The 230,686-nt window shown below is 73.9% G+C and carries 180 protein-coding genes, 3 tRNA genes, 3 pseudogenes and 1 riboswitch; of the genes and pseudogenes, 98 read left to right on the plus strand and 88 right to left on the minus strand.

The features are described from left to right. The 5 genes and pseudogenes from ACF09K_RS24760 to tkt all read right to left on the minus strand — a co-directional run. Window positions 1-299, minus strand: a pseudogene (locus tag ACF09K_RS24760) (glucose-6-phosphate isomerase); the annotation flags it as partial. Then, the gene (gene opcA, locus ACF09K_RS24765; RefSeq protein WP_392246780.1) at window positions 292-1,227 is read right to left on the minus strand and encodes a glucose-6-phosphate dehydrogenase assembly protein OpcA; all 936 of its coding nucleotides are present in this window, start codon (window positions 1,225-1,227) and stop codon (window positions 292-294) included. The gene opcA and the pseudogene ACF09K_RS24760, both read right to left, overlap by 8 nt. Then, on the minus strand, window positions 1,224-2,768 hold the full coding sequence (gene zwf / locus ACF09K_RS24770) for a glucose-6-phosphate dehydrogenase (RefSeq protein ID WP_392246782.1): 1,545 nt from the start codon (window positions 2,766-2,768) through the stop codon (window positions 1,224-1,226). The genes opcA and zwf overlap by 4 nt, the downstream gene beginning before the upstream one ends. Then, a complete protein-coding gene (tal, locus tag ACF09K_RS24775; RefSeq protein WP_392246783.1) occupies window positions 2,765-3,967 on the minus strand; it encodes a transaldolase in 1,203 nt (400 codons plus the stop codon). The genes zwf and tal overlap by 4 nt, the downstream gene beginning before the upstream one ends. A gap of 19 nt (window positions 3,968-3,986) precedes the next feature. Further along, entirely contained in the window at window positions 3,987-6,080 is a 2,094-nt protein-coding gene (tkt, locus tag ACF09K_RS24780) for a transketolase (RefSeq protein ID WP_392246785.1), read from the minus strand. A gap of 155 nt (window positions 6,081-6,235) precedes the next feature. Here tkt and ACF09K_RS24785 point away from each other — a divergent pair, with 155 nt between their 5' ends. After that, entirely contained in the window at window positions 6,236-7,123 is an 888-nt protein-coding gene (locus tag ACF09K_RS24785; RefSeq protein ID WP_392246787.1) for a helix-turn-helix domain-containing protein, read from the plus strand. A gap of 137 nt (window positions 7,124-7,260) precedes the next feature. Here ACF09K_RS24785 and ACF09K_RS24790 read toward each other — a convergent pair whose 3' ends face one another. Continuing rightward, entirely contained in the window at window positions 7,261-8,664 is a 1,404-nt protein-coding gene (locus tag ACF09K_RS24790; protein WP_392246788.1) for a glycoside hydrolase family 16 protein, read from the minus strand. Window positions 8,665-9,270: 606 nt separating this feature from the next. Here ACF09K_RS24790 and ACF09K_RS24795 point away from each other — a divergent pair. The 3 genes and pseudogenes from ACF09K_RS24795 to ACF09K_RS24805 form a co-directional block, all read left to right on the plus strand. Continuing rightward, window positions 9,271-9,549, plus strand: coding sequence for a metal-sensitive transcriptional regulator (locus ACF09K_RS24795; protein ID WP_030789151.1), 279 nt, complete (start codon window positions 9,271-9,273; stop codon window positions 9,547-9,549). Window positions 9,550-9,712: 163 nt separating this feature from the next. Further along, entirely contained in the window at window positions 9,713-11,050 is a 1,338-nt protein-coding gene (locus ACF09K_RS24800) for a 6-phospho-beta-glucosidase (protein WP_392246790.1), read from the plus strand. 143 nt (window positions 11,051-11,193) lie between these two features. Continuing rightward, window positions 11,194-11,328, plus strand: a pseudogene (locus ACF09K_RS24805) (glycosyl hydrolase-related protein); the annotation flags it as partial. 511 nt (window positions 11,329-11,839) lie between these two features. Here the strand turns inward: ACF09K_RS24805 and ACF09K_RS24810 are convergent. Then, the gene (locus tag ACF09K_RS24810; protein ID WP_392246792.1) at window positions 11,840-12,970 is read right to left on the minus strand and encodes an ATP-grasp domain-containing protein; all 1,131 of its coding nucleotides are present in this window, start codon (window positions 12,968-12,970) and stop codon (window positions 11,840-11,842) included. A gap of 272 nt (window positions 12,971-13,242) precedes the next feature. Between ACF09K_RS24810 and ACF09K_RS24815 the strand changes: the two genes are divergently transcribed. Continuing rightward, window positions 13,243-14,103: a metallophosphoesterase family protein gene (locus ACF09K_RS24815; protein ID WP_392246793.1), complete on the plus strand. Its 861-nt coding sequence runs from the start codon at window positions 13,243-13,245 to the stop codon at window positions 14,101-14,103. Further along, window positions 14,100-14,789: a 4'-phosphopantetheinyl transferase gene (locus ACF09K_RS24820; protein ID WP_392246795.1), complete on the plus strand. Its 690-nt coding sequence runs from the start codon at window positions 14,100-14,102 to the stop codon at window positions 14,787-14,789. Before ACF09K_RS24815 ends, ACF09K_RS24820 begins: the two co-directional genes overlap by 4 nt. A gap of 89 nt (window positions 14,790-14,878) precedes the next feature. On the opposite strand, the gene ACF09K_RS24825 is transcribed toward ACF09K_RS24820, so the two are convergent. The 3 genes from ACF09K_RS24825 to ACF09K_RS24835 form a co-directional block, all read right to left on the minus strand. Continuing rightward, on the minus strand, window positions 14,879-15,118 hold the full coding sequence (locus ACF09K_RS24825; RefSeq protein WP_392246797.1) for a hypothetical protein: 240 nt from the start codon (window positions 15,116-15,118) through the stop codon (window positions 14,879-14,881). Window positions 15,119-15,468: 350 nt separating this feature from the next. Next, window positions 15,469-16,011: a toxin-antitoxin system, toxin component gene (locus ACF09K_RS24830; protein WP_392247143.1), complete on the minus strand. Its 543-nt coding sequence runs from the start codon at window positions 16,009-16,011 to the stop codon at window positions 15,469-15,471. Between the two features lie 41 nt (window positions 16,012-16,052). Next, window positions 16,053-16,703, minus strand: coding sequence for a helix-turn-helix domain-containing protein (locus ACF09K_RS24835; protein ID WP_392246799.1), 651 nt, complete (start codon window positions 16,701-16,703; stop codon window positions 16,053-16,055). A gap of 228 nt (window positions 16,704-16,931) precedes the next feature. Here ACF09K_RS24835 and ACF09K_RS24840 point away from each other — a divergent pair, with 228 nt between their 5' ends. Continuing rightward, the gene (locus tag ACF09K_RS24840) at window positions 16,932-17,597 is read left to right on the plus strand and encodes a hypothetical protein (protein ID WP_392246800.1); all 666 of its coding nucleotides are present in this window, start codon (window positions 16,932-16,934) and stop codon (window positions 17,595-17,597) included. 319 nt (window positions 17,598-17,916) lie between these two features. On the opposite strand, the gene ACF09K_RS24845 is transcribed toward ACF09K_RS24840, so the two are convergent. The 10 genes from ACF09K_RS24845 to ACF09K_RS24890 all read right to left on the minus strand — a co-directional run bounded on the left by ACF09K_RS24845 (window position 17,917) and on the right by ACF09K_RS24890 (window position 30,207). Beyond that, complete coding sequence (locus ACF09K_RS24845) at window positions 17,917-19,422, minus strand: MFS transporter (RefSeq protein ID WP_392246802.1); 1,506 nt, start codon at window positions 19,420-19,422, stop codon at window positions 17,917-17,919. A gap of 258 nt (window positions 19,423-19,680) precedes the next feature. Then, a complete protein-coding gene (locus ACF09K_RS24850; protein WP_392246803.1) occupies window positions 19,681-20,487 on the minus strand; it encodes an endo alpha-1,4 polygalactosaminidase in 807 nt (268 codons plus the stop codon). Further along, window positions 20,484-21,146, minus strand: coding sequence for a spherulation-specific family 4 protein (locus ACF09K_RS24855; RefSeq protein ID WP_392246805.1), 663 nt, complete (start codon window positions 21,144-21,146; stop codon window positions 20,484-20,486). Before ACF09K_RS24855 ends, ACF09K_RS24850 begins: the two co-directional genes overlap by 4 nt. Beyond that, complete coding sequence (locus ACF09K_RS24860; protein ID WP_392246806.1) at window positions 21,143-22,036, minus strand: NAD-dependent epimerase/dehydratase family protein; 894 nt, start codon at window positions 22,034-22,036, stop codon at window positions 21,143-21,145. The genes ACF09K_RS24855 and ACF09K_RS24860 overlap by 4 nt, the downstream gene beginning before the upstream one ends. A gap of 7 nt (window positions 22,037-22,043) precedes the next feature. Beyond that, window positions 22,044-22,757 (minus strand): NDP-sugar synthase, encoded by a 714-nt coding sequence (locus ACF09K_RS24865; RefSeq protein WP_392246808.1) that lies wholly within the window; start codon window positions 22,755-22,757, stop codon window positions 22,044-22,046. Window positions 22,758-22,799: 42 nt separating this feature from the next. Then, complete coding sequence (locus tag ACF09K_RS24870; protein WP_392246810.1) at window positions 22,800-23,801, minus strand: GDP-mannose 4,6-dehydratase; 1,002 nt, start codon at window positions 23,799-23,801, stop codon at window positions 22,800-22,802. 255 nt (window positions 23,802-24,056) lie between these two features. Further along, a complete protein-coding gene (locus tag ACF09K_RS24875) occupies window positions 24,057-25,472 on the minus strand; it encodes a hypothetical protein (RefSeq protein WP_392246812.1) in 1,416 nt (471 codons plus the stop codon). After that, window positions 25,469-26,980 (minus strand): GT4 family glycosyltransferase PelF, encoded by a 1,512-nt coding sequence (pelF, locus tag ACF09K_RS24880; RefSeq protein ID WP_392246814.1) that lies wholly within the window; start codon window positions 26,978-26,980, stop codon window positions 25,469-25,471. Before pelF ends, ACF09K_RS24875 begins: the two co-directional genes overlap by 4 nt. A 134-nt stretch (window positions 26,981-27,114) precedes the next feature. Next, complete coding sequence (locus ACF09K_RS24885; protein WP_392246816.1) at window positions 27,115-29,256, minus strand: hypothetical protein; 2,142 nt, start codon at window positions 29,254-29,256, stop codon at window positions 27,115-27,117. A 426-nt stretch (window positions 29,257-29,682) separates the two neighbouring features. Then, on the minus strand, window positions 29,683-30,207 hold the full coding sequence (locus ACF09K_RS24890) for a hypothetical protein (protein ID WP_392246818.1): 525 nt from the start codon (window positions 30,205-30,207) through the stop codon (window positions 29,683-29,685). Window positions 30,208-30,820: 613 nt separating this feature from the next. Here ACF09K_RS24890 and ACF09K_RS24895 point away from each other — a divergent pair. Further along, complete coding sequence (locus tag ACF09K_RS24895; protein WP_392246819.1) at window positions 30,821-32,872, plus strand: phosphocholine-specific phospholipase C; 2,052 nt, start codon at window positions 30,821-30,823, stop codon at window positions 32,870-32,872. A gap of 128 nt (window positions 32,873-33,000) precedes the next feature. Then, complete coding sequence (locus tag ACF09K_RS24900; protein WP_392246821.1) at window positions 33,001-33,831, plus strand: phospholipid scramblase-related protein; 831 nt, start codon at window positions 33,001-33,003, stop codon at window positions 33,829-33,831. 6 nt (window positions 33,832-33,837) lie between these two features. Here ACF09K_RS24900 and ACF09K_RS24905 read toward each other — a convergent pair whose 3' ends face one another. Continuing rightward, window positions 33,838-34,935, minus strand: coding sequence for a hypothetical protein (locus ACF09K_RS24905; RefSeq protein WP_392246822.1), 1,098 nt, complete (start codon window positions 34,933-34,935; stop codon window positions 33,838-33,840). Then, window positions 34,932-35,819 (minus strand): phosphatase PAP2 family protein, encoded by an 888-nt coding sequence (locus ACF09K_RS24910; protein WP_392246824.1) that lies wholly within the window; start codon window positions 35,817-35,819, stop codon window positions 34,932-34,934. The genes ACF09K_RS24905 and ACF09K_RS24910 overlap by 4 nt, the downstream gene beginning before the upstream one ends. A gap of 284 nt (window positions 35,820-36,103) precedes the next feature. On the opposite strand from ACF09K_RS24910, the gene ACF09K_RS24915 reads away from it, so the two are divergent. Further along, a complete protein-coding gene (locus tag ACF09K_RS24915; protein WP_392246825.1) occupies window positions 36,104-36,748 on the plus strand; it encodes a TetR/AcrR family transcriptional regulator C-terminal ligand-binding domain-containing protein in 645 nt (214 codons plus the stop codon). Between the two features lie 337 nt (window positions 36,749-37,085). Here the strand turns inward: ACF09K_RS24915 and ACF09K_RS24920 are convergent, their stop codons facing one another. After that, a complete protein-coding gene (locus tag ACF09K_RS24920) occupies window positions 37,086-38,051 on the minus strand; it encodes a DUF2510 domain-containing protein (protein WP_392246827.1) in 966 nt (321 codons plus the stop codon). Window positions 38,052-38,383: 332 nt separating this feature from the next. Here ACF09K_RS24920 and ACF09K_RS24925 point away from each other — a divergent pair, with 332 nt between their 5' ends. Beyond that, entirely contained in the window at window positions 38,384-41,098 is a 2,715-nt protein-coding gene (locus ACF09K_RS24925) for an ATP-binding protein (RefSeq protein ID WP_392246828.1), read from the plus strand. 11 nt (window positions 41,099-41,109) lie between these two features. Here ACF09K_RS24925 and ACF09K_RS24930 read toward each other — a convergent pair whose 3' ends face one another. Then, on the minus strand, window positions 41,110-42,189 hold the full coding sequence (locus tag ACF09K_RS24930) for a DUF3048 domain-containing protein (protein ID WP_392246829.1): 1,080 nt from the start codon (window positions 42,187-42,189) through the stop codon (window positions 41,110-41,112). Between the two features lie 262 nt (window positions 42,190-42,451). Here ACF09K_RS24930 and ACF09K_RS24935 point away from each other — a divergent pair, with 262 nt between their 5' ends. Then, on the plus strand, window positions 42,452-43,642 hold the full coding sequence (locus tag ACF09K_RS24935; protein ID WP_392246830.1) for a zinc-dependent alcohol dehydrogenase: 1,191 nt from the start codon (window positions 42,452-42,454) through the stop codon (window positions 43,640-43,642). Between the two features lie 73 nt (window positions 43,643-43,715). Here ACF09K_RS24935 and ACF09K_RS24940 read toward each other — a convergent pair whose 3' ends face one another. Both ACF09K_RS24940 and ACF09K_RS24945 read right to left on the minus strand, forming a co-directional pair. Further along, window positions 43,716-45,920 (minus strand): OmpL47-type beta-barrel domain-containing protein, encoded by a 2,205-nt coding sequence (locus tag ACF09K_RS24940; RefSeq protein WP_392247145.1) that lies wholly within the window; start codon window positions 45,918-45,920, stop codon window positions 43,716-43,718. A 14-nt stretch (window positions 45,921-45,934) separates the two neighbouring features. After that, window positions 45,935-48,448: a ThuA domain-containing protein gene (locus ACF09K_RS24945; protein ID WP_392246832.1), complete on the minus strand. Its 2,514-nt coding sequence runs from the start codon at window positions 48,446-48,448 to the stop codon at window positions 45,935-45,937. Between the two features lie 198 nt (window positions 48,449-48,646). Between ACF09K_RS24945 and ACF09K_RS24950 the strand changes: the two genes are divergently transcribed. After that, on the plus strand, window positions 48,647-49,702 hold the full coding sequence (locus ACF09K_RS24950) for a multicopper oxidase domain-containing protein (protein WP_392246834.1): 1,056 nt from the start codon (window positions 48,647-48,649) through the stop codon (window positions 49,700-49,702). Between the two features lie 107 nt (window positions 49,703-49,809). Beyond that, window positions 49,810-50,871 carry a LacI family DNA-binding transcriptional regulator gene (locus ACF09K_RS24955; protein WP_392246835.1) on the plus strand — a complete coding sequence of 354 codons (1,062 nt, stop codon included), beginning with the start codon at window positions 49,810-49,812 and terminating at the stop codon, window positions 50,869-50,871. 65 nt (window positions 50,872-50,936) lie between these two features. On the opposite strand, the gene ACF09K_RS24960 is transcribed toward ACF09K_RS24955, so the two are convergent. Then, window positions 50,937-51,728, minus strand: a complete 792-nt coding sequence (locus ACF09K_RS24960) for a VOC family protein (RefSeq protein WP_392246836.1) — start codon at window positions 51,726-51,728, stop codon at window positions 50,937-50,939. Between the two features lie 314 nt (window positions 51,729-52,042). Here ACF09K_RS24960 and ACF09K_RS24965 point away from each other — a divergent pair, with 314 nt between their 5' ends. After that, the gene (locus ACF09K_RS24965; RefSeq protein WP_392246838.1) at window positions 52,043-52,327 is read left to right on the plus strand and encodes a WhiB family transcriptional regulator; all 285 of its coding nucleotides are present in this window, start codon (window positions 52,043-52,045) and stop codon (window positions 52,325-52,327) included. 142 nt (window positions 52,328-52,469) lie between these two features. Here the strand turns inward: ACF09K_RS24965 and ACF09K_RS24970 are convergent, their stop codons facing one another. The 4 genes from ACF09K_RS24970 to ACF09K_RS24985 all read right to left on the minus strand — a co-directional run bounded on the left by ACF09K_RS24970 (window position 52,470) and on the right by ACF09K_RS24985 (window position 57,033). Beyond that, window positions 52,470-53,447: an acyl-ACP desaturase gene (locus ACF09K_RS24970; protein ID WP_392246839.1), complete on the minus strand. Its 978-nt coding sequence runs from the start codon at window positions 53,445-53,447 to the stop codon at window positions 52,470-52,472. 230 nt (window positions 53,448-53,677) lie between these two features. Then, the gene (gene ddaH / locus ACF09K_RS24975; protein WP_392246841.1) at window positions 53,678-54,454 is read right to left on the minus strand and encodes a dimethylargininase; all 777 of its coding nucleotides are present in this window, start codon (window positions 54,452-54,454) and stop codon (window positions 53,678-53,680) included. Window positions 54,455-54,683: 229 nt separating this feature from the next. Next, window positions 54,684-56,306, minus strand: coding sequence for an ABC-F family ATP-binding cassette domain-containing protein (locus ACF09K_RS24980; protein ID WP_392246843.1), 1,623 nt, complete (start codon window positions 56,304-56,306; stop codon window positions 54,684-54,686). Window positions 56,307-56,616: 310 nt separating this feature from the next. Next, entirely contained in the window at window positions 56,617-57,033 is a 417-nt protein-coding gene (locus ACF09K_RS24985) for an SsgA family sporulation/cell division regulator (protein WP_392246844.1), read from the minus strand. Window positions 57,034-57,373: 340 nt separating this feature from the next. On the opposite strand from ACF09K_RS24985, the gene ACF09K_RS24990 reads away from it, so the two are divergent. Continuing rightward, on the plus strand, window positions 57,374-58,507 hold the full coding sequence (locus ACF09K_RS24990) for a WD40/YVTN/BNR-like repeat-containing protein (RefSeq protein ID WP_392246846.1): 1,134 nt from the start codon (window positions 57,374-57,376) through the stop codon (window positions 58,505-58,507). Between the two features lie 49 nt (window positions 58,508-58,556). After that, the gene (locus tag ACF09K_RS24995; RefSeq protein ID WP_392246848.1) at window positions 58,557-58,883 is read left to right on the plus strand and encodes a plasmid stabilization protein; all 327 of its coding nucleotides are present in this window, start codon (window positions 58,557-58,559) and stop codon (window positions 58,881-58,883) included. Window positions 58,884-58,937: 54 nt separating this feature from the next. Here the strand turns inward: ACF09K_RS24995 and ACF09K_RS25000 are convergent, their stop codons facing one another. Next, the gene (locus tag ACF09K_RS25000) at window positions 58,938-59,234 is read right to left on the minus strand and encodes a YciI family protein (protein WP_392246849.1); all 297 of its coding nucleotides are present in this window, start codon (window positions 59,232-59,234) and stop codon (window positions 58,938-58,940) included. Between the two features lie 49 nt (window positions 59,235-59,283). Between ACF09K_RS25000 and ACF09K_RS25005 the strand changes: the two genes are divergently transcribed. Further along, window positions 59,284-59,982 (plus strand): endonuclease V, encoded by a 699-nt coding sequence (locus tag ACF09K_RS25005; protein WP_392246851.1) that lies wholly within the window; start codon window positions 59,284-59,286, stop codon window positions 59,980-59,982. On the opposite strand, the gene ACF09K_RS25010 is transcribed toward ACF09K_RS25005, so the two are convergent. Next, complete coding sequence (locus ACF09K_RS25010; protein WP_392247147.1) at window positions 59,958-60,146, minus strand: hypothetical protein; 189 nt, start codon at window positions 60,144-60,146, stop codon at window positions 59,958-59,960. The genes ACF09K_RS25005 and ACF09K_RS25010 overlap by 25 nt on opposite strands. 216 nt (window positions 60,147-60,362) lie before the next feature. On the opposite strand from ACF09K_RS25010, the gene mmpA reads away from it, so the two are divergent. Beyond that, a complete protein-coding gene (gene mmpA / locus ACF09K_RS25015) occupies window positions 60,363-60,509 on the plus strand; it encodes a morphogenic membrane protein MmpA (protein WP_392246853.1) in 147 nt (48 codons plus the stop codon). A gap of 122 nt (window positions 60,510-60,631) precedes the next feature. Here the strand turns inward: mmpA and ACF09K_RS25020 are convergent, their stop codons facing one another. Further along, the gene (locus ACF09K_RS25020) at window positions 60,632-61,810 is read right to left on the minus strand and encodes a saccharopine dehydrogenase family protein (protein WP_392246855.1); all 1,179 of its coding nucleotides are present in this window, start codon (window positions 61,808-61,810) and stop codon (window positions 60,632-60,634) included. A gap of 202 nt (window positions 61,811-62,012) precedes the next feature. On the opposite strand from ACF09K_RS25020, the gene ACF09K_RS25025 reads away from it, so the two are divergent. Genes ACF09K_RS25025 through ACF09K_RS25035 form a run of 3 tightly spaced genes read left to right on the plus strand, consistent with a single transcriptional unit; the run spans window position 62,013 to window position 66,684 of the window. Beyond that, window positions 62,013-63,251 (plus strand): CaiB/BaiF CoA transferase family protein, encoded by a 1,239-nt coding sequence (locus tag ACF09K_RS25025; RefSeq protein ID WP_392246857.1) that lies wholly within the window; start codon window positions 62,013-62,015, stop codon window positions 63,249-63,251. After that, entirely contained in the window at window positions 63,248-64,462 is a 1,215-nt protein-coding gene (locus ACF09K_RS25030) for an acetyl-CoA C-acetyltransferase (RefSeq protein ID WP_392246859.1), read from the plus strand. The genes ACF09K_RS25025 and ACF09K_RS25030 overlap by 4 nt, the downstream gene beginning before the upstream one ends. Window positions 64,463-64,503: 41 nt before the next feature. Beyond that, entirely contained in the window at window positions 64,504-66,684 is a 2,181-nt protein-coding gene (locus tag ACF09K_RS25035) for a 3-hydroxyacyl-CoA dehydrogenase NAD-binding domain-containing protein (RefSeq protein ID WP_392246861.1), read from the plus strand. Between the two features lie 62 nt (window positions 66,685-66,746). Here ACF09K_RS25035 and ACF09K_RS25040 read toward each other — a convergent pair whose 3' ends face one another. Then, entirely contained in the window at window positions 66,747-67,469 is a 723-nt protein-coding gene (locus tag ACF09K_RS25040) for a MerR family transcriptional regulator (RefSeq protein WP_392246863.1), read from the minus strand. Between the two features lie 106 nt (window positions 67,470-67,575). Between ACF09K_RS25040 and ACF09K_RS25045 the strand changes: the two genes are divergently transcribed. Together ACF09K_RS25045 and ACF09K_RS25050 are read left to right on the plus strand one after the other, a co-directional pair. After that, entirely contained in the window at window positions 67,576-68,064 is a 489-nt protein-coding gene (locus tag ACF09K_RS25045; protein WP_392246865.1) for a macro domain-containing protein, read from the plus strand. Further along, complete coding sequence (locus ACF09K_RS25050; RefSeq protein ID WP_392246867.1) at window positions 68,061-69,011, plus strand: PfkB family carbohydrate kinase; 951 nt, start codon at window positions 68,061-68,063, stop codon at window positions 69,009-69,011. Before ACF09K_RS25045 ends, ACF09K_RS25050 begins: the two co-directional genes overlap by 4 nt. Window positions 69,012-69,187: 176 nt before the next feature. Here ACF09K_RS25050 and ACF09K_RS25055 read toward each other — a convergent pair whose 3' ends face one another. Further along, window positions 69,188-70,144 (minus strand): FAD-dependent oxidoreductase, encoded by a 957-nt coding sequence (locus tag ACF09K_RS25055; RefSeq protein WP_392246869.1) that lies wholly within the window; start codon window positions 70,142-70,144, stop codon window positions 69,188-69,190. A gap of 214 nt (window positions 70,145-70,358) precedes the next feature. On the opposite strand from ACF09K_RS25055, the gene ACF09K_RS25060 reads away from it, so the two are divergent. Next, on the plus strand, window positions 70,359-71,999 hold the full coding sequence (locus ACF09K_RS25060) for an ABC-F family ATP-binding cassette domain-containing protein (protein ID WP_392246871.1): 1,641 nt from the start codon (window positions 70,359-70,361) through the stop codon (window positions 71,997-71,999). 87 nt (window positions 72,000-72,086) lie between these two features. Here ACF09K_RS25060 and ACF09K_RS25065 read toward each other — a convergent pair whose 3' ends face one another. Both ACF09K_RS25065 and ACF09K_RS25070 read right to left on the minus strand, forming a co-directional pair. Then, window positions 72,087-74,495, minus strand: coding sequence for a Tex family protein (locus tag ACF09K_RS25065; protein WP_392246872.1), 2,409 nt, complete (start codon window positions 74,493-74,495; stop codon window positions 72,087-72,089). An 88-nt stretch (window positions 74,496-74,583) separates the two neighbouring features. After that, complete coding sequence (locus tag ACF09K_RS25070; protein ID WP_392246874.1) at window positions 74,584-74,715, minus strand: LPFR motif small protein; 132 nt, start codon at window positions 74,713-74,715, stop codon at window positions 74,584-74,586. Window positions 74,716-74,970: 255 nt separating this feature from the next. On the opposite strand from ACF09K_RS25070, the gene ACF09K_RS25075 reads away from it, so the two are divergent. Both ACF09K_RS25075 and ACF09K_RS25080 read left to right on the plus strand, forming a co-directional pair. Further along, a complete protein-coding gene (locus ACF09K_RS25075) occupies window positions 74,971-75,975 on the plus strand; it encodes a GlxA family transcriptional regulator (protein ID WP_392246875.1) in 1,005 nt (334 codons plus the stop codon). A gap of 42 nt (window positions 75,976-76,017) precedes the next feature. Next, on the plus strand, window positions 76,018-76,653 hold the full coding sequence (locus ACF09K_RS25080; RefSeq protein ID WP_392246877.1) for a DJ-1/PfpI family protein: 636 nt from the start codon (window positions 76,018-76,020) through the stop codon (window positions 76,651-76,653). Here ACF09K_RS25080 and ACF09K_RS25085 read toward each other — a convergent pair. Continuing rightward, entirely contained in the window at window positions 76,640-77,389 is a 750-nt protein-coding gene (locus tag ACF09K_RS25085; protein WP_392246880.1) for an enoyl-CoA hydratase/isomerase family protein, read from the minus strand. The genes ACF09K_RS25080 and ACF09K_RS25085 overlap by 14 nt on opposite strands. Before the next feature lie 164 nt (window positions 77,390-77,553). Here ACF09K_RS25085 and ACF09K_RS25090 point away from each other — a divergent pair, with 164 nt between their 5' ends. Then, entirely contained in the window at window positions 77,554-78,195 is a 642-nt protein-coding gene (locus tag ACF09K_RS25090) for an HdeD family acid-resistance protein (RefSeq protein WP_392246882.1), read from the plus strand. 112 nt (window positions 78,196-78,307) lie between these two features. Here the strand turns inward: ACF09K_RS25090 and ACF09K_RS25095 are convergent, their stop codons facing one another. The 4 genes from ACF09K_RS25095 to ACF09K_RS25110 all read right to left on the minus strand — a co-directional run bounded on the left by ACF09K_RS25095 (window position 78,308) and on the right by ACF09K_RS25110 (window position 84,102). Next, on the minus strand, window positions 78,308-80,065 hold the full coding sequence (locus tag ACF09K_RS25095) for a SulP family inorganic anion transporter (protein WP_392246884.1): 1,758 nt from the start codon (window positions 80,063-80,065) through the stop codon (window positions 78,308-78,310). Further along, window positions 80,046-81,479: a DUF1254 domain-containing protein gene (locus ACF09K_RS25100; RefSeq protein ID WP_392246886.1), complete on the minus strand. Its 1,434-nt coding sequence runs from the start codon at window positions 81,477-81,479 to the stop codon at window positions 80,046-80,048. Before ACF09K_RS25100 ends, ACF09K_RS25095 begins: the two co-directional genes overlap by 20 nt. 57 nt (window positions 81,480-81,536) lie before the next feature. Further along, complete coding sequence (locus ACF09K_RS25105) at window positions 81,537-82,427, minus strand: HAD family hydrolase (RefSeq protein ID WP_392246888.1); 891 nt, start codon at window positions 82,425-82,427, stop codon at window positions 81,537-81,539. Window positions 82,428-82,509: 82 nt separating this feature from the next. Continuing rightward, window positions 82,510-84,102 carry a DUF1254 domain-containing protein gene (locus tag ACF09K_RS25110; protein ID WP_392246890.1) on the minus strand — a complete coding sequence of 531 codons (1,593 nt, stop codon included), beginning with the start codon at window positions 84,100-84,102 and terminating at the stop codon, window positions 82,510-82,512. Window positions 84,103-84,503: 401 nt separating this feature from the next. On the opposite strand from ACF09K_RS25110, the gene ACF09K_RS25115 reads away from it, so the two are divergent. After that, entirely contained in the window at window positions 84,504-85,046 is a 543-nt protein-coding gene (locus tag ACF09K_RS25115) for an ATP-binding protein (protein WP_392247149.1), read from the plus strand. Between the two features lies 1 nt (window position 85,047). Here the strand turns inward: ACF09K_RS25115 and idi are convergent, their stop codons facing one another. The 3 genes from idi to galE form a co-directional block, all read right to left on the minus strand. Continuing rightward, window positions 85,048-85,641 (minus strand): isopentenyl-diphosphate Delta-isomerase, encoded by a 594-nt coding sequence (idi, locus tag ACF09K_RS25120; RefSeq protein ID WP_392246892.1) that lies wholly within the window; start codon window positions 85,639-85,641, stop codon window positions 85,048-85,050. Between the two features lie 215 nt (window positions 85,642-85,856). Then, window positions 85,857-86,798 (minus strand): cation diffusion facilitator family transporter, encoded by a 942-nt coding sequence (locus tag ACF09K_RS25125; RefSeq protein WP_392246894.1) that lies wholly within the window; start codon window positions 86,796-86,798, stop codon window positions 85,857-85,859. Window positions 86,799-86,916: 118 nt separating this feature from the next. Then, complete coding sequence (galE, locus tag ACF09K_RS25130; protein ID WP_392246896.1) at window positions 86,917-87,906, minus strand: UDP-glucose 4-epimerase GalE; 990 nt, start codon at window positions 87,904-87,906, stop codon at window positions 86,917-86,919. A 301-nt stretch (window positions 87,907-88,207) separates the two neighbouring features. On the opposite strand from galE, the gene ACF09K_RS25135 reads away from it, so the two are divergent. From ACF09K_RS25135 to ACF09K_RS25220, 18 genes are all read left to right on the plus strand, one after another. After that, window positions 88,208-90,067, plus strand: a complete 1,860-nt coding sequence (locus ACF09K_RS25135; protein WP_392246898.1) for a DUF5941 domain-containing protein — start codon at window positions 88,208-88,210, stop codon at window positions 90,065-90,067. After that, on the plus strand, window positions 90,064-90,825 hold the full coding sequence (locus tag ACF09K_RS25140; protein ID WP_392246900.1) for a sugar phosphate nucleotidyltransferase: 762 nt from the start codon (window positions 90,064-90,066) through the stop codon (window positions 90,823-90,825). The genes ACF09K_RS25135 and ACF09K_RS25140 overlap by 4 nt, the downstream gene beginning before the upstream one ends. Beyond that, window positions 90,813-91,874: an iron-containing alcohol dehydrogenase family protein gene (locus ACF09K_RS25145; RefSeq protein ID WP_392246902.1), complete on the plus strand. Its 1,062-nt coding sequence runs from the start codon at window positions 90,813-90,815 to the stop codon at window positions 91,872-91,874. Before ACF09K_RS25140 ends, ACF09K_RS25145 begins: the two co-directional genes overlap by 13 nt. Beyond that, window positions 91,852-92,631 carry a CDP-alcohol phosphatidyltransferase family protein gene (locus tag ACF09K_RS25150; protein ID WP_392246904.1) on the plus strand — a complete coding sequence of 260 codons (780 nt, stop codon included), beginning with the start codon at window positions 91,852-91,854 and terminating at the stop codon, window positions 92,629-92,631. Before ACF09K_RS25145 ends, ACF09K_RS25150 begins: the two co-directional genes overlap by 23 nt. Before the next feature lie 8 nt (window positions 92,632-92,639). Continuing rightward, window positions 92,640-93,512 (plus strand): glycosyltransferase family 2 protein, encoded by an 873-nt coding sequence (locus tag ACF09K_RS25155; protein WP_392247151.1) that lies wholly within the window; start codon window positions 92,640-92,642, stop codon window positions 93,510-93,512. A gap of 96 nt (window positions 93,513-93,608) precedes the next feature. Continuing rightward, window positions 93,609-94,538 (plus strand): ABC transporter permease, encoded by a 930-nt coding sequence (locus ACF09K_RS25160; RefSeq protein WP_392246905.1) that lies wholly within the window; start codon window positions 93,609-93,611, stop codon window positions 94,536-94,538. After that, window positions 94,531-95,310: an ABC transporter ATP-binding protein gene (locus ACF09K_RS25165; protein ID WP_392246907.1), complete on the plus strand. Its 780-nt coding sequence runs from the start codon at window positions 94,531-94,533 to the stop codon at window positions 95,308-95,310. The genes ACF09K_RS25160 and ACF09K_RS25165 overlap by 8 nt, the downstream gene beginning before the upstream one ends. A gap of 382 nt (window positions 95,311-95,692) precedes the next feature. After that, window positions 95,693-96,586, plus strand: a complete 894-nt coding sequence (gene hpnC / locus ACF09K_RS25170) for a squalene synthase HpnC (protein WP_392246909.1) — start codon at window positions 95,693-95,695, stop codon at window positions 96,584-96,586. Next, window positions 96,583-97,533 carry a presqualene diphosphate synthase HpnD gene (gene hpnD / locus ACF09K_RS25175; protein ID WP_392246911.1) on the plus strand — a complete coding sequence of 317 codons (951 nt, stop codon included), beginning with the start codon at window positions 96,583-96,585 and terminating at the stop codon, window positions 97,531-97,533. The genes hpnC and hpnD overlap by 4 nt, the downstream gene beginning before the upstream one ends. Beyond that, a complete protein-coding gene (locus tag ACF09K_RS25180; RefSeq protein WP_392246913.1) occupies window positions 97,533-97,685 on the plus strand; it encodes a DUF6380 family protein in 153 nt (50 codons plus the stop codon). The genes hpnD and ACF09K_RS25180 overlap by 1 nt, the downstream gene beginning before the upstream one ends. Then, window positions 97,682-99,202: a hydroxysqualene dehydroxylase HpnE gene (hpnE, locus tag ACF09K_RS25185; RefSeq protein WP_392246915.1), complete on the plus strand. Its 1,521-nt coding sequence runs from the start codon at window positions 97,682-97,684 to the stop codon at window positions 99,200-99,202. The genes ACF09K_RS25180 and hpnE overlap by 4 nt, the downstream gene beginning before the upstream one ends. Before the next feature lie 74 nt (window positions 99,203-99,276). Next, a complete protein-coding gene (locus ACF09K_RS25190) occupies window positions 99,277-100,341 on the plus strand; it encodes a polyprenyl synthetase family protein (RefSeq protein WP_392247153.1) in 1,065 nt (354 codons plus the stop codon). Between the two features lie 119 nt (window positions 100,342-100,460). Continuing rightward, window positions 100,461-102,494, plus strand: a complete 2,034-nt coding sequence (shc, locus tag ACF09K_RS25195; protein WP_392246917.1) for a squalene--hopene cyclase — start codon at window positions 100,461-100,463, stop codon at window positions 102,492-102,494. Then, entirely contained in the window at window positions 102,494-103,135 is a 642-nt protein-coding gene (locus ACF09K_RS25200) for a 1-hydroxy-2-methyl-2-butenyl 4-diphosphate reductase (RefSeq protein WP_392246919.1), read from the plus strand. The genes shc and ACF09K_RS25200 overlap by 1 nt, the downstream gene beginning before the upstream one ends. 5 nt (window positions 103,136-103,140) lie before the next feature. Further along, window positions 103,141-104,163 (plus strand): adenosyl-hopene transferase HpnH, encoded by a 1,023-nt coding sequence (hpnH, locus tag ACF09K_RS25205; RefSeq protein WP_392246921.1) that lies wholly within the window; start codon window positions 103,141-103,143, stop codon window positions 104,161-104,163. A 123-nt stretch (window positions 104,164-104,286) separates the two neighbouring features. Next, complete coding sequence (locus tag ACF09K_RS25210) at window positions 104,287-105,672, plus strand: aspartate aminotransferase family protein (protein ID WP_392246923.1); 1,386 nt, start codon at window positions 104,287-104,289, stop codon at window positions 105,670-105,672. Window positions 105,673-105,754: 82 nt separating this feature from the next. Next, entirely contained in the window at window positions 105,755-106,384 is a 630-nt protein-coding gene (locus ACF09K_RS25215; RefSeq protein WP_392246925.1) for a helix-turn-helix domain-containing protein, read from the plus strand. After that, on the plus strand, window positions 106,381-106,503 hold the full coding sequence (locus ACF09K_RS25220; protein WP_363090670.1) for a DUF6126 family protein: 123 nt from the start codon (window positions 106,381-106,383) through the stop codon (window positions 106,501-106,503). Before ACF09K_RS25215 ends, ACF09K_RS25220 begins: the two co-directional genes overlap by 4 nt. Before the next feature lie 99 nt (window positions 106,504-106,602). Here the strand turns inward: ACF09K_RS25220 and ACF09K_RS25225 are convergent, their stop codons facing one another. Next, window positions 106,603-107,400, minus strand: a complete 798-nt coding sequence (locus ACF09K_RS25225) for a tyrosine-protein phosphatase (protein ID WP_392246928.1) — start codon at window positions 107,398-107,400, stop codon at window positions 106,603-106,605. Between the two features lie 502 nt (window positions 107,401-107,902). Further along, window positions 107,903-108,060: riboswitch (cyclic di-AMP (ydaO/yuaA leader) on the plus strand. Between the two features lie 4 nt (window positions 108,061-108,064). On the opposite strand from ACF09K_RS25225, the gene ACF09K_RS25230 reads away from it, so the two are divergent. Both ACF09K_RS25230 and ACF09K_RS25235 read left to right on the plus strand, forming a co-directional pair. Further along, complete coding sequence (locus ACF09K_RS25230; protein WP_392246930.1) at window positions 108,065-109,099, plus strand: peptidoglycan DD-metalloendopeptidase family protein; 1,035 nt, start codon at window positions 108,065-108,067, stop codon at window positions 109,097-109,099. A 244-nt stretch (window positions 109,100-109,343) separates the two neighbouring features. Further along, window positions 109,344-110,129, plus strand: a complete 786-nt coding sequence (locus ACF09K_RS25235; RefSeq protein WP_392247154.1) for an SGNH/GDSL hydrolase family protein — start codon at window positions 109,344-109,346, stop codon at window positions 110,127-110,129. A 231-nt stretch (window positions 110,130-110,360) separates the two neighbouring features. Here ACF09K_RS25235 and ACF09K_RS25240 read toward each other — a convergent pair whose 3' ends face one another. Both ACF09K_RS25240 and ACF09K_RS25245 read right to left on the minus strand, forming a co-directional pair. Continuing rightward, entirely contained in the window at window positions 110,361-110,981 is a 621-nt protein-coding gene (locus ACF09K_RS25240) for a TetR/AcrR family transcriptional regulator (RefSeq protein WP_392246932.1), read from the minus strand. Between the two features lie 41 nt (window positions 110,982-111,022). After that, window positions 111,023-112,201: a Glu/Leu/Phe/Val dehydrogenase dimerization domain-containing protein gene (locus tag ACF09K_RS25245; RefSeq protein ID WP_392246934.1), complete on the minus strand. Its 1,179-nt coding sequence runs from the start codon at window positions 112,199-112,201 to the stop codon at window positions 111,023-111,025. Window positions 112,202-112,363: 162 nt separating this feature from the next. Between ACF09K_RS25245 and ACF09K_RS25250 the strand changes: the two genes are divergently transcribed. The 6 genes from ACF09K_RS25250 to ACF09K_RS25275 all read left to right on the plus strand — a co-directional run bounded on the left by ACF09K_RS25250 (window position 112,364) and on the right by ACF09K_RS25275 (window position 118,361). Then, window positions 112,364-113,590, plus strand: coding sequence for an MBL fold metallo-hydrolase (locus tag ACF09K_RS25250; RefSeq protein ID WP_392246937.1), 1,227 nt, complete (start codon window positions 112,364-112,366; stop codon window positions 113,588-113,590). 478 nt (window positions 113,591-114,068) lie between these two features. After that, on the plus strand, window positions 114,069-116,228 hold the full coding sequence (locus ACF09K_RS25255) for an ATP-binding protein (RefSeq protein ID WP_392246939.1): 2,160 nt from the start codon (window positions 114,069-114,071) through the stop codon (window positions 116,226-116,228). Window positions 116,229-116,323: 95 nt separating this feature from the next. Next, window positions 116,324-116,758: a roadblock/LC7 domain-containing protein gene (locus tag ACF09K_RS25260; RefSeq protein WP_392246941.1), complete on the plus strand. Its 435-nt coding sequence runs from the start codon at window positions 116,324-116,326 to the stop codon at window positions 116,756-116,758. Then, window positions 116,755-117,132 (plus strand): DUF742 domain-containing protein, encoded by a 378-nt coding sequence (locus tag ACF09K_RS25265; RefSeq protein ID WP_392246942.1) that lies wholly within the window; start codon window positions 116,755-116,757, stop codon window positions 117,130-117,132. Before ACF09K_RS25260 ends, ACF09K_RS25265 begins: the two co-directional genes overlap by 4 nt. Then, the gene (locus ACF09K_RS25270; RefSeq protein ID WP_392246944.1) at window positions 117,110-117,730 is read left to right on the plus strand and encodes an ATP/GTP-binding protein; all 621 of its coding nucleotides are present in this window, start codon (window positions 117,110-117,112) and stop codon (window positions 117,728-117,730) included. Before ACF09K_RS25265 ends, ACF09K_RS25270 begins: the two co-directional genes overlap by 23 nt. Before the next feature lie 61 nt (window positions 117,731-117,791). After that, the gene (locus ACF09K_RS25275; RefSeq protein WP_392246946.1) at window positions 117,792-118,361 is read left to right on the plus strand and encodes a GAF domain-containing protein; all 570 of its coding nucleotides are present in this window, start codon (window positions 117,792-117,794) and stop codon (window positions 118,359-118,361) included. Window positions 118,362-118,407: 46 nt separating this feature from the next. On the opposite strand, the gene ACF09K_RS25280 is transcribed toward ACF09K_RS25275, so the two are convergent. Further along, on the minus strand, window positions 118,408-119,013 hold the full coding sequence (locus ACF09K_RS25280; protein WP_392246948.1) for a GPP34 family phosphoprotein: 606 nt from the start codon (window positions 119,011-119,013) through the stop codon (window positions 118,408-118,410). Between the two features lie 204 nt (window positions 119,014-119,217). Between ACF09K_RS25280 and tdh the strand changes: the two genes are divergently transcribed. The 5 genes from tdh to ACF09K_RS25305 all read left to right on the plus strand — a co-directional run bounded on the left by tdh (window position 119,218) and on the right by ACF09K_RS25305 (window position 123,191). Then, on the plus strand, window positions 119,218-120,246 hold the full coding sequence (gene tdh, locus ACF09K_RS25285) for an L-threonine 3-dehydrogenase (protein WP_392246950.1): 1,029 nt from the start codon (window positions 119,218-119,220) through the stop codon (window positions 120,244-120,246). A 28-nt stretch (window positions 120,247-120,274) separates the two neighbouring features. Continuing rightward, window positions 120,275-121,474: a glycine C-acetyltransferase gene (locus tag ACF09K_RS25290; protein ID WP_392246952.1), complete on the plus strand. Its 1,200-nt coding sequence runs from the start codon at window positions 120,275-120,277 to the stop codon at window positions 121,472-121,474. Between the two features lie 34 nt (window positions 121,475-121,508). Next, window positions 121,509-122,411, plus strand: coding sequence for a LysR family transcriptional regulator (locus ACF09K_RS25295; protein ID WP_392246954.1), 903 nt, complete (start codon window positions 121,509-121,511; stop codon window positions 122,409-122,411). 237 nt (window positions 122,412-122,648) lie between these two features. Continuing rightward, a complete protein-coding gene (locus tag ACF09K_RS25300; RefSeq protein ID WP_392246957.1) occupies window positions 122,649-123,008 on the plus strand; it encodes an MmcQ/YjbR family DNA-binding protein in 360 nt (119 codons plus the stop codon). Window positions 123,009-123,117: 109 nt separating this feature from the next. Continuing rightward, a tRNA-Pro gene (locus ACF09K_RS25305) sits at window positions 123,118-123,191 on the plus strand. 111 nt (window positions 123,192-123,302) lie between these two features. Here the strand turns inward: ACF09K_RS25305 and ACF09K_RS25310 are convergent. From ACF09K_RS25310 to ACF09K_RS25325, 4 genes are read right to left on the minus strand one after another with little or no spacing between them, the layout of a single operon-like run. After that, entirely contained in the window at window positions 123,303-123,743 is a 441-nt protein-coding gene (locus ACF09K_RS25310; RefSeq protein WP_392246959.1) for a (2Fe-2S) ferredoxin domain-containing protein, read from the minus strand. A gap of 5 nt (window positions 123,744-123,748) precedes the next feature. After that, on the minus strand, window positions 123,749-124,288 hold the full coding sequence (locus tag ACF09K_RS25315) for an NUDIX hydrolase family protein (protein ID WP_392246960.1): 540 nt from the start codon (window positions 124,286-124,288) through the stop codon (window positions 123,749-123,751). A 7-nt stretch (window positions 124,289-124,295) separates the two neighbouring features. After that, window positions 124,296-125,435 carry an amidohydrolase family protein gene (locus tag ACF09K_RS25320; protein WP_392246961.1) on the minus strand — a complete coding sequence of 380 codons (1,140 nt, stop codon included), beginning with the start codon at window positions 125,433-125,435 and terminating at the stop codon, window positions 124,296-124,298. Between the two features lies 1 nt (window position 125,436). Next, entirely contained in the window at window positions 125,437-126,840 is a 1,404-nt protein-coding gene (locus ACF09K_RS25325) for a glutamine synthetase (protein WP_392246963.1), read from the minus strand. A 212-nt stretch (window positions 126,841-127,052) separates the two neighbouring features. On the opposite strand from ACF09K_RS25325, the gene ACF09K_RS25330 reads away from it, so the two are divergent. Next, window positions 127,053-127,931 carry a Cof-type HAD-IIB family hydrolase gene (locus tag ACF09K_RS25330; protein WP_392246964.1) on the plus strand — a complete coding sequence of 293 codons (879 nt, stop codon included), beginning with the start codon at window positions 127,053-127,055 and terminating at the stop codon, window positions 127,929-127,931. A 127-nt stretch (window positions 127,932-128,058) separates the two neighbouring features. Here the strand turns inward: ACF09K_RS25330 and ACF09K_RS25335 are convergent, their stop codons facing one another. The 3 genes from ACF09K_RS25335 to ACF09K_RS25345 all read right to left on the minus strand — a co-directional run bounded on the left by ACF09K_RS25335 (window position 128,059) and on the right by ACF09K_RS25345 (window position 129,245). Continuing rightward, window positions 128,059-128,391, minus strand: a complete 333-nt coding sequence (locus tag ACF09K_RS25335) for a DUF3140 domain-containing protein (RefSeq protein ID WP_392246966.1) — start codon at window positions 128,389-128,391, stop codon at window positions 128,059-128,061. Between the two features lie 84 nt (window positions 128,392-128,475). Further along, entirely contained in the window at window positions 128,476-128,958 is a 483-nt protein-coding gene (locus tag ACF09K_RS25340) for a Dps family protein (RefSeq protein ID WP_392246968.1), read from the minus strand. After that, complete coding sequence (locus tag ACF09K_RS25345; RefSeq protein WP_392246970.1) at window positions 128,955-129,245, minus strand: WhiB family transcriptional regulator; 291 nt, start codon at window positions 129,243-129,245, stop codon at window positions 128,955-128,957. Before ACF09K_RS25345 ends, ACF09K_RS25340 begins: the two co-directional genes overlap by 4 nt. A gap of 325 nt (window positions 129,246-129,570) precedes the next feature. Here ACF09K_RS25345 and ACF09K_RS25350 point away from each other — a divergent pair, with 325 nt between their 5' ends. Both ACF09K_RS25350 and ACF09K_RS25355 read left to right on the plus strand, forming a co-directional pair. Then, entirely contained in the window at window positions 129,571-130,758 is a 1,188-nt protein-coding gene (locus ACF09K_RS25350) for a thiolase family protein (RefSeq protein ID WP_392246972.1), read from the plus strand. Window positions 130,759-131,022: 264 nt separating this feature from the next. Beyond that, window positions 131,023-131,796, plus strand: coding sequence for a sulfite exporter TauE/SafE family protein (locus ACF09K_RS25355; protein WP_392246973.1), 774 nt, complete (start codon window positions 131,023-131,025; stop codon window positions 131,794-131,796). A gap of 22 nt (window positions 131,797-131,818) precedes the next feature. On the opposite strand, the gene ACF09K_RS25360 is transcribed toward ACF09K_RS25355, so the two are convergent. Continuing rightward, window positions 131,819-132,862, minus strand: coding sequence for an HAD-IIA family hydrolase (locus ACF09K_RS25360; RefSeq protein ID WP_392246974.1), 1,044 nt, complete (start codon window positions 132,860-132,862; stop codon window positions 131,819-131,821). Between ACF09K_RS25360 and ACF09K_RS25365 the strand changes: the two genes are divergently transcribed. Next, complete coding sequence (locus tag ACF09K_RS25365) at window positions 132,766-133,512, plus strand: cobalt-precorrin-6A reductase (RefSeq protein WP_392246976.1); 747 nt, start codon at window positions 132,766-132,768, stop codon at window positions 133,510-133,512. The genes ACF09K_RS25360 and ACF09K_RS25365 overlap by 97 nt on opposite strands. Window positions 133,513-133,545: 33 nt before the next feature. Here the strand turns inward: ACF09K_RS25365 and cobF are convergent, their stop codons facing one another. Together cobF and ACF09K_RS25375 are read right to left on the minus strand one after the other, a co-directional pair. Beyond that, window positions 133,546-134,319 (minus strand): precorrin-6A synthase (deacetylating), encoded by a 774-nt coding sequence (gene cobF / locus ACF09K_RS25370; RefSeq protein WP_392246978.1) that lies wholly within the window; start codon window positions 134,317-134,319, stop codon window positions 133,546-133,548. A gap of 45 nt (window positions 134,320-134,364) precedes the next feature. Continuing rightward, complete coding sequence (locus ACF09K_RS25375; RefSeq protein ID WP_392246980.1) at window positions 134,365-134,871, minus strand: DUF309 domain-containing protein; 507 nt, start codon at window positions 134,869-134,871, stop codon at window positions 134,365-134,367. Window positions 134,872-134,969: 98 nt separating this feature from the next. On the opposite strand from ACF09K_RS25375, the gene ACF09K_RS25380 reads away from it, so the two are divergent. The 9 genes from ACF09K_RS25380 to ACF09K_RS25420 all read left to right on the plus strand — a co-directional run bounded on the left by ACF09K_RS25380 (window position 134,970) and on the right by ACF09K_RS25420 (window position 143,496). Further along, a tRNA-Pro gene (locus ACF09K_RS25380) sits at window positions 134,970-135,046 on the plus strand. 175 nt (window positions 135,047-135,221) lie between these two features. Continuing rightward, complete coding sequence (locus tag ACF09K_RS25385) at window positions 135,222-135,794, plus strand: TetR/AcrR family transcriptional regulator (protein ID WP_356566548.1); 573 nt, start codon at window positions 135,222-135,224, stop codon at window positions 135,792-135,794. A 268-nt stretch (window positions 135,795-136,062) separates the two neighbouring features. Then, on the plus strand, window positions 136,063-137,241 hold the full coding sequence (locus tag ACF09K_RS25390) for an acyl-CoA dehydrogenase family protein (RefSeq protein WP_392246982.1): 1,179 nt from the start codon (window positions 136,063-136,065) through the stop codon (window positions 137,239-137,241). Between the two features lie 2 nt (window positions 137,242-137,243). Further along, a complete protein-coding gene (locus ACF09K_RS25395; protein WP_392247156.1) occupies window positions 137,244-138,002 on the plus strand; it encodes an SDR family NAD(P)-dependent oxidoreductase in 759 nt (252 codons plus the stop codon). Window positions 138,003-138,331: 329 nt separating this feature from the next. Beyond that, window positions 138,332-139,351, plus strand: a complete 1,020-nt coding sequence (locus tag ACF09K_RS25400) for a sugar ABC transporter substrate-binding protein (RefSeq protein WP_392246984.1) — start codon at window positions 138,332-138,334, stop codon at window positions 139,349-139,351. Next, entirely contained in the window at window positions 139,351-140,427 is a 1,077-nt protein-coding gene (locus tag ACF09K_RS25405) for an ABC transporter permease (RefSeq protein WP_392246986.1), read from the plus strand. Before ACF09K_RS25400 ends, ACF09K_RS25405 begins: the two co-directional genes overlap by 1 nt. A 4-nt stretch (window positions 140,428-140,431) precedes the next feature. Then, complete coding sequence (locus ACF09K_RS25410; protein ID WP_392246988.1) at window positions 140,432-141,346, plus strand: ATP-binding cassette domain-containing protein; 915 nt, start codon at window positions 140,432-140,434, stop codon at window positions 141,344-141,346. Between the two features lie 25 nt (window positions 141,347-141,371). Next, window positions 141,372-141,959 (plus strand): GNAT family N-acetyltransferase, encoded by a 588-nt coding sequence (locus tag ACF09K_RS25415; RefSeq protein ID WP_392246990.1) that lies wholly within the window; start codon window positions 141,372-141,374, stop codon window positions 141,957-141,959. A gap of 292 nt (window positions 141,960-142,251) precedes the next feature. Beyond that, a complete protein-coding gene (locus ACF09K_RS25420; RefSeq protein ID WP_392246991.1) occupies window positions 142,252-143,496 on the plus strand; it encodes a serine hydrolase domain-containing protein in 1,245 nt (414 codons plus the stop codon). A 78-nt stretch (window positions 143,497-143,574) separates the two neighbouring features. On the opposite strand, the gene ACF09K_RS25425 is transcribed toward ACF09K_RS25420, so the two are convergent. From ACF09K_RS25425 to ACF09K_RS25460, 8 genes are all read right to left on the minus strand, one after another. Continuing rightward, a complete protein-coding gene (locus ACF09K_RS25425; protein ID WP_392246993.1) occupies window positions 143,575-144,579 on the minus strand; it encodes a Gfo/Idh/MocA family oxidoreductase in 1,005 nt (334 codons plus the stop codon). Window positions 144,580-144,749: 170 nt separating this feature from the next. Next, a complete protein-coding gene (locus tag ACF09K_RS25430; RefSeq protein WP_392246995.1) occupies window positions 144,750-145,910 on the minus strand; it encodes a Gfo/Idh/MocA family protein in 1,161 nt (386 codons plus the stop codon). A gap of 224 nt (window positions 145,911-146,134) precedes the next feature. Next, on the minus strand, window positions 146,135-147,202 hold the full coding sequence (locus ACF09K_RS25435; RefSeq protein WP_392246996.1) for a class I SAM-dependent methyltransferase: 1,068 nt from the start codon (window positions 147,200-147,202) through the stop codon (window positions 146,135-146,137). Beyond that, window positions 147,199-148,362: a glycosyltransferase gene (locus tag ACF09K_RS25440; RefSeq protein ID WP_392246998.1), complete on the minus strand. Its 1,164-nt coding sequence runs from the start codon at window positions 148,360-148,362 to the stop codon at window positions 147,199-147,201. The genes ACF09K_RS25435 and ACF09K_RS25440 overlap by 4 nt, the downstream gene beginning before the upstream one ends. Beyond that, complete coding sequence (locus ACF09K_RS25445; RefSeq protein ID WP_392246999.1) at window positions 148,359-149,213, minus strand: alpha/beta fold hydrolase; 855 nt, start codon at window positions 149,211-149,213, stop codon at window positions 148,359-148,361. The genes ACF09K_RS25440 and ACF09K_RS25445 overlap by 4 nt, the downstream gene beginning before the upstream one ends. A gap of 2 nt (window positions 149,214-149,215) precedes the next feature. After that, window positions 149,216-149,533: an acyl carrier protein gene (locus ACF09K_RS25450; RefSeq protein WP_392247001.1), complete on the minus strand. Its 318-nt coding sequence runs from the start codon at window positions 149,531-149,533 to the stop codon at window positions 149,216-149,218. Then, on the minus strand, window positions 149,530-154,209 hold the full coding sequence (locus ACF09K_RS25455; RefSeq protein WP_392247003.1) for a beta-ketoacyl synthase N-terminal-like domain-containing protein: 4,680 nt from the start codon (window positions 154,207-154,209) through the stop codon (window positions 149,530-149,532). Before ACF09K_RS25455 ends, ACF09K_RS25450 begins: the two co-directional genes overlap by 4 nt. 8 nt (window positions 154,210-154,217) lie before the next feature. Continuing rightward, window positions 154,218-161,240, minus strand: a complete 7,023-nt coding sequence (locus ACF09K_RS25460; protein ID WP_392247004.1) for an SDR family oxidoreductase — start codon at window positions 161,238-161,240, stop codon at window positions 154,218-154,220. 660 nt (window positions 161,241-161,900) lie between these two features. Between ACF09K_RS25460 and ACF09K_RS25465 the strand changes: the two genes are divergently transcribed. Next, window positions 161,901-161,977: transfer RNA gene (locus ACF09K_RS25465), tRNA-Pro, on the plus strand. A 146-nt stretch (window positions 161,978-162,123) separates the two neighbouring features. Beyond that, window positions 162,124-162,885, plus strand: coding sequence for a class I SAM-dependent methyltransferase (locus ACF09K_RS25470; RefSeq protein WP_392247006.1), 762 nt, complete (start codon window positions 162,124-162,126; stop codon window positions 162,883-162,885). Window positions 162,886-163,063: 178 nt separating this feature from the next. Here the strand turns inward: ACF09K_RS25470 and ACF09K_RS25475 are convergent, their stop codons facing one another. Then, window positions 163,064-164,149: a M12 family metallopeptidase gene (locus ACF09K_RS25475; protein ID WP_392247007.1), complete on the minus strand. Its 1,086-nt coding sequence runs from the start codon at window positions 164,147-164,149 to the stop codon at window positions 163,064-163,066. 95 nt (window positions 164,150-164,244) lie between these two features. On the opposite strand from ACF09K_RS25475, the gene ACF09K_RS25480 reads away from it, so the two are divergent. Further along, window positions 164,245-166,242: a LuxR C-terminal-related transcriptional regulator gene (locus tag ACF09K_RS25480; RefSeq protein ID WP_392247009.1), complete on the plus strand. Its 1,998-nt coding sequence runs from the start codon at window positions 164,245-164,247 to the stop codon at window positions 166,240-166,242. A gap of 315 nt (window positions 166,243-166,557) precedes the next feature. Here the strand turns inward: ACF09K_RS25480 and ACF09K_RS25485 are convergent, their stop codons facing one another. After that, a complete protein-coding gene (locus ACF09K_RS25485; RefSeq protein WP_392247010.1) occupies window positions 166,558-169,161 on the minus strand; it encodes a CHAT domain-containing protein in 2,604 nt (867 codons plus the stop codon). A 334-nt stretch (window positions 169,162-169,495) separates the two neighbouring features. Between ACF09K_RS25485 and ACF09K_RS25490 the strand changes: the two genes are divergently transcribed. The 3 genes from ACF09K_RS25490 to ACF09K_RS25500 are packed head-to-tail and all read left to right on the plus strand — an operon-like array spanning window position 169,496 to window position 172,084. Continuing rightward, entirely contained in the window at window positions 169,496-170,932 is a 1,437-nt protein-coding gene (locus ACF09K_RS25490) for a S8/S53 family peptidase (RefSeq protein ID WP_392247012.1), read from the plus strand. Between the two features lie 7 nt (window positions 170,933-170,939). Further along, the gene (locus tag ACF09K_RS25495; protein ID WP_392247014.1) at window positions 170,940-171,578 is read left to right on the plus strand and encodes an RNA polymerase sigma factor; all 639 of its coding nucleotides are present in this window, start codon (window positions 170,940-170,942) and stop codon (window positions 171,576-171,578) included. Window positions 171,579-171,583: 5 nt separating this feature from the next. Further along, window positions 171,584-172,084 (plus strand): hypothetical protein, encoded by a 501-nt coding sequence (locus ACF09K_RS25500; protein WP_392247158.1) that lies wholly within the window; start codon window positions 171,584-171,586, stop codon window positions 172,082-172,084. A gap of 365 nt (window positions 172,085-172,449) precedes the next feature. Here the strand turns inward: ACF09K_RS25500 and ACF09K_RS25505 are convergent, their stop codons facing one another. The 4 genes from ACF09K_RS25505 to ACF09K_RS25520 form a co-directional block, all read right to left on the minus strand. Beyond that, window positions 172,450-174,669 carry an NADP-dependent isocitrate dehydrogenase gene (locus tag ACF09K_RS25505; RefSeq protein ID WP_392247016.1) on the minus strand — a complete coding sequence of 740 codons (2,220 nt, stop codon included), beginning with the start codon at window positions 174,667-174,669 and terminating at the stop codon, window positions 172,450-172,452. A gap of 217 nt (window positions 174,670-174,886) precedes the next feature. Next, window positions 174,887-175,978: a mechanosensitive ion channel family protein gene (locus tag ACF09K_RS25510; RefSeq protein WP_392247018.1), complete on the minus strand. Its 1,092-nt coding sequence runs from the start codon at window positions 175,976-175,978 to the stop codon at window positions 174,887-174,889. Between the two features lie 183 nt (window positions 175,979-176,161). After that, window positions 176,162-177,718 (minus strand): amino acid permease, encoded by a 1,557-nt coding sequence (locus ACF09K_RS25515; protein WP_392247020.1) that lies wholly within the window; start codon window positions 177,716-177,718, stop codon window positions 176,162-176,164. Between the two features lie 101 nt (window positions 177,719-177,819). Beyond that, window positions 177,820-178,815: a hypothetical protein gene (locus ACF09K_RS25520; protein ID WP_392247021.1), complete on the minus strand. Its 996-nt coding sequence runs from the start codon at window positions 178,813-178,815 to the stop codon at window positions 177,820-177,822. 296 nt (window positions 178,816-179,111) lie between these two features. Here ACF09K_RS25520 and ACF09K_RS25525 point away from each other — a divergent pair, with 296 nt between their 5' ends. The 6 genes from ACF09K_RS25525 to ACF09K_RS25550 all read left to right on the plus strand — a co-directional run bounded on the left by ACF09K_RS25525 (window position 179,112) and on the right by ACF09K_RS25550 (window position 187,665). Next, window positions 179,112-180,635, plus strand: coding sequence for an FGGY family carbohydrate kinase (locus tag ACF09K_RS25525; protein WP_392247023.1), 1,524 nt, complete (start codon window positions 179,112-179,114; stop codon window positions 180,633-180,635). Beyond that, window positions 180,632-180,802 carry a hypothetical protein gene (locus tag ACF09K_RS25530; RefSeq protein ID WP_392247025.1) on the plus strand — a complete coding sequence of 57 codons (171 nt, stop codon included), beginning with the start codon at window positions 180,632-180,634 and terminating at the stop codon, window positions 180,800-180,802. Before ACF09K_RS25525 ends, ACF09K_RS25530 begins: the two co-directional genes overlap by 4 nt. Before the next feature lie 163 nt (window positions 180,803-180,965). Next, on the plus strand, window positions 180,966-182,384 hold the full coding sequence (locus tag ACF09K_RS25535; protein WP_392247026.1) for an FAD-dependent oxidoreductase: 1,419 nt from the start codon (window positions 180,966-180,968) through the stop codon (window positions 182,382-182,384). Window positions 182,385-182,607: 223 nt separating this feature from the next. Then, window positions 182,608-183,876 (plus strand): NAD(P)/FAD-dependent oxidoreductase, encoded by a 1,269-nt coding sequence (locus tag ACF09K_RS25540; RefSeq protein ID WP_392247160.1) that lies wholly within the window; start codon window positions 182,608-182,610, stop codon window positions 183,874-183,876. A 50-nt stretch (window positions 183,877-183,926) separates the two neighbouring features. Then, entirely contained in the window at window positions 183,927-185,870 is a 1,944-nt protein-coding gene (locus ACF09K_RS25545; RefSeq protein WP_392247028.1) for an ABC transporter ATP-binding protein, read from the plus strand. Between the two features lie 139 nt (window positions 185,871-186,009). Continuing rightward, entirely contained in the window at window positions 186,010-187,665 is a 1,656-nt protein-coding gene (locus ACF09K_RS25550) for an N-6 DNA methylase (protein WP_392247030.1), read from the plus strand. 114 nt (window positions 187,666-187,779) lie between these two features. Here the strand turns inward: ACF09K_RS25550 and ACF09K_RS25555 are convergent, their stop codons facing one another. Then, the gene (locus tag ACF09K_RS25555) at window positions 187,780-189,039 is read right to left on the minus strand and encodes an McrC family protein (protein ID WP_392247032.1); all 1,260 of its coding nucleotides are present in this window, start codon (window positions 189,037-189,039) and stop codon (window positions 187,780-187,782) included. A gap of 62 nt (window positions 189,040-189,101) precedes the next feature. Continuing rightward, window positions 189,102-190,931 (minus strand): DUF4357 domain-containing protein, encoded by a 1,830-nt coding sequence (locus ACF09K_RS25560; RefSeq protein WP_392247034.1) that lies wholly within the window; start codon window positions 190,929-190,931, stop codon window positions 189,102-189,104. Window positions 190,932-191,159: 228 nt separating this feature from the next. Here ACF09K_RS25560 and ACF09K_RS25565 point away from each other — a divergent pair, with 228 nt between their 5' ends. The 3 genes from ACF09K_RS25565 (at window position 191,160) to ACF09K_RS25575 (ending at window position 194,675) form a co-directional block, all read left to right on the plus strand. Next, window positions 191,160-192,350, plus strand: a complete 1,191-nt coding sequence (locus ACF09K_RS25565; protein ID WP_392247035.1) for an ImmA/IrrE family metallo-endopeptidase — start codon at window positions 191,160-191,162, stop codon at window positions 192,348-192,350. An 8-nt stretch (window positions 192,351-192,358) separates the two neighbouring features. Continuing rightward, on the plus strand, window positions 192,359-192,913 hold the full coding sequence (locus ACF09K_RS25570) for a hypothetical protein (protein WP_392247037.1): 555 nt from the start codon (window positions 192,359-192,361) through the stop codon (window positions 192,911-192,913). 442 nt (window positions 192,914-193,355) lie between these two features. Beyond that, window positions 193,356-194,675, plus strand: coding sequence for a hypothetical protein (locus tag ACF09K_RS25575; RefSeq protein ID WP_392247038.1), 1,320 nt, complete (start codon window positions 193,356-193,358; stop codon window positions 194,673-194,675). Window positions 194,676-194,729: 54 nt separating this feature from the next. Here ACF09K_RS25575 and ACF09K_RS25580 read toward each other — a convergent pair whose 3' ends face one another. Next, the gene (locus ACF09K_RS25580) at window positions 194,730-195,179 is read right to left on the minus strand and encodes an ATP-binding protein (protein WP_392247040.1); all 450 of its coding nucleotides are present in this window, start codon (window positions 195,177-195,179) and stop codon (window positions 194,730-194,732) included. A 282-nt stretch (window positions 195,180-195,461) separates the two neighbouring features. Between ACF09K_RS25580 and ACF09K_RS25585 the strand changes: the two genes are divergently transcribed. Beyond that, window positions 195,462-196,532, plus strand: a complete 1,071-nt coding sequence (locus tag ACF09K_RS25585) for a hypothetical protein (protein WP_392247041.1) — start codon at window positions 195,462-195,464, stop codon at window positions 196,530-196,532. A 193-nt stretch (window positions 196,533-196,725) separates the two neighbouring features. Continuing rightward, window positions 196,726-197,688, plus strand: coding sequence for a hypothetical protein (locus ACF09K_RS25590; RefSeq protein ID WP_392247043.1), 963 nt, complete (start codon window positions 196,726-196,728; stop codon window positions 197,686-197,688). Between the two features lie 97 nt (window positions 197,689-197,785). Here ACF09K_RS25590 and ACF09K_RS25595 read toward each other — a convergent pair whose 3' ends face one another. Together ACF09K_RS25595 and ACF09K_RS25600 are read right to left on the minus strand one after the other, a co-directional pair. Further along, window positions 197,786-198,253: a hypothetical protein gene (locus ACF09K_RS25595; RefSeq protein WP_392247045.1), complete on the minus strand. Its 468-nt coding sequence runs from the start codon at window positions 198,251-198,253 to the stop codon at window positions 197,786-197,788. Between the two features lie 91 nt (window positions 198,254-198,344). Next, window positions 198,345-198,569, minus strand: a complete 225-nt coding sequence (locus ACF09K_RS25600) for a DUF397 domain-containing protein (protein WP_392247047.1) — start codon at window positions 198,567-198,569, stop codon at window positions 198,345-198,347. Window positions 198,570-198,875: 306 nt separating this feature from the next. Here ACF09K_RS25600 and ACF09K_RS25605 point away from each other — a divergent pair, with 306 nt between their 5' ends. Beyond that, entirely contained in the window at window positions 198,876-199,763 is an 888-nt protein-coding gene (locus ACF09K_RS25605) for a helix-turn-helix domain-containing protein (protein ID WP_392247049.1), read from the plus strand. Further along, window positions 199,760-199,951: a DUF397 domain-containing protein gene (locus tag ACF09K_RS25610; protein ID WP_392247050.1), complete on the plus strand. Its 192-nt coding sequence runs from the start codon at window positions 199,760-199,762 to the stop codon at window positions 199,949-199,951. Before ACF09K_RS25605 ends, ACF09K_RS25610 begins: the two co-directional genes overlap by 4 nt. A 54-nt stretch (window positions 199,952-200,005) precedes the next feature. Here the strand turns inward: ACF09K_RS25610 and ACF09K_RS25615 are convergent, their stop codons facing one another. The 9 genes from ACF09K_RS25615 to ACF09K_RS25655 form a co-directional block, all read right to left on the minus strand. Then, entirely contained in the window at window positions 200,006-200,527 is a 522-nt protein-coding gene (locus ACF09K_RS25615; RefSeq protein WP_392247052.1) for a hypothetical protein, read from the minus strand. A 66-nt stretch (window positions 200,528-200,593) separates the two neighbouring features. After that, the gene (locus ACF09K_RS25620; protein ID WP_392247053.1) at window positions 200,594-204,685 is read right to left on the minus strand and encodes an Eco57I restriction-modification methylase domain-containing protein; all 4,092 of its coding nucleotides are present in this window, start codon (window positions 204,683-204,685) and stop codon (window positions 200,594-200,596) included. After that, complete coding sequence (locus ACF09K_RS25625; RefSeq protein WP_392247055.1) at window positions 204,685-207,636, minus strand: DEAD/DEAH box helicase; 2,952 nt, start codon at window positions 207,634-207,636, stop codon at window positions 204,685-204,687. Before ACF09K_RS25625 ends, ACF09K_RS25620 begins: the two co-directional genes overlap by 1 nt. 68 nt (window positions 207,637-207,704) lie before the next feature. Beyond that, entirely contained in the window at window positions 207,705-214,076 is a 6,372-nt protein-coding gene (locus tag ACF09K_RS25630) for a protein kinase (protein ID WP_392247057.1), read from the minus strand. 552 nt (window positions 214,077-214,628) lie between these two features. Beyond that, the gene (locus ACF09K_RS25635) at window positions 214,629-216,041 is read right to left on the minus strand and encodes a GH1 family beta-glucosidase (RefSeq protein WP_392247059.1); all 1,413 of its coding nucleotides are present in this window, start codon (window positions 216,039-216,041) and stop codon (window positions 214,629-214,631) included. Between the two features lie 126 nt (window positions 216,042-216,167). Further along, window positions 216,168-217,073 (minus strand): carbohydrate ABC transporter permease, encoded by a 906-nt coding sequence (locus ACF09K_RS25640; RefSeq protein WP_392247061.1) that lies wholly within the window; start codon window positions 217,071-217,073, stop codon window positions 216,168-216,170. Beyond that, complete coding sequence (locus tag ACF09K_RS25645; protein WP_392247161.1) at window positions 217,070-218,020, minus strand: carbohydrate ABC transporter permease; 951 nt, start codon at window positions 218,018-218,020, stop codon at window positions 217,070-217,072. Before ACF09K_RS25645 ends, ACF09K_RS25640 begins: the two co-directional genes overlap by 4 nt. Window positions 218,021-218,327: 307 nt before the next feature. Next, a complete protein-coding gene (locus tag ACF09K_RS25650) occupies window positions 218,328-219,632 on the minus strand; it encodes an extracellular solute-binding protein (RefSeq protein WP_392247062.1) in 1,305 nt (434 codons plus the stop codon). Window positions 219,633-220,423: 791 nt separating this feature from the next. After that, entirely contained in the window at window positions 220,424-221,449 is a 1,026-nt protein-coding gene (locus tag ACF09K_RS25655) for a LacI family DNA-binding transcriptional regulator (protein ID WP_392247064.1), read from the minus strand. Window positions 221,450-222,077: 628 nt separating this feature from the next. Between ACF09K_RS25655 and ACF09K_RS25660 the strand changes: the two genes are divergently transcribed. From ACF09K_RS25660 to ACF09K_RS25685, 6 genes and pseudogenes are all read left to right on the plus strand, one after another. Then, window positions 222,078-225,425, plus strand: coding sequence for a glycosyl hydrolase (locus tag ACF09K_RS25660; RefSeq protein WP_392247065.1), 3,348 nt, complete (start codon window positions 222,078-222,080; stop codon window positions 225,423-225,425). Between the two features lie 230 nt (window positions 225,426-225,655). Further along, window positions 225,656-226,870: pseudogene (locus tag ACF09K_RS25665) on the plus strand (glycoside hydrolase family 64 protein); the annotation flags it as partial. 871 nt (window positions 226,871-227,741) lie between these two features. Beyond that, on the plus strand, window positions 227,742-228,080 hold the full coding sequence (locus ACF09K_RS25670) for a hypothetical protein (protein WP_392247067.1): 339 nt from the start codon (window positions 227,742-227,744) through the stop codon (window positions 228,078-228,080). Between the two features lie 11 nt (window positions 228,081-228,091). After that, window positions 228,092-229,675 (plus strand): peptidoglycan-binding protein, encoded by a 1,584-nt coding sequence (locus ACF09K_RS25675; protein ID WP_392247069.1) that lies wholly within the window; start codon window positions 228,092-228,094, stop codon window positions 229,673-229,675. Window positions 229,676-229,817: 142 nt separating this feature from the next. Next, window positions 229,818-230,198 carry a protease inhibitor I42 family protein gene (locus ACF09K_RS25680; protein WP_392247071.1) on the plus strand — a complete coding sequence of 127 codons (381 nt, stop codon included), beginning with the start codon at window positions 229,818-229,820 and terminating at the stop codon, window positions 230,196-230,198. A gap of 46 nt (window positions 230,199-230,244) precedes the next feature. Next, on the plus strand, window positions 230,245-230,670 hold the full coding sequence (locus tag ACF09K_RS25685) for a hypothetical protein (protein ID WP_392247073.1): 426 nt from the start codon (window positions 230,245-230,247) through the stop codon (window positions 230,668-230,670). Window positions 230,671-230,686 lie beyond the last annotated feature (16 nt).

Consider the following 230,686-nt stretch of genomic DNA (forward strand, 5'->3'; position numbering starts at 1 on the left):
AACGCGGTGTGCAACACCGCCCGATCCTCCGTGGTGTTGATCCTCTCCCCACGCAACATCGCGTCCCGCAGACCGAACACGTCCGTCGCGGCGGCGAGTTCCTGCAACAGCGCGAGGGTCTCGTCGGTGATCAGGTGCTTGGAGTAGTCGATGCGCAGGTCGCCGACCCGCACGACGTACCGTTCGGCGCGCCCGGGGTCGGTGGCGAACAGCTCGCGCAGATCCGCGAGTTGCCGGGTGCGGTGGTCCTCCAGCGCGGCCCACTCGGGGCGCCGGGTGAGCACGGGGGTGTCAGACATGGGCGGGGCTCTCCTCGGTTGCCTCGCCCCGCAGGGCGATGGCGTACATCTCGTCCGCGTCGAGGCGACGCAGCTCCTCGGCGATCAGTTCGGAGGTGGGGCGGACCTTCAGGGCGAGGGTCCGCGAGGGCTGGCCGGGCAGGACCAGCGTGGCCAGCGGGCCCTCGGGCCGGTCGATGACGATCTCGCCGCCGGCGGTGCCGAGCCGGACGGCCGTGACGACCGGGCCCGCGGTCTCCACCCGGTCCACGGGCACCTTCAGCCGGGCCTCCAGCCAGCGCGCGAGCAGTTCGGCGCTCGGGTTGTCCGCCTCGCTCTCCACGGCCGCCGAGACGATCGGCACCCGTGCCTGGTCCAGCGCCGCCGCCAGCATCGAACGCCACGGCGTCAGCCGGGTCCACGCCAGGTCGGTGTCGCCGGGCGCGTACGACTGCACGCGCGCCTCCAGTGCCCGCAGGGGCCGCTCGACGGCGTACATGTCGGTGATCCGGCGCTGGGCCAGCGCGCCCAGCGGATCCTTGACCGGGTTCTGCGGCGCGTCCACCGGCCACCACACGACGACCGGGGCGTCCGGCAGCAGCAGCGGCAGCACCACGGAGTCGGCGTGCTCGGACACCTCGCCGTAGGTCCGCAGGATCACCGTCTCCCCGGTGCCGGCCTCGGAACCCACCCGGACCTCGGCGTCGAGCCGCGACTGCGTGCGCTCGCGGGGGGTGCGGGGGTGCCGCTTGATGACGACCAGGGTGCGCGAGGGGTGCTCGTGCGAGGCCTCCTCGGCCGCCTTGATCGAGTCGTAGGCGTTCTCCTCGTCCGTGACGATCACCATCGTCAGGACCATGCCCACGGCCGGTGTGCCGATGGCGCGGCGGCCCTTCACCAACGCCTTGTTGATCTTGCTTGCCGTGGTGTCGGTCAGGTCGATCTTCATGGCCTGCGCCAGCTCCGTCCGTCTCGTGCGAGCATCTCGTCGGCTTCCTCGGGTCCCCAGCTGCCCGAGGCGTACTGGGCGGGCCTGCCGTGCCGTGCCCAGTGCTCCTCGATCGGGTCGAGGATCCTCCAGGACTCTTCCACCTCCTGGTGGCGCGGGAACAGGTTGGCGTCGCCGAGCAGCACGTCCAGGATGAGCCGCTCGTACGCCTCCGGGCTGGACTCCGTGAAGGACTCGCCGTACGCGAAGTCCATCGTGACGTCCCGGATCTCCATCGACGTGCCCGGCACCTTGGAGCCGAAGCGGACGGTGACGCCCTCGTCGGGCTGGACCCGGACGACGATCGCGTTGGCGCCGAGTTCCTCGGTGGCGCTGGAGTCGAAGGGGGAGTGCGGCGCCCGCTGGAAGACCACCGCGATCTCGGTGACGCGGCGGCCCAGGCGCTTGCCGGTGCGCAGGTAGAACGGCACGCCCGCCCAGCGGCGGTTGTCGACGTTCAGCCGGACGGCGGCGTAGGTGTCCGTGGTCGACGCCGGGTCGATGCCGTCCTCCTCCAGGTAGCCGCGCACCTTCTCGCCGCCCTGCCAGGCGCCCGCGTACTGCGCCCGCACCGTGTGCCGGCCGAGGTCCTCCGGAAGCTTCACGGCGTTGAGGACCTTCAGCTTCTCGGTCAGCAGCGCGTCCGCGTCGAAGGAGGCGGGCTCCTCCATCGCGGTCAGCGCCATCAGCTGCAGGAGGTGGTTCTGGATGACGTCCCGGGCGGCGCCGATGCCGTCGTAGTAGCCGGCCCGGCCGCCGATGCCGATGTCCTCGGCCATGGTGATCTGCACGTGGTCCACGAAGGACCGGTTCCAGATCGGCTCGAACATCTGGTTGGCGAAGCGCAGCGCCAGGATGTTCTGGACGGTCTCCTTGCCCAGGTAGTGGTCGATGCGGAACACCTGGTCCGGGGCGAAGACCTCGTGCACGATCGCGTTCAGCTCCCGCGCGCTCGCCAGGTCGTGCCCGAACGGCTTCTCGATGACGCCCCGCCGCCACGACCCGTCCGGCGCGTCCGCCAGCCCGTGCTTCTTGAGCTGCTCGACGACCTTGGGGAAGAACTTCGGCGGGACCGACAGGTAGAAGGCGAAGTTGCCGCCGGTGCCGCGGGACCGGTCCAGCTCCTCGACGGCGTCGCGCAGCTGCTTGAACGCCGTGTCGTCGTCGAAGTCGCCCGGGACGAACCGCATGCCCTCGGCGAGCTGCTGCCAGACCTCCTCGCGGAACGGCGTCCGCGCGTGCTCGCGCACCGCGTCGTGGACGACCTGCGCGAAGTCCTGGTCCTCCCAGTCGCGGCGCGCGAACCCGACGAGCGAGAAGCCCGGCGGGAGCAGGCCCCGGTTGGCGAGGTCGTAGACGGCGGGCATCAGTTTCTTGCGGGACAGGTCGCCGGTCACGCCGAAGATGACGAGTCCGGACGGGCCGGCGATACGGGGCAGGCGCCGGTCGCGGGGATCCCGCAACGGGTTCTCCCAGGCGGCGTCGGTGCCGGCAGTGCTCATTCCGCGTCAGCTCCCTCGGTGTCCAGTGCCTCGGTCGTCCCGGCCGCCTCGACCGCCTCGGTGTCGAGCACCTCGGTGTTCAGCGACTTCGCGACCGCGTCCAGCAGGTCCTGCCACGCCACCGCGAACTTGGCGACGCCCTCTTCCTCCAACCGGGTGACGACCTCGTCGTAGGAGATGCCGAGCGCCGCCACGGCGGCGAGGTCCGCGCGGGCCTGCGCGTAGCCGCCGGTGACCGTGTCGCCGGTGACGGCGCCGTGGTCGGCGGTGGCCCTCAGCGTGGCCTCCGGCATCGTGTTGACGGTGCCGGGCGCCACGAGCTCGTCGACGTACAGCGTGTCCTTGTACGCAGGATCCTTCACACCGGTGGATGCCCACAGCGGACGCTGCTTGTTCGCCCTCGCCCCGGCGAGGGCGGTCCAGCGGTCCCCCGCGAAGACCTCCTCGTACGCCTGGTAGGCCAGCCGCGCGTTGGCGAGCGCCGCCCGGCCCCGGAGCGCGAGGGCCTCGTCGGTGCCGAGGACGGTGAGGCGCTTGTCGATCTCGGCGTCGACGCGGGAGACGAAGAAGGAGGCGACGGAGTGGATCGCGGCGAGGTCGAGGCCCCGCGCGGCGGCCTTCTCCAGGCCCGCCAGGTAGGCGTCCATGACCTCGCGGTAGCGCTCCAGGGAGAAGATCAGCGTGACGTTGACGCTGATGCCGAGGCCGACGACCTCGGTGATCGCGGGGAGGCCGGCCTTCGTCGCCGGAATCTTGATCATGACGTTGGGGCGGTCCACGAGCCAGGCCAGCTGCTTCGCCTCGGCGACCGTGGCCGCGGTCTCGTGGGCGAGGCGCGGGTCGACCTCGATGGAGACCCGGCCGTCGCGGCCGTCGGTGGCCGTGTACACGGGACGCAGGACGTCGGCGGCCGCACGCACGTCCGCGGTCGTCATCATCCGCACCGCCTCGTCGACCGTGACCCCCCGTACGGCGAGGTCGGCGAGCTGCTCCTGGTAGCCCTCGCCGGAACCGATGGCGGCCTGGAAGATCGACGGGTTGGTGGTGACGCCCACGACGTGCTGCCGGTCGATCAGCTCGGCGAGGTTGCCGGACGTGATCCGCTCGCGGGACAGGTCGTCCAGCCAGATGGAGACGCCCTCGTCGGAGAGGCGCCGCAGGGCACCCGCGGCGGCGGTTGCTTCGGTCACTGTGATCATCTTCTTTCTGGCGGTCTGATCAACCGCGGGCGGCGGTCGCGCCCGCGGTCGCGTGCAAGGAGGCCCGGGCCGCGGCGGCCACGTTCTCGGGGGTGAAGCCGAACGCGGCGAACAGGGTCGCGGCGTCGGCGGAGGCGCCGAAGTGCTCCAGGGAGACGATGCGGCCGGCGTCCCCGACGTACCGGTGCCAGGTCAGGCCGATGCCCGCCTCGACGGCGACCCGGGCCCGCACCGACGGCGGCAGGACGGCGTCGCGGTACTCGCGCGGCTGCTCCTCGAACCACTCCACGGACGGCATCGACACCACCCGGGTCCCGATCCCCCCGGCCTCCAGCGCCTCCCGCGCCTCGACGGCCAGGCGCACCTCGGAACCGGTGGCGATCAGGATCACGTCCGGGGCGTCCTTCGAGGACTCCCGCAGGACGTAACCGCCCTTCGCGGCATCCGGGTTCGGCGCGTACACGGGCACGCCCTGCCGGGTGAGGGCCAGTCCGTGCGGCGCCGGGCGGGTGCCGTGCCGGCGCAGGATCTCCGCCCAGGCGATCGCGGTCTCGTTGGCGTCGGCGGGGCGGACCACGTTCAGGCCGGGGATCGCGCGCAGCGACGCCAGGTGCTCGACCGGCTGGTGCGTGGGGCCGTCCTCGCCCAGGCCGACGGAGTCGTGCGTCCACACGTACGTCACCGGCAGCTGCATCAGCGCCGACATGCGCACGGCGTTGCGCATGTAGTCGGAGAACACCAGGAAGGTGCCGCCGTAGACGCGGGTGTTGCCGTGCAGGGCGATGCCGTTCATCTCCGCGGCCATCGAGAACTCGCGGATGCCGAAGTGCACCGTGCGGCCGTACGGGTCCGCCTCCGGCAGCGGGTTGCCCGCCGGCAGGAACGACGACGTCCTGTCGATCGTCGTGTTGTTCGAGCCCGCCAGGTCGGCCGAGCCGCCCCACAGCTCCGGGATCACCGCGCCGAGCGCCTGGAGCACCTTGCCGGAGGCCGCGCGGGTGGCGACCGCCTTGCCCGGCTCGAAGACGGGCAGGTGCTCCTCCCAGCCCTCGGGGAGGCGGCCGGCGAGGACCCGGTCGAGCAGCCTCGCCCGCTCCGGCCGCGTGCCGCGCCACGCGTCGAGCCGCTTGTCCCAGGCGGCGTGCGCCTCGGCGCCCCGGTCCAGGGCGGCGCGGGTGTGGGCGAGGACGTCGCCGGGGACCTCGAAGGTCCGCTCCGGGTCGAAGCCCAGGAGGCGCTTGGTGGCGGCCACCTCGTCGTCGCCGAGGGCGGAGCCGTGGGAGGCCTCGGTGTTCCGCGCGTTCGGGGCGGGCCAGGCGATGACCGTGCGCATCGCGATGATCGAGGGGCGGGCCGTCTCGGCCCGCGCCGCGGTCAGGGCCGCGTACAGGGCGTGCACGTCGACGTCGCCGTTCTCCAGCGGCTCGATCCGCTGCACGTGCCAGCCATAGGCCTCGTACCGCTTCAGGACGTCCTCGGAGAAGGCGGTCGCGGTGTCGCCCTCGATGGAGATGTGGTTGTCGTCGTAGAGGAAGACCAGGTTGCCGAGCCGCTGGTGGCCGGCCAGCGAGGAGGCCTCGGCGGAGACGCCCTCCTGGAGGTCGCCGTCGGAGACGATCGCCCAGACGGTGTGGTCGAAGGGGGACTCGCCCTCGGGGGCCTCCGGGTCGAACAGACCGCGCTCGTAGCGGGCCGCCATCGCCATGCCGACCGCGTTGGCGGCGCCCTGGCCCAGCGGACCGGTGGTGGTCTCCACACCGGCGGTGTGCCCGTACTCGGGGTGGCCCGGCGTCTTCGAACCGTGCGTGCGGAACGCCTTGAGGTCGTCCAGCCCCAGTTCGTAGCCGGCCAGGAACAGCTGGGTGTACAGGGTCAGCGAGGTGTGGCCGGGGGAGAGCACGAAGCGGTCACGCCCGGTCCACTCCGGGTCCGCCGGGTCGTGCCGCATCACCTTCTGAAAGATCGTGTACGCGGCGGGCGCGAGGCTCATCGCGGTGCCGGGGTGCCCGTTGCCCACCTTCTGCACGGCATCCGCCGCCAGCAGGCGCGCGGTGTCGACGGCACGCCGGTCGAGTTCGGTCCATTCGAAACTGTCCGGTGACTGCGTGCTCATCTTCAAGAAATCCTCGATCCGAGCGGGGTGGTCGGTCTGACGCGTTCAAAAGTAAAAGTCTGACTTTTTCGAAGGAAGGTCGGCGTGTGTCACGCTGTGGTGAAAGTGGGACACCCCGGCGGCGCCGGGCGGGCACGAGGCGGCACGAGAGCGACATGGCGGACACCGGCGCCGGGGACGGCGACGAGATCAGGACGTTCCCCTTCCCGGCGGGCCTCAGCGTCGGCGGCGTCGGCATGCAGGTCGGACCCATGGGCGCCGGCCGCGCCTGGCACGCCGACGCGCCGCTGGAACGCGTCCACCGCATCGACTTCCACACCGTCCTGCTGTTCACCGGGGGTCCCGTCCGTCACATGGTCGACTTCGCCGAGTACGAGGCCGCGGCCGGTGACGTCCTGTGGATCCGCCCGGGCCAGGTCCACCGCTTCTCGAAGACCAGCGAGTACCGCGGAACCGCCCTGACCATGCAGCCCGGCTTCCTGCCCCGGTCCACCGTCGAGGCCACCGGCCTGTACCGCTACGACCTGCCGCCGCTGCTCCACCCGGACGAGGCCGGGTCGGCCGGCCTGCGCGCGGCCCTGGCGCACCTGCAACGGGAGTACGAGGACACCGGGACCCTGCCCCCCGGTCTGCACGCCTCGGTGCTGCGGCACTGCCTGACGGCGTTTCTGCTGCGCCTCGCGCACCTCGCCGCCAGCTCGGCGGAGGCGGCCGGCCGGCAGGCCGACACCACCTTCACCCTCTTCCGGGAGGCCGTGGAACGGGACTTCGCCACCAACCACAGCGTCAGCGCGTACGCCGACGCGCTCGGTTACTCCCGCCGCACCCTCGTGCGCGCGGTGCGCGCCGCGACCGGCCGGACGCCCAAGGGCTTCATCGACCGGCGGGTCGTCCTGGAGGCGAAGCGGCTCCTCGCCCACACGGAACTGCCGATCGGCCGGGTCGGCGCGGCGGTGGGCTTCCCCGACCCGGCGAACTTCTCCAAGTTCTTCCAGCAGCACACGGACATGACACCGGCGGCGTTCCGCGCGGAACTGCGCTGAAACGCCGCCGGGTCGGCGGTTCCGCCCCGCGGGCCGTCGGTGGTCCCACCGGGGCTCTCGGTGGCCCGCGCGGCCGGGTGGCCCCAATGGCCTCGGTGGCCTCAACGGCCTCGGTGGCCTGGGCGGCCTGGGCGGCCTCAGTGGCCGAAGCTGAACCAGTTCACGTTCACGAAGTCGGCGGGCTGGCCGCTGGTGAAGGTCAGGTAGACGTCGTGGGTCCCGGTGACGGAGGAGATGTTCGCCGGGACCGTCCGCCACGACTGCCAGCCGCCCGTGTTCGCCAGCGCGAAACTCCCGATCGGCGTGGCGGTACGGCTGTCCAGGCGCACCTCGACCAGACCGCTGACGCCGGCGGCCGCGCCGCTCGCCACCCGGGCGTTGAACTGCCGGGCCGCCGTGGAGCCGAAGTTCACCCCGCGGAAGAGCGCCCAGTCGCCGTTGGCCAGGGCGCCGATGTTCCGGCCGCCGCCGCTGTCGGTGGTGGTCTCGGTGATCACGCCGGACTGGGCGTCGTACGACTCGGCCTGGACGGCCGCGTAGGCGTCGCGGTCGCCGGTCGGGGGAGGCGTGGTGCCGCCCCCGCCGCCCGCGGCCTGGAGCACCTGCACGTAGTCGACGACCATCGGCACGCCCGGGCGCGTGTCACCGTCCAGGCCGCCGCCGAACGCGTCCGGGAAGCCGCCGCCCATCGCCACGTTGAGGATGACGAAGAAGCCGTGGTTCGTCGCGTTGTTCCAGGTGGTGGCGTCCATCTGGGCGGCCGTCACGGTGTGGTAGTTGACGCCGTCGACGAAGAAGCGGATCGCCTCGGGGGTCACCGAGCGGTCCCACTCCATCGTGTAGGTGTGGAAGCCGGACTGGCACGTGGTGTCGGGGCACGCGGTGGAGTTGCCGATACCGGTGGTCTCGTTGCACGGACCGCCCGGACTGGTCCCGCAGTGCATCGTCGACCAGACCCGGTTCAGCCCCTGGACGTTCTCCATGATGTCCAGCTCGCCGACCGAGGGCCAGTTCTGGTAGTTGCCCCGGTAGGGGGCGCCCAGCGTCCAGAACGCCGGCCAGTAGCCCTCGGCGGCGGTCCCCGTCACGTTCGGCATCTGCAGCCGGGCCTCGACCCGCAGCTTGCCGCCGGACGGGGGCTGGAAGTCGGTGCGCCTGGTCTCGATGCGGCCCGAGGTCCAGCGGCCCGCCGCGTCCCGGAGCGGGGTGATGCGCAGGTTGCCGCTGCCGTCGAGCGAGACGTTGCCCGTGCTGTTCGTCATCGTCTCGACCTCGCCGGTGCCCCAGTTCGCGGGACCGCCCGGGTACGAGGTGCCGGTGGCGTACTGCCAGTTCGAGGTGTTCACGCCGGTGCCGGCGGCGCCGTTGAAGTCGTCGAGGAAGACCTGCGACCACCCCGAGGGGGGAGTGGGCGCGGAGGCGTTCGCGGTGGGGGAGGCCACCGCGGCCGCCGCCGCGAGGCCGAGGGTGCCGACGGCGGCGACGAGCGCCCGCCGCAGGGAGCGGCGTCCGCGGGGAGGCGTGCCGGAGGGTTCGCTCATGGTGGGGAGTGCCTCTCGGGTACGGAGTGGTCGTGCGCGGGTGCCGTCGACAGCGCCCGCAGTATGAGAGCGCTCTCACGGCGTCGCCAATGTGCCCCTCGGCATCCCGGCCGTCAAGAGTCAAAGCAGGGAAAGTCCTTTCCCTCGGGGCGAGTTCACCCTGTGAACGACACCCGCCCCTGGGCGGGCCGGCCCCGTGGACAGCGCTTGCCCCCTTCGGGCGGGTCTGCTCCGAGGAGGGCGACTGGCCCTGGACGGTCCGGCCGGGCGGGTGGCGACTGCCCCTGGATGGTTCGGCCGGGCGGGCGGTGATCGCCTTCGCGCGGTCCGGCCGTGCGGGCGGCGACCTTCTCCGGGTGGTTCGGAAGGCGGGCGGCAGTGGCCGGCGGCGGCCGGTGCGCCGGGATGTGGGGAGCGGTGGGCAGGGTCACGGGGGCCGGAGGGGCGAGGACCGGGGGGCCGAGGACCGGGGGACCGGAGTCCGGAGATCGGGGGACCGGGGCGCGGGGTCGGTGGCCGCCGGTGCGGGAAAGGAACAGAAACTCCTTCCGGGGTGTTTCTCTCCAGCGGGTACGATACCCGCGGGGGTATATACGAGGAGGAAGTGTGCAACTCGACATGTCGGCCGAGGAGCTGAAGTCGGCGCTCAACCGTCTGCGGCGGGCCCAGGGCCAGCTCGCGGGAGTGATCCGGATGATCGAGGAGGGCCGGGACTGCGAGGACGTGGTCACCCAGCTCGCGGCGGTCTCCAGGGCCCTGGACCGGGCCGGCTTCTCGATCATCGCGACCGGGCTGGAGCAGTGCATGACCAGTGAGGACCCCGAGGTGCGCGACTCCGCGCAGATGCGGGCCCGACTGGAGAAGCTCTTCCTGTCCCTGGCCTGACCGGGGCGAGCGGCCCGGCCCGGGCGCGCGCCCGCGGCGGGACGGGGCCGGGCGGAGTGGTGACCGACGCGCCGGCGGACCCGGTGGACCGGCCCTCCCCGGCGGCGGGCGGCGGGACGGGCCCGGCCGGAGAGGCGCGGGCGTGAGCAGGAGAGGTGTGGGCGTGAGACTGACGATTCTGGGCGGCGGCGGGTTCCGGGTGCCGCTGGTGTACGGGGCGCTGCTGACGGACCGTGCCGAGGGGCGGGTCACGGAGGTCGTCCTGCACGACCTCGACGGCAGCCGGCTGCACGCGGTCGCCCGTGTCCTGGCCGAACAGGCGTCGACGGTGGCCGACGCCCCCGCCGTGACCACGACCACCGACCTCGACGAGGCACTGCGCGGCGCCGACTTCGTCTTCTCCGCGATCCGCGTCGGCGGTCTGGAGGGCCGGGCGAACGACGAACGGGTGGCCCTCGCGGAGGGCGTCCTCGGCCAGGAGACGGTCGGCGCGGGCGGCATCGCCTACGGTCTGCGCACGGTGCCCGTCGCGTCCGACATCGCCCGGCGGGTGGCCCGCCTCGCCCCCGACGCCTGGGTCATCAACTTCACCAACCCGGCCGGCCTGGTCACCGAGGCCATGTCCCGCCACCTCGGCGACCGCGTCATCGGCATCTGTGACTCGCCCGTCGGCCTCGGCCGACGCATCGCGCGCGTCCTCGGCGCGGACCCGGGCGAGGCGTTCGTCGACTACGTCGGCCTCAACCACCTCGGCTGGGTGCGGGGGCTGCGGATCGCCGGCCGCGACGAACTCCCGCGCCTGCTCGCCGACCCCGGCCTGCTGGGTTCGTTCGAGGAGGGCAAGCTGTTCGGCGCCGACTGGCTCCGGTCGCTCGGCGCGATCCCCAACGAATACCTGCACTACTACTACTTCAACCGCGAGACCGTGCACGCCTACCAGCGGGCCGAGAAGACCCGCGGCGCCTTCCTGCGCGACCAGCAGTCCCGCTTCTACGAGGAGATGCGCCGGCCCGACGCGCCGGCACTGAGCGTCTGGGACCGCACCCGCGCCGAGCGCGAGGCGACCTACATGGCCGAGAACCGCGAGACGGCCGGCGCCGGGGAACGCGACGCCGACGACCTCTCCGGCGGCTACGAGAAGGTGGCCCTCGCCCTGATGCGGGCCATCGCCCGCGACGAACGCACCACCCTGATCCTCAACGTCCGCAACCGCGGGACGCTCTCGGTGCTCGACCGGGACGCGGTCGTCGAGGTCCCCTGCCTCGTCGACGCCAACGGCGCCCATCCGGTGGCGGCGGCCCCGCTGCCGGAGCACGCGACCGGCCTGGTCTGCGCGGTGAAGGGCGTCGAGCGCGAGGTGCTGGCCGCCGCCGGGTCCGGCTCGCGCGCCGACGCGGTGAGGGCCTTCGCCCTGCACCCGCTGGTCGACTCCGTGAACGTGGCCCGCCGGCTGGTCGAGGGCTACACCGCCGTCCACCCCGGCCTGGCCTACCTCAGGTAGGGCACCCCGGCCTGGCCTACCTCAGGTAGGGCACCGCGGGCGGGCCCGTCTCCCGTGGGGCGTCGCGGGTGGGCCTGCCTGGCGCAGCGCGCCCGCGGCACGTACACGCGGGCACGTACACCCCGGACGCGCACCCCTCGGGGACCGGCTTCCCGCTCGCCGGCGCACAGGTCGTGGACCTGCTGGAGCGACCGCTGGAGCCGGCCGTCACCGACGGCGGGGACGGTGTCCCCGTGCGGCTGCGGCCCTTCCAGATCCTGACACTCCGGCTGAGCCGCACCCCCACCGCCGCCGATTCCGATCGACTCCGACCGGCCCGGATCGACCCTGGCCGTCCGGCGATGGGCGGGCCTGTGTCCGACGGGCCCGCCCGCCGCCGCGAAGCCCCCTGCGCGGCACGGGTGTTCGACCGTGGTGCCGCCGACGTGCCCGGGCCGGCCGGCCGCTCCCCGTGACAGCGGCCGGCCGGCCCGTTCCCCCGTCCGCGGGGACCCCCCGTCGGTCCCCGCTTCCCCCGTGTTCCCCCGTGCGGTGGTGCCGGTGGTGCCTTCCTGCTCCGACGAAGGCCCCCCGTGACCCCCGTCGTCCCCCCTGATCCCCCGTCGTCCCTCCGTGGGCCGTCGGTGTCACACCGATAAGAGCGCGCAGCCCGGCCCCTGATACACCCTGAGGAGAAAAAATCCCCCGGACATCGCGTCCGAGGGACTTCGGGGTGCTCGGGGCGGGCGGTCCGGCCGGTGAGGCCGGCCGTGACGGAGGCGAACCGCGAGGCCGCCCGACCGGTGGGACCTACAGCGGCAGCGCCTGCGCCGCCTGGCCCACCTCGACGGAGCCGGCCGGTGCGGGCACGGCCGGCAGCAGCGCCTCCGTCTCCTCCGCCCGCTGCACGGTGAGCGGCACCGCACCCAGCGGGCGCGGCCCCGACACCACCGCGTAGTCCTGCCCGAGGAACGGCGGCACGATCTCGCCGGGGTCCTCGCCGAGCGCCAGCTGCACGGCCGCCCACGGCGCGTTGACCCCGCACAGGGACAGCTGGTGCAGCCCGCCGGCCGGACGGGTGTTGACGTCCATCAGGACCGGGACGTCCCCGAGCATCCGGAACTGGATGTTGGACAGGTAGTGCAGCCCGAACCCCTCGGCGATCCGCCGGGCCGGCTCCAGCCACTGCTCCTGGAGGGTGAAGCCGCGGCGGCGGCCGTTCTTGGTGCGGCCGACGGCCAGCCGGATCAGGTTGTCCGGGCCGGTCAGGCAGTCCACCGACACCTCCGGCTGCTCCAGCCGCGGCATCACCAGCCAGTCCACCTGCTCCTCGGCCTGCTCCAGCGCCTCGACGACCCTGTCCAGCTGGACGTAGGGCGACGGGAAACCGCTGAGCTGCGCCAGCGAGAAGGGCGCGCGGGTGATCATCCGGAAGCCCACCCCGCCCGCGCCGGACGCCGGCTTGAAGCACGCCTTGTGACCGCCGGCCTCCAACGCCTCGACCGCGGCGACGAGTTCGGACGCCGTACGGATCCGCCACCACGGCGGCACGGGCACCCCGATGGCCTGGACCGCCTCGTAGGCGATCACCTTGTCGTGGAAGACCGCGACGGCCTCCGGCGGCGGGGCGAGCAGCGCCGTCCCGGCCGCGGCGAAGTCCGCGCGGTGCGCCACGATGGCCGCCTGGTGCAGCCGGGGCACGAACACGTCGATGCCGCGGCGCCGGCACTGGTCGAGGGCGTACTCGACGTACGCGGCGGGGGACAGGCCCTCCGGCTCCAGGTCGGCGGTGTCGGCGGCGGCCAGTACGGGCGAGTCGACGTCACCGTGGGTGGCGTGGACGTCCACGGCGCGGTCGCTCGGATTTCGCCGCAGCTGATCCATGAAGAACACGTTCTCCGCGTACGTGCGGTTGAGCCAGACGCGTACGCGAGAGACCATGCAGGCCGCCTTTCACGGTTCACGGGCAGGGCGAAGCAGGCCCGGCCCGGGCAGGGGGGATTGGAGGGACACCAAACCGCCCTGCGCGAAGGCAGGTCGGGGCGGTGGTGTTGGGGCGATCATACGGCTTCCCGAAGGCGCCTCGTGCAACGCGCGTGTTACGGATTTTCCGATCATGGCCGTACCGGGCGCGAACACGGGTAAGGATGGGACGGCCGTGCCGCCGTTCGTGCGCGCGGTGACGGACGAGAGCCGGGGGAACGGAGCACAGTGTGACGTCGACGGCCGATGGAGCCGGGCAGCTGCTGGCCATCAGCGATCTGCACATCGGCTATCCGGAGAACCGGGCCCTGGTCGAGAGCATGGCTCCGGAGACCGACGAGGACTGGCTGCTGGTCGCCGGTGACGTCTCGGAGAGCGTGGCCGACGTCCAGTGGACGCTGAAGACCCTCGCGAGCCGTTTCCGCAAGGTCGTCTGGGCCCCCGGCAACCACGAACTGTGGACCCATCCCAAGGACACCGTCACCCTGCGGGGCGTCGCCCGCTACGAACACCTCGTCGAGGTGTGCCGCGAGCTGGGCGTGATCACTCCCGAGGACCCCTACCCCGTGTGGGAGGGCCCCGGCGGCCCCGTCGCCGTCGCCCCGCTGTTCCTGCTGTACGACTACTCGTTCCTCCCGGCCGGCTGCGCCACCAAGGAGGAGGGCCTGGAGTACGCGTACGGGACGGGCGTCGTGTGCAACGACGAGTACCTGCTGCACCCCGACCCCTACCCGACCCGCGAGGACTGGTGCCGGGCCCGCGTCGCCGAGACCGAGCGCCGGCTCGCGGCCCTCCCGGAGGACCTCCCCACGGTCCTCGTCAACCACTACCCGCTGGACCGCCACCCCACCGACGTCCTGTGGTACCCCGAGTTCGCCATGTGGTGCGGCACCCGGCTGACCGCCGACTGGCACCGCCGCTTCCGCGTCGCCGCGATGGTCTACGGCCATCTGCACATCCCGCGGACCACCTGGCACGAGGGCGTCCGCTTCGAGGAGGTGTCGGTGGGCTACCCCCGCGAATGGCGCAAGCGCCCGCAGCCGCCCGGCCGCCCGCGCCGCATCCTGCCCCGGAAGGACGAGAACGCGTGATCGAGGAGCTGCTGCCGGAGACGGTGGTCGCCGTGGAGGCGCACGGCGAGGACGGCGTCCGCGAGTTCGGCGGCGAACCCCTCCACCCGGAGGAGGAGGCGCTCGTGGTGCGGGCCGTCGCCAAACGGCGCCGGGAGTTCACCCTCGTACGCTCCTGCGCCCGCCGCGCCATGGACAAGCTCGGCGTGCCCCCGCAGGCCGTGCTGCCCGGCGAACGCGGCGCCCCCCGGTGGCCGGCCGGACTGGCCGGCAGCATGACCCACTGCGACGGCTACGCGGCGGCCGCCCTGGTGCGGGCCGCCGACCTGGCCTCCCTCGGCATCGACGCCGAACCGCACCAGCCGCTCCCCGACGGCGTCCTGTCCGTCGTCGCCCTGCCCGCGGAGCAGGAACGGCTGCGCCGGCTGGCCGCGGACCGGCCCGACGTGCACTGGGACCGGCTGCTGTTCAGCGCCAAGGAATCCGTCTACAAGGCGTGGTTCCCCCTCACCCGGAAGTGGCTGGACTTCGCCGAGGCCGACATCGAGATCGACCCCGGCCCCGCGGGCGGCTCGCGGGGCACCCTCAGGGCCCGGCTCCTCGTCCCCGGACCGGTGGTCGGCGGCCACCGCCTCGGACACTTCGAGGGCGGCTGGACCGTCGGCGGCGGACTGGTGGCGACGGCGATCACCGTCCCGCACGGCTGAACCCCGCGGACCCGCGGACCCGCGGACCCGCCGGTCCGCAGGACCGCGCCCCCGCGCCCCCGCGGTCCCAGCGCCCGGTCCTCCCGCCCTCACCTGTCCGGGAACCAGCTGTGCAGCAGCCGGAAGAACTCCTCCTCGCCGCCCGTGAGGCCGGCGGCCGCCAGGGCCTGCTCCGCCTCGGCGAGAACGGCGGGCGGGACCACCGGCGGCAGCCGGTCGTACGGCGGACCGCCCCCGTCGTCCCCGAACGCCGCCCGGACGGTGTGGAGCAGCCGCAGATAGGCCTGCACGGCGGTGCGCTCGCGGTCGCTCAGTACGGCAGTGGGCATCGGTCGGCTCTCCCCGTGTCGGCGTCGTCTCCCCCGCGCCCGCCCGGCGCGTACGCCCCCGCATGGCGGCGCACCTCCAAGCTTGCCGCCCACCACTGACAATCCGGCCTTCCCGGGCAGGGTTCCGCCCGCTCGGGCGAGGTGCGGGCGCCCGAAGCCCTCGGGGGAGAGGCGACGGCCGACGGCCGGTGACCGCCCCGCACCGGCCCCGTCCCCGCAACCGGGACCGGCCGACCTGCTCCGACCGGACCACCGCACCGGACCGCGCGGCCCCGTTCGGCCGCCGGACCGCACGGCCACGGCCCCGTTCGGCCGCCGGCGCGGTCCTGCGGTCCGAGGGGGTGGTCCGCTCAGCCGCCGGCCCGGTCCTGCGGTCCGAGGTACCCGAGCGACGCCTCGATCCGGCCCGCCAGGTGATCACGCCGCCCACGGCCGCGCGGCGACGAACCGGGCAGCCAGGTACGGCACTTGCTGGCGAGGAGCAGGCCGAAGCTCTCGGCGTCCCGCTCCTCCGCCTGGTCGAACCGGGTGCGCGCGGCGACGCTGCGGACCGTCGCCTGGAGGTCCGCCCCGTCGTGGAGCAGCCGGGCCGCGACCGCGGCGCCCTCCACGTGGTGACCGCAGTGCCCGGCCTTCATGTGCCACAGCTCATGACCCAGGATCACCAACTGGTGGTCGGGAGCGGTGCGTTCCTCGATCACGACGAGGTCCTGGTCGGCCATGTCGAGCCACAGGCCGCTGGCGGTGCCGGGCGGGAACGCGGCCGTACGGAAGACGACCGGGCGGCCGCGGCGGCGGCTCATGCCCTCGCACAGGGCCGCGTACAGGTCGGCGGGGGCGGCGGGGGCGGGAAGGGTCAGTTCCGCGACCAGCTCGCCGCACAGCCGGCGCATGTCCTTGGCGATGCCCACAGTCCTCCCCGCTCTCCTCCGGATCACGACTCCGGCCGCTTCACGCTCTCCAGGAGCATGTCCAGCCACTCGGCGACCTTGTCGCGGTGCTGATCGGTGGGCAGTTGGGCGGCCCGCCACGCGATCCCGCGCACTCCGTGGTCCTGGAGCAGCCGCTCCAGCGGGTCCTCGGCGGCCGCGGCCGCCTCCCGGGCCGCGAGCTTCTGGAGCAGCTCCTGCTCGATGTGCTGGAGGGCGCCCGCCAGGGCCTCGGGGTCCTCGGCCGTGAGGAAGCCGGCGTGCACGCGGAAGAAGCGCTGGAGGGCGTCGCAGTGCTCCATGGTGGGGCGGCGGTCGCCGTTGATGAGGGCGCCCGCCTGCTGCCGTGACATGCCGGCGCCGTCGGCGATCTCCTGCTGGGTGTACTTGCGGCCGTTGGGCTTGAGCCGGGTGCGGCGCAGCAGGTCCAGCCGCTGCAGGAACCTGGCCTGCACGTCCGGTTCCCCCGCCGGGCGGCCGCTCAGCAGGGCCTTGACCACGGACTCGGGAACACCGGAGGCGACGGACAGCCGTCCGGTGCCGAAGACCTCCGCGTGCGGTACGCCGAGCCGGTCGGCGAGAGCGGTGACGCGGGCGACGACGGCCGACAACAGCACCGTCGCCGTGGCGCCCGGAACCTCGAAGCCATCCGTCACCGACAGGTCTCCTACGTCTCTCACGAGCCTCTCACGGGCACACGCGATCGCCGTGAACTGCCCGGAGAGTAACCGGTCTTTCGAACTCACATCCAGGTCTCGCCACAACTGTGGCCAATTTCAGCCGTCAACGAGCGCCGAATGCCACGATAGTTGACACGCCGCGCGCCGGGCAGCAGGATCGGCACGCCGCGTGAAGGCCGCAGAGGCAAGAGGGGTGACCTCCCGATGGCGTATCAGGCAGGTGGGCAGCGGTCGGTACCGCGGCCCGTCCCCGAGAGTCCCGAGGCCCAGTCCTACCTACGGGACTACGCCGCATACCTGGAGGCCGTGCCCTTTCCTTCCGTCGTTCTCGACCACCGCTGGGACGTCGTCCTCGCCAACGCCGCTTTCGCGTCACTTTTCCGCGACGTGAGCCCGCATCCGACCGCGCTGCCGGACGACAACTTCCTGCGGTTCGTCCTCTTCCACCCGGACGCGGCGTCGGTCCTCGGCGACCACGAGGCCGGCTGGTGCCTGCCCGTGCTCGCCCGGTTCGCCGCGACCCTCGAACGGCACGGCCACGACCCCGTCCTGCAGGCGATCCGCCGCGAGATCGCCCAGGACCCCCTGATGGAGGCCGCCTACCGGCAGGGACTGCCGCACTGGGTGCGCGTCATGGGCGAGGACGCCGTCGAGCACGACGGGGCGGTCCGCACCCTGCTCCACCCCGACCCGCGCCGGCCCGCCACCGAGTGCCGCATCGTCGGCGAGACCCCGCGGACGCTGCGTGAGATGGGGTACACGCGGCTGACGATGGTGCCGCGCGAGGCACCCGCGCCCGCGCCCCGTGGCGGACGGCGTCCGCGCCGCACCGCGGGGCACCTCAGCGTCGTCCCCGCCCCCGAGGCCTGACCGGGCACCGTCGGCGTTCAGGTCGCCGACGGCGCCCGGGCCAGCGGGACGCGCGCCGCGCCTTCCCGCCCGAGGGCGGTCGGGTGCCGGGACACGGCCCTGCCGCCCGGCCGGTGAGTGCCGTCGCCCCGCGTGCCGTGGTCGGACCCGGAACCGTGGGGCCGGCGGCGGCCCGGTCGCGCGACTCGCGCCGGACGCGGGAGCCCGGCCGGCGTCGCGGGAGAAGCGGTGCGGCATGCCGACGGGCCCGGTGCGCACCGGGCCCGTCCACCGCGCCTTCCCCCGTCCCCACGGGCCGGCGCGGATCACCACATGCCGCTCACATGTGGACGGTGGGGGCGGCGTCCGCGTCCACCGCCGGGACGCCGCGCCGGTAGAGCAGCGCCGTGACCAGCGCGCCGACCACGAAGAAGCCGGCCGACCACCAGTAGGCGGTGGAGTAGGACTCCAGCGCGGCCCGGGCCTGGGTCAGCTTGTCCGAGGGGTCCTTGCCGACCAGGTACGACGTGGCGGCGCCGGCCGCGAGGGTGTTGAGCAGGGCCGTGCCGATGGAGCCGCCGATCTGCTGCATCGTGTTGACGGAGGCCGAGGCGACCCCGGCGTCCTCGGTGGCCACACCGCTGGTGGCGACGCTCATGGCGGGGGCCATGATCAGGCCGATGCCGAGGCCGGTGACCAGCAGCGGGGGCAGGACGTCGGCCGCGTAGGTGCTGTCCAGGCCGAGGGCGGTCAGCCAGACCATGCCGGCCGCTCCGAGCAGCATGCCGAGCGGGACCACCGTCTTCGGCCCGACGCGCGGCAGCAGGACGCTGGTCGACATGGTGGCGCTCACCATGAGGGCGCCGACCATCGGGAGGAAGGCCAGGCCCGTCCGGACGGCGGAGAAACCGAGGCTGAGCTGGAGGTAGTAGGTCAGGAAGAGGAACACGCCGAACATTCCGGCGCTGGAGACCAGCATGGCGGTGAAGGACGCGCCGCGGTCGCGGTCCAGGAGCACCCGCAGCGGCAGCAGCGGGTGCGGCGCCCTGGTCTGCCACCACGCGAAGAGCGTCAGCAGCACGGTGCCGGCGGCCAGGAAGCCCCAGGACAGCGGCGAGCCCCAGTCGTGGGACTCGGCGTTGGAGAAGCCGTAGACGATGCCGAACAAGCCGGTGGTGACGAGGACCGTGCCGGGGATGTCGAGCCGGGAGCCGGGGTCGCGCGCCGTGCGCCGGAGCAGCAGCGAGCCGCCGACGATCGCGAAGGCCGCGATGAAGAGGTTGACGTAGAGGGTCCAGCGCCAGTCCAGGTACTCGGTGAGGACACCGCCGAGCAGCAGCCCGACGGCCGCGCCGGAGCCGGCGATCGCGCCGAAGATGCCGAAGGCCTTGGCGCGTTCCTTCGGGTCGGTGAAGGTGGTGGTCAGCAAGGAGAGCGCGGCCGGCGCGAGCAGCGCGCCGAACAGGCCCTGGAGGGCGCGGCCCGCCACGAGCATCTCGAAGCCGGTGGCCGCTCCGGCCACGGCGGAGGCGGCCGCGAAGCCGCTCACCCCGACGAGGAAGGCGGGCTTGCGGCCGAAGAGGTCGGCGATCCGGCCGCCGAGCAGCAGCAGGCTGCCGAAGGCCAGCGAGTAGGCGGTGACGATCCAGGTCCGGTTGCCGTCGGAGAAGCCGAGGTCGGCCTGGGCGGACGGCAGGGCGATGTTCACGATGGTCGCGTCCAGGACGACCATCAGCTGGGCGAGCCCGATGACGGCGAGGACCCACCACCGGTGGCGGGGCCCGGCGGCCTCGGAGCCGCTCCTGCCGGGCGACACCGTGTCCGGTGCTGCGGCTGTCTGAGCCATGGGGACGTACTCCAGTCGTGATGAGGGAGGAAGCCGGTGACAAGCGGGTCACGAACGGGTAAAACGAAACCGTTTCGTACAGCTAGCCTAGGCGCGCGACGAGCGAAACGCAAACGTTTCGATCCGGTCCGCCCGTGAGGCGCCGGCTCCACGCCCCCGGCTCCACGCCCCCCGGCTCCGCCCCCTCCGGCACCGCGCCCCGGCACCGTTCGCGCCCCGACCGCGTTCGTGCCCCGGCACCGCTCGGCAGGGCCCCGTTCAGCAGGGCCTGCGCCACACCCCCAGTTCGGGCTTCTTCAGCATCGACGACAGGCGCAGCCTGCGGGACTCGGGGCAGAACTCCCCGGCCGGCTCGGTGTACTCCACGTGGAAGACCGCCTTGCCCGCCGCGACGAACGGGGTGAGGCGGCCGCACTCGTCGTACTGGGCGCACTCCTCGTTCACCGCGAAGTCGAAGTCGGCCACCAGCTCGGGGATCTGGGGGAGGTCGTTCTTCAACCCCACCGACAGGCCGCGCTCATGGGCGAGCCGGGCGATCATGCGGTTGTAGCGGAGCTGGTCGCGCGCGGTGAGCGGGAAGCCGGTCTCGTTGCCGTACCCCTCCACCAGGTCGGGTTCCACCGCGTCGAAACCCTTGTCGCGGCACATGTCGAAACGCTTCGCCATCAACGGCCGCAGGACGGAGATCCGCCGGATGTCCAGCCACCGTTCGCCCGCCCAGCCGTTGGGCCCGCCGAGCACCGCGCGCGGGAAGGCGTCCTTGTCGGGCCGGAAGCTTTCCCAGGCGCCGACGTTGACGTAACAGATGACCTTGCGGCCGTCCCGGTGCAGCCGGGCCACGTCGGCCGCGGAGTTCTCGAAGCCGTCGATGTCGTACACGGGCACGTCGGCCGACGGGTCGACCCTGCCGTCGAGCTGCCACTGCCAGGCCAGGCCGGGGCGCGGCTGCCACCGGGGCCCCGCCGTCGGGCCCGGGCCGTCGCCGTGGCCGTTCCCGGAGCAGCCGCTCAGCGCCACCACCAGCACGGCGGCCAGCGCCGCCAGGCCCGCCACCGCCCGCCTCACGACCGGACCCCGCTCAGTGCCGGACTCAACTCGGCCCACGGGTTCGGGAGTTCACCGGTGACGGGACCGCAGACCGCCGCGCCGCGCTCGTGCGCGGTGCGCACGGCGAGCGGCACCAGCGCCTCCGGCACCCCGTAGACCAGGTGGCACAGCCGCTCGGGCGCCTGCCGTGCGGTCCACGCCGGTCTGCTGAACGCCGAGACGTACGTCGACCAGTGGCCCTCGAAGGTGACGGTCAGGTCGGCCAGCCGGGCGTACCCGACCGCCGGGTGGACGCCGGGATTCAGCACGACCGTCCCCGCCCCCTGCCGCCGCAGCGCCCGCACCAGCCGGCGGCAGGCGGACAGGCCGTCCGCGGTCGCCGTCACCCGGTCGAGGAAACAGCCGTCGGCCGCGTACCACTCGCGGTGCCGGCGCACCTCGTCGGCGACCTCCGCGGCGTCCCGGATCCCGTAGTCGGTGTCCACGTACCCCAGCAGCCGCGCCCCCGCCGCGCGCAGCGCCGAGGCCGCCGCCGCGAACGCCGGGTCGGGCGCCGCGCCCGGCCCGTTCGCCGGGTTGAGGACGACCCCGTAGGTACCGGCGGCGGACCTGATCAGCCGGTGCCAGGCACCCGGGTCCTCGGCCGGGTGGACGTACAGCGGAATCAGCAGGTTCACGGCGTGCCCCCACCTGCCCACAGCGCGGCGAGGGCGTCGTCGAGGGTGTGGACCGGACGCCAGCCCAGGGCCCGCGCGGCGGCGCCGATGTCCGAGCACTGCCAGGACACCCGGGCGGAACGGGCCGAGCCCGCCGCGCCCTCCTCCACCCGGCCCGCGAACCCCGCCTGCCGCACCATCCGCCCCACCAGTTCGCGCACCGGTACCGCCCGCCCGCCGCCGATGTTGAGGACGGGCGGCAGCGGACCGGGGGCCGTGACCGCCAGTGCCACGGCCCGCGCCACGTCGCGCACGTCCACGAAGTCGCGGTACGCCGACAGGTCGCCCAGCCGCAGCACCGCCTCCGGGTCCGGGCCCGCCGCCCGCAGCAGCCCGGCGATCCGGCCCGGCAGCCCCGAGGCGGGCGCCCCCGGCCCCACCGGATTGCCCACCCGCAGCACCACCGCGTCCAGCCCGGACGAGGTCACCGCGACCGTCCCCGCGAGCTTGGTGGCCCCGTACGGACCGGCCGGGCTGGTGGGCGCCGACTCCGTCACCAGGCTGTCCACGGCGCCGGGCCCGTACTCGGCGGCCGAGCCGAGGTGGACCAGGCGGGCCGCCGGGGCCGCCGCGCGCAGCGCCGCGCACAGCACGGCGGGACCGCGGGCGTTGACCTCCGCGAGGGTCACGGCGTCGCCGCCGGTCGCGCCCGCGCAGTTGACGACGGTGTCGGGCGCGGCCGAGGCCAGGGTCTTCGCCAACTGCTCCGCCCGGACGGCGGCGAGGTCGACGGGGAACTCGGCGGCGGGCGAACGTCCGCCGCCGAGGACCCGCGTGCCCGGCAGGGAACGCAGCCGCTCGGCGACGTAGGCGCCCAGGTAGCCGGTGTGGCCGAGGACGAGAATGCGCATGTGGTGCTCAGGCTCCCTTGAGCAGCAGCGACCGGCGGCTGGTGAACTCGGCGTTGGCCCGGTCGTAGTCGTCCGGACGGCCGATGTCCAGCCAGTACCCGTCGAAGTCGTAGGCGTGCGGCGCGTCGCCGGCCTTCAGCAGGTCGAGGACCAACTCGTCGAAGCCCAGCGGCAGTCCGGCCGTGTACCCGTCCAGTGTCGAACGCGTCAGGCCGTAGACGCCCATCGACACCCGGTAGTCCATGCTCGGCTTCTCGGTGAACGCCACGACCTTGCTGTCGGTGGTGGTCAGCACCCCGAAGTCGATGTGCACCCGGCGGGCGTACGTCGCTATGGTCAGCGGCGCGCCCGACTCGCGGTGCCGGATCAGGACGTCGGCGTAGTCGAGGTCGGTCAGGACGTCGCCGTTCATCACCAGGAACGTCTCCGGCAGCCGGTCGCGCAGGGTCAGCAGCGGGCCCATGGTGCCCAGCGGGCTCTCCTCGGTGGCGTAGTCGACGGCCAGGCCCCACTGGGTGCCGTCGCCGACGTACGCGCGGATGATCTCGCCGAGGTGGCCGATGGCGATGGTGCAGCTGGTGAAGCCGGCCGTGGCGAGCTGGCGCAGCACGATCTCCAGGATGGCGTGCTGGTCACCGATGGGGACGAGCGGCTTGGGCAGCGCGGTGGTGTACGGCCGCAGCCGGACGCCCTTGCCTCCGGCCAGGATCACTGCGTGCATGGGGCTCCTCCTTCATGCCTGTTCGGGGACGTGCCGGACGGATCAGATGTTGTAGATGCCGGTCTTGTAGCGCGCCAGGTTGCCCGGGTCGCGGAAGAACTCCACGGTGTGCGCGAGGCCTTCCTCCAGGGTGTGGGCGGGCTGCCAGCCGGTGGCGGCGGCGAGCCGGCTCGCGTCGGCGACCAGCCGCAGCACCTCGGAGTTCGCCGGCCGGATGCGGGCGGCGTCCTCGCGCACGTCGAGCGCGGTGTCCATCACCTTGCCGATCAGCGCGACCAGGTCCCCGACCGAGATCTCCCCGCCGGTGCCGGCGTTGAAGGTGCGGCCCACGACCCGGTCGGCGGGGGCCGAGCCCACCGCGAGGAACGCCTGCGCGGTGTCCTCGACGAACGTGAAGTCCCGCGTGGGACGCAGGTCGCCGAGGGTGATCGTCCGCTCCCCGGCGGCCACCTGCCCGATGACGGTGGGGATGACCGCGCGCATCGACTGGCGGGGCCCGAAGGTGTTGAACGGCCGCAGCGTGACCACGGGGGTGCCGAAGCTCGCGTGGTAGCTGTCGGCGAGCCGGTCCCCGCCCGCCTTCGAGGCGGCGTACGGGGACTGGGTGTTGATGGGGTGGTCCTCGGTGATCGGCACGGTCCGCGCGGTGCCGTACGTCTCGCTGGTGGAGGTGTGCACGAGCCGGGGCGTGCCCAGCGCGCGGACCGCCTCCAGCACGTTGAGGGTGCCGGTGACGTTGGTGTCCACGTAACTGTGCGGCGCCCGGTAGGAGTACGGGATCGCGATCAGCGCGGCCAGGTGGTAGGCCACGTCGGCGCCGTCGAGGAGCCCGCGGACCGAGCCGGGGTCCCGGACGTCGCCGAGGACGATCTCCACCTGGTCCAGGACGTCCGGGTGCAGGGTCTCCAGCCAGCCGTAGGAGGAGAAGGAGTTGTACTGGGCCATGGCTCTGACCCGGTGGCCGGAGGCGACCAGCGCCTCGGTGAGGTGCGAGCCGATGAAACCCTCGGCTCCGGTGACGGCGGCGAGCGGTGCGGAGGTCAACTCGATCGTTCCTTCCGGTCGTTGACGGTCGTTGACGGTCGTGGGCGGTGGTGCGGGTCGCCGACGGTGGTGCGGATCGTCGGCGCGGGCGGCGGCTGTCGGTCGTCGGTCGTCGGTCGTCCGCGGACGGTCGGCGGTCGTCGGTCGTCGGTCGTCCGCGGACGGTCGGCGGTCCTCGGTCGGCGGTCGTCCGTGGGTGGCCTTCCGTGGGCGGTGGGCGGTGGGCGGGGTGTGCGGGGTGGAGCCGGTGTGCCGTCAGGCGTGCGGGGCCGGTCGGCCGAGCAGCCACAGCGCGCACCCGGCCAGGCAGAGCGCGGCGGCGCCGCAGCACAGGGACAGGGCGGCCGGGCCGGGGGGCAGTCGGAACAGGGCGGCCGCCGAGGCGGCGGCCGCGGCCGTGAGGCAGATCGCGGCGGACGGCCAGGCCGCCCCGAACGCCTGGAGCAGCAGCCCGGTCCACAGCGCGGCGGCGAGCGGCAGCAGGACGGCCGGATCGGCGCCGGTGAGCAGGGCCGCGGGCAGCAGCGGCAGGAGATAGGCGAACAGGCACAGGGCGAGGACGCCGGCCGAGCGCAGCAGGAAGCCGGCGGGCGTCGCGGCGGCGCGCAGCGCGGCGACGGACAGCCCGCGGTAGCGGTACAGCAGCCACTCCGCCGGTCCCATGCTGACGGTCAGCACGATCACGGCGTACGGTTCCTCGTGGCCCTCCAGCAGCACCAGCACCCCGGCCGCCAGCCCGAACAGCCCGTACGGCAGCGATCGCAGCGGTCCCGGCCGGACCGCGGCCGGCGCCGGCGGGACGGCGAGGGCGGCGCGCAGCGCGTGGCCGGTGGCGGCGAGCACGGCCAGCAGCGCCAGCAGCGGCAGCCCGACCCGCAGCGGCGGCGCGAGGTCCCACCACGGCAGCACGGCGCCACCGGCGATCAGCGGACCGAGCGCGGCCAGCAGCAGCCGCTCCCGGCCCAGCACCAGCAGCACGCCGGCCGCCGCCAGGTACACCGACTGCGCGGCCGCGACCAGCGTCACCGGCCCGCCCCCGGCGACCGGCGCGGCGGCGGCCGTGGCGGCCGCCGCCCCGAGGGGCGCGCCGAGGAGGAGGGTGCGGCCGGCCTCGCGCCGCCCGGCCGCCATCCGCAGGTGGGCCCGGTGCCCCAGCGCCTGTCCCCAGGCCCAGGAGAGCAGCGCGGCCACCACCAGCACGGCGGTGTGGCGGCCGGCGTCCCACAGGGGCGCGGTCAGCGGGTAGGCCAGGCCCGGCAGGGCGAACAGGGCGCCCCGCAGCAGACAGCGCACGGTGTCCGGACGCCAGGGGTCGGGCGCGGACGCGGGCTCGGGGAAGGTCCGCGGCACCCTCTCGTACAGCGCGGAGGCGAGCGAGAACAGGTCCGGGTGGCCGTACCGCTCCTTGATCACGGAGGCGGACAGGCCCTCCGCCTCCAGCAGCGCGGCCACCTCGTAGGGGTGGACGGCGGGGCCGACGCGGTCGGCCAGTTCGGCGGCCAGGGCGCTGACCGCCTCCTCGTCGGGGCCCCGCCGAGGCAGCCGGACGGCGAGGGTGTCCTCGTCCAGGGCCCAGCGCGGGCGGCGGCGGGGCGGGCGGGGCGTCGCCAGCCGCAGCGCCAGCGTGTCCTGTTCGGCGCCGCCGGGTTCGAGGAACATCGGCCCGCTCATCCGGCGAGGCTCCCCGTGCCGGCGACCGCCGGGGCGGGCAGGACGATCCGGGGGACCGGCTCCTTCTCCAGGGCGGGCAGCTCCCGGTAGATGCCGCGGAAGGTGTCGATGGTCTGCCGCAGGGTGAACTGCTCGATCACCCGCAGCCGCGCCGCCTCGCCCATCGCCCGGCGCCGCGCCGGGTCGCCCAGCAGCTCCAGCGCGGCGGCGGCCATCGCCGCCGGATCGCGCGGCGGCACCACCAGACCGGTCCCGCCGACCGCCTCCCGGACCCCGCCCACGTCGGTGGAGACGGTGGCCCGTCCGCACGACATGGCCTCGATCAGCGTGAACGGGAAACCCTCGCTGATGCTCGACAGCATCACGACGTTGCCGGCCGCGTAGGCGTCCTTGATGTCGTCGACGCGGCCCTCGAAGGTGACGGCGTCCGCGTGCCCCAGCTCGGCGGCCAGCGCCTCGCACCGCTCCCGGTACGCCTCCCCGCCCCGCGGCGTCCCGCCGAACAACCGCAGCCGCACGTCCGGCAGCCGGGCCCGCACCAGGGCGAAGGCCCGGATCAGGGTCTCCAGGTCCTTGATCGGGTCGACCCGGCCCGCCCAGCTGAGGGTGAGCGCCCGCGGCTCGGGCCCGGCCGGCGGGAACGCGGCGGGGTCCACCCCGTTGTAGACGGTGCGGATCGACTCCGGGGCGGCGCCGCCCTGCTCCTCCCACAACCGGTTGTACCGGTTTCCCGGGGTGATCAGCGCGGCCCGGCGGTAGGTCTCCTCCGCCAGCAGCCGGAAGAAGCCGAGGACGACCGCCTTCACCGGCCAGCGGTAGGGAGCGGTGCGGTAACCGAGGTAGCGCTCCCGCAGGTAGACGCCGTGCTCGGTCAACAGCAGCGGCACACCGTGCCGTTCGAGGGCGGCGAGGCCGGGCAGGGCCGCGACGCCGCCGCTCACCGCGTGCGCGACCCCGCTCTCCGGCGGCGCCGCGGCCAGCGGGCGCAGGGCGTGCTCCAGCAGGGACGTCGCGGTCAGCGCGTCATGGACGGTCGGCCGGGCCTCGCGGACGGCCAGACCGGGACGGTTCCACACCGAGGTCAGCAGGGCGATCGCCCGGTCGCCCCGCAGGAACGCGCTCAGACCGCCGTCCGCCGCCGCCCCCGCCATGGCGTACAGGGCGGGCGCGAACCCGTCCTGCGCGCCGGGGTCGAGGAGTGCGGTGAGGAACCGTTCGTAGGCGGCGGCGAGCCGGTCGCGGGACCGGCCGCGCGGCGGACGGCCCTCGGGCGGGGCGCCCCACATGGGGACGGACCGCACCCGCGTGACGTGCGCGGGCAGCTCCCACACCAGGGGTTCGCGTCCCGTGCCGGTCACGGCGAGGACGTCGAAGTCGATGTCGGGCATGCCCTGGACGAGTTGGTCGCACCAGACGCTCACGCCGCCGTGGCTGTGCGGGTAGGTGCCTTCGGTGAGCAGGGTGACGCGCGTCGCGCCGGGGCGTCGCGCGCCGTGGGGAACGTGCATCGAGGTGCTCCACGGCCGAGGTGTGGGGTGGTCGTGCCCGCCGGCGGGCCCCGCCGGGGAACCGTTGCGCCGGTGGCGGTCCCGGCCGCGGGCGGGCGGCCGGGACCTTCGGTGGGGTGCGGTCGGCGCGCCGTTCAGTTCCCGGCGGAGGACGCGACCGGCCCGGTGACGCCCGCCGGGACGCGGGTGTCCGGGGCCGGGGCGGTGACCGCGGCCGCGGGAGCGCCGCCGGCCGGGGCGGAGCCGCCCGGGGCGGGCGCGGAGGCCGGCAGGGCGAGGGTGAGCGGGGTGCCGGCGGAGGGCGTCCAGCCGGACACCAGGCCCGCGTACGGCGCGCCGTACGCGGCGCCGTCCAGCGTGGAGCCGGTGGGCAGGGTCACGGGGATCCGGAGCCCGGCCGGCGCCTCGACGGTGACCGTGCCGCCGACGCGGTAGGCCGTGGCCTCGCCGCTCCGCAGGGCGCCGCGCCAGGCGGCCCGGCGCGCCAGCTCGGTGCCGATCTCGCTCATCCGCGGGTTCACCACGGGGGCGTCGTCCGCGAACAGCGCCGCGTAGCCGTCGAGGACGCCGCTCAGCACCGGGTAGGCGATGCGGTCCTCGGCGAGGTTCGACTGGTGGATGAAGTGCGGCCTGGGGTCGTTGGACAGCACGTGCCCGAGGGCGATCCGCGTCTCCAGCGGCACGATGTGCCCGGTGTAGCCGGTGGCCGGGTCCAGCGGGGCCGCGAGGCAGGTGGTGGTGGCCGGGTTGTCCTCGCAGATGCCGCTGCCGCCCTGGGCGCGGCTCGTGTAGATCCAGTTGTACTCGTCGACCTGCTCGGCGGCGCGGCCCGCGTTGTAGAAGACGTTCATCGGGTAGCGGGGGACGGTGGTCGCCGGGCCGACCGGACGCTGGTCGGGCTCACGGGAGTTGTCCGAACCGAGCCAGGTGACGCCGTTGTCGCCGAGGGCGAGCGCCAGGTTCGGGTTGTCCACCGGCTGCTGCGGCAGCACCTTCATGCCCGAGTGCTCGCCGGTGACCAACTCGCCGTTCTCCAGGGGGAGTCCCGCCCTCTGGCCCCACGCCCGGTTGGCCGCGATCTCGTCCGCGATCTCGTTGCGGCTCACCCACCGCGTGGCGCCGCCGGCGTCGGTGGCGCACTTCCACGGCACCACCGAGGTGTCCTGCACACAGCCGAGGAAGGCGTGCGTGTAGGTGTGGTTGATCCAGCGGAACGCGTCGCGTCCGGCGATCAGCCGGTCGGCGAGCGGGTCGGCTCCGGCGTTGTCCTCGCGGTGGTCGACGCTGCCCGCGCCGTTGTAGGCGAAGTCGAGGGCGATGCCGTGCTCCCGCTGCCAGGAGACGGCGTGGTCGACGTCGGCGGGCGTCATCCGGATCGGGTCCGGGGCGGCGTTCGGGTCGGTGCAGTCGACGTCGCCCGGGGTGCAGTTCAGCGTGGTGTTCCAGCGGTCGTCGGCGGCGAACACGTCGTCCACGTGCACCGCGAAGTAGTTCCGGGAGGCGCCCAGGTGCACACCGCCGGTCATCCACTCCACGATGCCGCGGGCCAGCAGCCGGAACTGCTGCTGGTAGCGGTTGTAGACGAACGTGACGACCAGTTCGCGCCGCCCGTCGTGCCGGTACTCGCCCACCAGGGAGCCCCGGGTCGCCCGGCCCGGGATCGGCGCGTCGACGTAGGAGGTGAAGTCGGCGCCCGCGACCGGGGTCGACAGGTAGGCGTAACTCTCCCCGACGGCCGGGTCGTTGTCCTCGAACGGCACGGAGCCGTCCAGGTAGCCGAAGGGTCCGGCCAGTCCGGCGGCGGTCGCCGACGCCCGCACGCCGTCGAGGCTGCCGGAGTAGCCGCCGTACACCGGGTACTGCAGCCCGGCTTCCGGACGCGCGTAGGTGTAGGCGTCGACCTGCGGCACCGCGTACGTCCGCTCGTAGTCCGCGAGGGCCGCCATCTCGGTCGAACCGGCCGGGAACGGGTTGTCGTTCGGCAGCACCACGGCCTGGTACCTGGCGCGCGGCCGGCCGTCCACGGTGTCGGCCAGGAAGCCGCCGTCGATCACGGGCCGGTCCGCCCGCGTCAGGTCGATCTCGGTGTACGGCGTGCCGGCCGTGTCGAGTTCGGCCGCGATGGCGTCGGTGGCCGGGCCCCCGTCGCTGACCACCAGCACCCGCAGGTCGACGCGGGGTGCGGTGGTGTCGGCGTGTGCCGTGCCGGCCGGCAGGCCGAACGCGGCGATGAGCGCACCGACCGTGAGCACGGTGGTGCGTATGGTCCGCTTCATGCGGTGAAGTCCCCTCCCCGGGCAGGGGCGAGCACGGCTCCCGTGGAGCGGACGCACCCCCTCGCGCGACGCCGGCGTCCCCCTCAGAAGCCGGTCGTCGACACATCCGTCGCGTCACATGGTGATGCCCGTGTGTAGCTTTCGTGGTGGTGTTGCGAAACATGACGGAAAAGTGCAGGTGGCCAGAGAGGGGCCGGTGGAACCGGAAGGGCCGCGACACCGTCCGCCGGTACGCCGTGGTGCCGGGTGGCGCGAGGGAAGCGCTTGCTGGTCCGGGGCCCGGAAGGCGTACCGGCGGACCGGTCCGGCCCGCCGGGCCCGGGGCCCGCGATCCCCACCGCGAGGTGGCACCGCTCACAGGCCGGTTTCGGATCACGGGCCGATTTCAGGTCAACCCGGCTTTTCCCGAATATTCTTGACGGTACGTCAGGCGCAGAGGACGCGGGTCTCGGGCGTGTACACCGGCCCGCCGCTGAGGCTCGTGGTGTCGCTGAACTCGGCGTAGAAGTACGAGTAGAAGCCGATGTTGCCGTTGCAGCCCGAGTCGGCGGCGATCTGGAGCGTCAGCGTGACGGTGCGGCTCTGGCCGGGCGGGACGGTGGCCCCGTAGTTGGCGCCGAGGTTCGCCGGTCCGGTCCCGGAACAGGGGGTGGCGCCGGCGGCCGTCGCCAGGGAGCAGCCGGTGAAGGCGTACTTCAGGTCGGGGCGCTGGGTGGTCAGCCAGGTCGGGTCGATCGTCTGGTACACGAACCAGATGTCGTAGGTCTTGTTGTTGGTGATCGTCATCGACAGGTTCACCGTGCCGCCGGGCGTGGTGGTCGCGCTGTCGGTGGCGAACGTCAGCGCGGCCGGGGCCGGGTCCGCGCTCGCGGCGGGCGCCAGGCCGAACACGGCCAGGACGACGGCGAGGACGGTGCTGAGTCCGAGGCGTCTCATCAGTGGTGATCGCATGAGCCGGGAGGCTAGGCAGGCGCGGCCGTCCCCGTCTGCTCCGCCGGGCGGCCGCGGGCCCCGGACGGCCGGAAGTGCGCCCCGTGTGAAGACGGTGTGACGAAGGCGTGTCGGTGCCGGAAGGCGGGCGAACGCGCACGGTGTCCGCTCTGTGACACGGGGGAGCGGAGGTGCAGGCGGCGGCGCCCGGCCCCGGGGGCCGGTCCGGAGGTTTTGGCGCGTACGGCACGTGCCCGGCCCGCGCCCGACGCGTGGGCGGGCGGCGGCTTCTCGGCCGTCCACGGGTTTCCGGCCGCCCGGCCGCCGTCCTCCGCGGCACCCGACCGCCGTCCTCCGCGGCACCCGCGTGCCGTCCGCGTGCCGTCCCCTCCGTGCCGTCCGTCCGCGCGTCGCCTTCGGTGCCGCGCGCGTGCCGCCCTCCGCGCGCCCGCACGTCGTCGCCTTCGGTGCCGCTGCCGGTGTTCCGTCGCGCACCCCCCGTACCGTCGGCCTTCACGTGGGCGCCATCCGTGCCTTCCCCCGCGTTGCGTGCCCTTGGAACACTCCTTGCGCGCACACTTCCGCAGCGAACGACCGGCCGCCGAACCCGCCCCGCACGAGAGGTTCTTCATCCATGTCCGAAGTCAACCGGCGCAGATTCCTCCAGATCGCGGGTGCCACCACGGCGTTCAGCGCGCTGTCGGGCAGCATCGAGCGCGCCGCCGCACTGCCCGCCCACCACCGCACCGGGACGATCGAGGACGTCGAGCACATCGTCGTGCTGATGCAGGAGAACCGGTCCTTCGACCACTACTTCGGCAAGCTGCGGGGCGTGCGCGGCTTCGGCGACCCGCATCCCGTGACGCTCCCCGGCGGCAGGTCCGTGTGGCACCAGCCGGACGGCACCGGGCACCTCCTGCCCTTCCACCCGACCGCCGACGACCTCGGCATGCAGTTCCTCGAAGGCCTCCCGCACAGCTGGCCCGACGGGCAGGCGGCCTACAACGGCGGCCGCTACGACGGGTGGGTGCCCGCCAAGGGCACCACGACCATGGCGTACCTCACCCGCGAGGACATCCCCTTCCACTACGCGCTCGCCGACAGGTTCACCGTCTGCGACGCCTACCACTGCTCCTTCATCGGCTCCACCGACCCCAACCGCTACTACCTGTGGACGGGCCACACCGGCAACGACGGCCGCGGCGGCGGCCCCGTCCTGGGCAACGAGGAACTGGGCTACGACTGGACGACGTACCCCGAGCGACTGGAGGAGGCGGGGGTCTCCTGGAAGATCTACCAGGACGTCGGCGACGGCCTCGACGCCCAGGGCTCCTGGGGCTGGATCCAGGACGCCTACCGCGGCAACTACGGCGACAACTCGCTGCTCTACTTCGACAAGTACCGCAATGCCGCCCCCGGCGACCCGCTGTACGACAAGGCCCGCACCGGCACCGACGTCAAGAACGGCGACGGCTACTTCGACCGGCTCCGCGCCGACGTGAAGGCCGGCAAGCTGCCGCAGATCTCCTGGATCGCCGCCCCGGAGGCCTTCTCCGAGCACTCCAACTGGCCCTCCAACTACGGCGCCTGGTACATCTCCCAGGTCCTCGACGCGCTCACCTCCAACCCGGAGGTGTGGGCGAGGACGGCGCTGTTCATCACCTACGACGAGAACGACGGCTTCTTCGACCACCTGGTGCCGCCGCTCCCGCCGGCGTCGGACGAGCGGGGCAGGTCCACCGTCGACGTCTCCCTGGACCTGTACCCGGGCGGCGGCAACCGCGTCGCCGGTCCGTACGGCCTCGGCCCACGGGTGCCGATGCTCGTCGTCTCCCCCTGGAGCAAGGGCGGTTACGTCTGCTCCGAGACCCTCGACCACACCTCGGTCATCCGTTTCATGGAGCGCCGCTTCGGCGTGCGCGAGCCGAACATCTCGCCCTGGCGGCGGGCCGTGTGCGGTGACCTGACGGCGGCCTTCGACTTCTCCCGCCGGGACGCCGAGCCGGTCGCGCTGCCCGCCACCGACGGGTACGAGCCGCAGGACCGCGAGCGCCACCCCGACTACCGGCCCACCCCGCCCGCCGAGGGTGCCCTGCCCCGGCAGGAACGCGGCCTGCGGCCCGCCCGCCCCCTCAAGTACGCGCCCGCCGTGGACGGTTCGGCCGACCCGGCCACCGGGAAGCTCACGCTCACCTTCGCCTCCGGCGCCAAGGCCGGTGCCGCCTTCCTGGTCACCTCCGGCAACCGCGCCGACGGCCCGTGGACCTACACCACCGAGGCCGGCAAGAAGATCTCCGACACCTGGGACCCGGCGCACCCGGGCGGCTCCCACGACCTCACCGTGCACGGACCGAACGGCTTCCTGCGCGTCTTCAGGGGGACGGGGCGGACCGCGGGACCCGAGGTCGTCGCCCGGCACGTGGGCGACCACGTGGAGCTGACCTTCACCAACCGGGGTTCCCGCACCGTGGAGTTGAAGGTGGCCGACGGCTACCGCGACCGCACCACGACCGTACGCGTCCGGGTGGGCGCCGTCCTCAAGCGCACGGTCGACCTGAGCGCCAGCCGGCGCTGGTACGACCTCACCGTCACCTCCGCCGCCGACCCCTCGTTCCGGCGCCGGTTCGCCGGCCACGTCGAGAACGGGCGCCCCGGCGTGAGCGACCCGGCCATCCTCACGGAATGAGCCGCCCGCGCGGGTGGGAGCGCGCGTGGACGGGAGCGGGCGCGGGGGAGGCCCGCGGGTAAAAGCACGGTGAGTACCGCATCGTGGGGGCTGGTCAGGTCCGGGTGGGCTCGGGATAGTGTGCCCCGGTGACCACGCATTCGAACACACCTTCAGGTTGGTACCCGGACCCGCACGGGGCCGACCGGACCCTGCGGTACTGGGACGGCTCCCGGTGGACCGAGCACACCCACGCCGAGCAGCAGCCGGCGCAGCCCGCCCAGCAGCCGGTGCCGGCGCAGCCGGCCGCCGGACCCGACCCCCGCGTGCAGCGCCAGGTGCAGCAGCAGGCGGGGGTCGCGGCGGGCGGCCCCGGGGGCGGCACGCTGTTCAGCGAGCCGGTGCTGGTGGTCAACCAGAAGGCCAAGCTGATCGAGCTGACCAACGAGTACAAGGTCATGGACCAGCAGGGCAACCAGCTCGGTTCGGTCGTGCAGGTGGGGCAGAGCGCGCTGCGCAAGGTCCTGCGGTTCGTCGCCAGCATCGACCAGTTCATGACGCACCGGCTGGAGATCCGCGACGCCCACGGTCAGCCGGTCCTGCTGCTGACCCGCCCGCGCAAGTTCCTCAGGTCCCGGGTGGTCGTCACGCGTCCCGACGGTCAGCCGGTCGGCGAGATCGTCCAGCAGAACGTCTTCGGGAAGATCAACTTCGCCATCAACGCCGGTGGCGGACAGGTCGGCGCGATCAAGGCGGAGAACTGGCGGGCCTGGAACTTCGCGATCGTCGACCACGCGGGCAACGAGGTCGCCCGGATCACCAAGACCTGGGAGGGCCTCGCGAAGACCCTCTTCACCACCGCGGACAACTACGTCCTGCAGATCCACTACCAGCTGCCCGAGCCCCTGCTGAGCCTGGTCGTCGCCACCGCCCTGACGGTGGACACGGCCCTGAAGCAGGACTCCCGCGGTCTCGGCTGACGCCGGTCACCGCGCGGTGAGGCGCCCCGGCCCCGCGGCCGGCCGGGGCAGCAGCGCGGGTTCGGCCGAGGCCGTCCCCGGCTCGAGCGCGAGCACCGCGGCCACCGGATGCCCGTCGTGCGCGTCGCGGTGCCCGCCTCCGTGCCCGTGGCGCCCGTCGCCGCGGTCCGCGGCGCGCCTCCCGCGGTACCACGCACCGTGCCGGCGCGGGCGTCCCGGGGAGTACGCGCCGGGGTGTCCCGGTGCCGTTCCCGGTGCCCCTCCCGCCGTCTGCCCGGCCGCCGGTTCCGGCGTCGCGCGGGACAGCAGCACCACGCCCCACGCGGAGAGTCCCGTTCCGGCGAGCGCGAGGAACGCGCCCCCCGCGCCGCCCTGGAGCCGTTCGCCCAGCAGCGTGAGACCGATCACCGCGGCGGCCACCGGGTTCGCGAGGGTCACCACCGCCAGCGGGGCGCCCAGTCCGTCCCGGTAGGCGGTCTGCGACAGCAGCAGCCCGCCCGTGGCGAAGGCGGCCACCAGCAGCGCCACCCCGATCACCTGCACGCCGAGCAGCGGACCGGACCGGTCGGTCGCGGCCACCGTCACGGTCTGGGTGAGCGCGGAGGCCACCCCGGAGGCGAAACCGGACGCGCCCGCGTGCCGCAGGCCCGGCCGGGTGCCGGGCCGGGCCAGCAGCCCGATCAGCGCCGCCGTCAGTCCCGCCACCGCGACCGCCTCGGACCCGCTCAGCACGTCGTCGGGTGCCGGACCGGAGGCCGTGACCAGGATCGCGGTCAGCCCGAGCAGGGTCAGGGCGGTGCCCCGCCACTCGGCCGCGCCGACCCGCCGGCCGGCGATCCGCGCGCCCAGCGGCACCGCCGCGACCAGGGTCAGCGCCCCGAGCGGCTGCACCACGGTCAGCGGGCCGTACGTGAGGGCCACGACGTGCAGCAGGGCGGCCCCGCCGTTGAGTCCCACCGAGGCCCACCAGGCTCCGCTGCCCAGCAGCCGGAGGAATCCGGTGCCGGGGGAGCGGGCGGCGAGCCGTTCCTGGGCGACGGCCGCGGCGGCGTAGGCGACCGCGGAGAACAGCGACAGGACGACGGCGACGAGGGCGGCGCTCATCGGCCCGCCCCCGCGAGCGCCTTGTCCCCGGGCACGCCCGCGAGCGCCTTCTCCCCGGCCGTGTCCGCAGTGTCCGCAGAGCCCGTAGAGCCTGCCGTGTCCGCCGTGTTCGCCGGCTCGGCGGACCCGTCCGCGGGCGCACCGCGCCGGGCCGTCGTCACCGCGCGCCGCGGCGCGCGGATCACCGCGAGGGCGACCCCGAGCAGCGCCGAGGCGACGAGCGCGTCCAGCCAGTAGTGGTTCGCCGTGCCCACGATCACCAGCAGGGTGACCAGCGGGTGCAGCAGCCACAGCCACCGCCGGCGCGACCGGGTGGCAGCGATCAGCCCGACGGCGACCATCAGGGCCCAGCCGAAGTGCAGCGAGGGCATCGCCGCGAACTGGTTCGACAGGGTGTCCGTCCGCGGGGGCCCGTACACCGACGGCCCGTACACCCGCGCGGTGTCGATCAGTCCCGTCGCCGTGAGCATCCGGGGCGGCGCGAGGGGGAACGCCAGGTGGACCGCCAGGGCGGCGGCCGTCACGGCGGCCAGCACCCGGCGGGCCCAGACGTAGTGCCCGGGGCGCCGCAGGTGGAGCCAGACCAGGAAGGCCGCGGTGGCGGGGAAGTGGACGGCCGCGTAGTAGGTGTTCGCGGCCTGGACCAGGCCGTCGCCGTGCAGCAGCAGGGACTGCACCGCGTCCTCGTGCGGCAGGCGCAGCCGGCGTTCCGCGTCCCACACGCGGTGCGCGTTGCGGAAGGCCTCGGCGGTGTGGCCCGCGGCCAGCTGCCGGCCGACCTTGTAGACGAGGAAGAGTCCGGCGACGAGCAGGAGCTCGCGGACTATCGGCGGCCGTGCCGGTGTGTCCGGCTCCGCTTCTTCAGGCTCGGTGCGGGCATTCATCCCCCGGCCCCTTCGCTGACGTGGTGCGGGTGAGTGGTGTGAGTGGTGTGTGCGCCGCTGTGCGGGCCGGTGACCCCGTGCGCAGCATCGATACGGCATCGTACCGATACGTCAGTGTACCGATACGTCGGGGTACCGATACGAGTGAGTACCGGTACGTGTGAGTACCGGTACACTGGCGTACCGATGGACGGGCGACCCGCTGGAGGCGGCCCGTCCCGGGGCCGCCGGACGGTGGTGCCGCCCGGCAGCGGCGCCGCCGACAGCAGTGAGGAGAGGGGCCGATGACGTCGCAGGCCGCGGACGGACCGGAATCGGTCGCTGCCTCACGCCGCTCCAAGCTCACGCCCGAGCGTGAGCAGGAGTTCTTCGACGCCGTCCTGGAACAGATCCGCGAGTGCGGGTACGAGGCCGTCACCATGGAGGGCATCGCCACCAGCACCCGGTGCAGCAAGTCCACGCTGTACCGGCAGTGGAAGACCAAACCCCAGTTCGTGGTGGCGGCCCTGCGCTCCCGCCGCCGGTCGCGGCTCGCCGGGATCGACACCGGATCACTCGCGGGCGACCTGCGCGAGGCCGCGCGGGGAGCCGCCCGGTGGTCCATGCCCGACACCAAGCTCCTCCAGGCGCTCGGGCACGCCGTCACGCAGGACGCGGAGCTGGCGGGCGCGCTGCGCGAGGCCGTCGTCGAACCCGAGATCGCCGCCCTGCGGGAGATCCTGCGGCGAGGGGTCGAGCGTGGCGAGGTGGCGGCGGGCCACCCGGCGCTGGAGTACATCCCGGCCCAGATGTTCGGCGTCGTCCGCGCCCGTCCCGTGGTGGACGGGGAGTACGCCGACGAGGAGTACCTGCTGCGCTTCGTGGAGGCCGCCGTGCTGCCGGCCCTCGGCCTCGGAGCGGAAAGACCCAGGCCGCCGTCCGCGGGATGACCGGACGGTGACCTGCTCGCGCCGCACCGTGGGGACGGGGGCGGCGCGCACCCCCGGCCGGGTGGGGCGCCCCTTGAGCGGAGGGGCGCCCCACCCGGCCGCTCGTGTGCCGGGAGCGGTCCGGCCCGCGCCCCGTCGGTCCGCTCCTACGCGCCCCGCCGCGGTCCGGCGCACACGCTCCCGGTCCTACGCGTACCGCCGCGGTCCGGCATGCGCGGTCCCGCTCCTATGCGCACCGCCGCGGTCCGGCGCGCACGGTCCCGGCCGGGACCGTGCCCGGACGGTGCGCCCCGGCCGGGCCCGTGCCCGTGTCCGGGCGCACCGGCCCGGCCCGTGTTCAGACCCCCTGTCCGGTGCCGCTGCCCGTCGACACCTTGATGCCCTTGGTGATCTCGTCGATGACGGACACGTCCTGGTCGGCGTCGACCCCGAAGCGCAGGACCACGATCCGCTTCGGGTCCGCGGGCGCCGGGAAGGCCAGGGACTCGACGTAGCCGTCGGCGCCCTTGCTCGTGACGGCCTTCCAGCGCACCAGGTAGCCCTTCTGGCCGGCCACGGTCACCGCCCGCGAGGCGAGGACCTGGTGCGAGGTGATCTCGCCGTACGTGGTGCCGCCGTACGACTCCTCGGCGTTGACCGCGATGTCCGCCTTGGCGACCGCCTCCGCGGTGGAGCCGGGCACCTGCGCCGGAGCCGAGTACACGCCGCCCTTGGTGCAGGTCTTCGACGTGTCGCCGGGGCACTTGTAGGAGGACTCGGACGTCATCTGGGCGCCCACGTCCAGCTCCTGCCCGCTCCAGCCGTCGGGGAGGGGGAGGCTGATGCCGTTGAGCGCGTCGGTCACCGCGCCGCTCTCGATCTTCGGCGCCTCCGACCCCCTGGGGGTCGGCGAGGCGTCGCCCGGGCCGCCCGGACCCCCGGAGCCGCCCGGGTCGTCGAAGGGGTCCTGCCTGCCGGGGCCCTGCGCCGTACCGGACCCGGCGGAGCCGCCGTCGTCCTTGGTGAGCACGTACACGCCGGCCCCGATGCCGGCCAGGACCGCCACGGCCGCCACCACGGCCGCGCCGGTGCGCAGCCCGCGCCGCGCACCGGTGGGCGGCGCGGACGGATGTGCCGGGTAGGCCGGATACGCCGGGAAGGCTCCGACCGTCGGGGCCTGCGACGGCGCACCCCACGCGGCGGCCGAGCCCGCGGGACGGGTCTGGTCCGTCCATGCCCCGCCGTCCCACCAGCGCTCGGTGGGCGGGGCGTCATTCGTCTGCCCGGGATCGGGGTACCACCCGGGGGGAGTCACCTGCGTCATGGTCCCACCGTATGAGGCATCGGTGAAAGTCGTATGAGAGGGATCGCTTCTTCTCCGTCCGTTCTCCCGCCCCCTCCTCGGGGACGGCCCGGGGGAGGGGCGGGGGGACGGTCCGGCACGCGGTGCCCCGTTGGCGTAAAATCGACGTCAATTCGCCGCGCACCCGGCCGCGTTGACGTCCGGGGGCGCTCCCGCAGGCCCGCGGGGCCCCGGCCGGGCGCCGTCCGTCGTCCGCCGGGGCAACAGCTGGGCCGACCGTCCTCCGCACGGACCGCCGGACGGCTACGCTCGAGGTCCGGTACGTCGTTCGGGCGACTTGGGGAGGTAGCGCGATGACGGAGGCACGTCCGGCGGCGACCGCCTCGGCCTCCCTGTGGGAGCGCGACGAGGAAGTGGCCGCCATCGAGCGGGTGGTGGACCGGCTGTGCGCCGACCGCTCCTCGTCGGGCCGGGTGCACCTGCTGCGCGGCGACGCGGGGTTCGGCAAGACGACGCTGCTGGCCGAGACCCGACGCATCGCCGAGGCCCGCGGCTGCACGGTGTGGTCCGCCCGCGGCGGCGAGACCCTCAGGTCCGTCCCCTTCAACGTCGTACGGCAGCTGCTCCAGCCCGCCCTGCTGTCCCTGCACCCGGAGGAGGCCCGCGAATACCTCGGTGACTGGTACGACATCGCGGGCCCGGCCCTCGGCATCGCCGAACCCGGCGAAGGCCACGCCGATCCGCAGGGCGTGTGCGACGGCCTCGTCGCCGCCGTGACCCGGCTGGCCCGGCGGGACTGGCCGCTCGTCCTGCTGGTGGACGACGCGCACTGGGCCGACCAGGAGACCCTGCGCTGGCTCGCCGCCTTCGTGGAGCGCCTCGACGACCTCCCCGTCCTGGTCGTCGTCGCCCGCAGGACCGGCGAGGCCAAGGGCGAGGGCGCCCAGTACCTCGACGCGGTCGCCGCGGTCGCCGGGCAGTCCGTCACCAGCCTGAGCGCCCTGACCCCGGAGGCGGTCGCCGGCCTCACCCGCGCCACCCTCGGCGAGCACGCCGACGACCCGTTCTGCCGCGAGGTCTGGGCCGTCACCGGCGGCAACCCCTACGACACCGTCGAACTCCTCGCCAAGGTGCAGGACCGGGCTCTCGTGCCCGCCGAGTCCTCCGCCACCGAACTGCGCCCGCTGAACCGCTCCGCGCGCGGCGGCGGCCTCGTCGACCGGCTGGAACAACTGGGCGTCGACGCCACCCGGTTCGCCATGGCGGCCGCCATCCTCGGCGCCGGGATCACCGTCGACCAGGCGGCCCGGCTCGCCGGCATGCGCCACGAGGCCGCGGTCCGCTGCGCCGAACTGCTGCGCACCGCCCGCATCCTGACCACACCCGACGCGATGGCCGCCCCCGCCGGCGACGGCGACCTGGAGTTCGTCCACCCGCTGATCGCCACCGCCGTCTACGACTCCATCCCCGAGGGGCTGCGCAAGGCGATGCACGGCATCGCCGCCCAGGTCGTCATCGACGCCGGCAAGGGCCTCGCGGCGGCCTCCCGGCACCTGCTCCAGGTCCACGCGGACGACGACGAGGAACTCGTGGAGCAACTGCGCGAGGCCGCCCGCGAACACCTCGCCGTCGGCGCCCCGGACGCGGCCCGCCGCTGCCTGGAACGCGCCCTGGCGGAACCGCCCACGCCCGACGCGCACCCGCACGTCCTCTACGAACTCGGCTGCACCACCCTCCTCACCTCGCCCGCCAGGACCATCGAGCACCTGCGGACCGCGCTCGCCCTGCCCGGCCTCGACAACGCCGAACGGGTCGACGCCGTCTACTGCCTCTCCCAGGCCCTCACCCACAACGACGAGTTGGGGGAGGCCGTCCGCACCGTCGAGGCGGAGGCCGCCCGGCAGCCCGCCGGACCGGCCCGGATGCGGCTCCAGGCGGTGCAGTTCATGTGGGAGGGCATCCACGCCGGCGAGGCCACCTCACCCGACCGCTCCGCGAGACTCGGCAGGCTCGCCGCCACCTGCACCGGCCGCGACAACGCCGAACGGGCCCTGCTCATCCTGCGCGGCTTCGACGCCATGACCCACGGCGAGAACGCGGAAGTGGTCGTCGAACTGTGCGACCGCGCCCTGGTCAACGGCCGCCTCGCGCCCGGCCTCGGCTGGACCGACCCCGAGTGGGGCCTCGAACTGCTGATGATGCTGGCCAGTTCGTACGCCTACACCGACCGGCTCGACCGCGCCGAAGCCCTCTTCAACGAGGCCCTGCGCGCCTACGCCACCGCCGGCTGGAGCGGCGGCCACCTCGCCCTGGCCCACGCCTACCTCGGACTCGGCCTGCGCCGCCGGGGCCGGCTGCGGGAGGCGGAGGAGTCCCTGCGGGAGTCACTGCGCATCGCCGAACGCGTCGGGCGGGGCCTGCCCCTGTACTGGTCGGCCACCTGCAACCTCGTCGACACGCTGCTCGCCCGCGGACACGTCCGGGAGGCCTGGGACGTCGCCGAGCAGTACGGCTTCGCCCCGCCCTACCCCTCCACCATCGTGCTGCCCGATCCGCGGTCGGTGCGCGGCCGGCTGCTGCTGGCCGTCGGCCGCACCCAGGACGGCGTCAACGAGCTGGAGGAGGCCGGGAAGGCGGCCGCCGCCCGCGGTCACCTCAACCCGGTGCTGGTGCCCTGGGCCGCGGACCTGGCCAGGGCCCTCGCCACCGAGGACCCCGCCCGCGCGGCCCGGCTGGCCTCCGACGCCCGCCGCCAGGCCGAACGCTTCGGCACGGACACCGCCATCGGCGAGGCCCTGCGCTGCGCCGCCGCCCTGGAGACCGGCCAGCGCGCGGTCCGTCTCGCCGCCCAGGCGGTCGCCTACCTGGAGGCCTCTCCCTGCCAGTACGAACACGCCGCCGCCCGCGTCGAGTACGGCATCGCCTCCCGCTCGGCCTCCGAACTCCAGCGGGGCCTCACCCTCGCCCGCTCCTGCGACGCGGACGGCCTCGCCGCCCGGGCCCGGGCCGCCCTGGACGCCCTCGCCGCCCCGGCGGTCGGCCGGGTACCGGGCCAGACACGCAGGTAGACACCCGGCCGTCACGACGCCCGCGCGAACACCACCCACACCTGGCCCTCGGCGAAGGCGACCGGCCGGCCGTCCCGCGTCGTGAACCGGGTGCCGCCCGCCGCCAGCGGACGCTGCCACCGCACCTCGTGGGCCCGCCCGTCGCGCAGCACCAGGGCCGTGCCGGAGCCGGTCGTCCGCGTGTACGGCGTGCGGCTGCCGAGGGAGTCGTGGTAGCCGGACTCGCGTACGTCCACGTACTGCACGACGACCGTCGCCGGGGCGAGCCGCCGGCCGTCGGCGGTCACCGCCGGGACGCCGTCCATGGCGACCTCCCAGCGCCGCGGTTCCCCGGACCAGGTGAAGGTGAAGCGGGCGGCGGGATAGCGCACGGTGCGCGAGGCGGTGGGCGTGCCGCCCTCCGGGGCGGGGCCGTACCGGAACCCGGTGGTCAGCGCGGCCCCGCCCGGTGCGGACGGCAGCACGCGGCCGGGGCGCAGGTAGAGGTTGTGCGGGGCGGCCCGGTCGGTGCCCCGGTAGTAGGCGTCCGCCTCGTCCTCGGGCGTGACGGCCTCCAGCGGCTCCCTGTCGATCAGCGGCAGCAGCTTGCTCTGCGCGCCGGAGAAGGCCAGCAGCGGCCGGTCGAACTGGCGCAGCAGTTCCAGATCGGACTCGCGGGCACTGCGCACCGGCCCTGCCGTCTCCGGCAACCGGGTCGCGTAGACCGCCAGCAGCCGGCTCAGACCGCCCTCGACCTGTTCGACGTAGACGACGTCCGCGGCGTCGAGACCGGTCTGCGGGCGGGCCGCCGGGACGTTGTCGATCTTCACGGCCAGGACCTGGCCGTGCGCGGCCGTGCTCGTGCCGCCCGGCGGCCGGCCGGTGTCCCGTCCGTCGCCGCCCGAGCCGTCGCCGCCCGTGCAGCCCGCCGCGAGGGACAGCGCGAGCGCCGCGGCGAGCCCGGCCGCCGTCGCCGCACCGCGCCCGCGGCGCGCGCCCCGCCGGTCCCGCCTCCGTTCCCGCCCCGGCTCCCGGGAGAGCCGGGTCCGGAGCCGCCTGCCGGGTCTCGAGCCCGTCGTGCCGTCCACCGCCGCCATGTCCACCGTCGCCACCCCGTTCCGTGACCCGATTGTGCGCTTGCCGACTGGTTGATGGCCACCGCCGGACGTCCCCGATCGCGCACGTCCCCCGGGCCGGTCGGCCCACCCGGCGCCGCGCGGCCGCGTCCGCCGGTGCGGCGTGGTCCGGATCCGGCGGTCGGTGCGGGCGGCCGGGGCGGAGCGGTTCGGATCCGGGGTGCCGGGTACCCGGCCCGCACTCCGGGACCCGCCCGGCACGGCGGGCCCCCGAACTCGGTGGAGGGAGCGCGGCACGATGAAGGCAGTGACCTGGCAGGGAAAGCGCGACGTACGGGTGGACACCGTGCCCGACCCGGTGATCCAGGAGCCGACGGACGCCGTCATCCGCGTCACGTCCACCGGACTGTGCGGCTCCGACCTGCACCTCTACGAGGTGCTCACCCCGTTCATGACCCCCGGCGACATCCTCGGCCACGAACCCATGGGCATCGTCGAGGAGGTCGGCGCCGGCGTGATCGACCTCAGCGTCGGCGACCGCGTCGTCGTGCCCTTCCAGATCGCCTGCGGCGACTGCTGGATGTGCCTCAACTCCCTGCCCACCCAGTGCGAGACCACCCAGGTCACCGCCGAGGGCATGGGCGCGGCCCTGTTCGGCTACACCCGCCTGTACGGCGCGGTGCCCGGCGGCCAGGCCGAGTACCTGCGCGTCCCGCAGGCCCAGTACGGCCCGATCAAGGTGCCCGAGGGCCCGCCCGACGACCGCTTCGTCTACCTCTCCGACGTCCTGCCCACCGCCTGGCAGGCGGTGGAGTACGCCGACGTCCCCGAGGGCGGCAGCGTCGCCGTGCTGGGCCTCGGACCCATCGGCGACATGGCCTGCCGCGTCGCCCAGGTGCGCGGCGCCGGACGGGTGTTCGGCGTGGACCTCGTCGGCGACCGGCTGCGCCGGGCCCGCGCGCGGGGCGTGGAGACGTACGACCTGCGCAGCTTCGACAGCGAGAAGGAACTGGTCGCCGCGATCCGCGACGAGACCGACGGGCGCGGCCCGGACGCCGTGATCGACGCCGTCGGCACCGAGGCGCACGGCAGCACGGTCGCCCGCCTGATCCAGAACGCCTCCGCCCTGCTGCCGAACAAGGTGAGCGGCCCCCTCGCCGAACGGTTCAGCGTCGACCGGCTCGCCGCCCTCCACACCGCCATCGAGCTGGTGCGCCGCGGCGGCACGCTCTCCCTGACCGGCGTCTACGGCGGCATGGCCGACCCGCTGCCCATGCTCACCATGTTCGACAAGCAGATCCAGATCCGGATGGGCCAGGCCAACGTGCGCCGCTGGGTCGACGACATCCTCCCCTACCTCACCGAGGAGGACCCGCTCGGCGTCGACGACTTCGCCACCCACCGCATCCCGCTGGCGGACGCCCCGAAGGCGTACGAGATGTTCCAGCAGAAGCGGGACGGGGCCGTGAAGATCCTGATGACGCCGTGAGACGGGCGGTCCGGGCCCGGACACCCGAGGGCGCCGCCGTGGGAACGGCGGCGCCCTCGCGCCCGTGCGACGCCTACTGGTCCTTGATCCGGACGTCCCGGTACGACACCACGTCCGTCGTGCCGTGCACCTGCAGGCCCAGGTAGCCGGAGGCGAACCGGCGCCCGTCCGTGCCCGGATCGTCCGCCCGCGGCGGGGAGAACTCCTGGCCGCCGGTGTTGTCGAACTCGTTGATCAGCACACCGTTGCGGAACACCGACCAGTGCTGGCCGACCACCCGGATCTCGTAGTCGTTCCAGGTGCCCTTCTGGGTCACGCCGGCCCCGGCCAGGCCCACCCGGTCGAAGCCGTAGACCGAGCCGGTCTTGTACGGGTCGCCGTCGGGCCGGTCCAGCACCTGCACCTCGTGCCCGTACTTGACGGCCGCCCACTCCGGACGCGGTTCCTCGGCCTGGCCGTGGACCCACGGGAAGCGCACGAGCACACCGGAGTTGGCGTTCCCGGTGCCCGGCGCGTCGTCCCGCCACTGCAGCCGCAGCGAGAAGTCGCCGTACTTGCGCTGCGGGAACCACAGCATCCCGAGGCCGTCCCGCGTGGTGCCCGAGGTGATCGAGCCGTCGCCGTTCGGGGCGAAGGAGCCGCCGCCCACGTGCTCCCACCGGGCGAGGGACTCCGCGCTGCCGTCCATGATCGTGCGGTAGCCCTCTGTCTGCCCCGGCCTGCCGATCCCGGACGCGCGGGCCGCGTCGAGGACGGCGCCGTGCTCCCGCTCGTCGACGACCCCACCTCGCAGCAGGGCGTCCAGGACGGTCCGCACGTGCTTGAGGAACAGGGCGTGCGACGTCCACTCCCGCTCGTCCTCGATCAGCTCGTTGATCCGGCACCGGCTGTCGGTCACCCGGTTGGGCACCCCGGTGTCGACCGTGCCGACGATCACCGTCGACCGCTCGTCCCACTCGGGGCAAGGGGGCGCGGGCACCCCGCCGCCGGGCGCCACCGCGAAGCTCACGTCGCGCGCCGCCGCGGTGTTGCCGGCCCTGTCGCTCGCCCGGTACGCCACCGTGTGGGTGCCGGCCCGGTCGACGACCACCGGCGCGGTGTACGCCAGGTAGGGCCCGCCGTCGAGCGCGTACTCGACGGCCGCGACCCCGGAGCCGCCCTCGTCGCTCGCGGCGACGGTGACGCGGGCGCTGCCGACGTAGGCGCCCGCGGAGTTGCGCGTGCCCTCGACGGTCACGCCCGTCACCGGGGGAGTGGTGTCCCGCGGGGGTGCGGCGACCACCGTGAACGTGACGCTCCGCTCGGCCGACGCGTTGCCCGCCCGGTCGACCGCCCGGTAGCGGACGGTGTGGGTGCCGGCCCGGTGGAGCATGACGGGGGCGGTGTACGGGGTCCACTCGCCCGCCGCGCCGACCGCGTACTCGATGCGGTCGAGACCCGACCCCGTGTCGGACGCCGTGACCGTCACGGTCGCCATGTCGACGTAGGCGCCGTCGGCGTCGCGCTCCCCGCTCACCGTCGCCGAGGTCTCCGGCGGGGTGGTGTCGTCGGAGGGCGGGGACACCACGGTGAACGCCACGGACTTCTCGGCGGAGACGTTGCCCGCCTTGTCGAAGGCGCGGTGGCGGACCGTGTGGCCGCCGACCCGGTCGACGACCACGGGCGCGGTGTACGGCAGCCAGTCGCCCGTGGCGTCGACGGCGTACTGGATCCTGTCGATCCCCGACCCGCCGGCGTCGTCGGCCGCCGTGACCGTCACGCTCGCCGACCCGACGTACGCGCCCTGGGCGTTCTGCACCCCGCTCACCCGCGCCGTCGTCTCCGGCGCGGTGGTGTCCTCGCCGCCGCCCTCGGTCACCACCAGGATGCCCTGCATCTGGCCGTGTCCGGGGATCGTGCAGTGGTAGAGGTAGCGGCCCGGGGAGAGCGTGACCTCGGTGGTGTGCCGGCCGCCCGCGTCGTCGTTCGGGTTGGCCAGGATGTTGAGCTCGACGTCGCCGTTGAACTCGGGGTCGCTGGTCACGAACGTCAGCGTGTGCGGCATTCCCGTGGTGTTGCCGGTCGCCGCGCTGTTCTCGAAGACGACCGTCGCCGGCCCCGCCACCGCCGTCGTCGGCGCCGTCGTGTACCGGGTGATGTCGTCGCCCGCCGTCCAGGTCAGCACCTGCGCGGCCGCGGCGGGCGGCGCGGAGGGCAGGTCCTGCCCGGGCCGCGCGGCACTCGGCGCGGCCGGCGGACCGAGCACCGTCAGGACGGCGACCAGCAGCGCCGTCCACACCCTCCGTCGTCCCGTCACCGCGTCCCCCTCACCAGTCGCCCCGCGGCCGGGGTCGGCCCGCCGCCGGTATAAGTGACCCTCCACAGCGCCGACCTGGCGTCGGAGGTGAAGAAGCCGCGCCCGTAGTCGAGGACGTAGAGCGCGCCGTCCGGGCCGAACCTCCAGTCCATGAGGTTCCTGATGCCGTCGTTGCCGACCGGCACGATCTTCTTCAGCGACTCGGAGTGCACCGGCAGTCCCCCGTCGCCCTGGGTCGCCGGGTCCATCAGCACCGCGTCGCGCGGCTGGTCGCCGTCGTAGAAGTCCCCGACGAACCACTTTCCGTCCCAGTAGGCGGGCCACCTGGCCGGGCTCGCGCTCGCCGCGTCGTAGCGGTAGACGGGCCCGTTCATCGCGGCCTGACCGCCGCCCTTCAGCCACGGCAGCAGGTAGCGGGCCTCCTCCTGCCGGTACGAGGGGACGCCGTTCGCGTCCCGCGGGTAGTCCGGGGCGCCGCCCTGGGGCGAGTACCAGATGTTGTTGCCGGTGACCGGCGGCAGGGAGACCAGGCCGTCGTTGTTCGGCGACTCGTTCCTCGGGTGGTCGCAGTCGTACCAGCCGAGCGGCTGCGTCGGGTCCGGCAGGTTGCGGTCGCGGTAGGGCTGCTTGTCGCCCATGCAGTACGGCCAGCCCCGGTTGGACGCCTCGGTGATGACGGCGAACGTGTCGTACTTCGCGGGTCCCCACGTCGTCGACGGGACGCTCGCGTCCGGTCCCACCCAGCCCGCGTACAGGACGTCGGTGCGCGGGTCGACGGAGATCCGGGCCGGGTTGCGGACCCCCATCACGTAGATCTCGCCGCGTGTCTTCCCGCCGCCCTCGGCGGTCTCCCGGCCGGTGAAGAGGTTGCCCTCGGGGAGCGTGTACGTGCCGTCCGGCTCCGGATGGACGCGCAGGATCTTGCCGTTGAGGTTGTTGGTGTTCCCGGCGGTGCGGCGGGCGTCGGCGAAGGAGAGGCCCTTGTAGTTCGGCTCCGGGTTGTTGCCGGAGTAACCGCCGCTGAAACCGCTGGAGTTGTTGTCGCCGGTCGCGATGTACAGGTTGCCCCTGGAGTCCCAGGCCATCCCGCCGCCGGCGTGGCAGCAACTGTGCACCTGCACCGGCCACTTCAGCAGCACCTTCTCGCTGCCGAGGTCCAGCCGGTTCGTGGCGGGGTCGAGCGTGAAGCGGGAGACGCGCCGCTCGGCCGTCCGCTTGTCGCGGTCGAGGCCCGAGTGGGGCGTGTAGTGCAGGTACACCCAGCCGTTCCGCTCGAACCGCGGGTCCAGCTCGATGCCGAGCAGCCCCTCCTCGACCTTGACCAGCTCGTCGCCGCCGCCCTTGTTGCCGAACACGGTCAACGAGCCCGCCAGGGTCACCTCCTTCGTCGCCGGGTCGTAGACGTGGATCTCGCCCTCGCCCCTGCCGACGTCCGGATCGTTCCAGTCGGTGACCACGGGCCGCGAGGAGTCGGCGCCGCCGCGGCCGATGTACAGCACCCGCCCGTCGGGCGCCGTGACCAGGCCGTGCGGCTCACCGATCTGGTCGTTGCGACCCGGCTGGTTGGGCCGGGTCAGCCGCTCGGCCCGGTAGTTCGCCGCGATGGTCGCCTTGCAGTCGGCCTGCGCCAGCCGGGTCGTCCACAGCAGCGCGCCGCGCAGGTGCGCGCGGAAGTCCGTCTCGTCGTACGAGGACGCCGTACCGCCCATGCCCGTGTAGAAGGACCGGCCGCCGTCGTAGTCCCGGCACCAGCTGATCGGGTGGTCGGCGCCGTTGGCGCTCGCGCCCGGCCGGTACGTCGTCTCCCGCACCCGGGCGACGGTGTGCACGGTGCCGGAGGGGTTGCGCGTCCAGTTCGGCCACCGGTCGGGGCGCTTCCACTCGACGGGGAGGTCCTTCCCGGCCGGGTGCCGGCGGTCGCCCACCTCGACGGTGGCCCGCTGCACGGCCGTCGGGCCGTTCGCCGCCGGGCGGGCGCCGATCAGACCGGTGAACCAGTCCGAGTACGGTTCCGCGCGCGCCGCGTCGTGGAGGCCGACGAAACCGCCGCCCGCCTCCATGTAGGCCTCCAGGCCCGCCTCCTGCTCGGGATCGAGCACGTCGCCGCCCCCGGTCAGGAACACGACGGCGTTGTAGCCGCCCAGCCGCGCCCCGTCGGTGAAGACCGAGGCGTCGTCGGTGGCCTCGACCTCGAAGCGCTGGTCCGCCGTGCCGGTGAGGCCGATGTCCTCGATCGCCTCGATGCCGGCGTCGACGACCGGCGACTCCTCCCCGGCGGCCGCGGAACCGTGGAAGACGAGGACGTTCACCCCCGGACCGCCCGGCGGCGACTTCACGGACATCGTTGTCGGCGGTGGTTCCGGAGCCGGGCGCGCCTGTACGGCGGGACCCGACAGCAGCCCGGCCGCGACGGCCCCGGCGGCCACGGCGGCCGCCCTGGCCCGTCTCCTGCGGCGCCCCGCCCTTCGCGCACCGCCCACCCTCGTCGTGCTCAACCCTCGTAAGTGCATGGGCACCTCCCTGGTCACAGCGACAGCGCCAAGGAAGCTAGACCCCTTTGCCCGGCCCGCCAATACCAATGACCGCAATGGCACGAACTTTGTCCTGAGTGTGGATGAACGGCGGAACGGCCGGTACCGTCACACGGGCTCAGCGCGCTCGTCACAGGTACGTCTCCGTACATCCCTTGTCAGGAGCGGGAGTTCCGCATGGACAGACGCGGTTTCAACCGGCGGGTGCTGCTCGGCGGCGCCGCGGCGGCGACATCGTCATCACTGGCCCCCTCGCGGGCCGCCGGGGCAGCCGGGGCCGCCGGGGCCGCCGCCCCGGCCGCGACGGCCCCGGCCGGCGGCCAGGTGCGGCACCTCAGGCTGTACGCCGAGAAGCTCCCCGACGGGCGGTTCGGCTACGGCTTCGAGAAGGGCCGGGCCACGGTCCCGGGCCCGCTGATCGAGGTCGACGAGGGCGACACCGTCCACATCGAGTTCGAGAACACCCTGGACGTGCCGGCGAGCCTGCACGTGCACGGTCTCGACTACGAGATCTCCAGCGACGGCACCGCGATGAACCACAGCGACGTGGCGCCGGGCGGCTCACGCACCTACACCTGGCGCACCCACGTCCCCGGCCGCCGCGCGGACGGCACCTGGCGGTCCGGCAGCGCGGGCTACTGGCACTACCACGACCACGTCGTCGGCACGGAACACGGCACGGGCGGCATCCGCAAGGGCCTCTACGGGCCGGTGGTCGTCCGGCGCAAGGGCGACGTCCTGCCCGACGCCACCCACACGATCGTCTTCAACGACATGACGATCAACAACGAGCCCGCCCACGGCGGCCCGGACTTCGAGGCGACCGTCGGGGACCGCGTCGAGTTCGTGATGATCACGCACGGCGAGTACTACCACACCTTCCACCTGCACGGACACCGCTGGGCCGACAACCGCACCGGCACGCTCACCGGCCCCGACGACCCCAGCCGGGTCGTCGACAACAAGATCGTCGGCCCGGCCGACTCCTTCGGCTTCCAGGTGGTCGCGGGCGAGGGCGTGGGCGCCGGCGCGTGGATGTACCACTGCCACGTGCAGAGCCACTCCGACATGGGCATGGTGGGCCTGTTCCTGGTGCGCAGACCGGACGGCACGATCCCCGGGTACGAACCCCACGGCCCCCACGAAGCCGGCGCCTCCCACGAACCCCTCGCACCCCTCGCATCCCCCGCATCCCTCGCATCCCCCGCACCCCGCGACCCTCACGAGCACTGACGGACCCGGGCGGCGGCCCCGCCGTCACGGGCGGCGAGAGCGCTCCCGCCTCCTCCCTCCGGTGCGCGGCTATCCTGAGCCGCACCGCACCGAGGAGGAGCCCCGAAGTGAGCGACACAGCGCCCCGTCCCACACTGGAGGCGGTCGCCGCGCGGGCGGGGGTCTCGCGGGCGACCGCCTCACGGGTCGTCAACGGCGGCGACGGGGTCCGCGAGCCGCTCGTCGAGCGGGTCCGGCGCGCGGTGGACGAACTCGGGTACGTCCCCAACCAGGCAGCGCGCAGCCTGGTGACGAGGCGGCACGACGCCGTCGCCGTCGTCATCGCCGAACCCGAGACCCGGGTCTTCGCCGACCCCTTCTTCGCCCTGCAGCTGCGCGGCATCAGCAAGGAGCTCACCGCCCACGACAACCAGCTCGTGCTGCTGCTCACCGAGGGCCGCGACGACCACGTCCGGGTCGCCCGCTACCTCGCCGGCGGCCACGTCGACGGCGCCCTCGTCTTCTCCCTCCACGTCGACGACCCGCTCCCCGGACTGATCCGGGGCGCCGGGGTCCCGACGGTGTTCGGCGGCCGCCCCGGCTGGGGCGACGGCACGCACGGCGTCAGGTACGTCGACAGCGACAACCGGGGCGGCGCCCGCGAGGCCGTACGGCACCTCGTCGGACTCGGCCGCACCCGCGTCGCGCACATCACCGGGCCGCTGGACCAGACCTCCGCGGCGGACCGGCTCCAGGGCTTCCGGGACGTGCGGGGGGACGCCGACCCGCGGCTCGTGGTGGAGAGCGACTTCACCCCCGGCGGCGGGGAACGCGCCATGCGCGAACTCCTCGACCGCTGCCCGGACGTCGACGCCGTGTTCGCCGCCAACGACCTCACCGCCTCGGGAGTCCTGCGCGTGCTGCGGGAACGCGGACTGCGGGTGCCCGAGGACGTCGCCGTGGTCGGCTTCGACGACATGGTGCCGCTGGCCGAACAGACCGACCCGCCCCTGACCACGGTCCGTCAGGACATCGAGGAGATGGGCCGCGTCATGACCCGCCTCCTGCTGCGCGGCCTGCGCGGCCCCGACCGCCGCGACACCGGGGGGCCCGCCCCGGACCCCGGGGAACCCGCCGCCCCCGAGGGCCTGGTCCTGCCGACCACCCTGGTGCGCCGCGCCTCCGCCTGAGAACCGTCCGGTGACGGCCGGGAACGAGCCCGGGAGGCGGCCGTGTCCGGGCCCCGGTCCCCGCCTCACCCGCCCCGCGGTTCGCTCCTGATCACCGCGAAGCGTGCCCCGTCCGGATCGGCCAGTCTGGCGGTCCGGCCCACGCCCGCCACGTCCGCCGGGGCCGTCCGCACGACGCCGCCCAGCTCCCCGGCCCGCGCCGCGACCGCGTCGACGTCCGCCACCTCGACGTACGGCAGCCAGTACGCCGGGTACGGCGCCTCCACGGGGTCGTCGGCCAGCGGCACGAACCCGCCGAACGCGGACTCCTCGTCCGCCCCGGCCGGATTCACGCTGGTGTACGTGCCGGTGGGCAGGACGACGCCCGCGGTCTCCAGGCCCAGGGCGGCGCGGTAGAAGGCGGCCGCCGCGGCGACGTCGGGGGTGTACAGCTCGACCCGGCACAGCGAGCCCGGCTCGCCCGCCACGTCCACCCCCTCCAGCCGGCCCGGCTGCCAGACGCCGAAGGGGACCCCCGCCGGGTCGGCGACGAGCGCCATCGTGCCCCGGCCCATGACGTCCAGCGGCGGGAACAGCGTCCTGCCGTGCGCCCGCTCGGCGGCCTCGCAGGTGGCGTCCGCGTCGGCCGTCCGGAAATAGACCGTCCACGACGGCGGGCCCTGCTCGGGAGTGGTCTGCATACCGCCCGCCGCGGTCCTCCCGTCCAGCTGGAAGAAGCCGTAACCGCCGGCGTCGGGTCCCGCCGACCGGAACCGCCAGCCGAAGAGGGCGTGGTAGAAGGCGGCGGCGCGGTCGATGTCGGACGTGCCGATGTCGAGCCAGTTCGGAGCGCCGTCGACGAAACGGGTGGTGAGCATCTCCGCCCTCCTCCTCGGGAGCCCCGCGCTCCCCACTGCTCGCGTGCGCTGCTTCTTCTTCTCTCTCCGCTCTGCCGAGTCTCGCACCGCCTGCCGCCTGCCGCCTGCCGCCTGCCGCCACTGCCCATCGTCACGGCCCGCCGCCGGGATTCACGGCCGGGGCTCACCGCCCACCCGTCGTTCACCGCTGCCCGCTGCCCGCTGCCCGCTGCCCGGCCCCGGGCGGCGGGCCCGGCGCGCCGCCGTGCGCCGCGGTGTGCTCCGGGGGCACCATCAGTGCGGCCGGAGCCCTGTCGGAGCGCGTATATCCGCCGTTGATGGAACGTTTTTCGCCGCGCGTCACGCTGCTGCGCATGGACACCGACACGATTGCCTCCCCCGACCTCGACTGGCAGCGGCAGGCCCTGTGCGCGCAGACCGGGGCGGACTTCTTCTTCCCGGAACCGGGCAGTTCGGTACGCGACGCCAAGCGCATCTGCGGCATGTGCGAGATGCGGTCCGCGTGTCTCGACTACGCCCTCGCCCACGACGAACGCTTCGGCGTGTGGGGCGGCCTGTCCGAGAAGGAACGCCTGCACCTGCGCCGTACCGCGCGCTGAACGGGCGGACGGCGGGGAGCCGGCACCCCCTCCGTACGACCGCGTCGCGGGGTGCGGTCGAAAGGCACGGACCGCGAACGGCCCGCGGCGAGGATCCGATCCCCGGCGCGGGCCGTTCGCGAGGTGCCGCGGTGGCGGTGGGTCAGCCGGCGGCGCGGGCCGCCATGCGGGCCTTGCGGGCCGCCAGCTTCTCGTCGAACTTCAGGGCCTCGGCGTCCAGACCGCCCATGAACAGGCCGAGTTCCTCCTGCGCCTTCAGCCCCTCCGGGCCGAGGCCGTCCAGCTCCAGGACCCTCAGGTGGCGCAGGACGGGCTGGAGCACGTCGTCGTGGTGGATGCGCATGTTGTAGACCTCGCCGATCGCCATCTGCGCCGCCGCCCGCTCGAAGCCGGGCATGCCGTGGCCGGGCATGCGGAAGTTCACGACCACGTCGCGCACCGCCTGCATGGTCAGGTCGGGGGCCAGGTCGAAGGCGGCCTTCAGCAGGTTGCGGTAGAAGACCATGTGGAGGTTCTCGTCGGTCGCGATGCGCGCCAGCATGCGGTCGCAGACCGGGTCGCCGGACTGGTGGCCGGTGTTGCGGTGCGAGATGCGGGTCGCCAGCTCCTGGAAGGCGACGTAGGCCACCGAGTGCAGCATCGAGTGGCGGTTGTCCGACTCGAAGCCCTCGCTCATGTGGGACATCCGGAAGGCCTCCAGCTTGTCCGGGTCGACCGCGCGCGAGGCGAGCAGGTAGTCGCGCATCACGATGCCGTGCCGGCCCTCCTCCGCCGTCCAGCGGTGCACCCAGGTGCCCCAGGCGCCGTCACGGCCGAACAGCGAGGCGATCTCGTGGTGGTAGCTGGGGAGGTTGTCCTCGGTGAGCAGGTTCACGACCAGCGCGATCCGGCCGATCTCGGTGACCTTCGACTGCTCCTTGTCCCAGGCCTCGCCGTCCTCGAAGAGACCGGGGAAGTTGCGGCCGTCGCTCCAGGGCACGTACTCGTGCGGCATCCAGTCCTTGGCGACTTTCAGGTGCCGGTTCAGTTCGGTCTCGACCACTTCCTCGAGGGCGTACAGCAGCCGGGCGTCGGTCCAGACGGCGGAGGGGCTGCCGAGGTTCGGGGAAGTGATCGTCACGGGGGTACTCCAGGGGACGTGAGGTACAGCGGACTGCGTCCGGCGAGCGGTGCCGGAACTTACGGGATCGTAGGCTACGAACCCGTAGGTTACGTAGCCGTAGGTTAAGGTCACTGTAAAGACTGCTGATCAGCCACCGTCCCACCGGGTACCCCGGGAGGTTCCCGGTGATGCCGAAAGGCCCCGGGACACGCAGGTCGCGGGGCCGGACCGGTGGCGCGGTCACCCGGTCAGGCGTACAGGTCCCGCAGCCGCACCGAGAGGCACGTCACGCATCCCTCGAGCTTCTCGAACTCGCCGATGTCGACCACCACGGGCTCGTACCCGAGGTCCGACAGCAGGTCCGCGGTCTTCGGGGCGCTCGCGGCGATGAGCAGTCTCGGGCCGCCGAGCAGCACCACGTGGGCGCCCGCCTCCTCGGGCACCGACAGGAACCGCGGGAACAGCGCCGGCCGGTCCACCTTCGGGATGTGGCCGATCACCGTGCCGTCGGGCAGCGCGGTGACCGCCGACTTCAGGTGCAGCACCTTGCTCACGGGGACCGCCACGACCCGCGCCCCGAGCGGTTCGAAGGCCTCCCGCACCTGCTGGACGCCGGCCGCGTCGGTACGGCCGCTGCGGCCCACGTAGACCGTGTCGCCGCACTTGAGGACGTCGCCGCCGTCCAGCGTGCCCGGCTCCCAGATCCAGTTGACCGAGCAGCCCAGCCGGGCCACGGCCTCCTCGACCCCGGCGGTCTCCGCGCGCCGGGACTCGGCGCCGGACCGCGCGATCAGGGCGACGTTGCGGTACATCACCACCGTGTCCTCGACGAACACGGCGTCCGGGCAGTCGTCGGCGGGGTCGACCTCCACGGTCTCCCAGCCCGCCGACCGCAGGGCCTCGGCGTAGGCCTCCCACTGCTCCAGGGCGAGGTCCACGTCGACCGCCCCGCGCGCGACGTGCGTCACCAGACCCTCGGCGAGGCGCGGGCCGGGGCGGCGGATGAGGGCCTTCTTGCTGGGCACGTCCAGGTCTCCGAATCGGCGGTGGCTGACCGGCGCCGGATGAGGGGCGCCGGTCAGCCATCATGCAGGGCCGGTCCACCGCGGCGAAACCCTCCACGCCGTGCCGCGGCCCTCCCGGGACCCGCCGCGCCGGGTGCGCCTTCCGGACGGCGCGGCTAGGGCGTGTTTCGAAAGTGGCGTCGCCGGGCTGGGGGCACCCCCTCTGGGGGAGGGACTTTCGAAACACGCCCTACGCCGGGTCCGCCACCTCCTGCGCCGACGTCTCCCGCAGTTCCCCGTCCAGCAGCAGCCAGCGGGTGATCCCGATCGACTCCAGGAACGGCAGGTCGTGGCTCGCCACGACCAGGGCGCCCTCGTAGGACTCCAGGGCGGACGTGAGCTGCCGGACGCTCGCCATGTCGAGGCTGTTCGTCGGCTCGTCGAGCATCAGCAGCTGCGGCGCGGGCTCGGCCAGCATCAGCGCCGCGAGCGTCGCCCGGAAGCGTTCGCCGCCGGACAGCGTCGCCGCCGGGCGGTCGGCGCGGGCGCCCCGGAACAGGAAGCGGGCCAGCCGGGCCCGGATCCGGTTGCCGGTGGCGTGCGGCGCGAAACGGGCCACGTTCTCGACGACCGTCAGCCCGTCGTCCAGGACGTCCAGCCGCTGCGGCAGGAAACGGAGCGGCACGTGCGCGCGCACCTCGCCCGCCACCGGGTCCAGCTCCCCGGCGATCGTGCGCAGCAGCGTCGTCTTGCCCGCGCCGTTGCGCCCCACCAGCGCCACCCGTTCGGGCCCGCGCAGGTCGAGACCGCCCCGCACCCGCGCGCCGTACGCGAGCCGCAGGTCCAGCAGGGTGAGCACCTCGCGGCCCGGCGGCACGGCCGTGTGCGGCAGGTCGACGCGGATCTCGTCGTCGTCGCGGACCGCCTCGACGGCCTCGTCGAGCCGCTCCCTTGCCTCGGCGAGCTTCTCCTCGTGCAGGAGACGGTGCTTGCCGGCGGACTCCTGCGCCGCCCGCTTGCGCGCCCCCATCACGATCTTCGGCTCGCGTTTCTGGTCCCACATCTTCTGGCCGTACCGCTTGCGCCGGGCCAGTTTCATGTGGGCCTCGGACAGTTCGCGCTTCTGCCGGCGCAGGTCGGACTCCGCGACGCGCACCATGCGCTCGGCGGCCTCCTGCTCGGTGGCGAGGGCCTCCTCGTAGGCCGAGAAGTTGCCCCCGTACCAGGCGACCCCGCCGGCGCGCAGGTCGGCGATCTGGTCGACGAGTTCGAGCAGTTCCCGGTCGTGGCTGACGACGACCAGCACGCCCGGCCAGTCCGCGACGGCCGCGTACAGCCGCCGCCGGGCGTACAGGTCGAGGTTGTTGGTCGGCTCGTCGAGCAGCAGGACGTCCGGCCGGCGCAGCAGCAGCGCGGCCAGGCGCAGCAGGACGGACTCGCCGCCGGACACCTCGCCGACGGTGCGGTCCAGGCCGATGTGGCCGAGCCCGAGCTCGCCGAGGGTCGCCAGGGCGCGCTCCTCGACGTCCCAGTCGTCGCCGAGGGCCTCGAAGTGCTCCTCGGCCGCGTCGCCGCCCTCGATGGCGTGCAGCGCGGCCCGGCGGGCGGCGATGCCGAGGACCTCGTCGACGCGGAGGGAGGTGTCGAGCGTGACGTTCTGCGGGAGGTGACCGACCTCGCCGGCCGTGCGGACGGTGCCGTCGGAGGGGGTGAGTTCGCCGGCGATCAGCTTCAGCAGGGTCGACTTGCCGGCGCCGTTGACGCCGACGAGCCCGGTCCGGCCGGGGCCGAAGGCGACGTCGAGCCCGTCGAGGACGGGGGTGCCGTCGGGCCAGGCGAAGGACAGGGACGTACAGGTGATCGAATGTGACAAGGTGGCCTCGCGGTCGCGTGTGCGGTCAGGACGACGCGTGTCGAGACACCGGAGGGCGGCGACCACCGCGGGAGCGGGGGAGCGGGGGCCACGGGAAAACCCGAGGGAGTCCGCGGGAAAGCCCACGGGGTCCGTGGGAAGGCCCTGCTCCGCAAGGACGGCTCGAACGCCGAGGTCGCACGCTGCGCCCACACCCGTGGGGGTGTGCGGCGCGGTGTCTCGGGACCTCAGACGAGCAACGTCCTTCTCCTATCGGCGGCAACAGATGCACGACCGACCGTAGGAGGGGCCGGGAGGGGTTGTCAACGGATTAAAGGGCGTCCCCCATCAGCTCCGCCAGGTCGCGGTCCAGGTCGAGCTGGAGGTGCTCCAGGCCGGCCGGCACGAGTTCGCCGGTGGCCTCCAGGAAGCGCCGGATCTCCGCCGAGTGCACGTGCACGATCGCCGTGCCCTCCGGCGCGTGGAACTCCAGCACCGTCCGGTCGTACCCGTACGGCCGCACGCGTACGTCCCCGTGGCCCTCGGCGTCGTGCAGACCCGCGGTGAGCAGCTCGCGGGCGAAGGTCCAGCAGACCTCCACGCCCTCCAGCGTGGCCGGGGCCGGGAAGGTCATGCGGACGGCGAAGGGGTCACGCCGGTCGTAGTGCAGCGTGGCGGGGATGCTCTGCATCCGCGGCGCGGCGGCGACCAGGCGCGCCTCGACGGGCTGCTCGATGACGATGGACAACGCCTTGCTCCCTTGTGACGGCGGGGCGGACAACCGGTGGATGGGGCCGGACACTGGAAGAGACGCCGGAACCGGCCGGTTCGTGCACACGCAGTCCGAGTGACCTCGGTCACCGCCTTTCATGCGCACGAGTGACCCACCTCTCCTGCCGTGCCCGCGCGGACCGGTGAGGCGGTCGAGGACCTCTGGACGCCACCGGGACGGTGGACTAGCTTCGCCCGCCATGAGGTCCTCGGGGAAGACGCGACACACGATCCGCGCGGCACGCACGGCACCGGCGAGGCGCACGGGACGGACGGGGCGCACGGGACGGACGGGGCGGCCGGGGTGGACGGCGGCGGTGGGAGCGGCCTGCGCGGCGGTGCTGGCCGTGCTGACGGCCACGCCCGCGCCCGCGCAGCCACCCGCGCCCGCCCCCGCGCGGGCGCAGGCACCCGACCCCGCGCGGGCACAGGTGCCGGCAGGGGCGAAGGCGCGCGGGACCGGTTCGGCCGCCCACGCGCCCGCGTGGGCGCTCAAGGACACCGGGGCCCCGGCCGTCCGCTTCCGCGGGCTGGCCGCGGTCGACCGGGACACCGCCTGGGTGGCGGGCACGCGGGGCACCGTCCTGCGCACCACCGACGGCGGCGCGAGCTGGCGCGACGTCTCCCCGCCCGGCGCCGCCGACCTCCAGTTCCGCGACGTGGAGGCCTTCGACGCGCGGCACGCCGTGGTGCTGGCCATCGGCGAGGGCGAGGCCTCCCGGGTCTACCGCACCGCCGACGGCGGGGCGACCTGGACGGAGTCCTTCCGCAACACCGACGCGCGGGCCTTCTACGACTGCCTGACCTTCTTCGACCGCCGCCACGGCCTCGCGGTGAGCGACCCGGTGGACGGCAGGTTCCGCATCCTGTCGACCGGCGACGGCGGCCGCTCCTGGACGGTGCTGCCGGACGCGGGCATGCCGCCCGCCCTGCCGGGCGAGGCGGGCTTCGCGGCGAGCGGCCAGTGCCTGGTCCCGGCCGGTCCCCGCGACGTGTGGCTGGCCACCGGCGGCGCCGCACGCGCGCGCGTGCTGCACTCCGCGGACCGGGGGCGGACCTGGACGGCCACCGACGCCCCGATCCCGGCGGGCGACCCCGCGCGCGGGGTGTTCGCGCTCGCCTTCCGCGACCGCGCCCACGGCCTCGCGGTCGGCGGCGACTACCGCGCGGACCAGTCCTCCCCGTCGGCCGCCGCCACGACCGGCGACGCGGGCCGGACCTGGCGGCCCGCCGGCACGCCCCCGCCCGCCTACCGCTCCGGCGTCGCCTGGCTGCCGCACAGCCGCACCGCCGCCCTCGCGGTCGGCCCCACCGGCACCGACCTGACCACCGACGCCGGCCGCACCTGGCGCCCCCTCGACACCGGCTCGTACGACACCGTCGACTGCGCCCCGGACCGCGGCTGCTGGGCCGCCGGTGAACAGGGGCGGGTGGCACGGCTGGAGAAGTGAGCCGTTCCTGGGTACCCGGGTGGTGCGGACACGAGAGGAGTGAGCGCACATGCCACGCGGTTCCAGCCCCAAGCGGGAGCGGCAGTACGAGCACATCAAGGAGAGCGCGCGGGAACGGGGCGAGAGCGCCGGCCGGGCGGAGGAGATCGCCGCCCGCACGGTGAACAAGGAGCGGGCCCGGTCCGGCGAGTCGAAGACCGCGAGCCGCACCTCCACGCAGGACAAGTCGTCCGGCGAGCGGGGCGGACAGCGGTCCGGCAAGGGCTCCGGGGGACCCACCTACGACCAGCTCTACGAGGAGGCCAAGCGCCGTGATGTCCACGGCCGTTCGGACATGAACAAGAGCCAGTTGCAGCGTGCCCTGGGCAAGGACTGACGGCGGGCGGGAGCGGCCCGGTCCGGCTGATCCGGCCGGTCCGGCTCGGCCGGATCAGCCGGGCCCGCTCCGGTACCGCTCCAGCCCGGGCGCCGTCTTCGTGGCCTCGAACTCCGTGACGCGGTACGCGCACACACCGGCCACGACGAAGGGGTCGCCCGCGGTGACCGCCTCGATCGCGGCGCGGTCCTCCGCGACGGCCAGGATCACCCCGCCCTCGCGGGGGACCTGGGGACCGGACGCCAGGAACACCCCGCGCGCGTACTGCTCGTCGAGCCAGACCACGTGGTCCGGCAGGACGGCGTCCACGGCGTCCAGGGAGGCCGTGTAGGTCAGTTCCAGTACGAACATGACCGGGAGCCTACGCGGTCCGGGACGGCCCCGTAGGCTCGTCCCCACCATGACGACAGTGAACATTCCGGCGGCCTGGCCCGCGACCGAGGAGGAGGCCCGCGCCGTCCAGGACGGGCTGCGGGCCCGCGTGGTGCTCGGCGAGACGGGGCCGCCGCCCGGCACCGGGCGGGTGACCGGCGTCGACGTCGCCTACGACGACGAGCGGGACGTCGTCGCGGCGGCGGCCGTCGTCCTGGACGCGGCGAGCCTCGACGTGGTCGCCGAGGCCACCGCCGTGGGACGGATCTCGTTCCCCTACGTCCCCGGCCTGCTCGCCTTCCGCGAGATCCCCACCGTGCTCGCCGCCCTGGACGCCCTGCCCTGCGAGCCCGGCCTGGTCGTCTGCGACGGCTACGGCCTCGCCCACCCGCGCCGCTTCGGCCTCGCCAGTCATCTCGGCGTCCTCACCGGCCTGCCCACGATCGGCGTCGCCAAGAACCCCTTCGCCTTCACGTACGCCGACCCGGCCGCCGCGCGCGGATCCGCCGCGCCGCTGCTGGCCGACGGCGACGAGGAGGTGGGCCGCGCCCTGCGCACGCGCGCGGGCGTCAAGCCGGTCTTCGTCTCGGTCGGCCACCGGGTGGACCTGGACAACGCCTGCGCCCACACCCTGGCCCTGACACCGCGGTTCCGCCTGCCGGAGTCGACCCGGCGGGCGGACGCCCTGTGCCGCAGGGCGCTTCAGGAGGTGACCACCCGCCACTGACCGACCTCGCGGTACTCCGAGTCGTACACCGGCGACCCGTCGCCGGGATCCGGTGCGCAGTGACCGGGGTTCCCGCCCCAGTACCTCAGGACGCGGCCCGGTTCACGGGCCCGCTCCTCGGCCGACGCCCCCTCGTCCGCGGCGACTTCGAGCACGAACTTCACGTCGCTCACCCCCCTCTGCTCGAACCCCTCCGTCATTTCATTGAACCGCCCTGTGGAACCTGGCCGTCCGACGGCCCGGGAAGCGGCGGAGGAGCGGGCCGGAAGTCTCGAAGGGGCGTCGGCGTGAGGCTGATCGAGACCCGTGAGATCCGAGCGCGCCGAACTGGGTGACCGTACGGATGTGAGGTCCGGCGCGCACCGGGCACTCTGAGCGGTATGACGACGCACCGAGCCCCGAAGCCCCTCGCCGGCCCCGACCGGCCCCTCGAGCGCACCGTGAACGCCGCGCTGGTCCTCGCCGTGCTGGCCGGACTCGGCTGGATCGTCGGCATGATCTACACGCTGGTGGAGTGGCCGGTCTAGGGCATGCTCCGCCGGACCGGCCGGCCACGGCACCGGCCTCGGTACCGGCACCGGCCTCGGCTTCGGACCGTCCGACCCCGGAGCCGGATCGGACCGGATGCCCCGGAAACCCCGGCCCGCGGTCAGCGGCTCGCCGCCACCCGGAAGCGGATGCCCGCCGCGCGCAGCCGTTCGGTCAGTGCGTCGCCCATCGCCACCGCCGTCGTGACCTGCCCGGCCGTCTCCGGCAGGTCGTCCAGGGCCAGGGCCAGCGCGGACTCGGCGAACATCTTCGCCGTCTCGTCGTAGCCGGGATCCCCGCCGGAGACCTCCGTGCACACCCGCCGGCCGCCGCCCTCGCCCACGAACCGGACGGAGAACCAGCTGCGCGCCCGCTTCTCGGCGCTCGGGCCCTTCCCGGGCTCCAGCCGGTCCGACAGCCACCGCCGGGCGGGCGGCACCTGGGCCGCGGCGAACAGCGCGCCGACGGCCGCGGTCCCGCCCACCGCGACGGGCAGCCGTCGTACGGCCGCGTAGTGGCGGTAGCGGAAGTCGGGGCCGTAGCGCTCCAGGGCCCTCGCCGACCGGCGCACGACCTGCGGGTCGATCGTCGGCAGGGGCAGCGCCCAGGCGCCGACCTCCGGCGCGAACCGGGGCGCCCCCAGCGGCGCCGTGGCCCGGCGGCCCAGCAGCCGCGGCTCGTGCCGGTGCCGTTCGCGGGCCGCGGCCGCCAGCTGCCGGCCGCGGGCGAACTGGCCGAGCGCGGAGGCGAGCGTCCCGCCCGAGAAGGCGGCGTCCACGGTGACGTAGCCGTCCACCGTCAGCGGCACGCCCTCCGGCAGCTGCCGCACGGTGAAGTACGCGCCCAGGTCGTGCGGCACCGAGTCGAACCCGCACGCGTGCACCAGCCGGGCGCCCGTCTCCCGCGCGCGGGCGTCGTGCCGCACGTACGTCAGGTCCACGAACTCCGGCTCACCGGTGAGGTCGAGGTAGTCGGTGCCGGCGTCCGCGCAGGCGGCCACCAGTTCCCCGCCGTACGTCACGTAGGGGCCGACGGTCGTGGCGACCACGCGCGCGTGGCCGGCGAGGGCGCGCAGCGAGGCCGGATCGGACACGTCCGCCCGCAGCACCCCGGGCTCCGAACCCCCCGGCAGCCGGTCGCGCAGCCGCCGCAACCGCTCCTCGTCGCGGCCGGCGACGGCCCAGCGCAGGTCCTCGGGCGCGTGGGCGGCCAGGTACTCCGCGGTGAGCGTCCCGACGAAGCCGGTGGCCCCGAAGAGCACGATGTCGTAGGGACGGTCCGTCGTTTTCAGCCTGCTCATGACACTCCTTGGTCCCGCAGCCCGTGCCGCTCTCGCCGGCTGAGGCTAGCGTGAGGACGGCGGAATCCGCCGACCCGGTACCGAGGACCGGCCCCGGTTCCCGCAAACTGGCCAAGCGCTTGCTCGTCACGTCTTGTGCCCACGGGGACACGTTCTTAGCATCACTGGTGTTACATCGGTTGTGTCACAGCGAGGGAGCCGGATGACGACGACGCCAGACGCGGCGGACGCGGCGGACGCGCCAGACGCGGCGAACGCGGTGAACGCGGTGAACGCGCCGGACGCTGCGGGTCACGGCCCGCTCGCCGGGGTGCGCGTGGTCGAGCTGGCCGGCATCGGGCCCGGCCCCTTCGCGGCCATGCTGCTGGCCGACCTCGGCGCCGACGTCGTCCGGGTGGACCGCCCCGGCGGCCCCTCCCTCGGCATCGACCCGGCCCACGACGTCACCAACCGCAACAAGCGCTCGGTGCTCGTGGACCTCAAGGCACCGGACGGCCCCGCGCGCGTGCTCGACCTCGCCGCCCGCGCCGACGTCCTCCTCGAGGGCAACCGCCCCGGCGTCGCCGAGCGCCTCGGCGTCGGCCCCGAGGCCTGCCACGCCCGCAACCCCCGGCTGGTCTACGGCCGGATGACCGGCTGGGGCCAGGACGGCCCCCTCGCCCGGCGCGCCGGGCACGACATCGACTACATCGCCCTCACCGGCACCCTCGGCATGATCGGCGCCCCCGGCATGCCCCCGCCCGTCCCCGCCAACCTCCTCGGCGACTACGCCGGCGGGTCCCTCTACCTCGTCGTCGGCGTCCTCGCCGCGCTGCACCACGCGCGCGCCACCGGCACCGGCCAGGTCGTGGACGCCGCCGTCGTCGACGGCACCGCCCACCTCTCCGCCATGATCCACGGCATGCTCTCCGCCGGGAACTGGCAGGACCGCCGCGCCGCCAACCTCCTCGACGGCGGCTGCCCCTACTACGGCACCTACGAGACCGCCGACGGCGGCCACATGGCCGTCGGCGCGCTGGAACCGCGTTTCTACGACGAGTTCGTCCGGCTCCTCGGCCTCGACGGCTTCGCCGACGCCCGCACGGACCCGACCCGCTGGGGCGACCTGCGCGAGGCCGTCGCGGCCCGCTTCGCCTCCCGCACCCGCGCGCAGTGGACGGCCGTCTTCGAGGACACCGACGCCTGCGTGGCGCCCGTACTGTCGCTGCGCGAGGCCCCGCACCACCCGCACCTGGCCGCCCGCGGCACCTTCACCGACCACGACGGCCTCACCCAGCCCGCGCCCGCCCCGCGCTTCTCCGCCACCCCGACGGCCGTGCGCGGCGGGCCCGCCCGGCCCGGGGCCGACACCGCCGCCGTGGCCCGCGACTGGGGCGTGCCCCGGCTCGCCGGACCCCGGGAAACCCCGCACCCCGACCCTCACCGAAAGGCCTCCCCGTGAGCACCGAAGCGTACGTGTACGACGCGATCCGCACCCCGCGCGGTCGCGGCAAGGCCGACGGGGCCCTGCACGGCACGAAGCCCATCGACCTCGTCGTCGGGCTGATCCACGAGCTGCGCGGGCGCTTCCCGGACCTGGACCCGGCCGCGATCGACGACATCGTGCTCGGCGTCGTCGGACCGGTCGGCGACCAGGGCTCCGACATCGCGCGGATCGCCGCCATCGCCGCCGGACTGCCCGACACCGTGGCGGGCGTGCAGGAGAACCGCTTCTGCGCGTCCGGTCTCGAGGCCGTCAACCTGGCCGCCATGAAGGTCCGTTCGGGCTGGGAGGACCTCGTCCTCGCGGGCGGCGTGGAGTCCATGTCGCGGGTGCCGATGGCCTCCGACGGCGGCGCCTGGTTCAACGACCCGATGACCAACCTCGCGGTGAACTTCGTGCCGCAGGGCATCGGCGCCGACCTGATCGCCACCATCGAGGGCTTCTCCCGCCGGGACGTCGACGAGTACGCGGCCCTCTCCCAGGAGCGGGCGGCCACCGCGGTCAAGGAGGGCCGCTTCGACCGCTCGCTCGTGCCGGTGCGGGACCGCAGCGGCCTGGTCGTCCTCGACCACGACGAGCACCCGCGCCCCGGCACCACCGCCGACTCCCTCGCCCGGCTGAAGCCCTCCTTCGCCGACATCGGCGAACTGGGCGGCTTCGACGCCGTGGCGCTGCAGAAGTACCACTGGGTGGAGAGGATCGACCACGTCCACCACGCGGGCAACTCCTCCGGCATCGTCGACGGCGCCTCCCTGGTCGCGGTCGGCAGCAAGGAGGTCGGCGAGCGCTACGGCCTCACCCCGCGCGCCCGGATCGTCTCCGCCGCGGTCTCCGGCTCCGAACCCACGATCATGCTCACCGGCCCCGCGCCCGCCACCCGCAAGGCCCTCGCCAAGGCCGGCCTGACCGTCGACGACATCGACCTCGTCGAGATCAACGAGGCCTTCGCCGCCGTCGTCCTGCGCTTCGTCAAGGACATGGGCCTGTCCCTGGACAAGGTCAACGTCAACGGCGGCGCGATCGCCCTGGGCCACCCCCTCGGCGCCACCGGCGCCATGATCCTCGGCACCCTCGTCGACGAACTGGAACGCCAGGACAAGCGCTACGGCCTCGCCACCCTCTGCGTGGGCGGCGGCATGGGCATCGCCACGATCGTCGAACGCGTCTGACCACCCCGGCGGAACCAAGAGACTGCTACGGAGACCCTGTCATGACACAGAGCACCACCATCCGCTGGGAACAGGACCGCACCGGCCTCGTCACCCTCGTCCTCGACGACCCCGACCAGTCCGCCAACACCATGAACCAGGCGTTCCGCGCCTCGCTCGCGCGGGTCGCCGACCGCCTGGAGGCCGAGAAGGACACCGTCCGGGGCGTCATCGTCACCTCCGCGAAGAAGACCTTCTTCGCGGGCGGCGACCTGCGCGACCTGATCCGCGTCACCCCCGACACCGCCCAGGAGCTGTTCGACGGCGGCCTGGAGATCAAGCGCAACCTGCGCCGCATCGAGACCCTCGGCAAGCCCGTCGTCGCCGCCCTCAACGGCGCGGCCCTGGGCGGCGGTTACGAACTCGCCCTGGCCTGCCACCACCGCGTCGCCCTCGACGCGCCCGGCTCGAAGATCGGCTGCCCCGAGGTCACCCTCGGACTGCTCCCCGGCGGTGGCGGCGTCGTCCGCACGGTCCGCCTGCTCGGCATCGCGGACGCCCTCCTCAAGGTCCTGCTCCAGGGCACCCAGTACAGCCCGCGGCGCGCCCTGGAGAACGGCCTGGTCGACGAGGTCGCCGACACCCACGAGGAGATGCTCGCCAAGGCCCGCGCCTTCATCGACGCCCACCCCGAGTCGCAGCAGCCCTGGGACCGGCCCGGCTACCGCATCCCCGGCGGCACCCCCGCCCACCCCAAGTTCGCGGCGAACCTGCCCGCCTTCCCCGCCACCCTGCGCAAGCAGACCGCCGGCGCCCCCTACCCGGCGCCGCGCAACATCCTCGCCGCCGCGGTCGAGGGCGCCCAGGTCGACTTCGAGACCGCCCAGGTCATCGAGGCCCGCTACTTCGTCGAACTGGCCGCGGGACAGACGTCGAAGAACATGATCCAGGCGTTCTTCTTCGACCTCCAGGCCGTCAACTCCGGGGTCAGCCGGCCCCGGGGCGTCGAGCCCCGCCAGGTCCGCAGGGCGGCCGTCCTCGGCGCCGGGATGATGGGCGCCGGCATCGCCTACGCGTGCGCCCGCGCGGGTATCGACGTCGTCCTCAAGGACGTCTCCCTCGAAGCGGCCCTCAAGGGCAAGGCGTACTCCGAGAAGCTCTGCGCCAAGGCCGTCTCCCGCGGCCGCACCAGCCAGGAGAAGGCCGACGCCCTCCTCGCCCGCATCACGCCCACCGCGGACCCGCAGGACCTGGCCGGCTGCGACGCCGTCATCGAGGCCGTCTTCGAGGACACCTCGCTCAAGCACAAGGTGTTCCAGGAGATCCAGCACGTCGTCGAGCCCGACGCCCTGCTCTGCTCCAACACCTCCACCCTGCCCATCACCGTCCTCGCCGAGGGCGTCGAGCGGCAGGGCGACTTCGTGGGGCTGCACTTCTTCTCGCCCGTCGACAAGATGCCGCTCGTCGAGATCGTCAAGGGCGAGCGCACCGGCGACGAGGCCCTCGCCCGCGCCTTCGACCTGGTCCGGCAGATCAAGAAGACGCCGATCGTCGTCAACGACTCCCGCGGCTTCTTCACCTCCCGGGTCATCGGCCACTTCATCAACGAGGGCGTCGCCATGGTCGGCGAGGGCATCGAGCCCGCGTCCGTGGAGCAGGCCGCCGCCCAGGCCGGCTACCCGGCCAAGGTCCTGTCCCTCATGGACGAGCTGACCCTCACCCTGCCGCGGAAGATCCGCAACGAGTCGAAGCGGGCCGTCGAGGAGGCCGGCGGCACCTGGCCCGGCCACCCCGCCGAGGCCGTCATCGACCGCATGGTCGACGAGTTCGGCCGCACCGGCCGCAGCGGGGGAGCGGGCTTCTACGACTACGACGAGGACGGGAAGCGGACCGGACTGTGGCCGGGCCTGCGCGAGCACTTCACCCGCGACGGCGTACCGCCCGTGCCCTTCGAGGACATGCAGGAACGCATGCTGTTCTCCGAGGCCCTCGACACCGTGCGCCTCCTGGAGGAGGGCGTCCTGACGTCCGTCGCCGACGCCAACATCGGTTCCCTGTTCGGCATCGGCTTCCCCGGCTGGACCGGCGGCGTCCTGCAGTACGTCAACGGCTACGACGGCGGCCTGCCCGGCTTCGTGGCCCGCGCGCGTGAACTCGCCGAACGCTACGGCGACCGCTTCACCCCGCCCGCGCTGCTGGTGGCCAAGGCGGAGAAGGGCGAGACCTTCACGGACGCCCGCTGAGCGGTCCGCCCGTCACCGGGAGCCGCCCGTCACGGGGCTCGCCGGTCGTGGGGAGCCGCCCGTCACGGGGAGCCGTCGGCCTCCGGCGGCTCCCCGAGCCACTCCCGCACCTCCTCGGTCAGCGACCGCTGGAAGGCCGTCAGCAGCGCCTGCACGACCAGCGGCTGCATGTGCGCCGAGAGCGACCGCACCGCCCGCGCGTCCCGCTCCGCCACGTCCTCGCGCAGCAGCCGCGACAGCTCGTGGGCCGCCGCCCGCGCATGGTCCACCAGGACGGTGCGGGCGGCGAGGATCGCCTCCTGGGACAGCGGTACGTCGAGGAGGCGCACACCGAGCCTGAGCAGCCCGGCGTCGAGGCGGTACGCGCCGTCGCCGCCCCGCTCGCCCAGCACCCCCATGGCGGTCAGCCGCGCCACGTCCTCGTCGTCCAGCGCCCGTCCCGCCCGCCGCTCCAGCTCCTCCCGCGACACCGTCTCCACGGCGTCCGGCGCCCAGGACGCCACCACCGCCCGGTGCACGGCCAGGTCGCGGGCGTCGAGGCCGGGCGGCAGCCGGTCCAGGTAGCGCTCGATCGCCGCCAGCGTCAGCCCCTGCCGCTGGAGTTCCTCGATCAGCGCGAGGCGCGCGAGGTGCTCCTGCCCGTACCGCCCCACCCGGCGCGGACCGATCACCGGCGGCGGCAGCAGCCCCTTGGTGCTGTAGAACCGCACCGTCCGCACGGTGATCCCCGCGCGCGCGGCCAGCTCGTCGACCGTGAGGGCCGGCTCCTCGGTCTCGATCGTCATGCGCAGCAGTATCGCTGTCACACCGGTGCTGTGAAACCCGTGGCACCGACGGCCCGCCGAACCGCGGACCTGAGCCGCTGTCAGTGGCGTCCCCTACGGTGGCGTCATGTCGGAGATCACGTACGTCCGGGGGGACGCCACCGCGCCGTCGGTCAAGGGCGTCAAGGTGATCGCCCATGTCTGCAACGACATCGGGGGATGGGGGAAGGGCTTCGTCCTGGCGCTGTCGCGCCGCTGGCCCGAGCCCGAGAAGGCCTACCGCGCCTGGCACCGCGAGCGCGCGTCCAACGACTTCGGGCTGGGCGCCGTCCAGCTCGTGCGGGTCGAGCCGTACGTGTGGGTGGCCAACATGGTCGGCCAGCGCGGCGTCCGGACCGGCAGCAAGGGTGTGCCCGTGCGCTACGAGGCCATCGACACGGCGCTGGCGGACCTGGCGGACAGAGCCGCCGAACTCCGTGCCTCCGTCCACATGCCCCGCATAGGGTGTGGTCTGGCCGGCGGCACGTGGTCCCGCGTCGAGCCGCTCGTCGCCGGGCGGCTCGTGGCGCGGGGGATCGCCGTCACGGTCTACGACCACGGGGAGGGGCGCAAGTGAGCCGGGACGGCCGGGACCGCCGGGACAGTCAGGACAGTCGGGACATCGACGTGCTCGTACTGGGCGGCGCGGGGGTGGACACCATCGTGTACGTGCCGGAACTGCCGCTCCCGTACGCCGACAGCTACATGATCGACAGCGGGGTCCGCACCCGCGCGGGACAGACGGGCGACTTCGTCGCGCTGGGGCTGAGCACCCTCGGCCTGCGCACCCACCACCTGGACTTCCTCGGCGACGACCCCGAGGGCGACCTGGTGCGCGCCCTGCACGAGGACCGGGGCATCGCCCTCACCGCGGTCCCGCAGCCCGCCGGCACCAAGCGCGCGGTCAACCTGGTCGGCCCGGACGGCCGGCGCCTCTCCCTGTACGACACGAGCCGCGGCCACCCCGACGACCGGTTCCCCGACGACACCTTGCGCACCCTCGCCGCCGCCGGCCGGCACGCGCACGTGTCCATCACCCAGCCCTGCGCCCACGTCCTGCCCGTCCTGCGCGAGAGCGGCCTGACGCTCTCCACCGACCTGCACGACTGGGACGGCGAGAACCCCTACCAGGCGGAGTTCGCGTACACCGCCGACGTCGTCTTCCTCTCCACGACCGCCCTGGCCGACCCCGAGCGCACCATGCGCCGCATCGCCGACCGGGGCCGCGCCGAGGTGGTCGTCGCCACCGCGGGCGCCGAGGGCGCGTACCTGCTGGCCGACGGCGAGCTGACCCACGTCCCGCCGGTGACGCCCCCGGCCCCGGTGGTGGACAGCAACGGCGCCGGTGACGCCTTCGCCGCCGCCTTCCTCTACGGCCGCCTCACCGGCGAACCCCCGCACCGGTGCGCCCGGTACGGCGCGGTCGCGGGGGCGTACGCCTGCACGGTCCCCGCCACGGAGGCGGCCGCCATCGGCCGGGACGAACTCCTCGCCGGGGCGGACCGGGAGAGCCCCGCCCGCTGAGCCGCCCGCACCGGCCGCCGCGCCCTCCGGGCCGCTGGACGGCGTCGCGGCCCCGCGCCACGCGCACCGCGTCCCGTGGTCCCGTAGGGCCTGTCCGGCGGATCGTGCCGGACGGACCACGGGGGAGCGGCTTCAGGAAGGGAGGCCGTTGCCCGGACGGATCCCGGGGAGCGGCTTCAGGAGGGGGCGGCCAGCCCGGCCGCCTCCTCCGCGCAGCCCCACGCCACCGTCACCCCGGCGCCGCCGTGCCCGTAGTGGTGCACCACCACCCGGCCGTCCGGCAGCACCTCCCGCTCCAGCCGCACCGCCGGCCGGACCGGCCGCAGCCCCACCCGGTGCTCCAGGACCCGCGCCCCGGCCACCTCCGGCCGCAGTGCCGCACACCGCCGGACGATCGCCGCCGCCACCGCCGGGTCCGGCTCCAGGGACCACCCGCCGTCCTCGGCCGTGCCGCCCAGCAGCAGCCGCCCCGGCTGCGGGAAGAGGTAGGCCATCTCGCCGTCCGGCGCGGTGGAGACGAGCCAGGTGCGCACGCCCGGGTTCGCCACGACGACCAGCTGCCCCCGCACCGGCCGTACCGAGGGGTCCGGAACCAGGTCGCGGGCGCCCAGGCCCGTGCAGTTCACCACCACCGGCGCGTCGGCCTCCGCCAGATCCCGCACCGTGCGCTCCTCGACCGTGCCGCCCGCCCGCCGCAGCCGCTCCCGCAGCCAGAGCAGGTGCACCGCCATGTCGATCAGCGGCAGCCGGGCCCGGACGGCGGTGCCGCCGGGATACTCCGCCGCCGTCGCCCGGCGCAGCCCGGCCAGCCGGCCGACGGCCCAGCCCTCGACGTCGTCCAGGTCCGTCTCGCCCATCACCCCGTCGACCAGGCGCACCCCGGTCGACTCCGGCCGTCGCGCCAGCTCCTCGTACACCTCCAGCGAGCGCAGCGCCCACGTCCGCGCCGACGCCACCGGCTCGATGTGGTACGGCCACCACAGTGCGCCCGCGACCGCCGAGGTGGTCCGCTCCACCGGGTCCCGCGTCCACACCCGGACCCGCCGGCCACCCTCGGCGAGGACGAGGGCCGTCGCCAGCCCGACGACCCCGCCGCCGACCACGATCACATCGCCACCGCGCTCAGTCTCCACGCCCGGACGGTAGCCGATCACCGGCCCGGCGGCGACGGTCTCGGCGGCGACGGTCCGACGGTGATGACCTGGAGGCCATGGCCCGACAGCAGCGGTCCCGACGGTGACGGACCGACGACGACGGTCCCGACGGTGACGGACCGACGACGACGGTCCCGACGGTGACGGTGCGGTGCGCACCCGGCGCCGGCCGCCGACTAGGATCTGGCGTCTGATGACTGCCACCCTCGTCGCCAAGAACCTCGCCGCCGGCCACGCCGACCGCTCCCTCTTCTCCGGGCTCGACCTCGTCGTCGCCCCCGGTGACGTGATCGGGCTGGTCGGAGCCAACGGCGCGGGCAAGTCCACCCTGCTGACGCTCCTCGCCGGGCTCACCGCACCCGAGCAGGGCGAGCTGCGCCTGTCCCCGCCGACCGCGACCGTCGGCCACCTGCCCCAGGAGCCCGAGCGCCGCCCCGGCGAGAGCGTGCGGGAGTTCCTGGCCCGCCGCACCGGCGTCGCCGAGGCCCAGCGGACCATGGACGAGGCCACCCAGGCCCTCGTCGAGGGGGCGCCCGGCTCCGACGACGCGTACGCGACCAGCCTGGAGCGCTGGCTCGACCTCGGCGGCGCCGACCTCGACGAGCGCGCCGGGGAGGTCGCCGACTCCCTGGGCCTCGGCGTCGACCTGGACCAGCCGATGACCTCCCTGTCCGGCGGCCAGGCGGCCCGCGCGGGCCTGGCCTCCCTGCTCCTGTCCCGCTACGACGTCTTCCTCCTCGACGAGCCCACCAACGACCTCGACCTGGACGGCCTGGAGCGCCTCGAACGCTTCGTGACCGGCCTGCGCGCCGGCACCGTCGTCGTCAGCCACGACCGCGAGTTCCTCACCCGCACCGTCACCAAGGTCCTCGAACTCGACCTCGCCCAGCAGCGGATCAGGCTCTACGGCGGCGGCTACGAGGCCTACCTGGAGGAGCGGGAGGTGGACCGCCGGCACGCCCGCGAGGACTACGAGGAGTTCGCCGACAAGAAGGCCGCCCTCCAGGACCGCGCGCAGACCCAGCGCTCCTGGATGGACAAGGGCGTCAAGAACGCGCGCCGCAAGGCGTCCAACGACAACGACAAGATCGGCCGCAAGTTCCGCAGCGAGGCCAGCGAGAAGCAGGCCGCGAAGGCCCGCCAGACCCAGCGCATGATCGAACGCCTGGAGGTGGTCGAGGAGCCCCGCAAGGAGTGGGAGCTGCGCATGGAGATCGCGTCCGCCCCGCGCTCCGGCGCCGTCGTGGCGACCCTGCGCGACGCCGAGGTGCGGCGCGGCGACTTCGCCTTCGGCCCGGTGACCCTCCAGGTCGACTGGGCCGACCGGGTCGCGGTGACCGGAGCCAACGGCGCGGGCAAGTCGACCCTGCTGGGCGCGCTCCTCGGCCGGGTCCCGCTGGACGCCGGACACGCCGCCCTCGGCTCGGGCGTCCTGGTGGGCGAGGTCGACCAGGCCCGCAAGCTGTTCCACGGACCCGAGGCGCTGCTGGACGCGTTCGGCGCGGCCGTCCCCGACACCGAACCGGCCGAAGTACGCACCCTGCTGGCCAAGTTCGGGCTGAAGGCGGAGCACGTGCTGCGCCCGGCGGCCACCCTGTCACCGGGGGAACGCACCCGCGCGGCTCTCGCGCTCCTCCAGGGCCGGGGGGTGAACCTCCTCGTCCTCGACGAGCCCACCAACCACCTCGACCTGCCGGCCATCGAGCAACTGGAGTCGGCCCTCGACGCCTACCAGGGCACTCTCCTGCTGGTGACCCACGACCGCCGCATGCTGGACGCGGTCCACGTCACCCGGCGCCTGGAGGTCGCCGACGGCAAGGTGACGGAACGCTAGACCCGCCACGACGGGTACGCCGGGACAGCTCGCCCGCCGGGCCCGGTTCCCCGCACTCCGCGGGGAACCGGGCCCGACGCACGCGTCCTACCGCCTGCCCTTCGGGCCGTCGGTCAGGCCCGCCCGCCGCAGGGCGTCCGCCATCGCGCTGTTGGCCGGCGGCGGCGCCTGACGCGAGCCGTCGGCCCGGCCGCCCCCGCCGCGCTGCCCGCCCTGCCGCTGCTGCTGCCCGCCCTGCCGGCGCTGCTGCGGCGGACGACCGCCGCGCTGCGGCCGGCCCTCGCCCGACGGATCGCCCTTCGGGGCCGCCTCGTCGTCCAGCCGGAGCGTCAGCGAGATCCGCTTGCGCGGGATGTCGACGTCCAGGACCTTCACCCTGACGATGTCGCCGGGCTTGACCACGTCCCGCGGGTCCTTGACGAACGTCCGGGACAACGCGGAGACGTGCGCCAGCCCGTCCTGGTGGACGCCGATGTCGATGAACGCCCCGAAGGCCGCCACGTTCGTGACCACGCCCTCCAGGACCATCCCGGACTCCAGGTCGGAGATCTTCTCCACGCCCTCCTTGAACGAGGCCGTCCTGAACGCGGGCCGCGGGTCGCGCCCCGGCTTCTCCAGCTCCCTGAGGATGTCGGTCACGGTCGGCAGACCGAACGTCTCGTCCACGAAGTCGGCCGGCCGCAGCGAACGCAGCACCGCGGTGTTGCCCACCAGCGAGGCCACCTCCTCACCGGAGGCCTTCACCATCCGCCGCACCACCGGATAGGCCTCGGGGTGCACGCTGGAGGCGTCCAGCGGGTCGTCGCCGCCGCGGATCCGCAGGAAGCCCGCACACTGCTCGTACGCCTTCGGACCGAGCCGGGACACCTTCTTCAGCGCCTGCCGGGACGTGAACGGCCCGTTGGCGTCCCGGTGCGCCACGATGTTCTCGGCGAGGCCGGAGGTGATGCCGGAGACGCGGGCGAGCAGCGGGGCCGAGGCGGTGTTCACGTCGACGCCGACGCCGTTCACACAGTCCTCCACCACCGCGTCCAGCGAACGCGACAGCTTCACCTCGGACAGGTCGTGCTGGTACTGCCCGACGCCGATCGACTTGGGGTCGATCTTCACCAGCTCGGCCAGCGGGTCCTGGAGGCGGCGCGCGATCGAGACCGCGCCGCGCAGCGAGACGTCCATGTCGGGCAGTTCCTGCGAGGCGAACGCGGACGCCGAGTACACGGAGGCCCCGGCCTCGGACACCATCACCTTGGTGAGCTTCAGCTCCGGGTGCCTGACGATGAGTTCACCGGCGAGCCTGTCGGTCTCGCGGGACGCGGTGCCGTTGCCGATCGCGACCAGCTCGACCGCGTGCTCCTTCGCCAGCCGCGCGAGCCTGGCGATCGCCTCGTCCCACCGGTTGGCCGGGACGTGCGGGTGGACGATGTCGGTGGCCACCACCTTGCCGGTCGCGTCGACGACGGCCACCTTCACGCCGGTGCGGAAGCCGGGGTCCAGGCCGAGCGTCGCGCGCGTGCCCGCCGGGGCGGCGAGCAGCAGGTCGCGCAGGTTCGCCGCGAAGACGTTCACCGCCTCGTCCTCGGCGGCCGTGCGCAGCCTGAGCCGCAGGTCGATGCCGAGGTGCACCAGCAGGCGGGTGCGCCAGGCCCAGCGGACCGTGTCCTTCAGCCACTTGTCGCCCGGCCGCCCCCGGTCGGCGATGCCGAACCGGTGCGCCACGATCCCCTCGTACGACGACGGGCCGTCCGTGGGCTCCTCGGGCTCCAGGACGAGGTCCAGGACCTCCTCCTTCTCCCCGCGCAGCATCGCCAGGACGCGGTGCGAGGGCAGCTCGGTGAACGGCTCGGCGAAGTCGAAGTAGTCGGCGAACTTCGACCCCGTCTCCTCCTTGCCCTCCCGCACCTTCGCGGCGAGCCGACCCCGCACCCACATGCGCTCGCGCAGCTCGCCGATCAGGTCGGCGTCCTCCGAGAACCGCTCGGTGAGGATCGCCCGCGCCCCGTCCAGGGCGGCCTGCGGGTCGGCGACGCCCTTGCCGGCGTCGACGAAGGCGGCCGCCGCGGCGAGCGGCTCCACGGACGGGTCGCCGAGCAGCCCGTCGGCGAGCGGCGCCAGGCCGGCCTCCCGGGCGATCTGCGCCTTCGTCCGCCGCTTCGGCTTGAACGGCAGGTAGATGTCCTCGAGCCGCGCCTTGGTCTCGGCGCTCCGGATCCGCGCCTCCAGCTCGTCGTCGAGTCTGCCCTGCTCGCGCACGGACTCCAGGATCGCCGTCCGGCGGTCCTCCAGCTCCCGCAGGTAGCGCAGCCGCTCCTCGATGGCGCGCAGCTGCGCGTCGTCGAGCATCTCGGTCGCTTCCTTGCGGTAGCGGGCGATGAAGGGCACCGTGGAGCCGCCGTCGAGCAGCTCCACGGCGGACCTCACCTGCCGCTCCCGTACGCCGAGTTCCCCGGCGATCCTGCCTTCGATGGACCCTACTTCGATGGACCCGGGTGTCGTCACGATCCCGTACCGCCTTCTCCACTGAGGTTGCGCGGCAATTGTGGCAGGCGGTGCCGACACCCGGGGATCAGGGCGCTCCGGGCGGGCCTCAGGCCCTGCCGTGCCGGGTGCTCGAGGAGGCCCCGCCGAACAGCCGGGCCACGGCCCGGAAGGGCAGCGTCACCACCGTGGCGACGGCTCCACCTATCTGCCGCAGCACGTCTGCGATCGCACGGAACACGGAGGTCTCCTTTCGTCTCCGGCCGCGACGGCCGGACCCTGTCGTCTCCCGGCCGTCGCGGCCGGAACCTCCGTCTACCTCGGCCGCGGCCGATCATGCCTGCCCGATGCCGCCGTTCCCGCGGCCAGGGCATTCGTCCCTTTTCGCCGGTGCCCGCCCGCCCGGCGGTCCGCGGGGACGGCCGGCCGCCGCATGGCAGGAAAGGTGGGGAACCCGTCGTTGCGGCCGTCGCGCGGCCCGCGAAGAATCGATCCCATGGCCCAGCGAACCGTCCTCGTCGTCCTCTTCGACGACGTCCAGAGCCTTGACGTCACCGGCCCCGTGGAGGTCTTCGCGGGGGCCGACCGGCACGCCCCGGGCACCTACCGCGTCCGGACCGCGTCCCTCGACGGCGGTGCCGTGCGCACCTCCAGCGGCCTGACCCTGGTGCCCGACACGGCCCTCGCCGACGCGCCCGAACCGCACACGCTCCTCGTGCCGGGCGGCCAGGGCACCCGTGGGCCCGACCCGCGCCTCGTCGACTGGCTGCGCGCGCACGGCCCGCGCGCCGCGCGGCTGGTCTCCGTCTGCACCGGCGCGATCCTGCTCGCCCGCGCGGGCCTGCTGGACGGCCGCCGCGCCACCACCCACTGGGCGTACTGCGACACCCTGGCCCGGAACCACCCGGCGATCGAGGTCGACCCGGACCCGGTCTACGTGCGCGACGGCCGGGTCTCCACCTCGGCCGGCGTCACCGCGGGCATCGACCTCGCCCTCGCCCTGGTCGAGGAGGACCTCGGCCGGGACGTGGCGCTCGACGTCGCCCGCCACCTGGTCGTCTTCCTGCGCAGGCCCGGCAACCAGGCCCAGTTCAGCGCCCAGCTCGCCGCGCAGACCGCCCGCCGCGAGCCGTTGCGCGAGGTGCAGCAGTGGATCACCGAGCATCCGGACGCCGACCTGGCCGTCGAGTCCCTCGCCGCCCGCGCCTCGCTGTCGCCCCGCCACTTCGCCCGCGCCTTCCGCGCGGAGACCGGCACGACCCCGGGCCGCTACGTCGACCGGGTCCGCCTCGAACACGCCCGCCGCCTGCTGGAGGACACCGGAGAGGGCGTCGAGGAGGTCTCCCGGGCCAGCGGCTACGGCACCCCCGAGGCCATGCGCCGGGCCTTCGTCAAGGCCCTCGCCGTCTCCCCGGCCGAGTACCGCCGCCGGTTCCGCCCCGCCGCCCCCGCCCCTGTTCCCGCCCCCGCCCCGGTCCCCGCGCCCGTCCCCGCCCCCTGAACGTCCACCGACTCGTCACCGGCTCCTTCCGGAAGGCAGCGCATGCAGATCGCCATCGTCCTCTTCGACCGCTTCACCGCCCTGGACGCCGTCGGCCCCTACGAGACCCTCGGCCGCCTTCCCGACGCGCGGACCGTCTTCGTCGCCGAGCGGACCGGTCCCGTGCGCAACGAGACCGGCAACCTCGCCCTCGTCGCCGACCGGACCCTCGCCGAGGTGCCGCGCCCCGACATCGTGGTCGTGCCCGGCGGCCCCGGCCAGACCCCGCAGATGGACAACCCCCTGCTGCTGGACTGGCTGCGCGCCGCCGACGCCACCAGCACCTGGACGACCTCGGTGTGCACCGGTTCCCTGCTCCTGGCCGCCGCCGGACTCCTCGACGGCCGTCGGGCCACCTCGCACTGGCTCGCCCTGGAACAGCTGTCGCGCTATGGCGCCGAGCCCACCGGGGAGCGGGTCGTCACCGACGGCAAGTACGTCACCGCGGCCGGTGTCTCCTCGGGCATCGACATGGGCCTCACCCTGCTCGGCCGGATCGCGGGCGACGAACACGCCCAGGCCGTCCAGCTGCTCACCGAGTACGACCCGCGGCCGCCCTACGACGCCGGATCACCGCACACGGCGCCGGCGCACCTCGTCGAGGAGTTCCGCGCCAGGAGCCGGTTCATCCTGACGTAGTCCAGGTGAAGCGGGGCTCCCTGCGCTCCAGGAAGGCGGCGACCCCCTCCGCGGTGTCGCCGCTGCCGCGCGCCTGCGCCGCCCAGTGGGCGTCGCGGTCGGTGCGGCCGTCGGCGAACTCCTTCGCCGCGGCCTGCGTCAGCCGCGAGCGGGACACCAGCGTGCGGGCGAACTCCCCGACCCTGTCGTCGAGTTCGCCGAACGGCAGCACCTCGTCCACCAGGCCCGTGCGCAGCGCCCGCTCCGTGTCGATCAACTCGCCGGAGAACAGCAGGTACTTGGCGGCGGCCGGCCCCACCAGAGCCACCAGCCGCCGGGTGGCGGAGGAGGGGTAGACGATCCCGAGCCTGGCCGGCGTCACCCCGAACAGCGCGCCCTCCTCGGCGAACCGCAGGTCGCAGGCGGCCGCCAGCTGCGCGCCCCCGCCCACGCAGTGCCCCTTCACCGCGGCCAGCGTCGGCTTGGGGAAGGCGGCGAGGGCCTCCTCGGCCCGCACGGCCAGCGCCTGGGCCTCGTCCGGCGAGCCCTGGAGTGTGGAGATGTCGGCCCCCGCGCAGAACGTGCCGCCCGCGCCGGTCAGCACCAGCACCCCCACCGCGGGATCGGCGGCCAGCTTCGCCAGCAGCGGGGGCAGCGCCTGCCACATCGCGGTCGTCATGGCGTTGCGCTTGGCCGGGTGGTGCAGGACGACGGTGGCGACGGCGTCCGTGACACCGTGCAGCAGTTCGGGCTCCATGGCCCGGATGCTAACCGTGCGGCCGCGCACCCGATGCGGCCCGGTGGGGTGAGCACGGCGGCATCGAGGGAGAAGTCGAGGGGAAAGCGAGGGGAAAGCGAGGGGAAAGCGAGGGAAAGAGGATGAGGGGGGATCAAAGGGGGAAACGACGCGAGGAGGCGCTCATGGACACGTCCATCCGGCCCGGGGGCGAGACGGCCAGGCTCCGCAGGGGGTTCAGCCGGCTCGCCGTGCTCGGGGTGGTCCTGGTGGTGGCCGGGCTCGTCGGGCTCGTCTACACCGGTGTCGCCACCCTGACCTCGATGCTGCTGTTCGGCTGGCTGCTCCTGATCGGCGGTGTCGTCGGCCTGCTGCACGCGATCCAGGCCCGGGGCACCAGTTTCTTCTGGCTCGGCGTGATCGTGGCCGCCCTGAACATCGCCGCCGGCGTCGTGATCATCCGCAGGCCCGAGGAGGCCGCCGCCGCGCTCACCATGTTCGCCGCCCTGCTGTTCCTCACCGGCGGCCTCTTCCGGCTGGTCGGCAGCATGGTCGTACGGGGCCCGCAGTTCGGCTGGACGCTCCTGCTGGGCGCCTTCGACCTGCTGCTGGGCATCCTGGTGCTGATCGACTGGCCGAGCAGCAGCCAGTACGTCATCGGCTGCTTCATCTCCCTCGCCCTGCTCTTCGACGGCCTCGGCCTGCTCGCCACCGGCTTCGGCGGCCGGCGCATCGTGGGCATGGTCTCCGAGCGCATGGCCGGGGAGTCCGTCGCCGGGGGCGGGCCGGGCGGGCACACCGGCAAACCCGTACCGCCCGGGGAGTGAGCGGGGTCCGCACCGTCGGGGGCCTCCCTGGGCCCGCACCGCGGGAGTGCTCCCGCCGGTTGGGAGGCCGTGCAGGGAGGCCGTGCCGGCACGCGCCCCCGTACGCCGTCGCTCACCGGGGCTCCCGCCCCGGGCCGGCCTCCGCCGACTCCACCGCGGCGCGGACGGTCGGATACACGCGCCGCAGCCCGGGCGCGGCCTCGGCCGCGCGCAGGACGTCCCGCACCTGGCCCACGTCGCGGGCGAGCAGCAGGCGGACACCGAGGTCCCCGAGGTCGTCCGTGAGTTCGTCGAGCATGCGCACGCCGCTGACGTCGATGAACGGAACCGTCTCGGCGTCGATGACCACCGCCCGGGTCCCTTCCCGCGCGGCGGCTTCCCGCGCCCTGGACCGGATCCGGTCGGTGTTGGCGAAGTAGATCCCGGACTCCACGCGGAGCACGACCACGCCCGGGATCCTGCGGCTCTCGGGGTGTCTGTCGAGCGAGGCGAAGTAGCGGTCGCCGGGGAGCAGGCCGAGTTCGCTGATGTGCGGGCGCGAGGAGCGGTAGAGGAGCAGCAGCAGGGACACGCCGATGCCGATGAACAGACCGGGCAGCGTGTCGAAGACCATCACCCCGGCCATCGCCGCGACCGCGGCGGTGAAGTCGGGGCGCGACGCCACGCCGTACACCTGCCCCGGCGTGCCGGCGTGCACCCGGTAGAGGGACATCAGGTAGTCGATGTCGACCAGCTCGACGAGCGCCGCGATCACCACCGCGGCCAGCACCGGCTCGGGAAGCTCCTCGAAGAGTCCGGTGAGGAAGAGCAGCGTGATCACCGCCAGGGCGGCCACGAACAGCCCGGAGAGCTGGGTGCACGCACCGGCGGACCGGTTGACGGCGGTCTTCGAGAGACTGCCGTTGACGACCATGCCGCTGGACAGGCCCGCGCCCAGTCCGGCGGCACCGAGCCCGATCAGCTCGCGGTCGGCGTCGATCTCGTAGTGGTCGCGCGAGGCGTAGGTCTTCGCGGCCCCGAGGCCCTCGGCGAAGGCCACGAGCATCACGCCGACGCTCCCGGACGCGAGGTCCCCGAGATCGCGGAGGGAGACGTCGGGGAAGCCGAACGACGGCAGACCGGTCTCCACGTCGCCGACGACGGCGACCCCGTGGTCGTCCAGGCCGAAGACCGCGACCGCGGCGATTCCCAGCGCCACCGCGATCAGCGAGCCGGGCACCACCGGAGCGACCTTCTTCAGGACGACGACCAGGGCGAGGGCGGCGAAGCCGACCACCGCGGTGAGGACGCTGGTCGAGCCGAGCCCTCCGATCAGGGTCCAGAGCCGCTCGAAGAAGTCTCCCGAGCCGCCTTCGATCCCGAGCAGCTTCGGCAGCTGACCCACGATGATCGTCAGTGCCAGGCCGACGATGAACCCCTTCAGCACCGGCTCGGAGACGAAGCCGGCGACGAACCCGAGGCGCAGGAGGCCGGCGAGGAGCGCCAGGCCGCCCACCGACAGCGCGAGCGCCGCCGTCATGGCCGTGAAGCGCGCGCCTCCGCCGGGGGCCAGCTCCCCGACGACCGCCGCCGACAGCGCCGCGGTCGCCGCCATCGGACCGACGACCAGGTGCCGGGAGCTGCCGAAGGCCGCGTAGAGGACGAGCGCCGCCGGCGCGGCGTACAGACCGGTCACGGGCGGGACGCCGGCGATGGCGGCGTAGGCGAGCGCCTCGGGCACGAGGATCGCCCACACCGTCAGCCCGGCCAGGGCGTCACGCCGCAGCCACTGCGACCGGTAGCCCCGCAGGGACGAGAACAGCCAGGTCGGATGCGTGCCCGGGCGGGCGGACCGCCCGTGGCCGCCCGCCTCACGCCGGTTCGATCTCACCCGGCCGCCAGCTCTTGTCGAACCAGCTCTCGAGCGGGCCGTAGAGCCGCAGCGTCACGAAGAATCCCTTGCCGGGCACGGTCCGGACCCAGTTCGCCTCCTCGCCGTCCGGCGGGGTGGGGCCGAAGTGGACGACCGTGTCGCCGTTGCTCTCGGGCCGGACGCCTTCCGACTGGCTGTTGACGCTCGGGTAGGGGTGGTCCGTGCGCAGCAGCGACCGGGTCTGGGGGTCGTAGGCGGCGACGGACCAGAAGTTCTTCGCCGGGATGCCGCTCGGCAGGGTGAGTGTGTAGTGCCGTCCGCCGTCGAGCCACTCGCCCGTGGAGTCCTCCGCCGTGTAGGCGTACTGCGATCCGGTGCCGACGGGCGCCGTCACCATCGCCGGCGAGGAGACGGTCGCGAAGTAGTAGAACACCGCCCGGGAGTCCAGCAGGCGGGCGCCCTCCGCCGACAGGAACTCGTAACTGCGGGTGGGGAACGGGGTCTTCCACGAGCTGCCGGGGTAGTAGGAGAAGCCCGGGTCACGTGGCTTGAAGGCCAGTGTCCGTACGATGCCCGAGGCGATCCTGGCGGCGCTGTCGAGGATCGAGCGCATGCGCTCGTCCGGCCGGAAGGGCTTGCCGCGCACGATGCCGATCGCGGCGAGCTGACCGGCGCGCTCGGGATCGAGCGACTCGGGCGGCTCCGCCTGGACGAGGGTGTCGATCTCCTCGAAGAAGGAGAAGTCATTGGCGTGGATCGTGTTGAAGTCCGATTCCGCCCAGTTGACGAAGCGCTGCTCGGGCCGGTCCGCAGCGGCCGAGAGCGGGTAGATCCGTGCCGTGAGCAGGCTCTCCGTGCCGCCCAGCGCGCGGAGCACCACCCAGGAGCCGAACGTCGCCGGCCGGACGACGAAGTAGCCGTCGGGAACGTCACCTTCGTGGCCCGGAGGAAGGAAGAGGTACTTGCCGCCTTCTCCCTTGTCGGGCCCGGCGATGCCCATGTCGGTGACGTAGCGCTGCCACATGTCGTCGACGACGCACAGCGAGTTCCCCGGCGCTTCGACCACGGTGGGACCGTCCTCGTCGAGCGCCAGGAAGGTCATCCCGTAGGTGGTCTCCGTGTTGCCCGTGAGCAGCACCGGGGCCGAGGTGCATCGCGGAGCCGTGTAGCCGATCGTGCGGGAGTCGACGCCGACGCTGCGCAGGCCGCGCCGCATCGCCACCATCGAGCCGCCGGGCACGCAGTTGAGGAAGGCCTCGATCCCGCGCACCAGGTCCAGGGCGTCGTAGCTGCGGGTGACCGTGTCGGGCAGGGGCAGGCCGTCGAAGAAGCCGAGCGTGCCGAAGACCGTGTCGACCCGGTCCGGACAGCTGATCGAGGCGAGGGTCTTCGCGTCCGTGCCCGGGCTGGGGCCGTCGCTGATCCGAGGCACCGTGTTCCTCCTGAACGGGGTGTTTGTGAACGGTTCGTCTCTGTGAACAGGTCGTCCCTAGAAGACGGTCTTCCAGTCGTCCTTCACGCTCACCGTCGTCCAGCCGGCCTCCCCGGCGGCGGCGAGCGCCTTCGTCGCGTTGTCCGCGTAGGCGTATTCGCGCACGTCGTCGTCGTGCACGACGAGCAGGGCGAACCGCGCGGAACCGAGCATCTCGACGTCCACGTCGTCGTTGCCGGCCGCGAAGCCCGGCAGCCGGCCGGTGCGGGCGAGGACGTACTCGGGCTTTCCGGGGCCGAGCGCGACGGGACCGTGCAGGACCGCCCGGCGGACCAGCACGCCGTCGCGGTAGGCGAACTCCGGCGCCGAGCCGATCACGTTCTCCCGCGGCAGGCCCCAGGTCTCCTCGCAGAACACCCGCATGAAGTCGCGCCCGCCACCGGAGCAGACGAACAGCCGCCAGCCGTGCGCCCGCAGGTAGTCGAACAGCTCCAGCATCGGCCGGTAGACGAGACCCGAGTACGGCAGGCCGAAGCGCTCGTGGCGCCAGGACGCCAGGTACCGGGCGGCATCCGCCTCGTACTCCCCGAAGGGGGTGCCCTCCCACGCCGAGCCGACGGCCTCCAGCATCGCCGTGACGGCGCCGGGCTCCTGCGCGTCCAGCGCGCGGAAGAACGCCTCGTCCCGGTCGGCGATCGCCCGGTAGGGCTGCTCGCGGGCCAGCGACGGATCCGCCGCGAGCCGCGCGGCCAGCTTGTCCAGGACGAAGGCCGACTGCACCGGCTCGGGCTTCTCGACCCACAGGGTCCCGTCGTTGTCGAACACGGCGACCCGGTCCGCCGGCGGAACGAAGTCCGGCGTCCCCTCGGCCGCCGCCGACGTCACGAACCCGACGACCGCCCGCCGCGCGGGTCCGTCGTTCCAGCTCTCCAGCGGTCCGCCGCTCATGGCCGCCCCGCGTGCCCACGGCGGCGGCCGTGTCCCCGGACCGGAGCCGCCGGCCGCCGGAGCACCGCGTTCCCGGGCGCGCTCACGTCACCGGCTCGATCTCGCCCGGCTGCCAGCTCTTGTCGAAGAAGGGCGGCAGGGGGTTGTAGAACCGCAGGACGGCGAACCATCCCCGGCCCGGCGTGGTCCGGATCCAGTTGCCCTCCGGCACCCCGTCGGGCCGGTCGGGCCCGAAGTGCACGGTGGTCGTGCCGTCGGCGTCGGCGACCGCCGCCGGGGTCGGGTAGTCCTGGCTGCCGGCCCGGGGGAAGCGCTGCGGGGTGTCGAGCATCGAGCGGGTCTGGTTGTCGTACACGGTGCACGACCAGAACCGGGCGGCGGGAATGTCCGGCGGGAGGACCAGGCGGTAGCGCCTGCCGCCGTCGAGCGCCTGGTCCTGCCGGTCGGCGAACGCGAAGACGTACTGCGAGCCGATGCCGGCCAGCGGCGCGGTGAACGCCGGACTGATCCCCACACCCAGGTACCACCACCAGGACCGCAGGTTGAGTTTCCGGGCGCCGTCGTTCGGGCAGGGCTCGACGCCCCGGTCGGTGACTTTCGGGGGCGGGGCCAGGAACTCGTGGCCGGACACGACCAGGCCGTTGAGCCACCGGGAGGAGGTGCCGTAGTAGTGCGCCCCCTCGGACGGGCGCGGGCGGGTGGTGAGCGTACGGGCCGTGGCGTTCCCCACCGCGGCCGCCTCGGTGAGGATCTCCCGCATCCGCCGGTCCGGCTCGAAGGGCTTGCCCTTGACGATCCCCACCGCGGCCAGGGCACCGGCGATCTCGGGATCGAGCGCCTCGGCCGGCTGGTCGTGCACCAGCTCGCTCGCGAGGTCGAAATACGTCGCGTCCGCGGGCGGGACCGTGTTCACGGGGAGCCCGCTGCCCTCGACGAAGCGCGGCGGATCGGCTTTCCGGAGCGCGGCGGTCCAGGTCTCGGCGGTCCACGGCAGCGGCGGCGCCGTGCCACCGGTGACGATCTCCCCGATGCTGGTCCCGTAGAACCCGGGGACGTAGCGCTGGATGCGCAGTCCCTGCTTGATGCGTTCGACCGCCGGCTTCGGGTCGTCCCCCTCCAGGAAGGCGCGACCACCCAGGATGAGCCGCGTGGTGCGGGTCCGGAGCGTGAAGAACCCGCCCTCGGGAAGAGGGCCCTCGTGACCGGGCGGCACGAAGAGGTACCTGCCGCCGGCCCCGCGGTCCGGACCGGCCATGCCGGGGTCCGCGACCCAGCGGAACCACATGTCGTTGAGGAAACAGAGGGAGAGGGCCGGCATTTCCACGACCACCGGGCCCTCGGTCAGGTCGAGGAAGCTCATGAAGTAGACGGTGTCCGCGTTCCCCGTCAGTACGACCGTCTTGGAATCCATGAATTCCGAGAAGAGCAGGACGTCGTGGTCCTGGATTCCCGCCTCCAGGAATCCCTTGCGGGCCGCCCACAGACTGACGCCGGAATAGGCGTCGAGGAAGCCGGTGACCGCCCGCACGTGGTCCAGGTGGTCGTACAGACGGTCCGCCGTCTCCTCGGTGGGAATGCCGAGCGGGAAATCGAGGGACCCCAGCCGGGTCCCGATCCGCTCGGGAGTCGAAATCGATTCCAGGATCTCCGGCGAGATCTGTGCTGCTTCCTGCAAGGCCTGGCTCCCGTCTCTCGTGGAACCGCACCTTAACGACCGCGATTCCGCGCGGCCGCAGGACTTCGCGGCGCTACGCCGTTCGATACCGGCGAATGACTCGGTCGGCGGGAACGAGGCGAGGAGGAAGGCCTCCGGGACCGCCGGCGGGCGCACGTGCGGCCGGGAGCCCGGCTCCGGGGCGAATCGGGCGAGCGCGTACTGCCGAACCCGTACAACCCGAAGAGTGAGCGAAGGCTCCGTGAGCACAACAAAAGTGGTCACTTTTCCGACAGGAGGGGGCCGGGGCGGTCGAGAGCGCTCTATACCGGCTGACTTCTGTTCAGACGTCCGGGGGGAAGCGCCCGGTTACCAACACTCGACGTGTGGTGACAATCGAGCGCGAGGACGGCGACCGGACGATGGAGAACCAGGGGCGCGGGCCCGGCCCGCGCCCGGAGGACGCGGCGGGGGCGCCCCCCGGAACGACGGAGGACCCCCCGGCCGGCAGAGTGCCGCAACCGCAACCGCAACCGCTGCCCTACGAAGGCGTCTGGCGGTTCACCGCGTCCGCCGTGGACGCCTCGGTCCCGCAGGCGAGACACGCCGTGCGGGACCTGCTGCACCGGCAGGGGGTGCCGGCCTCGGACGACCTGGTCCAGGGCCTGCTGCTGATCGTCTCCGAGCTGGTGACCAACGCCGTACGGCACGCGGCACTGCTGTCGCCGGTCCTCGCGGTGGAGGTGGCCGTCGGGGCCGAGTGGGTGCGGGTGTCCGTGGAGGACAGCCACCCCTACCGCCCGACCGCGCTGGAGACCGACCACGGCCGGACGGGCGGCCGGGGACTGCTGCTGGTGCGGGAGATCGCCCGGGAGGCGGGCGGGGTGTGTGACGTCGAGCACACCGCGAGCGGCGGCAAGGTGATCTGGGCCGCCCTGCCGCTCAAGCCCGCGGGGAACTCCTAGCTCACCAGCCGGCCGAGGGTCCCGTCAGCTCCCGCACCGCCGGCCGGGCCGCGTCCAGCACGGTCATGAACCAGGAGGAGAACACGTCCTTCGCGTGCCGCTCCGCCAGCTCGGCGGGCGTCACGAAGACCGTGTCGCCGACCTCCTCGGGGTCCGGCCGCGGCGTGGACTGCACCATCCCGACGAACAGGTGGTTGTACTCCTGCTCCACCAGGCCCGACGCCGGGTCCGGGTGGTTGTAGCGGACCGTGCCCGCCTCCGCCATCAGCGAGGGGGACACCCCCAGCTCCTCGAACGTGCGCCGCGCGGCCGCCGCGAACGGCGCCTCGCCCGGGTAGGGGTGACCGCAGCAGGTGTTGGACCAGACACCGGGGGAGTGGTACTTGCCCAGCGCCCGCTGCTGGAGCAGCAGCCGGCCCCGCTCGTCGAAGAGGAACACCGAGAACGCCCGGTGCAACCGCCCCGGCGCCTGATGGGCCGCGAGCTTCTCCGCGGTGCCGATGGTCACGCCGTCCTCATCGACCAGTTCCAGCAAAATCGCGTCCGCGGTGCCGTTCGACGAGCCGGTCGTCGCGGTGGCAGGTGTGATCGGCATACCCATCCTTAACATCGGTCCTCGCGCCCCCAGTCTGCCGTACGCGCACGGCGCTCCCGGCACTCACCCGCGGACGCCCGCATGTCCTGCCGCACGGCGTGACCACGGCCGCCGCCGCTTCGTCGCCGGAAACGGGGCCCGGTGGGTGATCTTGCCCGGCGCCGCGCGCGGGGAACCGTCCGGACCGGACGTGCGCGCGCCGGGCCGCCCGGTCCTCAGTGGCAGAGCCGCGCCTCGTGCCGCGCGTGGCCGTGCGGCTCCAGCTGGAAGGTGCAGTGCGCCACGTCGAAGTGGTCGCCCAGGCAGCCCTGGAGCTCGTGCAGCATCTTCTCGTGGCCGATCGCGTCCAGCACGTCCGAGCGCACCACCACGTGCGCCGACAGCACCGGCATCCCCGAGGTGATCGTCCAGGCGTGCAGGTCGTGCACGTCCTCGACCCCGTCCAGGGCGAGCAGATGGGCGCGCACCTCGGCCATGTCGACGCCCTTCGGGGCCGCCTCCAGCAGCACGTCCAGCGTCTCGCGCAGCAGCCTCACGGTCCGCGGCACGATCATCAGGCCGATGACGAGCGAGGCGACCGGGTCGGCGGCCCGCCAGCCCGTCGTCAGGATCACCACCGCCGACAGCAGCACCGCGACCGAGCCCAGCGCGTCCGCCGCCACCTCCAGGAACGCCCCCCGCACGTTGAGGCTGTCGGCCTGCCCGCGCATCAGCAGCGTCAGCGAGACCATGTTGGCGACCAGGCCGATCCCGCCGAACACGATCATCGCGGCGCCCTCGGTGGGGGCCGGCGTGAAGAACCGCTGCACGGCCTCGTACACGACGTACCCGCCCACGCCGAGCAGCAGCAGACAGTTGGCGAGGGCGGCCAGGATCTCGGCGCGGGCGTACCCGAAGGTGCGGTTCCCGGTCGGCGGGCGGGCCGCGAAGTGGATCGCGAGCAGCGCCATGCCCAGCCCGAGCGCGTCGGTCGCCATGTGCGCCGCGTCGGCGATCAGGGCGAGGGAGTCGGCGAGCACCCCGCCGACGATCTCCACCACCATGACGGTGAGGGTGATCGCCAGCGCGGCGCGCAGCCGGCCGCGGTAGGCCGCCGCGGCCGTGCCCGTGGCGGGCACGTGCGTGTGACCGTGCCCGTGGTCGTGCCCAGCCCCCATGGGAAACAGCCTCCTGCGATCGGCCCGGGCCCCCAGTGAACTACGGGCGGGGGGTATCCGGCAACGCGGCACTGAACACCGTTGTCATCTACCCTGACCTGCGGAAACGAAGTCCAGGTCAGGCGTCCTGCGACGGCTCGGCCGACCGGTGCGACCGCCAGCCCCGCCAGGCCGACGCGACCATCTCGCGCACCCCGCGCGAGGCGGTCCAGCCCAGTTCCCGGGCGGCCAGCTCGGCCGACGCCACCGCGCGCGGCGCGTCCCCGGGGCGGCGCCCCTCGACCACGGCCGGCCGGGTGTCGCCGGTGACCTCGCCGATCAGGGTGACCAGCTCGCGCACCGAGACGCCCTCGCCGCGGCCGATGTTCACCGTCAGGTCGCCGGCCGCGTCCGGCGCGCCGAGCCGGCGGGCCGCCGCGAGGTGCGCCTCGGCCAGGTCGGCGACGTGGATGTAGTCCCGCACGCAGGTGCCGTCCGGGGTCGGGTAGTCGTCGCCGAAGATCCGCGGGGCCTCGCCGCGGGTGAGCCGGTCGAAGACCATCGGGACGATGTTGAAGACGCCCGTGTCGGCCAGCGCGGGCTCGGCCGCACCGGCCACGTTGAAGTAGCGCAGGCAGGTCGTCGCGATGCCGTGCGCCTCGCCCGCCGCCCGCACCAGCCACTCCCCGGCGAGCTTGGTCTCGCCGTACGGGTTGACCGGGGCGCAGGGGGTGTCCTCCGTGATGAGGTCCACGTCCGGGTTGCCGTAGACGGCCGCGGACGAGGAGAACAGGAACCGCCGGACACCGGCCCCGGCGGCCGCCTCCAGCAGGGTGGCCAGACCCCCGACGTTCTCCCGGTAGTAGCGCGTGGGCTCCGCCACCGACTCGGCGACCTGCTTGCGCGCCGCCAGGTGCACCACCCCGGTCACCGCGTGCCCGGCCAGGACCCGCTCCAGCAGGCCGGCGTCGAGCGCCGAACCCCTCACGAGGGGTACGTCCGCCGGGAGCCGCGCGGGGACGCCTGCCGACAGGTCGTCCAGGACGACGACGCGTTCGCCGGCGCCGGTCATGGCCCGCGCCACATGTGCCCCTATGTATCCGGCCCCGCCGGTGATCAGCCACGTCATGGCCGCCCACCCTATGCCGAGGCCCCGGGTCCGTGTGCAATGTCCCGGATGTCTGCCGTGGGGGAGCGCGGTTTGTGGGCGGGGCCGCCGATCGCCCATGATGATCTCGGCCGAGGCCGGCCGGGACCGTGTGGATCGGACCTGAACGGCCGGTGAACACGGCCTTCCGGGCATCCGATAGCCTCTGCCGAATGCCGCGCGCCCGGTGCCGTCACCGGTGCCGTACAGGGGCGCCCGCCATGCAGAGCCCACCATGCAGAAGACCGGCGCGCACGCGCCGGGCCCCAGGGAGTGAGTTCGGTTGCCGACCGCCATCCTCACCGGTCAGCCGGTCCCCGGTTCGTCGATCGAGGCCGATCTGCGGTCCCTCGGCTTCGACGTCCGGACCGCCGCCGACGCCGCCGACACGGAGACCCTGCTCGCCGCCGTCCCGGCGGACCAGCGGGTCGCCGTCGTCGACACCCGCTTCGTGGGCCACCGGCACGCGCTGCGCCTCGGCCTGACCGACCCCCGCTTCCCGCTCGCCGCGGTCCCCGGCGCCGTCACCGCCCAGCCGGCCGGACGCCAGGCCCTGACCCGCGCGATGGCCCGCGAGAACTCCGCGAGCGGCGGCACCGCGCACGGGGGCGCCCCCGTGCGGGCGAAGCCGGACACGGTCAAGGCAGGGGATGCGGACAGCCTCGCCGACCGCGTCGTCACCGCCCTCGACGCCTACGGCGGCGAGGTCCACCGGCCCGAGCTGGGCAGCCTGGTCGCCGCCGTCCCCGCCGACCCCCAGGCCCGCAACGAGGCGCGGCAGGCCGTCGACGCCGTCGACGACGAGGCCGTACGCCTGAAGTCGGCCGTGAAGGCCCGCGACGGCTTCTTCACGACCTTCTGCGTCAGCCCCTACTCGCGCTACCTCGCCCGCTGGTGCGCCCGCCGGGGCCTCACCCCGAACCAGGTCACCACCGCCTCGCTGGTCACCGCGCTGATCGCGGCGGGCTGCGCGGCCACCGGCACCCGCCCCGGCTACGTCGCCGCCGGACTGCTGCTGATCTTCTCGTTCGTCCTGGACTGCACCGACGGCCAGCTCGCCCGCTACTCGCTCCAGTACTCCACCCTCGGGGCCTGGCTGGACGCCACCTTCGACCGGGCCAAGGAGTACGCCTACTACGCGGGCCTCGCCCTCGGGGCGGCCCGCGGCGGCCATGACGATGTATGGGCGCTCGCCCTCGGCGCGATGGTCCTGCAGACCTGCCGGCACGTCGTGGACTTCTCCTTCAACGAGGCGAACGTCGGCAGCACGGGCGCCACCGCCGGCACCAGCCCCACCGCGGCCCTCTCCGGCAAGCTGGACAGCGTCGGCTGGACGGTCTGGGCGCGCCGGATGATAGTGCTGCCCATCGGCGAACGATGGGCCCTGATCGCCGTCCTGACCGCGGCCACCACCCCGCGCGTCACCCTCTCCGTCCTGCTCGTCGGCTGCGCCCTGGCCGCGACGTACACGACCACGGGCCGCGTCCTGCGCTCGCTGACCCGTGGGGCCGGCCGCACCGACCGGGCCGCGCGGGCCCTGGCCGACCTCGCGGACAGCGGGCCGCTGGCCGGACTGCTCGTCCGCCTCCTGCCCGGCAGGCCCCGTCCCACGGCGCTCCTGAGCGCCGCCGTCGGCGCCGTCCTCGTCACCCTCGGCGCCTGGCTGTGGGGACCGGGCTGGTGGGTCGTGCCGATGGCCGGCGCCTACGTCCTGCTCTCCGCCGAGGCTGTCTCCCGCCCCCTCAAGGGCGCCCTCGACTGGCTCGTCCCCCCACTCTTCCGCGCCGCCGAGTACGGCACGGTGCTGATCCTCGCGGCCAGGGCCGAGGTGAACGGGGCGCTACCGGCCGCTTTCGGGCTGGTTGCCGCCGTCGCCTACCATCACTACGACACGGTGTACCGCATCCGCGGCGACGCCGGGGCGCCGCCGGCCTGGCTGGTGCGCGCCGTCGGGGGGCAGGAGGGACGGACGCTGCTCGTGGCCGTGCTCGCCGCGGTGCTCACCGCCGGGCAGTTCACGGTCGCGCTCACGGTCCTCGCCGTGGCCGTCGCCCTCGTGGTGGTCGCCGAGAGCATCCACTTCTGGGTCGCCGCCCACCGGGCAGGCGCCCCGTCCGTACACGACGAAGGAGAACCCGCATGATCGGCCTCGTGCTGGCGGCCGGCGCCGGACGGCGTCTGCGCCCCTACACCGACAGCCTTCCCAAGGCGCTGGTGCCGGTGGGGCCCGCGGGCATAGAGGACGGACCCGATGCGGTCACCGTGCTGGACCTGACCCTCGGCAACTTCGCCGAGATCGGTCTGACCGAGGTCGCGGTCATCGTCGGCTACCGCAAGGAGGCCGTGTACGAGCGCAAGGCGGCCCTGGAGGCGAAGTACGGCCTCACGCTCACCCTGATCGACAACGACAAGGCCGAGGAGTGGAACAACGCCTACTCCCTGTGGTGCGGCCGTGACGCCCTCAAGGACGGCGTGATCCTCGCCAACGGCGACACCGTGCACCCGGTCTCCGTCGAGAGGACCCTGCTCGCCGCCCGCGGCGACGGCAGGCGGATCATCCTCGCGCTCGACACCGTGAAGTCCCTCGCCGACGAGGAGATGAAGGTCGTCGTCGGCCCCGACGGGGGAATGACGAAGATCACCAAGCTGATGGACCCCGCCGAGGCCACCGGCGAGTACATCGGCGTCACCCTCATCGAGGGCGACGCCGCCCCCGAGCTCGCCGACGCGCTGAAGGCGGTCTGGGAGAGCGACCCGCAGCAGTTCTACGAGCACGGCTACCAGGAGCTCGTGAACCGCGGCTTCCGCATCGACGTGGCGCCGATCGGCGACGTCGCGTGGGTCGAGATCGACAACCACGACGATCTCGCCCGGGGACGGGAGATCGCATGCCGGTACTGACCCGGCTGATCCCCTCGCCGGTCGTCGTCGACATCCGTCCGGGTGCCCTCGACGACCTCGTCGGGGTCCTCGCCGACGAGCGCATCTCGCACTCGGGCAAGCTCGCCGTCGCCGTCAGCGGCGGCTCGGGAGCCCGGCTGCGCGAGCGCCTCACCCCCGCCCTGTCCGGCGCCACCTGGTACGAGGTGGACGGCGGCACCCTCGACGACGCCGTGCGGCTCGCCGGTGACATAAAGGCCGGCCACTACGACGCCGTCGTGGGCCTGGGCGGCGGCAAGATCATCGACTGTGCCAAGTTCGCCGCGGCACGGGTGGGCCTGCCGCTGGTCGCCGTACCGACGAACCTCGCGCACGACGGACTGTGCTCCCCGGTCGCCACCCTCGACAACGACGCGGGCCGCGGCTCCTACGGGGTGCCGAACCCGATCGCCGTCGTGATCGACCTGGACGTCATCCGCGACGCGCCGGTGCGCTACGTGCGGGCCGGCATCGGCGACGCCGTCTCCAACATCTCCGCGATCGCGGACTGGGAGCTCGCCCACCGCGTCAAGGGCGAGAAGATCGACGGACTGGCCGCCGCCATCGCGCGGCAGGCCGGCGAGGCGGTCCTGCGGCACCCGGGGGGCATCGGCGACACCGGCTTCCTCCAGGTGCTCGCCGAGGCGCTCGTCCTCAGCGGCATCGCGATGTCGGTGTCCGGCGACTCCCGCCCGTCGTCCGGCGCCTGCCACGAGATCAACCACGCCTTCGACCTGCTGTACCCCAGGCGCGCCGCCGCCCACGGTGAGCAGTGCGGACTGGGCGCGGCCTTCGCGATGTACCTGCGCGGAGCCCACGAGGAGGCGGCGTACATGGCCGAGGTGCTGCGCCGGCACGGACTGCCGGTGCTGCCCGACGAGATCGGCTTCACGACGGAGGAGTTCGTCAAGGTCGTGGAGTACGCCCCGCAGACCCGCCCCGGCCGCTACACCATCCTCGAACACCTCGACCTCAAGACCGACCAGATCAAGGACACCTACGCCGACTATGTCAAGGCCATCAGTAGCTGAACTCAGACCGGTCGTCCACCCCGCGGGGGTGAAGGACCGGCGCAGCGGTGAGCACTGGATGGGACGCCTCTACATGCGTGAGGTGTCCCTGCGGGTCGACCGCTATCTGGTGAACACCAGGGTCACGCCCAACCAGCTCACGTACCTGATGACCGTCTTCGGCGTGCTCGCGGCCCCGGCCCTGCTGGTGCCGGGGATCACGGGGGCGGTGCTCGGTGTGGTCTGCGTCCAGATGTACTTGCTGCTGGACTGCGTCGACGGCGAGATCGCCCGCTGGAAGAAGCAGTACTCCCTCAACGGCGTCTACCTGGACCGGGTCGGCGCCTACCTCACCGACGCCGCCGTGCTGGCCGGCTTCGGCCTGCGCGCCGCCGACCTGTGGGGCACCGGGCGCGTCGACTGGCTGTGGGCCTTCCTCGGCACGCTCGCCGCGCTCGGCGCGATCCTGATCAAGGCGGAGACCGACCTCGTCGGCGTCGCCCGCCACCAGGCCGGGAAGCCGCCGGTGCAGGAGGCGGCCGCGGAGATGCGCTCCTCCGGCATGGCACTGGCCCGCAGGGCCGCCGCCATGCTGAAGTTCCACCGCCTGATCCTCGGCATCGAGGCCTCCCTGCTCATCCTGGTCCTGGCGGTCGTGGACCAGACGCGCGGCGACCTCTTCTTCACCCGGCTCGGGGTCGCCGTCCTCGCGGGCATCGCGCTGCTCCAGACCGTGCTGCACCTGGTGTCCATCCTCGCGTCGAGCAGGCTGAAGTGAGCACGCCCATGAAGGTCGGCGCGGTGATCATCACCATGGGCAACCGCCCCGACGAACTGCGCGCCCTGATCGACTCGATCGCCAAGCAGGACGGCGACCGGGTCGAGGTGGTCGTCGTCGGCAACGGCGCGCCCGTCCCGGACGTCCCCGACGGCGTCCGCACGGTCGAGCTGCCCGAGAACCTCGGCATCCCCGGCGGCCGCAACGTGGGCATCGAGGCGTTCGGCCCGAGCGGCCGCGACGTCGACGTGCTGCTCTTCCTCGACGACGACGGGCTCCTCGCCCACCACGACACCGCCGAGCTGTGCCGCCGGGCCTTCGCGGAGGACCCGCGGCTCGGCATCATCAGCTTCCGCATCGCCGACCCGGAGACCGGTGTCACCCAGCGCCGCCACGTGCCCCGGCTGCGCGCCTCCGACCCGATGCGCTCCTCCCGCGTCACCACCTTCCTCGGCGGCGCCAACGCGGTGCGCACCCAGGTCCTCGCCGAGGTCGGCGCCCTCCCGGACGCGTTCTTCTACGCCCACGAGGAGACCGACCTGGCCTGGCGGGCCCTCGACGCGGGCTGGATGATCGACTACCGGTCCGACATGGTGCTGCACCACCCGACGACCGCGCCCTCGCGGCACGCCGTCTACCACCGCATGGTCGCCCGCAACCGGGTCTGGCTGGCCCGGCGCAATCTCCCCGCGCCCCTCGTCCCGGTCTACCTCGGCGTGTGGCTGCTGCTCACCCTGCTGCGCCGCCCCTCGCGCCCGGCCCTGAAAGCGTGGTTCGGTGGTTTCCGCGAAGGGTGGACCACCTCGTGCGGACCGCGCCGACCCATGAAGTGGCGTACGGTGTGGCGGCTGACCCGGCTGGGCCGGCCTCCGGTCATCTGACAAGCTCGTCCCCGAGGGCCCGGGCCGTTCCGCGGCCCCCCGGCACGTGCCGGCCCGGTTCAGGCCGCGCATCCCGAAGACGAAAGTTTCCTACTGGTGAGTGAGACAACGCATGACGGCGGAGTCGCGGTGAGCGCGCCCCCGTCGCCCGACGAGGGCCTCACGGCGGCACAGCTGGCCGCCAGGTACGGGCTGACCGTGAGCGGCGCCCGGCCTCCGCTGCGGGAGTACGTCCGCCAGCTCTGGGGGCGCCGTCACTTCATCCTGGCCTTCTCCCAGGCGAAGGTGACCGCTCAGTACAGCCAGGCCAAGCTGGGGCAGCTGTGGCAGGTGGCCACCCCGCTGCTGAACGCCGCCGTGTACTTCATGATCTTCGGCGTGATCCTCAACGCCAGCCGCGGCATGGAGAAGGAGGTGTACATCCCGTTCCTCGTCACGGGCGTGTTCGTCTTCACCTTCACCCAGTCCTCGGTGATGAGCGGCGTCCGGGCGATCTCCGGCAACCTCGGCCTGGTCCGCGCCCTGCACTTCCCGCGCGCCTCGCTGCCGGTCTCCTTCGCGCTCCAGCAGCTCCAGCAGCTGCTGTACTCGATGATCGTGCTGTTCCTGGTGGTGATCGGCTTCGGCAGCTACCCGGACGCCTCCTGGCTCCTGATCGTCCCGGTGCTGGTGCTCCAGTTCTGCTTCAACACCGGTCTGGCCCTGATCTTCGCGCGGGCCGGCGCGAAGACCCCGGACCTGGCGCAGCTGATGCCGTTCGTCATGCGGACCTGGATGTACGCCTCCGGCGTCATGTTCTCCATCCCCGTCTTCCTCGCCGACAAGCCGCAGTGGGTCGCCACCCTCCTCCAGTGGAACCCGGCGGCCGTCTACATGGACCTGATGCGCTTCGCCCTCATCGACGAGTACGGCGCCGGGAACCTGCCCGAGCACGTGTGGGCGGTCGCCGGCGGCTGGGCCGCGCTGTTCGCGATCGGCGGCTTCGTCTACTTCTGGCAGGCCGAGGAGAGGTACGGCCGTGGCTGAGCGGCCGGCGACCGCCCAGGTCCCCACCGTCATCGCCGACGACGTGCACATCGTCTACCGCGTCAACGGCGCCCGGGCGGGCAAGGGCAGCGCCACCGCCGCCCTCAGCCGGATCGTCAAGCGCGGCGAGGACCGGGGCGTGCGCAAGGTGCACGCGGTGCGCGGCGTCTCGTTCGTCGCCCACCGCGGCGAGGCCATCGGCCTGATCGGCTCCAACGGCTCCGGCAAGTCCACGCTGCTGCGCGCCATCGCCGGCCTGCTGCCGCCGGAGAGCGGCAGGGTCTACACCGACGGCCAGCCCTCCCTGCTCGGGGTGAACGCCGCCCTCATGAACGACCTCACCGGCGAACGCAACATCGTCCTCGGCGGACTCGCCATGGGCATGTCCCGGGAGCAGATCAGGGAGCGCTACCAGGAGATCGTCGACTTCTCCGGCATCAACGAGAAGGGCGACTTCGTCACCCTGCCCATGCGCACCTACTCCTCCGGCATGCAGGCCCGCCTGCGGTTCTCCATCGCCGCCGCCAAGGACCACGACGTCCTCATGATCGACGAGGCGCTGGCCACCGGCGACGCGAGGTTCCGCAAGCGCTCCGAGGAGCGCATCCGCGAGCTGCGCCGGCAGGCCGGGACGGTGTTCCTGGTCAGCCACAGCAACAAGTCGATCCGCGACACCTGCGACCGCGTGCTGTGGCTGGAACGCGGCGAACTGCGGATGGACGGACCGACCGAAGAGGTCCTCGGGGAGTACGAGAAGTTCACCGGGAAGTGACCCGGTGCCGTCGGGCCCCGCCGGAACCTTCCGGCGGGGCCCCGCGTCTGCAAAGGAAACGCCAACTTCCCGCCGCCGTAGGAATCTTGACGTCGATCGGTGTGTTGTTGTGATCTGCGGGACACCCGCGCGGACCCCGGTGCGTTGTACAACGTAAGCTGTACCGGTCCCGAAACGCGGCAAGTGGGGCGATAACGCGCGACACCCTCGAGCGCCGACGCCGCGCGGGCGGCCGGGCGGCGTGTCCGAAATAGTGGGTGTCGGGTTGTCGGTGTAGAACGGGAGATGTGACGGCGATGGCTACGGAAACTCCCCTGCTCAACGCAGCGCGTGCCGTCCCTGCCCCGAGCACACGTGCCGTCCCCGCCCCGGGCGGTCGACGATGACGGCGCCGGGCGCCGCGGACACGGAGCGCTCCACCCTCGCCAAGGCCGCGGACGAGAACTTCCCCGTGGCCCCCTTCTTCCTGCCCCGGGACTGGCGCGAGGACCTGGTCGCCGTGTACGGCTTCGCCCGCCTCGTCGACGACATCGGTGACGGCGACCTCGCGCCCGGCGGCGCCGACGCCCGCCTGCTCGGCGTGCCGGCCGCCGAGGCCGGGGACCGGCTGGTCCTCCTCGACGCCTTCGAGGCCGACCTGCGGCGCGTCTTCGACGGCACGCCCCGCCACCCCCTGCTGCGCCGCCTCCAGCCGGCCGTGCGCCGCCGCTCGCTCACCCCCGAGCCCTTCCTCGCGCTGATCGCCGCCAACCGCCAGGACCAGCTCGTCACCCGGTACGAGACCTACGACGACCTGCTGGCCTACTGCGAGCTGTCCGCCAACCCCGTGGGCCGGCTGGTCCTCGCCGTCACCGGCACCACGACCCCCGAGCGCGTGCGCCGCTCCGACGCGGTCTGCACCGCGCTCCAGATCGTCGAGCACCTCCAGGACGTGGCCGAGGACCTCGGCCGCGACCGGATCTACCTTCCCGCCACGGACATGAAGCGCTTCCACGTCCAGGAGGCGGACCTCGCCGCGCCGACCGCGGGGGCCTCGGTGCGCGCCCTGGTCGCCTTCGAGGCCGGGCGCGCCGCCGACCTCCTGGACGAGGGCGCCCCCCTCGTGGGCAGCGTCCACGGAAGGCTGAGACTGCTGCTCGCGGGCTTCGTGGCGGGCGGCAGGGCGGCGCTCCACGCGATCGCCGCCGCCCATCACGACGTCCTTCCCGGCCCGCCCAGGCCCGGCAAGCTCCGGCTGCTGCGCGAGGTGGGCACGACCCTGCGAGGAGAGGGGTGATCCCGACCGTGGACTCGCCGCCACCCGTGTCCGCACCGGTGCTCGCCGCCTACGGCTACTGCGAGACCGTCACCGGACAGCAGGCGCGCAACTTCGCCTACGGCATCCGGCTGCTGCCCACCGCGAAGCGCCGCGCCATGTCGGCGCTGTACGCGTTCTCGCGCCGCGTCGACGACATCGGCGACGGCGCCCTGGACGGCGAGGTCAAGAGTGCCCGGCTGGAGGACACGCGGGCGCTGCTCACCCGGGTCCGCGCGGGCGAGGTCGAGGAGGACGACACCGACCCCGTCGCGGTCGCCCTCGCGCACGCCGCCAGGACCTTCCCGATCCCGCTCGGCGGCCTGGACGAGCTGATCGACGGCGTCCTGATGGACGTCCGCGGCGAGACCTACGAGACCTGGGACGACCTGAAGACGTACTGCCGCTGCGTGGCGGGCGCCATCGGGCGGCTCTCCCTCGGCGTCTTCGGCACCGGACCGGGAGCGCGCGGCGCCGAACGGGCCCCGGAGTACGCCGACACCCTCGGCCTCGCCCTCCAGCTCACCAACATCCTCCGGGACGTCCGCGAGGACGCCGCCGGCGGGCGCACCTACCTGCCCGCCGACGACCTCGCCAAGTTCGGCTGCTCGGCCGGCTTCGACGGGCCGACGCCGCCGGCGGGCTCCGACTTCGCGGGCCTCGTGCACTTCGAGGTGCGGCGCGCCCGCACCCTGTTCGCCGAGGGCTACCGGCTGCTCCCCCTGCTCGACCGGCGCAGCGGCGCCTGCGTCGCCGCCATGGCCGGCATCTACCGCCGCCTGCTGGACCGCATCGAGCGCGACCCCGGGGCCGTCCTGCGCGGCCGGGTCTCCCTGCCCGGCCGGGAGAAGGCGTACGTCGCCGTCCGCGGCCTCTCCGGCCTGGACACCCGCCACGTGTCCCGGCTGGCCGGCAGGAGGCAGATCTGATGGACCCACGGGGCGACCACGCGGGCCCCGGTGACGTCACCGGGGAGGAACGGCACGCAACCCTCCGCCGCGCCGCCGCGTCCCTGACGGCGACGGCCCGCCGCGCGGAGTCCGGCCGTCGGGGCGGGCACGCGGGGGAGGACGCACGATGAGCGACGAACCGCGCTCCGGCACCCCGGAGACCTCCGGGCGGGACGCCGTCGTGATCGGCGGCGGGCTCGCCGGCGTCACCGCCGCGCTCGCGCTCGCCGACGCCGGCGTCCGCGTCACCCTGCTCGAGGGCCGGCCCCGGCTCGGCGGCCTGGCCTTCTCCTTCCGGCGCGGCGGGCTCACCGTCGACAACGGCCAGCACGTCTACCTGCGCTGCTGCACCGCCTACCGCTGGTTCCTCGACCGCATCGGCGGCACCGCGCTGGCGCCGCTCCAGGACCGGCTCGACGTGCCCGTCGTCGACCTCGACAGGCCCGCGGGGCGACGGCTCGGCAGGCTGCGGCGCGACGCGCTGCCGGTCCCCCTCCACCTGGGCCGCAGCCTCGCCACGTACCCGCACCTCTCGCTCGCCGAACGCGCCTCGGTCGGCCGGGCCGCGCTCGCGCTCAAGGGCCTCGACCCCGCCGATCCGGCCCTGGACACGCAGGACTTCGGCAGCTGGCTGGCCGCCCACGGGCAGTCGCCGCGAGCCGTCGAGGCCCTGTGGGACCTGGTCGGGGTCGCCACCCTCAACGCGGTCGCCGGCGACACCTCCCTGGCCCTGGCCGCGATGGTGTTCAAGACCGGCCTGCTGTCCGACCCGGGCGCCGCCGACATCGGCTGGGCCCACGTCCCGCTGGGCGAACTCCACGACCGGCTGGCCCGCGAGGCGCTCGACGCCGCGGGCGTGCGCACCGAGGTCCGCGCCCGCGTCACCGCCGTCTCCGCCGCCGCCGACGGCACGTGGACCGTCCGCTTCCCCGGCGGGACGCTCCGCGCGGACGCCGTCGTGCTCGCCGTCCCGCAGCGCGAGGCCCACGACCTGCTGCCGGACGGGGCGCTCGACGCCCCCGAGCGGCTCCTGGAGATCGGCACGGCCCCGATCCTGAACGTCCACGTCGTCTACGACCGCAAGGTGCTCGGCGTCCCCTTCCTCGCCGCGCTCGGCACCCCCGTGCAGTGGGTGTTCGACCGCACCCACGCCTCCGGGCTGCGCGAGGGCCAGTACCTCGCCCTGTCGCAGTCCGCCGCGCAGGACGACATCGACGCCCCCGTCGCCGCCCTGCGCGAGCGCTACCTGCCCGAACTGGAGCGGCTGCTGCCGGCCACCCGCGGCGCCGCGGTGCGGGACTTCTTCGTGACCCGCGAGCGCACGGCCACCTTCGCTCCCACCCCCGGCGTCGGACGGCTCAGGCCCGGCGCCCGCACCAAGTCACCCGGCCTGTACCTGGCCGGGGCGTGGACCGCCACCGGGTGGCCCGCGACCATGGAGGGTGCGGTCCGCAGCGGCGTCAGTGCGGCGGACGCCGCCCTCGGCGCCCTCGGCCGGCCCCGCCCCCACCGCCTCTTCGCGTTCGAGGAGGCGGTCCACCGCATCGTCCCCGAGGACGCTGCGTCCGACGGCGGCCGCGCCGCCGGCCGGACCCCCGGCCGAGAACCGGAGGGCCCCGGTGTTCCCCTGCGAGGTGGGACCCGGTGACGTTCGATCAGCACGGCTCGGCACACCACCGCACCCCCTCCGGTACCGCGACAAGAGGAGAAACTGTGCCCACTGTGCCCCCGGCCGAGAAGGCCGCCAGGAGGACCGGGGTGGACGTGACCGCACTGCTGGAGCGCGGCCGGACCCTGGCCACGCCGGTCCTGCGCGCGGCCGTCGACCGACTGGCGTCCCCCATGGACACGGTCGCCGCCTACCACTTCGGCTGGATCGACGCCCAGGGCAACCCGACCGACGGGGACGGCGGCAAGGCCGTGCGTCCCGCGCTCGCCGTGCTCTCCGCCGAGGTCACCGGTGCCGCGCCCGAGGTGGGCGTGCCCGGCGCGGTCGCCGTCGAACTGGTCCACAACTTCTCGCTCCTGCACGACGACCTGATGGACGGCGACGAGCAGCGCCGCCACCGCGACACCGTCTGGAAGGTCCACGGCCCCGCCCAGGCCATCCTGGTCGGCGACGCCCTGTTCGCCCTCGCCAACGAGATCCTCCTCGAACTCGACACGGTCGAGGCGGGCCGGGCCGCCCGGCGGCTGACCACCGCCACCCGCGCCCTGATCGACGGCCAGGCCCAGGACATCTCCTACGAGCACCGCGACCGCGTCAGCGTCGCGGAGTGCCTGGAGATGGAGGGCAACAAGACCGGCGCCCTGCTGGCCTGCGCCAGCTCCGTCGGCGCCGTCCTCGGCGGCGCCGACGCGCACACCGCCGACACCCTGGAGCGGTACGGCCACCACCTCGGCCTCGCCTTCCAGGCCGTCGACGACCTCCTCGGCATCTGGGGCGACCCGGAGGCCACCGGCAAGCAGACCTGGAGCGACCTGCGCCAGCGCAAGAAGTCCCTGCCGGTCGTGGCCGCGCTCGACGCCGGCGGCCCCGCCTCCGAACGGCTCGGCGAGATGCTCGCCGCCGACGCCAAGCGCAGCGACTTCGCGAACTTCTCCGAGGAGGAGTTCGCGGCCCGTGCCGCGCTCATCGAGGAGGCCGGCGGCCGTGAGTGGACCGCCCAGGAGGCACGCCGTCAGCACACCATCGCCATCGGGGCCCTGAACGCCGTCGACATGCCCGAGCGGGTGCGGGAACGGTTCACGGCGCTCGCCGACTTCGTCGTCGTACGAAAGAGATGATCACTATCGGTCGAATAACCCTCGCGTAGTCGCCGGCCGGTGTCGCGGGAAGAGACGCACCGGCCGACGGCGGACCCACAGCAGACGCAACGCCATGCACACTGCACGAAGGGGAAGCCATGACAGCGACGACCGACGGAAGCACCGGGGCCCTCCCGCCCCGCGCTGCCGCGGCCAGCGAAACCCGTATCGGCATCGACAGCCCCGCGACGGCCGGGGGACCGGAAGCCGCCGCGCGCGAAGCCGCCGTGCGCGCGATGCGGCGCGCGACCGACTTCCTGCTCGCCCGGCAGGACGTCGAGGGCTGGTGGAAGGGCGACCTCGAGACGAACGTCACGATGGACGCCGAGGACCTGCTGCTCCGCCAGTTCCTGGGCATCCGGGACGAGGCGACCACCCGCGCCGCGGCCCTGTTCATCCGCGGCGAGCAGCGCGAGGACGGCACCTGGGCCACCTTCTACGGCGGCCCCGGCGACCTGTCCGCCACCATCGAGGCGTACGTCGCCCTGCGGCTGGCCGGGGACGAGCCCGACGCGCCGCACATGGCGAAGGCCTCCGCCTGGGTGCGCGAGCGGGGCGGGATCGCCGCCGCCCGGGTCTTCACCCGGATCTGGCTGGCGCTGTTCGGCTGGTGGAAGTGGGCGGACCTGCCCGAACTCCCGCCGGAACTGCTCTACTTCCCGAAGTGGTTCCCGCTCAGCATCTACAACTTCGGCTGCTGGGCCCGGCAGACCATCGTGCCGCTCACCGTCGTCTCGGCGAAGCGCCCGGTGCGTCCGGCGCCCTTCGGGCTCGACGAACTGCACACCGACCCGGCCGTTCCCGGTCCGCCCAGGCCGCCGGCGTCGCCGACCGGCTGGGACGGGCTGTTCCAGCGGCTGGACAAGGTCGTGCGCGGCTACCGCGCGGTCGCGGTGCGCAGACTGCGCGAGGCCGCCCTGAACTCGGCCGCGCGCTGGATCATCGAGCGGCAGGAGAACGACGGCTGCTGGGGCGGCATCCAGCCGCCCGCCGTGTACTCGGTCATCGCCCTCTACCTGCTCGGCTACGACCTCGAACACCCGGTGATGCGGGAGGGCCTGAAGTCGCTGGACCGGTACGCGGTGTGGCGCGAGGACGGGGCCCGGATGGTCGAGGCCTGCCAGTCCCCGGTGTGGGACACCTGCCTGGCCACCATCGCGCTGGCCGACGCGGGGGTGCCGGCCGACCACCCCCAACTGGTCAAGGCGGCCGACTGGATGCTGGGCGAGCAGGTCGTGCGGCCCGGCGACTGGTCCGTGCGACGGCCCGGACTCCCGCCCGGGGGATGGGCGTTCGAGTTCCACAACGACAACTACCCCGACATCGACGACACCGCCGAGGTGGTCCTCGCACTGCGCCGGGTCCGCCACCACGACCCGGAACGGGTGGAGAAGGCGATCGGACGCGGGGTGCGCTGGAACCTCGGCATGCAGTCGAGGAACGGCGCCTGGGGCGCGTTCGACGTCGACAACACCAGCCCCTTCCCCAACCGGCTGCCGTTCTGCGACTTCGGCGAGGTGATCGACCCGCCGTCGGCGGACGTCACCGCGCACGTCGTCGAGATGCTCGCCTTCGAGGGCCTCTCCCACGACCCGCGCACCCGGCGCGGCATCGCCTGGCTGCTCGCCGAACAGGAACCGGACGGCTCCTGGTTCGGGCGCTGGGGCGTCAACTACCTGTACGGCACCGGCTCGGTGGTGCCCGCGCTCACCGCCGCCGGACTGCCCGCCCGGCACCCGGCGATCCGGCGGGCGGTCGCCTGGCTGGAGCGCGTGCAGAACGACGACGGCGGCTGGGGCGAGGACCTGCGCTCCTACGACGACCGGGCGAACTGGAGCGGCCGGGGCACCTCCACCGCCTCGCAGACCGCCTGGGCGCTGATGGCGCTGCTGGCGGCCGGGGAGAAGGACTCCGAGGCCGTCGAGCGGGGCGTCGCCTGGCTCGCCGGGACCCAGCGCGAGGACGGCTCCTGGGACGAACCCCAGTTCACCGGCACCGGCTTCCCCTGGGACTTCTCCATCAACTACCACCTGTACCGGCAGGTCTTCCCGCTGACCGCGCTCGGCCGGTACGTCCACGGCGAGCCCGTCGCCCCGAAGGCCCCGGTCCCCGTCGAGGCCGAGGGGAACTGATGGACCCGCGGCCCGCCCCCGCCCCGCTGCTGATCGCCTGCGCGCTCGGCATCGAGCACCTCGCCCTGCGCATGGGGGACCGCGGCGGGGCGGGCGGGCCGGTGACCGTCCTGCGCACCGGGATGGGGCCGAAGGCGGCCGAGCGTTCCGTCAGCCGGGTCCTCACCGACCCGGTGCTCGGCGGGGCCGCCGTGCTCGCCACCGGCTTCTGCGCGGGGCTGGCGCCCGGCATGCACCCCGGCGACCTGGTGGTCGCCGAGGAGACCCGCGACCCGCACGGCACCGTGCCGTGCGCGAACACCGAACTGCTCGTCAAGGAACTCGCGCGCACCCTGCCCGGGCGCACCGTCCACACGGGCCCCCTGACCGGCTCCGACCACGTGGTGCGCGGACCGGAGCGGTTCGACCTGCTCGCCACGGGCGCGATCGCGGTCGACATGGAGTCGGCGGCCACGCTCCTGAGCGCCGTCCGCACGGGCGCGCGCCCGGTTGCGGCCGTCCGGGTGGTCGTGGACGCTCCTGAACACGAACTCGTCCGGATCGGCACGGTGCGCGGTGGAATATCGGCTTTCCGCGTCCTTCGTTCCGTCCTGCCTGCATTCTTCGAATGGCACCGCAATGTGCTGCTCCCCCGGAGGTGAGCCAGATGGCCATGCCGCTGCGCCAGTCCGTCAAGGTCGCTACCTACTTGGCTGAACAAAAGCTCCGCAAGCGGGAGAAGTTCCCGCTCATCGTCGAGCTGGAACCCCTCTTCGCCTGCAACCTCAAGTGCGAGGGCTGCGGCAAGATCCAACATCCGGCGGGAGTGCTCAAGCAGCGCATGCCGGTCGCCCAGGCCGTGGGCGCGGTACTCGAGTCCGGTGCGCCCATGGTGTCGATCGCCGGCGGCGAACCGCTGATGCACCCTCAGATCGACGAGATCGTGCGCCAGTTGGTGGCGAGGAGAAAGTTCGTCTTCCTGTGCACCAACGCCCTGCTGATGCGCAAGAAGATGGACAGGTTCACGCCCTCGCCCTACTTCGCGTTCGCCGTGCACATCGACGGGCTGCGCGAGCGGCACGACGAGTCGGTGGCCAAGGAGGGCGTGTTCGACGAGGCCGTGGAGGCGATCAAGGAGGCCAAGCGGCGCGGCTTCCGGGTCACCACCAACTCGACCTTCTTCAACACCGACACCCCGCAGACCGTCGTCGAGGTGCTCGACTTCCTCAACGACGACCTCAAGGTCGACGAGATGATGATCTCGCCCGCCTACGCCTACGAGAAGGCCCCCGACCAGGAGCACTTCCTCGGCGTGGAACAGACCCGCGAGCTGTTCAGGAAGGCCTTCTCCGGCGGCAACCGGCGCCGCTGGCGTCTCAACCACTCGCCGCTCTTCCTGGACTTCCTGGAGGGCAAGGTCGACTTCCCGTGCACGGCCTGGGCGATCCCGAACTACTCCCTCTTCGGCTGGCAGCGCCCCTGCTACCTGATGAGCGACGGCTACGTGCCGACGTACCGCGAACTGATCGAGGACACCGACTGGGACAAGTACGGCCGCGGCAAGGACCCGCGCTGCGCCAACTGCATGGCGCACTGCGGCTACGAGCCCACCGCCGTCCTCGCCACCATGGGCTCGCTCAAGGAGTCGCTGCGCGCCCTGCGCGAGACGGTCTCCGGGAACAGGGAGTGACGTCGTGACCGCCGTCTCCCCGGGCGTCCCCGAGGTCCCGTTCCGACCAAGCTCGCCGAGCGCCGCAAGAGCCGGCGGCGGCTTCGACAGGACGGCCGACGGCCCGGGCAAGGAGACGGCGCGATGACCACGGAGTTCGACCTCGGCGCGCTGCTGGCCGAACGCGGAGCCGAACGCTACGAGCTGCACGGCAGGTACCTCAACCACCAACTGCCCCGCATGCTGCACACCATCGGCTTCGACAAGGTCTACGAGCGGGGCGAGGGCGCGTACTTCTGGGACGCGGACGGCAACGACTACCTGGACATGCTCGCCGGGTTCGGGGTGATGGGCCTCGGCCGCCACCACCCCGTCGTCCGCAAGGCGCTGCACGACGTCCTCGACGCCTCGCTCGCCGACCTCACCCGCTTCGACTGCCAGCCGCTGCCCGGACTGCTGGCCGAGAAGCTCCTCTCCCACAGCCCGCACCTGGACCGGGTCTTCTTCGGCAACAGCGGCACCGAGGCCGTGGAGACCGCGCTGAAGTTCGCCCGGTACGCCACCGGCAGGCCCAGGGTCCTGTACTGCGACCACGCCTTCCACGGGCTGACCACGGGCTCCCTGTCGGTCAACGGCGAGGACGGGTTCCGGGACGGCTTCGCGCCGCTGCTGCCCGACACCGCCGTACCCCTCGGCGATCTCGACGCCCTGGCGCGGGAGCTGCGCGAGGGCGACGTGGCCGCGCTGATCGTCGAGCCGATCCAGGGCAAGGGGGTGCACGAGAGCCCGCCCGGCTACCTGCGCTCCGCCCAGGAGCTGCTGCGCCGCCACAAGGCGCTGCTCATCGCCGACGAGGTGCAGACCGGCCTCGGCCGGACCGGCGACTTCTACGCCCACCAGCACGAGGAGGGGGTCGAGCCCGACCTGGTCTGCGTCGCCAAGGCGCTCTCCGGCGGCTACGTGCCGGTCGGCGCCACGCTCGGCAAGGACTGGATCTTCAAGAAGGTCTACTCCTCCATGGACCGGGTGCTGGTGCACTCGGCGAGCTTCGGAGCCAACGCGCAGGCCATGGCGGCCGGACTGGCCGTGCTGTCCGTCATGGAGGACGAGCAGATCGTCGCGAACGCCCGCGCGACCGGGGAGCTGCTGAAGTCCCGGCTCACCGCCTTGATCGACAAGTACGAGCTGCTCGCCGACGTCCGCGGGCGGGGCCTGATGATCGGCATCGAGTTCGGAAAGCCCCGCTCGCTGAAGCTGCGCGGCCGCTGGACCATGCTCCAGGCGGCCCGCAAGGGCCTGTTCGCGCAGATGGTGGTCGTCCCGCTGCTCCAGCGGCACCGCATCCTCACCCAGGTATCCGGCGACCACCTGGAGGTGATCAAGCTGATCCCGCCGCTGGTCGTGGGGGAGCGGGAGGTGGACCGGTTCGTGGCCGCCTTCACCGAGGTGATGGACGACGCGCACCAGGGAGGCGGACTCGTCTGGGACTTCGGCCGGACGCTGATCAAGCAGGCGGTGGCCAACCGGTAGGGCGGCGGGACCCTCTCCGAGAGTTCTTTGCCTCTCAGGCAAGAAATTTGCCGCAGAGGCAAAGGTGCGGCTGAATGAGGGTATGAGCCACCCCGCTGCGGAGGACGGGCCCGAGCCCGGACCGGTGCACGACCTCGGCGTCGTCGCGCCCCAGCTGCGCGCCCTGCGCCGGCGCGCCTTCCTCACCCTGGAGGGCGCGGCCCGCACGGCCGGGCTGTCGCCCGCCCACCTCTCCCGGCTGGAGACCGGGCAGCGCCAGCCCTCGCTGCCGATGCTGCTCGCGCTCGCCCGTGTCTACGGTACGACCGTCTCGGAACTGCTCGGCGAGAGGGTCGCCGACCGGGACGCCGTCGTGCGCGCCGCCGACATGGAACCCACCCACGCGGGCGGCTGGACCTACCGGCAGTCCGGCGCCCCCGGACGGGGCATGCAGGCGCTGCACGTGCAGGTGCCGTACGGCTCGCAGAGCGACATCGTGCGGGTGCACCCCGGCGAGGAGTGGCTGCACGTCCTGCGCGGGCGGCTGCGGCTGCGCCTCGGGGACACCACCCATCTGCTCGGGCCCGGCGACAGCGCGCACTTCGACTCGCTGACCCCGCACCGCATCGCCGCCCAGGACCCCGACGGGGTCGACCTGCTGTTCGTCCACACCCTGTTGCAGAGCCCGACGGCCGCACTGTGCCTCGGCCCCACCCCTGGAGAGACGCCATGACCGACATGGAGGAGAAGTTCCCCCGGAGCCTGTGGATCCGGCTGATCATCTACATCGCGGTGGGGCACCTCTTCGCCGGGTTCCTCTGGCTGCTGTTCGAGGTCGGCGCCAAGCAGTAGACCGCCGGGCGGCGGAGCGCGGAGCCGCAGACCGTCGAGTGGCGGTCCGCCGGGCCGCAGACCGCCGGGCGGTGGAGGCCGGACGCCGGGAGCGCCCGCTCAGTCGAGCAGGTGCTCCCGGAGCCGTTCACGGGTCTCCGGAGCCAGCCCGAGGCCCTGCTCCAGGTAGGCCTCGACGCCGCCCCAGGTGTCCTCGATGGTGTGGAACGCGGCCGCGAGGTACTCGGCGCGGGCGTCGAAGAGGGGGCTCAGCAGCTCCATGACCTCGGGGGAGTACGCCTCGGCGGAGGTGCCGCTGCGGCGCACCTTGTAGCGGCGGTGCTTGGCGTTGGACTCCAGGTAGTCGGCCAGGATCGCCTCGTGCTCCACGCCCACCGCGAGCAGCGTCACGGCGATGGACAGGCCGGCCCGGTCCTTGCCCGCCGCGCAGTGCATGAGCGCCGGGACGCTGTTCTCGGCGAGCGAGTGCAGCACGCGCGAGTGCTCGCCCGTGCGCTCCGTCATGATCGAGCGGTAGGAGGCGATCATCCGGCCGGCCGCCTTGCCTTCGCCGAGGATCTCCCGCAGCTGGTCGATGTCGCCGTCGCGGACCATCTTCCAGAACTCGGCCCCGTCCGCCGGGTCGGAGAGCGGCAGGTTCACGTTGCGTACGCCCGGCAGCTCGACGTCCGGGCCCTCCAGCCGCTGGTCCGCCGCGTTGCGGAAGTCGAAGACCGTGTGCAGGCCCAGCGAGGCCAGGAACGCGGCGTCCTCGTCGGTGGCGTGCGCGAGGTGGCCGCTGCGGAACAGCACGCCGTGGCGGACCCGGCGGCCGTCGACGGTCGGCAGGCCGCCCACGTCCCGGAAGTTGCGCACTCCGGCCAGCTCGGGCTCGGTCGACGGGATCTGCTGCGTCACGGGGGCTCCTCCCGGTCATGGGTCCCGGTCGGCGCGACTCGGCATGGCCACCGGAACACCTCTTGACCATACGACACGGATGCCTGGGGCAAACGGATCCCCGACCGGGCCTCCGGGACCCCCGCCGGTCCTGTGCGCGCCAGGGTTCCGGCCCCGGGCTACCTCAAGGGGCCGATTGTCCGTTCACGCCACATCTGGGGTTTCTGCCCGAATTGAAGCCTTCGTTCCAACTCGCTCTGGAATAAGGCGTTCTGTGGTTCCCGTGCGTGAGCAGCGTCATATCCGTGACCCTGCGTCGCCCGTCATGCTCACGTAATACGACTGTTTCTCAAGGTTGTTCACCGGAAAACCGGCCTTTCGATTGACGCAGGGTGACCGGGAATTCCCCCGGGGGATCAAGAGGAAGCCCCGGTGAGTACAACCTTCGCTTGTCCCTGTGCGTCGTGGTCGCTTACGTTCCAGACCAATCCGGACGGACGCCCAATCCTGCCGCCGCCCGGAGCCCGCACACTCACCCGTGAACGGCAGGAGCGGGGGACCCACAGGCAGTACCGCCTGTTCCGGTCTCCGGAACGGCTAGGGGTAAAGCCGCGCCCCGGCGCGGCCGGACATCTCCAGTCCGCACCCGACAGCTCACCTCGCAGGCGCCGGAGAGGAATTCGCCATGCCCGCCAAGGGTAAGCACCGCCGTCCGAAGCCCCAGCGCTTCACCCGCTCCATCGCCGCCGCCGGCACCGGTGGCGCCGCGCTCGCCCTCCCGCTCATCGGGGCGACCGGTGCGCACGCCGCGCCGTCGCAGTCGGCGACGCAGGCGGTCTCCGCGGTCTCCGGGCTCTCCGCCGCCCCGGAGAAGGCCGTCCAGGCCGTCCCCGCGGCGCAGACGTCCGCGCGGTCCGCCACGGGCACCACCACCTACACGGTGCGGTCCGGCGACTACCTCTCCAAGATCGCGGACGAGCAGGACGTCAGCGGCGGCTGGACCCGGCTCTACGCGGACAACCGCGAGGCCGTCGGGGAGGACCCGTCGCTGATCCACCCGGGTCTGAAGCTGTCGATCGGCAAGAAGGCCCCGACGGGCACGACCAAGTCGCCGTCTCCTTCCTCCGGTTCTTCCGGTTCCTCCTCCTCGTCGAAGCAGTCCTCGGGCTCCTCCGCGAAGTCGTCCGGGGCGTCGGAGTCGTCGCGGTCGTCGTCCTCGAAGTCCTCCTCCTCGGACTCGTCGGACTCGTCGAAGGCGTCCTCCTCGAAGGCGTCCACCACGCGGGCCGCCGGGAACGCCACCGCCGCCACCGGCTTCGCCCTCCCGGTGTCCGGCGCGACCGTCGGCACCCCGTACAAGATGTCCGGCAGCATGTGGTCCAGCGGGTACCACACCGGCGTCGACTTCGTCGTCCCTACCGGCACCTCGCTCAAGGCCGTCGGCGCGGGCACGGTCGTCTCCGCGGGCTGGGGCGGCGCGTACGGCAACCAGGTCGTCGTCAGGCTCGCCGACGGCTTCTACGCCCAGTACGCCCACCTGTCCTCGCTCTCCGTCTCGGCCGGCCAGTCCGTCTCCGCCGGCCAGCAGGTCGGCCTCTCCGGCGCCACCGGCAACGTGACCGGCCCGCACCTGCACTTCGAGATCCGCACCGGCCCCGGCTACGGCTCGGACGTCGACCCGGTCGCCTACCTCCGCTCGCACGGCGTCTCCGTCGGCTGACGCACCTCCCGGCCTCCCGCCGACACGCCGCCGAAGGCCGGTCCCGATTCCCGGGACCGGCCTTCGGCGTTCCGGCCTCCGGTGTTCCGGCGTTCGGCGTTCCGGCCTTATTCCCGCATTGGCCAAGTCTTTAGGAGTGGCTTATCTCACCGCCCGTCAACCCCTGCCTACGGTCGCGTAGGTCACATTCGAAGGTGAATCATGAACGGCTGTGGCAGACGATTCGAAGAATGACAACAGCTCAGTGATCGGGTCGTACGTGGCGGTGGGGGACAGCTTCACCGAGGGCGTAGGCGACCGCGGTCCCGACGGGGGGTTCGTCGGCTGGGCCGACCGGTTCGCGGTGCTCCTCGCGGACCGGCGGCCCGAAGGCGACTTCCGGTACGTCAACCTCGCGGTGCGCGGCAAACTGCTCGACCAGATCGTGGCGGACCAGCTTCCGCGAGCGGTCGAGCTCGCGCCCGACCTGGTCTCCTTCTGCGCGGGCGGCAACGACATCCTCCGGCCCGGCACCGACCCCGACGAGGTCGCCGAACGCTTCGAGCGGGCGATCGCGGCCCTCACCCGGGCGGCCGGCACCGTCATGGTGACGACCGGGTTCGACACCCGCGGCGTCCCCGTGCTCAAGCATCTGCGCGGCAAGATCGCCACCTACAACGGGCACGTGCGCGCCGTCGCCGACCGGTACGGCTGCCCGGTCCTCGACCTGTGGTCGCTGAAGTCCATCCAGGACCGGCGGGCCTGGGACGGCGACCGGCTCCATCTCGGGGCGGAGGGGCACACGCGGGTGGCGCTGCGCGCCGGCCAGGTCCTCGGCCTGGAGGTGCCCGCCGACCCGGAGCAGCCCTGGCCGCCGCTCCCGCCGCGCGGCACCCTGGAGATCCGGCGCGACGACGTGCAGTGGGCGCGCGAGTACCTGGTGCCGTGGATCGGGCGCCGGCTGCGCGGGGAGTCCTCGGGCGACCACGTGACCGCCAAGGGCCCGCTCTCGCCCGACGACATCAAGATGCGGATCACCGCGGTGGCGTGAGCCGACCGGCGCGGCCGGCCGGTCCCGGCGGCGGCCGGCCGGCCGCGCCCCGAGCGGACCGAGCGTGGGTGCGGGTGCGGGTGGGAGGCCGAGGGTGGCCCTGCCGGGCAGGGCGGCCGGTGCCGCCCGATCCCCGCTCCCCGCTCCCCGCTCCCCGCTCCCCGCTCCCCGCCGCCCGGCGCCCGGTGGCGGTGCGCGGACCCGCCCGGCCCGGTCTCAGTGCTCCCGGTCTCAGTGGTCCCGGCCGCCCGACGGCTCCGCCGCCAGGCCCAGTTCGCGGCTCAGCGCCTCCTCCGCCCACTCCCGCACGCGGATCCGGGGCACCGCACCGTCGTAGGACGTGAGCTGTACGGCGAGGCCGTCGAGGAGGGCCGTCAGGCGCAGGGCCGTCCCGGCCGGGTCGGGGCAGCGGAACTCGCCCGCGGCCACCCCCTCCGCGATCACCTCGGCGAGCGCGGCCTTCCACCGCCGGTCGAGGCCGCGGGCGACCTCCCGCAGCGCGGGCTCGCGCAGCGACACCGCCCAGCCCTCGATCCACAGCCGCCAGCCCTTGGCCGACCCCGTGGGGGCGTACCAGCGCACCGCCGACCGCAGCCGGCGCAGCGCGGTCGTCCGGCGGCCCAGCAGCCTGCGCAGGTGGGCCAGGTCGCCCTCGGCGGCGTAGGCGAACGCTTCGGCGACGAGCCGCTCCTTGGTGGAGAAGTGGTAGAGCACCAGCGCGTTGCTCACGCCGAGCGCCGAGGCCACGTCGGCGATCCTGACCGCCGCCACGCCCCGCGCCTCGATCTGTTCGACGGCCGCCCGCAGCAACTCCTCGCGCCGCTCGGCCACACTCAACCGGACCCTTGCCACGCCGTCACCCTACACAGGGCCCGCGACCTGCGCGGACGCCGTCAGCGGTGGTGGCCGAAGCGCTCCGCGACGGCCGCCAGCCGCTGCTCGGCGAGGGCGTGCGCGGCCTGGCGCGGGGTCGTCCCGCCGGACTCCGCGCGCTCCAGGACGCGTTCCACCAGCGCGCGCATCGAGCGCCGCGTGTGGGCGAACGCCTCCGCGGCGTCCGCGCCGATGTCGCCGAACAGCGTCCACCACCACCAGGCGTTCGTACCGGAGTTGACGACGACGTCCGGCAGCACGCTCACCCCGCGCGCGTGCAGCAGTTCCTCCGCCTCGGGCAGGACCGGCATGTTGGCCGCCTCGGCGATCCAGCGCGCGGTGATCCGTTCCTGCTCCAACGGCCCGATCGCGTACGACACGGCGGCCGGCACCAGCACCTCCGCCTCGGCCGACAGCCAGGCGTCGCCCGGGAGTTCGGCGAAGCCCGGGCGCAACGCCCCGCGGTCGACGGTTCCGTGGGCGTCCCGCGCGGCCAGCAGTTCCTCCACGTCGAGGCCGGCCGGGTCGGCGATCGTGCCCTTGACGTCGGCGACGGCCACCACCGTCAGCCCCGCGCGCGCGAGGAAGCGCGCCGTCGCCCCGCCCATGGTGCCGAACCCCTGGAGGGCCACCCGGGTGCCGGCGTACGGCACCCCGGCCCGGTCCAGGGCCGTGAGCACGGACTCGGCGACCCCGCAGCCGCCCACCAGTTCGTCCAGGCCGATGCCGTCCACCTCCACCGCGAAGGCGTCCGCGAGCCGCTCGCGGGCCGCGCGCTCGTCGTCGAGCAGCGGATAGACGGCCTGGACCGACGACACCAGCCCGGCCTCGGCGGCGGCCCGGTCGACGACGTCCTGGCTGAGTCCCAGGTCCTCGCCGGTGGTCCAGCAGCTCTCGACGTACGGCCGCACCGCCCGCAGGTAGCGCACCAGCAGCCCGTACGCCTCCGGGTCCCGGGGATCGCAGTCGATGCCGCCCTTCGCCCCGCCCAGCGGGACGTAGCGCGCCGCCGGGTCGTAGTGCAGGGCCTCCTTGAGGCTCATCCCGCGGGCCAGGCCGGTCACCTCGTCGAGGGTGCAGCCCTCCCGCATCCGCAGGCCGCCGCTGCAGACGCCGCGCACCAGCCGGTCGACGACCAGGTGGCCCCGGCGGCCGGTGAGGTGGTCGGTCCAGGTGAGGGACAACAGGGGGGCGGTCATGCGGGCTCCTCGCCAAGGACCTTTACTGAACAGTGGGTCAGTATCAGGAGCCTCGGGGCGTCGTGTCAACGCGCTGCCGCCGTCCCCTCCGACCGGGCGTGCGGGGTTTGTCGGACCGGCCGACCATAATGGGAATTCTCAGCGACTCCACCTGGAGGTACCGTGGCCGGATTCCGTTCCCTGAGCCCCGGGCTCCGCGCACTGCAGCCCGAGGCCTTCGGTGCGGACCCGAGCGGTGAGCGCATGGCGCGCATCCGCAGATCACCCCACTTCGCGAACGGGGTCTTCCAGAACCCCGGCGGTCCGGCGCGGACCCGCCCCTCGGGCTCCGCGCTCGACTTCGCCAAGGCCTTCTTCGACAAGGAGACCCGCCCCCGCCGCGCCCCCTCCGGCACGATTCCGGTGCACCCCACCACCCTCGCCGACCTGGCCCGGCCGCCCGCCACGGGCCTGCGCCTGACCTGGATGGGGCACTCCGGTGTGCTCGCGGAGATCGACGGGCACCGGGTGCTGTTCGATCCCGTCTGGGGCGAGCGCTGCTCCCCCTTCCCCTTCGCGGGCCCCAAGCGGCTGCACCCGGCCCCCCTGCCGCTGGCCGCGCTCGGCCCGGTCGACGTCGTCGTCATCTCGCACGACCACTACGACCACCTCGACCTGCCCACCGTCAAGGCGCTGGCGGACACGGACACCCTGTTCGCGGTGCCGCTCGGCGTCGGAGCCCACCTCGAACACTGGGGCGTGTCCGCCGACCGGCTGCGCGAGCTGGACTGGCACGAGTCGACCCGGGTCGGCGGCCTCACCCTCACCGCCACCCCGGCCCGTCACTTCTGCGGCCGGGGCCTGCGCAACAGCCAGCACACCCTGTGGGCCTCCTGGTCCGTCGCCGGCGACGAGCACCGGATCTTCCACAGCGGGGACACCGGCTACTTCGAGGGCTTCAAGGACATCGGCGCCCAGCACGGCCCGTTCGACGCCACGATGATCCAGATAGGGGCGTACTCGGACCTGTGGCCGGACATCCACATGACCCCCGAGGAGGGGCTGCGCGCCCATCTCGACCTCCAGGGCGGTCCGGGCGGGGTGATCCTGCCGATCCACTGGGCCACCTTCAACCTCGCCACCCACGCGTGGTCCGACCCGGGGGAGGGGACCCTGGCCGCCGCCGGGGCCGCCGGTGCCCGGATCGCGCTGCCCCGTCCCGGTGAGCCCTTCGAGCCGGCCGCGGAGACGGTGCCCGCCGAGCCGTGGTGGCGCGGCGTGGCGGTCGCCCCGGTGGGCGGATGGCCCGAAGTACGACCGGAAGCGAAGGCCACGGCCGATACGGTGAGTGACGTTTCGGAGGGCGCGGCCGAGGACGGGGGCGCCCCGGAGGTCGTCCCGGCAGGCTGACCGGAGCCTCCGGGCCGGACCGGACCACCTGCCGACGGGGGCCGGGGAGCGAACCGCTCCCCGGCCCCCGTCGGCTGTTCACGAACACCTCTGACCAGGTCTGATCGATTGTCCGACGTCAACTGTCCGGATGTCTCGCGAGTTTATCGGTCTGTCGTACGAAGCCTCATACCAGAGCGGGACGCTCGCCGGGGGACTTTGTCAACTGCCCCTCGCGGATGTCGGCTTGGCGACTACCGTGAGTGGTCGTCGGGCGGGAAGTCGCGGGAAGTCCTCGGTTCTCCCGACCGGCACCGCGATGGCACAGGCCCGAGGAGCGCACCCCGTGCGAGTCCCGGGCCCGACGGACAGTCCGACGGACAGTACGAGGAAACCGATGTCTCACCTCCGCGCACCGGCCGCACGCGCAGACCGCCGTGAGGGCGGACGGCACGGAAGGCCGGTCGCCGGCACCGCACCCGCACCGGCCGAGAGGCACATGCTGCCCCAGCTGCTGCGACTCGCCGTGCTGCCCCCGACCGCCGTCGCCCTCAGCGCCTGCGCGGCCGTCCTGTTCACCGTGCGCTCCACCGGCGTCAGACCGGGACCGACCCTGTGGGCCGTCCTCGCCGGGGCCGTCGCGGTGACCGGCGTCGGCATCGTCGTCGCCGCCGTGGCCGCCGGCCGGACCGCCCGCTCCGTCGGCGACCGCATCACCGCCCTGCGCCGCAGCAGCGCGCGCGGCGAGGCCGACCTGCGTGCCCTGGTCGACGCGCTGCACCGCGGCGAGACCCCGCCGCAGCGCAAGCCGCGCGGCGGCCCGCCCGCCGACGCCGACGAGTTCGAGCTGCTCGCCGCCGACCTGTCCCGCGCCCACGACGGGGCCGTCACCGCCGTCGTCCGGGCCGCCCGGCTCTCCGGCCGGAGCGACAGCGAACAGAAGCTGGAGGTGTTCGTCAACCTCGCGCGGCGCCTTCAGTCCCTCGTGCACCGCGAGATCTCCATCCTGGACGAGCTGGAGAACGAGATCGAGGACCCCGACCTCCTCAAGGGCCTCTTCCACGTCGACCACCTCGCCACCCGCATCCGCCGGCACGCCGAGAACCTCGCCGTCCTCGGCGGCGCCGTCTCCCGGCGGCAGTGGAGCAACCCCGTCCCCATGACCGAGGTGCTGCGCTCCGCCATCGCCGAGGTCGAGCAGTACTCGCGGGTCAGGCTCGTCCCACCGGTCGACGGCGAACTGCGCGGGCACGCCGTCGCCGACGTCATCCACCTGCTCGCCGAACTCGTCGAGAACGCCACGGTGTTCTCCGCCCCGCACACCCAGGTCCTGCTCCGCGCCAACCTGGTCACCTCCGGGCTGGCCGTCGAGGTCGAGGACCGCGGCCTCGGCATGCCCGTCGACGAACAGGGCCGGATGAACGCCCTGCTCGCCGATCCCGACCAGGTCAACGTCGGCCGCCTGCTCGCCGACGGCCGCATCGGCCTCTACGTCGTCTCGCAGCTGGCCCGCCGCCACGGCATCCGGGTCCGGCTCCAGAACAACATCTACGGCGGCGTCCAGGCCGTACTCGTCGTCCCGCAGGACCTCCTGGGGCCGGCCGGGCTGCCGTCGCCGCGGGCGGAGGAGAGCGGCGCGGGCATGCTGCCGGCGGGCGCCGCGGGCGGGCAGGCCTCGCGGGGCGGGGCGCGGCCGCCCCTGGCCCTCCAGGCCGGCGCGCCTCCCCAGGGCCAGGACCAGGGCCGGCCGGGCACGCGGCTCCAGCCGGGCGCGCAGCCCCGGTCTCAGTCTCAGCCTCAACTTCTGCCTCAGGCAAAGTCACTCATGCCCCATCAAGTCGCTTCTTCGGAAAGTCGCTTGACGCCGCATCAGCCGCAGCCGCAGCCGGAGTCGGCGCAGGCGCCGTCGCAGCTCCGCACCCCGAACCCTCCCCAGAGCGACTTCCCGGCCCATCCGCGGACCGTGTCCCCCCGAACCGGCCACCAGAGCCTCCACCCCGCCCCGGAGGGGCATCCGCACGGCGACGCCGGGCCCGCCCCCGCCTCCGCCCCCACTTCCACCTCAGGGCCCGCCCCTGCCCCCGGGCTCACCTCCACCTCCGGGCTCGCCCCCGCCCCCACCCCGTCCTCGGTCCAGCACGACACCGCCGCCCCGAACGGCTGCCGCCCGGCCCCGCTGCCCGTCCGCGGCGCGCACGAGGAGCGGCCCAATCCGGCCGACGCGGTCCCCGGGATCCGGCCCGGTGACCGGGCCGCCGTGGAGGAGGTCGCGGGCCTCGTGCCCACCCCGCGGGCGAGCGTGGTGCGCGGCACCATGGGCAAGCCGCAACTGCCCCGCCGCCGCGCCCGGGAGCACATCGCCCCCCAGCTGCGCGGCGGCCCCGCCCCCCGCCCGGACGACGAGCGGCCCGCCGGACACGACCCCGGTCTGATGGCCGCCTTCCAGCGCGGCATGGGCCTCGCCGAGGCCCAGCAGAGCCTGGAGGCGGACGCTCCGCGAGGCCGGACCGGACCGGCCCGCCCGGCCGCCGCGGACGTACCGCACGCAACGGCTCCCGCCCCGCGGTCCGACGCCGGGGCGCACACCGCGCACGGCTCGTCCGGCGGCTCCGACCACCAGCCCACCACCCGGCACGACGGGAGCGCACCAGCCGGATGAGCACCCCCCTCACCACCCCTGCCCCCACTCCCACCGCTCCCACCGACACTCCCACCGCTCCCCCTGACCTTCGTACCCCAAGGAGTCGATCCACCATGGCGAGCGATGCGCCGACCGGCCAGGCATCCGATCTCGACTGGCTGATGAGCGGCCTCGTGCAGCGCGTACCGCACACGAGGAGTGCGGTCCTCCTCTCCTGCGACGGCCTCGTGAGGTCCGTCCACGGCCTCGACCACGACAGCGCCGACCACATGGCGGCCCTGGCCTCCGGGCTGTACTCGCTCGGCCGCAGCGCCGGGCTCCGCTTCGGCGACGGCGGGGAGGTGCGGCAGGTCGTCGTCGAACTCGACTCCACGCTGCTGTTCGTCACCACCGCGGGGTCGGGCACCTGCCTCGCGGTGCTGGCCGGACGCGAGGCCGACGCCGCCGTGCTCGGCTACGAGATGGCGATGCTCGTCAAGAGCGTGCGGCCCTACCTGGCGACCGCGCCCCGGCAGTACGCCGTCGAACCCTCGGTGACGGGACCTTGAGGGCGGCCGCGGCCGGCGACGGCCCCTGGCTCGACGACGCGGCCGGGCGGCTGGTGCGTCCGTTCACGGTCAGCAACGGCCGCACCAGACCGACCGTCGCCCTGGACCTCCTGTCCCAGGTGAGGGCCACCGGGACGACCCCCTTCGACTACCTCGGCCCCGAGCACGCACAGGCACTGCACCTGTGCCGGACCCCCGTCCCGGTCGCCGAGGTCGCCGCCCACCTGAGGCTCCCGGCGGCCGTCGCCAAGGTGCTGCTGGCGGACCTCCTCGACTGCGGGGCGCTGACCACCAAGCCCCCCGAGTACCACCACCACCCCACCGACCGGGCCCTACTGGAGGCAGTGCTCGATGGACTACGACGACAGCTCTGACCACGACGACGGCTCCGCCGTCTTCCCGACCGCGCTGAAGATCCTGGTCGCGGGCGGGTTCGGGGTCGGCAAGACCACGTTCGTCGCCGCGGTGAGCGAGATCGCGCCCCTGAGCACCGAGGAGCTGCTCACCACCGCCGGCGCCGCGACCGACGACCTCGACGGCATCGAGAACAAGGTCGAGACGACCGTGGCCATGGACTTCGGCCGCATCAGCCTCGACCCGCAGCACGTCCTGTACCTGTTCGGCACCCCCGGCCAGGAACGGTTCTGGTTCATGTGGGACGAACTGTCCGAGGGCGCCCTCGGCGCCGTCGTCATCGCCGACACCCGCCGCCTGGAGCAGTGCTTCGCGGCCGTCGACTTCTTCGAGGAGCGCGGCCTCGGCTTCATCGTGGCCGTCAACGAGTTCGACGGCGCCCACCGCTACGACCCCGAGGAGGTGCGCGCCGCCATGGACCTGGACCCGGCCGTCCCCGTCGTGCGCTGCGACGCCCGCATCTCCGCCTCGGGCGTGCAGACCCTGCTCGCCCTCGTCCGCCACCTCATCGCCCACGCGCCGACGGCACCCCTGCCGAGCCGCGGCGCCCCCAGGTGATCCCGCCCCACCCCCTACCGGAGCCGCACATGCCGCACGTCCACAGCGACGGAGTCCGCCCATGAGCTACGACCCGCCCCGCCCGGCCGGTCGACTGCTGCTCACCCCCGACGACGAGGAGGCGCCCGCCCGCACCCTGCGGCTGCGCCGCCTCGGCCTGGGGGAGCGGGCCGAGCCCGGTCTGGACGCCTTCGCCGACCGCCTCGCCGAGGTGACCGGCGCGCCGTACGCGATGGTCAACTTCCTCTACGGGGAACGGCAGTTCTTCGCCGGCCTGCACACACCGCCCGGCGGCCCGGCCGCCCTCGGCGGCAAGCCGGAACTGGGCCGCCGGCTCGCCCGCGAGTACGGCTACTGCCCGCACGTCGTCGCGCGGCGCAAGGCACTGGTCCTGGAGGACGTCCGCGACTACCCGCGGTTCGCGGGCAATCCGGTCGTCGAGGAGTACGGCATCCGCTCCTACCTCGGCGCCCCGCTGATCGACACGGCCGGCATGGTGCTCGGCACGGTGTCCGTGGCCGATCTGACGCCCCGGCCCTGGGGCAGGGCGGGACTGGAGACCATCAAGGCGACCGCGGCGGACCTCGCCGGACGGCTGGAGCACCGGGAGGCCGGCGGGCCGCCCCGGTGACCCCGGCCGGGATCCGGCAGAGGCCCCGCCGCCGGAGGTCCCGCCGTCAGAAGCCCCGCCAGACGTTGTCGAAGGCGGCGTCCTCCACGGACCGCCGCTGCCGTACGGCGGTCAGCTCCGTGACCGCGTCGCCGACCGCGACCAGCACCGTCGCCACCCGGTCGGTCAGCGGGCCGGGGAAGCCGTCGCCCTCCTCCTCGCGGAGGCCGGTGGCGGTGGCCAGGCCCGCCAGGACGGGCTCGCCCGCGGCCCAGCGTTCGGCGGCGCGCCGCCGGGCCGGCGAGTCCACGGGCGCGCTCCGGCCGGACCGCCCGGCGAGCAGACGGCCGCGCGGGCGGGCCAGCACGCCGTCGGCCTCCGACCGGGCGGTGTAGGCCTCGGCCAGCCCCCGGCCGCGCCGCCACAGCCACTCCTCGACCGACTCGTACGGCTCCCGCCGCACCACCGAGGCCGCGGCCTCCGCGAGGAGCCGGTCGGCCGGGGCCGGCGCCGGGCCCGGCGCCACCCGGTCGCCGGCGAGGACGAGCACGTCCGCCTCCACCAGGTCGATCAGCTCGGCCCCCGCGAGGGCGAGGGAGAGTTCACCCCGCTCCACGGGGCGTGCGGGCGGCACGTCCAGCGAGACGATCAGCAGGTCCTGCGCCGTGGTCATGGGCTGTTCCCCCTCGGTCGGTTCCCCCTCAAGGGTGACACGGGGGCCGGGGTGTGAAGCGGAGCTGTGGCTCCGGTTAAGAAAGTCTCGATGGACCGCGCCGCCGCCGTGCGGCAGATTGCTACCGGATTCCACCCCTTCCCCCGCCGCGGGCGCCCTTCGGCATGCCCGGCGCGGGGGGCCCGATCGTCAGGAGCCGTACCGTTGAAGGCGCTGGTCAAGGAGAAGGCGGAGCCGGGTCTGTGGCTCGTGGACGTGCCGGAGCCCGCCGTCGGACCCGGTGACGTACTGATCAAGGTGCTGCGCACCGGCATCTGCGGCACCGATCTGCACATCCGGTCCTGGGACGGCTGGGCCCGGCAGACGATCCGCACCCCGCTCGTCCTCGGGCACGAGTTCGTCGGCGAGGTCGTCGAGACCGGGCGGGACGTTGCTGACATCAAGGCCGGCGACCGGGTGAGCGGCGAGGGGCACCTCGTCTGCGGCCGGTGCCGCAACTGCCTCGCCGGGCGCCGCCACCTGTGCCGGGCCACCGTCGGACTCGGCGTCGGCCGCGACGGCGCGTTCGCCGAGTACGTGGCGCTGCCCGCCGCCAACGTCTGGGTGCACCGCGTCCCCGTCGACCTCGACGTGGCGGCGATCTTCGACCCGTTCGGCAACGCCGTCCACACCGCTCTGTCCTTCCCGCTGGTCGGCGAGGACGTGCTGATCACCGGGGCCGGCCCGATCGGCCTGATGGCCGCCGCCGTCGCCCGGCACGCCGGTGCCCGCAACGTCGTCGTCACCGACGTCAGCGAGGAGCGCCTGGAACTCGCCCGCAAGATCGGCGCGAGCCTCGCCCTGAACGTCTCGGACGCGACCATCGCCGACGGACAGCGCGAACTGGGCCTGCGCGAGGGCTTCGACGTCGGGCTGGAGATGTCCGGCCGCCCCGAGGCGATGCGCGACATGATCGCCAACATGACGCACGGCGGCCGGATCGCCGTGCTGGGCCTGCCCACCGAGGAGTTCCCGGTCGACTGGGCCCGGATCGTCACCTCGATGATCACCATCAAGGGCATCTACGGCCGCGAGATGTTCGAGACCTGGTACGCGATGTCCGTGCTGCTGGAGGGCGGCCTCGACCTCGCCCCGGTGATCACCGGCCGCTACTCCCACCGCGACTTCGAGGCGGCGTTCGCCGACGCCGCGAGCGGCAGGGGCGGCAAGGTCATCCTCGACTGGACCGCGTAAGCCATCCGCTTTCCTAGGAGCTTCTGAGATGTTCGACTCCGTGCGCGACGACCTGCGCGCCACCCTCGACGAGATCCGCGCCGCCGGCCTGCACAAGCCCGAGCGGGTCATCGGCACCCCGCAGTCCGCCACCGTCGCCGTCACCGCCGGCGGCCGGCCCGGCGAGGTCCTCAACTTCTGCGCCAACAACTACCTCGGCCTCGCCGACCACCCCGAGGTGGTCGCCGCCGCCCACGAGGCCCTGGACCGCTGGGGCTACGGCATGGCGTCCGTGCGGTTCATCTGCGGCACCCAGGAGGTCCACAAGGAGCTGGAGGCACGGCTGTCCGCGTTCCTCGGCCAGGAGGACACGATCCTGTACTCCTCCTGCTTCGACGCCAACGGCGGCGTCTTCGAGACGCTGCTCGGCCCCGAGGACGCGGTGATCTCCGACGCCCTGAACCACGCCTCCATCATCGACGGCATCCGGCTCTCCAAGGCCCGCCGCTTCCGCTACGCCAACCGCGACATGGCCGACCTGGAACGGCAGTTGAAGGAGGCCGCCGAAGGGGGCGCCCGCCGCCGGCTGATCGTCACCGACGGCGTCTTCTCCATGGACGGCTACGTCGCCCCCCTCGCCGAGATCTGCGACCTCGCCGACCGCCACGACGCGATGGTCATGGTCGACGACTCCCACGCCGTCGGCTTCGTCGGCCCCGGCGGCCGCGGCACCCCCGAACTGCACGGCGTCATGGACCGCGTCGACATCGTCACCGGCACCCTCGGCAAGGCCCTCGGCGGCGCCTCCGGCGGCTACGTCGCGGCCCGCGCCGAGATCGTCGCCCTGCTGCGCCAGCGCTCCCGCCCCTACCTGTTCTCCAACACCCTCGCCCCGGTCATCGCCGCCGCCTCCCTCAAGGTCCTCGACCTGCTGGAGTCGGCCGACGACCTGCGCGTCCGGCTCGCCGAGAACACGGCCCTGTTCCGCCGCCGCATGACCGACGAGGGCTTCGACGTCCTCCCCGGCGACCACGCCATCGCGCCCGTGATGATCGGCGACGCGGCGCGGGCGGGCCGGATGGCCGAACTGCTGCTGGAGCGCGGGGTGTACGTGATCGGCTTCTCCTACCCGGTCGTCCCGCAGGGGCAGGCCCGCATCCGGGTCCAGCTCTCCGCCGCGCACTCCACGGCCGACGTCGACCGCGCCGTGGACGCCTTCGTGGCGGCGCGGGCGGAACTGGAGGCCTGACCCGCCGCCCCCGGCACCTTGCGATAATCGCTCCATGATCGAGGCGCGGCGGCTCCACATCCTGCGTGCGGTGGCCGACCACCGCACCGTGACGGCGGCTGCCGCCGCGCTCTACCTCACCCCGTCCGCCGTCTCCCAGCAGCTCACCGCCCTGGAACAGGAGACCGGCCACCGCCTGGTGGAACGCGGCGCCCGCGGCGTACGGCTCACCCCGGCCGGTGAGATCCTCCTCGCCCACGCCCACGCGGTCCTCGCCCAGCTGGAGCGGGCGGAGGCGGAACTGGCCGCCTACCGCTCGGGCGCGGCCGGCACGGTCACCGTGGCCGCCTTCGCCACCGGCATCGCCCTGGTCGTCGCGCCCGCCGTGGCCCGGCTCGCCGGCACCCACCCGGGGATCAGGATCCGCGTCCAGGACGCCGAGGGCGACGCCAGCCTGCCGATGGTCCTCGACCGGCAGGTCGACATCGCCGTGGCCGTCGAGTACCGGGGCGCGCCCGCCGCCGACGACCCGCGCCTCGCGCACGTCCCGCTCTACGCCGAGCCCTTCGACGCGGTCGTACCGGTCACCCACCGCCTCGCCGAGGACGCCGAGGTGCCGCTCGCCGAGCTGGCCAAGGACCCCTGGATCGGCCCCTACCCGGGCAACCCGTGCCACGACGTGGTCGTGCTGGCCTGCGAGCACGCCGGTTTCCAGCCCCGCCTGGAGCACTCCTCGGACGACTTCCGCGCGGTCGTGGCGCTGGCCTCCGCGGACGCGGGCGTGGCGCTGGTCCCGCGCTCGGCCCTGCGCGGCATGGACCTGACCGGCGTGGTCGTCCGCCCGGTCGACGGGGCGGCCCCGACCCGCCGCGTCTTCGCGGCCGTACGCCGGGGCGCCGAGGAGCATCCGCTGTTCCGCCCCGTGCTGGAGGCACTGACGGAGGTCACCCCCGGCTGAGCCTCCCCTGTCCGGGACAGCGTCCCGGACAGGGGACAGGCCGCCCCGGAAGAGGCGGAGCGGGACACCGGGACCGGCAGCCCCGCCGCACACCCCTACCGCACCGGGGGACGGAGCAGGGCGGGGGTCGTCCCCGACCACGCGGCCGACCCGTCCGGGGCCCTGCGGCAGGCCACCCTGCACTGCCAACACCCCACCCCGGCGCGACTGTCGGTGCCTGCCGCTAGCCTGCGCAACATGCCGGACGCCGAAGACGTACGCCGTGTCGCCCTGTCCCTGCCGGACACGGCCGAGAAGACCGCCTGGAACATGCCCACGTTCCGGGTCGCGGGAAAGATGTTCGCCACCCTCCCCGAGGACGAGACCTCCCTCGCCGTGCGCTGCCCCAAGGAGGAGCGCGACGAACTGGCCCTCGCCGAGCCGGGGAAGTTCTGGATCGCCGACCACGAGGCCCAGTTCGCCTGGATCCGGGTCCGGCTGGCCGCCCTGGAGGACGAGGCCGAACTGCGGGACATCCTCGCCGACTCCTGGCGCCAGGCCGCCCCGACGCGCCTGCTGGAGGCACACCCGGGACTGGGGGTGCCGGGAGAGGCCTGAGAAGCGTCGACGAGCGCGACCCCGGTAAACGCGTGCGCGATCACCGACCCGAGTGCGGTATTGTTTCCCTGCACGTCCGGCCGGGCGAAACCCCAGGTCAGACGGGCAACGGGACGTGGCGCAGCTTGGTAGCGCACTTGACTGGGGGTCAAGGGGTCGCAGGTTCAAATCCTGTCGTCCCGACTTTGCGAAGTCGTGGGGCCGAGGCCGTCTTCTCCGTACGGGGAAGGCGGCCTTCGCCGTGTCCGCGGCCGCCGGCGGCCGCGGACCGTCGGCGAACCGCCGGCCGCCCCGTCACCCGCGGGCGCGGCCGCGGGTGGGGGCCGGGCGGGGCGGGCTGATGAACTGGAGCTCCAGGGCCGCCGGGGGCCCGGCGACACCCGGGCCGCCCGCCGCCGCCCAGGCCAGGATCTCCTCGGTGCAGTCGTCGTCCGTCGCGAAACCGATCCAGGTGGCCCGGCCGCCCGCCCGGCGGCCCGCGCCGGACGGCTGGACGACGATCACGTTGGCCCGGTCGCAGGGACCCAGACAGTCCGTCGTGCGGACCGCGAAGGCGCCCGCCGACGCGGCCGCCGCCGCGCGCAGGCGCTCCAGCTGCCAGGCGTGGTCGTAGCCGGGGTTCTTGCGGGCGTCACCGCAGCAGCAGCCCCGGCAGACCACCAGGGTGCACGGCCGGCGCGCGGCCGCGCCGACCGACACCACGCGCGGGGCGGGCAGGGCGGGACGCGGTCCCACGCCGGTCAGGACGCCGACTGGCCGACGTGGGCCAGCGCCTGCCGCAGCAGGAAGCCGTGCCCGCCCGGCATCTCGCTCTGCACCGCGGGCGAGACCGCCTCCTGCGGGTCGAACCACACCAGGTCCAGGGCGTCCTGCCGGGGCCGGCAGTCACCGGTCACCGGCACGATGTACGCCAGCGACACCGCGTGCTGACGCGGGTCGTGGTACGGCGTGACGCCCTGCGTGGGGAAGTACTCCGCGACCGTGAAGGGCTGCAGGGACGCCGGGACGCGGGGCAGCGCCATGGGGCCGAGGTCCTTCTCCAGGTGTCGCAGCAGGGCGTCGCGGACCCGTTCGTGGTGCAGGACCCGGCCCGAGACCAGGGTCCGGCTGACGTTGCCGTCCGGTCCTATCCGCAGCAGCAGGCCGATCCTGGTGACTTCGCCGCTGTCGTCGACGCGCACGGGCACGGCCTCGACGTACAGGATCGGCATGCGGGAGCGGGCGAGTTCGAGTTCGTCCTGGCTCAGCCAGCCGGGCGTGGTATCGGTCAAGTCTGACATTGCTTGATCATACTTTCAGTCCGTCGGGAAGCCGGTAGACCCGGTGGGCGTTGTCCGCCCCGGCCCACCGTGCCAGGCGCAGCGCGTCGGGCAGGTCCAGTTCGTCGGCGTCCACCCGGTCCTGGAGCAGATCCCCCAGTCCCCGGCGGAACGCCAGCGCGCCGAGCCCGTAGAACTCGGCCACGCCGTAGGCGTCGGAGCTGTACAGCAGCTTGTGGAACGGGGTGATCTCCAACGCCTCCTCCAGGACCGCCCGCGCGCGCACCGGGCCGACGTGGTGCAGGGTGAGCCCCACGTCCAGGTACACCTGCTCGAACACCGCGGCCAGGTAGGCGGCCTGCCGCTGGTAGGGCCAGCAGTGCAGGAGCAGCACGGGGATCGTGCCCGCGATCAGGCGCAGCCAGTCCGTCAACCGGGCCGGATCCGCCCGGTGCAGGCGGATGTCGCCGTCGCCGAAGCCGGTGTGCAGCTGGAGCGGCAGTCCCAGGTCGACGGCGGTCCACAGCAGGTGCCGCACCAGCACGGGCTCCGCCAGGCGTCCGCCGCGCGCCAGCCAGCGCCGCGCCGCGCGGGTCACCTCCGCGTCCGCGGGCCGGGCCGGGTCGAGGTCGAAGCCGGTGCGGTACGCGGCCACCGACTTCACCGCCACCACGCCGGGCGCGCGCACCGCCTCCCGCGCGGCCGCCCGGAACGCGTCGCCGTACCCGTCCGCCTCGACGCCCCGCGCGGCCACGGCCTCGGCGACCGTCTCCAGCCGGACGACCTCGCGGGCCGTCCCGCCCGCCGCGTCGGCGAGTTCGGCCGGTGCGGTGAGGCCGTCCGGCGGGAGACCGGTGTCCACGCAGAACACGCCGGTGCGGGCGGCCGTCAGGAACCGCCGGTTCACCTCCCGCGGCCCCAGCTCGGCCCGCCGCTCCAGGTAGGCGTCGGCCGGGGCGTGCCGCTCCAGGTCCAGCAGGGGCGCGCAGTGGCGCCGTACGGCCACGCCCGCCGGGGTGTCGAACGGGGAACTGCCCGGCCAGCGTCCGCCCTCCGTGAGCAGCGCCTCGAAGCCCGGCCGGTCCAGCGGGGCGGTGGCCACGCCGTGGCAGTGGTGGTCGACCAGCTCCAGCCGGGCGAGGGCCTCGTGGACCGGTCCGCCGCCCACGTCAGTACACCCAGCGGTAGGCAGCCGCCACCCGCTCGTCGTCCAGCCCGGCCACGCCCTCGATCTCGCCCTGCCGTACGGCGGTCACCGCGTCGGCGAGGACCGGGCCCAGCGCGGCCCGCAGCACCCCGTCCGCGCGGAACTCCGCGACCGCCTCGTCCAGCGTGGCCGGCAGCCGGCGCACGCCCCGCGCCGAGGCCTCCTCCGGGGGCAGCCGGGCCGGATCGCCGGTGGTCTCCTCGGGCAGGACCGCGCCCGAGGCGACGCCGTCCAGGCCCGCGGCGATGAGGCAGCCGAGGGCGAGATAGGGGTTGGCGGCCAGGTCGACCGGCTTCACCTCCAGGTTCGCCAGCTCGGCACGCCGGCCCGCGGTGCCCCGCACCAGCCGGATCGCCGCCTCGCGGGTCTCCAGGCCCCAGGCGGTGAACACGCCCGCCCACTGGGAGGGCCGCAGCCGCAGCCGGCTGGCGGGGCTCGGCGCGGTCACCGCCGTGAGCGCCGGGAGGTGGGCGAGGACACCGGCCGCGAAGGCCTCCGCGTCGGCCGTCATGCCGTACCGGCGGCTGCCGCCGCCGTGCAGGTTGGTGCCGTCGCGCCAGGCGGAGAGGTGGACGTGGCCGCCGTTGCCGACGCCCCGCGCCAGCACGGCGGGGGAGAAGGAGACCCGCAGACCGTGCCGGCGGGCCACCGCGCGGATCGTCTGGCGCACCAGCACGCTGCGGTCGGCCGCCGCCACCGGGTCCAGGGCGGCCACCGAGATCTCGAACTGGCCCGGCCCGTACTCGGGATGGACCTGGTCGACGTCCACGCCCTGGGCCGCGCACGCCGCCAGCAGCTCGGCGGCGCAGTCGCTCAGCTCCACCTGCCGGATCGCGCCGTACGCCGGCCCGGGGGCGGCGGGGACGAACTCGCCGGGCGGCGCCGAGTCCAGGCCCACCGACCACTCGATCTCGATGCCGGCCTTGAAGGCGAGACCGTGCGCGCGGGCCGCCCCGGCGACGGTGCGGCGCAGGAAGGTGCGGGAGCAGCCCGGGTGCGGCTCGCCGTCCTGGGTGATGCGGTCGACCGGCGCCCACGCCCAGCCGGGCTGTGCGGCCAGCACCACCAGCCGGTCCAGGTCCGGGTAGAGGCGCAGGTCGCCGTCGGGGGAGCCGAGGACGTCGGTGGTGACGCTGCGGTCGTCGGCGAGGAAGGTGTCGAACACCGGCGACATCCCCACGCCCCAGGCCGCCGCGGAGGCCAGTCCCGCGGTCGGGACCGTCTTCACCCGGCCGACGCCCGCGGTGTCGACGTAGGCCAGGACGATGCCGTGCACACCCCGGCCCGCCAGTTCACCGCTGAGCGCCCTGGCCCGTTCGACGTCGCCGGGGCGGCCGCCGGGGAGGGGATCGGTGAGGGTGGTCATGTCGGCCTCCAGGATCGCGTCGGCGCGCACGGGCGGTGCCGGTCAGGGTTTCACGGCCGCCGCGCCGTACCGCGGCACCACGCCCCCGTCGTCCGCCGTGGTGCCGCCGGGTGATCACCTGCGTCCCGGGACCGGGCGCGCCCGGGGGCCGCGGGCGGCCCGGGGCCCCCGGTAGGGTGACAATCCGGTCACCCCCGTACAGGAAGCAGGACATGCCCTACTCCCACGCCCCCCGGTCGACCGCACCCGCGCCGGCGGCCGGCGGCGCCGACATCCGTCTCGTCGTCACCGACATGGACGGCACGCTGCTCGACGACGACAAGCGGACGCCCGACGGGCTCCGGGAGGTCCTCGCGCTGCTGCGGGAGCGCGGCGTGCTGTTCAGCCCCGCCAGCGGTCGGCAGTACGCGACGCTGGCGCGGGAGTTCGCCGAGGTGGCCGACGGGATGGTCTTCATAGCGGAGAACGGCACCTACGTCGTCCGCGACGGCGAGGAGCTCAGCTCCGACCCGCTGGACCCCGCCGTGGTCGTCCGCGTCGTCGAGACCGTGCGGCGGCTCGCGGCGGGCGGCGCGGACGTCGGGGCCGTCGTCTGCGGGAAGCGGTCCGCGTACGTCGAGCGGGCCGACGGGGCCTTCCTCACGGAGGTCGGCCGGTACTACCTGCGCCACCGGGTCGTCGAGGACGTCGCCGCCGTCGAGGACGACATCATCAAGGTCGCCCTGTTCGACTTCGGTCCGGTGACGGAGACCACCGCACCGGCCCTGGCGCCGTTCACGGACACCCACCAGGTCGTCGTCTCCGGCGAGCACTGGGTCGACGTCATGAACCGCACCGCCAACAAGGGCGTCGCCCTGCGCCGGCTCCAGGACGAGCTGGGCATCACGCCCGCGCAGACCGTGGTGTTCGGCGACTACCTCAACGACCTGGAGATGCTGGACGCCGCCGACTGGTCCTTCGCCATGGCCAACGCCCATCCGGAGGTCGTCCGGCGGGCCCGCCACCTGGCCCCCTCCAACAACGACAACGGGGTGCTGCGCACCCTGGTCCGGCTTCTCGACCTGCCGGTGACCGGGCTGCGGCCGCTCTGACCGCTCTCACCGCCCCGACCGCTCTCGCTGCTCCGACCGCCACGGCCGCTCCGACCCGGCGCGTCGCGGCCGGGTGGGAGTGAGAGCCGGACGCCGCGCGGTTCTCCCGGGCGCGGCGCCCGGCCGTTCAGGGTTTGAGCGGGTCGTGGCCGATCGTCATGAGGCGGTGGCGCAGGGCGGTGTCCTCGGCCGCGGGCTCGTCCGCCACGTCGGTCTCGTCGTCGACCGTCTCCACCACCTCCCGCATCACGCGGAGGTCGTCCTTCGTGAGGTCGGTGCGCCGCTTCTGGAGGATCGCCAGCACGTGCCGGCCGGTCGGGGTGCCCGCCGCCCCGGGCAGCGCCTCCGTGGTCTCGCCGGAGTCCCGCACCCGCAGCCAGGCGGCCAGCTCCTGCGAGGTCATGTTGACCACGCGGTGGAAGTCCTCCCACAGCGCGTCGAGTTCGAGGGCGTCGGTCATGGCGTGCCTTCCGTCGTGCCGCCGCGTCGCGCGTGCCGCGGTGTCGTGTCCCTGAGTTCCGGGGTCCGGGGTCCGGGTCGGCGGTCAGTCCTCGCGCGGCCAGTTCTCCGCCTCGAACATCCACCGCTGCTTCTCCAGCTCGGCGGTGATGCCGATCAGCAGGTCCTGGGTGACGGGGTCGGCCTTCTCGGTCGCCCCGATCCGTTCCCGCAGCCGGCCGATGGCCGCGCCCAGCGCCTCCGCGATCACCCGCACCACGTCCTCGTCGCGCAGCCAGCCGCCCTTCGGGGACGGCAGCGTGAACGCCGACGCGATCGTCTCCGGGCGGCCGTCCGGCGGCAGGCCGATCGCGGCGGCCCGCTCGGCGGCCGTGTCGGCGAAGGAACGGGCGGCCGTGACCACCTCGTCGAGCTGGAGGTGGATCGAACGGAACCGGGGGCCGACGATGTTCCAGTGCGCCTGCTTGCCGATCAGGGAGAGGCCCAGCAGGTCGACGAGCGTGCCCTGCAACGCGTCGTAGGTGACCTGGCGGGCCGGTTCGGGCAGCGGGCTCTTGACGACGGTCATACGGCGGTCCTCCTTCTCACGTCGTCCCGTGCGGTACGGAGCAGGTCGGCGCGTTCCGCCTCGTCGGTGCCGCCCCACACGCCGGACAGCTGGCCGCTGTCGAGGGCGTACGCCAGGCAGTCGGCGGTCACCGGGCACCGTCCGCAGACCCGTTTGGCGTCCGCGGTCTCCCGCAGCGCCGGCCCGGACGTGCCCACGGGGAAGAACAACTCGGGGTCCTCGCCGTTGCAGGCGGCCCTGCGCAACCACTCCATGGGGGCGCGGGTGCCCAGGGCGATTCGCCGCAAACGCGGCTCCCGGCGGCGCGAACGCGCCTCCCGGCGGAGGCGGCCCGGAGGGCGGGACCGTGCACGCGGGCCCGTAGGGCCACGGGGCGGTGCGCGCCGGGCCGCGGGGCCGCGGGCGGTGCTGCGGGGCCGTGCGGGCGGTCCCGCGGGCGGGTGCTGCGGCGCCGGGCGTGCGGGGCCGCGGGGCGGCCCGTGTCGCCGCCCGGTGGCCTTCCCCCAGGGTGCGGCGGCGGTCTATAGTCCGAAACTAGCAGCGCTAATTAATCTGCCTAATCTGCCTAATCTGCCGCACCACAGTGTCGTCGTCGGTCAGGAGTCCCCAGTCGTGCGTCCCGTCCACTTCGCGGCCGCCCGCCGCACCCCCATCGGCAAGCTGCGCGGCGCCCTGTCCGCCGTACGGCCCGACGACCTCGCCGCGGGCGTCATCCGCGGCCTGGTCGCCGACCTGCCCGCGCTCGATCCGGCCCGGATCGACGACGTGTACTGGGGTGCCGCCAACCAGGCCGGCGAGGACAACCGCAACGTCGCCCGCATGGCCGCGCTGCTGGCCGGACTCCCCGAGACCGTCCCCGGCGCCACGGTGAACCGGCTGTGCGCCTCGGGCATGGAGGCGGTCACCGCCGCCGCCCGCACGATCGCCGCCGGCGAGGCCGAGATCGTGCTCGCGGGCGGCTCCGAGTCGATGAGCCGCGCGCCCTTCGTCCTCGCCCGCCCCGACGAGGCCCTCCCGCACCGGGTGGAGACCGTCGACACCCGGCTCGGCTGGCGCCTGGTCAACCCCGCCATGAAGGACCTGCACGGCCTGCTGGCGATGGGCGAGACCGCCGAGGAGGTCGCCGAACGGTACGGCGTCCCCCGCGAGCGCCAGGACGACTTCGCGCTCCGCAGCCACCGGCGTGCCGCGCTCGCCCGCGACAAGGGCCACTTCGACGACGAGATCCTGCCGGTCCGGCTCCCGGACGGCACCGTCGTCGACACCGACGAATGCGTCCGGGAGGACACCTCCTACGACAAGCTCGCCCGGCTGCGGCCCGTCTTCCGGCCGGGCGGCACGGTCACCGCGGGCAACGCCTCCCCGATGAACGACGGCGCCGCCGGTCTCCTCCTCGTCAGCGAGGAGGCCCTGAACACGCTGGGCCTGGAGTCCCTCGGCCGCTACGTCGCGGGTGCCTCCGCCGGTGTCCACCCCGACGTGATGGGCATCGGCCCGGTCCCCGCGACCCGCAAGGCGCTGGACCGCGTCGGGTGGAGCGTCGGCGACCTCCAGGAGGCCGAGTTCAACGAGGCGTTCGCCGCGCAGGCGCTGGCCTGCGTGGACCAGCTCGGCATCGACCCCGAACTGGTCAACCCCAGCGGCGGCGCGATCGCCCTCGGCCATCCGCTCGGCTGTTCCGGGGCGCGCATCCTCACCACCCTGCTGCACCGGATGCGGCGCACGGGCGCGGAGCGGGGCCTGGCGACCATGTGCGTCGGGGTGGGGCAGGGGAGCGCGGTGCTGGTCGAGCGGCACTGACGCACCACGACGGGGCGGCCCGGCGACCGGGCGGCCATGCGGTCCGGCGACCGGGCGGCCGTGCGGTCCGATGGCCGGGCGACCGGACGGTCCGATGGCCTGGTGGGACGGTGGCCGTGCGACCCGGCGATCGTGCCGCTCGGCGGCCGTGCGGCGGCCGTGCGGCCTCGTGGCCCCGCGGCCCGATGGCCCGGTGACCCCGCGGCCGCCGGGCGGGAGGCTCCTCACCGCGGCCGATCAGGTGTGCGTAGCATCGGTCCCCGCATGAACACGATGACGTTGTGGCACATCACCGGCTGGGAGTTCGCCGTCCTCGCCCTCGCGGCCCTCCTGGTCGGCTTCTCCAAGACGGCCGTCAGCGGGGCCAACACGGTCAGCCTGGCGATCTTCGCCGCGGTGCTGCCCGCCCGCGCCTCCACCGGTGTCCTCCTGCCGATCCTGATCGCCGGGGACGTACTGGCCGTCCTCACCTACCGGCGCCACGCCCACTGGCCCACGCTGTGGCGGCTGTTCCCGGCGGTGGCCGCCGGTGTCGTCGTCGGCACGCTGTTCCTGATGCGGGCCGACGACGCGACCGTGCGCACCTCCATCGGCGCGATCCTGCTGTTCATGGCCGGGGTCACGGTGTGGCGGCGGCGCACCGCAGAGGCGGCCGACGACCCGGACGCCGTGGTGACGCGCGCCGGCCGCCTGAAGGCCCGCTCCTACGGCGTCCTCGGCGGCTTCACCACGATGGTCGCCAACGCGGGCGGCCCGGTGATGTCGATGTACCTGCTGTCGGCGGGCTTCCGCAAACTCGGCTTCCTCGGCACCTCCGCCTTCTTCTTCCTCATCGTCAACGTCTCCAAGGTGCCGTTCAGCGTGGGCCTCGGCCTGATCGACGGCCGTTCGCTGCTGCTGGACGCGGCGCTGGCCGCGTTCGTCGTCCCCGGAGCGCTGCTCGGCAGGTGGGCGGTGCACCGCATCGACCAGCTGCTGTTCGAGCGGCTCGTCATCGCGGCGACCGTGGTCGGCGGCCTCCAACTGCTCCTGCGCTGACCGACCGCTACCGCACCGGCCGCTACCGCACCGGCCGCAGCCGGGCCAGCAGCGCGGGCAGGTCCGCGAACGAGTCGACGACGTGGTCCGGGGCGCCGTCGGCCGCCGCCAGCGCCTCCGGCAGGAACTTGCCGGTCCTGACCAGCACCCCGCCGATCCCCGCCCGCTGCGCCGCGAGGACGTCCGACTCGACGTCGTCGCCCACCATCAGCGCCTCGCCGGCGCCCGCCCCGAGGCGCCCCAGCGCGGCCGCGAAGAACGCCGGCGACGGCTTCCCCGTCACCTCGGCCGTCACCCGCGCGGCCGCCTCCAGCCCCGCGAGGAACGCCCCGGCGTCCAGCCGCAGTCCCGCGTCGGTGCGCCAGTACAGGTTGCGGTGCATCGCCACCAGCCGGGCGCCCCGCCGGAGATGCCCGAAGACCCGGTCCAGTGCCTCGTACCCGAACGCGGGGCCCGCCCCGCCGAGGACCACCACGTCCACGCCGTCCGCGTCGAGGCCGACCAGGTTCACTCCGGCGAGGTCCTCCTCGACGTCACCGCTGTTCAGCAACGCGCACCGGGCGCCCGGGAACCGCTCGGCGAGGTGGGCGGCGGTCGCGGCCGGCGCGGTGAGGACGTCCCCGGCCTCCACCGGGAACCCGGCGTCCGCCAGCGTCGCCGCGATCGAGGCCCGGGTGCGCGAGGTCGTGTTCGTGACGAGGGCGACGCCGAGCCCGGCCTCCCGCACCGCCCGCAGCGCCTCCACCGCCCCCGGGAGCGGCTTCCAGGAGACGGTGAGGACCCCGTCGACGTCGATCAGGACGGCCCGCACGCCACGCACAGCTCCCATACGGGGACGATAGCGCCGGGTCCGGCGGCCCGCCGGAAGGATCATCCCGGTGCTGCCCGGTGCTGCCCGGTGCTGCCCGGTGCCGTCCGGGACCGGCCCCCGCGCGTCCGCCGCCGCCTCCGCCTCGTACGCTCGACGCCATGTCCGCCCACGTCCTGGTCCTCGGCGGCACCACCGAGGCCCGCGAACTGGCCGCCGCCCTCGCGGCCCGCCCCGGTGTCCGGGTGACCTCGTCACTGGCGGGGCGGGTGTCCCGGCCCGGGGCGCTCGCCGGGGACGTCCGCAGCGGCGGGTTCGGCGGGGCCGACGGGCTCGCCGCCTGGCTGGCCGAGCACGGTGTGGACGCCGTGGTCGACGCCACCCACCCCTTCGCCGCCGGCATCACCGCGAACGCGGCGCGCGCCGCGACCGCCGCCGGACGGCCCCTGGTCGTGCTGCGCAGGCCGGGCTGGCGGCCCGGCCCCGGCGACCGCTGGCACCCCGTGGGCTCGCTGGCGGAGGCGGCGGAACTGCTGCCCGGCCTCGGCGGCCGCGTCCTGCTGACGACGGGACGCCTGGGCCTCGCGGCCTTCGCGCACCTCACCGGGCCGCACTTCGTCGTCCGGTCCGTGGAGCCGCCCGCGCCGCCGATGCCGCCGGACACCGAACTCGTCCTGGCCCGGGGCCCGTTCACCGTCACCGACGAGCTGGCGCTGCTGCGGGAGCACCGTATCGACGTGCTGGTCACGAAGGACAGCGGGGGAGCGGCGACGGCCGCGAAACTGACGGCCGCCCGTCGGCTGGGCCTGCCCGTCGTGGTCGTACGGCGCCCGCCGCTGCCGGACGGCGTGACGGCGGTGCCGGACGTGGCCGGGGTGCTGGAGCGGCTGGGGCTCGGCACACCGTGACGCGGTGCCGGCCCCGCCCTCCCGTCGCCCCGGTCAGTCGCCCCGGGGGTTACGGCGCAGCAGGTACGTGTCCATGATCCAGCCCTTGCGTTCGCGTGCCTCGGCGCGCAGGCGCTCGATGCGGGGGGCGGCCTCGGCGAGCGGGCCGGAGACCAGGATCTCGTCCGGGGTGCCGATGTAGGCGCCCCAGTAGATGTCGATGTCCTGGTCGGCGTACCGGCGGAAGGTCTGGTGGGCGTCGAGCATCACGACCACGTCGTCCACCCCCTTCGGGAACCCCTCGGCGAGCCGCCGCCCGGTGGTGATCTGCACCGGGCGGGCCACCCGGTTCAGGCCCGTGCGGTGGCGGGCGACGAGCGCCGAGACACTGCTGACGCCGGGTATTACGTCGTACGTGAAGGTCACCGTGCCCCGCGCCAGCACCTCCTCCAGGATGCCGAGCGTGCTGTCGTACAGCGCGGGGTCGCCCCACACCAGGAACGCGCCGCTCTCGTCCTCGCCGAGCTCCTCGGCGATCAGCCGCTCGTAGATCCCGGCGCGGGCGCTGCGCCAGTCGCCGACGGCGGGGGAGTACGCGGTGCCGCCCGCACGGCGGTCCCGCTCCGGGTCGCGGGCCTCCACGACCCGGTAGCCGCCCTCCGGCAGGTGCGTGTCCAGCATGTCCCTGCGCAGCCGTGTGAGGTCGCTCTTCACCTCCCCCTTGTCGAGGACGAAGAACACGTCCGTGCCGCGCAGCGCCCGGACCGCCTGGAGGGTCAGCTGGTCGGGGTCGCCCGCGCCGATACCGATGACATGAATCGTTCGCACGGCCCCGAGTCTGCCGTACGCCACCGGCGGTGACGGTGGCGGGTGTCAGCGCAGCCGCGGCGCCGCGGCCCGCGCGTCCACCGCCGTCCCCGACTCCTCCACCTCGCCCGCCAGCCGCCGCGCCCAGCCGGCCAGCCCCGCGAGGTCCATCCCGTACGGGTCCCACCGCCCGGAGGCGCCGGCCCACTCCTCCACGGACGCCGCCCCGCGCCGCAGCAGCCGCGGCCCGCCCGTCAGGTTGCCGCGGGCGGCATGGGTGAGACCGACCGCGAGCTGGGCCAGCCCCCGCCACAGCGCGCGCTCCGCCTCCGGACCCGACTTCCAGGCGTCCTCGAACACCTCGTGCGCGTGGAACGGCTTCCCGGCGTCCAGCAGCGCCTGCGCCTCGGCGACACTCTCCCGCGGACGGCGCACGACGCCCTCGGGCTGGCGCTCCACCCCGGCCGCCCCGTACGGCAGCGGACGTCCCAGCCCGTCCCGGGGCCGCGCGCTGCGCGCCCGCCCCTCCTCGTCCCGGTCCCGCGCGTCCTGGCCTTCTCGCGTGCTGCCCATGGGGCGATTGTCCCGCGCCGGCGCCCCTTTCGGCGCAGCGCCCGGTGTGGGGTAAAGTGCTGTTCGCGCGATCACGCGGGAATCCGCGGGAAGCGCACCGGGACGTGGCGCAGCTTGGTAGCGCACTTGACTGGGGGTCAAGGGGTCGCAGGTTCAAATCCTGTCGTCCCGACCAGCGACATCGCAGGTCGGAAGCCGCTTTCTCACTCGTGAGGAGGCGGCTTCGGTGCGTCCGGGGGGCGCTCTCCGGCGCGGTGCGGTGCGGTGCGGGCGCCGGGGCCGCGTGTACCGGGGTCTCCCGCATCGAGGTCTCCCGCACCGGGGTGCGGGGGCGCGGATATTCTGGGACCATGCCGTCCCCCCGCCGCACCGCCCGACAGGCCGACCTGCTGGAACGACTCGTCGCGCTGCTGACGGCGGAGGGGTTCTCCGACCTCACCCTGGACGATCTCGCCGAGCGGCTGCGCTGCTCCAAGACCACCCTGTACCAACTGGCCCGCAGCAAGCAGGGGCTGGTCGTGGAGGCGGTCAAGCACTACTTCCGGGGCGCGACCGAGGCCGTGGAGAAGCGGGTGGCGCAGACCGGCGACCCCTCCGACCGCGTCCGCGTCTACCTGACGGCCGTCGCCGAGCAACTGCGCCCGCTGTCCCGCCGTTTCCTCGACGACGTGGCCGAGTTCCCGCCCGCGCGCGAGGTGTACGAGGCCAACACGCGCATGGCGGCGGAACGGGTGCGCCGGCTGATCGCGGAGGGCGTCTCCGACGGCGCCTTCCGCGAGGTGCACACCGCCTTCGTCGGCGAGGTCGCCGCCGCCACCATGCGCCAGATCCAGCAGGGCGAACTGAAGGCGCGCACCGGGCTGACCGACGCCGAGGCGTACGAGCAGCTCGCCTCGCTCATCGTGCACGCCGTCTCCTCCTGAGAGCGGCGGCTCCGGCTGCTCCGGCGACTCCGGTTCCGTCCGCCCCGGTCCTGTCCGCCCCACCCTGTCCGCCCTCACCCTGCCCGCCCCGGTCCCTCGTCCGTTCCGGTTCGGTTCGGTCTGGTTTGGTTCGGTCCGGTTCGCCCGGATTCCGTCCGCCTCGGTTCCGTTTCCTCCGATCCCGTGCGCGGATGCCCCGGCGCGCCCGTGTGCAGTACTGTGAATGATACTTTCGTACTCCTTCCAGTATCACTTCGTGGAGGTCGACATGCCTGCCACTCGCGCACTGCCCACCGAGGAAGCCGTCGACCTCGTCGAACTCACGCGCACCCTCGCCGCCAGGGAACTCGCGCCCCGGGTCGCCGACGCGGAGGCGGACGGCGCGTTCCCGCGGGACGTCTTCCGCACCCTCGGGCGCAGCGGCCTGCTCGGGCTGCCCTTCGCCGAGGAGCACGGCGGGGCGGGACAGCCGTACGAGGTGTACCTCCAGGTCCTGGAGGAGGTCGCCGCGGTCTGGTCCAGCGTGGCCGTGGGGATCTCGGTGCACGCGCTGTCCTGCTTCCCGCTGGCCCGCTTCGGCACCGAGGAGCAGCGGCGCAAGTGGCTGCCCGAGATGCTGGGCGGAGAACTGCTCGGCGCGTACTGCCTGTCCGAGCCGCACGCCGGCTCGGACCCGGCGGCGATGCTCACGCGCGCCGTCCGCGACGGCGACGAGTACGTCCTCAACGGCGCCAAGGCGTGGACGACGCACGGCGGGTACGCCGACTTCTACACGGTCATGGCCCGCACCTCCGACGACCGCGCCCGCGGCGTCTCCTGCTTCCTCGTCCCGGCGGACACCCCGGGGCTCAGCGCCGACCCGCCGGAGCGGAAGATGGGCCTGACGGGGTCGGCGACGGCCACCATGCGCCTCGACGACGTGCGGGTGCCCGTCGAACGGCGGATCGGGGAGGAGGGGCAGGGCTTGAGGATCGCGCTCGCCTCCCTGGACTGCGGCAGGCTCGGCATCGCCGCCGTCGCCACCGGCCTCGCCCAGGGCGCCCTGGACCACGCGGTGCGCTACGCCCGCGAGCGGGAGACCTTCGGCAAGCCGATCATCGAGCACCAGGGCCTGGCCTTCGTCCTCGCCGACATGGGGGCGGCGACCGAGTCGGCGCGCGCCATGGCGCTCTCCGCCGCCCGGCTCAAGGACGCGGGCCTGCCCTTCACCCGGGAGGCGTCCGTCGCCAAGCTCGTGGCCACCGACAACGCCATGAAGGTGACCACGGACGCGGTGCAGGTCCTCGGCGGGTACGGATACACCCGCGACTTCCCCGTCGAGCGCTTCATGCGCGAGGCGAAGGTCATGCAGATCTTCGAAGGAACCAATCAGATCCAGCGCATGATCATCTCGCGTGCGCTGGACCGGAACGAGGGCGGTGCGCTCACCGTCCTCGGCAAGGAGTGATGATGCAGCTCGAGAACACCGCCGCCCTCGTCACCGGCGGTGCGTCCGGCCTCGGCGCGGCCACCGCGAAGGCGCTCGCCGAGGGCGGCGCGCGGGTCTTCGCCCTGGACCTGAAGGACGGCATCGACAAGGCGCCCGAGGTGCCCGGCGTGAGCTACGTGCCCGCCGACGTCACCGACCCCGAGCAGGTGCGGGCCGCCGTCGCCACCGCGGCCGGCTCCGGCGTGCCGCTGCGCACCGTCGTCAACTGCGCCGGCATCGGCCCGTCGATGCGGATCCTCGGCAAGAAGGGCGCCCACGACCTCGCCCTGTACGCGAAGGTGATCCAGATCAACCTGGTGGGCACCTTCAACGTCCTCACGCTCGCTTCGGAGGCCATCGCCGGGACCGAGGCCGACGACAACGGCCAGCGGGGCGTGATCGTCAACACCGCCTCCATCGCCGCCTACGACGGTCAGATCGGCCAGGCCGCCTACTCCTCCTCCAAGGGCGGCGTCGTCGGACTGACCCTGCCGGCCGCCCGCGATCTCGCCCAGTACGGCATCCGGGTGTGCACCATCGCCCCGGGCATCGTCGAGACCCCCATGCTGGCCACCGTCTCCGAGGAGTTCCGCGCCTCGCTCGCCGCCGGGGTGCCCTTCCCGCGCCGGCTGGCCCGGCCCGAGGAGTACGCGAAGCTGGCCCTGGCGATCGTCGACCACGACTACCTCAACGGCGAGACCATCCGCATGGACGGCGCGCTGCGGATGGCGCCGCGGTGACGCGCGGGGCACGGACCGGCTGATCGACCGGTCGGCAGCCGGCAGCCGACTGCCGACCGGTCGGAAGTCGGAGGGGTGACGGGACGCACGGTGAACGTGCGTCCCGTTCTGCTGTATGCCCGCCCGGTGGCCCGGTGGCCCGGTGGCCCGGTGGCCCGGTGGCCCGGTGGCCCGGTGGCCAGGTCGCCGGTCCTCGGTGCCGGCGCCTCCTCGGGGCGGATGACGCTCCCGCATACGGGGTAGAGATCGCCCCCTCGGGTGCGGGGCCCGCCCGTCCCGTTTCCCGTCGTTCCCGTCGTTCCCCTGTCGCACAGTGAGGTGCAGGAAAGATGGACAGACCTTCTCCCTCCCGCTCCCGCAGAGTCGCCCCGGTCGTGGCCGTGGCCGCCGCGGCCGCCCTGGCCCTCGCGGGCTGCTCCAGTGGTTCCGGCGGCAAGAAGGCCGAGGACGGAGGGGGCGGGGCCGCCGCCGGCAAGGCCACCACGCCCCGGATGACCGTCGCGCTGGTGACCCACCAGTCGCCCGGGGACACCTTCTGGGACATCGTCCGCAAGGGCGCCGAGGCCGCCGCCGCCAAGGACAACGTCAAGCTGGTCTACTCCGCCGACCCCAACGCCGGCACCCAGGCCACCCTGGTGCAGAACGCGATCGACCAGAAGGTCGACGGCATCGCCGTCACCCTCGCCAAGCCCGACGCCCTCAAGGACGTCGTCGCCAGGGCGAAGGCCGCGAACATACCCGTCGTCGGCCTCAACTCCGGTGTCAGCGAGTGGAAGGGCCTCGGTCTGACGGAGTTCTTCGGCCAGGACGAGACCGTCGCCGGCGAGGCCCTCGGCAACCGGCTGAACTCCGAGGGCGCCAAGAAGGTCGCCTGCGTCATCCAGGAACAGGGCAACATCGGCCTCACCCAGCGCTGCGACGGGGTGAAGAAGACCTTCTCCGGCACCACGGAGACCGTGTACGTCAACGGCACCGACATGCCCTCGGTGAAGTCGACGATCACCGCCAAGCTCGAGCAGGACGGCGCCGTCGACTACGTCGTGACCCTGGGCGCCCCGTTCGCGCTGACCGCGGTGCAGTCGGTGTCGGAGGCGGGCAGCAAGGCGAAGATCGCCACCTTCGACCTGAACGAGAACCTCACGGACGCCATCGGCCGGGGCACCGTCCAGTTCGCCGTCGACCAGCAGCCCTACCTCCAGGGCTACCTGGCGGTCGACTCGCTGTGGCTCTACGAGAACAACGGCAACTACCTGGGCGGCGGCGAGCAGCCGGTGCTGACCGGTCCGGCCTTCGTCGACAGGTCCAACGTCGACGCGGTCGCCGCGTACGCCGCGAAGGGCACCCGGTGATGAGCGTGAGCCGGCCCGCCGGGCCGGCGGTGACCGCACCGCCGGCCCCCGGCCCGAAGGAGACCGACGGCCGGACCTCCCGGCGCCCGCCGGCCCTGCGGCTGCTGGCCCGGCCCGAGGTGGGCGTCTTCCTCGGCGCCGTCGCGGTGTACGTCTTCTTCCTGGTCGCGGCCCCGCCGGTGCGCGACGGCGGCTCGATGGCCAACGTCCTGTACCAGTCCTCCACCATCGGGATCATGGCCCTGCCGGTGGCGCTGCTGATGATCGGCGGCGAGTTCGACCTGTCGGCCGGCGTCGCCGTCGTCACCTCGGCGCTCACCGCGAGCATGCTCAGCTACCAGCTCACGATGAACGTCTGGACCGGCGTGGTCGTCGCGCTGGCCGTCTCCCTCGGGATCGGCGCCCTCAACGGCTGGATGCTCGTGAGGACCGGCCTGCCCAGCTTCCTGGTCACCCTCGGCACCTTCCTGATCCTCCAGGGCGTCAACCTCGCGGTGACCAAGCTGGTCACCGGGAACGTCGCCACCGACGACATCAGCGACATGGACGGCTTCGGCCGGGCCAGGAAGGTCTTCGCCTCGTCCTTCGACGTCGGCGGCGTCCAGGTCAAGATCACGGTGGTGTGGTGGCTGGTCCTCGCCGCCCTCGCCACCTGGGTCCTGCTGCGCACCAGGTACGGCAACTGGGTCTTCGCCGTCGGCGGCGACGAGGAGTCCGCGCGGGCCGTGGGCGTCCCGGTGACGTTCACGAAGATCTCCCTGTTCGTGCTGGTCGGCTTCGGCGCCTGGTTCGTCGGCATGCACCAGCTGTTCACCTTCAACACGGTGCAGTCCGGCGAGGGCGTCGGCCAGGAGCTGATCTACATCGCCGCGGCCGTCATCGGCGGCTGCCTGCTCACCGGCGGCCACGGCTCGGCGATCGGCCCGGTCTTCGGCGCCTTCATGTTCGGCATGGTCCAGCAGGGCATCGTCTACGCCGGCTGGAACCCCGACTGGTTCAAGGCCTTCCTCGGCGTCATGCTCCTGGGCGCCGTCCTGATCAATCTGTGGGTCCGGCGCACGGCCACCCGGAGGTGACCCCATGACGAACGGCACATCCGGCACCCACGGTGCCGCCCCCGCGGACGTCCCCCCGGCCGACGCCGACCGCCCCCTGGTCGAACTGCGCGGCGCGGGCAAGTCCTACGGCAACATCCGTGCCCTGCACGGCGTCGACCTGACCGTCCGCCCCGGCAGGGTCACCTGCGTGCTGGGCGACAACGGCGCCGGCAAGTCCACCCTCATCAAGATCGTCTCGGGGCTGCACCGGCACACCGAGGGCGAGTTCCTCGTCGACGGCGAGCCGGTGCGCTTCAGCTCCCCGCGCGAAGCCCTCGACCGCGGCATCGCCACCGTCTACCAGGACCTCGCCACCGTCCCCCTGATGCCGGTGTGGCGCAACTTCTTCCTCGGCTCCGAGATCACCAAGGGCCCCTGGCCCGTACGGCGCCTCGACATCGGGACGATGAAACGGACCGCCGACGACGAACTGCGCCGCATGGGCATCGTCCTCGACGACCTCGAGCAGCCCATCGGCACCCTCTCCGGCGGCCAGCGCCAGTGCGTGGCCATCGCCCGCGCCGTCCACTTCGGCGCCCGCGTCCTCATCCTCGACGAGCCCACCGCCGCCCTCGGCGTCAAGCAGTCCGGCGTCGTCCTCAAGTACATCGCCGCCGCCCGCGACCGCGGCCTCGGCGTCATCCTCATCACCCACAACCCGCACCACGCCCACCTGGTCGGCGACCACTTCAGCGTCCTGCGCCTGGGCACCATGGAACTCTCCGCCTCCCGCGACCAGGTCAGCCTCGAAGAACTCACCCACCACATGGCCGGCGGCACCGAACTCGCCGCCCTCGAACACGAACTGGCCCAGGTCCGCGGCGTCGACGTCGACGAACTCCCCGAGGAGGAGGACCCCACCCCACCCGCGGCGGACGGCGGCGGAGAGAGGAACTGACGAACCGTCACCTATGCTGGCGGGCATGGACACCACGCACGACACCGGTCCGCGAGCCGTACGGCTGGAGGCCGCCGCCACCGCGTCGGCGCCCGCGCTGCTGCTGCGCCCGTGGCGCCCCGAGGACGCCGCCGGGGTGACCGAGGCGTACCGGGACCCGGTACTGCGCCGCTGGGCGACCGTGACCGTGCGGGACGAGGCGGAGGCGCTGCACTGGCTGCGGGCGCAGCGCGACGGCTGGGAGACGGGGGCGCGCCTGGCCTTCGCCGTCCTGGAGGCCCGGCCCGACGGCGGCGAGGGGCGGCTGGCGGGGCACGTCGTCCTCAAGGCGCCGTACGGTCCGGAGCCGGAGGTGGGCTACTGGACCGCCGCCCCCGCACGCGGCCGGGGAGTGGCCCCGCGCGCGCTGGGCGCGCTCACCCACTGGGCCTTCACTGCCTTTCCCTCGGTGACCCGTCTGCGGCTGCTGCACACCGCCGCCAACACCGCCTCCTGCCGGGTCGCGGAGAAGGCCGGGTACGGCTTCGACACCGAACTGCCTCCGGCCCCACCGGAGTTCCCGTCTGAGGGGCACCTCCACGTACGGGCCGCCACGGGACGAGCCCGCGCGTGAACACCACCCGCGGCCGGGCCCGTAGTACTCCTCCTCCAGCCGGACGGCGAAACCGAGGCCGCGGTGGAACCCGACGGAACCCGCGTCGCCCGGCGCGGTGACGGCCTTGAACCGGACGGCTCCCCGGGCGCGGGCCGCCCGCGCGAAGGCCTCGTACCGGGCGCGGCCGAGCCCGGCCGCCGACAGGCGGCGGTCCACGCCCGCTCCTATCCTGGTGCTGGTGGGCCGCGCGCGGCCCGTGCCCCTGGTGCGGCTGTGCCCTGCGGCGAAGTCTCCTGGTGGGAGTGAGCCCATGACGCATCCGCGTGTCCGTGCGCGCACCGGGGCCGTGGCCGCCGCCGCGGTGGCGGCGCTGGTACTGCCGCTCGCCGGCGGTACGGCGGGGGCGGCGCCCCCCGTCGGGGCCACCGCCGCCGCGGCGCCCTCCCCCACCCCCTCCGGCGACGGCGTCCGCGACCTCACGCCCGACGTGGAACAGCAGCTCGACCGGGCCGTCCAGCAGGTCATGAAGCAGGCGAACGTACCCGGTGTGTCCGTCGGCATCTGGACGCCGGACAAGGGCGAGTACGTGAAGTCCTTCGGCGTCGCCGACAAGGACACCGGCCGGAAGATGGCGCCCGACCTCTTCATGCGGATCGGCAGCGAGACCAAGACGTTCACCGTCACGGCCGTGCTGGAACTGGTCGACGACGGGAAGATCGGCCTGGACGACACCATCGGCACGTACGTCGACGGGGTGCCGAACGGCGACCGGATCACCCTGCGGCAACTGGCCGGCATGCGCAGCGGACTGTTCAACTACTCCATGGACGAAGGCTTCTTCAAGGCGCTGACGTCCGACCCGTACCGGCCGTTCCCGCCGCGGGAACTGCTCGACTACTCCTTCAAGCACCCGGTGCTCTTCCAGCCCGGCGCGGAGTTCAACTACTCCAACACCAACCTGATCCTGCTCGGCCTGGTCGTCGAGAAGATCAGCGGGCAGACCCTCGCGGACTACGTCCAGGAGAACATCCTCGACCCGGCCGGCCTGGACGACACGAGCTTCCCCACCGGCAACGAGTTCCCGCAGCCGCACGCCCAGGGCTACACGAACCAGACCGCGACCGGCAAGATCGAGAACGCGACCGACTGGAACCCCTCCTGGGGCTGGGCCGCCGGCGCGATGATCTCCAAGCTGGAGGACCTGCGGGTCTGGGCGCGGACCGTGGCCACCGGTCAGCTCCCCGACGGGGGAAGGATGATCAGCCCCGCCACCCAGAAGCAGCGGCTGATCACGCCGTCCGTGCCGGTCCCCGGCACGGGCTACGGGCTCGGCATCTTCGACGTGCAGGGCTGGATCGGCCACAACGGCTCCCTGCCGGGCTACCAGTCCCTGACCGTCTACCTGCCGTCGGCGCAGGCCACCCTCGTCGTCGTGCTGAACACCGACGTCAACTACAAGAACGAGGAGCCCAGTACCCTCTTCGGCGAGGCCATCACGAAGATCATCTCGCCGGACCACGTCTTCAACCTGCCGACTCCGCCGGCCCCGAAGTGAGGCGGCGGCCGGGCGAGGGCGGGACGGTGGAGGCACCCGGCGGCGGGCCGGGTGCCTCCACCGTCCTCCGCGCGCCGCTCAGCAGGCGCGGACCTCCGCGATCGTCACCGGCCGGTGCTCGCGCAGCGACAGCGTGCACGCCTCCGCGACCCAGCCGGCCTCCAGGGCGTCCTCGACCGTGCACGGCGAGGGCCGGGTACCCGCCACCACCTCCGTGAAGGCGGTGAGTTCGGCCCGGTAGGCGGCGGTGAAGCGGTCCATGAAGAAGTCGTGCGGGACACCGGCCGGGAAGGTCACGCCCGGCTCCACCGAGCGCAGCGGCAGCTTGTCCTCCAGACCCACCGCGATGGAGTCCCGGAAACCGTGGAGCTCCATGCGGACGTCGTACCCGCGGGCGTTGTGGCGGGAGTTGGAGACCACGGCGATCGTGCCGTCGTCCAGGGTGAGGATCGCGCCCGTGGTGTCGGCGTCGCCCGCCTCCCGGATGAAGTCGGCGCCCCGGTTCCCGCCGGCCGCGTACACCTCGCGCACCTCGCGGCCGGTGACCCAGCGGATGATGTCGAAGTCGTGCACCGAGCAGTCCCGGAAGATGCCGCCCGACGCGACGACGTACGCGGCCGGCGGCGGCGCCGGGTCCAGGGTGGTCGACCGCACGGTGTGCAGGGCGCCCAGCTCACCGGAGCGCACGGCGGCGCGCGCGGCGACGAACCCGGCGTCGAAGCGGCGGTTGTAGCCGATCTGGATCGGCACGTCCCCGCCCCGGACGGCCCGGAGCACGTCGACGCCCTCCCGCATGGTCCTCGCGACGGGCTTCTCGCAGAACACGGGCACGCCCGCGTCGACGGCGGCCAGGATCAGCGCCGGGTGGGCGTCGGTGGCGGCGGCCACCACGACACCGTCCACCCCGGCCGCCAGCACGGCCTCCGGCGAGTCCGCGACCTCGGCACCGAACCGGTCGGCGGCGGACTTGGCGGCCTCGGCGAACGGGTCGGCGACGACCAGCGACTCGACGGCGTCGAGTCCGGACAGGGTCTCGGCGTGGAAGGCGCCGATGCGGCCGAGGCCGAGAATGCCGATACGCATGGGGGTGCAGCTCCTTGAAGGTCGTACGGGAGGCCGTACGGACGGAGGTCGTACGGGGAGGGGTCCTTTCAGCTCATACATCATGCGGGCGGCGGGCGGCGGGCGGCCGTGGTCGGTGGTCGGGACGCGACCGGCCCGCCCCGGCCACCACGCGGGCACGGACCGGTCCGCTACGCCGAGGGGACGTCCACCCAGGTCCCGCTCGCGGCCGAGCGGACCATCGCGTCCAGTACGGCCGCACCGCGCACGGCGTCCGTGAGGGTCGCCCCGTACGGGGTGCCCTCGGCGATCGAGCGGAGGAAGCGGTACGCCTCGATCACCTTCAGGTCGTCGTAGCCCATGGCGTTCGCCGCGCCCGGCTGGAAGGCGCCGAACTCGCCCGCGCCGGGGCCGACGTACACCGTGCTGACCGGCTGGTCCTGGTAGGTGGTGCCGCGGCCGACCGCCAGCTCGTTCATCCGGCGGAAGTCCCAGGACACCGCACCGCGGGTGCCGTGCACCTCGAAGCCGTAGGAGTTCTGCTCCCCGACCGAGACCCGGCAGGCCTCCAGGACACCGCGGGCGCCCGAGGCGAACCGGAGCAGGCAGCCGACGTAGTCCTCGTTCTCGACCGGGCCCCGTACGCCGCCCGCGGCGAGGGTGTGGCCGGCGGTGGGGCCGGCGGGGCGGGCCCGCTCGGGGACGAAGACGGCCGTGTCGGCGGTCAGCGAGGTGATCTCGCCGAGCAGGAAGCGGGCCAGGTCGGCGCCGTGCGAGGCCAGGTCGCCGAGGACCCCGCTGCCGCCGCGCTCACGCTCGTAGCGCCAGGTCAGCGCGGAGTCGGGGTGGGCGGCGTAGTCGCTGAAGAGGCGGATGCGGACATGCGTCACCGCGCCGATGTCGCCGGCGGCGATCAGTTCGCGGGCCGCCTCGACGGCGGGCGCGTTGCGGTAGTTGAAGCCGACCGCGCTCCGGACGCCCGCCTTCGCCGCCGCGTCCGCGACCGCGCGGGCGTCGTCGGCGGTGAGGCCCACCGGCTTCTCGATCCACAGGTGCTTGCCGGCCTCCGCCATCGCCACACCGATCTCGCGGTGCAGGAAGTTCGGCGCGGTGACGCTGACCGCCGCCACCCGCGGGTCGGCGGCGACCTCCCGCCAGTCGCGCACCGCGGAGGCGAACCCGTACTGCTCCGCGGCCTCCTCGGCCCGGCCCGGCACCTCCTCGGCGACCGCGATCAGCTCGGGCCGCAGGGCGAGCCGCGGGAAATGGTGCGGCACGCGCGCGTACGCCCGCGTGTGCACACGGCCCATCCAGCCGAACCCGACGACGGCGACACCCAGCGGATCACTCACGGCAGTAGCCCCTCTTGGACCGGTCACGCCTTGTCCCCACCTTGTCCAGATCACCCTGATCTTCCGTTTTCCGGGATGTCAAGGTCTTCGGTGGCCCGGTGGTCCGGTGGTCCGGTGGCCCGGTGGTCCGGTGGCCGGGCGGCCCCGCGACCGGGCCCGGGCGGCCGGGCGGGCGGGCGCCCCGCCGGACCGGCCCTGGGCCGCGGGGCGCACCGTCCCGTCCCTCAGTCGCGTCGCGCCACGATCCGGTAGGCGTTGGACAGGCCCAGCCGGTGCGACAGCGGCCGGACGGCGAACCGGTCGAGGAGGGTGCCCGCGACCAGCGCCGGGGCGGCGGCGAGGAACAGCGCGGCCCGCAGCGCGCGGCGGGCCCGGCCGGGTGGCCCGGGCAGCCAGGGCGCGTCCTCGCGCGGCGCCGCGTGGTCCAGCGCCAGCCATCCGGCCGCCAGCAGGTCCACCGGGTCGTGCGGTTCGGCGTGCTGCTCCGCGACCACCGTGAACCCGAGGTCCGCCAGCCGCTCCCGCAGGTTGGCCACCGGCACGAAGTGCAGGTGCTGCGGCTGGAGCCACGGCAGCCACCACCGCCCGAGCAGGCGGGCGTAGCGGCTCTCCGGGTCCGGGACCTCGATCAGCAGGTGCCCGCCGGGCCGGACGGCCTCCCGGGCCGCGCGCAGTTCCCGGTCCGGGTCGGTGCTGTGCTCCAGGTAGTGGAACATGCTCACCACGTCGTAACGGGCGGCCAGTCCGGGCGCGAGGTCGGGGAAGGCGCCCCGGTACCCGTGCCGCACCCGGCCCTCGCGCTCGGCGAGTTCGACGCCGTCGGTGAAGTCCAGCCCGTCGAACACCGTGCCCGGCAGCACCTGGCCGGCGACCGCGCAGAAGTGCCCGTGCCCGGTGCCGACGTCCAGCCACGTCTTCGGCCCGGCGTCGTGCGGCAGCATCGAGGCGGCCCGCCCCCGGTACATCTTCGTGCGCCCGCCGAAGGTGTCGCCCAGCTTCTTCTCGCCGAGCCCGTCGTAGAAGTCCCGGTAGTAGAACTCCAGCCCCGCGGCGCTGAGCCGGGGGTTCTGGAAGGTGTGCCCGCAGTCCTCGCAGCGGTCCAGGACGAACCGGCCCGGCTTGTGCTGGAGCAGGTCCGTGGTCCGCAGCCGCGTGGTCAGCCGGGCCGAACCGCACCAGGGGCAGTCGGTGCGGCGCGGCTCGAAGAAGCGGTCCACGCCCGCCGCGAGATCGTCCCGGTAGCGGGGCCGCAGTGCCGCGATCCGCCCGCCCTCGTCGCTCTCGTCGTTCATCGCGCCTCCCCGGCGAGTTCCTCGAGATGGTCCGCGGCGGCCGGCGCCCCGCCGGCGGCCCGCAGGGCGGCCCCGATCCGCTCGGCCGCCGCCCGGTGACCGGGTGCGTCCAGTACGGCGTCCAGGGCCGCGCCCAGCCGCCCCGCGCCGGCCCGGCCGAAGCGCACCCGCACCCCGGCCCCCGCGTCCGCGACCTGCCCGGCCACCACCGGCTGGTCGTCGCGGACGGGAGCCACCACCAGCGGGATGCCGTACCACAGCGCCTCGCACACCGTGTTGTGCCCGGCGTGGCAGACCACCGCGGCCACCCCCCTCTCCAGCAGCGCGAGTTGGGGAACGGACGGGACGACCAGGACGTCCTTGTCGCCGGCCGGCGGCGGCCGCAGGGTGCCGCCGGGATCGACGACCACCCCCTGCACCCGGTCCGCCCGTTCGCGCAGCGCCGCCACGCACACCTCGAGGAAGCGGCCGCCGACGTCGGTGTTCGCCGTGCCGAGCGTCACCAGCACGGTCCCGCGCCCGGCGTCGAGCCATTCCCAGGGGAAGCCGGCCGCGGCGGGCCGGGCCGCGATCGAGGGGCCGACCCAGCGGACGCCCTCGGCGGGGCCCGCCAGCTCCGGCACGCTGAAGGCGAGGACGAGACGCGGCGAGAACCGCGGATCGGCGCCGCCGGCCGGCACCCCGGCCGAGGCCCGCAACCGCCCGAGCCGTTCCTCCAGCCACGCGCGGACCTTCGGCAGCCCCGCCAGCGGATCGGTGAACTCGGCGGAGGTGGTCGCCGACGTCGCCCACGGCACACCCAGGCGTTCCGCGGCCAGGGCGCCCGCGAAGGCCTGCTGGTCGGCGACCACCACGTCCGGCCCGAACCGCTCCACGGCCGCCCGCACCCCCGGCGCCATCGCCTCGGCGAGCGGCAGCAGGTACCACTCCCACAGGAACCGCAGCGCCTCGGGCCCGCGCAGCTCGGGCGGCCGGCTCCCGGCCGGCGCCCCGGCGCACGCGAACACCTCGGCGCCCGGTCCCGCCAGCCGTCGCACCAGCGCGGGATCGGGGCACACCCACGCCACCGCGTGCCCCCGCCCGGCGAGGGCGGCCGCCACGCCGACGGCCGGGTTGACGTGCCCGGTCAGCGGCGGCACCACGAACAGGTAGCGGCTCACCGGGCCCGTGCCCCCGTCCGCTCGGCCTCCCGCGCGAGGACGCGTGCACGGCCGCCCGGCCCCTCGGCCTCCCGCACCAGCGCCAGGACGTGGCCGCCCACCGTCGCGGCCGCCTCCACCAGCACCGAGTGCTCGTGTCCCGCGATCACCACGGTCCGGCAGTCCGGCAGCGACGCCTCGAGCCAGGGCGCCAGTTCGGCGAGGTCGGAGTCGCCGCCGTAGACGCCGAGCACCGGGCAGCGCACCGACCTGATCTGATCCTCCGTCAGTACCCGGCTGGCCGGGATGTCCCCGCCCAGCGTGGTCTCGCGGGCGAGGCGGGCCGCGCCCCGGGCCAGCCGGGCGGTGTTGTGGCCGCGGTGCGCGGTGATCCAGGCGATGGCGTCGGGCTCGTTGTGCGCGAGCTGCGTCACCACCCGGTCGAGGATGCCGCCCAGCTTCACCGCCCAGGCGGCGGTGGCCGGTTCGGACTCGACGAGGGTGAGGCTCGCCGCCCGCTCCGGATGCCGGGCCGCGTAGCCGAACGCGACCGTCCCGCCGTAGGAGTTGCCGACCAGATGCACCGGGCCGCTCACCGCGAGGCGGTCGAGGAGCGCCTCCAGGTCGTCGACGTTGTCGTCCAGGGTGTAGCCCTCGGCGGGGCGTTCGCTGCGCCCGTGGCCGCGCAGGTCGTACATGACCACGTCCAGGCCCGCGGCGGCGAACGTGGGGGCCACCGTGAAGTAGTAGCTGGCCAGGCTGTCGGTGAGCAGACCGTGCACCAGCACCACGGTGGCGCCGGCCGGCCGGCCGTCGCGGGGGCCGAGCCGCTGCACGTGCAACCGGACGGCGCCGGTGTCGACCATGGCCATGGTCAGCTCGCCTCCGCGGACCCCAGGCCCGCCACGACGTACTCGACGAGCCGTCCGACGGTCAGCTCGATGATCTCGTCGAACTCCATGCCGGCCAGGAACTCCGCGAAGTTGACCCGCTCGCCGTACCGCTCCTGGAGCAGCCCGGCCAGGGTGACCAGGTCGATGCTCTCCAGCTCCAGATCCCGGTTGAAGGTGGTGTGCATGCCGATCTCGACGTCGTCGAGGCCGTACTCGTCCTCCATGAGCCGGCCGAGCATCTCCGTGAGGTCGGCGAGGACGGTCGCCTCGTCGGCGGTGACGGGGGTGGGGGAGGTCATCGGTCGTACTCCTTCGCTTCGGTGGGACCCGTCGTCCAGGCCACGACGTACGCGCGGTCCGGCAGGCGGGGCGGGTTGGCGGCCGGGGCGCAGTGCACGGTGTAGGCGCGTTCCAGGCGGCCCGCGACGGTCAGCCGGTCGCCGGCCGGGGCGGCGTCGAGGACGGCGAAGTCCCGCGGCCGTCCGCGCAGCCCGGTGCCCTCCGCCTTGGCGACGGCCTCCTTCGCCGCCCAGAAACGCGTGAACCACCACGCCTCGGAGCCGTCGGGGGCTCCCGCGCGGGCCCCCTCGGAGGCCAGCGCGCGCAGCAGCCCCAGCTCCTCCCGGCCGAGGGCGGCGGCCAGGGTCTCCGGCGTCCGGTCGGTGACCTCCTCGACGTCGATGCCGGGACCCGGCCACGGGGTGTGGGGCCGCACGATCGCCACGGCCGCCTCCGCGCAGTGCGCCAGTGACACGTCCAGCGGCGGCAGGACCCGGCCGTGCACACCGGTCACGTACGGCCGGCCCGCCTCGTCGTTGTCCACCCGCAGCTCGGCCGGGAAGACCGGCCCCTCGCCCCGGTCCCACAGCCACCGCCGTACGGCGTCCTTGACGGCGATCCGGCCCAGCAGCCACTGCCGGCGGCCCCGGGGCGCGTGCTCCGCGTACCGCACGCGCTCCGGGCCGGCGAGCGAGTTGCGCATGATCAGCTCGCGGGACGCCAGGTCGGGCCAGCGCTCGTGGAGCAGCGTCCAGCCGCCCGGCCGGGCCTCGGAGAGCGTGTGGCGCTCCGGGAAGCGCTCGACGGGACGGGTCCTCGGGTCGTTGTCGAAGCGGCGGTCCTGCCAGCCGCGCAGCTCCGCCCACACCGTGCCGCCGACGGTCAGCTGGACGTCGGCCTCCAGGGACGCGTCGGTGAGCGAGGTGATCCGCACCAGGCACCCCACCCGGGTACCGGGCGCCGGGTGCGGCCCGTGGAAACGCATCTCGCGCATGCCCACCGGGAACACGACGGTGCGTTCCGCGCGGGTCGCCATGATCCAGTAGCCGAGGATCTGACCGACGTTGTCCAGCAGCGCGCCGGGCGCGGACGGGGTGGTGATCACGCCCCGGACGTGCCGGTCCCCGATCGCGGTGAGCTCGGTGACGCCCTGGAACGCCGGACCGTGGAACATCCAGCGCTCGGCGTACAGCTGTTCTGCCGTGTGCTCGGGGACCCGCTCGGCGGCGGTGCCGGCCGGCCAGGGGGCGGGCGGTACCGGGTGGGCGGCGGCGAGTTCGACGGTGGCGCGGGCCCGCGGGCCGAAGGAGACCGCCAGCCGGTCGGGTCCCTCGGGAACCGCGGTGACGGGCACGTCGACGGCGGGGGTGGCGGTGAGCCACTCCTCGAACCGCGCCCCGTGCACGGCGACCGGCACCCGGCCGGGCGCGGCCTGCCGTGCCGTGTCCACGATGTGCTGCACGATCGTCGTCGCCGGCACCACCGGCCACCGGTCGGACACGTCCGGCCAGCCGGGCCGCTGCGGGAAGAAGCAGTGGTCCAGGAGGTACGGCATCGCGTCGGGGGAGACCCGCACGGTCGTGCGGTACGGGCCGGGCGGCGGCGGGGTGGACTGTGGCGGGGCGGGCCGTGGTGCGGTGGGGGACGGCGCGGTGGAGGGGAGCGCGGTGCGGGACGGCCGGGTGAGCGGCGGCGCGGCGGGGCGTCCGGTGCCGGCCGACGCGGTCAGGAGGGCGGCGGCGGTGTCCGCCGTGTCCTGGAGCAGCGCGGACAGCTCGGCGGCGACCGGCGAGCCGGGCGCGAGGGCGTCGAGGGCGCCCAGGCCGGGACGCACGGTGTTCGCGGGTGCGGGTGCGGGTGCGGGTGCGGGGCTTGCGGGGCTCACGGGGTTTGCGACGCTCGCCGTCCGTCCCAGGCCGGCCCGCAGCGAGTCGAGTCGGTCGGGCGGGAGCGACACCAGGCCGCCGCCCAGGTCCAGTTCGACCGGCCGCGGTCGGGGCCGGGACCGTACGGCCCCGGCGTCCGCCGCCGGTGCCGGCTCCGGGGCCACCTCGGCGCCCGCCGTCCACAGCGCGGTGGCGACCCGGCGGAGCTGGGCCAGGCCGCCGCGGTGCGGGGAGTTGGCGGCGACGACGAGATGGTCGCGGCCGCCGAGCGTGTCGCCGACGAGGGAGCCGAGCTGCCCCGGACCCACCTGGACGAACACCCGGTGGCCCGCCGCGTGCAGGGCCTCGGCGAGCTGCCGGAAGCGGACCGGTTCCAGCAGGTGCCGGACGAACAGCTCCCGCACCCCCGCCTCGTCCCCGGGGAAGGGCGCGGCGGTCGTCCCCGACCACACGGGGGTGTGCGGCGGGTGCAGCCGGAACCGTTCGGAGGCCTCCCTGATCGGGCCGAGGTGGGGCGCCAGCATCGGCGTGTGGAAGCCGGAGCGGAACGGCAGCACCTGGCCCAGCACCCCCCGGGCGCGGAAGTCCCGCACGAACTCCCCGACCGCCGCGTCCGGGCCGCACACCATCGACTGGCCGGGCGCGTTGTCGTGCGAGAGCACCAGGCCGGTCCCGGCCCACCGCTCCTCCCGCAGCGCGGCCAGCACCCGCTCCGCGGGCGCGCCGAGCGCCCCGAAGGCGAGGCCCGGCACGGTGAGGGCTCCGGGATCGAAGTCCGCCATGAAGGCGTCGACCTCGTCCCCCGCGTACAGCCCGCCCGCCGCCATCGCCGTCCACTCGCCGAGGCTGTGCCCGGCGACCGCGTCCGGCACGATCCCCGCCCGGCGCAGTGCCGCGTCGAGGAGACGGCCGACGGCGACGACGCCCAGCCCGTGCCGGCCGAGGTCGCCGACGCCGTCCTCGGCGAGGGCGGGTACGGACAGCCCGAAGTGGCCGGCGACGTCGTCCACCCGGGGGGTGAAGTCGCCCTCCAGGCCGGGGAAGAGGAAGGCCAGCCTGCCGCCGCCCGCGCCCAGCAGGGGGCCGGGCCGGAACCAGACGTCGCTGCGGCCGTGCCAGGCGCGGCCCTTGGCGACCGCGCGGCGGGCCAGGGCGAGCCGTCTGCCGGTCGGGCCGACGATCCCCAGCCGGACCGGTCCGGCCTGCGGACCGGGCCGGGCCGGATCGAGTCCGGCGGCGCGCACGGCGCCGTCGTCGGCGTCGAGCAGGGCCGCGAGACCCTCGGGCGAGCCGGCCGCCAGCAGGAGCACCGGCTCGCTCTCGACGACGCGGGACACCGTGCGGGCGGTGGTCCGGTCGCGGGCTTCCGGCGCCGGCCGGCCGGTGGCCGGGCCGCCGTTCCCCGGCGGCTCCTCCAGCACCACGTGCGCGTTGATCCCGCCGAACCCGAACGCGTTGACCGCGGCCCGCCGCACCGGCCGGTCCGGTGCGGTCTCCCAGGGGGCGGCCTTCTCCAGCGTGCGGAAGCGGGTGCGGGCCAGCGCCGGGTGCGGGTCGTCGCAGTGCAGGGTCGGCAGCAGCGTCGCGTGGTGGACCGCGAGGGCCGCCTTGACCAGTCCGGCTACCCCGGCGGCCGGCATGGCGTGCCCGATCATCGACTTGACCGAGCCGAGCACGGCCTCGCCGTCACCGGGCCCGAACACCTCGGCCAGCGTGGCCAGTTCGGCCCCGTCGCCGGCCGGGGTCGCGGTGCCGTGCGCCTCCAGCAGGCCGATCGCGCCGGACGCGGCCGGATCGAGCCCGGCCGCCCGCCACGCCTGCCGCACGGCCTGCGCCTGACCGCCCGGATCGGGGGTGACGAGCCCGGCCGCCCGGCCGTCGCTCGCCACGCCGGTGCCCCGGACGACGGCGTAGATCCGGTCGCCGTCGCGTTCGGCGTCGGCGAGCCGCTTGAGGACGACCACGCCCGTCCCCTCGCCGATCAGGATGCCGTCGGCGTCCCGGTGGAAGGGCCGGATGCGCTGGCTGGGGGAGAGGGCGCGCAACTGGGAGAACACGCTCCACAGCGTGATGTCGTGGCAGTGGTGGACGCCCCCCGCGAGCATCAGGTCGCAGCGCCCGGTCGCGAGTTCACCCACCGCCTGGTCGACGGCGACCAGCGAGGAGGCGCAGGCCGCGTCCACCGTGTAGGCGGGGCCGCGCAGGTCGAGCCGGTTGGCGATCCGGGAGGCGGCCAGGTTGGGCACCAGACCGATCGCCGACTCGGGGCTGTCGGGCCCCAGCCGGTCCGTGAACGCCTGCCGCACCCGGTCGAGCCGGTCCTGCGGCAGCTCCGGCAGCAACTCGCCCAGGGTGCGCACGAGCTGGCCGGCGGTGCGCACCCGCTGGTCCAGCCGGACCAGGCCCGGGGTGAGGTAGCCGCCCCGGCCGAGGACGACCCCGACCCGCCCCCGGTCCGCCAGGCGGTCCGCGCCGCCCGCGTCGTCGAGGGCGGCGGCGGCCACGTGCAGCGCGATGAGCTGGTCGGGTTCGGTCCCGGCCACCGAGTTCGGCATGATCCCGAACCGGGTGACGTCGACCCGCGCGAGCCCGTCCACGAACCCGCCCCGCCGCGCGTACACCCGGTCCGCGGCGGCCGGTTCGGAGGCGGTTCCGGGACGGTAGTAGTCCGCGTCCCAGCGCCCGTCCGGCACCTCCCCGACGGCGTCCACGCCGTCCCGCAGGTTCCGCCAGTAGGTTTCCAGGTCGGGGGCGCCCGGCAGCAGCACCGCCATCCCCACGATGGCGACCGGCACTTGACGGGACGTCACGGCGGCGGTCACCAGCCCGGGGCGGTGTGGACGACGGCCGTCGCGGACTCCTCGCCCCAGGCCAGCTCCCGCAGCAGCGCCGCGGTGCCCTCCTCCGGGTCGATCAGGCGGATGCCGCGCCGGGCGTACTCGCGGGCCAGCTCCGCGCCCACCATGCCGCCGTGCCCGGCGGCGGGCGCCCAGGGACCCCAGTGCACGGTCAGCGCGCGCCGGCCGGTGCGGGCGGCGAAGGCGGCGCCCAGGGACTCCAGGGCGTCGTTGGCCGCCGCGTAGTCGGCCTGGCCGCGGTTGCCGAGGACGGCGGAGATGCTGCCGAACAGCACCGTGAACGCGGGCGCGGCGGGCAGTTCCTCCAACGCCGCGAGCAGTGCCCGGGCACCGCCGGCCTTCGTGCCGTAGACCCGCTGGAAGGACTCGGCGCTCTTCTCGGCGATGAGCCGGTCCTCGATGACGCCGGCCGCGTGGACCACACCGTCGAGCCGGCCGTGTTCGGCGTGGATCTCCTTCACGGCCTGGCGCACGGCGTCCGGCTCGCGGAAGTCGACCGAGCGGTAGCGGGCCCGGCCGCCGAGCGCGTCGAGCTCCGCCAGGGTCGCCCTGATCTCCCGCTGGGCGAGCAGGAGTCCGGCGGTGCGGTTGATCTCGGCGGGCTTCGCCCCGCCGCGCGCGGCGAGCACGGCGCGCAGCTGCGCCGGGGTGCCGGCCGCCGCGGTGTCCGCGTCCTCCGGGCCCTGGGGCGCGGGCGTGCGGCCGAGGAGTTCCAGACGGCAGCGGGCCGCGCCGGCGAGCGTCGCGGCGAACTGCGCGGTGATGCCCCGCGCCCCGCCGGCCAGCACCACCACGGAGTCCCGGTCCAGACCCAGCGCGGCGGCCTCGGCCGCGCCGTCCCCGGCCGGCCCGGCGCCCGTGCCGGCGAGGGCGCCGAGCGGCACCTCCACCAGCTCGAACCCGTGCCGTCCGGCCGCCGACCGCACCACGACCGGCACCCGGTCCGGGGCGGCGGCCTCCAGCCCCACGGCCTCCGCGACCGCGGCGGGCGAGACGTCGGCGAGTTCGACGACCCGCGCCACCGTCTCCGGGTACTCCCGGGCCACGGTGCGGAACAGACCGCGCAGCCCCGCCGACCGCGCGTCGTCGCCGGCCGGCCGGACGGCCAGCAGCCACCTGGGTCCGCGCGCCAGGGCCGCCTTCAGCACCGGGAACGCGTCCGGCAGCACGGGCGTGCCGTCGTCCGCGAGCGCGCCGAGGTACAGCACCCCGTCCACCGGCCCGTCCCCGTCGTCCGTCAGGTGGTCCCGGCCGCGTACGGCGACCTCGGCACCCGACGCCGCGAGCGCGGCCGCCACCCCGGGCGCGTCACCGAGGACGAGCCAGCGGGTGCCGGGCAGCAGGACGGCGGGGTCGGGGCCGTCGGGGCGGTCGGGGGCGCCGGCGCCGGCCAGGAGCACCGGGCGCAGGACGTGCCGGCGGGGCGGCTCCCCGGTCACGGCCTCCCCGGTCACGGCCTCCCCGGTCACGGCCGTCGCGGGCGCGGCCTCCCCGGTCACCGCCTCCGCGGGTGCGGACGTCACGGGCGCGGACGTCACGGGAGCCGGCTCGTCCGGGGGCGCCGCCGCCTCCGGCGCCGCGGGCGTCCCCAGCCGGGCCGTGAGCCAGCCGGTCACCGCCGCCGCCGTACGCGCCTTCGTCAGCTCCTCCAGCTCCGCGTCGGCCATCGAGGTGAGGTCCGCGCCGCCCCCGGCGCCCAGCCGCCTGGCCAGTTCACCGGCGATCTCGGCCCGCTTGATGGAGTCGATGCTGAGGTCCGCCTCCAGGTCGAGATCGGGCTCGATCATGTCGACCGGGTAGCCGGTGCGTTCGCTGATGATCTCCAGGACCAGCCGCTCGACGTCCACGGGCCCGGCGGCCTCCGGCCCGGACACCGGCACCGGGTCCGGCTCCGGCACCGGCATCGGCTCCGGGAGCGCCGCCGCGGCCGGGAACCCGGGCACCTGCGGCAGGGCCGCCGCGGGCGACGGTGTCTGCGGGGGGAGGACGGGCGCGGCGGCCGGGGCGCCGGGCACGCCGCCGAAGTAGGTGAGCAGCACGTCCCGTTGGGCGGCGATCATCTCCCGGCTGGTGCGCAGGAACTCGGCGACGAGGGCGTCCCGGTCGGACGGGAGGCCGTGCGAGGGGTCGGTCGTCACAGTCGTCTCCAGGGGGGCCGCGGGGTCCGCGACGCGTCGGGCCGGTGCGAGGGCACCGGGGAGGAGGGCGCCGGCGGCGGTGCGGACGAGCTGCCCGTCCACCGTCCAGCCGGGGATGCGGGGCGCGGGGGCACGCAGCGCGTCGACGGCGTCCCGGCCGCGCAGCAGCCGTCCGGTGCGCACCGGCAGCCCCGCGACGGCCAGCCGGGCGAGGGCGTCGAGCCAGCCGCGCAGGCCGCCGCCGGGGCGGGGCTCGCAGGCGACCGCGGTGTGCGGGCGCTCGCCGAGGATCTGACCGACCAGCCCGGTCAGCACCGATCCGGGACCGGCCTCGACGAAGACGCGCGCGCCCGCCTCGTACATCGACTCGATCTGCTCGGCGAAGGAGACGGGGGCGCCGATCTGCGCGGCGAGCTCGGCCCGGACCGCGTCCGCGCCGGCGGCGTACGGGGCGGCCGTGCGGTTGGACCACACCGGGAACTCGGGGGCGTGCACCGGGTGGGCCGCGAGCACCTCGGCGAAGCGGTCGCCGGCGCCGGCCACCAGCGGGCTGTGGAAGGCGCACGCCACCGGGATCCGCCGGGCGTCGAGACCGGCCCCGCGCAGCAGTCGTACGGCCTCGGCGACCGCGTCGGTCGGACCGGAGACGACCGTCTGGCGGGGGGAGTTGCGGTTGGCCACGACGACGGTGTCCGGAGCGCCGGCCGCCTTGAGGGCCTGCTCCGTCTCCTCGGCGCCGGCGGTCACCGCGGCCATGGTCCCCGGGTCCTCCCCGGTGGCGCCGAGGATCGCCGCCGCCCGCTCGCCGCTCAGTTCCAGCAGCGTCTCGGGGGCGAGGGCCCCGGCGGCGCAGAGGGCGACCAGCTCGCCGTAGCTGTGCCCGGCGGCCATGTCCGGTTCCACGCCGGCGGCCGTGAGCAGGGCGTGCGCGGCGAGCCCGGCGACCCCGAGGGCCGGTTGCGCCACCCGGGTGTCGGTGAGCGCGGCCCGCTGCCGGTCCCGGGCGGCGTCGTCGAACGCGGCCGGCGGGTACAGCGCGTCGGCGTGCGCCCGGCCCAGTTCCAGGTGCGGACGCAACTCGGGGATCGCGACGAACAGTTCGGCGAGCATGCCGGGGCGCTGGCTGCCCTGCCCGGGGAAGAGGAAGGCGACCTTGCCGCCGTCGGCGTCCCCGGCGCCGGCCAGATGGATCCCGCGGGCGGCCGGGTGGCTCCCGCGGGCGGCGGGGCCGGCGCCGGTCGGGGCGTCGAGCACGGCCCGCAGCTTGTCGGTCAGGTCGGCCACGTCGCTCGCCACGACCGCGATCCGCACCGGGTCGGTGCTCGCGTCCGAGCGCCGTGCCGCGGCGAGCGCCAGGTCGCGCAGGCGCCACGGGCGGCCGTCCGCCCCGGCGGCCCGCAGCAGCTCCTCGACCGCCTGCCGGGCCGACCTCTCGTCCCGGCCGCGGAACACGAACAGCTCGGCCGGCCAGGCGCCCGGTCCCCGCGCCGGCGTCGCCCCGCCGGCGTGGGCGGCCAGCACCACGTGGAAGTTGGTGCCGCCGAAGCCGAACGCGCTGACCCCGGCCAGGCGTTCGGCGGCGGGAGCGGCCCACGGCCGGGCCTCGGTGTGGAAGGCGAACGGGCTGCGCTCCGCGTCCCAGGCCGCGTTGGGAGCCTCGACGTGCAGCGTCGCCGGCCGGACGCCCGTGTACAGCGCGAGCAGCGCCTTGATCAGGCCGGCCAGCCCGGCCGCACACTTGGTGTGCCCGATCTGCGACTTGACCGAGCCGATCACACAGCCGCCCGCCTCGGCGCCCGCCTCGCGGAACACCTCGTCCAGGACGGCGAGTTCGGTGCGGTCGCCGACCACCGTGCCGGTGCCGTGCGCCTCGACGAGGCCGACCCGCGCCGGGGAGACGCCCGCGCTCGCGTAGGCCCGCCGCAGCGCGGACCGCTGGCCCTCGGGGCGCGGCGCGGTCAGTCCGAGGGAGCGGCCGTCGCTGGAGGAGCCGACGCCCTTGACGACGCCGTAGATCCGGTCGCCGTCGCGCTCGGCGTCCGCGAGCCGCTTGAGGACCACGCAGGCCACGCCCTCGCCGAGGGCGATGCCGTCGGCCGAGCCGTCGAAGGCGCGGGAGCGGCCGGTGGGGGAGAGGGCGTGCACCGAGGAGAACAGGACGTAGTCGTTGATCCCGTTGTGCAGGTCGGCGCCCCCGCACAGCACGACGTCACTGGTGCCGGCGAGGAGCTCCTTGCAGGCGGCGTCGACCGCGGCCAGCGAGGAGGCGCAGGCGGCGTCGACGGTGTAGTTGGCGCCGCCGAGGTCGAGCCGGTTGGCGATCCGGCCGGAGACGACGTTGGCGAGCATGCCCGGGAACGAGTCCTCGGTGAGCCGCGGCAGCTGTTCGTCCAGTCCGCGCGGCACCGTCCCGTAGTAGGAGGGCAGCACGGCCCGCAGGGTGGCCGCGTTGGACAGGTCGCTGCCGGCCTCCGCGCCGAACACCACCGAGGTGCGGGAACGGTCGAACTCCCGCCCCCCGTCGCCGTACCCGGCGTCCTCCAGGGCCCGCCGGGCCGCCTCCAGGGACAGCAGCTGGACCGGCTCGACGTGGCCGAGGGAGGCGGGCGGGATGCCGTAGCGCAGCGGGTCGAAGGGGATCGGCGGCAGGAAGCCGCCCCACTTCGACGCGGTGGACGTGCCGTGGTGCACCGCCGGGTCCCAGCGGTCGGCCGGGACCTCGCCGACCGCGTCCACGCCGCCCACGACGTTCGCCCAGAACGTGGACAGGTCGGGCGCCTCGGGGAACATGCAGGCCATGCCGACGACGGCGATGTCGAGCGGCGCGGGCGCCGCGGGGCGCGGGGCCTCCTCGACGCCGAGTTCGGCGGCCCGCCGGGACAGGAACGCGGCCGCTCCCGTCGTCACGGACGCGTGCAGCGCGGCGAGCGTCGTGGTCGCCGAACGCAGCACGGCCACCTCGCCCGCCATGAACATCCCCTCGGCGAGCTGCCGTTGCTCGCCGACGGGCGCGAGGGCGCCGTCCGCCTCCCGCGTCACCCCCTTGCTGGCGAGGCGCAGCCGTCCGACGTTGAGCCGTTCCAGCTCCTCCCAGATCCGCCGGTCGGGGACGCCCGCGGCGCGCAGCCGGGCCTCCTCCTCGCGGTAGCCGGCCGCGAACGGGCTGGGCACGCAGCGCGTGGCGTGCCCCGGCGCCGACTCCAGCAGGGTGGTGCGGTCGGCGGCCAGCACCTGCCGCTGGAACAGCGGCCGGATCGCTCCGTGCGCCACCGCCTCCTCGGTGAACAGGTACGCCGTGCCCATCAGGACGCCGACGGCCGCCCCGCGCGCGGTCAGCGGCGCGGCGAGCGCGGCGACCATCGCGGCCGACCGCTCGTCGTGCACCCCGCCCGCGAAGAACACCTCGAGGTCACCGGCGTCGCCGCCGTCCTCCACGTGGTCCTCCAGGACGGCGAGCTGCGCCTCCCACAGCGGGAAGGCCGCCCGCGGCCCGACGTGCCCGCCGCACTCCGAGCCCTCGAACACGAACCGGCGCGCACCGGCCCGGAGGAACTGCCGCAGCAGCCCCGGCGACGGCACGTGCAGGAAGGTCCGGATCCCGTCCCGCTCCAGCGCCCGCGCCTGCGCGGGCCGCCCGCCCGCGATGATCGCGTGCGTCGGCCGCACCTCCCGCACGGCCTCCAGCTGCGCGGCCCGCACGTCCTCCGGCGCGAAGCCGAGCACGCCGACCCCCCAGGGCCGGCCGGCCACCGCGTCCCGCGTCTCCGTCAGCATCGCCCGCGTCCGCTCGCCGTCGGCCAGCGCCAGCGCCAGGAACGGCAGCGCCCCGTCCGCGGCGACCGCCGCCGCGAACCCCGCCTCGTCGCTGACCCGCGTCATCGGCCCCTGGGCGACCGGCAGCCGGGTGCCCAGCGCCCGGCTCATCGGCGACCCTTCCGCGGGCACCCGTACGGTCCCCGCGTCGCCCGCGGCGTCGCGCACCGCGTCACCCACGGCGTCGCGCACCGCGTCCCGCAGCGCCCGCACCGTCCGCCGCGCGTCCCCCCAGCGGTCGGCGAACCGGGCGGCGAGGAAGCCGTCCTGGCCCACCGGCAGCAGCCGGGTGCGCGGGTCCCGCCCGCCGAGCAGGGCCGAGACCTCCTCGGGACCGGCGTCCGCGGGGAGGGACGGGGCGTCGGGGCCGCGGCGCAGCAGCACCCGGTGACCGACGACGACGACGGTCTCCGACCCGTCCAGGGGGCGCAGGGCGGCGGCCGTCGCCTCGGGCAGCGAGGACTCGGCCAGCAGCGCGAGCTGTCCGTCGAGGACGACCCCGGCCGCCCCGCCGGCCACCGCGGCGGCGGCCGTGCGCGGGCCGATGCCGCCGCAGGCCCACACCGGCAGGTCCGGCTCCGGTGCGGAGAGCAGCTGCTGGAGCAGTACGAAGGTGCTCAGTGTGCCGGTCCGGCCGCCGCACTCGTTGCCCCGCGCGATCAGACCGTGCGCGCCGGCACGGGCGGCCTCCCGGGCGCCCGGCAGGTCGGTGACCTCGACGAGGACACGGTGCCGGGCGACGAGTTCGCCGAGCGGCCAGGCCGAGCCGGCGGCCAGCACCACCGTGTGCGGGCCGCCGGTTCCGAGGTCGGCGGGGGACAGCCGGCAGCGGGGACCGACCCTGACCCCGAAGCCGCCCGGCGCCGCGCGCCGCAACCGGCCCAGGGCCTCGCGCGATCTTCGGCCGCCGTCCCCGAGATCGAGCACGCCGAGCCCGCCGGCCCCGGCGATCGCGAGGGCGAGCCCGGCGTCGGATTCGCCGAACGGGGTGATGCCGATGATCATGTCCTCGGAGCGCACAGCGAACGTCATCGATTCTCCGAATCAAGGTGAAACTGCACGGTGGGGGGTTCGGGACAGCAAAGGCGTGCACCGGTATCCCGGCGGGAAAGATCACCGCGGAAGGCCGTGAAAAGCGCTTGTTCGAAGCGCGTCGAAAGTTAGTGGCCTTATTACTCGCCGGTCAACGTTTGAACGACCGCTCGGTTTGCTGCCGCATCGATTCGGTCACGTTCGAGGAAAAGGCCATGGTGGAGGAAAACGGATCTATCGCTTTCCTCGCCGGCCCCGTTCATTCGTTCCACACATTGTTGAAACATGGGCGGGCGACGGAAATAGGTTTCTTTGAGGTGCATGTCCGGAAAACGGGGACGCGTGGTCCGCCCGGACGTGGCGCGCGGGGAAAATCCGTGTGTCGCGGTCGAGCGGGCGGGAAGGGGCCGGATCCGCCCGTCCCTGCACCGCGGCCTCCGGGGGGTGGCCTCCGGGGGTGGCCTCCGGGCCGCGCGCCCTCCGGCATCCTGCGGCGGCGCACCTTTCGGGGCACGCCCTCCGGTGGGGTGCCGTGCGGCACGCGGCACGCGGCACGCTGCGTGCGACCGTTCGGCCCGGCTGTGGTCGCGGCCGTGGCACCGGTGCGCGTGCGGTAGTGTTTACCTGCGCGTTCCCGCCGTTCACCGGTGCGGGGCGCGACGGGACGTGGCGCAGCTTGGTAGCGCACTTGACTGGGGGTCAAGGGGTCGCAGGTTCAAATCCTGTCGTCCCGACCAGCACGATGTGGTCGGAGGCCGTCTTCTCGGACGAGGAGGCGGCCTCCGTCGTGCCCGGGATCCTTCGCGGCGGCCCCTGGCGGCGGCCGCCGTCGCGGACGGTAAACCGTTGGACGGCTCCCGGACGCCGGACCATCGTGGGATCCATGGATCAGGATCAGCAGCAGATCTGGGACGCCGACGCCGCGGGCCGCTACGACACTCCCGGCACCGGCATGTTCGCTCCCGGGATCCTCGGGCCGACCGTCGACCGGCTCGCCGGACTCGCCTCCGGGGGAAGGGCGCTGGAGTTCGCGATCGGAACCGGGCGGGTGGCGGTGCCGCTCGCCGCGCGGGGCGTGCCCGTCACCGGCGTGGAGCTGTCCCGCCCGATGATCGGACAACTGCGCACCAAGGCCGACGAGTCGGCGATCCCGGTGGTCGTCGGAGACATGGCGACGGCCCGCGCGCCGGGGGAGTACACGCTGGTCTACCTCGTGTACAACACGATCTCCAACCTCCTCACCCAGGCCGAGCAGGTCGCGTGCTTCCGCAACGCCGCCCGCCACCTGGGGCCCGGCGGGCGGTTCGTGGTCGAGCTGTGGGTGCCCGAGCTGCGCAGGCTCCCGCCGGGGCAGGAGGCGACCGTCTGGCGCGCCGAACCCGGTTACATCGGCCTGGACACCTACGACGTCCTGCACCAGCACGTCGTCTCCCACCACTTCAGGTTCGACGACAGCGGCCGGCGGGCCCGGCTGGACCGCAGCCCGCACCGTTACGTCTGGCCCGCCGAACTCGACCTCATGGCCCAGTTGGCCGGCTTCGGGCTGGAGTCGCGGCACGCGGACTGGGACGGCTCCGAGTTCACCGCCGAGTCCCCGTCCCACGTGTCGGTGTACCGGCTGCCGGACCCCGCGACCGCGGAGTGAACGGCCGGGTGGTCCCGGCGCGGCCGGCTCCGGCGCGTCCCCGCGGACGCCCGGCCGGCCGCGGGGACGCGCCGTGTGCGGCCGCGCCCGTCCCCCTCCCCCGAAGGCGACGGACGCCGGCCCCTTCCCCCGGCGCCGGACAGTGGTCCCCGGGCGCGCACGACGCCGCCCCGTGCCGTCACCAGCACATGACGGCGGTCTCTCCCGCGCCCCAGCCGCAGTACAGCCGGACCCGGACGAAGTAGCGCCGGCCCTTGACGAGCCGGGCCCTGACGGTGGCGTTGCGCGGGGTCCCGCCGTCGTCCCGCCCGGCCAGGAAGCGGGGCTCGCCGTCCCGCTCCTCGAAGACCACCACGACCGCGTCGCCGTCCCCGAAGGTGCCGAGGGCGTACTCGCGGGTCTCCGGCGGCTCGACCGTGAAGTCGGCCTGTTCGCCGGCCGCCAGCGACAGCGGCACCGAACGGAACGGCACCAGCGCGGGCGGTGGCGGCGCGGCCCGCGGCGGATACCAGCGGAGCACGAACTCCTTGTCCATGGGCGACAGCGCCCCCGGCGGGTGGACGCCCCCGCGGAACTGCTCCGGCTCCAGGATCAGCCCCGCCGGGAACGGATACTCCATCACGGACTGCGGATCCCACACCGAGCCGTTGACCTCGGCCGGGTCCAGCTTGCGCAGGACGTTGAAGTGGGTGCGGTCCCGGCTCCAGTGGTTCGGGGGGCCCGCCAGGTCGGCGTACACGGCCTCGTCGTCCCAGTGGATGCCGGCGAACGGACTCTGGTGCTCGTGCTGCATGCCGAGCGCGTGCCCGATCTCGTGCAGGGCCGTGCGGCGCTCCCCGGGCGCGGTCAGGTCCCAGCCGAAGTTCATGGTGCGCTCGTTCAGGCCCGCCCGCAGCGCGTCCCGGCCCACCGCGGACCAGGAGCCGTCGCCCTGCTGGAACCCGATGCGCAGCTCCGCCTCCGAGCGGTCGTCGACCTCGGCGAACGACACCCCGATGCCCAGGTCCGCCCACTCGCGGAACGCGTCGCGCACCACGTCGCGCTGGGCCTCGTCCCCGACCCACGACACCCACCGGGTCTCCCCGGAACCCGGCACCGGGATGACCGACCCGTCGCCGCCGCCGTCGAGGAAGCAGTAGTGCAGCACGGTGCCGTTGACCCACATCCGGCGTCCGCCCAGCAGCGCGCCGAGCCGCTCGGCGGCCAGCCCCGGGGCGAAGGCGGGGGCCGGCTGCTGCACGAGCGAGCAGTAACGGGCGGTCATGGCCACCAGGGTGCCCCGGAGCACCGTCCGGCGCCTGAGTCGGGGCCTACTCAAGTCGCCCTGTATCAGGCGTGAGTAGGCGGACTCCTGTAGACGTGACGACCTCCGTACATGACACGAGGACCTCTCGGCCGCTCTCCGCGCCGCCGTGGCCGTTCACCGGCCGTGAGGAGGAACTGGAGCTGCTGCGCGGCGCGTTGGGTGCGGGACGGCCGGGCGTCGTGGTGACCGGGCCGCCCGGGGTCGGCCGCAGCCGGCTGGCCGCGGAGGCGGTGCGCGGGACGGACCGCGGGACGGATTGCGTACGGGGGGCCGGTTGCGTACGGGTGGCCGGTACGCCGGAGACCCGCGGCACGCCCTTCGCCGCCTTCGCCCCCCTCCTGCCCGAGGGCGTCACCCTGCACCGCGCGGTCCGCCTGCTGTCCGGTGTGCGGCTGCTGCTGGTCGACGACGCCCACCTGCTGGACGACGACTCCGCCGCCGTGGTCCACCAACTGGCCGTGCAGGGACGCACCCGGCTGCTGGTCCTCGCCGCGGACGGCGTGCCGGCGCCGGACGCCGTGGTCCGGCTCCGCTCGGGCGACCTCCTGCCACGGCTGGCCCTGGAGCCCCTGCCCCGCGCGGACGTCGCCCGGCTGCTGGCCGCGGTGGCCGGGACCGGTCCGGAGCCGCTCACCGTCAACCGGCTGCACCGGCTGGCCGCCGGTGACCTCGGTCTGCTGCGCGACCTCCTGGACGCGCTGCCGGACCGGGAGCCGCTCGGCCGGGAGCCGCTCGACCGGGGGCCGGACGGCCGGGAGTGGAGGTGGCGGGGGCCGGTCCCGGTGACGCCCGCCCTGCGCGAGCGCGCCGCCGCTGTGCTCGGCCGGTCCCGCCCCGAGGAGCGGGAGGTCCTCGACCGGCTCGCCTTCGCGGAGCCGCTGCCGGTGGCCGCGGCGGCGGAGGGACTCGACCTGGACGTCCTCGAACGGCTGGAGGCCGACGGGCTGGTGCGGGCCGACGACGACGCGACGGTCCGGCTCGCCCATCCGCTGCACGGCCCGCTGCTGCGGGCGGCGGCGGGGCGGTTGCGGGCCCGGCGGCTGGCGGCGGGCCGACCGCCGTGCGGGGCGGCACTGGAGGCGGAGGCGGCGGAGCTGCTGCGGCGGATCGACGCGGCGGACGTGCGGTCGGGGGCGGCGCCGGTGGGGGACTGGCTGGTGGGAGAGGGGGAATCGGTCCCGGCCTGGTACGCCGCCGTGCGGGCGCGGTTCGCCCGGCTGCGGGGGGAGCTGCGGGAGGCGGTGGCCTGGGCGCGCGAGGGGCTGGCGGGGGCGCCGCGGGACGCGGGGTGCCTGTCCGAACTGGACTGCGCGGCGCAGGGGTTGGGGGAGGAGTTCGCCCCCGCCGCCCCTTCCCGTCCCGACCCCGTGGACCACCGCCCCCGGACCCCCGCCGCCCCCGGCCCCGGCCCTGGCTCCGACCTCGGTCCCGGTCTCGCCTCCGCCCCCGGCCCCGGTCTCGGAAGGGCCTCGTCCCCGGACGCCCCCGGAGGGGGTGCTCCCGGGCGGGCCGGACACGGCCCACCGGACCGGACCCGCGGGCGGGGGGCGCCTACCGGTGCCGGTACGCCGCACCGGGTGGGCGCCGGCGACGCCGTACGGCGGGCCGCTCCCGCGGGCGGCGTCTTCGCGCGGCACGCCGAAGCCCTGGCCCGCGGGGACGGGCCCGGGCTCGACGGGGTCGCCGCCGAGCTGGCGGAGCGGGGGTTCCTGCTGTTCGCGGCCGAGGCGCACGCACAGGCCGCGCGACTGCACCGGGACCCGCGCGCGGCCCGCACCGCCCGCACCCGTGCCGTCGCCCTGGCCCGCCACTGCCAGGGCGCCCGTACCCCCGCCCTGGCGGGACTGGCGCTGGGCGAACTCACCGCCCGGCAGCGCCAGATCGTCACGCTCGCGGCGGCCGGCCTCAGCAACCGGCAGATCGCCGAGCGGCTGACCCTGTCCGTGCGCACCGTCGGCAATCACCTGTACGGCGCGTACACCCGCCTCGGCGCGAGCGACCGCGCGGCGCTGCCGTGGCTGGTGGACCTGCCGGACGCCCGGACGGCCTGACCCGCCGGGCGGCGGAGGCGGCCGTCCGGCGGGCCAGGGGCGTTCACATGGCTCGGGAGGACGGCGGGTGTCCGTGCCGTTGCCCGGTGCGGTCGCCGGGGTGGGCAGGCGGTGGGACCGCGGGGCGCTGCCGTGGTCGGTGGATCTGCCGGCCATCCGGCCATCCGAGCGGCGGCACGGCCTGACTCGCCGGGCATCGGCACGGCCCGACCCGCCGGGCGGCGGCACGGCCTCACCCGCCGGGCGGTGGTCCGTGGGGCGCGGCCGGTCACGTCCGTCGGGCCGCGAGGGGGTCCGTCGCCCGCCGGCCGGTGTTCACGCGGCTCCGAAGGCGGTGAACGCCCACCCCGTCGCCTGGTGCAGGGCGTCCCCGGGCAGGGCGGCGCGGGCGTCGCGCAGCGCCTCCGCCAGGGACAGGCCGGCGCTGACCCCCTTGTGCAGGGCCAGCATCAGCGCGACCACCGCCTCGTCGTTGACCGGTGCGCTGCTCGCCACCACCCCGGCCGTGCCGAGCGGCAGCAACGCCGTGACCAGGCCGAGGAGTTCGTCGGCGCCCACCGAGGCGAGACGGGCGGTGTCGCAGCTGGAGAGGATGATCCGGTACGGACTGCGGGCCAGGCGCTCGAAGTCGTGCACGATCAGCGGGCCGTCGGCCATGCGCAGGGACGAGAACATGGGACTGTCCGCCCGGAAGGTGCCGTGCGCGGCGATGTGCGCCAGCGCGGCCCCGTCCAGCTCCGCCAGCACCCGCGGCACCCGCGCGTCCGCGTGCTCCAGCACCGTCGGCCTGCCGTACCGGCCCGCCACCTCCGGCACCTCGGCGCCCCCGGACGCCAGGCCGGGGCCCCGCACCAGCACGTGCCGCCCGCCCGGCACGGGGTCGGTCTCCCGGGCCCGCAGCCAGCTGCTCGCCGACGGCGACACGCTGAGCACCCGCTCCCGCAGGGCGGGCAGCAGCGCCCACGGCACCTGGTGCAGCCGGGCCGGGGGGACGATCACGACCGGGCCGGTTCCCAGCCGCGCGGCGGCCTCGCCCAGCAGCAGGCTCTCCAGCCGCCGGCCGGCCGCCTCCACCACCGGCAGCCGCGCGTCCGCGCCGGGGTGCGCCAGCCGCCGCAGCCCGGCCTGCACGTGCTCGGCCTCCCGCTCGGCCTCGGCCACCGGCCCGCCCGCGAACCTGCGCACCCGCCCGCCCCCGCACAGCAGCACCTGCACCCGCCCGTCCAGTACGGCGAGTTCCACCAGCCGCACGTCGCCGAGCCGGTCCAGGAGCCGGCCCGCGTCGAACCGGTCGCCGTCCCCGGGGGATTCGCCCCGGATGTGCAGGGTGCGGGAGCGGATCTCCCGCTCCAGTCGGCGCTGCTCGCGCTCCAGCGTCGGCACCGGACGGCCGTCCCTTCGCGCGCCCTCCGCGCGGGCGGCGATCTCACGGTAGGCGGTCAGCCCGCTGACCAGCGCGGCGTCGGCCGGCGGCCGGGTGGGCGGCGCCGACAGGACGGTGGCCCGCCAGCGCTCGCTCCACGCCAGCAGCCGTCGCGGCCCGCCCCGTTCCAGGCTCACCTGCTGGGCGAGTGCGGCGAGTTCGGCTCCCTGGGCGGTGGCGCGGGCCCGCAGCTCGGAGGCGCCCAGCGTGGTGCGGTGGTCGTCGAGGACGTCGAGGCCGCGCCGGCAGGCCTCCAGGACGCCCCGCTCCGAACCGGTCGCCCGCGCCCACAGCGCCTGTGCCGCCCAGCCCGTCATCCGCGCCAGCGGCGGCCCGCTGCGCCGGCTGCGCGCGGCGACCGCCAGGTAGCGTTCGGCGTCGTCGGTCCAGTGCAGGTCCAGCGCGATCCGGCCCGCCAGCAGCCAGCCCTCCGGCGCGGCGGGCGCCCCGAAGGACGACAGCCGTTCCGCCACCCGCACCGCGTCGGCGACCAGCCGCCCCGAACCGCGCCCGGTCGCCACCCGCGCCTCGATCAGCACGAGCCGGGCGTGCGCCTCCCACCAGGTGCGGCGCTGTCCGGCGAACAGCCGCACGGCCAGCGCCGCCCGCGCGGTCGCCGTGCCCGGATCGCCCGCCAGCCGGGCCGCCTTCGCCGCGGCCAGCAGCAGTTCCGCCTTGCGGGTGGACTGCCCGCCGATCCCGTCGAGGGCCGTGATCGCCGCGTCCGCCTCGGTCAGCGCCTCGGGCGCCAGCCCGGCCGCCATCAGCACCTCGCAGCGCCGGATGTCCAGCATGAAGGTGGGCGTGCCCAGCTTGGCGTACCGCTCCTCGGCCTCGTCCAGCAGCCGCAGCGCCGCCGGGACGTCCCCCGAACGGAACGCGGCCAGGCCCCTGCTCTCCACCGCGTCGGCCTTGTCGTGCTCCTGGCCGGTGGTGTCCCACAGGGCCTCGGCGGCCGTGAAGTCGGCGTCGGCCCGGTCCACCGCGCCGAGCGCCAGGTGCACGGTGGCGCGCAGGGTGAGGGCGCGCGCCGTCCAGATGACGTCGTCCGCCTGCCGCAGCACGGTGATCGCCCGGCGCAGGTCGTCCAGCGCCTCGCGGTGATGGCCCAGCACCCACCAGGAGTACGCCCGCCGGTACCGCACCCGCGCGCGGGTGTGCCCCGTACCGCGCTCGATGCCCCGCTCGAACGCCGCCAGGCCCTGCCGGGTGCGGCCCGCGTGGACCAGAGCCACGCCGAGGGTGGCCAGGACGTCCGCCTCCCGTTCCGCGGAGTCGGCGCGCGCCGCCAGCGCGCGGGCGCGCCGCAGGTGGTCCAGGGCGAGACGCAGGTCTCCCCAGTCCCGCTGCCAGATGCCGATCACCTGGTGGGCGACCGAGGCGTGCAGGGGCGGGGGATCGGTGTGGAGCACTGCCTCCGCCCGTGCCAGGGCGTCGTTGGGGGCGGCGAACACCAGGGGCAGCAGTTCGAGCACCGTGTCGTTTCCCGCTGTCACCCCACGGATGGTAGTGCTCCGCCCGCACGCCCCACAGGGCCGAGGTCGTTTCGGGCCGCACCGAGGGCACGACGGCCGGCACGACCGGGGGACGGCCGCCGGTACGGGCGAGGGACGGCCGCCGGTACGGGCGAGGGCACGACCGAGGGCACGGGCGATGCACGGGCGACGCACGGGCGACGAGGCGACCGATGACACGTCACGCCGACGCGGCGCGTACGCCGGGGCGTGCGGGCGCAACCGCACGCCTTTCCCCTGTCGTCGCACCACCTGTATCAGACAGGGGTCCCGCGGGTCTGCATAGACGACCACCGGGTTCAGGGGAGGACGGGTCATGGCACCACGGAGATTCCACGAGCAGTTCGGTCAGATCCAGCGCGCGCTGCCGGGCGTGCCGTTGGCGATGGGCCCGGACGACTCCGCCGAGTTCATCTACGAGAAGGGCGTCGTCCTCGCGCGCGACGGCGAGGAGGCCCGGGTCGTCGAGGACGCCGTCCGCACCCACTTCACCGCGGCCCCCGACCTCACCCCCGACCACGTGCGCCGGGCCGGACCGCAGGCCAACCGCTCCGGCATCACCCGCATCCAGGTCGCCGACCCCGGCGAGGGCGTGCCCGGCGCGGACCGCGCCGTCGCGGGCGCCCTGCGCGCCCTGCGGGGCACCGAGGACCGCGCGGGCCGCCGGCTGGTCAGCCGCAACCACGTGGTGTCCATCGCGGTCAACGCCTGCCCCGGCGACGAGCCGGTGCCCGCCGCCTACGGCGCGACGCCCAACCCGGCCCCGGCGCGGGCCGCCCACGACCCGGCCGGCGCCGTCGGCGTGCTCGTCGTCGACACCGGCCTGATGCACGACCACCGCTCCTACCCCCTCCTCGCCCGCACCGACGGCGACGCCCAGATCCGGGAGACCGACGACGACGGCGTGCTCCAGCAGTACGTGGGCCACGGCACGTTCATCGCCGGGCTCGTCGCGGCCGTCGCCCCCGGCACGGACATCACCGTGCGCAACACCCTCAACGACGCCGGCGCGATCCTCGAGTACGACTTCGGCGACAAGCTGTTCGAGGCCGTCGAGCAGGGCGGCTGGCCCGACATCCTCAGCCTCTCCGCCGGCACCTCCAACGGCCGCGTCGACGGCCTGCTCGGCGTCGCCGCCTTCATGGACGAACTGCGCTCGCAGCACACCCTGCTGGTGGCCGCCGCGGGCAACAACGCCAGCGCCACGCCCTTCTGGCCCGCCGCCTACGCCGCCCTGCCCGCGTACGCGGACGCGGTGCTGTCGGTCGGCGCGCTGCGCGGCGACGGCGAGTTCGGCGCCTGCTTCAGCAACCACGGCCCCTGGGTACGGGTCTACGCCCCCGGCGAGCGCCTCACCAGTGCCCTCACGGGCTTCGCCCGCCCCGTCCCGTACGTGTACCAGCACTCCACCTACGACGAGTGCCGCTACGGCTTCACCTACGCCTGCACCTGCCAGTTCCCGCGCCACACCGGGGTGTTGAGCGAGGAGCGGGCGGCCGGCGCGGGCAAGCCCGACCAGGTCATGTTCGAAGGACTGGCCTCCTGGAGCGGAACCTCCTTCGCGACGCCCGTCGTCGCCGGACTCGTCGCCGCGCACATGACGGCCAACGGCCTGACCGACCCGCGCGCCGCCGCCCGCGAACTCCTCGCCGCCCACGCCGAATCGGCCGAGGTGCGCGGAGCCCACGTGCCGGCGCTGCTGCCGGCCACCTGGACGCCGGTGCCCGTCGGGTCGCCGGCCGTGCCGGCGTGAGGGCGTCATGAGGTCCGGGTGCGGCCCCGTCACGGCGTACGATGACGTGCCGTACACAAGGGGTGGGACCGTGGACCGTAGTGAAGTCGGCGTGCTCGTCCGGTCCGCCGTCGACGGGGACACGGCGGCCTGGAAGGCGATCGTGGAAGGGCTGAGCCCGCTGGTGTGGTCCGTCGTGCGCGCGCACCGGCTCTCCGACGCCGACGGGCACGAGGTGTACCAGACCGTGTGGTTCCGGTTCGCCCAGAACCTCGGGCGGATCCGCGAACCCGACAAGGCGGGTTCCTGGCTGGCGAGCACCGCGCGCAACGAGTGCCTGAAAGTGATCAAGAGCCTGCGCCGGCTCACCCCGACGGACGATCCCCAGCTGCTCGACCGGGTCAGCGAGGACCGTACGCCGGAACAGTCGGTGCTGGACTCGGAGGAGGCGGCCGCGCAGAGCGAGCGCGTCCGCCACCTCTGGCAGGAGTTCGAGGCGCTCGGTGAGCGCTGCCGGCAGTTGCTGCGGGTGCTGATCTCCTCGCCGCCGCCCAGCTACCAGGAGGTCTCGGCGGCCCTGGGCATCGCCGTGGGCAGCATCGGACCGATGCGCCAGCGATGCCTGCGCCGCCTGCGGGCCCGACTCGACGCACGGGGAGCCCTGTGAACCACATGGACGACGACCTGGACGACGGCGCCTTCGACGACGGCGCCCCCGACGGCATCGGAGACGACGCGGAGTCCGGCCGCACGCGCCTGGAGGCGGAACTGCGCGAGGCCGCCGCGATCCTCGATCCGGTACCGGCCGAACTGCGCCGGCTCGCCGTCGAGGCCTACGCGCTGCACGACCTCGACGCGAAGATCGCCGAGCTGACCTTCGACTCGCTGGTCGACGCCATCCCCGTCAGGGGAGCGGTGGACGTCCCGCGGATGCTCACCTTCCACGCCGGCGGGCTCACCGTCGACGTCGAGGTGACCTCCCACGGCATCATGGGCCAGCTGCTGCCCCCGCAGTCCGCCTCCGTCGAGGTCCTCGACGGCCCCCGCGCCGGAGCGGCCCTGACCGCCGACGACATGGGCCGCTTCACGAGCGGGGCCCGGCCCACCGGCCCGTTCGCGCTGCGCCTGCGCGCGGGCGGCGAGGTGGTGGTCACCGAGTGGACGCGCGCCTGACGCCGTCCACCACGTGACCGCGGCCGCCCGGCGGGACCCCGGCTCACCGGACCCCGGCCGGCCGGGGCCGCGCCCCCGGGGTGTGCCCGTCCGGGCGGGTGTCCCGGTCCCGTCGTGCGGGGTGAGCGCGCCCGGACGTGTCTCCGCCGGGGCTCCGGTCTGCCGGGCCCGGGTTCATCGGGTTCACCGGGCTTCGGACCGTGGGGGCCGTGGCCCGGGGGTGCGTCCGTCCGGGCGGTGTCCCGGTCCCGTCGTGCCGGGCGGGTGCCCCGGTCCCGTCGTGCCGGGTGGGCGTGCCCGGACACGCCTCCGCCCCGGCCGGACGGTGCACCGGTCGGGGCGGAGGCCCAGCGGGCGGGCGAGTGTCAGCTCAGGGAGGCGAGCAGCTCGTTCCAGGTGGCCGACGGGCGCATGACCGCCGCCGCCTTCGCCGGGTCGGGCTGGTAGTAGCCGCCGATGTCGGCCGGCTCGCCCTGGACGGCGTTCAGCTCCTCGACGATCTTCTGCTCGTTCGCCGCGAGGGTCTCGGCGAGCGGGGCGAAGGCCTTCGCGAGGTCGGCGTCGTCGCCCTGCCGCGCCAGCTCCTGCGCCCAGTACAGGGACAGGTAGAAGTGGCTGCCGCGGTTGTCGATGCCGCCGACGCGACGGGTCGGGGACTTGTCCTCGTCGAGGAAGGTCGCCGTGGCGCGGTCGAGGGCGTCGGCGAGGACCTTCGCGCGGGAGTTGCCGGTGAAGTCGGCGTACTGCTCCAGCGACGGGACCAGCGCGAAGAACTCACCGAGGGAGTCCCAGCGCAGGTAGTTCTCCTTGACCAGCTGCTGGACGTGCTTCGGCGCGCTGCCGCCGGCGCCCGTCTCGAACAGGCCGCCGCCCGCCATCAGCGGGACCACCGACAGCATCTTGGCGCTGGTGCCCAGCTCCAGGATCGGGAACAGGTCGGTGAGGTAGTCGCGCAGGACGTTGCCCGTGACCGAGATCGTGTCCTCGCCGCGCCGGAGGCGCTCCACCGACAGCTTGGTGGCCTCGACCGGGGCGAGGATCCGGATGTCCAGGCCCTCGGTGTCGTGCTCCGCCAGGTACGCCTCGACCTTGGCGATGAGCTGCGCGTCGTGGGCGCGGGTCTCGTCCAGCCAGAACACGGCCGGGGCGCCGGTGGCGCGGGCACGGGTGACGGCCAGCTTGACCCAGTCGCGGATCGGGGCGTCCTTGGTCTGGCAGGCACGGAAGATGTCGCCCTCGGCGACCGGCTGCTCCAGGACGACGTTGCCGCCCTGGTCGACCAGGCGGACCGTGCCGGCGGTCCTGACCTCGAAGGTCTTGTCGTGGGAGCCGTACTCCTCGGCCTTCTGCGCCATGAGGCCGACGTTGGGGACCGAGCCCATGGTCGACGGGTCGAAGGCGCCGTGGGCGCGGCAGTCCTCGATGACGGCCTGGTAGACGCCCGAGTAGGAGGAGTCCGGCAGCACCGCGAGGGTGTCGGCCTCCTGGCCGTCCGGGCCCCACATGTGGCCGGAGGTGCGGATCATGGCCGGCATCGAGGCGTCGACGATGACGTCGGACGGCACGTGCAGGTTGGTGATGCCCTTGTCGGAGTCGACCATCGCCAGGGCCGGGCCCTCGGCCAGCTCGGCCTCGAAGGAGGCCTTGACCTCGTCGCCCTCGGGCAGGTCCGCCAGGCCCTTGAGGATGCCGCCGAGACCGTCGTTCGGGGTCAGGCCGGCGGCGGCCAGCGTCGCGCCGTACCGCTCGAAGGTCTTCGGGAAGAAGGCGCGCACCACGTGACCGAAGATGATCGGGTCGGAGACCTTCATCATCGTGGCCTTCAGGTGCACCGAGAACAGCACGTCGTCGGCCTTGGCGCGGGCGATCTGCGCGGTGAGGAACTCGCGCAGCGCGGCCACGTGCAGGACGGAGGCGTCGACGACCTCGCCCTCCAGGACGGGGACGGACTCGCGCAGGACGGTGGTGGTGCCGTCCTCGCCGACCAGCTCGATGCGCAGTGCGCCGGCCTCGGAGATCACGGCGGACTTCTCGGTGGAGCGGAAGTCGTTCTCGCCCATGGTCGCCACGGCGGTCTTCGACTCCGACGACCAGGCGCCCATGCGGTGCGGGTGGCTCTTGGCGTAGTTCTTGACCGACGCGGGGGCGCGGCGGTCGGAGTTGCCCTCGCGCAGGACCGGGTTCACGGCCGAGCCCTTGACCTTGTCGTAGCGGGCCTGGATGTCCCGCTCCTCGTCGGTCTTGGGGTCGTCCGGGTAGGCCGGCAGCGCGTAGCCCTGCGCCTGGAGCTCGGCGATCGCGGCCTTGAGCTGCGGGATCGACGCCGAGATGTTCGGCAGCTTGATGATGTTCGCCTCGGGCGTCTTCGCCAGCTCGCCCAGCTCGTGCAGGGCGTCCGGGATGCGCTGGTCCTCGGTGAGGTACTCCGGGAACACGGCGATGATGCGGCCGGCCAGCGAGATGTCCCGCGTCTCCACGGAGACACCGGCCTGCGAGGCGTACGCCTGGACCACCGGCAGGAAGGAATACGTCGCCAGGGCCGGGGCCTCGTCAGTGTGCGTATAGATGATGGTCGAGTCAGTCACCGGTGCTCCGCTCCACGTCTGCAACATTGCTCGACATCAAGATATCTCGTGACCGACCCGGACTCGACAGGACCCCACGGCGGCCGGTCCTTTCCGGACCGGCCGCCGTACCCCGAGCCGTGCGCCCCCCCGAGCCGTCCGGCTCCCGGGGCCGAAGCCGTACCAGGGCGTCCAGGGCGTCCGGGGCCGCTCAGGAGGCCCCGGATGCCCGGACGGATCAGTCGTGCAGGGCCGAGGGCGGCACCAGGTCGTCGCCCGTGCGCTGCTGCGGGATGACCACCGCGCCCTGCTGGAGTGCCACGGTACGGGCGGGCGCCGGGATGCGGATGCCCTCGGCGCGGTAGCGGCGGTGCAGGCGCTTGATGAACTCGTGCTTGATCCGGAACTGGTCGCTGAACTCGCCGACGCCGAGGATCACCGTGAAACCGATCCGCGAGTCGCCGAAGGTGTGGAAGCGCACCAGCGGCTCGTGGTCGGGCACGGCGCCGGTGATCTCGGTCATCACCTCGGTGACGACCTCGCAGGTGACCCGCTCGACGTGCTCCAGGTCGCTGTCGTAGGCGACGCCCACCTGCACCAGGATGGTCAGCTGCTGCTCGGGGCGCATGAAGTTGGTCATGTTCGACTTGGCGAGCTGCCCGTTGGGGATGACCACCAGGTTGTTGGAGAGGGCGCGCACGGTCGTCTGCCGCCAGTTGATGTCCTCGACGTAGCCCTCCTCGCCGCTGCTGAGCCGGATGTAGTCGCCGCGCTGCACGGTCTTGGAGGCGAGGATGTGGATGCCGGCGAAGAGGTTCGCGAGGGTGTCCTGGAGGGCCAGCGCGACGGCCAGACCGCCGACGCCGAGGGCGGTCAGCATCGGCGCTATCGAGATGCCGAGGCTCTGGAGCGCGACCAGGAAGCCGAGCGCCAGGACCAGCACCCGCGTGATGTTCACGAAGATGGTGGCGGATCCGGCCACACCGGAGCGGGCGTGGGTGACGCTCTGCACCAGCCCGGCGATCACCCGGGCCGCCGACACCGTCACCGCGAAGATCAGCAGGACGGTCAGGCACTGGTTGACGGTGTGCTGGACGGGCCTGGTCAGCGGCAGCACGGCCGCCGCGGCGGCCCCGCCGCCCACGAGCGCCGCCCACGGCACGACCGTGCGCAGCGCGTCCACGACGACGTCGTCGCCGCTCCACTTGGTGCGCTTGGCGTGCTTGGCCAGCCAGCGCAGCAGTGTCCGCGACGCGAACGCCACCAACAGGCCCGCGGCGAGGGCGATTCCGGCCAGGACGGCGTCGTCGAGGGTCAGCGTGCGGTTCACCGGTCGCCTCCGGAGGGAAGGTCCGCGGCGAAGGGGGGCGCCGACGGCCGGATGTGATGTGTCGTCACGTGGGTCACCTGCTCGGTTCCGGGAAGTGCGAAGTGCGGTCGCGCCCGTCCCGTGCACGGACGCGACCGCTCATCCTGCCGTATCCACGACGGCCGTTCGTACCCGGTGACCGGTTCAGACGATGCCTTCGGCCAGCTCCGCCTGCTCCTTGTCCGAGCCGTACGCCGCCGTCGTGGGCGTGCCGTAGGAACGGCGGGCCACGAACCACCACACCGTGGCGAGGGCCAGCACGACGACGAGCGCGAGGGAGGCGTAGTTCATGGTGTCCGCCGTCACCGGTGAGGACTGCGGCAGGCAGAACAGCACCGTCACGCAGGCCACCCACACCACGGCGGTCCAGCCGACCGGCCTGCTCCAGCGGCCCAGGTTCCAGGGACCCGGCCGGAAACGGTCCCCGGCGCGCAGCCGCAGCAGGACGGGGATGGCGTACGCCGGCGTGATGCCGATGACGTTGATCGCGGTGACCGCGCCGTAGGCGGTCGCGGAGTACAGCGACGGCAGGGCCAGGACGCAGGCGACGGCGACCGACAGCCACACCGCGGCGACCGGGGTCTGGGTGCGGGCGCTGACCTTGCGCCACAGGTGCGAGCCCGGCAGGGCGCCGTCCCGGCTGAACGCGAACACCATCCGGCTGGCCGCGGCGACCTCGGCGTTGCCGCAGAACAACTGGGCGACGATCACGACGAGCAGCAGCGCGCTCGCCCCGTCCGTGCCGAGCCCGTCCAGGAGGATCTGCGCGGGCGGCACGCCGGTCGCGGTGGCGCGCGTGGCGTCGTAGTCCTGGATGGCGAAGGTGAGGCCCGCCAGGAGCGCGAAGCCCGCCACCCAGGACACCCAGATCGAGCGGACGATGCCGCGCGCCGCGGACACCGACGCGTTGGCGGTCTCCTCCGACAGGTGCGCCGAGGCGTCGTAGCCGGAGAACGTGTACTGGGCGAGCAGCAGGCCGATCGCCGCCACGTACACCGGGTTCTCCCAGCCGGTGTCGTTGACGAACTCGCCGAAGACGAAGGACGGGGAGCGGTGGTGGTCGGGGACGACGGCCAGCGCCCCGACGATGAGCGCCACCCCGGCCAGGTGCCACCACACGGAGACCGAGTTCAGGACGCTGACCAGGCGCACCCCGAACAGGTTCAGCACGGCGTGCAGCAGCAGGATCGCCATGAAGATCAGCATCGTCCTCTCCGGCGTCGGCTCGAAGCCCCACTGGAGGTTGGCGAACGCCCCCGCGAACAGGGCGGCGCCGTAGTCGATGCCGGCGATCGCGCCGAGCAGCCCGAGCAGGTTCAGCCAGCCGGTGTACCAGCCCCAGCGGCGCCCGCCGAGCCGGTCCGCCATGTAGTACAGGGCGCCGGACGTCGGGTACGCGCTGGTGACCTCGGCCAGCGCGAGCCCCACGCAGAGCACGAACAGCCCCACCCCGGCCCAGCCCCACAGCATCACGGCGGGACCGCCCGCCCCCATGCCGAAGCCGTACAGGGTCATGCAGCCGGACAGGATCGAGATGACGGAGAAGCTGATCGCGAAGTTGCCGAAGCCGCCCATGCGGCGGGCCAGCACGGGCCGGTAGCCCAGTTCACGCAGCCGTTGCTCCTCGTCGGGCCGCGGGACGGGGGTGGGAGCCGTGACGGGGGCCGTGACGGGGGCCGGTGGTTCGGGAGTGCCGGACATGCCGAATCCTTCTGGGAGTGGTCGGGTGAACGGATGGTGACGAAGCGTCAAATAAAATGTCGAACGAGACGCCGGACGGAATGCCGGACGGACGCGGGCCGTCAGTCGGGCACGGACCGCGCGGCCCGGTGGCAGCGGTCGCGGGCCTGGAGGAACACCTGCGCGGCCTGGCCGTGATCGCCGGGCAGCGCGGTGCGGTAGGCCCAGGGCAGGGGCGTGCGGTAGGGGCCGATCGCGTCGAACACCCCGGCCGCGTCGGCGAACCGGTGCGCTCCCCACAGCGCGTGGGCGAGGTGGTTCAGGTCGAGCGGGGAGCGTTCGGCGGCGGCGCTGCGCCCGAACCACGAGGTGTGCGCGCGCAGCGCCTCACGGGCGGCGTCGTCGGTCACCCAGTGCAGGTCGAGGGCGGCCTCCCGCCCGCCGCCGCGCCGGTAGCGCTCGACCCGGACGTACAGCGGCAGGACGTGCAGCGCCGAGCCCGGCGGGGCGCCCCCGGCCGCCAGGTGGGCGAAACCGGTTGCCTCCGCCAGCCGTTCGGACGCCGCCCGCGCGTAGAGGAACTGGAGCATGCGGTGGTGGGCCTCGCGGTTGTACGGGTCGCGCCGGACGGCCTCCGCCAGCAGCCCCCACGGGCCGGGCGGCAGGGCCGGGTCCGGCGGCGGCGCCCGGTGCTCCTCCCACGACTGCTCACGGTCCAGCTGGGCCAGGGCCAGCAGGCACACCCACGGCACCGGGTCGGCCGGCGCGGCGCGGGCGGCGCTCTGGCTCACGTCCCAGGCCTCGATCCACAGCTCGTGCGTACGGCGGTGCCGCTCGCGGTGCGCGCGCAGGGCCCGCTCGACGGCGACCCGGGCCGCCATCACGGCGGCCGGCACACTGTCCGGCTCCTCGGCGAGCCAGGCCCGGACCACATCGGTCCCGGCCGCCCCCGCGGCGAGCACCTGGGTGCGCTGTGTCCACTGCCACCACCGCGTCGTGCGCTCCAGCAGGGTCCGCATCGACAGCCAGCGGCCGGTACGCACCTCCTGGAGGGCGGCCCGCAGTTCGTCGTCGTGCCCCGCGGGATCGTAGGCGGGGCGTGCTCCGTCTCTGGCCATCAGCCGCTCGCTCCCGGACGGGGAACGGGCCGGACGGCAGGGTGGAGTAACAACAGCCCTCCTCGGGGCGGCAGATGAGGAGATCGCCTGGGTCGGCGGTCACTATAGGGCCCGCCCCGCACCCCTCACACCCGTTTCCGGATCGATCCGACCAGGCTTGTCGATACTGCAACTGACGCGTGGCGAAAGGGCGTTGAGATGGCCGGATCGGTGCAGGTCGGGACGGCCGACGCGACTTGACGGGGCCGTCCGCCGGACGGCAGGCTGAGGCCGCCGATCACCGAGAAGGGGGCGTGATGACGGGTCCGGTACTCGCCGTCGACCAGGGCACGTCCGGCACCAAGGCCCTGGTCCTCTGCCCCGAACGCGGCGTCCTGGGAACCGGGTTCGCGGCCGTACGGCCCCGCCACCTGCCCGGCGGCCGCGTCGAGGCGGACCCGGCCGAGCTGTACGCGTCGGTGCTGGACGCCGGCCGGCGCGCGCTGGCCGAGGCCGGTGAGCCCGTCACGGCGCTCGGCCTCGCCAACCAGGGCGAGACCGTCCTCGCCTGGGACCCGGCGACGGGCCGACCGCTCACCGACGCCCTCGTCTGGCAGGACCGCCGCGCGGGCGCCCTGTGCGACGGACTCGCCCCGCACGCGGAGGAGTTACGGGAGCTGACCGGCCTGCCCGTCGACCCGTACTTCGCCGCCCCCAAGATGGCCTGGATCCGCCGTCACCTGACCGCCCGGGGAGTCGTCACCACCAGCGACGCCTGGCTCACGCACCGCCTCACCGGCGCCTTCGTCACCGACGCGGCGACCGCCGGCCGCACCCAGCTCCTCGACCTCGACCGGGGCACCTGGTCCCCCCGCGCCCTCGGCCTCTTCGGGCTGGACGGGGAACGGCTCCCGGAGGTCGTCGACAACGCCCGACCCGTCGGCACGACGAACGTGTTCGGGTACGACATCCCGCTCACCGGCCTCGCCGTCGACCAGCAGGCCGCCCTCCTCGCCCAGCGCGTCACCGCGCCCGGCACCGCCAAGTGCACCTACGGCACCGGGGCGTTCCTCCTCGCCCCGACCGGCGGCACGCCCCGGCGCGGCACCTCGGGCCTGGTCAGCTGCGTCGCCTGGCGGCTCGCCGGACGCACCGACTACTGCCTCGACGGCCAGGTGTACACCGCCGCCTCCGCCGTGCGCTGGCTCACCGACCTCGGCGTCATCGCGGGCGCCGCCGACCTCGACCCCGTCGGCGCCACCGTGCCCGACGGCGGCGGCGTCACCTTCGTCCCGGCGCTCGCCGGACTCGCCGCCCCCTGGTGGCGCGGCGACCTGCGCGGCTCCCTGACCGGACTCGGCCTGGACACCACCCCCGGCCACCTGGTGCGCGCCCTGTGCGAGGGCCTGACCGCCCAGGTCGTCGAGCTGGCCGAGGCCGCCGCGGCCGACCTCGGCACCCCCCTGTCCCTGCTGCGCGTGGACGGCGGCCTGACCCGCTCCGCCCTGCTCATGCAGACCCAGGCCGACCTGCTGCAACGCCCGGTCGAGGTGTCCGCCCTGCCCGACGCGACCGCCCTCGGCGTGGGCGCCCTGGCCCGCCTCGGCGCCGCCGACGGCACGACCCTCGCCGAGGCGCTCCCCGAGCACGGGCCGTCACGCGTGTACGAGCCCCGCGTCACGGCCGACGAGGCGGCGGACCGACTGGGCCGCTTCCGCGCCGCGGTGACGGCCCTGCTGGACGGTGCCCCCGGCGCGGTGGCGACCGCCGAGGGGCGGCCGGGGGACGCCCCTGGCGTGACGGTGGCCGCGGGTGGTCCGCCGGGAGGTGTTCCCGCATGACGGTGATCGCGCAGGCTCCGCGGGGCGGCGTCTTCGGGGCGGCGGTGGCCGGGGACAGTTCGTGGGGCGTCGTCCCCGGCGCGGTGGTGACCGCCGAGGGGCGGCCGGGGGACGCCCCTGACGTGACGGCGTCCGCGGGTGGTCCGCCGGGAGGTGCTCCCGCATGACGGTGATCGCGCAGGCTCCGCGGGGCGGCGTCTTCGGGGCGGCGGTGGCCGGGGACAGTTCGTGGGGCGTCGTCCCCGGTGCGGTGGTGACCGCGGAGGGGTGGCCGGGGGACGCCCCTGGCGTGACGGCGTCCGCGGGTGGTCCGCCGGGAGGTGCCCCGGCGTGACGGTGACCGTCGAAGGACCGCTGCCCACGGAGCCGTACGACGTCGCGATCGTCGGGGCCGGGGTCGTCGGCTGCGCCATCGCCCGCGAACTGGCCCGCAGGCCCCGCCTGAAGGTCGCGCTCGTCGAGGCCCAGGACGACATCGGGCAGGGCACCTCCAAGGCCAACACCGCGATCCTGCACACCGGGTTCGACGCGGTGCCCGGCTCCCTGGAGGCACGGCTCGTCCGCGAGGGCGCGCGCCTGCTCACCGCGTACGCCGCCGAGTCCGGCATCCCCGTCGACCCGGTCGGCGCGCTCCTGGTGGCCTGGGACGACGAACAGCTCGCCGCCCTGCCCCGCCTCGCCGAGAAGGCCGAACGCAACGCGTACCACGACGCCCGCCTCCTCGGACCGGACGAACTCCGCGCACGCGAACCGCACCTGGGACCCGGCGCGCTCGGCGCCCTGCACGTGCCCGGCGAGAGCGTCGTCTGCCCGTGGACGACCCCGCTGGCGTACGCCACCCAGGCGGTCCGGCACGGCGTCGACCTCCACCTCGACGCACCGGTGACGCACGTGAGCCGGCGGGACGGCGTCCACGCGCTCGGCACCGCCCGGGGCACCCTGCACGCCCGCCGCCTCGTCAACGCGGCCGGACTGCACGCCGACACACTGGACCGCCGGCTCGGCCACGACGACTTCACCGTCACCCCGCGCCGCGGCCAGATCGTCGTCTTCGACACCCTCGCCCGCGACCTCGTCCGCCACATCCTGCTGCCCGTCCCCACCGCCCTCGGCAAGGGCGTCCTCGTCGCCCCCACCGTGTACGGCAACGTCCTGCTCGGCCCCACCGCCGAGGACCTCGACGACAAGCGGGCCACCGGGTCCACCGCCGAGGGCATCGCCGCCCTGCGCGCCCGGGGCGCCCGCATCCTGCCCGCCCTCCTCGACGAGGAGGTCACCGCCGTCTACGCCGGCCTGCGCGCCGCCACCGGGCACGAGGACTACCGCATCACCGCCCACCCCGACGCCGGACAGGTCACCGTCGGCGGCATCCGCTCCACCGGCCTCACCGCCTCCCTCGCCATCGCCGCCCACGTCACCGCCCTGCTGGCCGAGGAGACCGGCCTCGACCTCGGCCCCGCCCGGCCCCTGGAACCGGTGGCGATGCGCGACCCGCGCCCCACCGCCGACCGCGTCGCCGCCGACCCGGCGTACGGCGTCCTCGTCTGCCACTGCGAGCGCGTCTCCCGCGGCGACCTCCGCGACGCCCTCGCCGGCCCGATCCCGCCCCGCACCCTTGAAGGCCTGCGCCGCCGCACCCGCGCCCGCGCGGGCCGCTGCCAGGGCACGCACTGCGGCCCCGAGGTCCGCGCCCTCCTGGCGGAGACGACGGCCGCGGCGGCCCCGCCGGGAAAGGCGAGGCAGGCATGACGACCACGACGACCGCACGCGGGGTCGGCCTCGTGGGGCCCGGCGCGGGCCGTGACCGGCCCGGCGCCTCCCGCGGTCCCGGCCGCGGGACCCGCGATGACGCCTGTGTCCGGCCCCTGCCGGCGAAGGCGCCGGTGCTGCCCGCCAGGTCGGCGAAGGCGCCGGTGGCGCCCGCCCGGCCGGGAAAGGCGAGGCGGACGTGACGGCCGCACGCGAGGCGGACGTGACGGCCGCACGCGAGGTGGACGTCCTGGTCGTCGGCGCGGGCCCCGCCGGACTCGCGGCCGCCGCCCGCCTCGCCGCGGCGGGCGCCGGCCGCGTCGAGGTCCTGGACCGGGAACGGCAGCCCGGCGGCACGCCCCGCCACTGCGCGCACGGCGGCTACGGCACCCTCCTGCGCCCCCTGACCGGCCCGGCGTACGCCCGTCTGCTGGTCACCGCCGCCGGGCGGGCCGGCGCCACCGTCCGCCCCGGCGTCACCGCCCTCGACTGGGCCGGCCCGCTGTCCCTGCACACCGTGGGCCCCGGCGGCCCCGAGACGCTCACCGCACGCGCGGTCGTCCTCGCCACCGGCGCCCACGAACGCCCGCGTGCCGCCCGCCTGGTGCCCGGCACCCGCCCGGCCGGCGTCCACACCACGGGCGAACTCCAGCGCGCCGTCCACCTCCACGGGCAGCACGTCGGGACCCGGGCGGTGATCGTCGGCGCCGAGGACGTCTCCTACGCGGCGGCCGGCACCGTACGGGCCGCGGGCGCCACCGTGGTGGCCATGCTCACCGAGCACGCCCGCCCGCAGACCGCCGCGGCCCGCGCCGCCGACACCCGCCTGCGCCACGGCGTCCCCCTCCTCACGCACACCACCGTCGCCGAACTCCTGGGCCACGGGCGCCTGTCGGGCGTCCGCGTCCGGCACCGCGACGGCCGCACGGCCGTACTGCCCTGCGACACCGTCGTGTTCACCGGCGACTTCGTCCCCGACCACGAACTGGCCCGCCGGGCAGGCCTGTCGATCGACCCCGGCACCCGCGGACCCGCCGTCGACGGCGCCCTGCGCACCTCGCGGCCGGGCGTCTTCGCCGCCGGCAGCCTGCTGCACCCGGCGGAGAGCGCGGCGACCGCGGCCCGCGACGGCGCCCACGCGGCCGCCGCCGTCCTGGACCACCTCACGGGCACCGGCACCCGCACCCACATGGGCACGGGCACGGGCACGGAAACCGGACGCCCGCCTGCCGTCCCCCTGACCGTGGCCCCGCCCCTGCGCTGGATCGCCCCGAACCGCGTCACCCCGGCCGACCGCCTCCCGTACGTCCTGCGCACGGCGACGGAACTCACCCGCCCGGTCCTGTACGTCGTCCAGAACGGCCGTGTCCTGCACCGCGAGCGGCTGCGCGGCGCCCTGCCGAACCGCACCCTGTGCCTGCCCGCCGACTGGACCCGCCGCGTCGACCCCGGCGCCGGTCCGGTCCGGGTGACGGTCTCCCCGGACCGCTGATCACCTCACGGTGTTGACCTCAACACCGGTCGAGGTCCTACGGTCCCTCCATGAGCATGGAGACCACCGCCTGGACGCAGCTGTACAGCGTCATGCACGCCCGGCACGAGCGCCGCCCCTTCAACCGCGTCACCCTGCGCCGCATCGGCGCCTTCGCCCGCCCGCACCGCGCCCGCATCACCGCCTTCGTCCTCATCGGGGTGGTGACCGCGCTGTTCGCCGTGGCCACGCCCGTCCTCGCGGGCCGCGTCGTGAACACGATCGTGTCGCACGGCGAGGCCGCGACCGTCGTCCGTCTCGCCCTGCTCATCGCGCTGATCGCCGTGCTGGAGGCGGCGTTCGGCATCCTGGGCCGCAGGCTCTCGGCGGCGCTGGGGGAGGGGCTCATCCTCGACCTGCGCACCACGGTCTTCGACCACGTGCAGCGGATGCCGGTGGCCTTCTTCACCCGCACCCGCACCGGCGCGCTCGTCTCCCGCCTCAACAACGACGTCATCGGCGCCCAGCGCGCCTTCAGCAACACGCTGTCCGGAGTGGTCAGCAACCTGGTCACCCTGGTCCTCACCCTCGCCGTCATGCTCACCCTGTCCTGGCAGGTCACCCTGCTCGCCCTCGTCCTGCTGCCGGTGTTCGTGGTGCCGGCCCGCCGCATGGGCCGCCGGATGGCCGAGATGCAGCGCGAGGCGGCCGCGCTGAACGCGGTGATGGGCACCCGCATGACGGAACGCTTCTCCGCGCCCGGCGCCACCCTCGTGAAACTCTTCGGCCGCCCCGAGCAGGAGTCCGCCGAGTTCGCCGAGCGCGCCGCCCGGGTCCGCGACATCGGCGTCCGCACGGCCACCGCCCAGTCGGTGTTCATCACCGCCCTCACCCTGGTGTCGGCCCTGGCCCTCGCCCTCGTCTACGGCCTCGGCGGCCGGCTCGCGCTGGACGGCACCCTCGACCCCGGCGCCGTCGTCGCCCTCGCCCTGCTGCTGACCCGCCTGTACGCGCCCCTCACCGCGCTCGCCGGGGCCCGCGTCGAGGTGATGAGCGCCCTGGTGAGCTTCGAGCGCGTCTTCGAGGTGCTCGACCTCGAGCCCCTCATCGAGGAGAAGCCCGACGCCCGCGAGGTGCCCGAGGGCCCGGTCGCCGTCGAGTTCGACGACGTCCGCTTCGGCTACCCCTCCGCCGACAAGGTCTCCCTCGCCTCCCTGGAGGAGGTCGCCGCCCTCGACACCCGCGACGGCGCCGAGGTCCTGCACGGCGTCTCCTTCCGCGCCGAGCCCGGCCAGACCGTCGCCCTCGTCGGCTCCTCCGGCGCCGGCAAGTCGACCATCGCGCAACTGCTCCCGCGCCTGTACGACGTCGACGGGGGCGCCGTCCGCATCGGCGGGGTGGACGTCCGCGACCTGAGCGCCCGTTCCCTGCGGGCGACGCTCGGCATGGTCACCCAGGACGGCCACCTCTTCCACGACACCGTCCGCGCCAACCTGCTCCTCGCCCGGCCCGAGGCCGCCGAGGACGACCTGTGGGACGCCCTGCGCCGCGCCCGCCTCGACGACCTGGTCCGCTCCCTGCCCGACGGCCTGGACACGGTCGTCGGCGAGCGCGGCTACCGCCTCTCCGGCGGCGAACGCCAGCGCATGACCATCGCCCGCCTGCTGCAGGCCCGCCAGCGGGTCGTCATCCTCGACGAGGCCACCGCCCACCTCGACAACACCTCCGAGGCGGCCGTCCAGGAGGCGCTCACCGAAGCCCTCCAGGGCCGCACCGCCGTCGTCATCGCCCACCGCCTGTCCACCGTGCGCTCCGCCGACCTGATCCTGGTCGTGGAGTCCGGCCGCATCGTGGAACGCGGCACGCACGAGGCCCTGCTGGCGGCGGACGGCCGGTACGCCCAGCTGTACCGCACCCAGTTCGAGAAGCCGGGGGCGACGACGATGGCGGCGGAGACGGGGACGACGGCGGTGGAAGCGGAGACGGAGGCGACGGCGGTGGCGACATCGGCGTGAGGCGCGCCCGCCGGCACGGGGTGCTCGGCGCGGCCGACCGTTCCGCGGTTCCGCGGGCGCGCGACAGGGCCACAACTGTGTGCATTGTCAACATATTCTTTCCCGGGTGCGTGGAAGTGCCCCGTGTACGCTGAGTCCCATGACGGACAAAGCCGTTCCCCCGGCAGGACCCCTGGTCACCGGTGCTGAGATCGCTCGGCTGGCCGGGGTCACCCGGGCCGCCGTCTCCAACTGGCGTCGGCGCTACGACGACTTCCCCGCGCCGGCGGGAGGGGCCGCGAACAGCCCGCTCTACGCGCTCACCGAGGTCCAGGAATGGCTGGACCGGCAGCGCAAGGGCCGGGAGGTGTCACCCGAGACCGAGCTGTGGCAGTCCATGCGCGCCGTCTACGGCGAGCAGATGATCGCGGGACTGGCCCGGACGGCCGCGGTACTGGCCGGCGAGCCCGGGGCCGGACTGCCGGACGAACTCGCCGTCCGTTTAGAGGAGTTCGTCCGGAGCGAAGACCCCGTCGCCCTGGTCGACGGACTGACCGAGCGGTTCATGGACTCCGCGCGGCGTGCGGGCTCGGACCAGGTGACTCCCGAGCGCGTGGTGCGCGCCGTGTGCCACTTCGCCCCGGACCTCCCGGCCGGTGCCACGGTCTTCGATCCCGCCTGCGGCATCGGGGTCCTGCTCCTGTCGGTCGCCGCCCGGGAGGAGACCCGCTGCCGCGGCCAGGAGACGGACGAGGACAGCGCCCGGTTCGCGCGGCTGCGCGCCCGTCTCCGGGGCCGGCCGGAGGTGCGCGTCGTGGCGGGTGACTCCCTGCGCGCGGACGCGTGGCCCGACCTCAGGGCGGACCTGGTCGTCTGCGACCCGCCCGCCGGTGTGACCGAGTGGGGGCGGGAGGAGCTGCTGCTCGACTCCCGCTGGGAACTCGGCACCCCGTCCAAGGCCGAGGGGGAGCTCGCCTGGCTCCAGCACGCCTACGCGCACACCGGGCCCGGCGGCCAGGTCCTCATGGTCATGCCCGCCTCGGTGGCCTACCGCAAGGCGGGCCGCCGCATCCGGTCCGAACTGGTGCGCCGCGGCATCCTGCGCCAGGTGGTCGCCCTGCCGCCGGGGACGGCGACCTCCCACGCCCTGCCCGTCCACCTGTGGTGCCTGCGGCGTCCCGAGAACGCGGGAGGCGTGGACACCGACCACACCGTGCGCATGATCGACCTGACCGGCAACAGCCCCGACGGGAGTCTGGAACCACGTCCCGACCAGGTCGCCGACGTGCCGCTGATCGAACTCCTCGACGACACCGTCGACCTGACCCCCGGCAGCCACCTCCGTTCCCGGCACCGCGACTTCCCGGGCGAGTACGCCGCCCTGCGCGAGGAGCTGGAGGACGAGATCCGCCGGCTCACCGCGCTCCTGCCCGAGCTCGCGGCGGGTGGCGGCCCCGGCTCGCTGGACGGTGCCACCACGAGCGTCGCGGATCTCGCCCGTGCCGGTCTCGTGACGTACGACGGTCCTGAACCGGTCTCGGCCAGCGAACAACTGGACACGGACTATCTGCGGGGTTTCCTGCGCAGCTCCGCCAACACGCGCCGGTCCACGAGCTCCAGCGGGACGTACCGCCTCGACGGCCGCGGCTCCCGCATCCCCCGGATGGGTGTCGACGATCAGCGCCGGTACGGCGCCGCCTTCAAGAACCTGTCCCTGTTCGAGGAAGGCATGCGCAAGGTCGGTGAACTGAGTCGGCAGCTCGCCGAGGTCGCCCGTGACGGCCTCGCGACGGGCGCGCTGACGCCGGAGGAGTGACGGACGCACGCCGGTGCGGGACCCCCCGGACACCTCCGGCACCCCGGACGCGTCCTCCCGCACCGGTCCGCGCCGGTCCGCACCGGGGTCTCCTCCTTTCCGTCCGGCCGTGGCTCACGGCTGCGGCTGCGGGGACGGATGCGGGGCGGCCGCGGCCAGCCGTCCGGCGATCTCCCGTACGGCCGACAGCAGGTGTCCCGGTTCGCGGGAGAGGTCGAGGCTGTGCCGGTACAGCCGCACGCCGCGTCCGTCCGCTCCCGCCGCCGTGCCGCGCACCTCGTGGAAGTGCTCGGGCCGCCGTCCTGCCGCGTACACCAGGTGCGCCTCGCGCAGGCCGAGCACGGTGGCGTACGCCAGTGCCTGGTACAGGTCGGCGTTGAGGAGTCCGTCGGCCTTCTCGACCTTGTACTTGGCGTCGGCGACGGCGAGCGGGGTGCGGCCGTCGCCGGTGCGGACGACGAGGTCGGGACGGATCCGTACGAGACCCGCGGTGTCGAGGTGGTGGGGGTCCTGGAGGCGCGCGGTCAGGCCGTGCTCCTTCAGGGCCTCGCGCAGGGCGACGGTGACGAAGTCCTCGAACAGCCTGTTCATGTCGAGCAGGAAGCCGTCCACGGCGAGCGGTTCCGGCCCGGCGGCCCGGTGTTCCGGGGAGGTACCGCGCAGGACCGCCTCGGCGAGCCGCAGTGCGGGCTGGTAGCGGGAGTTGAGACGGGAGGGCCGCCAGTGCGGCAGCTCCTGTCCCCGTACCAACGGCGCGGCGTCGGCGAGACGTGCCCGCTGATGGGCCAGGCGCCGCCGCACGGGGCCGGGAACGCCCGGAAGCCGCAGCAGCCGCTCGGCGGCGGCGCGCAGGACGCGGTTCTCGGCGGTGTCGGCGGTGTACGCGTCGTAGGCGATCTCCACGGGCGGTGTGCGGCCGAAGTGCCGCCGGATCTGCTCGGCCTCGCGCAGCCGCCCCCGCACGACCGGCGCGGACTCCTCCACCTCCCGGTAGCCCTGGAGGACCCCCCGCCGCAGCGCCGCGTCGATCCGCCGTTCCACGGCGTGCGCGAGCGCGGGGACGACGTCGTCGTACGCGCCGGTGTCGACGGTGCCCTCCCGGCCGTCGCGCCAGGCGCGCGCCGGGTCGAGGCTGAACCCGAGGAGGAAGAACAGCCGGCTCACCGGCGTCTTGGGCATGATCCGCAGCACCGGACCGCCGGGCGTGCGCACGGCGCCGACCCGGCTGCCCGCCCGCAGCAGCCAGTGCCCGGCCCGGCCGGGGTCGGGGGTCGCGCTCAGCAGGATGCCGGAGGCGGCGACGGCCCGCCCCGCGTCCGCGTCCAGCGGGACGGAGACGGCGGGCCCGTACTCGCGGAGCACCACCTCGGACACGGACGCGGACGCGGACGCGGACGCGGACGCGGACTCCGGCGTAGGCGTAGGCACGGTCACGGTCACGGGTGCTGTGCGCGCAGCGCGTCGAGGCCGTAGCGGGCGGCGACGTCCAGGCCCTCGCCGTAGTGGTGCTCCTCCAGCAGCGGCAGGATCTTCGTGCGCCAGGTCCGTTCGAGGCCGCCGTCGCGGTACACGCCCGGTTTCATCAGGTACGACGGGCCGATGGCGAAGTCGGCGTCGTCCATCAGGGAGTTGAGGGCGTCGAGGAGGCGGGCGGGCTCCGGGTCCTTGCCCTCGCGTTCGAGCCAGCGCGCGAGCAGTCCGGCGGTCGGCTCGGTGCGCGGCGACAGTTCCACGAACGCGAAACGGCGGCGCATCGCGGCGTCCACCAGCGCGATCGACCGGTCGGCGGTGTTCATCGTGCCGATCACGAAGAGGTTGGGCGGCAGCCAGAAGTCGTCCCCGGAGTAGGTGAGGCGGACGGACTTCTTCCGGTACTCCAGCAGGAAGTACAGCTCGCCGAAGACCTTCGCGAGGTTGGCGCGGTTGATCTCGTCGATGATCAGGAAGTACGGGACGTGGCCGTTGCCCTCGCGGGAGGCCAGGTCGGCCAGCTCCCGCAGCGGGCCCGCGGTCAGCCGGAAGGCCACCTCCCGCGTCTCGGGATCCGCGACGGGCCGGAAGCCCTCGAAGAAGTCCTCGTAGGCGTACGAGGGGTGGAACTGCACGATCTTGACCTGCTCCGGGCCGCCGCCGAAGTGCTCGGCCAGCTTCATCGCCAGGTACGTCTTGCCCGTGCCCGGCGGGCCGTAGAGCACCAACTGCTTCTCGTCGACGAGGAGTTCGCGCAGCTCCTCCAGCCAGGCGCGGTCGTGGACCAGGAGTTCGTCGGCGAGTTCCCCGGTGACGTCCGGCAGTCTCAGCTCGCGCTGCGCGGGCCGCTCGACGGGCGGGTACCCGCCGGTGTCGTCCGCCGCCGCCGGGTCCGTGCGCTCCGCCTGCCCGGTGAGCCCGTCCAGGGCGTCCAGGACGCCGGTCAGGTCGACGACATCGTGCTGCACGGAGAGCTTCTGCTGCACCTCCTCCGGCAGTTCCTCGTAGGCGTGGCTGTCCTTCCGCCAGGCGACGGTCCGGCGCAGGTTGGACAGCCCGCCCGGCGACGCGGTCTGCGCGGCCTCCCCGGTGATCCGCCCGACGTGCAGCCGGTCGTCGTCGAAGGTGGCGACCGTGTCGCCGACGCGCATCTGCGTCAGGAAGGCGTGCAACTCGTCGACCAGGCCCTGCTTCTGGTGGTACGAGGCCGCCCCCTCGTACCCCTCCTCGACGATGCGGCGCAGCGCGCTCTTGGTCGGGTCGCTCTCCTCCAGGGGAGGCAGGTGCGCGCCCGAGAGCGAGACGAACCCCTCCTCCAGCCACGACCGCCGCACCAGGTTGTGCCCCGAGACGTTGGAGCCGCGCACCAGCCACGCCTTGCGCGGAGGGCGCCAGCCGGTGGGCAGGTAGTCGGCGAGCGGATGGCCTTCGGCAGTGCGCCAGGACTCCGGGCCGGAGGCGTCGTAGCCGTACACCAGCGCGGCGGCGGCCGAGGAGGAGTTGCACTCGACGTCCCGGGTCACCACCCAGCGCGGCGGTGCGTCCTGTGGCCGGCCGGGACCGGCGGGGGCGTCGACGAGTGTGCCGCTCGCGCGCAGCTCCGTGCGGAACCGGCGTGCGTGGCGGCCGAGCCCCGGCCACGCCTCGGCGGTGACGACCGAGCCCTCCCGCAGCAGGAACTTGTACGTGCCGTTGCCGCCGAACTCGGTGAGCAGGTGTCCGCGCGCCTCACTGCCGTCCGGGGAGAGCTTGATGCGGAACTCGGGCGTGCCGGGGAGCCGGACGAACTGCGGCATGGGCGACCTTCCGGGACGGGCGGGGCCTGTGCGAACGCGCTCACCCTACCTGTTGACGCCGTCAATGGACCTTGGGCGAGGAAGCTTCGGGAGCAAGGGGGCGGGACACGGGAAGGCTTCGACGAAGTGACCGTGGTGCCGTGGACGGCGACGATGAAAAGCCACCGCGGCGCGGGCCGCGCGCACCGGCGCGTTGCGATTTTCGCAAGGCGTCAGTACGGTGAGGGAATGGCTGAGACTGTGATCGACCGTGTACGCAGGGTTATGGACGCGGCTTCCTTCTCCCAGGCCGCGTTCGCCGAGCGGGTCGGACTGTCGCCGGACAAACTCTCCAAGTCGCTCAGCGGCGTGCGCCGCTTCAGTTCCCTTGACCTCGCACGTATCGCGGAAGCCACCGACACGACGGTGGACTACCTGCTCAGCGGACGCGAGCCGGTGCGCCCCCGCTCCGCCGCCCGTCCTGCCGGTACGGTGTCCGAGGGGGCCGGCTGGGCCGAGATCGAGGCGCTCGCCTGCCGCTTCCAGAACGCCTACGAGGTCCTGGAACTGCTCGACCGCCCCCGCTCGATTCCCGAGCTGCCCGCACCCCGCCCGGAGCTCGAACGATACGTCGACCAAGGGGAACGCCTCGCGGCCGATCTCACGGAACACCTTTCGCGGCGAGGGGCGCAATCACCCGCCGACATGGACCTTCCGGCCCTCACCCGGCTCTTCGCGGAGCACTGCGGGATCGATGTGGCGCTCGTCGAATTCCCTTCTCAGGCAGCCCTGTCCGGCGCGACGTGGCAGTCCGACGCCTTCCGCATCGTCCTGCTCGCGACCACCCAGGAGTGGACCCGGTCACGCTTCACCCTGGCCCACGAGGTCGGACACATCCTCGCCCGCGACGCCCAGGACCTGCGCGCCGACGCGACACCGCAGCCCGGCAGGCAGAAGGACTACACGGAGGTGCGGGCCAACGTCTTCGCCGCCCACTTCCTGATGCCCGAAGCCGAGGTACGGGCGGCCTGGGAGCGCAAGGTCACCGACCCGCAAGCCCCGACCGAAGCCGAACTCAGCGAACTCGTCGTCGACTTCAAGGTCTCACCGAGCGCGCTGGCCGCGCGGCTGCATCGGCTCGGTCTGCTCGACACCGCCCGCCGCGACCGGTTCCGCGGCTTCACCACCGAGATCTGTCACGTCCTGGCGGGGCGGCTCGACGACCACTACCGTCACCGCGCCGAATCCGCGGTGGTCCGTCCGCCGCTCGTCCCCATGGCGGAGCTGCTCGCCGCGTACGAGGCCGGCGAGACGACCCTGCGCCCGCTGGCCGCCTACCTGGACCGCACCGTCGACGACCTGAGAGCCATAGTCGAACCCGCGCGCGCCGCGCGCCCCCTGCCGGAGGACGAGAAGGGCGATCCGGTATTCCAGCCATGACAGGTTCCTTGGATTCTTCCAGCTGCGTCAGCCTCTTCCCCGACAACACGGTCCTGTGCAACTTCGGCACCGTGGGACGCCTGGATCTGCTCCGCAAGGTGCTCGACGGCTGCGGCCGCTGGACCGAAGCGGTGGCGGAGGAGGCCCGCCGCTCCGCCGCCTACGTACGCGACCTCGCGCGGCTTCGCGCCGAGGGCTGGCTGGGCGAGCCGATCGAACTGTGCACCGATACCGAGATCGCCCTCGCGGACCGGCTGCGTCGCGCGGTCTTCGGCGGCACCCCGACCGAGCCCTTACGGCACCTCGGTGAAGCCGAAACGCTCGCCCTGATCCAGACGCGGCGGGAGTTCGCCGGGGCCGTCTGGATCACTGACGACCGCGATGCCGGCGAGTACGCCACCGCACGTGGCATCCCCGTCAAGAACACCGTCACCCTCATGCGCGAGGCCGCCGTGTCCGGGCAGATCCACTACACCGAAGGCCATCGTCTCCTCCTCGCCATGGTCGCCGACGGCCGGCACATCCGCGGGGTCCCGGAGCGCGCCGAGCGGCTGCTGGACTGACGGGCGCGAAACGGGGAGCTGCGGAAACACCGTTCCCGCACAGTGGGGGACCCCAAGGTGGAGGCGTGGTTCGAGGTGTTCAGCTCTCTTCGGACAGAGCGGCTCGCAGGTCGGCTTTCCTTGGAGGGGTGACTCTCCGTCCTGGCGTTCCCCGTCCACCAGCCACAGGACGACACTCCCGGCGTCCCGGTGAAGCCGCGGCGGCGCGGGGAAGCGCCGGGGTGCGTTGGCATTGTCAACAGAGCCTATGCTGAGAGTTGTCCGACTGTCACGGTTCCCGTCACCGAGCGGGCGCCGGTCGTCGTGCTCGCGTCGCCTGCGCCGGCCCGCTGTGCCGGAAGGTGGTCGATGTGGATCGAGTGACACACGGTGCCGTGATTCGGCTATACCGTTCTGCTGGGACGTCGGACGCGGGCTGACGTGGGGATGAGCTGGGGGGACGATGATCGACTACCGCAAGAAGGCAACCGTTCCGGTGTGGACGCTGGCGACGGGTGACGTCCAGGTGCCCGCATTGACCGGTGACGGGCCGATGACGGCCGAGCGTCTGGGTGAACTGCGCAGCGTGCTGGCCGCCCTGGCCGACGAGCCGATCGCCACGCTTGAGCTGCATCCGCTGCCCGACAAGCTCGACCGCGGCCGGGGCATCCCGCTCGATGCCGTGAGTCCTCTGGCGCAGCACCTGTCGCAGCTCGTCACGCAGTCGGCGCGGAGTTCCTCCGCGGCGGCCACGGCGGCCGCCGCCGGCGAAGGCCTGTACCGCATGGTGGTTCCGGCGAAGGTCGCCGCGCAGCTCGGTCAGGGCATCGTCCAGCCGATGGCGTCGAAGGCGGTGGCCGGTGGCATCCATGGTGCATTCGTGGACACGGTGACGGGCCGCATCGCCGCCCAGGCGACGTTCCAGCCGGTCAGTACAGCGGCGGCGGGCGCGGTCGGTGGGGCCGGCGCGACGGCCGGTGCCGCGGCCGCCGGCGGCGTGGCGCTCACCGTGGCCGCGCCGCTCGTGCTCATGGCCGTGGCGGTGGGGGTGAGTGCGCATGCCGACCACAAGCGTCAGCAGGCCATCGAGCACATCACGGAACTGCTGGAGCAACTGCACGAACAGAAGCTCGAGGACGAGCACAGCGAGCTCGACGGTTGCCGCGACGCCATCGACAAGGCCACCGCCATTCTGCTCGACCAGGGCAAGCTCGGTGTCTCGCTGGGACTGGACTCGGCGGTGCACGCCATGAACACGGCGCTGGGCCGCGCTGACCGTCGCCTTGCCCGGTGGCGGAGCGCGCTCGACAAGCTGCCCGACGGCAAGGCCGTCGAGATCGGCACGCTGACCGAGTCGTTCCCCGGCATCGACGAGGACGGCGGCACGTTCCGCACCCACCTCGAACTCGCCGCCCTCGCCGTCGCGTTGAAGCGGCGGGTCAACGTCCTCCAGGCCGTCGAGCACGCGCAGAGCAACCCTGACAACTTGTTCGAGAACTTCACCCGCGCACTCAAGCGCGACCAGCAGCGCCTCGACGCACTGGAGTCGGGCATCGCCGGTGTCCTGATACGCCTGTCGGTGCTGGAACTGGCACGCCCGAACGGTCTGCGACCCGTCTTCACGAACAGTGAGGTCGATCGCCTGATGCGCGCGACACACCGGATCCACCGCCTGGGCGACGGCGTCGCGCTCAACGGCCGCCCGGCGGACGTGGCGATCGAGATCGCCCGCGACAAGGACGGCTCGGTGGTCGTGTTCCCCGCGCTGCCCGCGGAGGCGTAGGCACGCGGGCTTCGGCTCTCCCCGGCCGGCGCCGTCACGCCTCACCCGGCGCCGTCACGCCTCACCCCGTGTGGTCAGCACCGCCCGGACGGTCTTGCCGCCGGGCGGGTGGGGGACGCAGTCCCAGTGGTCGGCGAGGGCGGTGACGAGCGCCAGGCCGCGGCCGCCGGGGCGGAGGGCGGCGGGTCCGGCGGTGTCCGTGACGATCTGTGGGTAGAGGTCCCCGCGGGCGTCGCTGACCTCGACGCGGAGGCGGCCGGCGGCCGGGTCGAGGACGAGCGTCAGCCGGAAGCAGCGGCCCGGTACGCGGCCGTGGAGGACGGCGTTGGCGGCGAGCTCCGCGACGACGAGTTCGGCACGCTCGGTGAGGTCCTGCGGGGCGTCCCACGACCGTAGTTCGGTCACCGCGAGGAGCCGGGCGAGACGGGCGCCGCGCCTCGTGGACGACAGCAGCTGGGTGAAGGTGCCGACGGGGGCGTCCACTTGGGGTGTTGCGTTGTTCATGGAGTCAGAGTGGCGACCGGGGGCGGGCGAGGGCGAGCGCCGCGCCCCGTACGGAGAGCAGACGTACGGAGAGTGAGGCGGGCGGTACGCCGGATTCCCGCGACGCTGTGCGAGGAACGTGGGAAGGCGGTGGAGGTTTCCCGACGCCCGGAGCACATCCGCGGCCGGGGCGGTCGAGCGGTTCGACGCTCGGTGGGAAGCCGTTGCCGAGTACGGCGTCCGCCACTTCACCGCCGACCGGGGGGCGGGGCAATGTCGGTGGCCGGTGGCAGGATCGACGGCATGGTTCTCGTACGTACGACTCCGCCGCGGCCTGTCGAGGTGACCGCGGTCTTTCCCGAACTGGCTCCACTGGCGCGTCCTGCGATCCGGCTGCACCCCCGTCCCGGGGCGCCTTCGGTCGGGGACAGCTCGGTCGGGGGGCCGTTGCTGTGGCCGGCCGGGGAGCCGTGGCCGCACTGCGAGGGCGAGCACCCGGACAGCGGGTTCCGCGAGTCGCCGGCAGACGTACGGCTGTCGAGGCGCAGGCTGGCCCGGCTGCACCGTGATCCCCACGGTCCCGAGTTCACGCCCGAGGAGGAGACGATCAGGGAGGAGAACGCCGCGAGGCTCGCGAAGCGATTCGACGCCGGCCCTCCCCTGCCCGCGGAGTGCCCGGTCCCCCTGTTGCCCGTGGCCCAGCTGTATCTGCGCGACGTCCCCCTGTTGCGACCGCCCGGAGAGGCCGATCTGCTCCAGGTCCTCTGGTGCCCCTACGACCACGAGCCGGACTGGAAGCCCGCGACCGCGGTGTTCTGGAGGTCCGCCGCCTCGGTCGTCGATGTCCTCGCCACGCCGCCGGAACCGTACGAGGCCAACTACTCGGGCTACGTGCCGGAGCCGTGTCTGCTGGCACCGGAAGCGATCACCGAGTATCCCGACAGCCTCGACCTGAGCCCGGAGTTGAGACAGACGGTGGGGGACTGGAGCAGATGGCAGGCAGCCGGCGTGGACGTGGACGGCTCGTACGCGGAGTACCCGGCGGAGTTCTACGACGGCAATCTGGCGGACGCTCCCGGCTGGAAGGTCGGCGGCTGGCCCCCGTGGGGCCGCACCGACCCGTACCGCCGGTACTGCGCCGTCTGCGAAGCCCAGATGGTCCCGCTGCTGACCATCGCCTCCTTCGAATGGGACGGCGGTGAGCGGCGCGGCTGGGCGCCGTACGAGGACCGGGACGCCGCTTACGCCGCCGGTCACCGCGCCGGCCAGAACCCGGCGCAGCCGACGAAGGTCGAAGTGGGCAGCACGGACAACATGCAGCTCTACGTCTGCCCGGCCTCTCCCGAGCATCCGCACACCGACCTGATCCAATGAACTGCCGGGCCTGCCACACCCTCCCGGCGCGGACCGCCGTCCGGTGTGGCCGGTACCGGCCCGCGGGGGCGTCCCGGGGTGTATATCTGTGCCTTCACTCGGGCGGCCGAACGAAGAGAAGCCCGCCGCCACCGTTCCGTGTGAGACGGGGGACGCGGGACGGGGGACGTGTGAGGGGGAGGGCGGGGATCTCGTGGAAGAGCTGTACTACAGCGGGCACTGGGAGGCGGAGGAGAGGCGGCGGGCCGCGGCGGCCGCGGCGGCGCTGGCCTCCTACGACGCGGCGCTGGGCCGTCTGTCCCGTGCGCCGGAGGAGGTTCCCCTCACCCGTGCGACGATCGGCACGCCGAAGACCGATCCCTCGTGGCACGAGTTCGTCGTCACCATCCTCGTGTGCCTCCCCGTCCTGGGCGGTCTCCTCGCGGCCTTCGGTGTGGGCCGCGCCTTCCCGGACGGTCCGCGGACGGCCGTCACGGTCGGCGCTCTGGGCACGGCCGCGGTGGTCGTCCTGCTGCTCATGGTGGCGGCCTTGTGGCTGGCGGACAGACTGGACCGGGCCGGGCGGCGGGACGCGCTGCTCCACACGGGCACGGCCATGACAGCCGCCTGCGTCCGCGCGCTGGACGCGTCCGACGCCGAGCGCGCCGAACACCTCCGCGAGCTCGACGACCTGTACCGCCGGACCGAGCGCCTCCTCCTGCGGGCCCACCGTGTGCGGGGCACGATCGGCGGTTCCTCGCCGCGGCGGGCCGCCGCCCGGCGGCACGCCGAGCTGGTGGCGGGCGCGCTGCGCCGGGAGCTGTGCCGGGTGGACGCCGAGCCGCAAGGCGCGCTGCCGGACCTCGCCGGGAAGCTGGTCACGGTGTGCGAGCGGTACGCCGAGGGCCGGATCGGCCGGCTGCTGCCCGAGGAGGATCTCGCGGACGTGGAGCCGGTGACGGTGGCCCGTCAGGCGCTGCGGGAGTCGGCGCTCATGGTGGTGGTGATCCTCGTCGCGTTCTGCGGGGCCCTGGGGGCGTGGCTGGGCTGCCGGGCGGCCGGGGTGCCGGACGACCTCCTGCCGCTGGCCGCGGCCGCGGGCCTGCTGCTCGGCGGGACCCTCGCCGGCGGCTGGCGGCGGGCGGTACGGCTGGTGGAACTGCTGCCGGGCCTCTAGCGTTCCCGCGCCGCCGGCCCGGTCCGGGTCCAGCGCGCGGGACGGCGGGAGAGGCGATGCGTCGCGGACGGTACGGGGAGGAGCCGGCCGCCTCCGACTACGCGCACGGGCAGGGCAGTTCGGGGGCCGCGCGGTTCGGGGAGCACGTGACCACGGCCAGGGAGAGGTACGCGGGGCGTTCGAGGTAGTGGCCGTACGACACGTCGGCGCCCGAGCGCAGCCGTACGGCGGCGGCGTCCACCAGCCGGGACAGGCGCGCGACGTCCCCCTCGCCCTCCGACGCGAACCGGGGCGCGTACTCGGCCAGCCGCTCACCGAGCCAGGCCGCCGCCTCCTTCGCCTCGTCCCACGTGCCCCGCACCAGCGTGCGGGGCTTGAGGAGCCAGTACGCCGTCTCCAGGGGCGGCAGGTCCGACGTGCGGAACTCCGCGGCCACCTGGCGGTAGCGCTCGATCAGTTCCGGCCTGCTCCCGGCCGGGGGCGGATCGGGGTGCGGGGGCCGCCGCAGGGCCTCGTCGTCGAAGCGCGCCTTCGGGCCGGTCCAGAGGTAGCCGTGGTGGTGCACGAGCCGTTCCCGTTTCGAGGAGCGCCGGCCGGGCGCGGGGAGGGACCCGGCCCGGCCGACGGGTGTGGGGGAGGGGGAGGGGTGGGGAGGGTCAGACGTCGAGGCCGAAACGCGCCGGGTCGATACCGGCCGCGTCCAGCTCCCGCGTGGTGAAGCGGAGCGGACGGGCGTCGGGCCGCTTGCTGTCGCCGAGGGCCCAGGCGTCCTCGCCGATCCGGGCGAGGGTCACGCACCCCTCGGTGCAGGGGCCGCCGCACGCCTTCACGAACGAGGCCCCGCTGATGTCGAGGGCGTACAGGTGGGTTCCGTTCTGCATCGCTGCACCTTCCGGTTCGTCTGGTCACGGCCGTGGCCGGCCGCCGCCGCCCGTGGCGGGCGGTGTGGTTCGGGGGGAGGGTCGGAGGCCGCCGCGCGCGGTCCCGCGGGCGGCTCCTCCTCGCTCCCCACGACGCCAGAGTGGCGGCCCGATGCGGGCGGGGACGAGCACCTTACCCCGTACGCTGCGTCAGCGTACAGGCACGCAGAGTGGACGGTACGACGGGTTTTCCGCCACGCTGTGAGCCGTGAGCGCGGGCGGTGCAAGGAGCCGTCGCGGTGCGGTACGGAGGGAAAGGGGCGGCGGATGGAGCACGTCGGAGTCGAGGGGGAGGCGGCCGGGGCCGCCGGCACGCGGGTGGTTCCGGCGGGGGAGTACGAACGGGAACCCCACCCGTCCGACAGCCTCCGCACGTTCGGCGCCTTCGTCCAGGCACTGCGCGAGCACGCGGGCCTCAGCCGGACCGACCTCGGCGCCCGGGTCCAGTACTCCAAACACACCGTGGAGTCGGTGGAGTTGGGGCGCAGGATGCCGGACGAGGCGTTCGTGGAGCGCGCGGAGGAGGCCCTCGGCAACACGGGCGCCCTGCGGAAGGCCGCACGGCACCTGACGCGGGGCGAGGCGGGGCTCGCGGCGTGGTTCCGGCGGTGGGCGAGGCTGGAGCGGGAGGCGGTGAGTCTGTGTACGTACGAGTGCCGGTTGGTGCCGGGGTTGTTGCAGTCGGAGGGGTACGCCAGGGCGGTGTTCGAGGGCACGATCCCGCTGCGGACGGACGAGGAGCTGGAGGTGCAGCTCGCCGCGCGAATGGAACGGCAGACGATGATGCGGGAGCGGCCGACGGTGCCGTTCAGCTTCATCGTCGAGGAGCACGTGTTCCGGCGGCGGTTCGGGGACGCGGAGGCGATGCGTGAGTTGGTGGATCACGTGCTGGAGCGCAGCGCCTCGCGCAATGTGACGCTTCAGGTGGTGCCGCTGACGGCTGGGCTGCACGCGTGCCTGGATGGACCGGTGCGAATCCTGGAGACCCCTGCGGGGCAGCGGCTCGGGTACTCCGAGGGGCAGAAGAACGGGCGGCTGATCGCCGACCCGAAAGAGGTGAGTGCGCTCTGCCAACGCTATGACACACTGCGGTCGCAGGCCCTGAGCCCCGAGGAATCCCGGGCCCTGCTGGAGCAACTGCGAGGAGAGCTATGAGCAGCGGTAGGACAGAACTCGCCTGGTTCAAGTCCAGCTACAGCGGCAGTGAGGGCGACGACTGCGTGGAGGTCGCGATCGCCGAACAGGCCGTCCACGTAAGGGACTCCAAGGACGTGACCCGCCCGGCCTTCGCCGTCGGCCGCGAAGGCTGGGGTCAGTTCGTGCGGTTCGCGTCGGAGTACTGAGTGGCTTGAGGGCGTGCCGTCCGCCGAGCGGTGGACGGCACGCCTTCGCCGTGCTCAGGAACCCTTGGTCTCGGTGTAACCGAGGGCCGCGCGGTTGATGAAACGGTCGCCGAGGTCCCGCACGGGCGCGGGCTTCGGCTTTGGTACGGCCTTCTTCGCCGTGGCCTTCTTCGGGACGGGCTTCTTGCCGCCCGCACGCTTGGCCGGCGCCGCCTTCGCCTTCGCCTTCGCCTGCCTGGCGTTCTGCGCGGCCGGTGTGTTGCGCGCCGCGTACTTCTTCCGGAGCGCTGAGAGTTGCTCGCGTTCTTGGAGGGCCACGTTGGTGGGGAGGGCGTTGGCCAGGGCCCGCGCCCGGCTGAGCGCGTAATGCGCCACATGCCAGCGCTTGCTGTGGATCGCCATGCGGGCCACCCCGATGGTCTGCTGCAACGCCTTGATCTTCGCGGGCTGCCGTTTGGGTATGGGTGACTCGGCGCCGCTGCTCCGCCGCTGCCCGGCGGCACGGGTGCCCCAGTCCGTACCCGAGGTCAGGACGACGACCGAACGGGGGTTGCTGCTCTGGCTTCGACGTACCACGGGCGTTGTTCCTTGGATGGGCGGGCACCCCTGGGTGACCGCAGGTGCGGCCACCCAGGGGGCGTGTCAGTCGTGGCGGGGGCCCTGGCCGGGCGGCGGAGTGAGGGTGGAACGGTAGGTACCGGACTCGCCCTCGGTGAGTGGGTTCTCCAGGGTCAGACCGGCAGCGGCCATGCGGTCGTACTCGGCGAGGATCAGACGCTTGGTGCGGTACTCGCCGTGCGCCTTCACGTCGTTGTCACGGGTGACGTTGAAGGTGTCCAGGATGTAGGCCGTGTCGTCACGGTCGATCCCGTAGAGGTGGAAGAAGAGGGCATCCAACTCGGCCCGGATCACGGCGCGGCGGTTCTCGTCCCAGCGGAAAGGGGTGCCGGTGTCACCTAGGTCGCGGGCGAAGGCGGCCATGTCGTTCGCGGTGTAGGTGAGTTCGAGAAGGCGAGAGGTGATGAAGGGGGCATGGGGGGAGAGCATGTTGGGGGTCGGAACTGGCAGCTGGTGCACGTAGCCGAAGCTGAGGTGAGTGCCGCCGATCTTCTGGCGGACTGCGTAGTCGCAGGCCATGGAGGAGAACACGGCGCTGAGGAGTGGCGCGTGCCCGGTAGCGGTGGGAAATGCCAGAGGGAATGGGTGCCCGAAGCCGTGGGCAGGGGCGACGGAGCAGATCATTGTGCGCTCATCGCTCGCGCGGCAGATGTCGCGCCAGCCCATCACCCACTCCCGGTCCCACCCCCGGGCTGACAGGCGGCTGCGAACGCCAGGTGCTTTGATCTCTTTGCCGGATTTATCGAACACGCCGGTGGGAGTGTCCTGTTCAGAGACCCAGTAGCGAGGTAGCGGGACAGCCGTTGGGTCCTGGTGTTGTTCCAGGGCGAAACGGGGGAGGGTGCCGACGGCGAGTTGCTTCTCGGTTGCGTTCTCGTATGTCGAGAAGCGGTGGTCGTAGTGGTGAAGCATCTTCGCCTCGTACAGCGGAAGCATGCGTGCTCCAGCCTTGACGAAAGTGTTGCTTTCTGGACGCCAGCCATCAGCGATGAGGTCTTCACGGGTGCGGAACTTGTCCGAGTCCGTGTTCATCATGATCATGAGCTGGAATTTCACATCCCACGGGTTGCCGTCTGTGGCGCCTTCCTTGAGTAGGACCGGGACACGTCGGTAGATACCCAGTGTGATCTCCATGTCGCGGCGGGAGCGGAAGACGGGGCAGGTTCCGGTGTTTGGGTTGAGGATCTGGATGTCCTGGCCCGTCAGAAGGTAGGAGCGCTCCGGAATTTGCCCAGTCTGGCGGACCCGGAAGGCAATGGAGATCGGCTCCTCGGGGGATCCGGAGCCTGCCATGCAGAACAGGGAAAAATTCACGCTGTGATGGACGCCTGGGAAGACCTTCTCCTCGTTCTCGAAGCTATACAGCGCGACCAGGTGGCCCCGGGTCACAAGGTCCTTGAAGAAGTATTGGTTGAAGGAGTCTGTGGCGATGCCCGAGGGTACAATCTGGCCGCTACGTCCTTGAGGGGCCATGGCGGTGCGAGCGTGTTCTGTGAAGAGTGAATACGTATTGAGTCGCCCAAAGGCTGTCAGAGGGAACCGCCCAGAGGCATGTGCGAAATGCTTGAACCCGTCGTTCTTGCGCTGCTCCTCCTTGAAGCTCGCGTGCAACTCAGGGTCCTCTGTGGCCAGCAGGTTGATTTTCTTGTTGCGGGCCGTCATGTTCGCTGCCTCAGCGATGTCCGCTCGCTTCGCTGCGAAGAACTCGCGTGCATCAACCTGAACTTGATCCCACGGTGGATTCCCCACCACCGCAGCGAACCCACCGATCCACCCCGTCTCCGGCTGCATGCGCGCCCCCGACTCCGGGACCGCGAACACCTCCGGGAACTCCAAGTGCCAGTGGAAGAACCGGTACTGGTCCCGCAGGCTCAGGATCTCCGCATGCGTGGCGTCCGGCACCGCCGACTGTTCACGCCTCCGCAGCGCACGGAACACCTGGTCGGTCGGCGCTTCCGGCGCCCCCTCCCGCTTCGGCCACACGAACGCCGCACACCACGCATCAGCGGCGTGCAGGTCCTGGACGTACGCCGTCGCCTCGACGTAGGCCCGGTACGCCGACTCCTGCGCCCGCACCTGCTCCAGCGAGTCGGCCGGGGCCGCGGTGATCCGGGCCAGCTCGGCGGCGTACCGGTCATTGCCCGGCAGGACGTCCGTGTCGAACAGCAGCTCGTCCTGGCCGCCGCGCTGGGCCTTGTTCCGCTTGACCAGTCCGGCCGCGTACTTCTTGTCGTCGCCCTCGATCGGCTTGAACGCGTCGTCCGGGACGCCGTCCGCCAGCAGCTTCGGCGTCGCGCCGATCAGGCCGTTGCCGTGCTTGACGTGGGCGTCGAGGAAGCCGAGCGGCTTGCCGGGTTCCAGGGCCTCCAGCCACAGCGAGACCTTCGCCAGTTCCACGGCCATGGGGTTGAGGTCGACGCCGTAGATGCAGCGGGCGACGACCTCGTGCAGGGCGTGCCGCACGGCGTCGACCGTCGGCTCCGGGTTGCGCTCGCGCACCGAGGCCACCCGCTTGGCGATGCGGCGGGCGGAGGCGACGAGGAAGTGCCCGGAGCCGCAGGCCGGGTCGCAGACCGTCAGGGAGAGCAGTTCCGCCACGATGTCGTCGGCCGGGTCGGGGCGGCCGGCCGCCGTGGCGCGCTGCTCGCCGCGCTTGACGGCGTCGTCTATGACCGGGTCGAGGGTCGTGTCCAGCAGGCACTCGATGAGCGAGGACGGGGTGTAGTAACTGCCCGTCGTCTTGCGGCTGTTGCCCGCGACCTCGATCAGCTCGAAGCTGCGGTCCGTGACGGAGTGCTTGGGCTCCAGCTCCAGCAGGGACTCGTAGACCGAGCCCAGTTCCTCGGCGTCCAGGTGGCGGTAGTCGACGGAGCGCCAGCGGCGGGCGCCCGGGTCGCGGACCTGGGCGAGGTGGCGCACGGCGGCGAGCAGCGACTCGTTGGACAGCTTCAGGCCGTCCAGCGGGGCGTCGGCCTCCTTGGGGGAGAACAGGCCGCCGAGGCCCGGCAGGCCCAGCTCCGGACGGCCGCCCTCCGTCCCCAGCGCGTCGAGGACGATCCGCAGGGCCTCGTACTGGTCGCCGTGGGCCGTGCCCTGCCGCCGACGGGCCCGTTCGCGCAGCCGCGCCGAGGAGAAGTACCGCTCGTACGCGCCCCGTTCCCGCTCGCCGGCCGCCGGGTCGAGCAGGGCGTCCCGGTCCTCGGCGACGAAGACGAACAGCAGGCGGTAGACGAGCCGCAGCAGGGCGTCCCGGAGGGCCTTCGGGTCGACGTCCTCCCGCAGCCGGACGTTCTCCGGGTGCCGCAGGAACCCGGTGCCGAGCACGGTCAGCGCGTTCTGCACGCCCAGCCGCAGCTGGTCCAGCGCCCGCGCCCCCGACGTGACGGCCTCCGCGCGCCACTTCTCCAGCCAGCACCCCGAAGGCGCCGCCCCCTGCGCCACCTCGAACCGCGACGCGTGCAGCACGCAGTACAGCAGCACGAACTCGCTGAACAGCTCGCCGTCGAAGATGGCTTCCAGGTCGAAGTCGACGTAGGCCGCCGTCGCGAAGGACGACGAGTCGCGCAGCAGGCGCAGCCGGCGGCCGTTGGTGAGGACCGCCCACAGGTGGGCCTCGGTACGGTTGAGGCAGTCCTGGAGCATCGACTGGGCCGGGACCTGACCGGCCGCCGGGCGCTTGTCCAGCTCCTGGTTCCACGGGATCAGGTGGACCAGGGCCGGGCCGTGGCGGTGGGAGACCGGGAAGCGCTTCTCCGGGTCGGAGTCGGCCGGGACGCCCGCCGTGCCGACCTCCGTCAGCGCGCCGAAGTCCAGCTTGCGGAACAGCTGGGCCAGCCAGTCGGTGCCGGCCCGGCCGGTGGGGTCGGCGGCGGGGGCGCCCGTGGCCGGGTCGGAGGGCAGGGCGGTGCGCAGGTCGCGCCAGAGCGGCTTGAGGTACTCCCAGGCGCGCTCGGCCTCGTCCCGTACGGGCACCGAGGCGGGCAGGCCGTAGTCGGCGGGCCGGGTGCCCGGCAGGTTCCGCGCCTCGGCGACGCGCAGCAGCATGTCGGCGGGGAGCAGCCCGCCGACCGTGGTGACGGCGGTGAAGGCCAGGGCGGTGCGGGTGGCGGCGGACATCAGGCTTCGGCTCCGGAGGCGAGGGGAACGGACTGCTGCGGCAGGTAGACGTACACGCCGAGGACGTCGGCGGGCTCCTGCGGGACGACCTTCAGGCCGCGGACGATCTCCTCGTTGGCCTTGCGCACCCGGCGGTGCGAGGCGTCGAGTTCGGCGGCCAGGCGGGTGCCGTACTCGGCGAGGCGGTCGGCCAGGTCCGGCAGGGCGCCCAGGTCGCGGCCGATCTGGTTGCGGGCCGCCTGCTCGTGGGTGTTGGCGGTGGCGCGGGCCGCGAGGAGGGCCGCGGCCCGGTCGTCGTCCAGCCAGCGGGCGCGCTGCGGCAGGCCCTCGTAGGCGAGCAGGCGGGCGTCCTCGGCGACGACCTGCCGCTCGCCGGTGCGCGACGGCAGGGTGAGGTGGAAGCGGTAGCGGACCAGCAGGAGCGTGGTGCGGACGGTGACCGCGTCCGTGGTGACCACGCCGCAGCGGCGGGCCGGGCGGGGGCCGAGGGCCTTGGCGTCCAGCGCCGAGTCCAGGACGTAGGAGGCGACGGCGCCGATCGCCGGGTCGGTGCGGACCAGGGCGGCCTCGCCGCGGCCGATCGCCGGGGTGGTGCGGAACGGGATCGCGCGGTCCTCCTCGACGAGCCGGTTGCCCAGCGTCGCCGCGAGCGCGTCGCGCAGGCCCGCCGGGGTGCCGCCGACCTGCGCGGTGAAGTCGCCGCTGCCGTCGCGCGGGTCGCGCACCAGGGCGTCCAGGTCGCGCAGCGCCTCCAGGGCGAACTCGCGGACCTCCTCCGCGCCGCCGAGCGCGGCCCGCACGGCGACCACCTCGCGGGCCACCTCCTCCGGGTGGATCGCGCGCTGGGCGTACTTGGAGCGGGACGTCTTCTCCCGCTCGGCGGCCGAACTCCACTCGCGGTCGATGCGGTCGAAGGACTCCTGGTGGCCGTCCATCTCGAACAGGCTCTCCTGGCTGCCCTGCCGCCCGTGCAGCAGCAGCCACTCCACGACGGCGTCGGTGACGCCGGAGGCGGTCTCGTCGGGCACGGAGACGGAGATGCCCAGGTCCTTCTTGATCTGCCGGTGCTTCTCGAACAGCACCTCCAGGACCTTGCCGTCGATGCCGTTGTCCTCGCCGTACATGGTGATGACGCGGACCTGGTCGCGCTTCTGGCCGTAGCGGTCGACGCGGCCCTCGCGCTGGTCGTGGCGGGTCGGGTTCCAGGCCAGGTCGTAGTGGACGACGGCGTCGAAGTGGTGTTGGAGGTTGACGCCCTCGGACAGGCAGTCGGTGGCGATCAGCACGCGGCGGGCGGCCGGGTCGTCGCCCTCCTCGGCGGCCTCGGCGGCGAGCTGCTCGATCCGCTCCAGGCGCTGCTGCGGGGAGAGGGTGCCGGTCACCGCGGCGATCCGCGTCTTCCTGCCGAGCTTGCCGTCGAGCTGCTCGGCGAGGTACTCGGCGGTGGGGATGTAGCGGCAGAAGACGATCGGGTGGTAGCCCTCGGCGATCAGGGCCTTCAGGTGCCGGGTCAGCGCCTTCAGCTTCGCGTCCTCCGCCGGGCCGGTCAACTGCTCGGCCCGCCGGGCGAGTTCGAGGAGGCGGGCGCCCGCGTCCTCCGACTCGGCGGCGCCGGGGGCGACGTCCATGCCCTCCAGGCGGTCGTTGTCGGCGGAGTCGGCGGCCACCGGGGCGCCCAGCACGTCCGCCTCGTGCGCGGTGCGGGCGGCGGCGGACTCGGAGCGGGTCTTGAGGGTCTGCGCGGCGGCGGCCGGGGAGGACACCATCGAGCGCAGCAGCGCGATCACCGACCACCAGGCGATGCGGGCCTCCCTCCGGCCCTGCTCGCCGGCCGCCGCCACGCGGTCGCGGGCGTAGGCGATGGCGTCGTCCAGCAGCGCCCGGTAGGCGGGCGTCAGCTTGTACGGCTCGTCCTTCGTCCAGCGGTCGGAGGGGAACGCGGTCCGCTCGGCGAGGGAGTCGTCGGCGAGGCCGTCCTCCTCCTTGGTGAGGTAGGTGCGCACGTCGGCGCGCTTGCGGGCCACGAAGTGCTCGGCGAGCCTCGCCCGGCCCGCCTGCGTCTCCAGGTCCAGCGTCGCCAGCTCCGGGCGCACCAGGCCCAGCAGGTTGCGGAACGCGGACTCCTTGCCCGAGTGCGGGGTCGCCGTCAGCAGCAGCAGGTGGCGGTCGGCGTCGGCGGAGACCCTGCGCAGCAGCTCGTAGCGCAGCTGGTTCGTCGCGGACGACCCGCCGCCCTGCGCGGGGTCGTCGGCGGCCACGCAGGTGTGCGCCTCGTCGACGATCACCAGGTCGGGGCAGTGCCGTACGAAGTCCTCGCGGTGGCGGGTCGACTTGATGAAGTCCGTCGAGATGATCGTGAACGGGTGCCGGTCGAACAGGGACTGGCCCAGCTCCAGGTCGCGCTCCAGGCGCGTCACCGTGGAGGCCAGCACCAGTTCGGCGTCGATGCCGAACTTCTCCCGCAGCTCGCCCTGCCACTGCTCGGCCAGCGCCGGGGAGCACAGCACCGCCAGCCGGGTCGCCTCGCCCTGCGCGAGCAGCTCCTTGGCGATCAGGCCCGCCTCGACCGTCTTGCCGATGCCGACGTCGTCCGAGATCAGCAGCCGCACCGTGCGCTGCCGCAGCGCCATCAGCAGCGGCACCAGCTGGTAGGCGCGCGGCTCCACGGCGATCGACGCCAGCGAACGGAACGGGCCCGCGCCCGACCGGAACCCGATGCGCAGGGCCGTACGCAGCAGACCGGCCGCGCGCTGGTCGCCCAGGTCGTCCGCGCTCGGCGCCGCGAACTCGGCGGGGCGCACCTCCTCGAAGGCGGGGAAGACGGCCGCGACGTCGTCCTCGCTCCCGCCCAGCGGGCGCAGCACCAGCATGTCGGCGGCGCTCTCGGGCAGCACCACCCATTCGCGGCCACGGGCCGCCACCAGCGAGCCGGCGGTGTACGTGAGGCTCATGAGATGTCTCGGTTCCTAGAAGTCACGAAGGGGCGGGGCGGGGCGGGGCAGGGCGCGGGGCGGAGCGGTCAGCGGAGGCGGAAGTAGCCGGCATGGCGGTCGACGACGGCGTCCCAGTCCGCGTCCGCGGGGAAGCGCACGACGTCCCAGCCCGCCTCCTCCAGGCGGTAGCCGGCCTCGACGTCACGGGTGGGGTCGGCCGGGCGGCCGGGCAGGTCGACGAACACGGCGAGGCTGGCGCCGTCCAGGCGGAAGACGAGGTCGGGACGCGCACCGGCCGCGTCGACGAGGACGTCGACCGCGTCCGGCAGCCGGTGGCCCTTCGCCCGCAGCCAGCCGAGCAGGTCGCCCCGCGCGACGAGCGCCGCGAGGTCCGCCTCCACCGGGGTCGGCGCGGCCGCCGCCGTGCCGCCGGGCGCGGTACCGGGTGTGGCCCCGGCCCCGGCCTCGGGGGCGAGCCTGCGGAACCGCTCGCTGCGGGACTCGCCGCGGTCCTCCCGCTCGGTGCGGGCGCCGGCCAGGCTCAGCAGCAGCGGGCGGGCGGCGTGCCGGCTCAACTGGCGGTGGTGCCCCTGGTTGCCGTACGTCAGCAGACAGGCGTAGCAGCCGCGGGCGCACCTCTCGCCGTCCGCCGGACCGCCCAGGTCCTCGCCGGTGTCCGGGTCGAAGTGGCAGATCTCCAGGGCCGTGCGGGCGGCCCTCGCCAGGGCGTCCCTCTCGTGCTGGACGCGGCGCAGCACACCGGCGCCGCCCTCCGCGGCCTCCGTGAGCAGCAGGCGGCGGCGCGGACCGTCGTCCGGCGGCAGCAGCTCCGCCGTCAGCTCGGAGTCCTCCAGCTCGAACGCCGCCTCCACGCCCCGCTCCAGCGCGTACAGGAACGACAGCGCCACCGGCTCCGGCTGCGGCTCGTCCAGGGTGACCACCAGGATGTTGCGGCGGTCCTCCACGTACGGCAGGACGCGCTTCTTGCGGCGCTTCTCGTTGCCGTCCTCGTCGACCACCGGCATGCCGGTGCCCTCGATGGCGTCCGCGGCGGCCCGGTCGTTCAGCCAGCGGCCGTCGCCCAGGTCCAGCCAGTAGCCGTCCGGCTCGCCCTCCTTGTCGCGCACCCGGCCCAGGTTGGTGATGCGCACGGTCGCCGAGTCGCCGTAGTCCAGGTCCAGGACGGGCGCGCCGTCGGCGTCCGTGACGTGCGAGGTGAGACGGCCCCTGCGGGCACCGTGGTCCTGGAACGCGTACGACGTCTCCAGGCGGAAACCGGCCCGGCGGCGCTCCTCCTCGTCGGAGGAGATCCGCTCCCGCGGCGTGGTGTACACCGTGTGCAGGTGCAGCAGGCCGGTGCGCTTGCCCCGCAGCGACTCGCCGCACATCACGCAGACGTCGGAGCCGGCCCTGACGTCGTAGTGGTAGCCGCAGCCGTCGCACCGCCTCGCCTCCGCCGTCGCCAGGTCGCCCGAGGCGTCCGGCGGCAGCTGGACCCGCGTGACCTGGTAGCGGGCGCCCTCGTGGTAGATGAGCGCGCCGGGGCCGAACTCGCGGATCGCCAGGAACCGGGGCCGCTGGAGGTAGTCCCCGTCGGCGTTGCGGCGGTTGCCCGAACGCGGGATGTACGCGGCCAGCGGCAGCCGCGGGAAGCTGTAGCCGGGCAGGAAGCCCTCGGACGCCAGGTAGCGGTACGGATTGAAGTCGCTCATCACCGACTTGCTGTCGGCGGAGCGGTTCAGCAGCAGGTTCGTCTGCGTCTCCGCCTCCCGGCGGCGGGTGCGCGCCCGGCTCTGCTCGCCGGGGGACAGGGTGTGGTCGACGACCCGCTTGTTCTGCTCGTACTGGTCGATCACGGCCGCCCGGAACAGCTGGCGCCACCGCTCGAAGGCGGCGTCGAACTCCCGCGGGGCCCGCTCGATCCGGTCCTCGATCCACTCGTCGTACCACCAGGTGGTCGACGCGAAGTCCGCGACCAGCGGCGCGAGGACCCTGCGGGCGGCGGCGGCCGCGCGCCGGCGGGCGTCCTCGTCCAGCGACAGGTCGCGCACGTCCGGCAGGAGCGGCAGCGGCATGTGCGGGTCGGGCCGGTCGCCGCCGTCGGGGTCGTAGGCGACGTCCACGACGTCCGGGATCGCGGTGCCGAGCCGCATGCCGGTCTCCGCCAGCCAGATGCCCTGGAGGTGGGAGCGGACCAGGTCCTCGTTGGCGAGGTCCAGGCGCGGCGGGGCCACCTGCCCCGCCACCATGTCCTGGGAACGGCGGAAGTAGTACTGGTCGTGGCTGTTGCCGGTCGCGCAGTACGTCGTCACCAGCGCGGGCTGCCCCGAGCGGCCCGCCCGGCCCGAGCGCTGCGCGTAGTTCGCCGGCGTCGGCGGCACGTTGCGCATCATCACCGCGTTGAGCGAGGAGATGTCCACGCCCAGCTCCATCGTCGGCGAGCAGTACAGCAGGGGCAGTTCGGCGGCGCGGAACTGCCGCTCGCGCTCCAGCCGGTCCTCCGGCGTGACCTGCGCGGTGTGCTCCCGCGCGAACATGCCCGCCAGCTCGGCGGCCGCGGTGCGGTACAGGTCGCGGAAGAACGGGTTGACGCGCGGGCCCTCGCCGCTGCTGTAGGTGCGCGCCAGCGGGTCGACCGCGCCCCGCTCGCCGTCGCCGGCCCGCCAGACCAGCGAGGCGGCCGCCACCCGGTAGCCGGTGCGCTGCTGCGCCGCGCGGCGCCGGAAGGCCGGACCCGAGTGCTCGGGGACCGCCTCCACCTCGCGCACCAGCTCCGCCTCCTTCAGCACCTCCAGCAGGTCCTCGATGACCTTCTGGACGTCGTCCAGCGACATCTCCGGTGCGCGCAGCTCGGGCATGTTCCGCTTCAGGTACTTGCCGAACTTGCCGCGCGCCGACAGGAACAGCGCGGAGCGCTCCATGCCGGGGCGTGAGGCGTAGGGGTAGGCGGTCCCCACGGCCGGCCGGTCGCTCTCGCTCAGCACCCACGGCCCGGTGAGCCGCTCCTCACTGGCCCGCAGGAGCGTGTCGAAGTCGTCGCGGAAGTACTGCACGTCGACGGCCAGGGCCCGCCGCATGTGGTCGAGCAGCGTATGGGTGATCTCCTTGCGCAACGCCGGATCGGCGTCGCGTAGCACGGCGTGGGTGGACTCCCAGTACGCGGTGTCGGCGGCGATCCAGTCCAGGTCCTCGTAGTCGATCCGCAGCAGCCCCGTCTGCTCCAGGTTCGGCATCGTGATGCGCCAGCCGCGCTCCAGGTCGCGGTAGAGGCGGTACCCGACCACGTCCCGGAAGGCCTTCGCCGCCCGCCGCTCCATCGACGGAGCCAGGCGCGCTCCGGTCGCGTACTCGCGGGGCGCCAGGCCCATCACCTCGGTGACGGCCTCGGCGAGGTCGTCGTGGCGCAGCCCCTCCTCGCCCGCCCGCAGCGCCGCCTGGTACAGGGCGCCGCGCAACTGGGTCACCTGGGCGAAGTCGTTGAAGTGCCCGGCCTGGAGCGAGGCGTCCTGCCGGTTGTCGACGAAGGTCAGGAGCTTGCGCGCCTCCTTGCCGAGGCTCTCCTCCGGCACCGCCCGCAGCGACTTCACGATCGACGCGGAGATCAGCGAGGTCGCCGAGGAACGCCCCTCCTGGTCCAGCGTGGCCAGCTTGGCGAAGTCCCGGCCGCGGGTCTGCTCGTAGGAGACCTGGCAGTGCACGCAGAACAGGAACGGCGCGGGCACGAACGCCGCCACCAGGCCCTCGTCCGACTCGGCGCCGTGGGCGTCCACGACGACGCGCCTGGGCACGCGGGGCCGGTAGGACTTCCTGACGGCCATCACGCCCTGCGCGTCGGGCTCCAGCCACGACTCCGGCAGCCGCCGGTCGTCCACCGCCTTCCGCGGATCGGCCGGCCACTCGTAGTCCTGCCCGGGCATGCCCAGGTACAGGTAGCCCTCGCCCTCGCGGCCCCCGGAGGCGGAGGTGTCCCGGCGCGGCTCGTACCGGAACGCGCCGCCCTCCTCCGTCCGCCACACGGTCAGGTACTCCTGGCCGCACTCGCGGCAGAACGCCAGCGGGAACAGCGGCTTGCCGCCGCTGTCGGGCTGCTCCAGCTGGTAGGTGCGCGTCAGCGGCCGGGTGAGCGGGTCCTCCAGCGTCGTGTAGACGGTGTCGCCCTTGGAGAGGAACTGGTGCAGCCTAAACGCGAACAGCGGCCGCTCCGTCACCGGGTGCTTGGCCTGCGCGCCCGCCTCCAGGGTCGCCCGGATCGCCTCGCGCACGCTGTCCTCCGCCACCCCGGAGGCGGCGGCCAGCTCGGCCGCCGCCTCCTCGACGGTGTCCGGGGGGCAGCGGCGCAGCCGCCCGGTGCCCTCCTCGCGCTCCAGACCGAACCGCGACTCCACCCAGCGCGCCAGCGGGTCCTTCGTCAGCGCGTCGTACGAGCGGGGCGCCGCCGGCACCCGCAGCCGCTCGGCGGACACGGTCTCCGGCGCCTCGTCGGTCGCCCGGACCAGGGTCTCGCCGATGACCCGCTTCGGCAGCACCGTCGTACCGAACAGCCGCCCGGCGACCCGGGCCACCTCGCGCCGCTGGTCCTCCCAGGAGCCCTCGGTGGACATGGTCGCCGAGGTGCCGATGCACTGCAGGGTCGCCGACGCCCGGCAGGCCTCGCGGACCCGGCGGATCAGGAACGCCACGTCCGCGCCCTGCCGGCCCCGGTAGGTGTGCAGCTCGTCGAAGACGAGGAACTGCAGCCCCTCGGCCATGCGGATCAGGCTGGTCCGGTCGTCCGGCCGGGTCAGCATCAGCTCCAGCATCACGTAGTTGGTCAGCAGGATGTCCGGGGGGTTCCTGCGCAGCTCGCGGCGCTCCTCGGTGGACTCCTGACCGGTGTAGCGGGCGAAGGTGACCGGCTCGCGGCCCTTGCCGAAACCGTGCCGCAGGTACTTCTCCAGCTCGCCGAGCTGCGAGTTGGCCAGCGCGTTCATCGGGTAGACGACGATCGCCCGCACCCGGCCCCCGGCGTCCGGCCCCGCCGCCTGGCGCTCCTTCAGCACCCGGTCGACGATCGGCACGATGTACGCCAGCGACTTGCCGGAACCGGTGCCGGTGGTGAGGACGTAGGAGTCGCCCGCCTGCGCGGCCTCGATCGCCTGCCGCTGGTGCAGGTGGAAGGTCAGCGGCCGGCCGTCCGGGCGCGGCGAGGCCTCCTTCTTGCCGGCCTGGAAGATCTCCGCGCACCTCGGGTGCAGCACGCCGTCCCGCACGAGGTCGGTGACCTGCCCGCCGTCGGCGAAGAACGGGTTCAGCGACAGCCACGGGTCCGGCCACTGCGACTTCGCCGCCAGGTCATCCGCGACAAAACCCTCGATCCGGGCGTCCCGGATCACCGTCGCGCTCCGGGTGAAGCTCTCGTACTCGCCGATCAGGTCGGCGTGGATGCCGAAGACGTCCATCGACTCGGGCAGGCGCGGCTCCCGGCGCGGCACGGGCACCGGCGCGGCCGGGGTGCGCTCGGGGAGCAGGGCGCGCAGCCGCGCCACCGGGTCCGTCACCCGCCAGTGCGGGGACAGCAGGGCGGCCGTGTCGTCCGGGGCGAGCGCGAGCGGGATCAGGACCTCGCGGACCATCGCGGCGTTCTCGGGCCGCAGTTCGGCGTCCTTCTCCAGGAGCCGGTCCACCAGCCGCACCAGCCCGGCGGGCAGGTCCGGGCGCACCAGGGTCAGCTGCGGCGGCCGCTCGTGCTGGTGCTGCTCGGAGAGCTCGAAGGGGGTGCGGGCGGAGAACGGCGGCCGGCCCATCAGCAGCTCGTACAGGATGCAGCCGAGCGCGTACAGGTCGGCGGAGGCGGAGACCCGTTCGGCGCGGAACTGCTCGGGCGCCATGTAGCGGGCCGTGCCGACGCTGACGCCGGTGCTGGTCAGCCGCGTCTGGCCGGGGTCGTCGACGATCGAACCCATGCCGAAGTCGAGAATCCTGACGGTGCCGTCGCCGGTCAGCATCACGTTGGCCGGCTTCAGGTCGCGGTGGACGACCCCGGCGGTGTGCGCGGCGGTGAGTCCGGCGGCGATCTGCGCCCCGATCGCGGCGGCCCAGGACACCGGGAGCTGGGGCTCCTCGTCGATGAGGTCCGCGAGCGGATGGCCGTCCAGCAGCTCCATGGCCAGGTAGGGCAGGCCGCTGCCGCCCGGGGCGTCGTCCACGCCGCCGTCGATCAGCAGGGTGAGGTTCGGGTGGCCCTGGGAGAGCATGCGCATGATCCGCACCTCGCGGCGGAAGCGGTCGGTCTCCTTGCCGGCCCCCGAGGTGTCGATGGCGACCCCGGTCCGGCCGCGCAGCAGGGTCTTGACCGCGACCTCCCGGTGCGGGGAGTCCGGGGCGGCCCGGAGGTCCTCGGCCCGGTGGACCTCCCCCATGTTCCCGCGACCCACGATCCCCGTGATCCGGAACCGCCCGCCGACCGTCTCCAGGCCCAAGGCCCCTCCCGTTTCACCCGTCGCACACGGCTGGACACATCCAGCAGCGAGCGTATCCCGTCCCCTGTGACGAGAACGATAGCCCAACCATGCGTTGACGTCGTCAACTGGCTGTGAACTCGCTGCCGGGGATCGGTCCGGTGGCGGCGGTGAACCCTCCGGGCGGACGGGCCGGGGCTCCGGGCGGGCGCACCGAGCCTCCGGCGGGGGATGGGCCGGGTCTTCGGGCGGGCCGGGTCTTCGGCCGGGCCGGGTCTTCGGCCGGGCCGGGTCTCCGGCCGGGCCGAGTTCCTGGCCCGGCCGGAGACGACGCTCGCCGGACTCCGGGAGACCTGTCCCGTGCTGCGGGTCAGGACACCGGCCCGAGCGCGCGGCGACGACCGGCCCGAGCGCGCGGCGACGTCCGTGCCGGGACCACGAGGGGTACGGGGCCGGGCCACCCCGGCCGCGCGGCCACCCGTCCCGTGGGGTCAGCGCCCTGGGCTCACCCGTCCCGCGCGGTCACCCGTCCCGCGCGGTCACCCGTTCCGCGCGGTCACCCGTTCCGCGCGGTCACCCGTTCCGCGGGGTCTCGACCCCGTGGCGGGCGATGACGTTCGCGTACCAGCCCGCGCTCTCCTTGAGCGTGCGCCGCTGGGTGGCGAAGTCGACGTGCACGATGCCGAACCTCTTGCTGTAGCCGTGGGCCCACTCGAAGTTGTCCAGCAGCGACCACAGGAAGTAGCCCCGCACGTCGGCGCCGTCCTCGATCGCCCGGTGCACGGCGGCGAGGTGGCCGTGCAGGTAGGCGACCCGCTCCGGATCGTGGACCCGGCCCGACGGGTCCGCGTAGTCGTCGTACGCCGCGCCGTTCTCCGTGACCATCACCGGCAGGCCCGGCAGGTCGTCGCGCAGGCGGATCAGCAGCTCGTGCAGTCCGTCGGCGTCCACGGGCCAGTCCATGGCGGTCCGGGGCCCCGGCGCGGGCAGGAACCGGACGTGCCGCTCCGCACCGGCCCAGGGCGAGGGCGACTCCGACCGGCCCGCGGCGACGACCGTGGGGGAGTAGTAGTTGATGCCGAGCGAGTCGATCGGCGCCGAAGCGGCCGCGAGGTCTCCGTCCCTCACGAACGACCAGTCGGTGATCGCCGCCGTGTCGCGGACCAGGTCCTCCGGAAGGCGCCCGTGGAAGACGGGGTCGAGGAAGATCCGGTTGCCGACGGCGTCGATCCGGCGGACGGCGTCCAGGTCGGCGGCCGACCGCGTGAGCGGACGCAGGGCGTGGAGGTTGAGCGTCAGGGACACCTCCGCGGCGGGCGGAAGGGCGTCGCGCAGCGCGCGGACCGCGAGGCCGTGGGCGAGGTTGAAGTGGTGGGCCGCGCGCAGGCTGTCGAGGGGGCTGGTGCGGCCCGGGGCGTGCACGCCGTTGCCGTACCCGAGGAAGGCGGCGCACCACGGCTCGTTGAGGGTCGTCCAGGTCCCGACCCGGTCGCCGAGGGCGCCGGCCATGACGGCGGCGTACTCGGCGAAGCGCTGGGCGGTCTCCCGCTCGGGCCAGCCGCCCGCGTCCTCCAGCTCCTGGGGCAGGTCCCAGTGGTAGAGGGTGGCGACCGGCCGGATGCCGGCGTCGAGGAGCTCGTCGACGAGCCGCCGGTAGAAGTCGAGGCCCTTCCGGACGGCGGGGCCGCGTCCGGTGGGCTGCACGCGGGGCCAGGCGACGGAGAAGCGGTAGTCGGTCACCCCGAGGCGGCGCATGAGGGCGACGTCCTCGCTCACGCGGTGGTAGTGGTCGGCGGCTATGTCGCCGGTGTCGCCGTTGCGGACCTTGCCCGGAGTACGGCTGAAGGTGTCCCAGATGGAGGGCGTGCGGCCGTCCTCGGCGGCGGCGCCCTCGATCTGGTAGGCGGCGGTGGCGGTGCCCCACCGGAAACCGTTCGGGAACCGGAGGACGGTCGTGTCGCCGGTGAGTGTGGCTGGTGCGGTCATGGGCTGATGGCTCCGAGGACGAAGGTGAGGGGTGGGGGAGGAGCGGGGAGGCGGCGCTGAGGGGGGCGGGGCCCGGATCCGGACCTGGACCTGGGCCCGGACCTGGGCCCGGAGCCGGACCCGGGCTCAGCCCTTGACGGCTCCCTGCATGATGCCGCCGACGATCTGCCGGCCCAGCAGGCCGAAGACCAGCAGCACCGGAAGGGTGCCGAGGAGCGTGCCCGCCATGATCACGGACTGGTCGTGGACGTAACCGCCGCCCAGTTGGCGAAGCGCCACCTGCACGGTCGGCTCGGACGAGGACAGGGCGATGATCGGCCAGAAGAAGTCGTTCCACGCGGCCATGAAGGTCAGCAGGCCCAGCACGGCCATGCCGGGCCGGGCGATCGGCACCACGATGGACCAGAAGATCCTGGCGGTGGACGCGCCGTCGACCCGGGCCGCCTCGATCAGCTCGTCCGGCAGCGACTGCACCAGGTACTGGCGCATGAAGAACACGCCGAACGCGGAGACCAGGCCGGGCAGGATCACCGCCTGGAGCTGGTTCACCCACTGCAGTTCGGCGATCAGCATGAACAGCGGGATGACGCCCAGCTGCGGCGGGATCATCATCGTGCCCACCGTGATCGCGAGCAGCGCGCCGCGGCCGCGGAAGCGCAGCTTGGCGAAGGCGAACCCGGCGAGCGTGCAGCACAGCACGGTGCCGACGGTGATGGAACCGGACACGATGAACGAGTTCAGCAGCGCCTTGCCGATGTCCGCCTCCTCCAGCACCGCCTCGAAGTTGCGCAGCAGGTGGGGGCCGGGCAGGAGCGACGGCGGGACCTGAGCGAGGTCGGCGTTGGAGCGGCTGGCCGCCACGACGGTCCAGTAGAACGGGAACGCGGAGACCAGGACGGCGACGATCAGGATCGTGTAGGTGAGCCATCCGGCGTGGTGGGTCCGCCCGGCGCGGGACTCGCGGCCCCGGCGGCGCGGCGGCCGCCCGTGACGGGCCGGCGACGTGACCGGCGGGTCGGCGAGTGCGGTCATCGTCCGGCCTCCTTGCGGGAACGACGGTGCGCGAGCAGGGCGTTGACCCCGACGACCACCAGGATGAGCAGGAACATGACCCAGGCGATGGCCGCGGCCCGGCCCAGGTGGAAGAAGCCCCAGCCCTGCTCGTACATGTAGAGGCCGAGGGTCTGGTACTGGTGCGAGATGCCGCCCGAGATCGATCCCTCGAACAGCAGCGGCTCACCGAAGAGCTGCGTCGCCCCGATCGTGGAGACGATCACGGTGAACACGATCGTCGGACGCAGTCCGGGCAGGGTGACGTGGAAGAACTGGCGCCACTTCGACGCCCCGTCCATCTCGGCGGCCTCGTACAGCTCCTGGGGGATGGACTGCATGCCCGCCAGGTAGATCAGGGCGTTGTAGCCGGTCCAGCGCCAGACGACGATGCTGGAGACGGCGATCTGGGAGGCCACGGTCCCGGTCTGCCAGTCGACCGGGCCGATGCCGACGAGTCCGGCCGCGTAGTTGACGAGGCCGAAGTCCCGGCCGAAGAGCTGCGCGAAGACCAGCGTGGCCGCGGCCACGGATGTCGCGTACGGCAGCAGCATCGCCGTGCGCAGGAAGGTCCGCCCGCGGAGCCGGTAGTTGAGCAGGTGCGCGAGGCCGAGGGCCATGGCCAGCTGCGGCACCGTGGACAGGACGCCGATGGTGAACGTGTTGCGCAGCGAGGTCCAGAAGAACTCGTCCGTGAACAGGGCGGTGTAGTTGTCCAGGCCCCGCCACTCCATGGTGCCGGGTGTCTGGAGTTCGACCCGGTAGAGGGACACGAACGCCGTGTAGATCAGCGGGAAGAGGCCGAAGGCGGCGAACAGGGTGAAGAACGGCGCGATGTAGGCGTACGGCGACAGTTTCTGCCAGGCGCGCCGTGCGGGGCCTGGCCGTGCGGGCGGGGAAGCCGGCTTCGACGGAGCCGGGGTCTCGATCGCGGAGAGGGTCACAGGGGCGGCCTTCGGAAGGGAACGGCGGGAGGGGAACGGCGGAGGGAGAACCGCGGAAGGAGAACCGCGGAAGGGGAACGGCGGAGGGAGGACAGCGGAAACGGAAGGGGGACGGCGGCCGTTGGGTCCTCCGCCGCCGCGAGCGAGGCGGACAGCGGCGGCGGAGGAGAAGGGGAGGGCGGGAGACGGGGAGTGTGGAGGAGGGGAAGGCGGAGGAGAGGGGGGAAGGCGGAGGAGGCGGGAGCCCGTGCGCGGGGCGCGGCGGGCTGCCGGGGCGCGGCCCCGGCCGGCCTCAGCCGAGGGTGTTGGCGATGCCCTTCTCGGCGTTCGCCCAGGCGTCCTCGGGGTCGGTGCCCTTGCGCTCCACCTCGCTCAGCGCGTTGGTGATCTGCTGGGCGATGCTCTGGTCGTGCAGACCCAGGACCTGCACGGGCGCCGCCTTGGCCGCGTCACCGAACAGCTTGCCGATCGGGGCGCCGGAGAAGTACGCGTCCGTGGCGTCGGCGACCTGGTCGATGGCACCGGTGCTGGAGGGGAAGTTGCCCTGCTTGCGGAAGAGCTTCACCTGCTGCTCGGGCGCGGTGAGCCACTTGATCAGCTCGTACGCCTCCTTCTTGTGCTCGGCGGCGCGGGGGACGGCGAGGTAGGAGCCGCCCCAGTTGCCGGCGCCGCCGGGCAGCTTGGCGATGTCCCACTTGCCCTTGCCCGCGTCACCGGCCTGGCCCTTGATGTAGCCGAGCATCCAGGCGGGGCAGGGGATGGTGGCGAAGGAGCCGGCGGCGAAGGCCTGGTTCCACTGCGGCGACCACTGGTCGAGTTCGGCGCTCAGCCCGTTCTTCGCCGCTCCCACGGAGCGGTCCCAGGCCTCCCGCAAGGCGGGGTTCTTGTCCCAGATCAGCTCTCCGGACGCGCTGTAGTAGCGCTCCTTCTGCTGCCCGATCATGATCGAGTAGAGACTGCCGATGCTGTCGATCCAGGCGCTCTTGCCGGATGCCTTCGCCTTGTACTTCTTGCCGAGTTCCAGGTAGCCGTCCCAGCTGGACCAGCGCTGTGCGAGCTCCTCGCGGTCGGTGGGCAGGCCGGCCTTCTCGAACAGGTCGGTGCGGTAGCACATGGCCTCGGGTCCCACGTCGGTGCCGAGGCCGAGGACCTCGCCGCTCTTCCCGGTGGCGGCGGCCCACTTGGCCTCGGCGAACTGCCCCTTGAGGGACTCCGCGCCGTACTTCTTCAGGTCCTCGAACTTGTCGGTCTGCTGCTGGGTGACGGTGGCGATCCGGCCCACCTCGATGCCCTGCACGTCCGCGAGGCCGCCGCCGCCGGCGAGGCGGGTCTGGAGCGACTTCCAGTAGTCGGCCTCGTCCTCGGTGTCCGTCTGCTTGATCGTGACGTTCGGGTGCAGCTTCTCGTACTCGGCGTACAGCCCGGCCTCCTTGTAGCCGAAGGAGCCGAAGAGGTCCACGGTGAGAGTGATCCTGCCGTCGGCGGCGTCGGCGGAGTCGGTGTCCGACGAACTGCCGCAGGCGGCGAGCAGAGCCCCGGTCAGGACCACCGCCCCCAGACGGGCGGCGACTTTTCTGGCGGCTCGGGCTGTGGGCATGGGTGGGCTCCTCGACTCGTGGTGCGCTGAGAGCGCTCTTGAGAGCGCTCTCAGCAGTGCGAGTGGAGATTGCCCGGCCGACACGGGCCGCGTCAAGGCTCCGGGCGTGATCGGATCGGTGCTCCGGTCGCCGTGTCCGCCGCCGAACGGGCTCCGACGGGCGTCTTCCCAGGCGTCTTCGGCGGTTCGCGTGGTGCCGGCGACCGGGAAAACCCCTCGTGGAAGGCACCGCGATCGGAAGAACGCCTCGCGGGTGGCACGCGGGGCAGGCCGCACCGGATTGTTCCGGAGGGCGGCGGGTCACGGCGTGATCAGGCCTGGACCGTTCTCGGGGACTTGGACGAGGGCGAGTTCGGATCTGAGCTGTTCCCAAGCCTTTGGGGGGTGGCGAGTTCGGGTTCGGAGCGCTCTCAGGCCTTCGAAGGGAGGCGAGTTCGGGTTCGGACCGTTCTTGGCCATGGGGCGGCGGTGGACTCGGACCTTGATCGTCCTCGGGCCGTCGGGCGGAGGACGGTACGAGCCCGGAGCGTTCCCGGGCGACGGAGACTGCGGGCAGCGGGCAGCGGGCAGCGGGCAGCGGGCAGCGGGCGGCGGGCAGCAGGCGGCGGGCGGCAAGCGGCAAGTGGCAAGTGGCGGTGTGACCAGGCGTCTTGGAATGCCCGGATTCCGTTGGGCGGTGCGACGAGCCCCGGCACCCGCGTGGCGGACGCCGGCGGTCCGCGACTCCCGGCTCCCGGCCGCCCGGGCGGGACCGCGGTGTCACGCTCCCGGGTGCGACCGGGAGGCGGCGCTCACGCCGAGGCGCGCCGGACGAGGGTCGTAGGCGTGATCACGGACGTGGGGACGTGGCCGGCCGGCCGGTTCAGCAGCTTCATCAGCAGCTTGACCATCAGCCTCCCCAGGCCTTCGACGTCCTGGCGCACCGTGGTGAGCGCCGGGACGCTGTCGCGCACCACCGCCTCCATGTCGTCGAACCCGACCACGGCCACGTCCTGCGGCACCCGCAGACCCCGTTCGCGCAGCACGCGCAGCGCACCCAGGGCCATGAGGTCGTTGGCCACGAAGACGCCGTCGACGTCGGGCCGCCGGTCGAGCAGGTCGGCCATGGCCCGGGCGCCGCTCTCCGCGGTGAACTCACCCTCGCGCAGCAGCTCCGGATCGGGATCGATCAGCACGTCGTGATAGCCGGCGATCCGGTCCAGCGCGGACGTCTGGTCCCGTGGGCCGGCGATGTGCGCGATGGTGTGGCGGCCCAGGGAGACCAGGTGGCGCACGGCCTCGCGCGCGCCGCCCCGGTTGTCGCAGTCGACGTACGGGACGGACAGCCCGGAGCCCGCCCCCGGACGGCCGCCGAAGACCGTCGGCACCTTGCTCTGGGTGATCAGCGAGGGGAACGGGTCGTCGCTGTGCAGGGAGAAGGCGAGCGCTCCGTCGACGTGCCCCCCGGCCAGGTAGCGCGCGATCCGCTCGTGATCGGACTCGCCCTCCACCCACAGCAGCACCAGCTGGATGTCGTGGGCGGTCAGTTCCCGGCTGATGCCGCGGATCTGCTGCTCGAAGAACGGGTCGGAGAACACCCGGAACTCCGGCTCCGCGATGATCACGGCGACCGCACCGTGCCGGCGGGTGACCAGTGAGCGGGCCGCGTGGTTCGGGACGTAACCCAGCTCGTCGACCGCCTCGCGCACCTTGTCGACCAGCTTCTGGCGGACCCCGGCGCCCCCGTTGACCACGCGCGACGCCGTGGCCCGCGACACGCCCGCATGCGCAGCGACAGCCTCCAGGGTCGGGCGGTTTACTGCTGTCTGCTCGGGCAACGCAACTCCTGGTCTGCTCCCGCGGCGCCTGCTCGCCCGCCGCTCCTCCGGGTGAACAGGATAAACGCCCCCGGACCGGGATGAGAGCGCTTTCAAGCCGGGGTCGACGGGTGCGCCCGGACCCGCGGTCGGCCGACGTCGAGCGGCCATGGCAGGTTTCCCGCAGGCCCGGGCGGGACCGCGGGTTCGGCCGGCCTTGCCTGCCGGCCGGCCGGCAGGCCGTGCGGTCTGCGAGGTGGGTGGCGATCATCTGGGCGTCCGGTCGCCTGGGCGCCCGGACGCATTCCTGGCATGGTCACGGCTGCGTGCGCCTCCGTGGTGCACGCCCCCGTGCGGCGAGACCTGACGTGCCGAAACCTGACGTGCCGAAACCCGATGCGACGGGACCTGACATGCCAAAACCTGACGCACCACAACCCGGCGCAATGAAACTCAACGTCCTTCACCCGCAGCGGAGTTACGCCCGCCGAGGCACGCGCGCCGTCACCCCGCCCCGCCCCGCGGCCGCCCGCCCGGCCGTCGGCCTCCGCTCGCGTCGCCGGAACCAATTCATGTTCGAAGTATTGACCGTTCTTTGCCAGGTGCCTAGGTTGACGCCGTCTTGAGAGCGCTCTCAGAAAGGTTGCGCATGAGATTCCGCAGACACCTGGCGCTGCTGTCGACGGCCTCCCTGGCCGCCGCGGGCCTGGTGGTCACCGTGGGCGGCGGCGTGGCCTCCGCCGCCACCGTCGAGGTGGGCAAGGGCAGTTACAGCGACGTCCGTCCCGCCGGGAGGCAGGGACCGTCCGACAACGGCGGCCAGGCGGTGAAACCGAAGGTCACGGCCGCCATGGCGGACAAGCCCGTGCCGACCAACGACTGGTGGTCCTCGCTGGTCTTCCAGCGGTTCGCGAGCAATCCGTGGTCGGAGAACATGTACGGCCACCCCCTCACCTACAAGGCGGTCTCCGGCGGTCTGGAGGTCGGCTACCCGACCGGTCACCAGATCGTGGGCGGCGGCCGCCAGTACGAGTTCCCCCACAAGGCCGACCTGACCCTGGGCCTGGCGGGCCTCAACTCCCCGGACGCCAAGGCGGACGGGTGGAGCGACTGGACCGTCACCCCCTCCTGGAAGGACGGCGCGCGCACCCTGCGGGCGACCGTCGGCCACGGCCTGCCGTACGTGTACGCCGAGGGCACCGGCGGCGCGGCGCAGATCACGGCGGCCGCCCCGCCCACCGTCTTCGCCGACCAGGGCAACGTCCTGGGCGTCACCATCGCCGGCCACGACTACGCGCTGTTCGCCCCGAGCAGCAGCGACTGGACCGTCTCCGGCAACGACATCCGCGCCGACCTCGGCACCAAGGACTACTTCTCCCTGGCGGTCCTGCCCAGCAAGGGCGCGCTCGCCGACTACAAGAAGTACGCCTTCAGCTTCGTGACCGGCTCCACGGTGGACTGGGAGTACCGCGAGGGCGCCGGCGAGGTCGCGGCGACCTACTCGCTGACCACGAAGGCGAAGGAGGGCACCGAGACCGGCACCCTCCAGGCGCTCTACCGCCACCAGTGGCTGCACACCTCCGACCCGCTGACCGACTACACCTACGTCTCCTCGCGCGGCCTGATGAAGGTCCGCGAGGGCAGGTCGTTCACCACGACGCAGAAGGTGAACGGCGTGCTGCCGGGGCTGCCCAGCGCCGCCGGCGTGGACAAGGCGAAGCTGAAGACGTACATCAACGACGTGCTGACGCAGGGCGATCCGCTGAGCGGCGCCATCGACACCTACTGGACCGGCAAGGCCCTCGGCAAGCTCGCCCAGCTCGTGCCGATCGCCGACCAGATCGGCGACACCGCCGCCCGCGACAAGCTCCTCGCCCTGATCAAGGGACGCATGGAGGAGTGGTTCACCGTCGGCGGCCCCTCCGAGTTCTCCTACGACAAGGACTGGCGCACCCTCATCGGCTACCCGGCCTCCTACGGCAGCGACCAGGAACTGAACGACCACCACTTCCACTACTCGTACTACGTGATGGCCGCCGCGATCGTGGCGCAGTACGACCCGCAGTGGGCCGCCGACTCCGAATGGGGCGGCATGGTGAAGGAACTCATCAAGGACGCCGCCAACCCGGCGAGGAACGACACCAAGTACCCGTTCCTGCGCGGCTTCGACGCCTACGCCGGCCACAGCTGGGCCGCCGGCCACGAGGCCTTCGCCGCCGGCAACAACCAGGAGTCGTCCTCGGAGTCGATCAACCTCAGCGCCGGCCTGATCATGTGGGGCTCGGCCACCGGTGACAAGGCGCTGCGCGACCAGGGCGTCTACATGATGATGACCGAGTCGGAGTCCATCGCGCAGTACTGGTTCGACGCCGACCAGCAGGTCTACCCCGAGGACTTCACCCACGACGTCGTCGGCATGGTCTGGAGCAGCGGCGGCGCCTACGCCACCTGGTGGACCGCCAACCCCGAGGAGATCCACGGCATCAACTTCCTCCCCATGACCGGAGGTTCGCTGCACCTGGCCCGCGAGAAGGCCATGCTCCGCCGCAGCGTCACCGAGATGGAGAAGGAGAACGGCGGTCCGGCCGTCGAGTGGAAGGACATCTTCTGGCAGGTCCAGGCGATGTACGACCCGGCCGGCGCCCTGCAGTACTGGAACCAGTGGAACGGCGGCTACGTTCCCGAGGCCGGCGAGACCAAGGCCCACACCTACCACTGGGTCGCCACGATGAACGCCGTCGGCGCACCGGACATGACCGTCACCGCCAACACCCCGACGGCCGTCGCCTTCGACAAGAGCGGCACCAAGACGTACACCGCGCACAACTACACCGCCGAGGCGTGCTCGGTCCTCTTCTCCGACGGCGGCGTGCTGAACGTCCCGGCGAGGTCGACCGCCTCCGGAACGGGCGGCGACACCCAGCTCGGCACCCTGTGCGGCGCCCCCGGCGACGACAGGCCCGGCGCGCCCGGCACCCCGGTCGCCGGTGACGTCACCGACGACTCCGTCAAGCTCACGTGGACCGCCGCGACCGACGACAAGGGCATCAAGGACTACGACGTCTTCCGCGGCACCGCCAAGGTCGCCACCGTGACCGGCACGACGTACACGGACACCGGCCTGACCTCCGGCACCGAGTACACCTACAGCGTCAAGGCCCGCGACACCTCGAACCAGGTCGGCCCGGCCAGCGGCACCGTCACCGTCACCACCACCGGCACCCCGCCGCCGCGCGACGAGGCTCCGGGCGCGCCCGGCACCCCGGTCGCCGGCGACGTCACGAGCAGCTCGGTGAAGCTGACGTGGGCCGCGGCGACCGACGACAGGGGCGTCAAGGACTACGACGTCTTCCGCGGCGCCGCCAAGGTCGCCACCGTGACCGGCACGACGTACACGGACACCGGTCTGACGGCCGGCACCGAGTACACCTACAGCGTCAAGGCCCGCGACACCGCCGACCAGGTCGGCCCGGCGAGCGGCACCGTGACCGTCACCACCGCCGGCCCCCCGCCGGTCACCGGCGACACCTTCTACCCGCGCGCCGGCGGCGAACTCGGCACCACGGCGGCCGCGACGGGCTCCTCCGACACCATCCCCTCCGCGGGCGGCACCAACAACGACGGAACGCCGAAGAACCCGCTCGTCTACGAGGTCAAGAACGTCAGGGGCACCCTGAAGACCGGCTCCGCGACGGCCTTCACCTTCAAGGTCGACGCGGGCACCAACGTCGGCTACGCCCAGCAGGCCCGGGTCTCCTACGACCTGACCGGCGACGGCACCTTCGACCGCGTCGAGACGTTCCGCTACTTCGCCACCGACCCCGTCACCGGCTGGGAGGACTACTCCTCCGCCCGCCAGGGAGTGCACTCCGCCTCCGGCACCCTGGGCGACCTGAACGGCGGCACCGTCCGCGTCGAGGTCTGGAACGCGCTGGGCAACGGCCCCTCCACCCTCCAGGTGGGCACCGGCTCCGTCCTCACGATCCCCTTCGCCTGACCGGGCGTCCGGCCCGGCCGGTGGGCACGTCCCACCGGCCGGGCCGGGGCGCCGAAAGCCGGCGGCGACCGCCACCCCGTGCCGCCCTGCGCCCCCTCGTGTCATCCCGCGGCACCTCGTGCCACCCGGCGCCGCTCCGCAGTACCCCACGCCGCCCTGGTGCGCCCCTCCCTCCCCGTGCGTCAAGCACACGTTCGTCAGGAGATCCTCATGAGGAGACCCCCATGCCTATGACAGCGAAGGGCCGGATCTCTCCCGGTCCCCGGTTCCTCGCCCCGGTGGCCGCGGCGGCGGTGCTGGCCACCGCCGTCCTCGTCGCCGCCGGTCCGGTGTCCCGCGCCGAGGCGGCGGTGCCGGACACCATCGCCCTGACCCTGACCAACAACTCCGGCACCGGCCGGCAGATCCACCTCTACAACCTGGGCACCGAACTGGCCACGGGACGCCAGGGCTGGGCCGGCGCCGACGGAGTCTTCCACCCCTGGCCGGGCGGCGCCGTTCCGCCCGTGCCCGCGCCCGACGCCTCCTTCGCCGGTCCGGCCGAGGGCGAGTCCATGACGATCCGGCTGCCCAAGTTCTCCGGCAGGCTCTACTTCTCCTACGGCGAGAAACTCGACTTCAAGCTGGCCACCGGCGGCCTGGTGCAGCCCGCCGTGCAGAACCCGACCGACCCCAACCGCGACATCCTCTTCAACTGGTCCGAGTACACGCTGAACGACTCGGGCCTGTGGCTGAACAGCACGCAGGTCGACATGTTCTCCGCCCCGTACGCCGTGGGAGTGCAACGGCCCGACGGCTCGGTCGCCACCACCGGCCACCTCGAACCCGGTGGGTACGCGGGCTTCTTCGACGCGCTGGAGAAACGGGGCGGGGGCTGGGAGAAGCTGATCCAGAGGCGCCCCGACGGCACCGTCCTGCGCGCCCTCGCCCCGAGCCACGGCATCGAGGCGGGCGCCCCGCTGCAGAACTCGCTGGACGACCAGATCGACCGCGTCTGGCGGAAGTACTCCACCGAGACGCTCACGGTGACACCGTTCTCCCACCGGCCCGACCTCAAGTACCACGGCCGGGTCTCGGGCGACAGGATGAACTTCACCGACGGCTCCGGGGCGCTCGCCACGTCCTTCGCCAAGCCGGACTCCGACAGCGTCTACGGCTGCTACAAGCTGCTGGACGCCCCCAACGACATGGTGCGCGGCCCGCTCTCCCGCACGCTGTGCGCGGCCCTGAACCGGTCGACCCTGCTGGACAACCCCCAGCAGCCGGACGCGTCGTCGGCCGGTTTCTACCAGGACGAGGTCACCAACCACTACGCGCGCGAGATCCACGAGCGGATGGCCGACGGCAAGGCGTACGCCTTCGCCTTCGACGACGTCGGCGCCCACGAGTCGCTGGTCCACGACGGCGATCCGCAGCACGCGTACATGACGCTCGACCCGCTGTCGGGCGACTCCGGCCCGACGGCCACTCCGACCGCGACCCCGACTCCCAGCCCCACCGACGGGCCGTCGCCGTCCCCGAGCGACACCGGGACCGGGGGACCGACCTCGTCGCCGACGCCGAGCCCCACCCCGACCGTCACGTCGCCGCCCCCTCCCACGGGCGACACCTTCTTCCTGCGCTCGGGCGGACAACTGAGCACCCGGGCCGCGGCGGCCGCGAGCGCCGACACCGTCCCCTCCGCCGACGGGACCAACCACGACGGAACACCGTACGAGCCGCTCGTCTACGAGGCACGCGACGTGTTCGGCGCCCACGACCCCGCGCGCACGACGGACTTCACCCTCCGTACGGACGCGGGGACGCGCGTCGGTCTCGGCCAGCAGGCCCGGGTCTCGTACGACCTGACCGGTGACGGCACGTTCGAACGGGTGGAGACCTTCCGGTACTTCGCGACCGACCCGGTCCCGGGCTACGAGGTGTACCAGGGGGCGCGCGCCGGGCTGCACTCCGCGAGCGGCACGCTCGGTGACATGTCCGGGGGGACGATCCGGGTCGAGGTGTGGAACGCCGTCGGCGACGGCACGGCCTCCCTCGAGGTGGACTCGGGCTCGGTCCTGACCATCCCGTTCTAGACCTCACCACCATCGCCGACACCAACGCCGGCCGACCGGCCCGGCACCTCCTCCGGCCCCGCCGGGCGACCCGGCCGGCGGGGTCGCCCCGCCTCCGCCTCCGCGCGGTGTGGAGGAGGTGTGTGCGGCGTGCGAGGTGTGATCTTCGTACATCCGGCGGGTGTTAGCCTGCCCGCGGTCACGATCGCACGCACACGGGGGAGGCGCGGTGGGCTCGGACGGCTACCAGGTCAGGTCGGGTATGACCGGGCAGGCCCGGCAACTCGACGACGCCGGGACGGACATGGACGGCGTCAGCTCGGCCGTCAAGTCCCGCACGAGCTACTCGTACGGCGACGTCGGCGGCCACGACGCCGCGTCGGCGCTGAACGCGTTCGTCAAGGCCTGGGAGGCGGAGGCCAGGACACTGGCGTCGGCGTTGCACGAGCTCGGTGGCAAGGTGCAGTTGGCCAAGAAGACCTACCGCGGCACCGACGGTCTGGTGGGGACGAGCGTGGACGGCGTCAGCGTCGGCGGCACCGGCAGCCTCACCGCCACATCGGCACAGGGCGGACGCACCTCGGCCCTGTCGAGTTACTGAGGGACGGGCCGGTGTCGTTCCTCTCCTCTCCCTTCGACTCCCCTTCCTTCCGCCTCGCGTGGCTCGCCGGACTGTCCAAGAAAATACTCGGTGCCGGAAGCAAGAACGAGCTCCTCGACCTGATCGACGACGCCCTCTCGGTGCCCGAACCGGGCGGCGACCAGGCCCTGCTGGAGGGCCTGGCACAGCTCTACCGCGGCCAGGTCGACCAGGTCGGCGGCGTCTTCGACCAGGTCGACCGGGTGGCTCGCAAGGGTCTTCCCGAGGTGTGGGTCGGCGACACGAGCGTCCTCGCCTCCGACGTGGTGAACGCCGCCGGGCGGTCCGTGACCCAGATGGGCGAGGCGTTCCAGGGCGGCGCGTCGGTGCTGCTGACGCTGGCCGACGCGATCGGCGCCGCGCAGCGCAAGGACGAACAGGGCCGCGGACAACTGCTGGAGCAGAAGAGGATGCTCGGCGGCAGGGACGGTTTCTTCGACGACCTGCACGAGAGCGACGAGGAGGAGTGGGACCGCAAGAACGCCGCCCACCTCGGCTCCTACGCGGTCGACCTGATGCACGACGCCGTCTCCGAGGCGCAGGAGGCCACCCGCGTCGCGGCCCGCGACCTGAACAAGTGGGCCGCCGAGGCGCGGGCCGGGAAGATGGAGACCAGCGAACTCACCGCCGTCGACAAGCTGATGCTCGCCGACACCGGCGTCGCGGGCGCCGACACCGAGCTGAACGAGATCCTCACGGCGGGCGACCTGGCGCGCGCCTCGACGCGCATGGACCTGCTGAGCCTCGACGACGAGACGGCCATGGAGCGGATGCTGGCGAGGTCGGACAGCCCGCAGGAGCGGGCCTACCTGATGAAGGCCCTGGCCGCCGGCCACAGCGTCGCCGAGATCGGGGAGTTCCAGGACAAGATCCACGGCAAGGACCCCGACTGGCTGCGCCGGCACCTCACTCCGGTGGTCACCGCCGCGGACAGCATGGACGACGAGGGCCTGGCGCCGGACGGGGCGAACAACAACAGGGACTACGTCACGTTCAACGGCCAGCGGTGGGTCCAGGGCGGCGACGGCTCCGAGGGCACCTGCGTGGCCTCGTCCACCGTCACGTCCCGCGCCATGGTCGATCCCCTCTACGCGCTCGACCTCACCGGCGGCCCCGACGGCCGGCAGGACGACCCCGACGCCTTCAGGCAGCGCCTGGTCGCCGAACAGCACCGGCTGCACACCGAGGGCGACGGCGGCGAGAACTGGGGCGGCATGGGCCCCGAGGGGCAGGAGCGCATCAACGACACCGCCGTCGGCAGCGCCACCGGCACCGACTACGAGCGCCAGGACCTGGACAGCGCCGCCGACCGCAGGGCCGTCCTCACCGAGGTCGAGAAGTCGGTGGCGCAGGGGCGGCCGGTGCCGGTCGACGTCTCGGGCGAGAAGGGCGCCCACGCCATGACCATCATCGCCCAGGAGGGTGACATGCTCCAGATCTACAACCCCTGGGGCTCCACCACCTGGGTCAGCGAGGACGACTTCATCAACGGCCACATGGGCAAGGCTTCCAACAATGATCTCCCCAACACGTACAGCGTCTATCTTCCGCGGTAGCGGAGGCCGTACCGCGGTCGCGGCGGCCGCGCTCCTCGCCCTCGCCACGGGCTGCGGCCCGGACGCCGGCGAACCGGACGGCGGCTCCACGGGCACCGCGAGCCACCCCACGGGCACCACGGGCCGCACGACGAGTCACCCGGTGGGGGACACCAGCATCACCGCCGAGCCGGGCGAGCGCTTCACGCTCACCGTCGACGAGAACGCCTCCACCCGCGAGCACTGGTACCTGGTCGACCCCGAGCCCGACAGCTCGGTGCTGGTCAGCCGCGGCCAGGACCACGCGTCGGACTCCGGCGGCGAACCGGCGGCCGGTGCCGGCGGCCGGCTCACCTTCACCTTCGAGGCCACGGGCGAGGGGACCACCCGGTTCACGCTGCTGCACTGCACGTTCACCACCTGCCAGGGCAACACCTCCACCCTGCCCCCCGCGACGACCGGCCCCGCCGCCACCCCGACCACGGGGGCGGCCACCCCCGCCCCGGCCCCCGAGCGCATCACCTACACCGTCACCGTCGGCTGAGCCGCGGCGCACCGGTCAGATGAGACGAGACACCCGAGGCCCCGCCATGAACGACGACGTCCCGCACCCGCCGGACCGCACGGACGACGAGCTGGCCCGGCTCGACATCACCGTCCTGCTGCGGTACGGCCTCACCGCCGGGCCCGGCACCCGGCGCACCGCCCTGTTCGGCGACGGCGCCGCGGCCGCGGCCGTCGTCCTCGACCGCCTCGGCACCGAGCCGCGCTCGGTCGCCTTCCTCGCCGACACCGTGCGCGCCGGCGGACTCGCCCGCGCCGCGGAACTGCCCGAGCCCCTGCCCCGCCGGGAGGCGGCCGCCCTCGTACGGGAGTGGCTGCGGGCCGGCGCCGAGCTCGCGGGCGGGATCGCCGTCGACGACACCGCGGCCACCTGGCTGCACGCCGTCGCGACCGTCGTCGAACGGAAGCAGCTGAACCGGGCGCGGGCCGGAGCGCCTGATCCGAAGGCCTGATCCGAACGCCTGATCC

Source organism: Streptomyces sp. NPDC014882, assembly GCF_043081325.1.
Lineage (GTDB): Bacteria > Actinomycetota > Actinomycetes > Streptomycetales > Streptomycetaceae > Streptomyces.

Coding starts and splice junctions, on each gene's coding strand:
- opcA (WP_392246780.1), bottom strand. CDS start 1,227: ATGAAGATCGACCTGACCGACACCACGGCAAGCAAGATCAACAAGGCG.
- zwf (WP_392246782.1), bottom strand. CDS start 2,768: ATGAGCACTGCCGGCACCGACGCCGCCTGGGAGAACCCGTTGCGGGAT.
- tal (WP_392246783.1), bottom strand. CDS start 3,967: ATGATCACAGTGACCGAAGCAACCGCCGCCGCGGGTGCCCTGCGGCGC.
- tkt (WP_392246785.1), bottom strand. CDS start 6,080: ATGAGCACGCAGTCACCGGACAGTTTCGAATGGACCGAACTCGACCGG.
- ACF09K_RS24785 (WP_392246787.1), top strand. CDS start 6,236: ATGGCGGACACCGGCGCCGGGGACGGCGACGAGATCAGGACGTTCCCC.
- ACF09K_RS24790 (WP_392246788.1), bottom strand. CDS start 8,664: ATGAGCGAACCCTCCGGCACGCCTCCCCGCGGACGCCGCTCCCTGCGG.
- ACF09K_RS24810 (WP_392246792.1), bottom strand. CDS start 12,970: ATGGTCTCTCGCGTACGCGTCTGGCTCAACCGCACGTACGCGGAGAAC.
- ACF09K_RS24825 (WP_392246797.1), bottom strand. CDS start 15,118: ATGCCCACTGCCGTACTGAGCGACCGCGAGCGCACCGCCGTGCAGGCC.
- ACF09K_RS24830 (WP_392247143.1), bottom strand. CDS start 16,011: ATGCGCCGGCTGTGCGGCGAGCTGGTCGCGGAACTGACCCTTCCCGCC.
- ACF09K_RS24840 (WP_392246800.1), top strand. CDS start 16,932: ATGGCGTATCAGGCAGGTGGGCAGCGGTCGGTACCGCGGCCCGTCCCC.
- ACF09K_RS24845 (WP_392246802.1), bottom strand. CDS start 19,422: ATGGCTCAGACAGCCGCAGCACCGGACACGGTGTCGCCCGGCAGGAGC.
- ACF09K_RS24860 (WP_392246806.1), bottom strand. CDS start 22,036: ATGCGCATTCTCGTCCTCGGCCACACCGGCTACCTGGGCGCCTACGTC.
- ACF09K_RS24865 (WP_392246808.1), bottom strand. CDS start 22,757: ATGCACGCAGTGATCCTGGCCGGAGGCAAGGGCGTCCGGCTGCGGCCG.
- ACF09K_RS24875 (WP_392246812.1), bottom strand. CDS start 25,472: ATGAGCGGGCCGATGTTCCTCGAACCCGGCGGCGCCGAACAGGACACG.
- pelF (WP_392246814.1), bottom strand. CDS start 26,980: ATGCACGTTCCCCACGGCGCGCGACGCCCCGGCGCGACGCGCGTCACC.
- ACF09K_RS24885 (WP_392246816.1), bottom strand. CDS start 29,256: ATGAAGCGGACCATACGCACCACCGTGCTCACGGTCGGTGCGCTCATC.
- ACF09K_RS24890 (WP_392246818.1), bottom strand. CDS start 30,207: ATGCGATCACCACTGATGAGACGCCTCGGACTCAGCACCGTCCTCGCC.
- ACF09K_RS24895 (WP_392246819.1), top strand. CDS start 30,821: ATGTCCGAAGTCAACCGGCGCAGATTCCTCCAGATCGCGGGTGCCACC.
- ACF09K_RS24905 (WP_392246822.1), bottom strand. CDS start 34,935: ATGAGCGCCGCCCTCGTCGCCGTCGTCCTGTCGCTGTTCTCCGCGGTC.
- ACF09K_RS24910 (WP_392246824.1), bottom strand. CDS start 35,819: ATGAATGCCCGCACCGAGCCTGAAGAAGCGGAGCCGGACACACCGGCA.
- ACF09K_RS24915 (WP_392246825.1), top strand. CDS start 36,104: ATGACGTCGCAGGCCGCGGACGGACCGGAATCGGTCGCTGCCTCACGC.
- ACF09K_RS24920 (WP_392246827.1), bottom strand. CDS start 38,051: ATGACGCAGGTGACTCCCCCCGGGTGGTACCCCGATCCCGGGCAGACG.
- ACF09K_RS24925 (WP_392246828.1), top strand. CDS start 38,384: ATGACGGAGGCACGTCCGGCGGCGACCGCCTCGGCCTCCCTGTGGGAG.
- ACF09K_RS24935 (WP_392246830.1), top strand. CDS start 42,452: ATGAAGGCAGTGACCTGGCAGGGAAAGCGCGACGTACGGGTGGACACC.
- ACF09K_RS24945 (WP_392246832.1), bottom strand. CDS start 48,448: ATGCACTTACGAGGGTTGAGCACGACGAGGGTGGGCGGTGCGCGAAGG.
- ACF09K_RS24950 (WP_392246834.1), top strand. CDS start 48,647: ATGGACAGACGCGGTTTCAACCGGCGGGTGCTGCTCGGCGGCGCCGCG.
- ACF09K_RS24960 (WP_392246836.1), bottom strand. CDS start 51,728: ATGCTCACCACCCGTTTCGTCGACGGCGCTCCGAACTGGCTCGACATC.
- ACF09K_RS24995 (WP_392246848.1), top strand. CDS start 58,557: ATGCCACGCGGTTCCAGCCCCAAGCGGGAGCGGCAGTACGAGCACATC.
- ACF09K_RS25000 (WP_392246849.1), bottom strand. CDS start 59,234: ATGTTCGTACTGGAACTGACCTACACGGCCTCCCTGGACGCCGTGGAC.
- ACF09K_RS25005 (WP_392246851.1), top strand. CDS start 59,284: ATGACGACAGTGAACATTCCGGCGGCCTGGCCCGCGACCGAGGAGGAG.
- mmpA (WP_392246853.1), top strand. CDS start 60,363: ATGACGACGCACCGAGCCCCGAAGCCCCTCGCCGGCCCCGACCGGCCC.
- ACF09K_RS25020 (WP_392246855.1), bottom strand. CDS start 61,810: ATGAGCAGGCTGAAAACGACGGACCGTCCCTACGACATCGTGCTCTTC.
- ACF09K_RS25025 (WP_392246857.1), top strand. CDS start 62,013: ATGACGACGACGCCAGACGCGGCGGACGCGGCGGACGCGCCAGACGCG.
- ACF09K_RS25035 (WP_392246861.1), top strand. CDS start 64,504: ATGACACAGAGCACCACCATCCGCTGGGAACAGGACCGCACCGGCCTC.
- ACF09K_RS25040 (WP_392246863.1), bottom strand. CDS start 67,469: ATGACGATCGAGACCGAGGAGCCGGCCCTCACGGTCGACGAGCTGGCC.
- ACF09K_RS25045 (WP_392246865.1), top strand. CDS start 67,576: ATGTCGGAGATCACGTACGTCCGGGGGGACGCCACCGCGCCGTCGGTC.
- ACF09K_RS25060 (WP_392246871.1), top strand. CDS start 70,359: ATGACTGCCACCCTCGTCGCCAAGAACCTCGCCGCCGGCCACGCCGAC.
- ACF09K_RS25075 (WP_392246875.1), top strand. CDS start 74,971: ATGGCCCAGCGAACCGTCCTCGTCGTCCTCTTCGACGACGTCCAGAGC.
- ACF09K_RS25080 (WP_392246877.1), top strand. CDS start 76,018: ATGCAGATCGCCATCGTCCTCTTCGACCGCTTCACCGCCCTGGACGCC.
- ACF09K_RS25085 (WP_392246880.1), bottom strand. CDS start 77,389: ATGGAGCCCGAACTGCTGCACGGTGTCACGGACGCCGTCGCCACCGTC.
- ACF09K_RS25090 (WP_392246882.1), top strand. CDS start 77,554: ATGGACACGTCCATCCGGCCCGGGGGCGAGACGGCCAGGCTCCGCAGG.
- ACF09K_RS25105 (WP_392246888.1), bottom strand. CDS start 82,427: ATGAGCGGCGGACCGCTGGAGAGCTGGAACGACGGACCCGCGCGGCGG.
- ACF09K_RS25115 (WP_392247149.1), top strand. CDS start 84,504: ATGGAGAACCAGGGGCGCGGGCCCGGCCCGCGCCCGGAGGACGCGGCG.
- idi (WP_392246892.1), bottom strand. CDS start 85,641: ATGCCGATCACACCTGCCACCGCGACGACCGGCTCGTCGAACGGCACC.
- ACF09K_RS25125 (WP_392246894.1), bottom strand. CDS start 86,798: ATGGGGGCTGGGCACGACCACGGGCACGGTCACACGCACGTGCCCGCC.
- galE (WP_392246896.1), bottom strand. CDS start 87,906: ATGACGTGGCTGATCACCGGCGGGGCCGGATACATAGGGGCACATGTG.
- ACF09K_RS25140 (WP_392246900.1), top strand. CDS start 90,064: ATGATCGGCCTCGTGCTGGCGGCCGGCGCCGGACGGCGTCTGCGCCCC.
- ACF09K_RS25145 (WP_392246902.1), top strand. CDS start 90,813: ATGCCGGTACTGACCCGGCTGATCCCCTCGCCGGTCGTCGTCGACATC.
- ACF09K_RS25150 (WP_392246904.1), top strand. CDS start 91,852: ATGTCAAGGCCATCAGTAGCTGAACTCAGACCGGTCGTCCACCCCGCG.
- ACF09K_RS25155 (WP_392247151.1), top strand. CDS start 92,640: ATGAAGGTCGGCGCGGTGATCATCACCATGGGCAACCGCCCCGACGAA.
- hpnC (WP_392246909.1), top strand. CDS start 95,693: ATGACGGCGCCGGGCGCCGCGGACACGGAGCGCTCCACCCTCGCCAAG.
- ACF09K_RS25180 (WP_392246913.1), top strand. CDS start 97,533: ATGGACCCACGGGGCGACCACGCGGGCCCCGGTGACGTCACCGGGGAG.
- hpnE (WP_392246915.1), top strand. CDS start 97,682: ATGAGCGACGAACCGCGCTCCGGCACCCCGGAGACCTCCGGGCGGGAC.
- shc (WP_392246917.1), top strand. CDS start 100,461: ATGACAGCGACGACCGACGGAAGCACCGGGGCCCTCCCGCCCCGCGCT.
- ACF09K_RS25200 (WP_392246919.1), top strand. CDS start 102,494: ATGGACCCGCGGCCCGCCCCCGCCCCGCTGCTGATCGCCTGCGCGCTC.
- hpnH (WP_392246921.1), top strand. CDS start 103,141: ATGGCCATGCCGCTGCGCCAGTCCGTCAAGGTCGCTACCTACTTGGCT.
- ACF09K_RS25210 (WP_392246923.1), top strand. CDS start 104,287: ATGACCACGGAGTTCGACCTCGGCGCGCTGCTGGCCGAACGCGGAGCC.
- ACF09K_RS25215 (WP_392246925.1), top strand. CDS start 105,755: ATGAGCCACCCCGCTGCGGAGGACGGGCCCGAGCCCGGACCGGTGCAC.
- ACF09K_RS25220 (WP_363090670.1), top strand. CDS start 106,381: ATGACCGACATGGAGGAGAAGTTCCCCCGGAGCCTGTGGATCCGGCTG.
- ACF09K_RS25230 (WP_392246930.1), top strand. CDS start 108,065: ATGCCCGCCAAGGGTAAGCACCGCCGTCCGAAGCCCCAGCGCTTCACC.
- ACF09K_RS25245 (WP_392246934.1), bottom strand. CDS start 112,201: ATGACCGCCCCCCTGTTGTCCCTCACCTGGACCGACCACCTCACCGGC.
- ACF09K_RS25255 (WP_392246939.1), top strand. CDS start 114,069: ATGCTGCCCCAGCTGCTGCGACTCGCCGTGCTGCCCCCGACCGCCGTC.
- ACF09K_RS25260 (WP_392246941.1), top strand. CDS start 116,324: ATGGCGAGCGATGCGCCGACCGGCCAGGCATCCGATCTCGACTGGCTG.
- ACF09K_RS25270 (WP_392246944.1), top strand. CDS start 117,110: ATGGACTACGACGACAGCTCTGACCACGACGACGGCTCCGCCGTCTTC.
- ACF09K_RS25275 (WP_392246946.1), top strand. CDS start 117,792: ATGAGCTACGACCCGCCCCGCCCGGCCGGTCGACTGCTGCTCACCCCC.
- ACF09K_RS25280 (WP_392246948.1), bottom strand. CDS start 119,013: ATGACCACGGCGCAGGACCTGCTGATCGTCTCGCTGGACGTGCCGCCC.
- ACF09K_RS25290 (WP_392246952.1), top strand. CDS start 120,275: ATGTTCGACTCCGTGCGCGACGACCTGCGCGCCACCCTCGACGAGATC.
- ACF09K_RS25295 (WP_392246954.1), top strand. CDS start 121,509: ATGATCGAGGCGCGGCGGCTCCACATCCTGCGTGCGGTGGCCGACCAC.
- ACF09K_RS25300 (WP_392246957.1), top strand. CDS start 122,649: ATGCCGGACGCCGAAGACGTACGCCGTGTCGCCCTGTCCCTGCCGGAC.
- ACF09K_RS25315 (WP_392246960.1), bottom strand. CDS start 124,288: ATGTCAGACTTGACCGATACCACGCCCGGCTGGCTGAGCCAGGACGAA.
- ACF09K_RS25325 (WP_392246963.1), bottom strand. CDS start 126,840: ATGACCACCCTCACCGATCCCCTCCCCGGCGGCCGCCCCGGCGACGTC.
- ACF09K_RS25330 (WP_392246964.1), top strand. CDS start 127,053: ATGCCCTACTCCCACGCCCCCCGGTCGACCGCACCCGCGCCGGCGGCC.
- ACF09K_RS25335 (WP_392246966.1), bottom strand. CDS start 128,391: ATGACCGACGCCCTCGAACTCGACGCGCTGTGGGAGGACTTCCACCGC.
- ACF09K_RS25340 (WP_392246968.1), bottom strand. CDS start 128,958: ATGACCGTCGTCAAGAGCCCGCTGCCCGAACCGGCCCGCCAGGTCACC.
- ACF09K_RS25355 (WP_392246973.1), top strand. CDS start 131,023: ATGAACACGATGACGTTGTGGCACATCACCGGCTGGGAGTTCGCCGTC.
- ACF09K_RS25365 (WP_392246976.1), top strand. CDS start 132,766: ATGTCCGCCCACGTCCTGGTCCTCGGCGGCACCACCGAGGCCCGCGAA.
- ACF09K_RS25375 (WP_392246980.1), bottom strand. CDS start 134,871: ATGGGCAGCACGCGAGAAGGCCAGGACGCGCGGGACCGGGACGAGGAG.
- ACF09K_RS25385 (WP_356566548.1), top strand. CDS start 135,222: ATGCCGTCCCCCCGCCGCACCGCCCGACAGGCCGACCTGCTGGAACGA.
- ACF09K_RS25390 (WP_392246982.1), top strand. CDS start 136,063: ATGCCTGCCACTCGCGCACTGCCCACCGAGGAAGCCGTCGACCTCGTC.
- ACF09K_RS25395 (WP_392247156.1), top strand. CDS start 137,244: ATGCAGCTCGAGAACACCGCCGCCCTCGTCACCGGCGGTGCGTCCGGC.
- ACF09K_RS25400 (WP_392246984.1), top strand. CDS start 138,332: ATGGACAGACCTTCTCCCTCCCGCTCCCGCAGAGTCGCCCCGGTCGTG.
- ACF09K_RS25405 (WP_392246986.1), top strand. CDS start 139,351: ATGAGCGTGAGCCGGCCCGCCGGGCCGGCGGTGACCGCACCGCCGGCC.
- ACF09K_RS25410 (WP_392246988.1), top strand. CDS start 140,432: ATGACGAACGGCACATCCGGCACCCACGGTGCCGCCCCCGCGGACGTC.
- ACF09K_RS25415 (WP_392246990.1), top strand. CDS start 141,372: ATGGACACCACGCACGACACCGGTCCGCGAGCCGTACGGCTGGAGGCC.
- ACF09K_RS25420 (WP_392246991.1), top strand. CDS start 142,252: ATGACGCATCCGCGTGTCCGTGCGCGCACCGGGGCCGTGGCCGCCGCC.
- ACF09K_RS25425 (WP_392246993.1), bottom strand. CDS start 144,579: ATGCGTATCGGCATTCTCGGCCTCGGCCGCATCGGCGCCTTCCACGCC.
- ACF09K_RS25435 (WP_392246996.1), bottom strand. CDS start 147,202: ATGAACGACGAGAGCGACGAGGGCGGGCGGATCGCGGCACTGCGGCCC.
- ACF09K_RS25445 (WP_392246999.1), bottom strand. CDS start 149,213: ATGGCCATGGTCGACACCGGCGCCGTCCGGTTGCACGTGCAGCGGCTC.
- ACF09K_RS25450 (WP_392247001.1), bottom strand. CDS start 149,533: ATGACCTCCCCCACCCCCGTCACCGCCGACGAGGCGACCGTCCTCGCC.
- ACF09K_RS25460 (WP_392247004.1), bottom strand. CDS start 161,240: ATGACGTTCGCTGTGCGCTCCGAGGACATGATCATCGGCATCACCCCG.
- ACF09K_RS25470 (WP_392247006.1), top strand. CDS start 162,124: ATGGATCAGGATCAGCAGCAGATCTGGGACGCCGACGCCGCGGGCCGC.
- ACF09K_RS25475 (WP_392247007.1), bottom strand. CDS start 164,149: ATGACCGCCCGTTACTGCTCGCTCGTGCAGCAGCCGGCCCCCGCCTTC.
- ACF09K_RS25490 (WP_392247012.1), top strand. CDS start 169,496: ATGGCACCACGGAGATTCCACGAGCAGTTCGGTCAGATCCAGCGCGCG.
- ACF09K_RS25495 (WP_392247014.1), top strand. CDS start 170,940: ATGAGGTCCGGGTGCGGCCCCGTCACGGCGTACGATGACGTGCCGTAC.
- ACF09K_RS25500 (WP_392247158.1), top strand. CDS start 171,584: ATGGACGACGACCTGGACGACGGCGCCTTCGACGACGGCGCCCCCGAC.
- ACF09K_RS25515 (WP_392247020.1), bottom strand. CDS start 177,718: ATGTCCGGCACTCCCGAACCACCGGCCCCCGTCACGGCCCCCGTCACG.
- ACF09K_RS25520 (WP_392247021.1), bottom strand. CDS start 178,815: ATGGCCAGAGACGGAGCACGCCCCGCCTACGATCCCGCGGGGCACGAC.
- ACF09K_RS25525 (WP_392247023.1), top strand. CDS start 179,112: ATGACGGGTCCGGTACTCGCCGTCGACCAGGGCACGTCCGGCACCAAG.
- ACF09K_RS25530 (WP_392247025.1), top strand. CDS start 180,632: ATGACGGTGATCGCGCAGGCTCCGCGGGGCGGCGTCTTCGGGGCGGCG.
- ACF09K_RS25545 (WP_392247028.1), top strand. CDS start 183,927: ATGAGCATGGAGACCACCGCCTGGACGCAGCTGTACAGCGTCATGCAC.
- ACF09K_RS25550 (WP_392247030.1), top strand. CDS start 186,010: ATGACGGACAAAGCCGTTCCCCCGGCAGGACCCCTGGTCACCGGTGCT.
- ACF09K_RS25560 (WP_392247034.1), bottom strand. CDS start 190,931: ATGCCGCAGTTCGTCCGGCTCCCCGGCACGCCCGAGTTCCGCATCAAG.
- ACF09K_RS25565 (WP_392247035.1), top strand. CDS start 191,160: ATGGCTGAGACTGTGATCGACCGTGTACGCAGGGTTATGGACGCGGCT.
- ACF09K_RS25575 (WP_392247038.1), top strand. CDS start 193,356: ATGATCGACTACCGCAAGAAGGCAACCGTTCCGGTGTGGACGCTGGCG.
- ACF09K_RS25580 (WP_392247040.1), bottom strand. CDS start 195,179: ATGAACAACGCAACACCCCAAGTGGACGCCCCCGTCGGCACCTTCACC.
- ACF09K_RS25585 (WP_392247041.1), top strand. CDS start 195,462: ATGGTTCTCGTACGTACGACTCCGCCGCGGCCTGTCGAGGTGACCGCG.
- ACF09K_RS25600 (WP_392247047.1), bottom strand. CDS start 198,569: ATGCAGAACGGAACCCACCTGTACGCCCTCGACATCAGCGGGGCCTCG.
- ACF09K_RS25605 (WP_392247049.1), top strand. CDS start 198,876: ATGGAGCACGTCGGAGTCGAGGGGGAGGCGGCCGGGGCCGCCGGCACG.
- ACF09K_RS25610 (WP_392247050.1), top strand. CDS start 199,760: ATGAGCAGCGGTAGGACAGAACTCGCCTGGTTCAAGTCCAGCTACAGC.
- ACF09K_RS25620 (WP_392247053.1), bottom strand. CDS start 204,685: ATGTCCGCCGCCACCCGCACCGCCCTGGCCTTCACCGCCGTCACCACG.
- ACF09K_RS25625 (WP_392247055.1), bottom strand. CDS start 207,636: ATGAGCCTCACGTACACCGCCGGCTCGCTGGTGGCGGCCCGTGGCCGC.
- ACF09K_RS25635 (WP_392247059.1), bottom strand. CDS start 216,041: ATGACCGCACCAGCCACACTCACCGGCGACACGACCGTCCTCCGGTTC.
- ACF09K_RS25640 (WP_392247061.1), bottom strand. CDS start 217,073: ATGACCGCACTCGCCGACCCGCCGGTCACGTCGCCGGCCCGTCACGGG.
- ACF09K_RS25650 (WP_392247062.1), bottom strand. CDS start 219,632: ATGCCCACAGCCCGAGCCGCCAGAAAAGTCGCCGCCCGTCTGGGGGCG.
- ACF09K_RS25660 (WP_392247065.1), top strand. CDS start 222,078: ATGAGATTCCGCAGACACCTGGCGCTGCTGTCGACGGCCTCCCTGGCC.
- ACF09K_RS25670 (WP_392247067.1), top strand. CDS start 227,742: ATGACCGGGCAGGCCCGGCAACTCGACGACGCCGGGACGGACATGGAC.
- ACF09K_RS25685 (WP_392247073.1), top strand. CDS start 230,245: ATGAACGACGACGTCCCGCACCCGCCGGACCGCACGGACGACGAGCTG.